Genomic DNA, 230,686 nt, shown 5'->3' with positions numbered 1-230,686 from the left:
ACGGGCAGCGCCGCGACCAGGTCCGCGTCATCACGATCTACGGCGACGACAACGGCATCGACGGCAAGGTCCTCGAAGTCCTGATCAAAAAGCACCGCCAGATCAAGAAGGACCTGGGCATCTCCGTCTCCATCCCTGACGAGCTGTCAACGGGCGTCACGGACGCGATCGTCGAATGGCTGCTGATGCGCGGTCGTGAGGGCCAGCAAGACACCCTGTTCGGCTCCGAGGCCCTCGACACGGCGGCGGGCAAGGTGGAGACCGACTGGAACTCGGCGGCCGAGCGCGAGAAGCAGTCTCGTTCACGGTTCGCACAGCGGTCCATCCACCCGCAGGAGGTGGCCCGCGAGGTCGCCTCGATCCGGGAGGCGCTGGGCGGCGCGGGCGAGATCACGACGTTCGTACGGGAGTCACTGGAGGCCCTGGGCGCGGTGCTGCGCGGAGGCGACGAGGACTTCACCGCACAGGTCGGCGGCACGCCCATCGGCTTGCAGGACGCCCTCGCGCCGGCCATAGGCGCGGAGGTGATCGAGAAGGACCGCCCGATCCCGTTCCGCTCGGATCCAGCGGTGGCCCGCGGCGAGGCGGCGCTGGTCCGCACGGACCCGGTCGTCGGCGCGCTCGCGTCCCACGTCCTGAACGCCGCGCTGGACAAAGACGCGCCCGGGGCCCGCCCGGCCCGCCGCTGCGGGGTCGTCACGACGGACGCGGTCGGCACGATGACGACCCTGCTCCTGGTCCGCTACCGCTTCCACCTCACGCTGCCTTCCCGCAGCGGCGACAAGCAACTCGTGGCGGAGGACGCCCGGTTGGTGGCCTTCGAGGGCTCCCCGAAGAAGGCCGTCTGGCTGGCACCAGAGCGGGCCGCCGAGCTGCTCGACGCAACGGCGTCCATGAGCACGCCGCCGCACTTCGGCACGCGCACGATGACACGTACCCTCGACCAGCTACTCCCTGGTGTGAAAGACCACTTGGCGGCGTACGGCGAGGAACTGGCCGCCGATCTCGACGCCTCGCACCGGCGGGTGCGGGCCGCGTCCGGTGAGATCGTCCGCGGTCTGTCCGTCACGGCCCAGAAGCCCGCCGACATCCTCGGCGTGTACGTCTACCTGCCCACCACCGCTGCCACCGCCGCGACTGCTCCGGGAGTGTCCGCCTGATGTCCGCCACCACCCGCCACCAGGTGTTCACTGCGGTCCACACGGTCGGGGGGCTGCTGCCGGCCGACATGCTGTTGCGGATCTCCGAGGGCAAGGTCACCAAGGACCTCAAGGGTCTCGCCCCTGCGGACTACCGCATCCCGGGCTCCCGTTCGGTACGCGATGAGGCGGAGCGGCAGTGGGAGAACCTGAAGTCGCTGTGGCGTGAGCTGCGCGAGAAGCTGCCCCCGGAGCCGGAGTCGTCGGTGCGCCCCGACAGCACCGGTTACGCCCGCGCCAACTGGGTGGAGCCGCTGTTCGACGCCCTCGGCTTCGGCCACCTCGCTCCTGTCGGCGACGGGGAGATCGCGGCCGACGACGGCACGAAGACGTTCCCGATCAGTCACCGGCGGGACAACACGCTGGTCCACGTGACGGCGTGGAACGTCAAGCTCGACAAGCACCAAGGCGCAGGCTCTCCGGCTCCGCAGTCGTTGTTGCAGGAAGCGCTGAACCGCACGGACGCTCACCTGTGGGCCCTGCTCACCAACGGCCGCCAGCTGCGCCTGCTGCGCGACTCCAACGCGCTGGCCACCACGTCGTACGTCGAGTTCGACCTGGAAGCCATCTTCGACGGCGAGTTGTTCAGCGAGTTCGTGATCCTCTACCGGCTGCTCCATGCGTCCCGTTTCGAGAGCCCGCAGGGCGGCTCCCAGTGGACGTGCTGGCTGGAGGTGTGGCGGGACGCCGCGATTCGTCTTGGCGCGCGGTTCCTCGAGGACATAAGCGAAGGCGTACGTCTGGCCATCAAGGAACTGGGCACCGGCTTCCTGAAGCACCCGGCCAACGGCGTCCTGCGCGAGAACTTCGACCGCGACGAGTACCACGCGGCCCTGCTGCGGCTGGTGTACCGGCTGCTGTTCGTCTTCGTCGCGGAGGACCGTAACGCGCTGCACCCGCCCGAGGCGACTGCGAAGGCACGCAAGCGGTATGCCGACTACTTCGCCACGGCTCGGCTGCGGGAGCAGTCCCGTCGCCGCCGGGGTACGTCGCACTCGGACCGGTGGGAGGCGCTGCGGCTGGTGCTCGCGGCGCTGGGCGACGAGGCGGGCCGCCCGGAGCTGGGGCTGCCGGGCCTCGGGGGTCTCTTCGACCCCATCCCGGCGGACGCCCCGCTGCACGAGCTGTCCCTCTCCAACGAGCACCTGCTGGCTGCCGTACGCCATCTCGCCGTCGTCCGTGACACGGAGGCCCAGCGCTGGCGGACGGTCGACTACCGCACACTGGACGCCGAGGAACTGGGCGCGATCTACGAATCGTTGTTGGACTTGGTCCCCCAGGCCGGCGCGGACCGCACCTTCGAGCTGGTGCCCCGAGCGGGCAACGAGCGCAAGAAGACCGGTTCGTACTACACGCCGAGTTCGCTGGTCGAGGTGTTGCTGGATTCCACGCTCGACCCGGTCATCCAGGCGGCGCAGGAGCGAGGCGAGAAGAAAGCGGCAGAAGCCAAGCAGTCGGACGAGGACGCACGGAAGACCATCGTCGCCGAGCTGCTCTCCCTGACCGTCTGCGACCCGGCCTGCGGCTCCGGCCACTTCCTCGTCGCCGCCGCGCGCCGCATCGCGAAGCGGGTGGCGGCGGTAAACGACCAGACGCCGGAGCCGACGCCGGAGAGCGTCCGGAGCGCGCTGCATGAGGTCATCGCGCGGTGCGTGTACGGCGTCGACCTCAACCCCATGGCTGTGGAGCTGGCCAAGGTCTCGCTGTGGATGGAGGCGCTGGAGCCGGGGAAGGCACTGGGCTTCCTCGACGCGCACGTGAAGCTCGGCAACGGGCTGATCGGCGCGACGCCGGCGCTGCTGCGGGGAGGGATTCCGGACGCGGCGTTCAAGGTCGTCGAGGGTGACGACAAGTCGGTCGCGAACGCTTGGCTCAAGCGCAACAAGGAGGAACACCAGGGGATCGTCACACTGGATGCCGAGATGGAGGAGTCGGTGAGCGTCACGAACACGACGTTCGCCTCCGAATTGCGCGATCTGGTGGAGAAGTCGCCGACTGCGAAACTCGGACAGGTTCGGAAGCTTGCCGAGCGGTATCACGCGTGGGAGAAGTCCCGCGCGTATACGGATGCCCTGAAGATCGCGGATGCCTGGTGCGGCGCGTTCATGTGGGAGAAGACCGAGGATGCGCCGCCGCCGGTGACTCAGCGGGTCTTTCTGTCGCTCCAGTCCGCCGAGGGAGTGGGGGCGCTGGAGGAGACGCATCGGGAGGTCGAGCGGCTGAGTGGGGAGTACCGGTTCTTCCACTGGCACTTGGAGTTCCCGGATGTCTTCAACGTGCCGGGGGATCTATCGGCGGCGGGGGTTGATCCGGTTACGGGGTGGGCGGGAGGCTTCGACTGTGTGTTGGGGAACCCGCCGTGGGACCGACTCGAATTCGAGGACAAGAAGTACTTCAGTGCAGTAGAGCCGTCCATCGCTGAGATCTCCGGGGACACAGCGCGCCGCAAACGCATCGAAGCATGGATGTCAGAGAGCCCAGAGAGTGGTCAGCGATACATCGAAGCTAGGCGCAAACTCAAGTCAACGTTCATGTTCACAGGAACCTCCGGCACATTCCCCTTGTGCGCGAAGGGGCTTTCACTTGGTGGCGTAACCAAGCTTCAAGTGGACCAATTGTTCACCGAGAGGTTTGTCTCAGTAACCGCACCCGAAGGACGGTGCGGCACAGTGGTGCCCACGCAGATCGCCACAGGAGCCGGCGCGCAGTTCCTCTTTCAGGACCTGACGGGGCGAGGTGCAGTGAAGCACCTGTACGATTTCGAGAACGGTAAGCGAGAGAAGCTGTTCCCGGCGGTGCATCCCGGCTACCAGTTCGCCCTGATCTCCCTCACAGGCCGAGGACTGACCGAACCTGCGGCGCAGTTTGCGTTCTCTCTAGGCCACACAGACGAACTCGCCAGCGGCCAGGCCGCGTTCGATCTGTCACCCGAGGAGATCAAGCTCATCAATCCGAATACCGGGACGCTTCCAGTCTTCCGGACGCGGCGGGACGCTGACCTTACGGCAAACATTCAGCGCCGGATTCCGGTACTGGTCAATGAAGTACGTGCGGACGGCAACCCATGGCACATCACCTTCAAGTACCTGTTCCGCAGCGCTAACGATGCTGACTTGCTACGCGACCGGGCCACGCTGGAGAACGAGGGCTGGGAGCTAACGGGAAACATCTTCGTGCGGGAAGGCGAGCAGATGCTGCCGTTGTACGAGGCAAAGATGGTCGACTTCTTTAATCCTCGCGCGGCTGATGTAGTCAAAAGCCTGACAGCCGTCAACCGGCAAAACCAGCCCAGCTATCTCACGGAATCGGAGCTACGCGATCCGAATCGCCTTCCGCTCCCACGCTACTGGGTCGCAGAATCTGGCCGCGTCCGGGCTGTACATAAGGGAAAGGAAGCGCACGTCCCAGGTCTTGCGCTCCGTCTGGCAGAGGTGAACTGGGAACGCGATTGGCTGATCGGCTGGTGTGACGTGACGGCTGCGACCAATGAGCGCACCGCCATCCCAACATTCTTGCCAAGAGTAGCTGCGCTCCACACCTTGCCGTTGATGTTCCCGGACAGGCCCGCCCATCAGGCCGCGGCGCTGGTCGCAGCCCAGAGCTCCCTGGTCTTCGACTTCCTGGCTCGCCAGAAGGTGGGCGGCATCCACATGGCTCTGATGACCTGGAAGCAACTCCCTGTCCCCCACCCCGACGACCTCGCCTCCCACACCCCGTTCCTCACCCCCCGCGTCCTCGAACTCGTCTACACTACCTGGGGCATGCAGCCCCTGGCGAAGGACCTCGGCGACACCAGCGCCCCCTTCACTTGGAACGAAGACCGCCGCGCCCAACTCCGAGCCGAACTGGACGCCTATTTCTTCCACCTCTACGGTGTCGGCCGCGAGGACACCGACTACATCCTGGAGTCCTTCCAGACGGCGAACGGCGGCCTCAAGAACAACGAGATCTCCAAGTATGGCGAATACCGCACCAAACGCCTGATCCTCGCCGAATACGACCGCATGGCGAAGGCCAGACTCAGTCTGGAGACCCCGCTGACCGACGGCACGAACTACACCTCCACCCTCACCCCGCCCCCAGGCCAGGGCCCCCGCCACGAGGCCCGGCCCGTGGACGGCTGAGGTTTCGCTGCCGTACGGCTGGGCCCGCCCGAAAGGCTCAGCCGTGCGCGGCGTACCGAACGAAGGACGTCCAACCGGCGAGCCCGACCGCGAAGTGAGGGCGTGCCACGTCCTTGGAGTCCCGTACGCAGATGGCCTGTTCGGTGACGGCGACCTCAACGCAACTGTCGCCCTGGCTACCGCTGTAGCTGGACTTGAACCAGGCGAGTTCCGTCGTGCTCATAGCTCTCCTCGGAGTCGCTCCAACAGACCCCGCGATTCTTTGGGGTTCAGGGCCTGCGAGCGCAGTGTGTCATAGCGCTGATAGAGGAGGCTCACCTCTTTTGCGTCGCTGATCAGACGACCGTTCTGCTGCCCTTCCGAGTACGCGAGCCGCCGACGCTCCGGAGTCTCCAGAAGCTGTACGGGACCATCGAGACACGCGTGCAACCCGCCATCCAGCGGCATGATTTGAAGCGTCACATTGCGCGGCGCACTGTGCTCCAGGACGTGGTCAAGCATGGCCCGCATCTGCTCGGCGTCCCCGAATCGGCGCCGGAAGACATGCTCCTCGACGATGAAGCTGAACGGGACGGTCGGCCGCTCGTGCAGCATCCTCTGCCGCTCCAACCGCACAGCCAGCAGCGCCTCCAACTGCCCGTCCGTGACCACTGGAATCGTGCCCTCGAACACCGCCCGCGCGTAGTCCTCCGACTGCAACAACCCCGGCACCAGCCGGCACTCATACGTACAAAGACTCACCGCCACCCGCTCCAGCCTCGCCCACCGCCGGAACCAAGCCGCCAGCCCCGCCTCCCCCCGCGTAAGAAATCTCGCCGACCTCCGCAGCGCGCCCGTGTTGCCCAGCACGTCCTCCGCCCGCTCCACGAAGGACTCGTCCGGCATCCGGCGCCCCAACTCCACCGACTCCACCGTGTGTTTGGAGAACCGGACCAGGTCACCGAAGTCGGCCCTGCTGAACCCGGCGTGCTCGCGCAGAGCCTGGACGACGGCCCCGAAGGTCCGCAGACTGTCCGAGGGGTCGGGCTCCCGCTCCACCTCACAAGCCGTCAGGTCATCACTGCCCGCGCCGTCCATGCTCTCCGTGCAGTCGGTCATACGCGGCCACCTCCAGGTGCGTACGTGCGCTGTTCCCGGCGATCGACTCACCCAGGGTGACGGCAAGATCGACGTACCGTCTACAGAACGTCCCCGTACGCTGACGCAGCGTACGGGCCATACCCCTGGAACACGCCCCCGCGCGCCCGCCACGGTGGTCTCATGAGCGCCCTCACGCCCCAAGCCACCGCCGTCGTACGCACTTTCGCCCAGCGGCTGTCCTCCACCCGCCGCGGCGCACGCCTCGCCCGGCTGCTCGCCGTCGAGCGGCTCCAGGCCTGGCAGGTGTCACTCGCCGTCACCGAACGCGCCGAACAGGTCGTGGCCGAACTCGCTGCCAACGCCGCGCTGCACGGCCGCGTCCAGGGCCGCGACTTCCAGGTCGCCCTCACCCTGGACGAGGCGACCGGCACAGTACGCTGCTCGGTCACGGACGCACGCGGCGAACAACTTCCAGTCATTCCCGCGGCCGACGCGGCGAACGAGTCCGGCCGCGGCCTACTCCTGGTCTCCGCCCTCGCCGACCGCTGGGGCACGGATCCCTATCCGCCGAGCGGCAAGACCGTGTGGGCGGAGATGAGTCCGCGGTCGTGCTGAAGCCCTTTCCCCCACAAGTCAGTTGGGGCAGCTTCCCCGTTCCGCCCCTGCCACGCAGCCTCGCCACGATCCGTTCCCAGCCAGGAGACGCGTGGGGGAGCACCACTCACAGTGAGCGTTTTCAGCGTTGCCTCTCCAGGGTGAGGACGGCTTTGGCGATGACGGTCATACGGTTGGGGCTGATGCGAGCTCTGCGGAAGATCTGCCAAGCCTTCAGTCGTGCCATGCCGCGTTCGACCGGTGCCCTGGCCGCTGCCAGGGCCCGGTTGACGGTGCGCTGGGTGAGGGTGAGTTCGCCGCCCGGTGGGCGTTTGAGTCCGGTGGTGACCCAGGGGCCGGCGCCCTGGTAGGCGCGGTCGGCAAGGGCCGGGATGCCTTGTCGTTCGCAAATCCGGATGATGTGGTGGGTGCGGGCGGCGGTCAGGTCGTGCGCGCGGCCCGGCAGCGCGGGTGAGATCCACAGCACCTCACCGGCGGGGTCGGTCACGACCTGAACGTTCACGCCGTGCCGGCGGTGCTTGGCCGAGTAGTCCGCCCGGCTGTCACCGACACGGTCGCACTCGGCGAGGGTTTCGGATACCCCGAAGCCGGCCGCGATCCGGGCGAGGGCGTCGTGACGCCGTAGGTACACCAGAGCGACGAGCGCGCGTTGGTGCGGCGACAGTTTGCACCGCCGGTCGCCCTCACGGGTGACGATAAGCATCGTGACCCACTCGACCAAAGCATGGGGCAGGTCGAGTGCGGCAGGGTAGATGACCAACGAGGCCCTTGAGCAGCGTGATTGAGACGTCAGACATCTCGATCAACGGCGCGGGGGCCTCGCTCGTTGCGGCCCCCGCCCCACCTCACTGGCGTACCCCGATCAGTGAGCTTCTTCGAGGTGGCCACCGATCAGATGATGGTCCCGAGGCGCGACGAGCGAGGCCCCCGGTCAGTTGCGAAGCTGTCGCTTCCGGCGGTGCGTATCTGGGACAGTTGGGCGAGTGAGTCAGGGGACAACCACCCGATCGGGGTCGTACTGCGGCGGCTTGATCCCCACGACAGGGTTGTCGTCGGACATTCCCATCCGATTCGCGTTCAGCAGGATTGCCTTCGGCGTGTCGAAGGCATTCCCCTGCGCGGCCAGGCCGACGCCCCTGCGTTGCGGGGACTGTAGGCCCTCGGCGACCTTGTGGTCGAAAGTGTTCATCCGCCAGCTGCCCAGCAGCGGCAGTAGCGGATGTTCATGCGAGGGTCCTGGGCGGCCGGGGCCGCTGCCGTCAGCAGCCATCCCGGGTCAACGCGGCCCGCTCGACCGGTGTCAATTCGAGAAGCTCGAGCAATGACCCCGCGCCGCCATCACGATCTTTGAGGGTCAGCAGAAGATCGAACAGGCCAGGGCGTCTGGCCATGTCGATGAGCTGTTCGGTGATCGGCCCGATCCGCCCGTCGGAGGCCAGTTCCACCGCCGCCTGGCGAACCCACGGGTACTCGTCCACGAGACCCCAGCTCAGGACGGTCTCTACTCGATCCGGGTGCTCAGCGGTCCAAGGGTCCGACAAGACCGCCGTGCGCAAGGCGACCGCAGGAAGAGCTCCCATGCGTTCAAGGCTTTTCAGGACGGCACTCGGACGTCTACTGGCAGCGTATGTCCGAAGGTTCGACCTGCCGTCCCGTCGCCAGTTGCCAAACAGGCTTGACAGCAACCACTTGCCGCTCGATGACACCAGCTTTCCCCGTGGCGCCAAAGAGTACAAGTACGTGGAGAGTGGCTCCTCGGCGACTTGAGTAACATCTGTACCGGCTGGGACAAAGAGTCCATTGAGTCTCAGGTGCGTGGCGACTTCTGCAAGTACGCTATCGTCCCGAGTGGCCGTCGCCAGGTCCAGGGCCCAATGTGACAGCCACTCCCGGTCCTTCCCGGCCGCGCGAAAATGCTCAAGGATCTCTGTAATGCCCCAAGAAGTTTTCGCCAGTTGACTGCGCTCGGTGGAGTCGAAGTCGAACTCTCTGCAATCAGTTAGGTACATGCTGGCTAGCCACGTCGCATTAGCCGGGGCGCGAGAGACGAGAACGTTCAGCGCCGCCGTACGGAGGTCGGCGTCGGTGGCGAAAAGGCGGCGAGCACCGATCAGACCGGCACAGACCTCCATCCAATTCTCCGAATTGATCAGGTCGCCAGCGACTTCGTTTCGAATGCGAGAGTGCCCCGGCTGGCGGTCCAAGAATGACCCGACCGCACGTCGGGTAAGCCAGCTTGCCTCGCCAGCAATGCCCGCCGAGAACACTTCGCCGACCAGAACGGATTGATATGCTCGGGGAAGTTCGGCTGCCGAGTACCACATCAACTCCCGAGCCGCCCGGTCCACGCTCTCAAGTCGACTGACGAACCTGTCAGCTGTTTCTCTGGCGCCGACCGCATCGCGTTGCTCCTGAAGAAGGACGACATCCTCATCACCCTCAGCAATATTTACGACACATTTTTCCAGTGCACCCTTACCCGAGTTCAACTCCTTGGCCAAAGTAACGAGTGAAAGTTCCGCCCCGATCACGGAAGCATCTTCTAGCACCTTGATCAAATCCGTCGTGAAAGGGCTCCCCTCGGGCAGGTGGACTGCGGTGGAAAACGCTGCACTCGATGCCAGGACAGAGATCGCCGTGGGGCTGAGGATATCGGGCCTGTTGGCCATACTTGCGGCAGCCCCGGAATGACAGCAATCAAGTATCAACGAGGCTCTCACCTCGGCGCAGCTACGGGCCAGCTCAGATATCGAGAGGTGACCTCGGCCATCATCCAGCGCGTCGGAGAAGGCTAAGGACAGGACGCTTCTGCGAAGCCGGGCATGGCCACTGAAGTAGACGACCAGCAGTTCTTCGTCACGCAGGCCCCTGGACGTCGACGTTAGGACGGCAAGCGCTTCGTTGGCAGACGGGTCCAACATTGTGACGCTTCTCCACATGTCATACGCTTCGCCAAGCCCAAGACGCAGACTTTTGTGAAGATTATGTGCGTCCTGGTGTGCGCAGGGGATATCTTCAAGTTGTCGGCTGCCGGCATACTCCGACACACCTATGGACACCACTACCGTTTTCGTCTGTTTCACTCGGTTTCCCGGTCATTCATCATCGACGGGGGCATCCGAGCCTTCCTCGTCGATCTCGGAGATCGAATACCTCTTGCCGTTCAAGATGATTTCGTCACCGGTCGATGGACGCCGAGAAGGACGCAAAGCGCTGGCGGAAAATTTGAGCATGTCCCACGCGGCAGCAACACCCAGTCCTATGGTGATGTCAACGATTAAGGACGACTTTCTGCCTGGAGCGGGCGCGTCGGTGACCTCGGTCACGACACCCGTCCCGGCAAGATTTTGGATCGTGAGTCCGAGCAACTGGGACACGTACTCCGAGGAGTTGGGGTTGTCTATCCTCGTCACTTCGTCAGACACGCTACAGCCTCGTCATTCGGTGGGAACTTTGACGGGAACCTTGCTGATTTCGAGCATTGCTTCCTCCAGGCTCACTTCCAGGAGGTGGAAGCCTTTGCCGTCTTCGGCCCCGGTCTGCTGAGGACGCATCCGCCCCCCGGGGTGCAGCGTCCAGTAGCCGACGTAGGCGGACCGCGGACGTTCTATCACCTTGGTCTCTGCGTCGGACTCCTCGTGCACCCGGGCGACGAGCGTGCGGAAGCTTGCGTCCTCAACGGCGTAGGTGTCGAAATACTCTTTCGCGTTCGAAGGGTGGGGCTGTATCAGACACCATTCCGGCAGACATTTCTCTTCCAGTGCGCGCTGGAGGCCCGTCAACACTTCTTGCGTGAGAACCGAGGTGAGTACCGTGTTCACTCGAACCTTTGCGCCAAGATCGAGTAGGTCGGTCATAACGCCCATCGCATCATCGAAGGCTCCGATTCGGCCTCGAAGACGATCATGTACCATCGATGTTCCATCTATGGACACGATCACACGCGTGAAACGTTCGTGGTTTTCCAGAAGCCAGCACCGGGACCTCGGCGAGATCACTCCGCTCGTGGTCACGGTCAGATACATACTACGCCGCTCACATAAGTCGACAGCCTCAGCGAATCGATCGTACGAAACGGGTTCGCCGCCGCCGAAATCTACTTTTAGAACGCCGATCTGCTTGAGTCTCTCCGCGATCGACTCAAGATACTTGTGCGGAGTACCGAGGCCGGACTTGGTCGAGAAACAGAATGGGCACGTAAGGGCGCATACATCCGTTATGTGCCACATTACCTGTGGCAGTCCTGTGTGAGGGGCCCCGGAGAAGGTGTTCGCGTCAGGATCGTATTCCATTGTGGCCCCTTGCGTATGGGCGGATGGGTAGACGACTCCCAGCCGCGTCGAAGTGGCCAGCTCAGATTATGGCCGTGCCGATGTCGATGTCGAGTACCGGGAACCGGTCAAACCGGTGGGTAGTACAAGCGCAGGGGTGTCAGCGAATTCTTCGAGGTGGCCACCGATCAGGTGATGGTCCCCGCGAGGCGCAACGAGCGAGGCCCCCGCGCCGTTGATCGAGATGTCTGACGTCTCAATCACGCTGCTCAAGGGCCTCGTTGGTCATCTACCCTGCCGCACTCGACCTGCCCCATGCTTTGGTCGAGTGGGTCACGATGCTTATCGTCACCCGTGAGGGCGACCGGCGGTGCAAACTGTCGCCGCACCAACGCGCGCTCGTCGCTCTGGTGTACCTACGGCGTCACGACGCCCTCGCCCGGATCGCGGCCGGCTTCGGGGTATCCGAAACCCTCGCCGAGTGCGACCGTGTCGGTGACAGCCGGGCGGACTACTCGGCCAAGCACCGCCGGCACGGCGTGAACGTTCAGGTCGTGACCGACCCCGCCGGTGAGGTGCTGTGGATCTCACCCGCGCTGCCGGGCCGCGCGCACGACCTGACCGCCGCCCGCACCCACCACATCATCCGGATTTGCGAACGACAAGGCATCCCGGCCCTTGCCGACCGCGCCTACCAGGGCGCCGGCCCCTGGGTCACCACCGGACTCAAACGCCCACCGGGCGGCGAACTCACCCTCACCCAGCGCACCGTCAACCGGGCCCTGGCAGCGGCCAGGGCACCGGTCGAACGCGGCATGGCACGACTGAAGGCTTGGCAGATCTTCCGCAGAGCTCGCATCAGCCCCAACCGTATGACCGTCATCGCCAAAGCCGTCCTCACCCTGGAGAGGCAACGCTGAAAACGCTCAGTGCTGAACAATGCGAAGAGAGCCACAACCGCGTTCGAGGTTTCGGACAACCCTGTACCACTCACCAAGTGAGTGCGAGCGCGCCTACGCCGACGCGGGCAGCGCAGGGAACACGACCACCGAACCGTCCTTGTCGCGGGCAATCTCAACCGCCACGTCTGTCGTGCGGCTGTTGACCACGACGCCGTCGCCCAGCTTGTGAATCCGGTTTGCCGCGCGCATCAGGCGATCGACTTCACCGGTCGTGAAGACGGGCCTCAGACCCTGCGGGCGTGCAAGCTCCAGCGCCGACAGGCGTTGCAGGACACCAGCGATGCTCGCCTCCAGTTTGTCGAGGCGCTGATGGTCGGTCTTGAGTGCGCGAGCGAAGTTCTCGAACAAGTTGCCAGGGTCGCTCTGGGCATGCTCGACGGCCTGCAGGACGATGACCCGCTGTTTCAGCGCAATGGCCAGGGCAGCGAGTTCGAGGTGGGTGCGGAATGTGCCGCCCTGGTCGTCGACGCCGGGGAACGACTTGGTCAGCGTGCCGATCTCGACGGCCTTGCCGTCCGGCAACTTGTCGAGTGCGCTCTGCCACTGGACAAGGCGGCGGTCAGCGGCGGCCAGTGCCTTGCTGATGGCGTGCACTGCCGAGTCCAGTCCTAGTGAGACACCGAGCTTGTCCTGATCGAGAAGAATGGCAGTGGCTTTGTCAATGGCATCGCGGCAGCCGTCGAGTTCGCTGCGCTCGTCATCGAGCTTCTCTTCGTGCAGTTGCTCCAGCAGTTCTGTGATGTGCTCGATAGCCTGCTGGCGCTTACGGTCGGCATTCGCGCTCACCCCCACCGCTACGGCCATGAGCACGAGCGGCGCGGCCACGGTGAGCGCCGCGCTGCCGGCGACCGCGACGCCGGCCGTTGCACCGGCTCCACCGACTGCGCCTGCTGCTGCCGCTTTACCGACTGGCACGAACGTCGCCTGGGCGGCGATGCCCGTTGAGTTAACGAGTGCACCGTGGACGCCACCGGCCGCCACCTTCGACGCCATCGGACGAACGATGCCGTGACCGAGCTGGGCGGCAACCTTCGCCGGAACCACCATGCGATACAGGCCTTCGCCGGCAGCGGTCGCCGTAGCCGCCGCAGAGGAACTTCGCTGTGATTGCGTAATGAGCTGCGACAGGTGCTGTGCCAAAGGACTCGCGGCATCGAGCGGAATACCTCGGCTGCGGTCGAGCTTGTCGGGTAGAGGATGTACCTCAAGTGTGGCAATCGGCTCGTCGGCCAGGCCGGCCAGCACACTGCGCAGTTCGGCCAAGCGCTCAGCCGTCATCGGCTCGTCTCCGGCCACTGCGGGCACCCGGACGTCACCGGTCGCCAGCGTCCACACCGGAACGATTGCCTTGCGGTCGTCAGTCATCGTCTCCCCCTGTTTTCCAGCGACAGCCTACGGCTGACGTCCGACAAGAACGGCATGAACCTCGTGTATTCGGCTACGGGCGCCGTCTCCAGGTGAACCGACGATCTGGCAACGGAAGGGTGCCCCTCACCTGCGATGATCTGGATTGTCCAGATCAAGAACGTCGTGAAGCCGCGGTCGTCTCACAGACCGGCCCGCGCCAGCAAGATCGGCAACGCCCCCGGCTTGACCTTCTGCACCGACCGCACCTGGCCGAGTTCCAGCTCGTCCCGGCCCACCGGATCGCGGTACAGCGCGTCCGTCGCTTTGGGCAGCAGGGTCACATCGACCCGGTACGGGAAGTCCGGGTCGTCGGGGACCTCCCGGGGCTCCCTGTCGACCTCGCCCACCGCCGATTCCGGGTGGCTGAAGAAGAACCACAGGCGGTCGCCCGGGTTCATGCGGTTGCGTCGGCTGAGCCAGAAGTCGCGTCCGGGGTCTTCGCGGGCGAGACGGCGGAGGGTCTCCTTGCCGGAAGGCTCCCCGTCCAGGGTGTCCTTGTTCGGGTTGAGGATGTAGATCCAGTCCTCCACGATCTCCCCCATCGCCGTGGCGTCCGCTCTGACCCAGGAACGGATTCGCCGTGGCCCGCCATGGTGCCACCCGCGTAGGCCGCCCGCAGGAAGTCACTCAACCTCGGTTTGCTCAGGGGACATTGCCGCCGATTCCGGCATGATGACCTTCATGACAGGTGGGGTGGATGTGCGCGCGGCGGCGGCCGAGTTCGACCGGCGTGCCGTGGCGGAGATCGAGTCGGCGGCCGAGGACGAGCGCAAGCAGGTGCTGTCCCTGTTTCCTCTGGAGGAGTGGGCGGGGCTGCCGCTGGAGCGCTACTCGGGCAGGTCGCGCCGTCCGGATCGGGGCCGGCGTACTGCCGACTCATGGAGTTCGGCACTCCGCACCTGGGCAGCATCAAGGGCGGCAGTGCCGCGAAGCACATCATGTATCACCACGTCTCCGGCGAGTGGCGGCTGGCTGCTCCCCTACGCGGTATGGATCCGCAGGACGCCTGGGCGGAACTGCGCGGACAGTTCGTCCGTGCCTTCGAGGCTGTAGGGGCGGGGGACTTCGAGGCCCTGGACGACCTCGAAGTTCTGCGATTCGGGCCAACGTTGGTGACGAAGTCACTCGCGACCTATTTCCCCCAGCACTTCCTGCCCATCTACGCGGCCGAGCATCTGCGCAGGTTCGTCACCCTGCTGGCCGGCGCGGCGGAGGCCGACGCACCTGCCTGGCGCAGAAATCGTCAGTTGCGGGAACTCGTGGGCGAGCGTGTCGAATTCGAAGGCTGGACGGGGCAGGAGGTGATGCGCTTCCTGTACACGCACTTCGATCCGCGTCCCCGGCAGCGCACCATCTGGAAGATCGCCCCCGGTGAGCGCGGCCGCTTGTGGGAGGAGTGCCGGGACGGCGGGTTCATCTGCGTCGGATGGGGCGAGCTCGGCGATCTCGGCCAGTACCAGAGCGACACCGAACTGAAGCAGGCGTTGGATGAGCACTGGCCGCGCAGCAGTGGGGGCAGTCTGACTCTCGCCCGCCGGCTGCTGGCCTTCCGGGACCTGGAGGCGGGAGACCGGGTCGTCGCCAACCGCGGGATGGACGAGATCCTGGCCACCGGCACGGTCGACGGGAACTACCGCTTCGAACCGGACCGTCCGGAATTTCCGCAAGTCGTCTCGGTGAATTGGGACGTCTCCCACGCACAGAAGCTGTCGAAGCCCCAGCACGGGTGGCGTTCCACATTCGCCAAGGTCGACCCGGCCCTCTTCGCCAAGTTCACCGCACACCACGCCGACTCCAGCCCGGACCTGGGCCAGGCTCAGGCGGGCGTGCCAGTCACGCTGCCCGAGGACGTGCAAGCCGTACTGGACGCGCTGGAGCGCAAAGGGCAGGTGATTCTGCACGGGCCGCCCGGTACGGGCAAGACACGGCTCGCGCTCGGCGCCGCCCTCGCCCTGGCGGGCCGCGCCGACATGCTCGGAGCCGACGCCCGTCAACGTGCCAAAGCCCAGGCCGAGATGCTGCACGGCGACCGTATCCACCTGGTCACCTTCCACCCCTCGTACGGATACGAGGACTTCGTAGAGGGCTTCAAGCCGGACCTGAGCGCCACGGGCCCCGGACTCACCCTCGCCCTGGCGGACGGTCTGTTCCACACTCTGTGCAGCCGGGCTGCCGCCCACCCCGAGCAGACGTTCCTTCTGGTCATCGACGAGATCAACCGCGGTGACCTGCCGCGGATCTTCGGTGAGTTGATAACGCTCCTCGAACTCGACAAGCGGAACCTGCCGGTCGCCCTGCCAATCAGCAAGCGGCGCTTCTCCGTGCCGCCGAACGTCCGGATCATCGGCACGATGAACACCGCGGACCGGAGCATCAGCCACCTGGACGCCGCGGTCCGACGCCGGTTCGCCTTCCTGCCCGTCGGCCCCGACCCGGACGCCGTCTCGGGAACCGTCGGCCCTCTCGACCTGGCCGCGTTCTTCGAGTCCCTCAACACCCGCATCACCAGCCATCTCGACGCCGACCATCAGATCGGGCACGCCTACCTGCTGCGCGACGGCGAGCCGATCGCTACCGAGGAGGATCTGGCCGCCGCCTTCCACCACGAGGTGATCCCGCTCCTGGAGGACTACTGTCTCGGCCGGGCTGACCTGCTGCACCGCATCCTCGGCGGCCTCGTCGACGCGAACACCGGACGCCCCGTCCTCATGTCCTCGCAGGATCTCGCCGACGCGCTGGCGACCGAGTTCACCAGCGGCGCACCGGGCCCCGATGCCTGACCGCACCGAGGTCCGGCTCGGCGAGTACGAGTCCGCCCAACTAGGCTTCGAACAACTCACCCCCAGCGACATCGACCGCCTGGGTGCGCTCCAGGCACGCGGCTGCCTCACACTGTCCCCGGACCGCACCGGGTGGCGGCTCAAGGCCGACGGGACCGTCGGGATCCTGGTCCTGGACCGTGTCCGCCTGATCGTCGAGCCCAAGTTCGCCATTCCAGGAGAGCAGCTCATGAGCTGGCTCGCCTACGCCCTCGGCACGCCCGTCCCGGCGACCGCCAGACGGTGGGCCACCGGCCCGGACGGCTACGCCGACCTGGTGGCCGCCGCCCTTCTCGGGGAGTGCGAGAAGCTGCTGCGGGAGGGGCTGCGCCGGGACTACGTGCGCCGCCAGAGTCTCGAACCGGTGCTCCGGGGGCGTCTGGACGCTTCCTCCCAGGTCACCCGCCGCTACGGGCAACTGGACCAGCTACACGTCCGTACCTTCGACCGGGAGCCGGACAACTGGGACAACCGCGTCCTGGGAAGCGCGCTGAGAGTCGCGCTCAGCCTGGCCGCCGGCTCCGACCTGGCCCGCGACCTCCACGGAATCGCCATCGCCTTTCCGTGCGCGCCCAACCCGACCGCGGCGCTGCGCGCTCTAGACCGCACCCAATACACGCGTCTGAACGCCCGCTACCTTGCCGCCCACACCTGGGCCCGCCTCTTGCTGCGCGGCGGAGGCGTGACCGACCTTCTCACCGACCACGGCACCACGGCGGACGGCCTGCTGCTGGCCATGCCCGCGCTCTGGGAGGCGGTCGTTCGCCGACTGGCAACCGAGGCCGGTTCTCTGCACGGTGGGCACGCCGTTGCCAGCAGCGGCCGGGGGGCGATCACCGTACGTGGAGACCTCGGCAGCACCTCGACCTTCCGACCCGATCTCCTGCTCAGCCTTCCCCGGCGTGACGCGGTCCAACGCACGCTGCTGCCGGTGGACGCGAAGTACAAGCGCTACGACCGCCACAGCATCAGTGCCGCCGACATCCACCAACTCCTCACCTACAGCGTCGGCTACGCCCCCAGCGACGCCTCGAGGGCCGTGATCATCCATCCCCAGCCCGGCGGACACGCCCGCCGCACCCTCCAGGTCGAAGGCCCGCGAGGCGGACTCGGCATCATCGACGTCCTCGGCATCAACACCCATGCGCTTCCCGACTCCGCGACCACGTGGATCCGGTCAGCACTGGCCTCCGCCCAAGCCCCGCTACCGCCACGACGATGACGATCAGGCGGTGAGCTCGTCCCACTCCTCGTTCTCGTCGTCCAGGGCGAGGCCTCCGATGTCAGCCTGCTGCCCGTCCACGTGCCCCTGCCGGTATCCGCTGCCGGTGAAGCGCGTACGCCGTACCTTGCCCAGTTTCGGGTAGCGGGAGGCGACCTCGGTCTCGACCTCGGTGGTCCGGTCGGCGAGGACGAGTGCCACACTGCGGCCCTGCACGGAAGTGTCCGTCGCGGCGGCCTCGGCGCGTTCGCGCTCGCTGTCCTCACGGGCCGCACGTTCGGCTTCTCCGATCCGCAGGGCCACAGCCCGGATGAAGCCGAGCATCCAGGAACGCTTATAGGCCCGCGGGAGCTCCCCCGGCGGCCGGTGCCGCGCGTCTGCCCGGTCGGCGCCTTGCAGCATCTGCAGGCGCAGGCTCGCGTACAGGACTTCGACGGAGTGCAGGTCCGAGGGGAAGCCGAACAAGTGGACCCGGTGCTTGTTCGCCTTGCCCCCTGGATAGATGGGGTGGCAGCGCATCGCGAATGCGATGGCCGACAGGAGTCGCTTGCACTCGCCCATCCAGGGGGCGACGACCTCGACCACACGATCCGCCGGCTTTTCGCGCACGGCGGGGTCGTCGCCGCGAAGCATGGCCTGCTCGATGCCGTACTTGGCCATCATGGCCGTCGCCTTCTGCAAGAAGGCCTCCGCCTCGGCCTTCGTGGCCGCCGGATTCTCGGCCAGGCGCAGGATGGCCTTCACCTTGGCCAGCAACTCATCGGACAGCCGGGCGGACTTGGGCGGCGCCGGCGCCTCGGGGGTGTCCGAGCCGCTCGCGGTGGGGGTGGCATCCGGCTGCCCCTGCTCGTCCTCCTCTTCGTCGTCCCACCCGTCTTCCCATTCGTCTTCGTCGTCCTGGTGGTCCGTGGGCTCTTCGGACGCGATGACGTCTGCCAGGTCATCGACGTCAGGTACCAGTTTCCGCAGGGCGTACAGCACGCCCCGGCACCAGGCCGAGGCGTCGGCGTCCTGGACCTCGGCCCGCAGCGACCGGAGCAGTACGAATCTGCCGTCCGTGCCCCGGATCACGAACTCCAGGCGGGCGTGGCCGAGTTCGGCGAGGGTCAGGAGTTCGCACAGGTCGGTGGCGCTGTGCTGGGAGTAGCGCAGCCCGATACCGGGCTCGGGATACCAGTCCTCCGGTCCGTCCAGTCCCAGCCCCTCGAACAGGGTCCCCTGACGGGCAAGGACGACATCGACGTCCACACGGATCGCGGACGACGAGGCCGTTCCGGAGAAGGCCAGCGCGGCCGCCCGCTCCTGGGGGGAGGTGACAATGTGGTACCAGACCGGTACGGAGCCACGCATGGAGTGCCATGTGAGTTCCCCTCGCGCCTGGCGTTCGGCAGCTTCCTCCGCGACACCGGGGTCGAGCACTCCGTCCGTCCAGGCGCTTGCCGAAGGGTTTGCCACGCAGTCGAGGAATTCGGTCAAGTACGCGTTCCTGTCACGCCGCTCGGGAGACATGGCAGTGCGGAACAGGGTTCGCTCGTAGGCCGAGAGCGAGCGGATCAACGGATCGAGGACCTCGGCGGAGTAGGTCTCTACGGACTCGTACAGCTCTGTCAGGAAGTCTTCCGTCGCTTGGGACGCGCCGCCCGGATGCTTGTCGCACCACGCCCCCAACTCCTGTGCACAGAGCTCCTGTTCGGCGATGAGCGTGAGGTGTCCGGCACCCTGAAGACCACCCTCGTATACGGCCAGGGAGTTCTCGATCGCTTCGACGACATGAGGCTGCGACAGGACCGCCCCCGCGAGCAGACTCAGGGGCTCTTCGGCCTCGTCCGCCAGATGCTCGGTCAACGGCGTGAACGACAGCCCGTTCTCGTGCTGTGCCCACTCGGGGTGCGGGCTGTCGGCCGTCCGCACGCCCCACCGCGAGACCAGCTCGTCGTCGGTCCGGCCAGGCTCGACAGCCCTGGCCCGGTCACTCCTCCAGAGCGCGAGGACGAGCTCCTCCCACTCTTGCGCGTGCCAGGACCACAGCGCCGGGTCCTCGGCCACGGTGAGAGCCGAGCGCAGTCGGCGCACCGCGTCGGCCAGGTCGTGACGATGGCCGTGCGGGATCAGCAGCTCCAGCCACGCGACTGTCTCCGCGACAGGTTGGACGCGTGCCTCGTCTGCCGCGACTCGGCACAGGACCAGGGCGTCCACCAGCCGCCGGTCTCCCAGATCCGCGGGGATCAGCGCATGCAGCTGCGGACCGAAGTCACTCAGTGCCTCGCTCAGCTCAGTGACCCGCGCCCGCAGCCAGACCTTTCGGGCTGAGCCGAAGTCCGCAACCGAAGCCGGTGCATGGGCTGTGCTCTGCTCCGTCATGACTTTTTACGCCCTCCCCATGGGCCAACCGCACGAGGCGGCCGTCCGCACCCCGCGATCGAAACGAGTTCATATCCTATGAACCTCGACAGCGGCCGGATCACGGCCGCTGTCGGTGGCTCGTCATAGGCCGCAGACAAGATCACATCAGGCTCAACAGCAGTCAGGACAGACCTTTTTCAGCCCAGGCGGCGCGCCCATGGCACCGGTGCCCCAACGGGAGTGTCCTGGAGTTCGCCGACAGCATGTATCACGCGATGTTCAAGGTCGAGACTTTCAAGCGCTGACACCTCAGGTGCCCTTGAGACGGACTCGGCGGGCGAAGGCCCTAGAACGAATGTACACATTCTTGATCGATATCTATTCACGCAAACATGTTGATAGTGCTAACAGGGTAGCGTCATGCTCGTGTTGACAACGGCACACCGTCCCCTGGCGACACCTCGGGCACGCCTGCCGCAGCCTCCAGCGCACCCGAGGAAGCCGAGCCATGAGCGACACCGCCTCCGTGATCTACTCCTCGCCCGCCTGCCCAAATCCGGGCTGTCCGTGGAAGAGCAGGCCCAGCTGCGTGCTCTGCTGCCGGCCGCGCAGGCACGGAACGGTGGCCATTCCGGAACCGTGTACATGCAATCCATCACCGCGGCCGGCTGGCGAGGCATCGGGCCCGCCGCCACCGTCCAGCTGCGCCCCGGCCCCGGGCTGACGCTGGTGACGGGCCGCAACGGTTCCGGGAAGTCGAGCTTCGCCGAGGCCGCGGAGATGGCTCTGACGGGCGACAACTTCCGCTGGCAGGGGCGCACTCAGGTGTGGAAGAAGGGTTGGCGCAACCTCCACGAGCACTCCTCGCCCGAGGTCGCTGTCGAACTCTGCTTCGACGCTGACAGTGACGGCGCCAAGAAGCCCGTGACCGTACGCCGGGTCTGGCACGGCGAAGGGCTCGATGAGTCCCGTACCGTCGTGGAACAAGCCGGAAAGCCCACCGGCGAAGACCTGCACGACGTGATCGACGCCGAACAGCTGACGCTGTATCGGCCGTTCCTCCCCTACACGCAGCTGGGTGCAGTCATCAACGGGCCGCTCACCGCCTTGCACGACGAGATCTCCCGGATCCTCGGCCTCGAACTCCTCAGTGACTCCGACACGGCGGCCCGGGCTCGGGCCAAGACGCTGACCGAGACCGAGAACGCGGCCAAGGCCCTCACCGCCACAGTGATCCAGGAGCTGTCAACAGTGGACGACCCGCGCGCCGCTGAGGCGGTCGCGGCCCTGTCCGGCCGGAACCCCGACCTCGACCTGGTCCGGGCACTGCTGAAGGGCCACAGTGCCGCGGACGAAGTGCACCTGTCCCGGCTGCGCCGGCTTGCCGCTCTGGAGGGCCCCAACCTCCCGACCGTCACGAAAGCCGTCTCCCGGCTGCGCTCGGCAGCAACCGTGGCCGACGACGCCCGTCATGGCTCCGCCGAGGACGCCCGGCAGCTGATCAAACTGCTCGATACGGCGCTGGAACACCGCCGCCGCCACCCCGACGTCTCCGACTGCCCGGTCTGCGGCAGCACGGATCTGCTGGACCGCGCCTGGGCGGAGCGGACGCGCGCGCAGGTCGAAAGACTCCAGGCAGAGGCGGCCGACGCCGAGGCCGCACACCGCGAACTGACGGCCGCTGTACGGGAGATGCACGACCTGATGCAGCCTCCTCCTGCCTGGCTCCAGGCCGACGAACCCTCGCTCGCCGCACTCTGGCGCGATCTGACGGCCTGCCGCGCCGCACGCGAGCCACGCGAGCTGGCGGACCGCGCGGAACGCGCCGCGGCCGTCCTCGCCGACGCTTGCCTCCAAGTGCGCGACGACGCCATCCGCCGCATCACGGCACAGGACGGGCGCTGGCAGCCTGTAGCAGCACGGCTGTCCACGTGGCTTGGGCAGGCGGAGGCCGCGCAGGCTACGAAGCCGGTCACCAAGCAGATCAAGGCGGTACGCGCCTGGCTGCGCGCGCTCACCGATGAGTTGCGGGACGCCCGGTTCAAGCCGTTCGCCGACCAATCCGGGGAGATCTGGCGGCTGTTGTGCGAGCGCAGCAGTGTCTCGCTGGGTGCGATCGGGCTCGCGGGCGTCGGCCCGCAGCGGCAGGTCAGTCTTCCCGTCTCCGTGGACGACGCAGACGCGCCCGCGTTCGGCGTCATGAGCCAGGGTGAGCTGCACTCACTCGCCCTCTCCCTGTTCATCCCGCGCGCCACCCATCAGGACAGCCCGTTCGGTTTCGTGATCATCGACGACCCGGTGCAGTCCATGGATCCGGAGAAGGTGGACGGCCTCGCCAGGGTCCTCGATCTGTACGCCCAGCACCGGCAGGTCGTCGTCTTCACCCACGACGCCCGGCTCAAGGAGGCCATCAGCCGGCTCGGTCTGCGAGCCACGGTCATGGCGGTCTCCCGGCAGATCGACTCCGTCGTCGAAGTCGTCCCCGTCAGCGACCCGGTGAGCCAGGCGCTGGAGGACGCGAGGGCCGTCGCCCGCGACCCCCATCTGCCGCCGGAGGTGGCCGACCGGGTGCTGCCCCCGATGTGCCGCCTCGCGGTGGAAGCCGCGTACCAGGTCATCGCCCGGCGCACCCTTCGTGACGCGGGGCTGGAGCAGAGCAAGATTCAAGAGAAAGTCACACAGCCCGGACCCCTCACCGGCCTCGCCGCGATCGCGATGGGCATGGAGGGGGCGGGACCGGTCGACGTGCTGGACGCGATCGCACGCGATCACGGCACCTCTGCACGGGACTTGATCCGGCAACTGAACCAGGCCTCCCACCAGACCCCGACCAAGCCTGTCGGCGACCGCCGTGATCTGGTCAGGCGTACGGAGCGGCTCGCCAAGGCGGTGCAGGCCCGGTGACCGGTCTCACCCACTCCTCCGCGCCCAGGGCTGGTCTCTCCACGAACGCTCTGGTCACCGCCGCCGACCACCTGCTCAACCCACCGGGCGATACCACTCTCACTCCCGGTGTCCGAGCACGCGCCGCGGCGATGTTGCTCCGTCTTGCCCTCGACGAAACTCTCGACGCCTACTGGCAGATGGTCAGCCCTCGCATGACCCGCAGCAACGGTCGCACCCGGATGCTCTGCCTGCAGTGGTACGTCGCCCCCTCCGTGGCCCGCCAGTGGTACGCCGTATGGTCCGCCCTCAGCGCCGCGTGCCACCACCACACGTATGAACTGCCGCCCACACCCGCCGAGGTGCGGGCCTGGCACCAGGACGTGAGTGAACTGCTGCGTGTCCTGGCCGCCGGCAAAGTCTGAGTCCCCGACCCGCCTCTCTCACGCCCGTCAGGAGTCACACGATGGACGCCCGCCGCTACCGCATGGTGGTCACCAGCCAGGCCGACTACGTGAGGACCGGAGCGCTGATCGACGAGCAGTTGCGTGACTGGCTCACCCAACCGCCGAAGACCTACAACATCGACGCCTTCGTCGAAGGCCGCAACGAGATAGCCCACGGGGTCACCCTCGACCACGACTCGGTCACCGCCGCCACCGGCACCTACGGCCGTTGGCGGCTCCGGGAAACCGCGCCCGGCGGTACATGGCAAACCACCGTGGTGACGCGGCAGATCACCGACGAACCCACCTGGGTACAACTCGACGTCGAACACCTGCCTGACGACCCCGACGCCATTCCCGTACCCGCCAAGACGCCCCGGCTGGCCAAGAGCCTGCTCGACGTGCTCGACGCACGCGATGGCCGGGCAGACGTGACAGCCATGCCTCAGGTCATCGAGACCGAGGACGTCGAATCCGTCATCGACGAACTGTGCGACACCAACCGACGTCTCCCCGTCGTCATGGCGAGCACACCGTACGGTGTGGATTTCGACGCCTGGTTGGAAGGGACGGTCGACCCCCTCGTCCGTCCCCTGGCGGGGCTGGCCATCCTCTACATCCTCACACCGAGCGCCGAGTCGACCCTCAACCGGGCACTGGAGTATCACCGCGTTTACAACGGCGGCATCCGCACCTACCTGCCCGGAGTCGACCCCGCCTGGCCAGCCGACGGTCAGAGGCACCGCGTGATGTCCAAACGCCTGATCACAGAGAGACCGCAGCAGGCCCGCCGCATCCTGGCACAGCTCCCGCAGAGCCTGGCCACCCGCCTGCCGCTGCCCGACGCACTTGACTCCGTACCCGTCATGCGGATGCGGGCCCGGGACGGCATGGGCAGCTCCGACCTGGAGCGACTGCGCGACGAGAACGACGTGTTGCTGGAGATCCTTGAGGAGGCGGGGCGCGAGCAGCGTGTCAGGGCCGACGAGATCCGCGATCTCAAGCACGAACTCCGCCAGACGGAGCTCAACGAGACCCAACTCGTCGTCGACTACGACGAGCAGTACAAGGAATTCCACAAGGCCAGGGCGCAGGTCCGGGAACTGCAGAAACGGCTTCTGGAACTGGGCGCCGCCGAGCAGGCGTACGCGCCGGTGGATCTCTCCGCGAACGCGCCCACGTCCTTCGCGGAGATTCTGGACCGGGTCAGTGACATGCCGCGGGTGCACTTCACCGGACGTCGCAAGTACACCTTGGAACTCGACGACCAGGCCTACGGCTCGTCATGGGTCCGCATGGCCTGGGACGCGCTGCTGGCGCTCCAGGACTTCGCCGACTCGGCCGCGACCGGAAAGGCGAACTGCGACTTCAAGCAGTGGTGCGCCGACGCACCCGAGGGGTCGCACGTCATCTCACCCCGCAAGGTCGTCCGAGACGAGTCGAAGACGGTGAAGACGAACGGCGCCTGGCGCAAAGCGCGCACGTTCCCGGTCCCCGACGGCGTGCATCCGGACGGCAGGGTCTTCATGGGCGCCCATCTGCGCATAGGCGGTGGCAACACCGTCGCACCCCGCCTGCACTACTACGACGGGGCCTGCACCGACCACGGGATCCTCATCGGCTACATCGGTCCGCACCTCAGCAACACCCTGACCTGAGGTGGAAGGGCGACGCGACCCACACCCAGGACCGTCAGGTCCAGTACGCGCTCAGCGGCGACGTAGGCAAAGGCCACAAGCTCGCCGCCATGTAGAACGAGTAGTACGGTGGAGACATGAGTGACAACGCGGAGGTCCCGCTGAGGGAGCTCAACCAGCAGACATCGCGGGTCCTGGCCCGTGTGGCGGCCGGGGAAACAGTGACCATCACCAAGGACGGGGTGCCCATAGGGGACATCGTGCCCCGCGGTGCACTGACGGGCCGGCCCGCCTACCCGTTCCGTACCGACCCCATGGGCGACCTGGATCTTCCGGACCTGGGCGGCCCTGTGCTGGACGACGACGAGATCGAGGCGGCGCTGCGAGGCATGGGCACAGCCGCCGACGATGCGGGGACCGATGACTGACATTCCGGTCGCCATCGCCGACACCAACGCTCTGTATCGGTTGTTCACACCCAAGGACCCCCGCCACGCGGCCCACCGGGAAGCCCTCGCCCGCACAGGCCACCTCGTGGTGTCATCCATGGTGCTCACCGAGCTCGACTATCTACTGACCTCGCGGATCGGCCCCGCGGCGGCCATGAACGCGCTCGACTTCATCGCTGGTCAAGCGGAGGCCCGCCGATTCGAGATCCCCGACACCGCACCACACCTCCGGAGCGCCATGGCCGTGATGCGGGGGTACGCGGACGCGGACGGTGGGGAGGGAGTGGGGCTCGTCGACGCGATGAATGTCGCCCTTGCGTCGGCCTTCCAGACCGCGGACATGTTCACCACGGACAGCCACTTCCGCATGATGCGGCCGCTCACTGGTCAGCCTGCCTTCCGGCTGCTCCCTGACGATCTGTGACGCTTCCTATCTCGTAGTCGGCGGCTGCCCGTACGGTTCGGGACTGTTGTCAGTGCGGGCCCCTACTGTTGCAAGGGATCTTCTGTCGCTTCTGTCGAGGGGGAGCAGGGACAATGGTTGACGAGCACACGGAATACCCGGAGTTCCGGCTGCGGCTGCCGAACGGGGACGGGATCAACCGGGCGCGTGGAGTGCTGCTGGACGAGACCGGGACGAACGGGAGCAGGAAGTTCCTCGTGCGGGCCGGATCACCCGCGCGCGATCATGTGATGCCGTCGCTCGCCACACACTTCAAGAGCCCATCCAGGCGGCGCACAGAGCTCAAAGAACAGGGCGTACTCGTTGCTTCCACGCGCTGGCCGGGCTGGTTGGAACTGACAGAGGACGTGGTGTGCGGCTCGCCCTCCTTCGCCGCCGTGCTGCTGGTCGGCGCCCCTCGCAACGGGTGGGAGGAGTGGCGGACCGAGGACGGAGCACCGCTGTCCGACTATATGTCGGGGGTGTGGGCGGGCCCCAACCGCCCCTGGCTCATCCGCGGTTCGAACGTCACGGGGCTGGACCTGGTCCAGCGCCTCTGGCTTCCCGAGGGCCGCATCTCCCTCGCCGCTTCCCGACTCCGGCAGGGCGTGCGGCAGGGCACCAGCAAGGACGACCTGCGCACCTTCGTCCAGGAAGACTACGAGTCGACGGCCACATACGGACAGAAACAGCAGCTCGTCGAGGAGCTGCACGCCTTCCTCTCCCGGATGAAGCCCGGCGACACGGTGTGCACCATCTCCGGCGGACAGTTGTACATCGGTGAGGTCACCGGCGAGGCGGAGCAAACGGAGTCAGAGGACCGGCGGTCCAATCTGCGCCGGCCGGTGGACTGGCAGCCGACCGGATATCCGTATGACGATCTTCCGGAGGAGCTTCAGCAGAAGCTGTCGATCCAGCACGACGTCGTCGACCTCTCCACCGTCCAGGCCCTCGTCGAAGGGCTCGGCCTGAGCGACGAGGAGCTGGCGGAAGAGGCCGAGGCCATAGAGCGCGATCCGAGCGTGGAGGTCCCTGCGCTGGTCGCCCGCCGCGAGCTGGAGTTGCCGGACCCCACGGACGAGCTGGCTGCCGAGCTCCTGGTCCACGACACGGAATGGCTGCGCGAGGTGCGCGATCTACTCTCGGACGAGCGGCAGTTGGTGCTGTACGGCCCGCCGGGTACCGGCAAGACGTATCTGGCCCTGAAACTCGCCGAGTTCCTGGGCGGCGGGCCCGAGCAGGTGAAACTCATCCAGTTCCATCCCTCGTACGCGTACGAGGACTTCGTCGAAGGGTTCCGGCCGAAGGAGGACTCGAAAACCAAGGAGGTCGCCTTCAGGATCACCGCGGGCCCACTGCGCGACCTGGCCGCGCTCGCGGGCCGCGAGGGCAACCGGCACATCCCACACTTCTTGATCATCGACGAGATCAACCGCGCCAATCTGGCCAAGGTCTTCGGCGAGCTGTACTTCCTCCTCGAATACCGGAACAAGTCCCTGCAACTGCCTTACTCCGGCGACGACTTCGCGCTGCCGCCGAACCTGTTCGTGATCGGCACGATGAACACCGCCGACCGGTCCATCGCGCTCGTGGACGCGGCGATGCGTCGCCGCTTCGCCTTCGTCGAACTGTCCCCGCGCACGGAGCCGACGAGCGGGCTGCTGCGCCGCTGGCTGGCCAAGGAGGGCAAGGACACCGAGCCCGCCGATCTGCTCGACGCGCTCAACTCCAGGATCGACGACGCCGACTTCCGCATCGGGCCCTCGTACCTGATGAAGAAGGGCGTCTACCGGGAGGGCGGCCTGGAGCGGACCTGGCGGACGAAGATCCTGCCCCTACTGGAGGAGCACCACTACGGAGAGGGCGTGGACATCGAGAAGCGATACGGGCTGGCAGCCCTGCGGCAGTCGCTGGTTCGGGAGTCACTGGGGTGACCGCCGGCACCGAGCCCGTGTTGGCGATCGTGCCGACTGTCGAGTCTGTGCATCTCGTCGAACACGCACCGGCCGTTTCCGTACCTCTGACGGACACCGTCGGCCGGGCCCTCAACGCCGCGCGCATCGTGGACGCCGCTCCGGATCCGTACGCACCGGGCAACTGGTCACTGCGGGCCGACAGCAAGGTCGGTGCTGTGGGCGTCGCCATGCCGGGTGTCAGCGAGCCTGTCACCATCCGCATCACACCGAAGGTGCCCATCGCCCGGCTCTTCTTCCTGCTCGGTCACAGCCTTGACCCGAAGGGTGCCTGGCGTGACGGGCAGGTGTCGGTGGCCGAGCACCGCGAGGTGCTGCCCGCGCTCGCCCACGCCGTGGAGCGGCAGGTGGACCGGGCCCTCCGGCAAGGTCTGCTGCAGGGATACCGGGCGACGGAGGTGACCGCCCTCGTCGTACGCGGACGCATCCGGGAGGCCGAGCAGATACGGCGACACTTCGGCATGACGCTGCCTGTGGAAGTGGCGTACGACGAGTTCACCACCGACATTGCGGAGAACCGCATCCTGCGGGCCGCCGTCGAGCGTCTGCTGCGCCTACCAAGTGTCCCTCGCGAGGTGCGCCGCAGGTTGCTTCACCAGCGTGCCCGCCTGGCCGATGTCACCACGATCGTGCGCGGACAGCCCCTCCCCGGCTGGCAGCCCACCCGTCTCAACTCCCGCTACCACCATGCCCTGCACCTCGCTCGTGCCGTCCTGGACGGAGCCTCCGCCGAGCACGCGCCCGGCGGGCTCCGCGTCGACGGGTTCCTGTTCGACATGAACAAACTCTTCGAGGACTTCGTGACGGTGGCACTGCGGGAGGCCTTCCGGGGCACAGGTCACACGGCCCGTCTCCAGGATCCGCACCACCTCGACACCGCTGCCGAGATCCGCATGAAGCCCGACTTCGTGCTGTACGGCGCGGACGGATCGCCGTGCGCCGTGGTGGACGCCAAGTACAAGGCGGAGAAGCGGGACGGCTATCCGGACGCCGACCTGTACCAGATGCTGGCCTACTGCACAGCTCTCGGGCTGCGCGAGGGACACCTGGTGTACGCGAAGGGCAACGCCTCGCATGCCGCCCACCAGGTGCGGCACGCAGGCATCGTCATCCATCAGCACGCCCTCGACCTGGACCAGGAACCAGCCGGCCTGCTTGCTGACATCGGATCAGTGGCCCAACGGCTGGCGGACACCCCGCGCGTGTGATCGACTGCGGAGTGTTGGAGTCCATCCAGGGTGGGGAGTTCACCTCGTGCCGCAGCTCGCGTTCGCCAACAGCTTCTGGGAGAGCTACGACATCCTGGAGAAGCCCGTCAAGGCCGGCGTACGCAAGGCGATGCAGAAGTTCCAGCTGCTCACCGTGCCCGAACTGCAAGCGGACAAGGGTCTCCACCTGGAGTCCGTACAGAACGCGCAGGACGCACGCATGCGAACCATCCGCATCAACGACTTCTGGCGCGGCGTCGTCCTCGCGCCCGACGACGGCAGTGATGTGTTCCTGCTCGTCAACGTCGTACGGCACGACGACGCGTACACCTGGGCGGCCAAGCGGCTGTACACGACGAACTCCGCGACGCGAGCGCTCGAAGTCCGCAACGTAGTTGCCATCGAGCAGCTGACCCCGGCCCTGGAGAAAGCTGCCGCGGCCTCCGACTCCCTGCTCTTCTCGAAGTACTCGGACACGGTGCTGCGCGAACTCGGCATCGATGACCAGGTGTTGCGCGCGGTGCGGACCATCGTCGACAAGGTGCAGCTCAACGCTTTCGAGACGCTGCTGCCGGAGGACCAGTTCGAGGTACTGCACTTCCTCTCCGAGGGGTTCAGCCCCGACGAGGTGTACCGGGACGTGGTCGCCGTACGCCGCCCGATCGACGCGGGTCCCGACCCGGACGAGAGTCTGGCTGTCGCCATCGCCAACACTACGAGCCGCATCACGTTGGTCACGGGGCCCGAAGAGCTGGCGGATATTCTGGAGAAGCCGTTCACGGCCTGGCGGGTATTCCTCCACCCCTCGCAGCGCCGAGTCGCCTACCGAGTGTCGTATGGCGGCCCGGTCCAGATCACGGGCGGTCCTGGCACGGGCAAGACGGTCGCGGCCCTGCATCGCGTCAAGCATCTCCTCGCGCGCTCGCCCGACACCCGGGTGCTGCTCACCACGTACACGAACGCCCTTGCCGCGTCACTGCGCGAGAACCTGTCCCTGCTCCTGGACGGCGACGAGGCGCTCCTCGGTCGCGTCGACGTGACTACGGTAAACGCCTACGCGCACGGCGTGGTGACCCGTCTCGACGGCAAGTCCCCCTCCCCCGTGAACGACCGGGAGGAACGGCAGTTGTGGCAACGTGTCGTCAAGAAGCTGGAGCTGCCATGGTCGGAGCAGTTCCTCGCTCAGGAGTACCGACACGTCATCCTTGCTCAGGACCTGCGCACCCCCGACGCCTACCGGACCGCCTTGCGGCGCGGTCGCGGGAGCGCTCTGCCGTCCGCTCGACGCAACGAACTATGGTCCGCCGTCGAGCTGTTCGAGTCGATGCTGCGTACTCAGAAAGCCACAACGCATCTGAAGGTGTGCGCGCGAGCGGCGGACCTCCTGGCAGGCTCGGCGCCCACCCACGACCACGTCGTGGTCGACGAGGCCCAGGACCTCCACCCCACCCAGTGGCGCGTCCTGCGCGGTGCAGTGGCACCCGGCAGCGACGACCTGTTCATCACGGGCGACCCTCACCAACGGATCTACGACTCGAAGGTCTCTCTCGGCTCCCTGGGCATCTCGGTGACCGGACGCACCCACCGTCTGCGCATCAACTACCGCTCCACGGAAGAGATCCTCGTCTGGTCGACCGGCATCCTCAGCCCGGTATCGGTCGACGACCTGGGCGGTGAAGGCAGCGACAGCCTCGCCGGATACCGCTCGCTGCTGCACGGCCGAAGGCCCCACACGGACGGGTATGGCTCCGAGCAGGCGGAGGTCGCGGCCCTCGTAGAGCGCGTCGACGGCTGGATAGCCCAGGGCATCCGCCCTTCGGAGATCGGCGTATGTGCCCGTTTCAACGTCCTGCTGGACAAGGCGTACGACAAGCTGGCCGCGGCCGAGGTGCCGGTGGTCCGGGTCAGGGACAACCCGGGGCCGACCGTGGATGGGGTACGGCTCGCCACCATGCACGCGATGAAAGGGCTGGAGTTCCGCTGTGTCGCCGTCCTGGGGGTGACGGCAGGTGCGATGCCGTTCTCTCGTGAGGTGACGCCTGTCTCCGTGGACACGCTGCAGCATGATTCGGATCTGCTGCGGGAGAGGTGCCTGCTGTTCGTGGCTTGCACGCGGTCGCGGGAGGCCTTGGCGGTTTCGTGGAGCGGGACCGTGAGTTCGTTCGTACCGCAGCCGAAGTGACTTATCAGGACAGTGACGTGATGACCGGTCAGTTATCGGGTGCGAGCGCCCCGTTACCGAGACCGTCTCTCGCCAGACTCGCTACGTCCCGGCTCAGCTCCGCCAACCTTCGCGATCGCTCCTCGAACTCCTGGAGAGCGCGGAAGGCTGCCCCGTACCGGCGTTGACCAGTGATGTCCATCTGCGGGATGCGGGCACCCTTACCGTCGAGGCGAAAGGTGCCACTGGAGCTCGTAGAACGTCGCGTGTTCGCTGCGCTGCGCAGAAACCCCTGAAGGTAGTCGGTGTCAAGCTGGTCGCTGACCGAGACCGGCTCCGGATCCCCATACTCGACGAGCCCGGCGCGGGCGAGGTCGGCGACGCTGACGGTAGGGCCGTCCACGGAACTGGGGCCGGCACCCGCTGCCAGCGCCGGCAGCAGCTCGGCCAACAGCCGCACCTGCTCGTTCAGCTCCCTTCTCAGAGCCTGGTATTCAACAACGTAGTCGCGATGGGACTCCTCAACGTGGCGGCCTGGCGTGAGGTCGACAGTGTCGTCGAGCAGATCGATCAGGGGAACGTCCGCCAGCTGGTCGCGCCCCGGTTCCAGAGAGCCGTCGGGGTCGCCCGCCGTCAGATCGACCATGCGGACGACAGTGACGGCGTCGCCCAGGGCTAGCGGGCGGCGCAGGTGCCACAGATGAATCGGGAGTGCGTGCGAAGCCGCAGTACCTGACGGAAGGGCGGTCACCTGGGTGAGGATGCCCCGTCGCACGAGCTCGGCACGGATACGGCGGCCCGCCTTGCGGTAGGCAACCGAGGCGGGCATGACCATGAGCACGCGACCGCCGGGCACAGTGTGCGCGTAGGCATGCTGCAACCAGGCGAGTTCGCCTTCGGCGCGCGACGGAATGCCGAACTCCCAACGTGAGTCGAGCAGCAGGTCCTCGCGCCCCCAGTCGGGCTCGCCGACCGGCGGATCGCAGACTACGAGGTCGGCGCTCAGCTCCGTCCATCGGTCGTCGCGCAGCGAGTCTGCGGTGGCGACCACCACACCAGTCCGTCCGGTGAGGTCGGCCCGCAATTGCGCGAACCGAGCACTGCGAGCGTCGGACTCCTGCCCCCGCCGTGTGGGCCCATGCTCCGGGCCAACGGCAAGCAGCAAGGTGCCGATGCCGCAGGCCGGGTCGAAGAGAGTCGCGCCGGACGCCACTTCGCCGACGAAATGGCGCACTGCACGGACGATGCGCGGCGAGGTGACCTGGTCCGATCCTGCCCGGCGCACGGAGTCGGTGAAGCGCTCCGCGAGGGCGCTCACCACCTCGGCCGCCCCACTGCTCTCCGTCAGATCCGTCGCGAGCCGGACCACGTCCGCTGGTAGCTCCGCGGGCGCCTTCCCCTCGGCAATGAGTTGAGTGACGTCGGCAAGCCCGCCGATCATGTCGTCACCGTAGACTCCGCGCAGTTCCTGCCACAGCTGCACGTCCACCGAGACGTCCTGCCCTTTGCGTTGCCTGTCCAGCCAGGCCTGTACCTCGGTCAGGTCGAACAGCGGACTGTTGGCACCGCCACCGGCCGGCGTCGGGAAGTCGTCGTAGCGTCGCCGCCAGTTCGAGACAGCGGCGCGGGTGACGCCCGCCAGCCGGGCGATCTCGGAGCCGGTGACCAGCGGGCCGGCCGATGGGGCGGGGGTGTCCGTCATACGGGCAACCGTACACAAGGTCGATCAAGCCATCAACGCACGAATTCGTTGACGGCGTTAACGATCGCTTCATTTCCCACCTGTGTACTAACTCCCCTAGCTACTCCTGGAACGGCTCCGCAAAGAGAGCGACTGTTCATCCACGCCTCAGGTTCCTCCTCCAGGCCGGGTGCGAGGTACTTCGCCGGATCGAGATCCGCGGCTGGAGCCACGTCATCGCCCGCCAGAGCCTCCTCCTGCCCCCGCGGCAACGCGTACTACTGACCGAGGCCCGCGAGGTGGAGGGGCCGGGCGAGAACCTCCGGATAGTCCCGCAGCTGAGCGGTGAGGGCCAGCACCTGGGGGCCATAGCCGTCCTCCTCGTAACAGCCGAGGACGGTCGCTCGGAGGAGGGCAGACACCGGGTCCGGCCAAGCTTCCGATCCGGCAAAAGGGCCCCTGACCAGTACTTTCGCTGGCCGCAGGCCCTTAGAGGCAGACGAGTCGGGCTGTACGCCGGGTTCTGTCGCCGGTCGACCTCGCGGTCGGCCGGGAGACGGCCATCCATCTAGGGCCGGCGTTGCCGCCGGCCTCGTGCGGTCTACCCGCGGACTCGGGCGGGCAGCCCTCGAACGTCCGCGCAGAGCGCGCCTTGCGGCGGCTCCTCTTGACCTTGCTCCGGGTGGGGTTTACCTAGCCGCCTGAGTCGCCTCAGGCGCTGGTGGTCTCTTACACCACCGTTTCACCCTTACCTGGGACCGAGGTCCCTGGCGGTTTGCTTTCTGTGGCACTGTCCCGCGGGTCACCCCGGGTGGCCGTTAGCCACCACCCTGCCCTGTGGAGCCCGGACGTTCCTCGGGAAGCGCCCCCGAAGGGGACTCCACGCGGCCGTCCGCCCGGCTCGTCTGCCGTGTCGACCATGGTACCGGGCCCGCGGCCCGCCCTGGAACCGGAGCCGTCGGGGCCGCCGTCGCCAGGAACGAGCCCAGGAGGATGAGGGTGAATGCCGCAACCACCCCCGCTGTCAGCTCCTCGTTCAGGAACAGCACGCCCGCCGTCACCGCCACCGCCGGGTTGACGTACGTGAAGACCACCGCCCGCGTCGGGCCCGCCTCCCTGATCAGTTCCAGGAAGACCACGAAAGCCAGTGCCGTGCAGATCACTCCCAGGCCGGTGAGAGACGCCAGGACCGAGGGGGATGGCGGCGATGTCGGCCATGTCAGCGCCGCTGCCGGGGCGTATACCAGCGCCGCCAGGAGCAGGCACGGGGCTATCAGTTGCAGGGTCGGGACCGGCTTCAGGTAGCGGGCCATGATCAGCGGGGCCGTTGCATAGCCCACCACCGTCACCAGCATCTCCGTCAGGGCGCGGGCGTTTCCGCCGGTCAGGTGTGGGGCCGTCAGGACCGCCACGCCGGCCAGGCCCAGCCCCAGGCCGACCATGCGGCGGGCGCCCAGGCGTTCCGTGTCTCCGAAGTAGCGGGCCAGGAGTATGCCGACGATGGGTACGCCCGCGATCAGCAGGCCGGCCGTCGAGCTGGAGAGGTGGCGTTCCGCGTCGGTCAGGGTCCACCAGGGGCCGATGATCTCTATGCACGCGAACGCCAGCATGGGGCGCCAGTGCGCTCGTACGACTCCGATCAGATTTCCCTGGCGGATCGCGAAGGGCAGCAGCAGTGCCGCGCCCAGCGCGCATCGCGTGAACACCACCATGGACGCGGACATGCCACCGTCCACCGCCACTTTGATCATCAGGTAGGGGATGCCCCAGAGCACTCCCATCAGGGAGAAGAGAAACCAGCCGCGTGCAGTCATGCGCGCAGTCTCGGTCGGGTCAGCGGCGGGTGTCTTGAACGCTGTTGCGGTACGCCGCCGGGGTCACGCCCAGTACTCGGCGGAACCAGCGCGTCAGGTGCGCCTGGTCCGCGAAGCCCACCAGTGCCGCCGTCTCGGCGGGGCGGTGGCCCTTCTCCAGCAGGCAGCGGGCCCTGTTCACGCGGTGCTGGGCCAGCCAGGCGTACGGGGGCATCCCCGTGCTCGTACGGAAGGCTCGGAGCAGTTGGTAGCGGGACAGGTCCAGGTCCGCGGCCAGGGCGGAGAGGGAGGGTGGGGAGAGGAGTTCGTCTGTCAGGCGGGTGCGGACCGTCTCGGCTATGCGGTCCGCCCCCGGGATCCTGTCGCACACCGGGCGGGCCGTGGAGTGGCGGCGGGCCAGGGCTGTCAGCAGCCACGGGATGCGGGACTCCGCCTCCAACGGGTCCGGGCAGACGCTCAGTTCGGTGTGCGTGAGGCGGAGGGCGGTGGCCAGTTCGGGGTCGTCGAGGACGGGGTCGCGGAAGTGCGGGATGCCGTACGTGCCTTCGGTGAGCAGGGGGACCTCCGCGTATAGGGCGCGGTAGGCGTAGCCGTCGGATGCCGCCGGGCCGCCGGTGTGCGTCTCGCTGGGCGCGAGAACGACTATCGAGCCGGGGCTCGTCTCGATGCGGCCGCCTCGGTAGTCGATGAACTCGGAGCCGCCGACGCAGACTCCGATGGTGAACTCCTCGTGAGCGTGCGGTGCGTAGCGGTGACGGTCGAAGCGGGCGGTGAGGAGGTCGAGGGGGCGGCCGCCGCGGCCGAGCGTCGCCCGGGTCCAGACGGCCTGCTCGCGCCTACCCACCGGATCACGTCCGCTCACCGGATCACGGCCAGTCGCCCGCTCACGGCCAGTCGCCTGCTCATGGCCACTCACGGGCTTACTGTCAGTCGCCGAATCACGCCCACCCGCCGGCTCGCGGCCAGACGTCTGCCCGTACCCGCCCTGCCGGTGCAGCCCACCCGCCACCTCACCATCACCCCGTGCCCCCATGGCGTCGTACCTCCTCAGGGGTGCAACGCCCGCGTGCCCTTCTTCCATGCCCCGGCCAGGTCGGCGTCGTCCGGAAATCGGCCGTGGATCTCCAGGATCACCATCCCGTGGGCGAACGCCCAGGTCGCCCGGGCCAGGTCCATGTCGCCACCGCAGGCCCGGACCAGGGGCGCGGCCGCGCGGTCCTCCAGGCCGGGCGGGAGGAAGGTGCGGGGCAGGGGGCGCTCGGTGGCCAGGCAGTAGAGGTGGGAGTGTTCGAGGGCGTACGCGCGATACGCCTCGGCCAGGGCCGGGATCGAGCCCGGGGCCTGGGCCTCGGCCTCCTCCAGTGCCGCCGCGGACTCGGAGAGCATCTGTGCGATCAGCTCGACCTCTACGGCCGACTTGTCGGGGAAGTGCTTGTAAAGGGACGGGGCCTTGATGCCCAGGTGGTCGGCTAGGGCCCGCATCGTCAGCGCGGCGGGGCCCGACTCCTCCAGGAGGGCACGGGCCGCCGCGACGATCGAGCGGGCCCGTGGCGACAGCCCACCGAGCTCCCCGCCCTGGGCCCCCTGGGCGCCTTGAGCGCCGTGGGCCTCCTGCCGGTCACCGACTTGGGTGCCTGGTCCGTCGGCACCTTGGTTGCCCTGCCCGTCAGTCACGCTGGAAGCCCTCCTTCGTCCGCAGGCCGTAGCCGAAGGCGCGATCGTACGAGATGTGAGCCAGCCACCCGCACAGGGCCGCGAAGGCCGGGGCCCAGGCGACCGGTCCGAAGGCGTAGAGCGTCATGAGGGCGAGTGGGACCAGGGCGCGGTGGGCGGTGTTGTAGTACGGGACCGCGCGGGGCTGCAGGCGGCCCTTCGCCATCCCCCGCGCATCACCGATGCCGACGAGGAACGTCAGGTCGGGCGCTATGAAGAACGCGGCGGCCAGGAGTCCCGCGAGCCAGCCGTGGTTCACGGCCTCGAGCACGGCGAAGGCCGACCAGAAGAGCGCGTTCAGCAGCCAGGCGGTCCGGCGGGCGGCCGAGAGGACGCGGCGGCGCCGGGGAACGGTGGCCGTGACGTCGGCGTCCGCGGCCTCGGCGGTGCCGGGCGCGGTGATCGTACTCATTGCTGCCGTGCTCATTGCTGCCTCCTGCGGCTGACGGTCGGGCTGTGCGGCGGACTGGCGCCGCGAGTATCTGGCTAACGCCGTTAGCCGCGACCGTACGGCTAACACCGTTAGCCGTCAATGGATGTTCCGCGACCCGCCGGGAGAGTCACCGCTTGACCCTGCCGCAACGTCAACGTTTCTACTGAGGGCATGCGGATCGGAGAACTCGCCGCCACCGTCGGCGTCACGACGCGGACCGTCCGGCACTACCACCACCTCGGGCTGCTGCCCGAACCCGAGCGGCGCTCCAACGGCTACCGCGACTACGGCCTGCGGCACGCGGTCATGCTCGCCCGGATCAAACGGCTGACCGAGCTGGGGCTCGGTCTCGCCGAGGTGCGGGACGCCCTCGCGGACGACGCGGGGCGCGATCTCGCCGAGGTGCTCGCGGAGCTCGACGACGACCTGGCGCGCCAGGAGGCGGCAATCCGGGAGCGGCGGCTGCGGCTGCGCGCCCTGCTGGACGGGAGCGGATTGACCGCCGAGGGGCCCGTGTCTCCCGAACTGGCCGCGATCTTCGGAGAGTTGACCCGGCACCGGGAACCGGCCATGGCCGCGAAGGACCGCGAGATGATCGCCTTCCTCGAAACGGTCGCCGCCCCGGAGGACCGTGAGCGCCTGCTGTCCGCGATGCGCGCCGCCGCGGACGTGCCCGGCGCCCTGGAGCGGACGCACGAGGCGTACGCCCAACTCGACGCGCTCGTCGACGTCGACCCGGCCGACCCCCGCGTCGAGCAGGCCGCCCGCGCCCTCGCCGACTGCCTGCCCGACGAGGCCCTGGAAGGCATGGGCCTCGGCCAACTCGACCTGGAGGGAACCGACATGACCGGCAGCGGCAGCTTCTTCCGCGCCTTTCTCGACGACTTCGCCCCCGCGCAGGCCGCGGCGGTCCGCCGGACGATCGAACTGCTCGTGGAGCGTGCGCGATGAGCGCGGCGGCGGACACGGTGACGACGGCGGGCCGTGCGCCGGCGACCGGCGTCGTGCGGATCGTGCGGCGGCTCGTCGCGCACGAGGTGCGGCTGCTGGCGAGCATCGCCCGGTGGGTGGCCCGGCGGCCGCACGGTATCGGGCGCGGGCGGGCCTTCTCGTACGGTCGCGGCCAGGGCGCGATGATGTTCGGCTTCGGGTTCGTGTGCGTCCTCGAAAGCGTCTGTATGGCGGTGCTCCTGCGGAACCATCCCGCCGTCCACCGGGTCGTGTTCACGCTCGACGTCTACACACTGCTTCTGGTCGTCGGCATGCACGCGGCGTCCGTGACTCGCCCCCACGTGCTCGACGACACAGTCCTGCGTATTCGCCGCGCCGCCCACGTCGACGTTCGCGTTCCGCTCGCCGCGATCGCCTCCGTACGCCGCGAGTTGGTCACCACGCACGAGAAGCGCGACGGCCGGCTCGACCTGGCCATCGGCGCGCAGACCACGATCACACTCGAACTCTCCTCCCCCGTACGGCACTTCACCTTCCTCGGGCGCCCCAAGGACCTCACCACGATCCGCTTCCACGCCGACGAACCGGAGGCGCTGGTACGGGAGATACGCGCCGCTCTGGAACTCACGCGGGAGCGAACAGCACCTTCGACGAACCCGGGTCGGCCTGCCTGAGCCGTATCCGCAACCGCTCCCCCAGCGGCAGCGCCCCGGCCCCCTCCTCGCTCTTGATGCGAGCGACGACGGCGGGGGACTCCAACTGGACGGTTCCCACGGTGGGTTCGCGTTCCTGTACGTCCACGACCGTGCCGTCGAAGAGTTCGCCGACGCGGTCCTTGAGCAGCGCCGCCTCGACGATGTCGACGCACTCGCGCTCGACCGTGCCAGCGCGGCGGGTGCCCTCGGCCATCCGCTTCGGCAGGTCGTCGAGGGCGCCGAGCACCCACTCCGGCGGTTCCTCCCCGGCAGCCGCCGCCAGGCACAGCTCTGAGGCATAACGGTCGACCAGGCGGCGGAGCGGGGCCGTGCAGTGCGTGTACGGCGCGGCCACGGCGGCGTGGGTGGTGAGGTCCGGGGTGACGCCGCCCCGGAAGACCGTGTAGCCCGCGCCGCGCAGCAGCGTCGTGCACTCCTGGAGGAAGGCCGCGTGGTGGGGCAGGTGCGGGTCGAGGGAACGGATCAGCTCGGCGTACGAGACATGGTGCGGCCAGTCGATGCGCAGCGCCTGCGCGGTACGCCGCAGCCGGCCGACAGCACCGTCGGGCGCGGCCGGGAGTGTGCGCAGCACGCCCGTGCCGTACGCCAGCATCAGCTCGGCCGCGGACATACCCGTGAGGAGGGAGATCTGCGCGTTCCAGCCGTCGGCGGGAAGCGGGGCGCGGTAGACGAGTTCGTACGCGCCGTCGCGCTCGGCGATCTCCTGCTCGGGGACGTTGAGGGAGATGCCGCCGCGGGCCACTTCCTGTTGTTCGCGTAGGAGTCCGATGTCCTTGAGGAGGGCCAGCGCTTCCTCGGCGGTGCCCGCGTCGAGCTGTTTCTGGACGGACTCGTAGTCGAGCTTGGCGCGGCTGCGGACGAGGGCGCGGCGGACGTCGGTGGACGTGGGGCGGCCGTCCGCGTCCAGGTCGATGGTCCACAGGACGGCCGGGCAGGTCTGGTCCGGGAGCAGGCTCGCGGTGCCCTCGCTCAGCACCGGCGGGTGGAGGGGGATCTTCCCGTCCGGGAAGTAGAGGGTTGTGACCCTGCGGTGTGCCTCCGCGTCCAGGAGACCGCCTGGTACGACGAAAGCCGCGACGTCCGCGATGGCGTACCGCACGCGGTAGCCGTCCGGGCGGCGGGACAGGTGCATCGCCTGGTCGAGGTCGGTGGACGTCAGCGGGTCGATGGTGAAGAGGGGGATGTTCGTGGCATCGTACGCCGGAAGCGTGGGTTCACGGGCGGCCCGTTCCGCCTCGGCGAGCACCCGCGGCTCGAAGGCCTCGGGTACGTCGAGTTCGGTGCGCAGTGCGCGCAGCGCGGCCCGCAGGGGCGCCTCGGCTGCGCCGGTCACACGTATCTGGCGGCGGGGCATAGGGCGAGCGTATGGCGGGGTGGGGCGGGCGGCACCCCGTAGGCTTGCGCGTACCCCTCTCACGTACCGAACTCCGTACCCGACGCCGTACCGAACGCCGTACCGAACGCCCCAGGGAGAACCGCCGTGCTTGTGCTGCTGCCGCCGTCCGAAGGAAAGGCTCCCTCCGGGCGGGGCGCGCCGTTGAAGCCGGAGTCGCTGTCGTTGCCGGGGCTCGCGGAGGCGCGGCAGGCGGTGTTCGAGGAACTCGTCGAACTCTGCGCGGGCGACGAGGAGAAGGCCCGCGAGGTGCTCGGGCTGAGCGAGGGCCTGCGCGGCGAGGTCGCCAAGAACACGGAGCTGCGGACCGCGGGGGCGCGGCCCGCCGGGGAGATCTACACGGGGGTGTTGTACGACGCCCTCGACCTGGCCTCGCTCGACACTGCGGCCAAGCGGCGGGCGGCGCGCTCGCTGCTCGTCTTCTCGGGGCTGTGGGGTGCGGTCCGGGTGACGGACCGGATTCCCTCGTACCGCTGCTCGATGGGTGTGAAGCTGCCGGGCCTCGGGGCGCTGGGCGCGCACTGGCGGGCGCCGATGGCCGCCGTGCTGCCCGAGGCGGCCGGGAGCGGGCTCGTGCTCGACCTGCGGTCCTCGGCGTACGCGGCCGCGTGGAAGCCGAAGGGGGAGGTCGCGGGGCGCACGGCGAGCGTACGGGTGCTGCACGCGCCGACCCGGAAGGTCGTCAGCCACTTCAACAAGGCGACCAAGGGACGCATCGTCCGCAGCCTCATGCAGTCCGGTGCTGCGCCTTCGGGGCCCGCCGAGCTGGTGGAGGCGCTGCGGGATCTCGGGTACGTGGTGGAGGCGGCGGCTCCTGCGGGGGCGGGACGGGCTTGGATGCTGGACGTGCTGGTGGACGAGATTCACTGAGCGCGCGGGGCGGCTTGCTCAGCACCGGCGACGCCCCCCTGTGCTTACCGGGCACGCGGGGTTCGCTGGGCGCGCGAGCCGCCTGTTGCAACATACGCAACGGGCTTTGCGCATGCTGCGGGGCGCGGGCAGGATGAGCGCATGGTTTCGCCGCTGCCCTCGTCGTCGCTGTCCTCGTCACCGTTGTCCTCGTCCGTGCTCGAACTGGCGCCCGTCGTCCCCGTGGTCGTCGTCGACGACGTCGCGGACGCCGTGCCGCTGGCCCGCGCGCTCGTCGCGGGCGGGCTGCCCGCGATCGAGGTGACGCTGCGGACCCCGGTGGCACTCGACGCGATCCGGGCGATCGCCGACGGGGTCCCGGAGGCGGTGGTCGGGGCCGGCACGGTCATCTCGCCCGAACAGGTGGCCCAGTCGGTGGCCGCCGGGGCGCGCTTCCTGGTGAGCCCGGGCTGGACGGACGTACTGCTCGATGCCATGAAGGCGTCCGGGGTGCCGTTCCTGCCGGGGGTCTCCACGACGTCGGAAGTCGTGGCGCTGCTGGAGCGGGGCGTGAGTGACATGAAGTTCTTCCCGGCCCAGGCGGCCGGCGGTACGGCGTACCTCAAGTCCCTGGCGGGGCCGCTCCCCCAGGCTCGCTTCTGCCCGACGGGGGGCATCGGGCCGGCCGTCGCACCGGAGTACTTGGCCCTGCCCAACGTCCTGTGTGTGGGCGGGAGTTGGATGCTCCCGCAGGACGCGATCGCGGGCGGGGACTGGGCTCGGGTGGAGACCCTGGCGAGGGAGGCCGCAGGCTTGGGACACGCCTCGAGCTGAGGCGCGCCCCTTTTTTTCAGGGGCGCGGGGAACTGCACGATCACCCCCCACCGGCCGGCAGCCGACCCACCACCTGAGCCCACCTCGAGCCCAACCCCCGCTCAGCGCAACGCTGACGTCTCATTAAGGAGACGCACACTCGCGTTGCCGTCCCCGTAGTACGCCACCACCGACAGCGACGCCGCCGACAGTTCCATCCGGAACAGGGCCTCCGGCGGGGCGCCCAGGGCCAGCCGTACGAGGGTCTTGATGGGCGTGACGTGGGAAACGAGGAGCACGGTGCGGCCGGTGTGCGCCGCGAGCAACTCGTCGCGGGCCGCGGCCACCCGCTGGGCCACCGCCTCGAAACTCTCGCCGCCGCCGGTGGGTTCGGCGTCCGGGGAGCTCAGCCAGGCGTTCATGTCGTCCGGGTACCGCTCGCGGACCTCGGCGAACGTCAGCCCTTCCCATGCCCCGAAGTCCGTCTCGCGGAGCCCGTCCTCGATCCGTACGTCCAGTCCGAGCCGGGCGGCGACGATCTCTGCCGTTTCGCGGCAACGGGTGAGGGGGGACGAGATGATGTCCTGTACGGTCCCGCGTGCGGCTAGCGCGGTTGCGACGCGGTCGGCCTGGTGGCGGCCGGTGTCCGACAGGGCGGGGTCGCTGCCGCCGCTCCCGGAGAACCGCTTCTGGGGGGTCAAGGGGGTCTCGCCGTGCCGGAGCAGTACGAGGGTGGCGGGGGTGCCGAGGTCTGGGGGCGGGCCTCCAGTGGCCGGTGCCTCGGAGGCCACGTTCCGTGCGGCTCGGATGTCGTTGGTGTGGGGGGTGCTGGCGGGAGTTGTTTGGCTGCGGGGCGGTTGTGGCTGGTCGCGCAGTTCCCCGCGCCCCTTAAGGGGCGCCACCGTGGCCGGTGCTGCCAGCGACCCCCGTACGTCAGTACTGCTCGCGGAAGTCGTCTCGCTGCGGGCCGGTGGGGGCTGATCGCGCAGTTCCCCGCGCCCCTTGCGGGGCGCTGACCCCGCGTCCGCCGTCGACCCCGACGGCGACCACTGCTCGCCCCTCTTCCCCGCGTCCATCGCCTCGTTGGCCAAGCGGTCCGCGTGCTTGTTCTCGGCGCGGGGGATCCACTCGTACGTGACCCGGTCGGGCGGGAGGATGGAGCGGGCCTCTGCCGCCAGGGGGCGCATCGCTGGGTGTTTGATCTGCCAGCGGCCCGACATCTGCTCGACCACGAGCTTGGAGTCCATGCGGACCCGCACGGTGGCCGTGGGGTCGAGGTCGCGGGCCGCGCGGAGGCCTGCGACCAGGCCGCTGTACTCGGCGACGTTGTTCGTGGTGACGCCGAGGTACTCCGCCGCCTCGGCCAGCGTCTCCCCCGTGGCCGCGTCGATGACCACGGCTCCGTAGCCCGCGGGCCCCGGGTTTCCCCGGGAACCCCCGGCCGCCTCGACGATCAACTCGCGCAAGCCGAAGGCTCCTTACCGATCCACCGGTCCACCGATCCACCGACCTACAGGCCCGACTCCGACGTGCGGATCAGGATGCGGCGGCAGTTCTCGCAGCGCAGGACCGTGTCCGGGGAAGCCGCCTTCACGTCGTTCACCTCGGTGATGTTGAGCTCCAGGCGGCAGCCCTCGCAGCGGCGCTGGTAGAGGCGGGCCGCACCGACGCCGCCCTGCTGCTCGCGGAGCTTCTCGTAGAGCTTGAGCAGGTCGGCGGGGACGGAGCCCGCGATGACCTCGCGCTCCTTCGTCGCCGAGGCGGCCTCGCCGTCGAGGGACTCCTGCGCGGCGTCCCGGCGGGCCGTCGCGTCGTCGATCTTCGACTGGACGGACGAGACCCGCTCGGTCAGCTCGGCGACCCGCTCCTGCGCGGACTCGCGGCGCTCCATGATCTCCAGGACGACGTCCTCCAGGTCACCCTGGCGCTTGGCGAGGGAGGCGATCTCGCGCTGGAGGTTCTCCAGGTCCTTGGGGGACGTGACGGCGCCGGAGTCGAGGCGCTGCTGGTCGCGGGAGGCGCGCTGGCGCACCTGGTCGACGTCCTGCTCCGCCTTGGTCTGCTCGCGGGAGCAGTCGCTCTCCTCGGTCTGCGAGGCGACGAGCAGGTCGCGCAGCTGCGTGAGGTCCTTGGTCAGCGACTCGATCTCGGCGTGCTCGGGCAGCGACCTCCGCTTGTGCGCGAGCTGCTGCAGGCGGGCGTCGAGGGACTGGACGTCGAGAAGTCGGATCTGGTCGGCGGGCGCGGCGTTCAGTTGGGGGCTCCAGGTGAAGGGGAGTGGGAGTTCCACGGGTCGGTGACCGTCTTCGAGACATGGACCCGCAGGTCCCAGCCGTGACGGTCGGAAATCTCGTCGAGCTGGGCGGCGGCCAGCTCGCACCAGGGCCACTCGGTGGCCCAGTGCGCCGCGTCGAGCAGCGCGAGGGGACTGTGGGCGCGGGCCTCCGACGCCGGGTGGTGGCGCCAGGTCCGCGGTGAGGAAGGCGTCCACGCCGGCGGCGCGTACATCGGCGAAGAGGCTGTCGCCCGAGCCGCCGCTGACCGCGACGCTCCGCACCAGCGCCTCCGGGTCGCCCGCGACGCGGATGCCCTGCGCGGTGGCGGGCAGCCGCTCGGCGGTGCGGGCGGCGAACTCGCGGACGGTCAGCGGGTGGTCCAGCTCACAGACCCGGCCGAGGCCCCGGCGGCCGTCGGCGTCGGTGGGGTCCGGCACGAGGGGGCGTACGACGCGGAGGTCCAGGGCTCCGGCGAGGGCGTCGCTCACGCCCGGGTCGGCGCGGTCGGCGTTCGTGTGGGCGACGTGCAGCGCGATGTCGTTCTTGATGAGGGTGTGCACGACGCGGCCCTTGAAGGTCGAGGCCGCGACCGACGTCGTACCCCGCAGATAGAGCGGGTGGTGGGTGACCAGCAGGTCGGCGTCCAGCTTCACCGCCTCGTCCACGATCTCCTGGACCGGGTCGACGGCGAAGAGTACGCGGGAGACCTCCTGGTCGGGGTCTCCGCAGACCGTCCCGACCGCGTCCCAGTCCTCCGCGCTCGCGGGGGGCCAGAGAGCGTCGAGCGCGGCGATGACTTCAGACAGACGGGGCACGAACAAAAGGCTACCTGCCTTGTGTCCGTGCCCCACCGGTCGCGGGCTACTTGACCAGCCGTGACCGGGCGAACCCGCTGCGGGCGACTGTCCAGCTGTCTGTCCAGCTGACTGTCCGGCTGTCCGTCCGGCTGTCCGTCCGGCTGTCTGTCCCGCCCCGGCCGCTCGGCGAGGTGGCCGTGCGGTCGTCGTCCTACTTGGCGAGGAAGCCCTTGAGGTCGTCGAGGACCTCGCCAGCCGCGGTGACGCCGAGGCCGAGGTACCAGGTCTCGTCGGGTACGTCCTTGGCCTGGCCGTCCTGGACCGCGCCGAGCTTCTTCCAGAGCGGGTTGTCCTCGGCGGTGGCGCGGTCGGTCTTCTTGGCGTCGCCGTAGACGCCGGTGAAGATCCAGTCGGCGTCGGCGTCGTCGATCTTCTCCGGGCTGATCTCCGCCGCGAGGTCGTTGATCTGCTGGTTCCTGGGGCGCGGGATGCCGACGTCCTCAAGGATCGTGCCGATGAAGGAAGCCTTCGCGTAGAGGCGGATCATGCCCGGCAGGTAGCGGAGCATGGTGACGGTCGGCTTGTCGGGGCCGAGTTCGTCGCCGAGGGCCTTGGCCTTCTTCTCGTACGCGGCGAGCTGGGTCTTCGCCTCGGCAGTCCTGTCGAGCGCGGCCGCGTTGAGGAGGTAGTTCTCCTTCCAGGTGAAGCCCGGACGGATGGAGAACACGGTGGGGGCGATCTTGGAGAGCTGCGGGTAGAGCTTGGCGGCGCGCAACTCGCTGCCGAGGATCAGGTCGGGCTTCAGGCCCGCGATCGCCTCCAGGTTGAGGGCGTTGATCGTGCCGACGTCCTTGGGGCTGCCCGCGTCCTTCTTCAGGTACGAGGGGATACCGGCCGAGCCCTCGGTGGGCGCCCACCCGACGGGCTGCACGCCGAGGGAGACGACGTTGTCGAGCTCGCCGACGTCGAGGACGACCACGCGCTTGGGCTCGGCCTTCAGCTCGGTCTCGCCCATGGCGTGCTCGATCGTGCGCGGGAACTCGCCGGCCTTGGCCGTGGTCCCCATCTTGGCCGTTTCCTCGGCCGCCTTCGCGAAGTCTTCCCCGCCGGTGGCGACGGACTTGCTGCCTGCGCCGTTGTCGGACTTTCCGGAGCCGGAACCCGAGTCCGAGTCGCCCGACCCGCAGGCGGCGAGCGAGAGAGCGGCCGCCACAGCGAGGGCGACGGCGGCGGAACCGCGGCGTCGTAGGGACATCAGGCACACACTCCGGTGGTTCATGGTCAGGTTCAGGATGGGCTCAGGAACGGGATCGGTCGCGTGCCGCCCCGGCCCTGCCCGGTGGCACGCGAAGGCGCGGCGGGGAACCCAGAAACCCCACAGGAAGCCCTCAGGCGCCACTTAGGCAGCCCTAACCATAAACCGCCCCACCGCCGCTCAGCACACCCGCCCCCGTTCCCTCAGGCGAATCAGAAACGGGCCACTCTTATGTGTGAAGCGGTCACCTGCCGGTCCCACGCCTGCGCGTGCGAAAACTAGGTTTCGTGGCCGGAGGTGACCGAACGATGACGGCCTGTGCCTCCCCCGAGGTCTCGACTTCGCTCGAGCAGGGGGGAACCCCATCGTCCGCGGCGGTGAACGAGAACGAATGGGCCGCGCGAGCAGGGTGCGTGATCACCGTCGACGGGTCGTACGCTGCCCGCCTGGCCCGAAGCGGCGACTCCTGGTTCCCGGAGCGCTGGACACTGGACGGCCCCGAGCCGTACGCCGTCCCCCTGCCCGGCAACCAGCCCGAGGAGCCCGGCACGGAAGTGCTGCCGATGGCGGACGGGCGGGTACTCATCCACCGCCTCGTCGACGGACGGCACACGTTCTCGCTGCTGTATCCGACGGGCCCGGGGACGGGTGAGGTACTGCTCGGCGCGGTGGAATGCCCGGACGTGGGCACGGAGTTGCGGCTGCTGCCGCCCGCTCCGGCCGGCACCCGTGCGTACGCCCTTGCCGTGGGCCGGGGTTCGACGGCCGTGTGGCTCGTCGCGGGCGGCGCCTTCGGGCCCGAGCACCTCGCGGAGGTACCGGGCCGTTGCTCGGGCGGGGTGTGGCTGGGCGGCGGGGACCGACTGCTCGCGCTGGACCGGCAGTTGGACGGCCGGACCAAGACGGTCGTGGTCGATCTGGAGCGCGGGGGCGAGGTGTCGCCGCTGTTGCAGATCTCCGAGGAGAGCAACGACCGGCTGCTGCTCGCGGACGCCGACAGCGGGCTGCTCCTGATCCGCTCGGACGCGCCGTCGCCCGGCCAGGAGCGGCTCGGCTGGGGCGTGTTGGGGAGCACGCTACCGGTGCGCTTCCCGGAGTATCTGCAACTGCCCGGCCGCGCGGTCGCTCCGTTCGCGATCCAGCCGGGGCAGGTGCTCACCCCGGAGAGCTGCGCGGTCGCCCTGCGGATCGGCGGCCCCTCCGGCAGCTGGCTCGGAATGTGGCGTCCCGCCGAGCGGTATCTCCATCAACTGCCCGCGCCCAACGGCTGGTTGGCGGGCGCGGGCCAGTGGACCAGGGACGGGGTGCTCCATCTGCCGTACGCGACGGGGGCGGTGCCGTGCGGCGTGTCACGGGTGGGAGCGCCCACGGGGGCAGGGGACGGGGGCCCGGGGGATCCGGACCGTACGGCTGAGGCGCGGGGGGACGCGCCACGGGGGCCGTCGGTCACGGGTCCCCCGGAGCCCGCGACAGCCCGCCCGGTACCACTCCAGCAGGCACCGCTGACGGGACGCCTGATGGCGAACGCGTTCGCGGGCCGCCGGCTGGCACAGGCGGCGGGACCGGGAGCGGGACGGTCAACCGGCCCGAGTGCGGGGCCGGTTGGAGCGGCGGGCGGCACGGGCTGGGTGGCCGCCCAGGCCCCGGAGCCGGTCCCTGTCCGCAGGGAGGGCACGGGCTGGACTGCCGTCGAGGACACGGGGCCGGTGAGCGCAGGCTGGACTGGCGTCGAGGGCACCGGGGAATCGGGTGCGGGCTGGACTGCCGTCGAGGACACGGGGCAGTCGGGTGCGGGCTGGACTGCCGACGGCACGGGGCAGTTGGATGCGGAGGGCGCGGGCAACTCGGCCGCCGAGCACACGAGCCGTGCGACCGCCGAGAGTGCAAGCCCCGTGCCCGGTGCGGTCACCGGCCGCCCGGGCGCGGAGCGCACGAACCGCGCGAGCGCCGAGGGTACGGGCCGTGCACCCGTCGAGGGCGTCAGTGATGTAGCCGCCGGACACCCCCTGTACATGGTCCCGGCGGACACGGAAAGCACCCTTCTCCTGGTCCCGATCGACCCGGAAAGCTCCGGCCCCATGGCCGCCGAGGGGACCGGCGGGGCTCCCGCTGAAAGCATTCGCCCAGCAGTCCGGAGGACAGTCCAGACCGCGGACCAGACGGCGGACCAGGCGTCAGCCCAGCCGGAGATGCAGCCTGCGGTTCGGGCTGCGGTTCAACCGGTGGTTCAGCCGGTGATCCCGCAAGGCGCTCCTTCTGGAGCCCGGCCCACCCCGCCCTCAGCCCCAGCCCCTCCCCCGCCCCCAGCTCCATTCCCGGTGAACCCACTCCAGGTCGAGCAGGTGAGTACCGAGTGCCCGCCGGCCCTCCGTGCTCTCCGGGCGAGCGCCGAAACGACGCCCCCTCCCGCCCCCCTCAAAGTGACCACCGAGTAGCCCCAACCACCCCTCAGCACTGTCACACCCGCCCGTTAGACTCGCCCGCGCTGTACCGAAGGATCATGTTGACACGGGGTGAATTTCCACATGAGCGACACGAACACCATGGAGACGACGGCCACCGACCCGCGGGCGACGGTGGCCCAGGCAGCAGACGACGGTGGCCACGGCCGGCACCGGGGGCCCGTCTCCGCGCAGGAGAGCGAGGCGACCCCTCGCGGCCGGCATCGCAAGCCCGCCGAGCACGGCGACACGGGGGCCTGACAACCTCAGGTCCGGAGCGTCACACGGCCCCGCCCGACACTCGTCGGGCGGGGCCGTTCCGTACGAGCGGCACCACAACCGGTCACTCGTGCTTGAGCCCCAGTACCTCCGCCGCCGCGAACGTCTCCCCCGCCGGCCGGTCCGCGTAGTGCGGTGTGAGCAGCGCGTCGAGTTCGTCGTACGTGAAGGCGTCCTGCTTGGTGTCGAACTTGGCGGCCACCCGCGGCCGTTCGACGACCGCGACCATCCCGCCGTGCACGACGAGGAGCTGGCCGTTGACGTGTGCGGCGGCAGGCGAGGCCAAGTAGCCGACGAGCGGGGCGACATGCTCGGGTGCGAGCGGGTCGAGCCGGTCCTCGGACCCGTCGCCCGCCGGTTCCTGGAAGCCCGCGAAGACGTCCGCCGTCATACGGGTCCGGGCGCGCGGGCAGATGACGTTCGCCGTGACGCCGTACTTCGCGAGCGCCAGTGCCGTCGAGGTGGTGAGCCCGACGATTCCGCCTTTCGCGGCGGCGTAGTTGGGCTGTCCCGCGGAGCCCGCGAGGAACGCCTCCGAGGAGGTGTTCACGATCCGCCCGTACACCGGCGCGTCCGCCGCCTTGGACCGGGCCCGCCAGTGTGCGGCCGCGAAGTGGGTGGTGTTGAAGTGGCCCTTCAGATGGACCCGGATCACCGAGTCCCACTCGTCCTCGGACATCGAGAAGACCATCCGGTCACGCAGGATGCCCGCGTTGTTGACGAGGATGTCCAGCTGTCCGAACTCGCCGACAGCCAACTCGACCAGTTCCCGGGCCTGTTGGTGGTCGGCCACGTCCCCGGTGTGCGCGACGGCGCGGCCGCCCGCAGCCCGGATCCCGGCGGCGACCTCCTCGGCGGGCGTGGCGGACGCGGCGCCGGAGCCGTCCCGGCCGGGCTGTCCGAAGTCGTTGACGACGACGGCGGCGCCGAGCCGGGCAAGCTCCAGCGCCTCCGCCCGGCCCAGGCCGCGGCCCGCACCCGTGACGATCGCGGACCGGCCCTCAAGTGGCAGTGACATCAAGGTCCCTTCAGCCGTCGGTAGCCAGAAGATGGCGAGGTCGGATCAGGAGATCGGATCAGGAGGTCAGATCTCGATGCACGTACGCAGCGCCACGCCCGAACGCATCTGGTCGAGCGCCTCGTTGATGTCGCTCAGCGGCACCCGGTGGGTGATGAGCCCCTCCAGGTCGATGCGTCCGGCGCGCCACAGCGCGATGGTCCGCTCGTACGACCGCAGGACGTCCCCGCCGCCGTACATGGACGGCAGGATCCGCTTCTCGTCGAAGAACAGCTCGAACATGTTGAGCTGGAGATTGTCGTCCATGGCGCCCGCGCCGACGACGACCAGGGTGCCACCGCGGCGGGTGTTGTCGTACGCGGTGCGGGCGGTGGCGGAGCGGCCGACGACCTCGAAGACGTAGTCGAATCCCTCGCCCGCGGTCACCGTCTGCTTGGCGTCGGGGAGTTCGTCGGGCGACACGGCCCTGGTGGCGCCGAACTTCAGCGCGGCCTCGCGGCGGGAGGCGACCGGGTCGACGGCGACGATCTCGGCGGCGCCCTTGAGCCGGGCGCCCTGGATCGCGGAGATGCCGACGCCTCCGCAGCCGATGACGGCGACCGACGAACCGGCTTCCACGTCCGCGGTGTTGAGGGCGGCGCCGAGTCCGGTGGTGACGCCGCAGCCGATGAGGGCGGCGATGTCGAAGGGCACGTCGTCCGGGATCGGCACGGCGCAGCCCGCGTCAACGACGACCTCCTCGGTGAAGGTGCCGGTGCCCGCGAAGCCGAAGACATCGCCGCCGGGGCGCTTGAAGTTGGGTGTGCCCGCGTTCATGAACCCGGCGAGACACAGCTCGGTCTGACCGCGCTTGCAGGCCGGACAGGCGCCGCAGGCGGGCAGCCAGCAGACGACGACCCGGTCGCCGGGCTTGACGTTGGTGACGCCCTCGCCCACCTCCAGGATCTCGCCCGCCCCTTCGTGCCCGGGCACGAACGGCGCGGGCTGCGGCAGCACCCCGGCCATCGCCGAGAGGTCCGAGTGGCACAGGCCGGTGGCCCGCACCCGGATCCTGACCCGTCCGGGGCCGAAGCCCGTCGCCTCGACGTCGTCGAGTATCTCCAGCTTGTCCTGGCCTATCTCGTGCAGTACGGCTGCGCGCATGGTGCGGCTCCCCTCGGAAACGTACGTAGGTCCCTGGTCCCTCAGATGTGTTCGACGACGGTGTCGGCGAGGACCGGTGCGTCGTCCCGTTCGGCCGCGCCCACCGTCACACGGACCGTGCCGTCCCCCTGCCACATACGGATGCGCAGCGTCTCGCCCGGGTACACGACCCCGGCGAAGCGCGTGGCGTAGGAGCGGACCCGGCCGACGTCGCCGCCGAGTGCCGTGTCCACGACGGCCTTCAGCGTCATCCCGTACGTGCACAGCCCGTGCAGGATCGGGCGGTCGAAGCCGGCGAGTTTGGCGAACTCGGGGTCGGCGTGCAGCGGGTTCCAGTCGCCGGAGAGCCGGTACAGGAGCGCCTGGTCCTCACGGATCGCGCGCTCGACCGTCCGGTCCGGTTCGCCTGTCGGCGGTTCGGGGCGGGTGGAGGGGCCCCGGTCGCCACCGAAGCCCCCTTCGCCGCGTACGAAGATCTGGGCGTCGTTGGTCCACAACGGGCCCTCGTCGTCGGCGACTTCGGTGCGCATGACGAGGATGGCGGCCTTGCCCTTGTCGTAGACGGCCGCGATCCGTCCGGTGGCGGTCGCCCGGCCCTCGACGGGGATCGGACGGTGCAGCGTGACGGTCTGGCCGCCGTGCAGAACGTGCGCGAGGTTGACGTCGATGCCCGGCATGGAAAGGCTGTTGATCACGCCCGGGGAGCCGGCGCCCGCGACGGTGGCGAAGCTCGGCAGCACGTGCAGCCGGGACTCCAGGGTGTAGCGCAGCTCGTCGGGGTCCGTCGCGGGGCTGTCCTTGTCGGGGTTCGCGCCGGCGCCGAGGCCGAGGTGGTAGAGCTGGACGTCCTTGTGACCCCAGGCGATCCCGGCGGACCGGGGCTCGGCCGCGAGGGCCTGGGCAACGTCGATGGGCATGGGGCTCCTGACTGCCGGCGGGGAAGACCCCGGTGCGGCCGTCCGCACCGTCGGCCGCACCGAGGTCGACACTGAGCCGGGGAACCCGCCTGTTCTAGAACGCGTTCCAGTCCGGCGACCACCTGTATAGCTCAGGGTCCGGCACATGTGAAGACTCCTGACGGCATGTCAGATGGGTGGCACGGACACGGCAGTGACATTTGTCCTGCCCGAGTCCGTACATTGCGCATCTGCCCCGCCGGCCCCCGGATTCGTAGCGTCGTACCCATGACGAAGACGGGGACGAGGGCGATGGCCGACACCAGGAATACGGCGGCGGAGACCAGGGCGGGCGAGCCCGCGGACCAGGCCGTTTCCATCGCGGGGGCGGTGAAGGCCTTCGGTGCGGTACGGGCCGTGGACGGCGTCGACCTGGAGATCGCGCGCGGCGAGACGGTCGCACTGCTGGGCCGCAACGGCGCCGGCAAGTCCAGCACGATCTCGCTCCTGCTGGGCCTGAACGAGCCGGACGAGGGCGTCGTACGCCTCTTCGGCGGCACCACGGAGGAGGCCGTGCGGGCGGGGCGCGTGGGCGCAATGCTCCAGGACAGCCGGCCGGTACCACGGGTGACGGTGGGCGAACTGGTCGGGTTCGTGGCCGGTACGTATCCCGCGCCGATGCCCGTCGCCGAGGCGCTGGAGCTCGCGGGCATCGCCGAGTTGGCCGGGCGGCGCGTGGACCGGCTCTCCGGGGGCCAGACGCAGCGGGTGCGGTTCGCGGTCGCGCTCGTCGGGAACCCCGCGCTGGTCGTGCTCGACGAGCCGACCGCGGCGCTGGACGTGGAGGCGCGGTACGCCTTCTGGGACTCGATGCGGGCGTTCACGCGGCGCGGTCACACCGTCCTCTTCTCCACCCACTATCTGGAGGAGGCGGACGCCAACGCCGACCGGATCGTCGTCATCGACCACGGCCGGATCGTCGCCGACGGCACCGGCGAGCAGCTGAAGCGGGCCGCGGGCGGCAGCCTCGTCGCCTTCGACCTCGCCGGCGCCGCCCCGGACGGGCTGGCGGACCTTCCCGGGGTGGTCTCCGTAGAGGTGCGCGGCGACCGGGCGCGGCTGCGGACCGACGACTCGGACGCGACGGTGATCGCGCTGGCCGAGCGCGGCGCGATACACGCCCTGGAGGTCGCGCCGGCCTCGCTGGACGACGCGTTCCTCGCCCTGACCTCCTCCGACGCCCCTACCGGTACTGCCCGTACCTTCCTGGAGACGGTGTGACGCTCGACTACCTGCGCCTCGAAGTCCGCCGGACGCTGCGCGACACCGGCTTCGTGATCGGCGGTGTCGTGATGCCGGTGGTGATGTATCTGCTGTTCACGAACCTCGGCGACGGCGCCGACAACGAGTGGCGGACCGCCTCGATGATCGGCATGGCCGCGTACGGCGCGATGGGCTCGGCCCTCAACACCGGCGGCGGAGTCGCCGAGGACCGGACCGTCGGCTGGCTGCGGCAACTGCGGATCACGCCGATGAGCCCGCGCCAGGTCGTGATGGGCCGGGCGCTCACGGGTGCGGTGACGGTGCTGCCCGCGATCGTCGCGGTCCTGGTGGCGGGCGGCCTGGTCAACGGCGTACGGCTCGACGCCTGGAAGTGGGCGGTGATCGCGCTGCTGCTGTGGCTCGGCTCGATCCCCTTCACCCTGCTCGGCCTCGGCAACGGCTACCGGCTGACCGCGCAGGCCACGGGCGTGATGAACATGGTGTGCAACCTGACGCTCGCGGTGGTCGGCGGCCTGTGGTTCCCGCTGAGCCTCTTCCCCTCCTGGCTCCGGTCCCTGTCCTCCTACACACCCACGAACCGGTTCGCGCAGCTCGGCACATCGGTCGCCGACGGGCACGCGCCGGCCCTCGGGGCGGTGCTGGTGCTGACCGGATGGCTGCTGGCCTTCGGCTCGTACGCTGTGGTCTCGTACCGCAGGACCGCGCGGACCGTCTGAAAGGGGGCTGAGGCCATGTCGTGGTTTCGAAGGGTCAGCTGCCGGATGGCCGAGTTGCAGGAGTCGCGGACGGACCGGAAGGCCGACCGGGACGCGTTCGTCGCCGACCGGAATGCCGTGCAGAAGACCGGAAAGCTCCCGGAGCACCTGGGCCCGCCGCCCAGCGGTTTCGCCCTGCTCCCCTGGCTCCTGATGGGCATGGGCGCCTTCTCCAACCTCTTCCAGGGCAAAACCCCGAACCCGTGGATCGGCGGCATCGGCCTCCTCGTCTTCAACTCCCTCTACATCCATGTGGTGTTCCGGGCCTTCACCAAGGAGGCCCGCGAGGCCCGCTCCACCCGGGGCGCGCTGCTCGCGCTGGGCATCGTGACCTGTTTCCTCGGCGGCCTGTACGGCGGCAGCTGGCTGCTCTTCTTCCCGCTGCTCGGCCTGGCCGCGGGCGCGATCGTCCGGGGGCGGTGGCTCGGCAGGACCGGCATCGGGCTGAGCGCGCTCGCGGGTGTCGTGGCCGGGCTGCGGGACGGCTGGGGCGCGGTGAACGTCGCGTACGGCACGTTCCTGTCCACCATGGTGACCGCGGCGATCCTCTCCCTGTCGGACGCCGTACGTGAACTGCGCGCAGCCCGCGAGGAGTTGGCCCGGCAGGCAGTCGAGAAGGAACGTCTTCGCTTCTCCCGTGACCTGCACGACCTCCTCGGCCACACGCTCTCCGTCATCGTCGTGAAGTCGGAGGCTGCCCGTCGGCTCGCGCCCCGCGACATGGACGCGGCGCTGGTCCAGGTCTCCGACATCGAGTCGGTCGGCCGCCAGGCGCTGACCGAGATCCGCGAGGCGGTCACCGGTTACCGCGAGGGCAGCCTCGCCGCGGATCTCGACCGGGCGGGATCGGCCCTGCGGGCCGCCGGTATCGAACCGGTCGTCCGGCAGTCCGGGCCGCCGCTCGCCGCCCAGACCGAGGTCCTGCTCGGCTGGGTCGTCCGCGAGGCGGTCACCAACGTGGTGCGCCACAGTGGCGCGGGGCGTTGTGAGATCACGGTGGATGGTTCGGCTGAGCGTGTCCGGCTCCGCATCACGGACGATGGTCGGGGGGTGGCGCCGCCCGGCGGGCCGGGGTCGCCGGAATTGCCCGTGCCCGGCATCGGCGGTACCGGCCTGAAGGGGCTGACCGAGCGGCTTGCGGCGGCCGGGGGGTCGTTGGAGGCGAGGCCCGGGACGCGGAACGGGTTCACTGTGGCGGCGGAGCTTCCGGTGGATCCGGGCGAGCGGATGGGTGTGCCGGAGCTATCGACTGGGCGCGTGCCCAGCCGGTAGCTCCGCTGGGGTGTGATGTGCGGCTGCGGGTGGGTGGGGGTTGCTCGCGCAGTTCCCCGCGCCCCTTAAAAGACAAAAGCCAGGGGCGCGGGGAACTGCGCGACCGGCCCCCACCGGGCCCGCAGCCAAACAACGCACCCCCAGCGGAGCGCTGACGCGGCCTACTCTGAGGCCGTGAACGAGATGCCCCGGGACTACCGGCCCGCCAAGTCCATCCGCGTTCTGCTCGCCGAGGACCAGGGGATGATGCGGGGCGCCCTCGCCCTCCTCCTCGGCCTGGAGGCGGACATCGAGGTGGTCGCGCAGGTCGGGACGGGGGACGCGATCGTGGGCGCGGCCCTGGAGTGGCGGCCGGACGTGGCGCTGCTGGACATCGAACTGCCCGGCATCAGCGGCCTGGACGCCGCCGCGCTGCTCCGGGACGAGGCGCCCGACTGCCGGGTGCTGATCCTCACCACCTTCGGCCGGCCGGGCTATCTGCGGCGGGCCATGGAGGCGGGCGCCGCGGGGTTCCTCGTCAAGGACGGGCCCGTGGAGGAGCTGGCCGAGGCGATCCGCCGGGTACTGACCGGTGAGACGGTCATCGATCCCGCGCTCGCGGCGGCCGCGTTGAGTGCCGGGCCGAACCCGCTCACTGCGCGTGAGTGCGATGTGCTGAAGGCCTCGGTGGACGGGGCGACGGTCTCCGACATCGCGTCGAAGCTCCATCTCTCCGAGTCGACCGTCCGCAACTACCTCTCGTCGGCGATCGGCAAGACGGCGACGCGGAATCGCATGGAGGCCATGCGGGAGGCTCGCCAGCAGGGGTGGCTGTAAGGGGTTCGTTGACTGCGGGCCGGTGGGGGCTGGTCGCGCAGTTCCCCGCGCCCCTTAAAAGCAAGGGCTACCGCCCCCTGAAGACAAAAGACAGGGGCGGTAGCCCCGGCTTTTGTCTTCAGGGGCGCGGGGAACTGCGCGACCAGCCCCCACCCACCCGCAGCGAACCTCAACCCCGCCCCACAACCCCCCGCGGGAGCCACACCAGCATCAGCACAACCCCCACCAGCAACACACCCCCACCCGTGCGGAACACCAGCGCATACCCCTCCGCCAGTGCCTCCGGCGACCGCCCGCCCCCGGTCCGCGCCGCGGCGATCGTCGCCATCACGGAGAGCCCGAGAGAACCCCCCATCGTGCGGGACGTGTTGATCAGCCCCGACACCAGCCCCGCCTCCCCCGGCTCCGCCCCCGACGTGGCCAGCGCGGCGAGGGGCGTCGCGGACAGTCCGGCGCCGAGCATCATCAGGATGCCGGGGAACATGATCGCGGTGAGATACGCACCGTCGGCGGTCATCGTGGACTGCCAGCCGAACCCGGCAGCGGCCACCAGCGCCCCGAGCACGGCGACATTCCGCGCTCCCACAACGGGCATCAGCCGCGGCGCGACCTTCGAGCCGAGGATCACCGCGAGCGAGCTGGGCACGAGCGCGAGTCCGGCGTCCAGCGGCGAGTAGCCGAGCACGTTCTGCGCGTACAGCGTCATGAAGAACCACATGCAGAACATGGCCGAGCCGCACAGGAACATCGCCACGTTCGCCGAGGACACGGACCTCAGGCGGAACAGCTTCAGCGGCATCAGGGGCGCCTTCGTCCGCGCCTCGACCAGCAGGAACAGCCCGATCAGGGCGGCCCCGGCGGCCAGCGGAACCAGGGTCGCGGCCGAGGTCCACCCCTCGGCCTCGGTCTGCACGATCCCGTACGCGAGTGTCGCGAGGCCCGCCGTCACCAGCAGGGCTCCCGGCAGGTCGATCCGCCGTCCGCCGCCGGCCCGGCTCTCGACGAGCCAGAGCAGGGCGCCGGCCAGCACCACAGCACCGATGGGCACGTTGATCAGCAGGACCCACCGCCACGACAGCCCGTCGACCAGGACCCCGCCGACGAGCCCGCCCGCCGCGCCGCCGCCCCCGCCGACGGCGGTCCAGGTCGCGATGGCCCGCGCGCGTGCCGCGCCCTCGGGCACGGCCGACGTCAGGATCGTCAGCGTCGAGGGCGCGAGCACCGCCGCCCCGAGACCCTGCACGGCCCGTGCGGCCAGCAGCTGCCAGCCCTCCTGGGCGAGCCCGCCCGCGAGCGAGGCCAGCGTGAACAGCGCGAGCCCGATCAGGAACATCCGCTTGCGGCCGTACAGGTCCCCGGCCCGCCCGCCGAGCAGCATGAATCCGGCGAAGGCGATCGTGTACGCGTTGACGACCCACTGGAGCCCCGGGGCGCTGAGCCCCAGGTCGGCCCGCATCGACGGCAGCGCCGTATTGACCACGGACACATCGAGGACGACGAGGAACTGTCCCGCGCACGCGAGTGCGACCACCACCCAGGTGGGTGGCGCGGAACGACCGGACACGGGTATCTCTGCGGCGGCTCTGAGCGTGGGCATGGGTGTCATGCTCGCAGCGGTCTTGTGCCCCGTACATCGGAATTTCGCTGGACGATCCGTCCGCCGCAGGACCTAGGACCTCTGCCGCCCTCTCGCACCCGCTAGGGCCTGTCTGACAATTCCCGTCGTCGCCCGGAGGGCGGCCTCGCGGCGTCAGGTGCGTGCTCTCGGCGTGCCGGGCGTAGAGCCTCGTACTGGACGTACTTGGCTCTGCGCATGGTGCGGCGAGAGTGCGTGCATGGCGTCGTGAGGCTGGGGGCACCTCCCGGCCGGAGGCTGGGGGAGGGAATTGTCAGACAGGCCCTAGCCCCAATGCCGTTGCTTTTGCCTTGGGCGTAGGCTGGTTGGGAGTGGGTCCCGGGGGTGGTGCGGGTGGCCGCGAGTGTGTCTGACTTATCGGGTCTGGGGCTGTTGACCTGGGTGTATCCGCCGGGGTTGGTGGATCGGGTGGTGGCAGCGTGTGGCCGGTCCGAGCGGCGTAAGCGGCTGCTGCCCGCCCGGCTGGTGGTGTACTTCGTGCTGGGGCTGGCGCTGTTCTCTCCCGCCCCGTATCTAGAAGTGATGCGGCACCTGGTCGCGGGGCTTCGCGGTCTGGGACTGCTGGGTGACTGGCATGTTCCGGCGAAGTCGTCACTGTTTCGGGCCCGGCAGCGGCTGGGATCCGAGCCGCTGCGGGTGCTGTTCGCCACGACCGCGAAGCCGATGGCCACCGAGGCGACTCCGGGGGCGTTCTGGCGGGGCCTGCGGGTTCTGGCGGTGGACGGGACCTGCTGGGATGTCGCCGACAGTGAGGCCAATCAAGCGGCCTTCGGCCGTCCCGGCAACGGTCGTGGGACCGGCCGGAGCGCCTTTGTGCAGGTGCGGATGGCCGCCTTGGTGGAGGTGGGCAGCCATGCAGTGCTGGACGCCGAACTCGCCGGCTGCCGCACCGGGGAAGTGACCCTGGTGGGCCGCCTGCCCCGCTCCTGCGGGCCAGGCCAACTCGTGCTGGCCGACCGCGAGTTCCTCGGCGTCCCGCTGTGGCAGGCCTTCACCGCCACCGGCGCCGACCTGCTGTGGCGGGTGCCCGCCAACCGTGTCCTGCCCATCGACAGGCCACTGCGCGACGGGTCCTGGATCTCACGCATCCATGCCGGCACCGACGCCTCCCACCGCAACCCGGTCACCGTGCGTGTCCTGGCCTACCAGCTCAAAGACACGGCCCAGGACTACCGCCTGATCACCACTCTCCTGGACGCCCGCCGCTATCCGGCCCGGCAACTGGCCGCCCTCTACCGCGAACGCTGGGAGATCGAATCCGTCTTCGCCGAGATCAAAACCCACCAGCGCGGCGCGAAGGTGGTCCTCAGCAGCAAGACACCCGACGGTGTCCTGCAACAGATCTGGGCCCATCTCCTGGTCCACCATGCACTGCGGGAACTGATGCTCAGAACCGCGGCTACCCGCCAACTCGACCCCGACCGCATCTCCTTCACCGAGACCCTGCGCTCCGCCCGCCGCAGTGTGACCGTCACGCCCGGCAGCTTTTCCCCCTGACCTCCTGGTCCAGGCCTTGCGATTACTCCAGGAAGACCTGCTGGAAAGACTCCTCCCCGCCAGACGCCTGCGCAGCCAGCCCCGCGTCGTCAAACGAAAGATGTCCAACTACTGGCTCAAACGGGCTGAACACCGCCACTGGCCCCAGCCCACCCGCACCGGCACCCAAGCCATCCTCATCAAACGACCCCAACCCACAGACCCATAACGCAACGGCATTGGCCCTAGCCCCGCCTCAGCAGGGTCACCACCGCCGCGCCCCCGAGCCCGATGTTGTGCGCGAGGCCGACGCGGGCGCCCGTCACCTGCCGGGCCGCCGCCTCGCCCCTCAACTGCCATACCAGTTCGGCGACTTGGGCGATGCCGGTGGCTCCCAGGGGGTGTCCTTTGGAGATGAGGCCGCCCGAGGGGTTCACCACCCAGCGTCCGCCGTACGTCGTCGCACCCGACTCGACGAGCTTCCCGGACTCCCCCTCCTCGCACATGCCGAGCGCCTCGTACGTCAGCAGCTCGTTGACGGAGAAGCAGTCGTGGAGTTCCACGACGTCGACGTCCTCGATGCCGAGCCCGGCCCTCTCGTACACCTGCCGGGCGGCGGCCCGCGACATCGGCTGCCCGACGACGTCGATGCACGACCCGGACGCGAACGACTCCTCCGTGTCGGTGGTCATCGCCTGCGCGACGATCTCCACGGCCCGCTCCCCCAGCCCGTGCCGTTCCACGAACCGCTCCGACACGACGACGGCCGCGGCGGCCCCATCCGAGGTGGGCGAGCACTGGAGTTTGGTCAGCGGCGCGTGCACGCTACGCGCGGCGAGGATCTCGTCGACCGAGTAGACGTCCTGGAACTGCGCGTAGGGGTTGCTCGCCGAGTGCCGGTGGTTCTTGGCTCCCACGGCGGCGAGCTGCGCCTCGGTCGTGCCGTACTTCTCCATGTGCTCGCGCGCCGCGTCGCCGAAGATCTGGGCGGTGGGCGGCGTCATCTCGAAGCCGTGCCGCGCCGCCATCACGGCGTAATGACGCGCCACAGGTGACGTCTTGCTCCAGTCATCAGCGGCTCCGCCGCGGGCACCACCATCGGCCCCGCCCCCGAGCGCACCCCGCGCCATCTTCTCGAACCCCACCGCCAGTACGCAGTCGCTCGCGCCGCCCTCCACGAACTGCCGGGCGAGCATCAGCGCGGTCGAGCCGGTCGCGCAGTTGTTGTTCACGTTGTAGACGGGCACACCGCTCAGACCGAGTTCGTACACGGCCCGCTGCCCTGCCGTGGAGGCCTGGAAGCAGTAGCCGACGGGCACCTGCTCCACGGCGTCGTACGAGACCCCGGCGTCCGCGAGGGCGCCCGTGCCCGCCTCCCGGACCATGTCCCAGTACTGCCAGTCCCGGGTCTCCGGCTTCTCGAACTTGGTCATGCCCACACCGACGACGTATGCCTTCATGACTCTCCCCGGTCTCCCGTTGGTTGGTCCCTCGGCAGACCGAGGATGCGCTCCGCGACCACGTTCAGCTGCACCTGCGTCGTCCCGCCGGCGATGGTCAGACACCGGCTGAGCAGGAATCCGTGCACGGCCCGCTCGCCGGCGCCCTCGCGCAACGCACCGGCCGGGCCGAGGAGTTCGAGTGCCAGCTCGGCAACCTTCTGCTGGTGCGCGGTCTGGACGAGCTTGCGTACGGAGGCTCCGGCGCCCGGGTCCACTCCCGAGACCTGCCGCATGGTCGTACGGAGCCCGATGCAGCCCAGCGCGTGAGCCTCCGCGATCAGGGTTCCGACGCGTTCCCGCACGGTGTCGTCGAGGTCGGCGGAGCGGGCGACGATCGCTTCGAGGCCGGTGCCGAAGGTCAACTGGTCGGCCATGTGGACGCGTTCGTTGCCGAGGGTGTTGCGTGCGACCCGCCAGCCGTCGTCGACCGAACCGACCACGGCGTCGGCGGGCAGCACCACGTCGTCGAAGTAGACCTCGTTGAAGAGCGATTCGCCCGTGATCTCCTTCAGCGGACGGATCTCGATGCCGTCCGTCTCCTTCATGTCGACGACGAAGTACGTGAGCCCCTTGTGCTTTGGCGCGTCCGGGTTCGTCCGGGCGAGGAGGATCCCGTAGTCCGCCCACTGGGCCGAACTCGTCCACACCTTCTGCCCGTTGACCCGCCACCGCCCGTCAGCGGTCCGCTCGGCCCGGGTGCGGAGCGAGGCGAGGTCGGACCCGGCACCGGGCTCCGAGAAAAGCTGGCACCACAGCACGTCCCCGCACAGCGTGGGCAGCAGATACCGCTCCTGCTGTTCCCGGGTCCCGTAGGCGATGAGCGACGGTACGACCCAGGTGGCGATCCCGAGATCGCCGACGCGTACTCCGGCGGCTGCCAGTTCCTCCTGTACGGCGAGCTGCTGGACGGGTCCTGCACCGAGTCCGTACGGCGGGGGCAGATGGGGTGCGGTGTATCCGGTGGGCGCCAACTCCCTTCGTACGGCTGCCGGTTCGAGGCCGCGTACGCGTGCGATGACGGCACGGGCCGCCACCCGGTGCCGTGCGGCCTCCGCCTCGGGAAGCTCCGTACGGAGCTCGCGTCTCGCCCCGTTCTCCGCCGCCCCGACCGCCCGCAGGAGATGCCCGCCACCGAGCAACTGCCGTGCCACCAGGGCCCGTCGGAGGTAGAGATGCGCGTCGTGTTCCCAGGTGAAGCCGATGCCGCCGAGCACCTGGACGCAGTCCTTGGCGCACGTGAGGGCCGCGTCGAGAGCGACACCGGCGGCGAGAGCGGTCACCAACTCCCGTACGCTGTCGGGCTCTTGTACGGCACGCGCCGCGTCCCACGCCAGCGCACCTGCCCGCTCCACGCGGACCAGCATGTCGGCGCACAGGTGCTTGATCCCCTGGAACTGCCCGATGGGCCGCCCGAACTGCTCCCGCACCTTCGCGTACGCGGCCGCGGTCTCCAGCGCCCACGCGGCGGTCCCGCACGCGTCGGCGGCGAACACGGCGGCTGCCAGGTCCCGCACGAGCGCCGAGTCGACGTCGAGGACCCGGTCCGCCGGGACCCGTACCGCCGTGGCCACGACCTCCGCGGTCGGCCGCGTCGGGTCGGCGCTCTCGTGGACACGGACGGAGAGCTGCGAGGCGTCAACGGCCAGCCACAGAGTGCGGCCACCCGGCGCCGAAGCCGAAGCCGAGACCGGCAACGGCACCGACGCCGACGCCGGGACAGACACGGGCACCGACGCCGCCAGGATCAGCAGGTCCGCGTCGCCGCCGGACAGTACGGGCGGAGCCGTCCCGTCGAGCACGTACCCGTACCCGTCCACGTCTGCCTCGGCGGTCAGCGTCCCGGTCCCGAGGGCGACCGCCCCGATCCGCTCGCCCCCGGCCAGGGCCCGTACCAGTTCCCCGGCCGCGGCGCCCGCCCTCGCGAGCACGAGCGAGGCGAGCGCGTTCGCCGCGTACGGCCCGGGGAGCGCCGCCCGCGCGGCCTCCTCCAGCACGACGGCGAGGTCGAGCACCGTCCCGCCGCCGCCTCCGCACTCCTCCGGGAGGTGCACCGCGAGGAAACCCTGCGCGGCGAGCGCGTCCCAGTGGGCGGGGCGTCCGCCCTGGCCGCCGGGTGCGTCGAGCAGCTTGCGCGTTTCCTCGGGTGGCACCGTCCGGGCGATCCAGCCGCGTACGGCCTCGGCCAGGTCCCGCTGTTCCCGCGTGATCCCGATCCCCATGCGGCGCAGACTAGAACACGTTCCAATCTGACGGAAGGTCAGATACCGACGGATCCACTTCCGGCCTCCTTCCGATCCGCTTCCGACCCGCTCCTCGTCCACGTCTCCATGTAATGAGAAAGTCAAGAATTCGTTAGCGGCTCGAAGCAACGGAATAGTTGCCTGGGCGCACGGGGTTCACCCTGCACCTACCCCGCTCTCGCCTCTGGAGGCAGCACGTAATGACCCGGACAACGACGGAACCGCGCACGCGAAGGCCCAGCGGCAGCGGAATCGTTCCGGTGCTGGCCTTCGCGGGCATCGTTGTCGCGGTGATGCAGACCCTGCTCGTGCCGGTCATCAAGGACCTGCCCGAGCTGCTGGGCACCTCGCCGAGCAACGCCACCTGGGTGATGACCTCGACCCTGCTCGCGGGCGCCGTGGCCACACCGATCATGGGGCGCCTCGGCGACCTGTACGGCAAGCGGCGCATGCTGATCGCGAGCCTGGCCGTGATGGTCGTGGGCTCGCTGATAGCCGGCTTCACCAGTGAACTGCTCGTGATGATCGTCGGCCGTGCCCTTCAGGGCTTCGCGATGGGCGCCATCCCGCTCGGCATCGGCCTGATGCGCGACGGGCTGCCGCGCGAGAAGCTCGGCTCGGCGATGGCCCTGATGAGCTCCTCGATCGGCGTCGGCGGCGGTCTTGCCCTGCCGGTCGCGGCCCTGGTCGCGCAGCACGCCGACTGGCACGCGCTGTTCTTCGGCTCCGCGGGCCTCGGCGCCCTCTCGATCCTGCTCACCCTGGTCTTCGTACCGGAATCCCCGATGCGGGCCGTGGGCACCTTCGACGTCTGGGGCGCGCTCGGCCTCTCCGCCGGTCTCGTCCTCTTCCTCCTGCCGATCACCAAGGGCAGCGACTGGGGCTGGACGTCCGGTACCACGCTCGGCCTGTTCGGCGCGGCGGCCGTCGTCCTCCTCCTGTGGGGCGTGATGGAGCTGCGCGTGAAGGCGCCGCTGGTCGACCTGCGCACCACGGCCCGCCGCGCGGTGCTCTTCACCAACCTCGCCTCGATCATGGTCGGCGTCGCCTTCTACGCCGTCTCGCTCGTCCTGCCCCAGCTCCTCCAGCTGCCCACGTCGACCGGTTACGGCCTCGGCCAGTCCATGGTCGTCGCGGGTCTGTGCGTGGCGCCGCTCGGCTTGACGATGATGTTCACGGCGCCGGTGTACGCCCGTATCTCCGCCAAGTACGGCCCCAAGGTCACCCTGATGATCGGCATGCTGATCATCGCGGTCGGCTACGGCGCCGGCCTCGGCCTGATGAGCGCCGCCTGGCAGACCATCGTCATCGCCGTCGTCCTGGGCGCGGGCATCGGCCTCGCGTACTCCTCGCTGCCCGCGCTGATCATCGGTGCCGTGCCGGCGTCGGAGACCGGTGCGGCGAACGGCCTCAACACGTTGATGCGCTCGATCGGTACGTCCGTGTCGAGTGCCGTGATCGGGATGGTCCTGGCGAACACCGCGGACCAGGTGGGTGGCGTGGCCGTTCCCACGATGCACGGCTTCCGGGTGTCCTTCCTGATCGCCACGGGTGCGGTGCTGCTGGGCCTGGTGTTCGCGGCGTTCCTGCCGGGACGGCGGGCGGCTGCGAACGCGGAGAAGCCGCATCTGGTGGCGTCCAGCGAGGACGCCGAATACGGCGAGGTCTCCCCTGAACTGGCCCCGGCCGACCAGACCGCATCGGCCGGTTTCCGTGGCCGTGTCCTCACCGCCGACGGTGTTCCTGTTGCCCGGGCCAAGGTCACGCTGATCGACCGGCGGGGGCGGCAGGCGGGGGCGACGCTCTCGGCGGAGGGCGGCGACTATGTGCTCGCCGTGCCCTCGGAAGGTGCGTATGTGCTGGCCGTCACCGCCGGGGGGCATGGGCCGCTTGCCTCGGGGGCGAGCCATCCCGGTGGGGTTCGGGTGGTCGAGGTGGATCTCGCGCTGCCGAGCGTCGTCCCTGCGTAGCGCTCCGCGGGAGCGCTCCGCGGGGCGGGTCGGATTGAGGCTGCGGGTCGGTGGGGGCTGGTCGCGCAGTTCCCCGCGCCCCTGAGGGCGGGGCTGCGCCCCTGCCCTGTCACCATGGGGCGGCCGGACACCCGTACCACCTGGAGGAACCCCATGCCCGCCGCGCCCAAGCCGGAGATTCTCGCTGCCTTTGAGGGGGCCAAGGGGTTCATGCCCGTGGGGGAAGGGCTGGCGTTGTACGAGGCTGCTGTCGAGGCGGGGCGGCTGGGGCTGCCGCTGTTGGAGGTCGGGACGTACTGCGGGCGTTCGACGGTTCTGCTGGCCGGTGCGGCGCGTGAGGCCGGGGTCACGGCGGTCACCGTCGACCACCACCGCGGCAGCGAGGAGCAGCAGCCGGGCTGGGAGTACCACGACCCGGCGACGGTCGATCCGGAGCTCGGCGTCATGGACACGCTCCCGACCTTCCGCCGTACGCTCCACCGGGCGGGCCTGGAGGACCATGTGGTCGCCGTCGTCGGACGCTCGCCGCAGATCGCCGCCTTCTGGAACTCCCCTCTCGGCCTCGTCTTCATCGACGGCGGCCACACGGACGAGCACGCGACCGGCGACTACGAGGGCTGGGCGCCCCATGTCGCCGAGGGCGGGCTGCTGCTCATCCACGACGTGTTCCCCGATCCGGTGGACGAGTTCACCGGGCAGGCGCCGTATCGCGTGTATCTGCGGGCGCTGGAGTCGGGCGCGTTCACGGAGGTCTCGGTGACGGATTCGCTGCGGGTGCTGCGGCGGACGGGCGCGGGGGTTTGAGGCTGAGGGTGGTCTCGATGTCCGGCCCGAGTCGGCTTCCCAAGGCACCCGAATGCACCGTATGAAGATTGAAGTACCCTCCGCACGGGCGGAATCGGGCGGCGGCGCGCCCGGCGGCCGGAGAGGGACGGGGCGGGATGATCGGGACGGTGTTCCGGAGCGAGGACGTGCCTGCGGAGCACAGGTTCGACTACTGGCGTGAGCTGGTCCACCGGGCGATCGCACCGAGCGACATCACCAGTGACCACGCCGGCGAATTCTGGGCGGAACAGCGCCTGCTGGAGCTGGGGCCCGCGATGGTGTGGCCGGTGTCGGTGGTACCGACGAGGTTCCGGCGGACCGAGAAGCTGGTGCGACAGTCCGACCCCGAGATGTACCACTTGTCACTGGTGCTCGGCGGCGAGCTGGGGCTCGATCACATCGGGCTGACCGACGTGTACAAGGCACGCGACCTGTGGGTGACCGACACCTCGGAGCCCTACGACGTACGACCGCCGCGCGACGGCGACCGCCGTCTGGTCACGGGCGTGGCCGTGGACTTCCCCAAGGCTCTGCTGGCCGTGTCACCGGACCGGGTCCGGGCGCTGCTGGGCAGACGGTTGTCGGGACGGGAGGGAACGGGCGCGCTGCTGACGGAGTTCCTCACCGGCCTCGACCGGCAGGCCGACTTCCTCCAGCCGTCCGACGCACCGCGCCTGGGTACGGTCCTGATCGATCTCCTCTCGGCCTGGTTCGCCCAGGTGCTCGATGCGGAGGACGCCCTGCCGCCGGAGACCCGGCACCGCGCCATGACCGCGCACATACGGGCGTTCATCCGGCAGAACCTGCACGACCCGGAGCTGACACCGCCGGTGATCGCCGCCGCGCATCACATCTCCGTCAGCTATCTGCACCGGCTCTTCCAGGAACAGGCGCCGGGCGCGGGCGAGAACGGCGAGGGCGAGACGGTCGCGGCCTGGATCCGCCGTCTGCGACTGGAGGGTGCCCGGCGCGAACTGGCGGACCCCGCGCTGCGCGCCGTCCCCGTCCACACCGTCGCCGCCCGCTGGGGTCTCCCGCGCGCCTCCGACTTCACCCGCGCCTTCCGCACCGCGTACGGGCTCACGCCCAAGGAGTACCGGCTCCAGGCGCTCTCCTCACCGGAACAGACGGAACAGACGGAACAGACGGAGTAGACGCAGAGCGCAGGAACTGTGGACTCACACCTAACGACAGCCCCAGGAGTGACACACATGCTGGTGCGGGGAAGGCCGCGCGGCCTCAGGAGGGGCGTCCCACGGGGGAGGGCGCCCCTCCTTCCTTTTCTCGTACGCGGAAGAAGACGAAGAAGGAGATGAGCAGTTGATGCGGAGCAGAGTGCCAGGAACGTCCAGCGTGCGAAGACGAGCCGTCGCCGCGGCGGCCGTCGCCCTGCTGAGCGCACCCGTGCTGACGGGGTCCTCGCTGACCGGTACGGCGTCGGCGGCGGAGAGCGCCGAGACGGCCGGGACCACCGTGGCGGCCGCGGCCGCCGAGGCGCCGGTGTACGCCCGGCTCTACAACCAGGCCACCGGAAAGTGCCTCGCCGTCCCCAACGCCGATCCGGACAAGGCCGTGCTGATCCAGTGGAACTGCAGTACCAGCGCGAGCCAGTACTGGACGCTCGAACCCGTGACGAACGGCTACCGGGTGCGTAACCAGGCGACCGGCAAGTGCCTCGCCATCGGGGGTTCGAGCACGGAGCCGCGCGCCAAGGCCATCCAGTGGCAGTGCACCGACAACCAGGACCAGGTCTGGGCCCACGACGAGACCGACCGACTCCGGAACGCCAACAGCAACCTCTGCCTGGCCTTCCTCAACAGCGAAACGGCCAACGGAACCGAGCCCGCACAGTGGGGCTGCTCGGAAGAGAGCGTGGACCAGCGATGGCTCTGGTAACGGCACAGCAGGCCTCACGTCGGCCGCGGCCGATACTCCTGGCGACACTCCTCGCCCTCGTCGCCGCCGTCCTCGGGGCCCTCCTCATCGCCCCCGACCGCGCCTCCGCCGAGGGAGTCTCCGGCGAGGTGACGGTCTACAGGAACGCGGTGACCGAGGGCGACGGCACCCGCACCCCCGACATCATCAGCACCAGCGCGAACAACGCGGTCGTCGCCTGGCGGGAGGGCACCACCGCCGCGGTGATCAGCAAGCCCGGCGCGCGCGTCGTGGACCGGGGGTACATCCGGTACTCGTACACGACCGACGGCGGCGCGCACTGGAGCCGCCCGCAGACCCTGGCGCAGGAGACCAGCGAGTACGCCTGGCACTACGTCGTCCTGTACCAGACGGGCAACGAGATCTTCGCGTACCTCGGCCGGACCTCCGCCACCGAGAGCAACAACGGCCTGCCGATCAACGCCGTCGTCGCCAAGCGCAGCACCGACGAGGGTCACACCTGGCAGGACTTCACCGTCAATATGCCGCTCGACCTGGACACCACCGACAACACCGGCTCCGGCCTGGGGAACCTCGCGCTCGCCGGACGTCCGGTCCAACTGGCCGACGGAACGCACGTCATGCCGTACTGGGCGTCGGGCAGGAAGAACGGGGCCCTGTACTCCACGGACCTCGTGAACTGGACGGCAGGCACTCCCGCGGCCAACGCGACGGGCTATCTGGCGGGCGAACCGCAGCTCGTCGTCTCGCAGGACGACCCGAACAAGCTGGTCATGGTCGCCCGCAACACCCTCAACGGCGGAACCCAGAAGTACGCGCTGACGGCCACCAGCACCAATGGGGGCAAGTCCTGGTCCTCCTTCGCCCTGGACACCAACGTGCCCGGGTACGACTCCAAGGTCTACTTCACCAAGGACAGCACCGGCCGGTACCTGACCATCTACAACACCGCCGACAACAAGCTGACCCTGAACTACAAGGTCAAGACCCCCGGCAACGCCTGGCGAGCCGCCAAGTTCTTCGCCGACGGCGCCGCTGAGACCACCAGCGACGGTGCCGGCTGGGACAGGTACCCGATGGCCGACGAGTACGCGCCCGGCAAGTTCTTCGTCGTCTGGGAACACGACACCTCACGCATCAAGGTGAACAAGCTCGACATCTCCGACACGTAGCCATCCGGCAGAGCGGCGGTACGCGGCACAGACGGGCCGGAGCCCCCTCGATCAGGGGCGCTCCGGCCCGCACTGCGTGATCGTCCACACCGCCACAGTCCTGGCCGCCGACACCGTCACAGACTTGCTCGTCGACACCGTCACCGGCGTGGCCCAGGGAAACCTGCGGACCCCGGGGGCTGCCCGTAAGGTGGCAGGCGTGTCGTACGTAGGTCCTGACTTCGAACCTCCCCGTCCCCCGCGCCACCCCCTGCGCGGCCCCCTGACCGTGGCCGTCGCCGCGCTCGTGCCGGGCGCGCTGGTGGGCTGGCTGGTGTGGCAGACCGTGGGGGACTCCGGCGGGGACGCGCAGGCGTCGCCCTCGTCCCCGTCCTCCTCGTGGGGCAGGCCGGCCACACCGGGCGCCTCGGACGACGGCAAGGAGCAGCCCGGCGACTCCGGCGGGACGGGCGACAGCGAGAAGCCCGGCGGCTCGCCCTCCGCCTCGGCCCCCGCCGGCTCCGGCCCGCTCAAGGGCAAGGTCGTCGTCATCGACCCCGGTCACAACCCCGGCAACTTCCAGCACACCTCCGAGATCAACCAGCAGGTGAACATCGGGACGAACTCGAAGGAGTGCGACACGACGGGTACGGCGACCAACGACGGTTACACCGAGGCGAAGTTCACCCTCGACGTCGCCCGCCGGATGCGCACCGTCCTGGAGAAGGAGGGCGCCACCGTGAAGTTCACGCAGGACGGCGACCGCTCCTGGGGCCCGTGCGTCGACGAGCGGGCCGAGATCGGGAACAAGGCCGACGCCGACGCCGTGGTGTCGATCCACGCGGACGGCGCGGGCGCCGGCAACCGCGGCTTCCACGTGATCCTGCCCGGCTCGGTGCACTCCGGCGCGGCCGACACCCGGCCGATCGTGGCCTCGTCCCGCGAGCTCGGCGAGCGCGTCGCGGGCAGCTTCCTGCGCGTCACAGGCAGCGCCCCCTCCAACTACATCGGCGGCGGAACCGGTCTCGACGTCCGCGAGGACCTCGGCGGTCTCAATCTGTCAACGGTTCCGAAGGTCTTCATCGAGTGCGGCAACATGCGCGACAGCAAGGACGCCGCACAGCTGACCAGCAGCGCGTGGAGGCAGAAGGCGGCGCAAGGAATCTCTGAGGGAATCGTGAGTTTCCTGCACGGGTAGTGATCAGCGCACATATCCGTGCGGACACCCCTGTGGGCCTGACGATAGTGTCGTCTCTACGATGAGGGGCCACCCCCGCGCTTCACACCGGGGCCTTACGGCGACATGGTGACAGCGACGCCTCCACCGATGACGAGACGACTGACGAAGGACCTGAAGTGAATATCCGCTCCCTCACTCGAGGCGACGGCGTGGTGATCGGAGCAGCGGTTCTGCTGTTGATCGCGTCGTTCCTCGACATTTACTCGATCGACGGGGCCAGCGACAGCGCCGAGATTCCCAACGCCTGGGGAAGTGGCCCTCTCCTCCTGAGCGTCACCTTCGCCGGCCTCATCGGCGCCGCGCTGATCGTCGTCGCCCGCGGCCTGCCGCAGTTGCCGAAGGTCGCCGGTCTCGAACTCGGCCCGTTCGGCATCGCCTTCACGGTGTTCGCCGCCTGGAGCGCGCTCGGCAACATCTTCGACCCGGCCGGCGGCTTCGACAACAACGGCGGTCTCACCAACTTCGGGGCGGGCACCGGTCTCATCCTCAGCCTGATCGCCACCCTGGCCCTCGCCGGCGCTGCGGTCGCGACTCCCCTCGTGCCGGCCCTCAAGGGCCCCCTCCTCCCCGCCCCCAAGCCGGCCGCCCCGCAGCCGTACGGCGGCCAGCCGCAGGGTGGTTACGGCTACCCGGGCGCCGGTGCCCCGCAGCCCGGCCAGCCCTACGGCGGCCAGCCGCAGCCGGGTCAGCCCGGTCAGCCGTTCGGTACGCAGCCCCAGCCGCAGCAGGCGCAGGCTCCGCAGGCGCAGCCGCCCGCCGGGGACTTCTCGCCGTTCTGGTTCGCCGTGCCGGTGCCGCGTCCGCTGTTCGCGGAGGACGGTTCGCCGACGCCGATCGCCGAACTGGCGCCGGGCACCTGGTACCTGGCCGTCGAGCAGCGCGGCCCGAGCCTGGTGGCGCAGACGCAGGACGGCCGCCGCGGTGTTCTGCAGGACACGTCCGGGATCCAGCGCGGCTGACACACACCGCCGCCGGGTTCCACCACGGCCCTCCACCCTCACGAGCACTTCGGCGCTCTTCCGGGTGGGGGGCCGTTCGGCGTACAGTCGCCGGGGTATCCGACATCTGACGGACCGTCAGGAGTGGTGTGCATGCGGCTAGGACTCGCCCTCGGCTACTGGGGACGCGGCCCCTCGGCGGACCACGTGCCTCTCGCGCAGGAGGCGGAGCGGCTCGGATACGACTCCGTGTGGACCGCCGAGTCCTGGGGCTCCGACGTCTTCACACCGCTCACCTGGATCGCCGCCCAGACCTCAAGGATCAAGCTGGGCACGGCGATTGCCCAGATGGCCGCCCGCTCCCCCACCACGACCGCGATGCACGCGCTCACGCTCGACCATCTCTCGGGCGGGCGCGTGATGCTCGGCCTCGGCCTATCGGGTCCGCAGGTCGTCGAGGGCTGGTACGGGCGCCCGTTCCCCAAGTCGCCGCTCACCGCGACCCGGGAGTACGTCGACGTCGTACGCCAGGTCCTCAGGCGCGAGGCGCCCGTGGAGCTGGACGGGCGGTTCCACTCGCATCCCTACCGGGGCGAGGACGGCACGGGACTCGGCAAGGCGCTCAAGCCGATCACGCATCCCCTCCGTGCCGAACTGCCCATCCTCCTTGGCGCCGAGGGGCCGAAGAACATCGCGCAGACCACCCGGATCGCGGACGGCTGGCTGCCGTTGTACTGGTCGCCGTTCAGGACCGATGTGTACGAAGCCTCCCTCGGTGCGGCTCCCGAGGGCTTCCTCGTCGCGCCCATGGCCCGGGCGAAGGTCTGTGACGACGTCGCCGAAGGGCTGCTGCCCGTGAAGGCGATGCTCGGCTTCTACATCGGCGGCATGGGGCACGCGGCACGCAACTTCCACGCCGACCTGATGGCGCGGATGGGCTTCGAGGAGGAGGCCCGCCGTATCCAGGAGCTGTTCCTGGCGGGCCGTCGCGAGGAGGCGGTACTCGCCGTGCCGGACGCGTTCGCCGACGAGATCTCGCTGGTCGGCCCGCGCGAACGGATCGCGGAGCGGCTGGAGTTGTGGAGGAAGGGTCCGGTGACGGACCTGCTGGTGCTGTCACCGGACCGGCTTACGCTGCGCACGCTGGCGGAGCTGAACTGAGCGCTCCCCTGGGCTGGGCATGGTTCGCCTTGTCGCCGTTGTGTCCTGGGGTGGATTTGCGGTCGCAGGTCGTCCGTGGCTGGTCGCGCAGTTCCCCGCGCCCCTTACGGGGCGTGTCCGGCTACCGGAATATGGCTATCGCCTCCAGCGTGACTTCTCGGCTGTCCGAGCGCCAGCCGGTCATCTTGCCGAGGCAACGGGCCTGGAAGGTACCGTCGTTGATCCGCTCGCCGCGCAGACCGCCGGCCGCGCAGGTGACACGAACGTGGGCGGGCCGGCCGGGATCCCCGTAGGGAGCGCGCAGCACGATCTCCTCGGTGGACTCCGACTCCACCAGGAAGCGGCCGCGGACCGAGACGAACTCCTCGATGTCGCTCAGCGCGAGCCCGCCGCGGCCGGCCTCGGGGCCGAGGGTCTCGGCGAGGGCGCGGTTCGGGGTGACGTCCCCGGAGCGCAGGTCGGCGTGGACGATGACGTCGGCGCGCTCGAAGGCGTCCATGAGCATCCCGATCACGGAGATCGGCTCGCTCTTCTGGACGTAGCTGCTGAACTTCTCCTGGCTGATGTCCCGGTTGGCCTTGACCGTCCACGGCAGCAGCCTGCCCCAAAGCCCCAGGCTGGTGTTGACGTTGGTCCGGTGCTCGACCGCCTGCTCCAGTGCCGCGCTGTAGTTGCCGATCCGGTAGAGGTCCATCACCGCCTTCTCATCGAGGTAGAAGCAGATGCTGTACGCGGACCGCTGCCCGAGCGCCCGCCTTCTTCGCTCCCTGACGTGCAGCGCCAGCACGACGCCGAGCGTCACCAGACCGGCCGCGGTGACCAGCCACACCGTCATCCAGGGCCACCACACACCCCACCACTGCGCGTCAACGACAGCCACGGATCTCCTTGAACGCCTCGGAAAGGGATGAGCCCTGCGCGTCCACCATGCGTCCGCCCGTCTTCGTGGCCGCGCGCCGCAGTGCGCCTGCGTCGGCCTCTCCGAAGTGCACGGGGTAGGTGTGGACCGCGGCGCGGGTCTCGGCCGCCCGCGCCTCGTAGCGGCGTACGAACTCCTCGTACGCGATACCGGAGTTGTTCTCGCCGTCCGTCATCAGGACGATGGACACGGCCCGTTCGGGGTCGTCGGCCACCACGGTCGAGGCCGTGCGGTAGCCGTGGTCGAGGGCGGTCCAGACGGCGGTCGCGTCGCCGTAGCCGCCGCGCGCGACGAGGTCGGCGAGTGTCGCCAGATCCTTCTGCCCGTCGACGGTGACGGTCCTCTCCTCCAGTACGCGGCCGCCGAACCGTACGACGGTCAGCCGCTCGCCCTGGTAGAAGCGCGCGAACTTGCCCGTCGCCGAGGAGTCCGCGCCGCTGAGGTCCGCGAAGGCCTCGCGCAGGGCCGCCATGCGCTCGCCGCGCATCGACCCGGAGAAGTCGAGCAGGAAGATCACCTGGTCGGGGACCCGTCGCCGGGGATCGCCGTAGTCGTCCAACAGCCGCTCAACGACCGCCAGTTGGTCGGGGAAGAAGAGCGCGTTGCCGACCGGGGTGCGCAGTTGTCCGTCCCGCCGGGCGGACGGGCTCACCGGCCGCCGCAGGGCCGTCCGCATGATCTTCTCCTGTACGGAGTCCCGCTGGAGCCACTCCACGACCTTGTCGTAGGCGGCCCGTCGGTCCGGGCCGTCCGGGTCGAGGAGCAGCAGGGGGAAGTCGGCGAGGACCATGCCGTCCTCGGGGCGGACGATCTCCAGCTTCTCCTTCAGCCGGCCACCGGAGTTGAGGGCGAGCAGGTCGGACTCGTACGTGATGAGGGCGTTGGCCGTGCCGGGGTGGTCGACGAAGTCGTCGAGCAGGTCACGGGTGGAGTCGGCGGTGAGTTTCTGCCCGGAGCGGAAGCCGCGCAGCCGGTCGCAGGAGACGTCGTTCTCGCGCAGGGCGCCACCGGTGCCGGCCGCGGCGGTCGCGACGCCGACGAGCGCGGCGAGCCCGCTGCCCGTCTGCCGGGGGTCGGCCATCCCGAAGCGTACGGTTCCGGTGGCGGCGGCTTCGGCGATGTCGGCCCAACTGAGGCTGCCCTCCGGCGACTTGGCGCGCAGTTTGCGTGCGACGTCCGGCCGCAGACCGACAACGACCGGCGAGAGCATGGTCGGCGTACGCAGCAGCCGCTGGGCGGTGTCCTTGTGGCGCAGCCGGAAGGAGCGGTCGGTGGAGAGCCAGGCCAGATCGTGCCCGCCGCCCTTTCCGGCACTCGAGACCAGGTCCTCGCCGGTGTCCGCGTCGGCCCGGTAGTCCATGTCGAGCTCGACTCCGGTCTCGTCCCGCAACTCGTCGAGGAGCGGCTCCAGTACGGCGAGGTCGGGGCCGGCGAGGACGCGGAGGGTGGTCTTTTCGTCGTCGCTTCCGGAGCAGGCGGTGACGGTCAGGGTGAGCGTCAGGCACAGGGCCAGGGCCCACCACCCGCGTCTCACTTGGGGTCCTTCCGCGGCTCCGGGCAGTCTCCGACGATCTGGATCATCCGCTCCAGGACGGGCAGGCTGGGGAGGACCGCCTTGGTGTCGTCGGCGGAGGTGACGGGCGCCTGGATCCGGCGGTCGGTCAGGTACTTCGCCAGCTGGTCGCTCGTCTCGTCCGCGGTGGCGTCCCGCGGCCTGAAGCCCAACTCCACGGCTCGCACCTGGAGTTCGGGGTTCTTCGTCACCAGTTGGCCGAGCCGCTCGCCGTCCTTGGTGAGGGCGACCAGTTGGGGTTCGGTCACGAAGCGGGTGTCCGGATAGAGGAGGACGCGGTCGGTGTCCGGCCGGCCCTTCGCCTTCTGGTGACGGATCTGGTGGGCCAGGTACTGGTGCTCGTAGAAGACCGCGATCGGCGAGATGCTCTTGCCGTTCGGGGAGAGGTAGGTCTCGGCCATCTCCGCGGCGGGCAGACCCTGTTCGACGAGCAGCGGCTTGATCTCCTGGGCGAGAGCCTCCGCCTCGCGCGTGCCGTTCGGAGCGTCGTTCCCGTGTCGCACGAAGGCGACGAGGCCGAGATACGTGCCGCCGGAGTTGGCCTGACAGATGTTCGAGGTCTGGGCGAGGATCTTGTTGCCGTTCTCCACCCCATGGTCCTGGATTCGGATGTTCTTCCAGCGTTTGCCGTCCGCGGTCAGCTTCAGGAACTTCCCCATGCTGAGCGTGTAGTAGAGCGGCTTGCCGCCGACACCGCCGTTCCGCTGGGGCTCTGCGACCCCCGCGTCCTTCAGCGTCTCGGCGTACGCCCGGTAGGTGCCCAGCACGATCGGGCTGACGAACGGCCGGTAGGTGAGCACCGGGTTGCCCGCCTCCGCACGCCTCTTGGTGATCAGGTCCGCCGCGGGCTGTCCGGAGGGGAACACCACGTCGTATCCCTCGACGTCCTGGTTGGCGATGTCGCGGGAGCCCATGTTCGTGATGTGGACGCGGAAACCGTGCTCCATCAGGATGCGCCGGACTTCGGGATCCTCGAAGAAGTCCCTTTTGGAGGCCATCTTGGCCTCGATGGTGACGACCCGGTCGAGCGGCATCAGCAGATGGCCGTAGGCCAGGAGCAGGACCAGGCCGATCACGGGGACCGGGAGCGTGAGAGCGAGTGTGCGGCGCAGGCGACTGCGCTCGGGTCTGTTGACGACCAGACGGGGTTCCTCTGACACGGATCTGTTCGCGGACACCGGCGTCTCCCCCTAGCGTGGGGCAGGATCGTCGGTGACAGCGCTTACCGCCGAACCACCTCACGACGAACGGCAGTTGGCACAAAGGTTAAGCGCTGACGAACCATCACAGGGAGAGTCTGTCACCGCCCTTCGACGGCGCCTTGACCTCGAAGGATTCCAACGCGTTCGAACACAACAGGTTTCATTCAGGATTCAAGGGCAACTCGCAGAGCATGTCCTCTCGAACTCGCAGTAACGGTGCCAACCAGGCCGGCACGGTCATCGCGGTCGTCGCCGACATCATGGCCCTCATCCTTGGCCTCTGGATCCTGATGTACCTGCTGGACGCCAACCAGGGCAATGACTTCGTCCAGTTCATCCATGACGCGGCACGCTGGCTCGCCGGCTGGTCGCACGACCTGTTCACCTTCGATGAGCAGTGGGCACGGGTCGTCGCAGGGTATGGCCTCGCGGCCGTCGTGTACCTCTTCGTGGGGCACGCGATCGCCAACCGCGCCCACCGTCACTGACGTACGTACCGAGCAGGTGCGAGTACGTACCGAGCAGGTGCCCGGCCCCTACTGACAGCAGTCCGGGTCCAGGCCCGTCGGCAGGCGGTCGCCGCTGAAGACCGCGCACGTCGCCTCGTCGCCGCCCAGAGCCGCGACGGCGAGGAGCAGGGAACCGGCCGTCCAGGAGGTCAGCTCCTCCGGCCAGACGGCCTGGGCGTCGAAGACATAGCCCGTCCAGTACAGGCCGGTTCCCGGATCCCGCAGATGCTGGATCGACTGGAGGATCTCCAGGGCCCGGTCGGACTCGCCCACGGCCCAGAGCGCCAGGGCGAGTTCGGCCGACTCCCCGCCCGTCACCCACGGGTTGGGGACGACGCACCGTACGCCGAGCCCCGGGACCACGAAGCGGTCCCAGCCTCCCTCTATGCGGTCCTTCGCCTCGGCGCCCGTCAGCGCGCCGCCGAGCACCGGGTAGTACCAGTCCATCGAGTAGCGGTCCTTGTCGAGGAACCGCTCCGGGTGCCGGCGTATCGCGTGGCGCAGCGCGCCCACCGCCAACTCCCAGTCGGGCTGGGGCTCTTCGCGTTCCTCGGCGATGGCGAGCGCGCAGCGGAGCGCGTGGTGGACGGACGAACTCCCGGTCAGCAGCGCGTCGTCGACGGGCGTCCCGTCGTCCTCGCGCTTCCAGCCGATCTGCCCGCCGGGCTGCTGCAGTTCGAGGACGAACTCCACCGCCGCGAACACGGTCGGCCACATCTGGTCCAGGAACGTGTCGTCGCCGGTGGCGAGGTAGTGGTGCCACACGCCGACGGCGACGTAGGCGCAGAAGTTGGTCTCGCGGCCGCGGTCGGTGACGTCGGCGGCGTCCCCGTCGGCGTAGGCCGCGTACCAGGAACCGTCCTGGTTCTGGTGCCGGGCCAGCCAGTCGTACGCCCGCCCGGCGGCCTCGTGCTCACCGGCCGCGTCCAGGGCCATGGCGGCCTCGGTGTGGTCCCACGGGTCGAGGTGGTGTCCGCGGAACCACGGGATGGCGCCGTCCGCGCGCTGTACGGCCAGGATGCCCCGGACGGTCTGCGCGGCCTCTTCCGCGGTGAGCACTCCGGTCAGGACGAGGTGCTCCGTGCGCGGTGTCGTCACGAAGGGTCCGCCGTGGCAGCGTCGGAGGGGTTCACCGTGGCGGCGTCGACGGGCAGGTGGGGCTTGGTCGCGTACGCCACGAAGCTCTTGCCGATCAGCGGGTTCAGCGCCTGTTCGGCGACCCGGGTGGCCAGGGGTTTCTTCATGATGTCCCAGACGAGGAGCTTGTGGTACGCCCGCACCGGCAGCGCCTTGTCGTTGTCGACGCCGAACGCGCACTTCAGCCACCAGTAGGGGCTGTGCAGCGCGTGGGCGTGATGCGTGCCGTACGGCCGCAGGCCCGCCTCGCGGATCTTGCCGAGCAACTCGTCCGCCTTGTAGATGCGGATGTGGCCGCCCTCGACCTCGTGGTACGCGTCCGAGAGCGTCCAGCAGACCTTCTCGGGCCCGTAGCGCGGGACGGTGATGGCTATCCGCCCGCCGGGCTTGAGCACGCGGACCATCTCGGCGAGTACGCCCTTGTCGTCCGGGATGTGCTCCATCACCTCGGAGATGATGACGACGTCGAACGACTCGTCGGGGAAGGGGAGTTGGAGCGCGTCACCCTCCATGGCGGTGGCGGTCGCGCCCTCCGGCGCCTCGCCCGCCTCCTTCATCGCGGCGAACCACTTGGCGACCTCGCGGATCTCCTCCACGTTCTGGTCCAGCGCGACGACGTGTCCGCCGCGCCGGTAGCACTCGAAGGCGTGGCGTCCCGCCCCGCACCCGAGATCCAGCACACGGTCCCCCGGGGCAAGCGGAAACCGGGAGAAGTCGACGGTCAGCACGTGGTCCTGCTTTCACGGTGAGGGGTGTCCACGGGGGTGGCCCCGGAGGCGGCCATGTTCACGGGGGCGGTGGCTGGGGGCCGGTTCGCGGGCGTCGCGGCCACCGCGCCCAGCGAGGCGGCAGACGCCGCGTCCACGGGCGCGGCGGGCGCCGGGTGTACGGGCGTGGCGGGCGCCACGTGTGCAGGCGTGGCGGGCGCCGGGTCCGCATCCTGTGAGGCCGCGGAGCGGCCGGGATGCTGGGGCGCGGAGCGGTCAACGCCTGCCGCGGAGCGGCTTTGCGGCCGGGCCGCGGAGCGGCTCTGGGTTCCGGCCGCGGAGCGGCTCTGGGTTCCGGCCGCGGAGCGGTCACCGCTCGCGATCGCCTCACGGTAGCGGGCTACCGTGCCCTCCGCGGCCTTGGCCCAGGTGAAGTGGCGGAGGACGCGCTCCCGTCCGGCCGAGCCGAGCCGTTCACGCAACCGGGGGTCGCCCAACAGCCTGCTCAGTCCAGCGGCCAGCGCCCCCGCGTCGCCGGGCCTGACGGCCAGGCAGGTCTCGCCGTCGGGGCCGGTGACCTCGGGGATGGCCCCGCCGGTCGTGGCCACGAGCGGCGTACCGGTGGCCATCGCCTCGGCGGCGGGCAGCGAGAAGCCCTCGTAGAGGGAAGGCACGCAGGCGACCTCGGCGGACCGTACGAGGTCGACGAGCTCCGCGTCCGAGATGCCCTTCACGAACTCGACGGAGCCTTCGAGGCCGTACCGCTCGATGAGCTGGGCGACCGGCCCGTCCTCGGCACGCTTGCCGACGACGACGAGGTGGGCGGCGGGATGCTCCGTACGGACCTTGGCGAGCGCCTCCACGAGGAAGACGAGGCCCTTGAGGGGGACGTCCGCGCTGGACGTGGTGACGATCCGGCCCGGCACCTGCGGCACGGACGGATCCGGCGAGAAGAGGTCGGTGTCGGCGCCGATGTGGACGACGTGGATGCGGTCGTCGCGTACGCCGAGGTGGTCGACGATCTCCTGGCGGGACGTGCCGGAGACGGTGAGGACGGAGGGGAGGCGGCGGGCGACGCGCTTCTGCATGCGCGTGAACGCGTACCAGCGGCGTACGGACAGCCGGCGGCGCCGACCCTCCGCGGCGTCCAGCTCCAACTGCCGGTCCACGGTGATGGGGTGGTGGATGGTGGTGACCAGCGGGGCGCCCACATCCCCCAACAACCCATAGCCCAGGGTCTGGTTGTCGTGCACGACGTCGAAGTCGCCGCGGCGGGCGCGGAGATGGCGGCGGGCGCGCAGGGAGAACGTCAGCGGTTCCGGGAAGCCGCCGGTCCACATCGTGCCGACTTCGAGCGCGTCGATCCAGTCGCGGTACTCGTCACGCTTCGGCGTACGAAAGGGGTCCGGGTGGCGGTACAGATCGAGGCTGGGCAGCTCGGTGAGAGAGAGCCCGCCCGGGCCCCGTGATCCACCCTCGCCCTCGTCGAGCACAGGGTAGGGCTGGGAGCCGATGACCTCCACCTCGTGGCCGAGGCGGGCGAGCTCGCGCGAGAGGTGCCGTACGTAGACGCCCTGGCCGCCGCAGAACGGGTTCCCTTTATAGGTGAGGAGCGCGATGCGCAGCGGTCGGTCGGCGTCGGCGGCCGAGCCCTCGTGGAGGCCTGCCTCCATGGCCTCATGGGTCACTCTCGGCCCCCTTCTTCCAGCACGTTCCCGCGAGATTACTTCGGGACGGTAATCTAGAACAAGTTTCAGACTTGATCGTTCAGGGAGCACAGAATCTACCGGCAGGTAGCTCTCCTGTGAGCGGTGGATCAGGTGATTCACGCCACGGCCGGGCTCTACTCTGCTGTCGCCCACTCGTCCCCATCGAGCCCTCTGTTGTACGAATCTTGTACGAACGTCACGGAATCGGGATCCATGCCTGCGGAAGCCAAGACTGCGGCGAAGGCCGCGCAGCCGGCGGTTCGGGCCGCGCAGCCGGTCACTCCCCCGCTCACCGAGCGCCAGGAGGCGCGGCGGCGGCGCATCCTGCACGCGAGCGCGCAGCTGGCGAGCCGGGGCGGGTTCGACGCCGTGCAGATGCGGGAGGTCGCGGAGTCGTCCCAGGTGGCCCTGGGCACGCTCTACCGCTACTTCCCGTCCAAGGTGCATCTGCTGGTCGCGACGATGCAGGACCAGCTCGCCCATATGCACGGGACGCTCCGCAAGAAGCCGCCCGCGGGCGACACGGCGGCGGAGCGGGTGGCGGAGACGCTGATGCGCGCCTTCCGCGCCCTCCAGCGCGAGCCGCATCTCGCCGACGCGATGGTCCGCGCCCTGACCTTCGCCGACCGCAGCGTCAGCCCGGAGGTCGACCAGGTCTCCCGCCAGACCACGGTGATCATCCTCGACGCGATGGGCCTCGACGACCCCACCCCCGCCCAGCTCTCCGCGGTCCGCGTCATCGAACACACCTGGCACTCGGCCCTCATCACCTGGCTCTCGGGCCGCGCCTCCATCGCCCAGGTCAAGATCGACATCGAGACGGTGTGCAGGTTGATCGACCTGACGTCAACGGACGATTGACCGACGCTACTGCCATCGATTTCACCGCTGCTACCATTTTCGGCATGCCGATGATCACAGTGGAATTCACCGAGGAAGAGCTCGCTTTCGCCAAGGCGCACGCGGCCTCGCTCGGCAAGTCGATGCGTTCCCACGCGCACGACATAATCCTCGCGGACGCACAGCGGACGGCGTTCCTGCAGGGCGTCGACGAGACCGTCGCGTGGGCCATGGACGTGTTCAAGGACATGCCGGAGGGCATGCGTTGAGCCCTGTCATCCGCGTCGACGCGGGGTGGATCCTGGAGGTCCAGACGCGCGTCTCGCCCGTCAACACCCCCGTCGCCGACTGGGGCGCCTTGGACGCCATGGCGGACCGCCACCTCTTCGAGCAGCCACACGGCCAGCTCTACTACGAAGAGCCGGCGGCGCGTGCCGCCACGTTGTTCCACACCGCTCTGCTCCTACGGCCCTTCGCCGACTTCAACGCCGTCATCGGCTGGGCCTGCACCGCGCTCTACATGAACGCCTCCGAGCAGCCGGTCGACCCCAAACCCGACGACGTTCACCTGCTGGCCGGAGCCATCCGAGCACAGGAAGCCGACCTCCGGGACGTAGCCCGCACCATCGCCTCCTGGCGGTAGGGCCCGCAGCCGCCGCCCTCGGCCCTCACTCCTCCGGAGGAAACACCGCCTCGCCCGAGCCGAGGAGGGTGATCATGATCGCCTCCACCGGACACCCCTCCGCCGCCTCCAGGACCTTCTCGTTGGCGTCGGACTCCGGCTCCGCCGGGTGGGACTGCATGGCGGAGTCGAGGTGGAAGGCGGTGGGGGCGAGGTGGGTGCACTGGGCCGAGCCGATGCAGAGGGAGCGGTCGACCTCGACGTGCCAGCGGTCGCCCATCGGTCAGGCCTCCCATCCGGCGGGCAGGTGGATCATCTTGTGCTCCAGGAACTCGCTGTAGCCCTCGGGACCGAACTCGCGTCCCAGGCCGGAGTTCTTGTAGCCGCCGAACGGGCCGAGCATGTCGAGGCTGAAGGTGTTGACGGAGTACGTGCCGGTACGGACCTGGCGGGCCACGTCGATGCCACGGGCCACGTCGGCCGTCCAGACGCTGCCGCTCAGCCCGTAGTCGGAGTCGTTGGCGATCTTGACCGCCTCGGCCTCGTCGCCGTACGGGAGAAGGCAGATCACCGGCCCGAAGATCTCCTCGCGAGCGATCCGCATGGAGTTGTCGACGTCACCGAAGAGCGTCGGCTCGACGTACCAGCCGCGGTCGAGACCGGGCGGACGCCCGCCGCCCGTGAGGATCTTGGCGCCCTCCTCCTGGCCGATGCGGATGTAGTCGAGGTTGCGCTGCTGCTGTCGTTGCGCGACCAGCGGGCCCACCTGGGTCGCCGGGTCCAGCGGGTCGCCGACCACCAGCGCGCCCGCCGCCGCGGCGAACGCCTCCGCGAACTCGTCGTAGCGCGAACGCGGCAGCAGGATGCGGGTCTGGGCGACGCACGCCTGGCCGTTGTTCATCCAGGCCGCCGAGACGATGCCCGGCACGGAGGTCTCGATGTCCGCGTCCGACAGGACCACCGCCGCCGACTTCCCGCCCAACTCCAGTGTCACGCGCGTGAGATTGCGCGAGGCGACCTCCATGACGCGCCTGCCCGCGGCGACCGAACCCGTGAAGGAGACCTTGTCGACCCCGGGATGCCCGACGAGATACTCGCTCACCTCGCGGTCCGCAGGCAGGATCGAGAGCACACCCTCCGGCAGCCCGGCCTCCTTCGCGATCTCGCCGAGTATGTACGCGTCGAGCGGCGACTCGGGCGAGGGCTTGAGCACGACCGTGCAGCCGGTCAGCAGCGCGGGCGCGAGCTTGGCCGCCGCCACGAACTGCGGGACGTTCCAGGGCGCGACGGCCGCGACCACCCCGACCGGCTCGCGCCGCACGAGGATCTTCCCGAGCACTCCGTCGCGCGTCTCCTCGTACGTGAAGTCCCGCGCGACCGTGATCGCCGCGTCCCACACCATCATCGCGCCGAGGGCCTGCGCGAGGACGCTCCAGGAGTACGGGGAGCCGTTCTCGGAGGAGATGACACGGGCGATCTCCTCATGCCGTACGGCGATCCCGTCCTTGATCCGGTTGACGACCTCGATGCGCTCGTCGAGGGACATCCGCGGCCAGGGACCCTCGTCGAACGCGGTCCGCGCGACCGCGACGGCCCGGTCGACGTCCGCCCGCGAGGCGTGCGGCACCCGGCCGATGACCTCCTCGGTGTGCGGGGAGACCACCTCGATCACGTCCTGGCCCAGGGGAGCGGCCAGCTCCCCGCCGATGAACAGCTGTCCGTGTTCCACGAGCTCGGTCATGGCCGACTGCCTCTCCGCGGGACGTTTTCTGACGGTTCATCAGAAACAACAACACTGGAACTGATACCAGTTCCGGTTGGAGGAGTCCACGGACCTCACACCACTTCACCACTCCCGTGATCCATCGCCCCGACCCGGTGAGTGACTTGGGCTCCCATTGGAACTGGTTCTAGTTATAGTGGCCGGGAGTCGGCGACAGGGGAACCCATGGCACAGGTGACCGATCACGGCGGCGGCGTACGGTCCGTCGAGGTTCCCATCCCGGACAATCCACTCGGAACGACGCTCGTGTATGTCGTGGACACCGACCGCGGGCCGGTGCTGATCGACACGGGCTGGGACGACCCGGCGTCCTGGGACGCGCTCGCCGAGGGACTGACAGCCTGCGGAACTTCGGCCGCGGAGATCCACGGAGTGGTGATCACCCATCACCACCCGGACCACCACGGCCTGTCGGGCAAGGTGCGGGAGGCGTCCGGCGCCTGGATCGCGATGCACGCCGCCGACATCTCGATCGTACGGCGGACGCGCGGGACGAAGCCCGGGCGCTGGTTCACGTACATGGCGGACAAGCTGACCGCCTCGGGCGCGCCCGAGGAGCACGTGGCGCCGATGCGCACCGCCCGCTCCCGGATGTTCCCCGGCGCCTCCCCCGCGCTCCCCGACCGCGAGATCGTCCCCGGCGAGCTCCTCGACCTCGCCGGCCGCCGACTCCGCGCGATCTGGACCCCGGGCCACACCCCCGGCCATGTCTGCCTCCATCTGGAGGAGGCCCATCCGGCCCAACTCCCGGGCCACGGACGCCTGTTCTCGGGGGACCATCTCCTGCCGAGAATCACTCCGCACATCGGCCTGTACGAGGATCCGGACGACGAGACCGTCGCCGACCCGCTCGGCGACTACCTCGACTCCCTGGAACGGATCGGCCGCCTCGAACCGGCCGAGGTCCTCCCGGCCCACCTGCACGCGTTCACCGACGCCCCGTCCCGCGTAAGGGAGTTGCTGGACCACCACGAGTCCCGCCTCACGGACCTCCGCTCACTCCTCTCCACCCCGCTCACCTCCTGGCAGCTCGCCGTCCGCATGGAGTGGAACCGCCCGTGGGACGACATCCCCTACGGATCGAGGAACATCGCCGTCTCGGAGGCGGAGGCCCACCTGCGCCGACTGGTGAAACTGGGCCACGCGGAGGCGGTACCGGGGAGTGATCCGGTGACGTACGTGGCCGTTTGAACCTGCCTCCCGGACGCCAGGGCATGTCCGGCGGCTCAAGGCGGTCAGTCCCGGCGCGGAGCTAGTCCAGCAGCCTGCGGATCAACTCCCCGGCCTCGCCGAGGAGTTCGACCTCGTGGGGGCTCATCGTCGGGTTGGCGGCCCGCTGGCCCGTCGCCCAGCCGAGACCACCGTCCGGGCCCGTCAGGAGCGCCGGGTCGGGGCAGCCGGCCAGCAGGGCGGAGAGCATCTCCTCGGCCAGGGGCGCCCGGGGATCGTCGTCGACGGCCACCTGGGCCACGATCACGGCGGACATGCTCCAGTCGCGGCCGGGCGGCCCCTCGTCGGTGTTGGCCCAGTCGATCACCATGGGGCCGGCCGGGGCGAGGAGAACGTTCTCGGGGTGCAGGTCCAGGTGCAGGACGCGTACGGCGGGGTCGGTGGAGCGGCGGGCCGGGATCACGTGCAGGTCGCGCAGGAGCCGGGCGAGCACCGATCCGGCCTCCCCCGCGGTGAGTTCACCGGCGGCCACCGCCTCGACCACGGTCGGCCCGTACAGCCGCTCCATCACGAGGTCGGTGCGCGCGTCCGCCGCCCGCACGCGCGGCACGGGATAGCCGTGACCCCGTACGTACTCCATGACGGCCGCCTCGGCCTGCGCGTCCCCGTAGCCGTCCCGGTACCGGCGCAGCACCCACGCCCCGCCCCCGGGACCACCGTGATCGCCGAGGCCGTCGTGATCACCGCCATCGCCGAGCGCGTAGACATCCGCCGTGCGCCCCGAGCCGAGCAGGCGGCCGGCCCCCGCAGGTATCCCCATGGGCAGAAGTTACCCGGAGCCGCCCGGCCTCACAGGCGCCCCCACAGGCGGCCCTCAGGGTCTTGCTACGGGCCGGTACAGTGAGCGGGTCGTCATCACAGTCGTACGGGGGGAAGCCGGTGCAAATCCGGCGCTGACCCGCAACCGTGTGCCGCCCGGTCGATCGGCCCACCAGTCGATCAGTCGATCAGGGGCGGCGAGCCGGATTGCCCCGTACGGACGTGACCGGCTCGCGTCACCGGAACCGCCGGTGACCGGCACCGTCGAGGCATACGGAGCCGAGCCGCCTTGGATTCCAGGCTGCCCGGCTCCCTGACCGGGAGAGGCACCCGCCGATCATGTTTGTCCGCCGCAGCGCAGCGGTACTGGCCGCCACCGCCGTGATCGGTACGGCGTTCGCGCCGGCCGCCCTCGCCGACGAGTCGCCCGGCGCGACCCCGTCCCAGGCGTTCCCCTCCGCCCTGTACGGCAGCACCGACCCCACCTACGACGGTGTCTGGCGGCAGTCGCTCGCACTGCTCGCCCAGGACAGCGTGGGGGTCGAGCCCGCGAAGAAGTCCGTCGACTGGCTCGTCGGCCAGCAGTGCGAGAGCGGGGCCTTCGCGGCGTACCGCCCCGACCCGAGCGCGAAGTGCGACGCCAAGACCAAGGTCGACACGAACAGCACGGCCGCCGCGTTGCAGGCCCTGGAAGCCCTCGACGCGAGCGACGCCGTGACGGGCGCGGCCGTGAAGTGGCTGAAGTCCGTGCAGAACAAGGACGGCGGCTGGGGCTACTTCCCCGGCACGCCCAGCGACACCAACTCCACGTCCGTCGTGATCGGGGCCCTGGACGCCGGGGACACCGACCCGAAGGACGTGCCCTCGAAGGACGACCGGACGCCGTACGACGCCCTGCTCGGCCTCTCCGTCCCCTGCGACGAGACCGGCGGCGGCGCCTTCGCCTTCCAGCCGGACAAGAAGGGCAAGCTCGCGGCGAACGCGGACGCCACGGCGGCGGGGGTGCTCGGCGCGCTCGGCGAGGGCCTGGACGCCGATCCCGAAGAGGACGGCCCCGACAAGGCGTCCCCGAAGGCGTCCCAGTGCGCGGGCGGCGACTCCTTCACGATCGAGGACGCGGCGGCCAACGGCGCCCTGTACCTCGCGGGCGCGGTCGCCAAGAACGGCTACCTGAAGTCGTCCCTCCCCGGTGCCGAGGACCAGCCCGACTACGGCAACACCGCCGACACGGTCGTCGCGCTCGCCGCCGCCGGCCGCACGGCCGACACCGGGAAGCCGCTGGCCTGGCTGGAGAAGAACTCCGGCACCTGGGCGGCGAAGAGCGGCCCGGCGGCGTACGCGCAGCTGATCTTCGCGGCGAACGCCACCGGTACGGACCCGCGCGCCTTCGGCGGCGCCGACCTCGTGAAGCAGCTCGGCGCGACCGGCCCCGCGGCGACGTCCTCCGACGCTTCCACGGCCCCGGCGGACGAAAAGAACGACAAGGACGAACAGGACAACGCCTCGGACGAGGACGACGGCGGGGTCAGCCTCTGGTGGATCATCGGGGTCGGCCTGGTCGGCGGCATCGGCATCGGCTTCCTCCTCAGCGGCCGTAACAAGAAGCAGCAGCCGTGACCTGCCGCCGCCTGGTTCTGCCGGTCCTGTGTCTCCTGCTCGCCGTCCTCGGCACGGCGGGGCAGGCCCAGGCGGTCGGCTACCGCTACTGGTCCTTCTGGGACCGGAATTCCACCGCCGATACGGCCGATACGGCCGATACGTGGGTGTACGCGACCCAGGGACCGTCGACCGCGCGGCCCTCGGACGGTGACGTCCAGGGGTTCCGTTTCTCGGTGAGCGAGGACTCGAAGGACTCGGCGAAGCCGCGCGGCGCCGCCGACTTCGCGACGATCTGCGCGAAGACGCCCGCACGGGAGGGGTCCAAGCGGGTCGGCCTCGTCCTCGACTTCGGCACGGCCGCGGACGCCCCGTCCGGCTCGACCCCGCCCCGCCCCCGCACGGCCTGCGCCCGCGTCGACGACGACGCCACGACCGCAGACGCCCTCGCCGCCGTCGCCAAGCCCCTCCGCTACGACACCAACGCTCTGCTCTGCGCCATCGCGGGCTACCCGACCACGGGTTGCGGAGAGCCGGTCGCGGGCAACCGCCCGAAGACTTCGGCGTCGCCGGGCGCGGAGGCGGAAAGCAAGCGCGGCAACGGGAACGGCGGCCCCTCGGTGGGCCTGCTGGCCGGAATCGCCGCGGTGGCGGCCCTGGGCGCGGCGGTCGTGTGGCAGGCCCGTCGGCGCCGGGGCTGACGGGCCCTGCGATGACCGCGAGCGACGACGAGTACTGGGGACGAGACACCGGAGACACTTCCGGGCCTACGCCCACCCCCTCCCCAGCTACCGCTGCTACCTCTGTGGGCAGGCGTTCCGCAGGGCGATGGGGGTCCCCCCGTTCGAGCGAAGCCGAGAATGGGGGAGGGTGGGCACAGCCCACGACACCGGGCGCCCTATCCAAAAAAGTCCAACGCAGACTCACCGCGCCGCAGGCAACCAGAACCAACGCAATCCACCCAGGCGCCTGGTGGCTCTGGGCCCTGGGCCTGGGAACAGCCGCATCCCGCACCACAAACCCCCTCCTCCTGGCCCTACTGATCGGCGTAGCCGGCTACGTAGTGGCGGCCCGCCGAACAGAGGCCCCCTGGGCCCACTCCTACGGCGCCTTCGTGAAACTCGCCCTGGCCGTCCTGCTCATCCGCCTGGCGTTCGCAGTAATCCTCGGCTCCCCCATCCCCGGCACCCACACCCTCCTCACCCTCCCCGAACTCCCCCTCCCGGACTGGGCGGAGGGCATCCGCATCGGAGGCAGAGTCACCGCGGAAGGCCTGACCTTCGCCCTCTACGACGGCCTGAAACTCGCCACCCTCCTCATCTGCGTAGGCGCGGCGAACGCCCTCGCGAACCCGGCCCGCCTCCTCAAATCCCTCCCAGGAGCCTTGTACGAAGCGGGAGTTGCCGTAGTCGTGGCCCTCACCTTCGCCCCGAACCTGATCGCGGACGTCCAGCGCCTGCGCGCCGCCCGCCGCCTCCGAGGCCGCCCGGACAAGGGCCTGCGCGGCCTGCTCCAGGTCGGACTCCCGGTCCTGGAGGGCGCGTTGGAGCGGTCCGTCTCCCTCGCGGCGGCGATGGACGCACGCGGCTACGGCCGCACGGCGGACGTACCACGAACAGTCCGCCGCACAACCGCCGCACTCACGCTGGGCGGTCTGGTCGGGGTCTGCGCCGGAACGTACGGCCTGCTCACCGCGGAGGGCGGCAGCTACGGCCTGCCCGTACTGCTCGCCGGACTCGCCGCGGCCCTCGGCGGCCTGTGGCTCGGCGGCCGCCGCTCGCTGCGTACGCGCTACCGGCCGGACGCGTGGGGCGTACGCGCATGGCTGGTCGCCGCGTCCGGCGCGGCGGTCGCGACGCTGCTGATCCTGTACGCCTCCTACACCCCGTCCAACTCCGAGGCCCTGCACCCCGGTGTCGTCCCGCTGACCGCGCCGACACTCCCCCTGTGGCCCGCGGCGGCGATCCTCCTCGGCCTCCTCCCCGCCTTCGTCGCCCCCGCACCCGAGAACACCCGCAAGGAACCCTCATGATCCGCTTCGAGAATGTCTCCGTGACATACGACGGAGCGGCAGGGCCGACCGTCCAGGGCATCGAACTCACCGTCCCCGAGGGCGAGTTGATGCTGCTGGTCGGCCCGTCCGGGGTCGGCAAGTCGACGGTGCTCGGCGCGGTGAACGGACTGGTCCCGCACTTCACGGGTGGCACCCTGCGCGGCCGCGTGACGGTGGCGGGCCGTGACACCCGGACCCACAAGCCGCGCGAACTCGCCGACGTGGTCGGCACGGTGGGCCAGGATCCGCTGTCGCACTTCGTGACGGACACGGTCGAGGACGAACTCGCGTACGGAATGGAGTCGTTGGGCCTCGCCCCCGACGTGATGCGCCGCCGCGTCGAGGAGACCCTGGACCTGCTCGGCCTCGCCGACCTCCGCGACCGTCCCATCTCCACGCTCTCCGGCGGCCAGCAGCAGCGCGTCGCGATCGGCTCGGTCCTCACCCCGCACCCCAAGGTCCTGGTCCTCGACGAACCGACCTCGGCCCTCGACCCGGCCGCCGCGGAGGAGGTACTCGCCGTCCTCCAGCGCCTCGTGCACGACCTCGGCACGACGGTCCTCATGGCCGAGCACCGCCTGGAACGCGTCATCCAGTACGCCGACCAGGTCGCCCTCCTCCCCACCCCCGGCGCCCCACTCGTGCTGGGCACACCGTCCGAGGTCATGGCCGTCTCCCCGGTGTACCCCCCGGTGGTGGCGCTGGGCAGGCTCGCCGGCTGGTCACCCCTGCCGCTGACAGTGAGGGACGCCCGACGAAGGGCGGGCACGCTGCGGGAGCGGCTGGAGAACAGCACGTACGGAGCTGCGAACACGACGAGCACGTACGCGAACACGGCCCCCCTGCTCCCGGCGGAAAGCACCCCGACGCCCACCCGTCACCCCCGCCCCCGTCTCTTCCGCAGGCGCACCCCCGAGACCACACCCCGGACCACAACCCCAACCGCCAGCCGCTCAGCGGTGATTGAGAACCTCTCCGTCCGCCGCGGCCGCACCGAAGTGCTCCGCTCCGTCACGCTCACTGTCGACCCCGGCGAGACAGTCGCCCTCATGGGCCGCAACGGCGCCGGCAAGTCCACGCTGCTCTCCGCCCTTGTCGGCCTGGTCCAACCGGCGTCGGGATCCGTGCGCGTGGGCGGTGTCGAGCCCCACCGCACGGCACCCCGTGAACTCATCCGCCACGTCGGCCTCGTACCGCAGGAGCCCCGCGACCTGCTGTACGCCGACACGGTGGCCGGGGAGTGCGCAGCCGCCGACTCCGACGCGGGGGCGGAACCGGGCACCTGCCGGACCCTGGTGTCCGAGCTGCTCCCGGGCATCGCGGACGACACGCATCCGCGGGACCTCTCGGAGGGTCAGCGGCTCGCGCTCGCGCTGGCGGTCGTACTGACGGCCCGCCCTCCCCTGCTCCTCCTCGACGAGCCGACCCGCGGCCTCGACTACGCGGCGAAGTCCCGTCTGGTCACCGTCCTGCGGGGGCTGGCGGCCGAGGGCCACGCCATCGTGCTGGCCACCCATGACGTCGAGCTGGCCGCCGAACTCTCCCACCGGGTCGTCATCCTCGCCGACGGCGAGCCCGTGGCGGACGGCCCGACGGCCGAGGTCGTCGTCGCCTCCCCGTCCTTCGCTCCACAGGTCACCAAGATCCTCGCCCCGCAGAAATGGCTCACGGTCCCGCAGGTACGCGAGGCGCTCCGCGCGACCGAAGGGGAGGAGGAGCCGAGCTCATGAACGAGAAGTCGCACCCCCGCCCCGAACCTCACCCCCTCCCCCAACGCCAAGCCCGCCCCATCCGCCTGGGCCCCCGTTCCCTCGCCACCCTCCTCCTTGTCAGCCTCGTCGGTCTGGCGGCGCTCACCTGGCCGTTCTTCAGCGGGCCCACGTCCCAGGTGAGTGCCCACTCCAAGGACGCGCCCTGGCTGTTCGCGGGGCTGCTTGTACTGCTGGTCGGGGTCGTCGGGGCGACGATCTCCGAGTCGGGGCTCGGCCCCAAGGCCGTGGCCATGCTCGGCGTGCTCGCCGCGACGGGGGCCGCGCTGCGGCCGATCGGAGCCGGAACCGCCGGCATCGAGCCCATGTTCTTCCTGATGGTGCTGAGCGGGCGGGTCCTCGGGCCGGGCTTCGGATTCGTACTCGGGGCGGTCACGATGTTCGCGTCGGCGCTGCTCACGGGCGGGGTCGGACCGTGGATGCCGTTCCAGATGCTGTCCATGGGCTGGTTCACGATGGGCGCGGGCCTGCTGCCGGGCCCGGACCGGCTGCGCGGCCGGGGCGAGCTGTCGATGCTCGCCCTGTACGGGTTCGTCGCGGCCTTCGCGTACGGCATGTTCATGAATCTGGCCGGCTGGCCCTTCATGGACGCGCTGTCGTCGAACGTCGCCTTCGACCCGCACGACGACGTGGACGCCAACCTGGCCCGTTTCGTCGCGTACTGTCTGGCCACCTCGCTCGGCTGGGACCTGGGCCGGGCCGCCGTGACCGTCGTCCTGACCCTCACGCTCGGCGCGACCGTCCTCAAAGCGCTCCGGCGGGCCACGCGGAGGGCCGCCTTCGAGACGTCGGTCACCTTCGAGGAGCCACGTGATGCGGCGCCCGTCACACCGTCCGGCCGCACACCGTAGACGCTTCAACCACTGCGGGTTACACCCACCGTGAGGCGGCCCACAGGACTTAGGTCACTTACTAAGCGCGATCGTAGATCATTCCTTGTGTCATGCCCACGCCTTCATCGCCCCTGACCTGCGGATTGAGAGCCACGTCACAGAAGGACCTTTCGTGGCGGATACGACCGCAACTAGCAAAAGGGGTCATTGCGGACACCCTCCGAGCCTGTTTCTCTGGAGGAGTCGCAAGGCGCCGACGAGCCCACCCGGGCCTCGGCGCCAACGCATGCCAAGGCCTTACGGGTCACGGCGTACGAGCGACCGCCATGTCCCCGAAGGAAAAGGTTCTCTGTGTCCATCTCCACCCGCATCCGCCGCATCGCCACTCCGAAGAAGGCCCTCACCGGTGCCGCCGTGGCCGCTGCCACCGCCGGCATGGTGTTCGCGGCGGGCCCCGCTCAGGCCGCGGCCCCCGCGAAGGCTTCCCCCACCTCGGCCAAGGCGATCGCTCAGAAGATGATCCCGAACGACTCGCAGTACAAGGCGTTCAGCAAGATCGTCGAGCACGAGAGCGGCTGGAACGTCACCGCCACCAACTCTTCCTCCGGCGCCTACGGCCTGGTCCAGGCCCTGCCGGCCTCGAAGATGGCCTCCGCCGGTTCAGACTGGAAGACGAACCCGAAGACCCAGATCAAGTGGGGCCTCGACTACATGAACGACCGCTACGGCAGCCCGACCGGCGCCTGGAACTTCTGGCAGGCCAACGGCTGGTACTGACCGGCCCAGCAGCACCCCCGTACGCGAAGGCGGCGGCCCCCGATCCCCGGGGCCGCCGCCTTCGCCATGTTCCGGTGGGGCGCATCCGGAATCTCGACGGCCACCCGTGATGAACTTGCGGGCACCGAGCCCACCCGCGCCGACCGGAGGCCCCATGAGCGCCGAAGAGACAGGGAAGACAGGCGGCCCCGATCCCGATCTCGCCCCCGATCCCGAGGCGCGCGGTCTGCGGCTGGTCATCGTTCTGCTGGCCCTGACCGTGGTCAGCGGGCTGATCGACGCGGTGAGCTATCTCGGCCTTGAGCACGTCTTTACGGCGAACATGACCGGCAACGTGGTCGTGCTGGGCTTCGCCGCCGCCGGCGCACCCGGCTTCTCGGTGTCGCACACGCTGACGTCACTGGGCGCCTTCCTGGTGGGCGCGGTGGCGGGCGGACGCGTCGCGGTACGCCTGGGCAAAGGCTCGCGCCGGACCTGGGCCCGCCTCACGCTGGCCGCCGAGGCGGTACTCGTGGGCGCGGCCTCCGTGGTCGCCTTCGCCGCACCCGGCGCGACCGCCACCGTCTACACCCTCATCGCGGTGACGGCCTTCGCGATGGGCCTGCGCAACGCGACCGTACGCAAACTGGGCGTGCCCGACCTGACGACCACCGTCCTGACGATGACCCTGACCGGCCTCGCAAGCGACTCCCGCGCCGCGGGCGGCACCGCCCACCACTCCCCACGCCGCACGGCATCGGTGATCGCGATGCTCGCGGGCGCACTGCTCGGCGCATGGCTGGTACTCCACCACGGCCTGGCCATTCCGCTGCTGGTCGCGGCAGGGATCGTGGGGGTGTTGGCGGTGGTGACTTCGGGGCGGGAATAGAAGCCTCTCCTCACCGACTTGCTCCGTCAGCGTTCGCAAGCCGAGCTGTCGCGGATGCCGAAGCCCAGTCGCCGCCACTGTTCCGGGTCGGCGGCACCGACGACGCGGCACACCTGCCGGATCCGGCGGTCGACATCAAGGCCCCAGACCCTGGCGGTGCCGTCGTAGCCTCCCGTCAGCACGGTGGCCCCGTCTCGCGCGTAGGTGACGGCCGCCACCGCCCCGCTGTGCCCCGACAGCGTCGCGATGGGGCGACGTCGCGTCGAGTCCCACAACCGGACAGTGCCGTCATTGCCCGCACTCGCCAGAGTCCGCCCGTCAGGACCGAACGCCACCGAACGCACCGCCCCGCTGTGCCCCGACAGCGTCCCGATGGGGCGACGTCGCGTCGAGTCCCACAACCGGACAGTGCCGTCATTGCCCGCACTCGCCAGAGTCCGCCCGTCAGGACCGAACGCCACCGAACGCACCGCCCCGCTGTGCCCCGACAGCGTCCCGATGCCACGACGACTCGCCAGATCCCACAGCCTGACCGTCCGGTCGTCACCGGCGGTCGCCAGCGTGCGGCCGTCCGGGCTGAAGGCAAGGGTGTTGACGAAGTCGGTGTGCCGGGTGAGGCTCGCGAAGGTCTTACGACGGGCCGGGTTCCAGAGCCGGATCGTCCAGTCACTGCTCGCGCTGGCCAGTGTCCGGCCGTCGGGGCTGAACGCGACCGCCCCGACCGCCCCGGTGTGTCCGGGCAGCGTCGCGACCGACCGCCGACTCGCCAGATCCCACAGCCTGACCATCCGGTCACTGCCCCCGGTGACCAGTGTCCGGCCGTCGGGGCTGAACGCGACCGCCCCGACCGCCCCGGTGTGTCCGGGCAGCGTCGCGACCGACCGCCGACTCGCCAGATCCCACAGCCTGACCATCCCGTCACTGCCCCCCGTGGCCAACGTCCGGCCGTCCGGGCCGAGAGCGACGCCGGTGATCCCGCTGAGCGGGTGCGTGATGAGGGCCGAGCGGTTCAGGTCCCACAGCACCGTCGTACCGTCGAATCCCGCACTCGCAAGCACATCCCCCCGGCCGCCGAACGCCACACCCATCGCATAGTCGGTGTGCCCGGACAGGGAGGTGATCAGGCGGTGGTCGTCCACGTCCCAGACGCGTACGGTTCCTTCGCCGCCGGCGCTCGCGAGCATGCTGCCGTCGTGGTTGAACGCCACTGCGTTGACCTGATCACTGTGGCCGCGCAGCACGGCGAACGTACGACGTCGCGTGAGATCCCACAGCCTGATGGTGCGGTCCGCTCCCGCGCTTGCGGCGGTCTTGCCGTCGGGGCTGACGGCGAGGCCCTCGACCAGGTCGCTGTGACCGCGCAGGACCACCGGGGTTCGGCGCCCGCCCACGTCCCACAGTCTGACGGTGCGGTCGTCGCCGCCCGAGACGAGGCCGGACCCGTCCGGGGTGAACGCGACGGCGTTCACCGCGTCCCCGTGGCCGCGCAGGACCGCGACGGCCCGGCCCCTCGAAAGGTCGCGCAGCGTGACGACGCTGTCCGAGCCGCCGGACGCCAGCACCTTGCCGTCCGGGGCGAACGCCAGTCCTCGCGCTCTGCCGGGAAAGTCGTGCACCGGACGTCGCCGGTCGACGTCCCACACCCTGATCCTCCGATCGGCCGTGCCCACGGCCAGAAGTCTGCCGTTCGGGCTGAAGGCGATCGCGATCACCTCCCCGGTGTGCCCGCCCAGCACCGCGGTCCTCTTGCGGCGAGCCGCCTCCCAGAGCACCACCGTCCGGTCGGCGCCCGCGGTCGCGAGCTCCCGTCCGCCCGGCCGGAAGGCCACCGCGTTCACCGGGCCCGAGTGGCCCTTGAGCCTGCCGTCGAAGTACGCGGCCTGGGTACTGAGCAGCGCACTGCGCGCTTCGGTGATTCCGGCCGTGCGGAAGGCCTGGACGGCGAGCATCATCGATGCCTCCGGCTGTCCCGACGCCACCGCGCCCGACTGCGCGGCCATCGCGCGGGAGAGCGCGATACTCCGCTGGCCCAGCGCTTCCCTTCGCTGGTCGTAGGCGGTCAGCCCCGCGACGACGGTCCCGGCCAGCAGGAAGGCCATAAGGGCCAGCAGACGGCGCTGTAATCGGGCGCGACGCCGGGTCGCCATGTCATCGGCCGCCTGCGCCGCCACTCCGGCGTCCACGAAGTCCCGTTCCCCCACGGTCAGCAGGCCTCGGGACAGCTCCACGGCTCCTGCCAGACGGACGCCGCGGTACACCGCACCCGGGTCACGGCCCAATTCCTCCCAGGCGTGGGCCGCCTCGGTGAGCCGACGCAGGGAACGCAGGGTCTCACGGTCCTCGGACAACCAGCCGTGCAGCCGAGGCCAGCAGCGGATCAGCGCCTCATGCGCCAGCTCCAGGCGGTCGCGGTCAACGGTCAACAGCCGTGCTCGGGCCGCCGCGTCGACCACGGCGGCCACACCACCGTCCGTGTCCAGATCCGCCAGCTCGTCCAAGCGCGCCGGGCGCCGGGTGTCCTCGGTTCCCTCACCGAACGCCGTGAGTCGCAGGAACACCTGCCGGGCAAGCTCGCGTTGTCCCGCGTCCAGCTCCTGGTAGAACTCCTCCGCGGTACGCGCCAGGGCGCCCTCCAGCCCGCCGGTCGCCTGGAACGCCTCCAGTGTCAGCGCGTTGCCCCGCCGTCGCCGCCAGGTCTCGAGCAGCGCGTGCGACAACAGCGGCATCACGCCCACCTGACCGTGCGCCTGCGCCATGAGCGTCGCCAGCAGCGCTCCCTCCACGGTCAGCCCGGCCCGTACGGCAGGACGGACCACCGCCCGCCGAAGCTCGTCCACGCTCATCGGCCCGACCGGCACCTGCGCGTCGCGCAACGCCTCGACCAGCGACGGGTAGCGGGTGCAGTGGGCGTAGAAGTCGGCCCGCACTCCCAGCACCACTCGGCACCGACTGTCCTCCGCGAGTGCGGCGGCTAGGAGTGCGTCGACGAACCGCGTGCGTTCGGCCTCGTCCCGGCACAACGTGAACGTTTCCTCGAACTGGTCCACTACCAGCAGCAGTTCGGCGTCCTCCGGTCCCTCGGCGAGTGTCCGCCGAACTGCCCGGTGCAACGCCTGCCGGCCCTCGGCCAGTTCGGCGGACAGGTCTTCCGGCGTACGTCCGGCCGACCGGGCCAGCCGCAGCGCGGTCTCCGCCAACGGCCGAGGCCCTGGCGTGAACAGGAGGACCTCCCGCCCCTCGCCCCGCCAACGCGGTACCAGCCCCGCCCGCAACAACGAGGACTTTCCCGCCCCCGAAGCCCCGAACACCGCCGCGAAGCGCCCGTACTTCAGCCGCGTCACCAGGTCGTCGACCACCTGCTCCCGCCCGAAGAACCACTCGGCGTCCTCACTGCGGAAAGCGGAAAGCCCCCGGTACGGCTGTACGCCGGACCGCGTCCCGTCCGGCTCACCCGACTTGTCGCGGGCGGCCTCCGCGGCGATTCCGGCGGCGGTCCTGTGCCAACGCCGCTCCCATTCCCGGGTGTCACCGCCGCAGGCCCGCACATAAGCGATGGTCACGGAAAGACTCGGCAGTCTCCGCCCCGCTGCAGCCTGCGACAGCGTGGCGACCGAATAGTGCGCGAGAACCTCCAGTTCCCGGTACGTCGGGCTGCCGGCCCTCTTTCGTAACTGCCGCAGGTCGGCGGCGAACTGCAGAAGTTCGTTGTCACCCGCGTCGAGCGGGCGTTCCCCACGAGCCACTGGTCTCCTCATTTCCCCCGTCAATCCCACCGCGATTGTTCACAGATTGTTTGTTCACTGCCACACCACCGACGCCAAAAAATCCGACGGCGGTAGGAAGGCCGAAAGCAGACGTCCGCAACACATCGACGGAGGCACCATGCGATCCAGGCCGGCGAAGATACGAACCACAGCGCTACGCGTGCTACCGGTCGCCGCGGCGGTCGTGGCCGTGGCACTTGCCTTACCCGCCACACCCGCCGCGGCCCAGACGGCACCGGCTCAGACCACTCGGACGCAGGCCGCGCCCAGCGCGGTCCCCGATCCGGTCGGCTACCACTTCACGGGCTACTACTCACGGTTGGCCGACTGTGAGAACAGGGGCCGCGATGGCGTGAACCGGAACCAGTGGGAGGGCTACATCTGCATCAACGGAAGCTGGTTTCCCGGGGACGACTACGAACTCTGGGTTCGCTACTGGTGACTTCGTCCAAGGGGCATGAACGTTCTGGCCCGTCCGTGCCCGAGCACCCGCTTCGGCCCTGACACCCGCAAGGTACGAACGGTGCCTTCTTCGATGGGCCGGGAGCGCACCGTTCGTGACGGCCGGCTCTCCTGGAGAGCGCACCGGGCAAGGGGGAACACCGTGCGAGCACGAGCCACCGGCATTGCCACCGCCACGGCTGCCGCACTGGCCGGGGCCATCGCCGTCGGCACGATCATCGCGGGCCCGGCTGCCGAGTCCGGTCGGCCGACCGCCGGTTCCTCGTCCTCCGGTCCGGCACGTGAACTGACCGACGCCGAACGAAGCCGTGTCGAGCAGGCCGAGCAGCGGATCATCAGTCGCTGCATGGCGGAGGCGGGTTTCCGCTACTGGGTTCTCACCCCGCTCAGCCCCGAGGAACTGCGCGCCTTTACGCATCCGTTCGTGCGGAACGACGTCTCCTGGGCGCGAGAACACGGGTACGGCGGACTGATCCAGCGGAAGTTCTTCGCTCAGAAGAAGCGCGATCCCAACCTCGCCTACCGCAACCGCCTGTCCCGCGCGGAACGCGCCCGCTACCTCACCGCCCTCAACGGCGGCCCGGACACTCCGGTGCGCGCCGTGCGGCTGCCGGCCGGGGGCTCCATCCGCAGCGCGGTCGGCGGCTGCGAGCTCGAAGCCCGCGGAGAGCTGTACGGCGACCCCGAGACGTACTTCCACGCCGACAAGATCGCCACCAATCTCGCACCGCTGTATGTGCCGAAGCTCCTGCGCGACACACGCTTCACCACCGCGCTCGGCGCCTGGTCGGACTGCATGCGCCGCACGACGGGGCGGGTCTACGCCGACCCCGACGCCATACAGACCGACCTGCCGAAGCGGACCAAAGGGCTGAGCGACGCCGAGGCGCACGCCGTCGAGGTGGACCTGGCCGTGGCGGAGAGCACCTGCGCTCAGAAGTCCGCACTGGCCAGGACGGTGAAGGAGCTGGACCGCGAGTACGGCGATCCGGTGCGGGGGCGGTATTCCGAGGAGATCTTCACCAGCGCCCGGATGCGGTTGGCGGCCCTGACGAAAGCCAACCGGACCGTCCCGTCTTCGAACTGACTGTCCATCACCATCAGGTTCACGATCAAGGAGAAGCCATGCGAAAGATTCGCGCTGTCCTGGCAGCGGCTGGACTGGCCGTCGCCCTCGGCACCGCCCTCCCCGCCACGGCCGAGGCCGACACAACCGGCGCCCAGGGACCCACCTGCGACGCCGAGTACCGCGCCCACCGGGAGGACGGCAACATGCGTGCCTACCTCCTCGACGACTGCATGATTCTGCTCGGCACGGCCTCGGGCAACGACGCCCACTGGGGTGACACCACCGGGCCGTTCACCGGCGCGGACGACAACTTCGCCTGGTCAGTGCTGAACACCGGCACGTACTCCGGCGGCGTCAACAACGTCCAGTTCTACAACGGCACGAACTACTCAGGCGGCACGGGCTGTCTGGCCCGCGGGGAGCTGTACGTCGACGACCTGAGGGACAACACCTTCAGCGACGGATCGCGCGCCTCGAACGCCATCAGCTCCCACCGCTGGTCGTCCGGCTGCACCAACCGCTGGACCTGATCGCACCGTAGGTACTCAATCCTGAGGGAGGGGCTCGGCCCCGCACTCGAACCACACCGTTTTGCCGGCCCCTCCCCCGGCCACCGGCTCCACCCCCCCACTTGTCCACCACCGCGTCCACCAGCACGAGCCCGCGCCCTCCTTCCGTCTCCAGCGGCAACTCGGCTGGGACACACGGAAGTCGGGGACAGCCATCCGTGACCTCCACCCGCACCCCCGCCATCTGCCGCAGGAGCAGGAACTGACAGCGCCGGTCCGGGACATGACGTACGACGTTGGCGAGCAGCTCGGTCACACCCAGTTCCACGGCATCGGCCAGCTCGGCCATCTCCCACTCACGCAGATACGACCGGACGATGCGGCGGACGTACTGCGGCGAGTGCTCGCCGACGGTGAGGCGCATGCGGTACTGGGTGGTGCGGGGGCCCGCGAGGGTGGGGGGAATGTAGTAGTTCACACTCCAAGGCTGACCTCGCGCGACTACCCTCGGCTACGGAACGGATACAACTGGTCCGGTGGTGGGCCGAGTTGCACATCGTGCGAGAGAGGCCCGTACGTGACCCACATCAACGTTCTCGACCCGGGCGCATCGCCGCTCGACTACTACGGGTTCGAGTTGCGACGGCATCGAGAGGCCGCCGAGCTCACCCAGAAGCAGCTCGGCGACATCGTCAACTACACGGGTTCGCTGGTCGGCCAGATCGAAACGGCCCGCAAGCTGCCCACGCAGGAGTTCAGCGAACGGGTGGATGCGGCGCTGGGGACGGGCGGGTTGCTGTCGCGACTCGTCGCGTTGGTGATGCGTAGCCAACTACCGGCCTGGTTCCAACAGGTGGCGGAGTTGGAAGCGCGGGCGGTCGAGATCTGCACCTTCCAGACGTACGCGATCCATGGTCTCCTCCAGACCGAGTCGTACGCGCGTGCCGTGCTCGGCGCACTGGATCAGAACGACCTGACCGACCGCACCGCAGTACGGCTGGCCCGCCAGCGCATCTTCGAAAAGGGCGAGCCGCCAGTCATGTGGATGGCCCTCAGCGAGGCCGCGCTGCACCAGGCAATCGGCGATGCAGAGACCATGCGAGGGCAACTGACACACCTGTTGTCGTTCGACGGCAATCCACGGATCAACATCCAGATCCTGCCGTTCTCAGCTGGAGCGCACGCGGGATTGCAAGGCTCATATACCCTCTTCCGCTTCACGAGCGATCCGGACATCGTCTACACCGAGGGCTACGGCACCGGGCATCCGACCGCCAACCCGGACACTGTCAAGGACTGTTCGCTCCGTTACGATCATCTTCAGGCCGCTGCCCTCTCCCTCAGGGATTCGGCGGAGCTGATCCGGCGGGTGATGGAGGAACGCTATGGAGAGCAACGCGATGCCGACGGGGATCCAGTGGCGTAAGTCCAGCTACAGCGGCGACCAAGGCGGCGAGTGCATCGAGTGCGCGCCAATCGGCCCGCTCGCCTGGCGCAAATCGACGTACAGCAGCGACCAGGGCGGCGACTGCGTCGAGGTAGCCGACATACCCGCCGCCACCACCATCGCCATCCGCGACTCAAAAAACCCGGCGGGACCGATGCTCACCCTCGACCCCGCCGCCTTCTCCACATTCCTCAACTGGGCGGCTACAACCGCTGAATGATCGTCCCGGTCGCCAGCGCCCCGCCCGCGCACATCGTGATGAGCGCGAACTCCTTGTCCCTGCGCTCCAGTTCATGGAGTGCCGTGGTGATGAGCCGCGCCCCGGTCGCTCCGACGGGGTGCCCGAGCGCGATCGCACCACCATTGACGTTGACCTTCTCCAGGTCTTGTTCGAAGACCTGCGCCCAGCTCAACACCACGGACGCGAAGGCCTCGTTGACCTCGATGACGTCGATGTCCTTCAGCGACATCCCGGCCTTCCCCAGCACCGCCTTCGTGGCGTCGATCGGGCCGTCGAGGTGGAAGTGCGGGTCGGAGCCGACCAGCGCCTGAGCCACGATCCGCGCTCGTGGGCGCAGCTTCAGCGCCCGCGCCATCCGCTTGGACGCCCACATCAGGGCAGAGGCCCCGTCGGAGATCTGTGACGAGTTCCCCGCCGTGTGGACTGCCGTCGGCATCACCGGCTTCAGGCCGGCCAACGCTTCCATCGACGTGTCGCGCAACCCCTCGTCCCGGTCGACCAGGCGCCACATGCCCTGCCCGGCCCGCTGCTCGTCCTCGGTCGTGGGCACCTGAACCGCGAACGTCTCCCGCTTGAAGCGCTCCTCCGCCCACGCCGCCGCGGCCCGCTCCTGCGAGATCAACCCCAGCGAGTCGACGTTCTCGCGAGTCAGCCCCCGATGACGAGCGATCCGCTCGGCCGCCTCGAACTGGTTGGGAAGGTCGACGTTCCACTCGTCCGGGGTCGGCTTCCCCGGGCCGTGCTTGGAGGCGGCCCCGAGCGGCACTCGGGACATGACCTCGACGCCACAGCTGATGCCGACGTCGATGACGCCCGCCGCGACCATGTTGGCGACCATGTGGGAGGCCTGCTGCGAGGATCCGCACTGCGCGTTCACGGTCGTCGCCGCCGTCTCGTACGGCAGGCCCATCGCGAGCCACGCCGTACGGGCGGGGTTGCCGGACTGCTCGCCGGCGTGGGTGACCGCTCCGCCGACGACCTGCTCGACGCAGTCCGCCTGGATCCCCGTACGGCCGAGGAGTTCTCGGTAGGTCTCGCCCAGCAGGTAGGCGGGGTGGAGGTTGGCGAGCGCGCCGCCGCGCCTGCCGATGGGGGTGCGCACGGCTTCTACGATCACGGGTTCCGCGGCCATGGGGAGTTCCTCTCCTCGGGTCACCCGCGCGGCGCGGGCGTCCCGGCCCACCCGCCACGCTGAACTAGTACGCGTTCTAGTTCTGTCTGCAGTCTGCTGACCCGGCGTCCGTCACCGCAAGAGTCGTGCAGCTCCCGAAGTCGCGATCTGCACGACTTCCGCACGCAATTCGGGTCGTCGCACCTCTTGCCACTTGTAGAACCCGTTACTACCTTCACGGCAATTCCCGGTACCTGATGGGCCGTCAGAACGCGACAGACCGACCGCCAGAACCCCACTGCCGGAACCTCACTGCCGGAACCTCACTGCCGGAACCTCACTGCCAGAACTCGACCGACAGAACCCGACCGTCGCACGACCTGGAGTTGCCGATGACCTGTCCAGCGCTGCCCGACGGGTTCGATTTCACCGACCCCGACGTGCTGCACCACCGCGTGCCCTTCCCGGAGTTCGCCGAGCTGCGTCGGACCGAGCCGGTCCGCTGGATCCCACAGTCGCCCAATCTCGCCGGCTTCGGGGACGAGGGCTACTGGGCCGTCACCCTGCACGCCGACGTCAAGTACGTATCCACGCACCCCGAGTTGTTCTCCTCCACCCTCAACACCGCGATCATCCGCTTCAACGAGCACATGGAGCGCGACGCGATCGACGCGCAGCGGCTGATCCTGCTGAACATGGACCCGCCCGAGCACACCCGGGTCCGCCAGATCGTCCAGCGCGGCTTCACCCCGCGGGCCATCCGCGCACTGGAGGAGAACCTGCGCGGCCGCGCGGGCCGGATCGTCGAGACCGCGCTGGCGAACGCGGGCCCTGGCGGTTCCTTCGACTTCGTGACCGAGGTCGCCTGCGAACTGCCCCTCCAGGCGATAGCCGAGCTGATCGGCATCCCGCAGGAGGACCGCGCCAAGATCTTCGACTGGTCCAACAAGATGATCGCGTACGACGACCCGGAGTACGCGATCACCGAGGAGGTCGGCCAGGAGTCGGCCACCGAGATCCTCGCCTACGCGATGAACATGTCTGCCGACCGCAAACAGTGCCCGGCCAAGGACATCGTCACCACGCTGGTCGCCGCCGAGGACGAGGGCAACCTCGGCTCGGACGAGTTCGGCTTCTTCGTACTCATGCTGGCCGTCGCGGGCAACGAGACGACCCGTAACGCCATCACCCACGGCATGCACGCCTTCCTCACCCACGACGACCAGTGGGACCTCTACAAGCGGGAGCGCCCGGCGACCGCCGCCGAGGAGATCGTCCGCTGGGCGACACCCGTCGTGTCCTTCCAGCGCACGGCGACCCAGGACACCGAACTGGGCGGCAAGCAGATCAAGAAGGGCGACCGCGTCGGCATCTTCTACTCCTCCGCCAACAACGACCCGGAGGTCTTCGACTCACCGGAGGTCTTCGACATCACCCGCGACCCGAACCCGCACCTCGGCTTCGGGGGCGGCGGCCCGCACTTCTGCCTCGGCAAGTCGCTGGCCACTCTGGAGATCGACCTGATCTTCAACGCGATCGCCGACGCGATGCCCGGCCTCCGGCTGGTCGGCGACCCGCGCCGGCTGCGCTCGGCCTGGATCAACGGCGTCAAGGAACTGCAGGTCAGCGCCGGTTGAGCCGCCGGTGACCCGCTACGCGGGAGGCAGGGGCATCCCCCCTACGCCCCGCCCCTGCCCTTGAGTTCTAGTGGTCGTCGCAACACCCCCAGTCAGGGGATGCGATGGACTTCGAAGTACGCAAGGAACGCCAGCGGCAGGGGCCGAAGAAGCTGGACCGGGAACGGGCCGCATACTTCCAGCTCATGCAGCAAGGCGTGAGCAGTCAGGAAGCCTGCCGAATCGTCGGCATCAACCTGCGGACCGGCAAAAGATGGCGTAACGGTTCACACGCGAACGTCGGCCGGAAGAAGGCGGCGCCTCCGATCTACCAGGAGGCGCCGCCTCCTTCTGGCCCTTCCCGCTACCTGCGCGAGGCTGACCGCATCCACATAGCCGACCGGCTCCGCGAGAGAACCACCATCCGCGCGATCGCCGCCGAGCTGGGCCGCAGCCCCTCGACCATCAGCAGGGAGATCCGCCGCAACCGGCATCCCACCAACGGCCAGTACCGGCCCCACGCCGCCCAGGCCCGCGCCGACGCCCGCCGGCCCCGCCCCAAGCCGGGGAAGATCGGCCAGAGCGCCGAACTGCGGGACTTCGTCCAGGACCACCTGACCCTGCGGTGGAGCCCGGAACAGATCTGCCACGCTCTGCGCATACGGTTCCCCAGCCGGCCGGAGATGCACGTGACCCACGAGACGATCTACCAGGCCCTCTACGTCCAGGGACGGGGCGAACTGCGCCGGGAACTGGCCCGCGCCCTGCGCAGCGGACGCGCCCGCCGACGTCCTCACCGGCAGGCATACAAGCGCCAGCCCCGATCGATCCCGAACATGGTCATGGTCAGCGACCGCCCGGCAGAAGCCGACGACCGGGCCGTCCCAGGACACTGGGAAGGCGACCTCATCATCGGCAAGGACCACAAATCGGCGATCGGCACACTCGTCGAACGCACCACCCGTTACGTGATGCTGGTCCACCTGCCCATCGACCACAGCGCGGCCAGCACCCGCGACGCTCTCGTGGAAACCGTCCAAACCCTGCCGCCCCACCTGCGGCGTTCCCTCACCTGGGACCAGGGCTCGGAGATGGCCGCCCACCAGGCATTCACCATCGCCACCGACATCCCGGTCTACTTCTGCAACCCGGCCAGTCCCTGGCAGCGCGGCTCGAACGAGAACACCAACGGCCTGCTGCGGCAGTACTTCCCCAAGGGCACCGACCTGTCCGTCCACACCCGCAAGCACCTGGACGCAGCCGCCGCCGAACTCAACAGCCGCCCACGCAAAACGCTCGGCTGGGAAACCCCAGCCGAGCGCCTGTCTAAACTACTCGCGGCCTGAACAACCGACCACGTGTTGCAACGACCCCTCGAATTCGCCGCCTCCCCCGGGGCCCAAAGTGTTGCCCTGCGCCCGAAATTGACTGAACGTTTCCGGTCCGTTACGCGTCTTCACGGATGGCACAGCCAACTGAACCTTCGAAGACTTCGAACGGAAAAGCCGAGCCGTGGTCCCAGCCGAACTGTCCCTCCTCCGGCCGGAGGGCGCGGCCGCCTCCCGGAAGCGGGACCTCCGCCCGGTTTGGAGGCGGTTCCGCGTTCCCCTCCTCGCCACCCTGCCGACCGTGCCGCTGTACGTGGTGTGGTGGCTGTTCCTCGCCACCGGCGGCGGTGATCTCGCGGCACAGGAGGCCTGGGCCGACTTCGCGTCCCGGCACGGCGGTTCGGCGTACAGCCTGTTCTGGTACGGCGGGATGCACACCGCCAACTACAGCCTGATCTCGCCCTACTTGATGGCCGCCTTCGGCGTGCGGACGGTCACCGTCGCGTCGGGGCTCCTCGCCGCCTGGCTGGCCTCGGTCCTCATCGTCCGTACGGGGATCCGCAGGCCGCTCGGCCCGGCGCTGCTTGCCTCGCTGGCACTGTGGTGCAACGTCGCGTCGGGGCGGACGACCTTCGCCCTCGGTGTCGCGCTCGGGCTGGCGGCCTGTGTGCTGCTGACCCGGGAGCGCCGCCTGCCGCTCGCGGTGGCGTACGCGGCGCTGGCGGCCATGGCGAGCCCGGTGGCCGGGCTGTTCCTGGTCGTGGCGGGCGCCGGTTACGCGCTCGGACGGGACCGGGTGCGGGCCGCCACGCTGATCGTCCCGCCGGTCGTGGTGGTGGGCACGACCACCCTGCTGTTCCCGTTCACCGGCGAGCAGTTGATGCCTGCGGCCCGGATCTGGCCGCCCGTCCTGATCGGCGTCGTCGTGCTGACCCTCGCGCCGCGCGGCTGGCGGGTGCTGCGCTGGGGTGCCGTCGTGTACGCGGCCGGGACGGTCCTCACGTATCTGATCCCCTCCCCGGTCGGCACGAACGTGGAGCGGCTCGCGGAACTGTTCGCACCGGCGGCCCTGTTGGCCGCGCTGCTGGCGGTGCCGACCACGTCGACACCGGCCGGGGCGCCCCGCAGACGCACCAAGCAGAAACGGGTCGCGCTCGTCATGGCGCTCGTCTTCTCGGTGGGGTGGGTGGGCAAGAAGACGGTCGACGATCTGCAGGTGTCGACGGTGGTACCGGCCTGGGCCCACGACACCACCAGCGTCGTACAGGCCCTGGACCGGCTCGGCGCCGACCGTACGCGCGTCGAGGTGGTCCCGGCCCGCAACCACCGTGAGGCCACCGCGCTGGCCCCGCACGTGAATCTGGCGCGCGGCTGGAACCGGCAGCTGGACATGGAGCGGGGCCGGCTCTTCTACGACGGGACGTTCTCGGAGACGACGTACCGCGCCTGGCTGGACCGGTGGGCGGTCGGCTTCGTCGTGCTGCCGTCGGGGAAGCCGGACGGCTTCGCGGAGGACGAGGCGCGCCTGGTCGCGCGGGGCACCGAGTGGCTGGAGCCGGTGTGGCGGGACGTGAACTGGCGGGTGTACCGCGTGCGCGGGGCGGTGCCGCTGGTGTCGAAGCCCGCCACCGTCGTGCGGGCCGACAGCGCCGCGGTCCTCGTGCACGTCCCGCGGGCCGGCTCGGTGACCGTGCGCGTCGCCTTCTCGCCCTGGCTGTACGCCGAGGGCGGCTGCCTGGAGAAGGCGGGCGAGTTCACGCGTCTGACGGTGACCGAGCCGGGCGAGTACCGGATCAGCTCGGGGTACGGCCCTTCGCCGGGACCGGCTCCGCGATGCTGACGTCCGCTCCCGCCTCCGCCGCCGGTTTGGCGAGCGGCCGCGGGCGCGGTCCCTGGAGGAGGTAGGTCAGCGCGAAGCCCGCGCCGACGACGGCCGCGCCGCCCACCGCGTCCAGGACCCAGTGGTTGGCGGTCGCCACGATCGCGGAGACCGTGAACAGCGGGTGGAGGAGGCCGAGGGCCTTCATCCACCACTTCGGGGCGAGGATCGCGATGACGAGCCCGCACCACAGCGACCAGCCGAAGTGCAGCGAGGGCATCGCCGCGTACTGGTTGGTGAGCGCGGTCAGCGTCCCGTAGTCCGGCTGGGAGAAGTCCTGCACGCCGTGCACGGTGTCGATGAAGCCGAGGCCCGGCATCAGCCGCGGCGGGGCCAGCGGGTAGAGCCAGAAGCCGACGAGTGCGAACAGCGTGGCGAAGCCGAGTGCCGCGCGGGCCCAGCGGTAGTCGGCGGGGCGGCGGACGTAGAGGATGCCGAGGACGCTCAGCGGCACCACGAAGTGGAACGACGTGTAGTAGAAGTCGAAGAAGCTCTGCAGCCAAGGGACGTCCACCACCGCGTGGTTGACCCAGCGCTCGACGTCGATCTGCAGGAACTTCTCGATCGCGTGGACCTGCTCGCCGTGCTCCTCGGCGGTGGCCCGGCCTCCCGCGTTGGTACCGCCGGTCGCCGCGAGCCTGACCTGCTGGTACGCGGAGTATCCGACGCGGATCAGCAGCAGTTCGAGCAGCAGGTTCGGGCGGGTGAGGACCCGGCGCAGGAACGGCAGGAGCGGCACGCGCTTCCACCTGGTGGGCACCGGCTGCGCGTACTCGGTCGGGATCGGCGAGCGGTAGTACTCCGACGTACGGGACAGAAACGGAACCACGGTGGCCGCGGCGAGGGCGGCGAGCAGGACGACGTTGTCACGCAGCGGGTAGAGGGCCGCCATGTTCGGCAGCATCATCTTCGCCGGGAGCGTCATCACCAGGATGACGGCGACGGGCCATACGTACCGGTCACCGGCCTTCTTGCCGACCCGGCCGACCAGCGCGAGCAGCACCCACAGCAGTTGGTGCTGCCAGGTGGTGGGCGACACGGCGACGGCGACACAGCCGGTGATCGCGACCGCGAGCAGCAACTGCCCGTCGCGGGCGTACCGCACGGCTCGGCGCACGCCGAGTACGGTGACGGCCGCGCCCAGCGCCAGGAACAGCCCGATCTCCAGCGGGCCTTCGAGGCCGAGCCGCAGCAGCGCGCCGTGCAGCGACTGGTTGGCGAGGTCGTCGGCGGGCCGCCCGAGCCCGACTCCGGCCAGGTGGTGCACCCAGTACGTGTACGAGTCGTGCGGCATCGCCGCCCACGCGAGCGCGGTGCCCGCGGCGAAGGTGATGCCGGTGGAGGCGGCGGCCCTGCGGCGGCCGGTGAACCACAGGAGCGGCGCGAAGAGGAGCACGGTCGGCTGAAGGGCCGCCGCGAGCCCGATCAGCACCCCGCTCGCCCGTTCCCCGCGCACGGCGAAGCAGCCGAGGAGAACGAGGAGAACGGGAATGATGCTGGTCTGGCCGAGGTACAGCGTGTTGCGCACGGGCAGCGACAGCATCAGCAGGCTGATCGCGACGGGGGCGGCCAGGGCTGGTGTCGGAAGTGGCGCCGTTCGCCCGAAGGGCGGGCCGGGCGGCGTCTGGTGCGTGCTCTCGGCGTGCCGGGCGAAAGCCCTCGTACTGGACGTACTTGGGCTGTCGCCCGGTGCGGCGAGAGTGCGTGCCAGGCGTCGCCCGGCAGACGCCACTTCCGACACCGGCCCTGGCAGGGCCGTACGGCGGCTCACGGGCTGTGGCAGGGCGCGCGCGGCGACCAGGCCGAGGGCGACGACCAGCAGCAGTGTGCCGAAGGTCCAGCCCCAGCCGAGGGCCTGTTCGGCCGAACGGGTGAGGGGCTTGAGGACGAGCCCGGCGAACGGTGTGCCCGTGAACTGGGTGGAGTCGTACAGCGAACCCTTCACATGGAGCACGCCGTTGGGTCCGACCCAGGTCTCCAGGTCCGTCAGCCGTTCGCCTTTCGGCGTGCTCAGGATGACGGCGACCTGCCGGACCGCCAAGACCGCGGCGATCAGCCAGAGGCCCGCGCGGACCAGTCCCAGCCGTGCCTTCGCCGCTCCGGGCGCCGCCGCCCCGAAGGCATCCCCTGGTCGCCCACCGTGCTCCACATTCGCCACGCGCCGTCGGCCCTCCCGCCCCGTTCGTCCCCGGTGTCCCATGGGTCTGGGTGCGTCTGTTTCCTGTTCGAATCCTAAGAGGCTCGCACTCCCCCCGCCGTGAGACGCAGGCAACCCCCTCTTCACCTGACGTCCTTCAGCCTTTTGTCCGGATGGAGGTGTTGTACGGCCGGTGAGGCTCACTCGCGAGTCGCCGTGAGGCCTCCGCGAGTCGCCGTGAGGGGAATACAACCACCCAACGTGCCAGTAACCGGCTATATTCAGCGACGGAACTAGTTAGCGCACCTAACTAGACAGACGAAAGGCATACCCATATGACCGAGCCGCAGCTCTGGCACGACGTGGACGACTACTTCACCGGCCTCCTCGCCCCGCCGGACGAGGCCCTGACCGACGCGCTGCGCGACAGCGACGCCGCCGGACTGCCCCACATCAACGTCGCCCCGCCGCAGGGCAAGCTGCTCCATCTCCTCGCCGTGATCCAGGGCGCGACCCGCATCCTGGAGATCGGCACCCTCGGCGGCTACAGCACCATCTGGCTGGCCCGCGCCCTCCCGCAGGACGGCCGGCTGATCACGCTGGAGTACAGCGAACGACACGCCGAGGTGGCCCGCCGCAACCTCGCCCGGGCCGGCCTGGACAAGATCACCGAGGTCCGGGTGGGCCCGGCGCTCGACTCCCTGGCGAAGCTGGCCGGCGAAGGCGACGGGAACACGGCCCCCTTCGACCTGGTCTTCATCGACGCGGACAAGGTCAACAACCCGCGCTATGTGGAGTGGGCCGTCAAGCTCACCCGGCCCGGCAGCCTGATCATCCTCGACAACGTCGTCCGCGGCGGCGCCGTCACCGACCCCACCAGCGACGACCCGAGCGTGCGGGGCACCCGCGAGGCCCTCGACCTGTTCGCCACACATCCGAAACTGACCGCCACGGCGATCCAGACGGTGGGCTCGAAGGGGTACGACGGGTTCGCGCTGGCGCGCGTACTGCCGTAGCCCCTCCGGCACCTCTGCCAGGGCTTTCTGGGTCAGGCCTCGTGGTAGAAGCCCACGTTGACGCTGCGGGGCCCCGTGCGGTCGTAGATGATCAGTTCGCCGGAACCGCCGAGGGGCAGCTTGGCCGTCCCGCCGTACGGCAGGATCTGCGGGGCGGCCCCGCCGACCAGGGTGAAGCGCACCTCGGAGGAGGGGTCGTCGTGCGAGCCCCGCAGCCAGGTCACCTGCCAGCTCCCCTCGGGCCCGCACAGGAACTCCAGGTGCACCCGCGAGACGAACAGCCAGTCGTCGGGCGTCGCGAGGCGGCACACGCCCCGGTCCCGCCCCACCCGCAGCACGGCACCCGGCTCGCTCGGCGCGTCGGCCATCTGCATACCGGCCGTCGCGCCGGCTTCCGTACCGGACACCGTGGCCATGGTGAGTTCGAGCACGTGTGCTCCTTCGTTCCCGCGCGTTCCCGCGTTCCAATTGTCCCGCGCCAGGACGCGGTTGACGCCCCGGCGAGGTGTCGCCGCCGAATGATAATTCGCCCGGCCCCGGACCGTCCGGTGCAGCCCCACACCGCTCGGCGCGGTGGCACACGGCTCGGCGCGGTCGCACACCGTCCGTCCCGGCACGGTTCGCACACCTTCCGGCACAATGGACGCATGACCGAGCGCAAGCCTCCTGGTGTCAGCTTCGAGTCCTGGGTCGACAAGCAGATCCGCGATGCGGAAGCCCGTGGGGAGTTCGCCGACCTCCCCGGCATGGGCAAGCCGCTGACGAGCGGTCCCGACACGTCGTACGACGAACTGTGGTGGATCAAGCAGAAGATGATCCGCGAGGGCCTGACCGTACTGCCGCCGACGCTGGCCCTCCGCAAGGAGGCCGAGGACGCCCTTGAGGCGGCCGAGAAGGCCCCGTCGGAGTCGGCGGTACGGCGGATCATCACCGAGATCAACAAGAAGATCCGCGAGATGATGTTCAAGCCGCCGCCCGGGCCGCCGCTGGGCCTCAAGCCGTACGACGTCGAGGAGATCGTCCGCGAGTGGCACGAGCGGCGCGCCGGCTGAGGCCGTCCGCGTCTTCGTCCTCGTCCTCGTCGAGACCGCGCCGCCCTCTCGGGGCACGGGTGAGGCCCTGCCCCGACACATGGCCCGGGGCAGGGCCTCGCTGCGCAAGATGCCTCAAGGTGCTTGTGGTGTGCTGGAGTTCGCGCGGACGCGCGGGTTCGACGGGGCTTGTGGGTTCAGAGCCGCAGGAGCCGTTCCGCCAGTTCCCGGTAGTCCCGTAGGGCCAGCCGGAGCTGTTCGGTGTCGGCCTTGTCCTCGCCGGTGGTCTGCCAGGACGTACGGAGTGTGCGGCGGCGCTCGGTCACGGCGTCGGTGAACCGTGCCGCGACCTCCTGGAGGACCTTGTCGGCCTCCTCCACCGAGCCCCGGGGTCCGTCGATGAAGCCGGCCACCGCGTGCTGGAGTTGGAGGGACCACTTTTCGCCGGTGTCGGGGGACATCAGGCGTCCGCCGACGTCTCCGGCGGTTCCGGGGGGCGACTTGGTCTGGGTGGCGGGCGGGTTGCCTGGGACAGCCGTGCCTTCAGGAGCCCTTGAACTTCCCACCGTGGTCTTGTGCAGGTCGTCGTTGGCCGGTCGCGCAGTTCCCCGCGCCCCTGATGGGGCGGGCGTGGCTGAGCCGGTGCCGGAAGCGGGGACCTCGGCGGTGGTGGCGGGCCGGTCGGATGCCTCGGTCCGGCCGACAGCCTCGGTCCGGCCGGGTGTCTCGGCCCGGCCAGATGCCTCGGTCAGGTCAGGCGCCCCAGCGCGGCCGGGTGTCCGGGTCCGGTCGGCAGCCTCAGTCCGGTCGGGAGCCCCGGTCAGGTCAGGTGCCCCGGTTCGGTCGGGTGCCTCGGCACGCCTGATGCCCTCGGCCCGGTCAGGTGCCCCAGCCCGGTCAGCAGACCCAGTCCGGCCGGACATCTCGGTACGGCGAGCAGCCTCAGCCTGGCTGGGTGTCTCGGTCCGGCCAAGAGTCCCGGTCCGGTCGGCAGCCTCGGCCCGGCCGGGTGCCCCGGTCAGGTCAGGTGCCCCAGTCCGGTCGGGTGTCTCGGCACGCCCGGCAGTCTCGGCGCGCCCGGGACTCTCGGTCCGGCCCGCAGCAGCCGCGATCCGGCCGAGTATCCCGGTCCGCCCAGCGGCCTCGGCCTGGTCGGGTGCCCCGGTCCCGTCTGGTGCCTCGGTCCGGTCGGGAGACGTCGGCCGGTCGGCGGACGTGGGTCGTTCGGCGGGCGTCGGCCTGTCGTTGCGGCGTTCCGGCGGGGGCGGGGGTCCGGTCGTTTTGTTGTCGTCCGGCATGACTCTCAACTCCCCTTCACATGGCGCCTGTTGAGGGCCCACGGCGCGTGTGCGCGGCCGCGGGTGCTGTCGGTGTCGGTTCGGGTGGTCGCGGGGGCTTCCTCGGCCTTCCCGGTCTTCTCCCGGGGGTCGGTCTTCTCCCGGGACAGCGCCTTCTCCTCCCCGCGGGCCGGGGCCGTCAGGTCCTGGAAGAGTGCGCGGGCCTCCACCAACGCCTCGCGCAGTTCCTCCGTGCCGGCCGCCGCCCGGCCCGTGCCGGAGCCGGCCGTGGGTGCGTGCGCGGCCCGGTGGACGCGCCGGTAGCCGTGGACGTGGTGCGCGTGGTGCACGGAGAGCGCGTCTAGCTGCTCGTCGTGACGGCTGCCGTCCGGGAACCCGCGGGCACCGGCCACCTCGGCGATGAGCCGGTCCGCCTCGACGACGGCGTCACGCGGCGAGTCGACGAACTGCTCCTGCACGGCGGTCCAGCGGACCAGATACCGCTCCCGCGCCGAGGGCTCCAGCGGCTGCTCGCGCAGCGATCCGTGCCGCTTCACCCGCTCTTCGAGTTCGTGCTCGGCGGCCTTGGTGTCGCCGTCGTGCCGGGCGACGGCCCGGTCGTACTCGGGCCCGAAGCGCCGCTTCAGACCTCGCCCGCCGCCCGCCCCGCGGGCCGCCACGGACCGGGCGACCACGGCGGCCACGAGAGCCACCGCGACCACGATCAGAAGGATGATCACGCCTGTGGACATGGAATGCCTTCCGGGTTCTGGGCCCAGTGGGCCGCTTCCCCAGCCGGGTTGCCCGGACGGCGCTCCCCAAACTGCGCTCGCGACATCCGTGCGGCGGCGTGTCGATTACGGCGTCCCTCGTTCGACGCATGGGTGAGAGCACGAGTGAGGGGCGGCAGGCGCCTCCTGATACCGAGGAGAACACCATGAGCAAGGTCGTCGCACGGATCGGCATGTCGCTCGACGGATACATCACCGGCCCCGACGCGGGGGCCGAGCACCCGCTCGGCATCGGCGGCGAACGCATTCACAACTGGGTGTACGGACTGCGCGCGTTCCGCGAGATGCTCGGGCAGAAGGGCGGGACGGAGGGCCAGGACAACGACGTCGTCGCCGAGTGGGTCGCCCGGTCGGGCGCGGTGGTCATGGGCCACGGCATGTTCATCAGCGGCGAGGTGCCCTGGGGCGACGAGCCGCCGTTCCACATGCCGGTGTACGTCGTCACCCACCACCCCCGCGAGACCGTGGTGAAGGAGGGCGGCACGAGCTTCCACTTCGTCACCGAGGGCCCCGAGCACGCGCTCGCCCTGGCCCGTGAGGCGGCGGGCGAGAAGGGGGTCTCCCTGGCGGGCGGCGCGAACCTGATCCAGCAGTTCGTCCGCGCCGGCCTCCTCGACGAACTCCTCCTCCACGTCGTCCCGGTCCTCGCCTGCGCCGGCACCCGGCTCTTCGACAACCTGGGCACGGACCAGATCGAGTGGGAGAAGGTCTCGGTCATCGACTCCCCCGAGGTCACCCACATCCACCTGCGGGCCCTGAAGCAGGCCGCCGGGTGAGCCGGCGGTAATTCGCTTGCGGACGGCGTACGGGTCCTCGTGACAATGCACGCCATGAAGACACGTACGACCGGTGTCCCGGGGCCCTGGACCGTCGCCCCCGAGCCCTTCGACTCGCCGGCCGCGGTCGCCCTCTGGCGGACGTACTACACGGAGGTCAGCGACCGCTGGTACCGGCTGCACCACGGGCACGACACCGACCCCGCCGAGCTGGAACGCGAGATCGCCGCCGACAGCGGAGCCGAACTCACCCCGCCCGGTGGGGTGTTGCTGGTCGCGCGGCACGAGGGCGAGGCGGCGGGCATGGCGGGCGTACGGCTCCGGGACGCGACGACGGGCGAGCTCAAACGTGTCTTCGTACGCGAGGATCTGCGGGGCAGGGGTGGCGGTGCCGTTCTCCTCGGGGCGGCCGAAACGGCAGCCCGGGCGCTCGGGGCCGGGCGGCTGATCCTCGACACCCGGGGCGACCTGGTGGAGGCGCGGGCGCTGTACGCCCGGCACGGCTACGCGGAGACCGAGGCGTACAACGACGACGTGTACGCCGAGCACTGGTTCGCCAAGCAGCTCACCGCCTGAGCCGCTCGCGTGCCGGGCCGCGCCGGGGTCACTTGGTGAGCCACACCCGGCCGGCCGGCTTCGGGACGGTTCCGTTGTGGGGGCGTTCCTCGTTGGAGCCGCACATCTCGGCGTTCAGCTCCTCCACGAGCCGGACCAGGTCGGTGGGCCGGTCCGGGCCCCACCAGTCGCCCAGGAGCTCGGCGAGGGACTCCTCGCGGGCTTTGGACAGCTTCTCGGCGGCCTCGCGGCCCCGGTCGGTCAGGACGAGGTCGATGCCTTCCCGTACGGCGAGCTGCCGCTCCTCGACCTGGCGGGCGGCCGCGATGACGACGTGCAGGGGCACCGAGCTGCGCTCGGCGAGGACGGCGGGCTCGGCCCAGCCGTAGCGCCTGATCCGCAGCAGGAGCCAGCTCGTGGCGGGCAGCAGGTCGTAGCCGGCACGGGCGGTGATCTTCTTGTAGATCTCGCGCCGCCCCTCGCGGGTGCCGAGCACGGACAGCGCGCGGCACACCTCGTCGTACGAGGAGCGCTCCACGGGGTTGCTGGCCAGCGTCTGGGTGGCGTCGGGTGCCGTCACCGAGGCCCGCAGCCTGTCCTCGCGCAGGAACCAGGCGAGCGCGAAGCCGGCGAGGGCGACCGGGGCCGCGTACAGGAAGACGTCCGTGATGGATGTGGAGTACGCCTCGACGACGGGCGGCCGGAGTGCGGCCGGGAGGTCGGAGATGATCTTCGGGTCGGACTTCAGCGCGTCCACACTGAGGCTCGGCGGAAGGTCCTGCCCCCGGAGCGCGGCGGTGAGTTCGCTCCCCAGCCGGCTCGCGAAGACCGTGCCGAAGATCGCGACGCCGAACGAGGCACCGATGGAGCGGAAGAAGGTGGCGCCGGAGGTGGCGACACCGAGATCCTCGTACGAGACGGAGTTCTGCACGATCAGCACGAGGACCTGCATGACCAGGCCGAGTCCCAGGCCGAAGACGAGGAGGTACGAGCTCATCTCGGCCGCGGAGCTGTTCTCGTCGAGCTGGTGCAGGAGCAGCAGCCCGAGCGCGGTGACGCCCGTACCGGCGATGGGGAACACCTTCCAGCGGCCCGTGCGGCTGACGATCTGCCCGGAGACGGTCGAGGAGACGAGCAGTCCGGCCACCATCGGCAGCATGTGCACACCCGACATGGTGGGCGAGATGCCGTGGACGACCTGGAGGAACGTCGGGAGGTACGTCATCGCGCCGAACATCGCGAAGCCGACGATGAAGCTGATCACGGCGGCGAGGGTGAAGGTGCGGATCCGGAACAGCTTCAGGGGCAGTACGGGTTCCGCGGCCCGCCGCTCGACGGCCACGAACGCCACGGCGAGGCCGGCACCCAGCACGGCGAGGCCGATGATCTGCGCCGAGCCCCAGCCCCAGGTGCTGCCGCCGAGCGAGGCGACGAGAACCAGACAGGTGGCGACGGCCGCGATCAGGAACGTACCGAGGTAGTCGATCGTGTGCTTCTGGGCGCGGACCGGGATGCGCAGGACGGTCGCGATGACGGCGAGCGCGACGATCCCGATGGGGAGGTTGATGTAGAAGACCCAGCGCCAGCTCAGGTGCTGGGTGAACAGCCCGCCGAGCAGCGGGCCGAGCACGCTGCTCGCGCCGAAGACCGCGCCGAACAGGCCCTGGTACTTGCCCCGTTCGCGGGGCGAGACGATGTCGCCGACGATCGCCATCGACAGCACGATGAGCCCGCCGCCGCCGAGGCCCTGGAGGGCGCGGAAGGCGATCAGCTGGGGCATGTTCTGCGCCATCCCGCACAGCGCGGAGCCGATCAGGAAGATCACGATGGCGGTCTGGAACAGCTTCTTGCGTCCGTACTGGTCACCGAGCTTGCCCCAGAGCGGGGTGGCGGCCGTGGAGGCGAGCAGATACGCGGTGACGACCCACGACAGGTGATCGAGGCCGCCCAGGTCGCTGACGATGGTCGGCAGCGCGGTCGACACGATCGTCTGGTCGAGGGCTGCGAGGAGCAGTCCGAGCAGCAGGGCCCCGATCGAGACGAGGACACCGCCCTTCGGATGCTCCTGACCGGCGGTGGCACCGCGCGAATGGTCCCGGGCGGGACGGGCCGCCTTCGGTGCGTTCATGCCATTCATGCCGTTCGTGTCGTTCGCACCGTGCGCATCCTCGGCCATGAAGACCTCCCGGCCACGAGAGTCCCGTTTCCTCTTCCATCCTGGTCGGTGTGACCGGTTATGGCCTGTTGAATCCGCTACGGAGTCCGGGATTCCGGGGGTAACCGGGAGATTGTGTGGAGGGTGTCTGCATAATCGCTGGAGTTCGTACGGGGAGGAACCCACACGTGAACGACCGGAACGGTCACATATGCCCGGAATGCGGGGCGCCCTGGGGGTCTGAGGGCTCCCCCACGTGCGACTGCGCCCGCCGGGCGGCGGACGCCCTGCTGGAGACCCGCTCCGCGGAGACCGCGGCGGCAGAGGCTTTCGACCCCCTGCGCATCCGCCCGTACGTGGACCTGGACCCGGCGGCACCGGGGGCGACGCCGGCCGACGCCCCTGCGGCTGACGGCACCGACCACGAGCACGAGCACGCGTACGAACAGGAGTACGGGCACGAGTACGGGCACGAGTACGGCGCGCCCGTACCCGAGCCGCCACCCACCGGCGCGACGCATGAAAGGGAGCGGGAGCCTGCCGACGCGGGTGCCACCGCCCAACTGCCCCGCGCGACGGCCCTCCCCCGCTCCTCGGCCCCCGACACGAGCCTCTTCGAGGAGGCTCATCAGCTGGACCCCGCCGCGGACCCGGCGGAGAGCAGCGGCCGACGCCGCCGTTTCGCACTCGTCGGCGCCGGCGCCACCGCCGCGGTGGTCGCGGCGGCCGGATTCGCGAGCGGACTGTTCTCGTACGACACGCCGTCGCGGGAGAGCGCGGCCCCGGACGACATACGGGCGAGCGTGCCGGACACGACCCTGGACGAGCCGTCGCCGTCGGTCTCGGAGTCGCCCAGCCAGTCGCCGTCGGCCTCACCGACCGAGTCGAGCAGCGCGAGCGCGACACCGTCACCGACGAGGTCGACGGCGTCCCCCACCCCGCCCCGCCCGACCGCCACGACCCGCGCCCCGTCGACGGGCGCCCCCACCCCCACGACCACCCAGCCCTCCACCCCACCGGAGAAGGCCGAGCCCGTGACCCTCCGCCGCGGCGACGAGGGCCCCGAGGTCACGGAACTCCAGCAACGCCTCCAACAGGTGGCCCTCTTCACGGGCACCCCCGACGGCGACTACGACAACAAAACCGAAAACGCCGTCCGCAACTACCAGCTCACTCGAGGCATCGACAACGAGGACGCGGGCACCTACGACAAAGAAACCCGCACCCGCCTGGAATCAGAAACAACGGAACCGTAGGTCGGGGCTGGGCGGGCCCTGAGCTTTGAGGGGGCCGGCCTTGGACCTTGAAGGCAGCGGCCCCTGAACCCTGAAGGGGCTGGACCTTGGGCCTCGAAGATGCCGGTCGGTACGCTCCGGGCTCCGGGCTCCGGGCTCCGGGCTCCGGGCTCCGGGCTCCGGGCTCCGGGCAGCGAAGGCACCCGAGGCCGTCCTTCAAACGGCCGGACCCCGGGCTTTCAACAGCGTCCGGCCCAGCCCCTTCAAACAGCCGAACCCAGGGCTTTTAGGGGCGCGGGGAACTGCGCGACAAGCCCCCACCGGCCCGCACAAACATCACCCCTCAGCCCCCTCAAGGGGCGCGGGGAACTGCGCGACCAACCCTCACCGGCCCGCACCCAACACCAAACCCCAGCCCCCAGCCCCCAAGAAGACGACCCCCGGTCACCCCACCCGCAGCCGAACCACCCCACCCCCCAACCCCTCGACAGCCACCTGTCGAAGATCCCGCACCACAACATCCGCCCGATGAAACCCGGCCCGCGGCCCAACCCCAACCACCCGCATCCCCGCGGAGCGCCCCGCCGAGATCCCCGCCCCCGAGTCCTCGAACACCACACACTCCTCGGGCGCGACCCCCAACTCCGCCGCTCCCTTCAAAAACCCCTCAGGATCCGGCTTGCTGGCCCCCACGGACTCGGCCGTGACCCGAACCTCCGGCAGAGAAAGCCCCGCCGCCCCCATCCGCGCGGTGGACAGCGCCACATCCGCGGACGTGACGAGCGCATGGGCGACCACCCCCCGCAACGAGGCGAGAAACTCCGCGGCCCCCGGAATCGCGACAACCCCGTCCATGTCCGCCGTCTCCTCGGCAAGCATCCGCGCGTTGTCGGCGTAGTTCTGCTCCATGGGCCGGCTGGGCAGCAGCACGGCCATCGACGCGTACCCCTGCCGCCCGTGGACGACCTTCATGACCTCGTCCCCGTCGAGCCCGTGCCGGTCGGCCCAGCGGCGCCACACACGCTCGACGACGGCGTCCGAGTTGACGAGGGTGCCGTCCATGTCCAGCAGCAGGGCACGGGCGGTCAGCACTGTTGACGCCGTCATCGGCATGCTCCAAAGCGTGGAGGAGGGTCCCGAGCGGGGCCATTCCGTGGCCCCCGGGGGGGGGACAAGGCGGCCCCGCCCGCCGGTCAGGGAGTGCGGGCGGGAGCCACTTTGTTCCCCCACGGTACAAAACAAAGACCCGATCCCGCTACCACCCCAGGGGCCTCATTCCACACGAACCCACGACAAGAGGGCCGGCAGAAACCCGAAAGTCCCGCCCCGCCCCTTGTTGTGTCATGCCCACGTCATTAACTTCTCACCTGACGCACATCTCCCGGAAACCGGCCACCGCGAGCATTCAGTCGCTCGCAGGTCAACTTCCCCCCACCCCAAGGGAGTTCGCATGCCGAAGATCTACGCGCGTCGACGGCTGAGTCTAGTGGCCGCCTTCGCCGGATTGATAGCCATGGTCGGGCTTTTCAACGGCCCGACCGCCTCCGCCGCACTGCCCACCCCGGTCAGCGCGGCCACCGCCCGCACCTACCTCGCCTCGCTCACCGTGGCGACCGAGGACCGCACCGGCTACGACCGCGATCTCTTCAACCACTGGATCACCATCAGCGGCACGTGCAACACCCGTGAGACGGTCCTGAAGCGCGACGGCACGAACGTCGTCACCAGCTCCGCCTGCGCGGCCACCAGTGGCAGTTGGTACTCCGTCTACGACGGCGCGACCTGGACCGCCGCCTCCGACCTCGACATCGACCACCTCGTCCCGCTGGCCGAGGCCTGGGACTCCGGCGCCGACAGCTGGTCCGCGTCCACGCGCCAGGCCTTCGCCAACGACCTCACCCGCCCGCAGCTCATCGCCGTCACGGACAACGTGAACCAGTCGAAGAGCGACCAGGACCCGGCAGAGTGGATGCCGTCGCGCACCGCCTACGCCTGCACCTACGTACGCGCCTGGGTCCAGGTGAAGTACTACTACGACCTCTCCGTCGACTCGGCGGAGAAGAGCAAGCTCAGCTCGGTCCTGAGCGGCTGCTGATCACCAACTGATCCACAGCCGATCGCCAACCGACCGGCAGCCGACCAGCAGCAAGAACGCAGCAGGCAGCCGGCCAATGGGCACCTGATCAACTGCACCATGCACGGAACCTCCCCGCTCACCTCCGTCGTTCCGTACCGTACGGGGCGACGGAGGAGAGTGATCGCGTGGCGGGACTGCGCCTGGGTCCACTGCTGAGGTACGTCGACGGCTCGTCCGCGACCATCTGGGTCGAGGCGAGCCGCCCGTGCACCGCCGAGGTGCGCTGCCCGGACGGCGCGGGCGGTGAGTCCCGCACCTTCCAGATCGCGGGCCACCACTACGCCCTGATCCCGGTCACCGGACTGACCCCGGGCACGAGGTCCCCGTACGAGGTGCTGCTCGACGGGGTACAGGTCTGGCCGCTCCCCGACTCCCGCTTCCCGCCCTCGGCCATCCACACCCCGGTGGACGACCACGAGACCGTACGGGTCGCCTTCGGCTCCTGCCGCTGGGCCACACCGGCCGCCGACGAGAAGGACCCCGGGGGCCCGGACGCCCTGGACACCCTCGCCGCCCGCATCGCCGCGAACCCGGACGGCGAACGCCCGGACGTCCTGCTGCTGTTGGGCGACCAGGTGTACGCGGACGAGGTCTCGGCCGCCACCCGCCGCTGGCTGGAGGCCCGCCGCGGGCTGAACGAACCGCCGGGCGCCGAGGTCGCGGACTACGAGGAGTACACGCACCTCTACTACGAATCGTGGCTGGACCCCGAGATCCGCTGGCTGCTCTCCACCGTGCCCAGCTGCATGATCTTCGACGACCACGACGTCATCGACGACTGGAACACCAGCGAGGCATGGGTCGCCGACATGCGGGCCACGCCCTGGTGGCGCGAGCGGATCCTGAGCGGCCTGATGTCGTACTGGGTCCACCAGCACCTCGGCAACCTCCCGCCCGAGCGCCTCGCCGAGGACCCGCTGTACGAAGCGGTCCGCGCCACTCCCGACGGCACGGACGCCCTGCGCGCCTTCGCCGCCCGCGCCGACAACGACCCGGCCTCGGTCCGCTGGAGCTACCGCCGCGACTTCGGCCGCACCCGGCTCCTGATGGTCGACTCCCGCGCGGCCCGCGTCCTCGAAGAGAAGAACCGCTCGATGCTCGACCCGGCCCAGGAGGCGTGGCTGCGCGAGCAGGTGCTGGAGGAGCCGGGTTCGTACGACCACCTCCTCATCGGCACCTCCCTGCCCTGGCTGCTCCCCAACCTCGTGCACGACGCGGAGGGCTGGAACGCCGCGCTGTGCCGGGGCGAACGGGGCGAACGCTGGGCCCGGTTCGGGGAGAACCTGCGGCGGGCGGCGGACCTGGAGCACTGGGCCGCGTTCCCGTCGTCGTTCGACTCGCTCGCGGAGCTGATCGCCGAGGCCGGCTCGGGACCGCAGGCGCCGGCGACGGTGTGCGTGCTCTCCGGGGACGTGCACCACGCGTACATCGCCGAGCCGGTCTGGCGGGAGGGCCTGCCGGGACCCGACGCCCGGGTGCTCCAGCTGACCTGCTCCCCCGTGCACAACTCCATCCCGCTCTCGATAAGGCTCGGCTTCCGTTTCGGCTGGAGCGGGGTCGGTCGCGCCATCGGCCGACGTTTCGCCCGGCACGGCAGACTTGAGCGTCCGCCCGTCGACTGGCGGAAAACCGGCGGCCCTTGGTTCGGCAACCAGCTCATGACACTGACCCTGCGCGGCCGTTCGGCGCGTCTGCGGCTCGACCAGGCGGGGCAGGAACGGGGCGGCGCGGCCGGGCTGAGGACGATCGTCGAATCCGAACTCAGCTGACACAAGGACACGGAGAGTCACAACTCCCCCACGCGCTAGCGCTCTTCACACGATCCGCGACGGGGGCGAAGGCGGGGCGCTCACGGCGACCGGCCACGCCCCGCGATTCCCCGATTGCATACGTCTATTGCCCACGTTGCGTACGTTGCCCAAGTGCTGCCGCGTTGCCCGTGATGCACACGCTTGGCGCCCATGGTGCTCGTGACGCATCCCACAACCGGCCCGGTTGATCCGTTCCAGGGCTCGGCTCCCGTGGCTCGCGACGGCATGATGATGCGGACCGTCCGCTTCCGCGGACGGTGTGCTCTGCCCAGCACCCCAGCGCCCCACCTGTCCGGGAGTCACACCTTTGTCTGCAGCGACCGCGGAGCCGACGGACCCGGCACGGACCACGGACCCGACGGAGACCGCGAACTCCGGGAGAGGACAGGCCGCGTCCGACGTGTCTGCCGTGTCCACTGTGTCCATCGCGCTCGTCGGCGCCGGACCCCGCGGCACCAGCGTCCTGGAACGCCTCTGCGCCTCCGCGCCCGAGCTTCTCGCGCCCGGCACGCGTCTGACGGTCCATGTCGTCGACCCGTCGCCGCCGGGCCCCGGCCGGGTCTGGCGCACCGCCCAGCCGGCCGAGCTGCTGATGAACACCGTCGCCTCGCAGGTCACCCTCTTCACCGACGACAGCGTGGACTGCTCGGGCCCGATACGCCCCGGCCCGAGCCTGCACACCTGGGCCGACGGCGAGCTGGGCCCGGACGACTATCCGACCCGCGCCCAGTACGGGCAGTACCTGGAGTGGGTCTTCGGCGAGGTGGTCCGCGGGGCACCGCCCGGGCTTCGGGTCCTGACGCACCGGGCGCGCGCGACCCGCCTCGACGAGACGGCCGACGGCCACCAGGTCCTCGTACTCGACAACGGCCGGACCCTCCCGGACCTGTCCGCCGTGGTCCTGGCCCAGGGCCATCTGCCGGCCGTGGCCGACCGGGCACAGCAGCGCCTGGCCGCGTACGCCGACCGCCACGGCCTGCGTCATGTCCCGCCCGCCAACCCGGCGGACCTCGACCTCTCCTCCGTCGCCCCCGGCGAGACCGTCCTCCTGCGCGGTCTGGGCCTCAACTTCTTCGACCACATGGCGCTGTTGACGACGGCCCGCGGAGGCCGCTTCCGGCGCACCCCGGCCGGCCTGCGCTACCTCCCCTCGGGCCGGGAGCCGCACCTGCGGGCCGGCTCCCGCCGCGGCATCCCGTACCAGGCCCGCGGCGACAACGCGAAGGGCCCGTACGGGCGTCACGTGCCCCTCGCCCTCACCCCCGACGTCATCTCCCGCTTCCGCAAACGCGCGGACTCGGGCGACGCGCCGGACTTCCTCACGGAGATATGGCCGTTGGTGGCGAAGGAGGTCGAAACCGTCTATTACGAGGGGTTGTTGGGACCCGACGCCACCCTGATACGCGGCTTCCGTGAGCGCTTCCTCGCGGTCCCCCACCGTGACGCCCAAGAGGCCCTGGTCCTGGGCGAGTTCGGGATCGCGGAGGCCGACCGCTGGTCCTGGGACCGGATTTCACGGCCGTACGGCGGTCGGGTCTTCACCGGTACCGGCGACTTCCGGGAGTGGCTGCTGGACCATCTCCGCGAGGACGCCGCACAGGCCGCGCTCGGCAACGTCGACGGTCCCCTCAAAGCGGCTCTCGACGTACTGCGCGACCTGCGCAACGAGTTGCGGCAGATCGTCGACCACGGCGGGCTCGGCGGAACCTCGCGCCGGGAGCACCTGGACCGCTGGTACACCCCGCTCAACGCGTTCCTGTCGATCGGTCCGCCCCGGCGCCGTATCGAGGAGATGACCGCGCTGATCGAGGCGGGCGTGCTGGAGGTGCTCGGCCCGCGACTGGAGGTGCGGGCCGAGGACGGGGCCTGGGTGGCGCACTCCCCCGACGTGCCCGGCTCGACCGTGACGGCGACGACACTCGTCGAGGCACGACTGCCCGAGCCGGACCTCCGGCGGACGGCCGACGAACTCCTCGCCCGGCTCCTGAAGACGGGCCAGTGCCGCCCGCACACCGTGGACGGTTACGAAACCGGAGGGCTGGACGTAACACAGCGCCCCTACCGTCTGATCGACCGTCAGGGACGCGCGCACGCAAGGCGGTTCGCGATAGGAGTGCCTACGGAGGGTGTGCACTGGGTGACCGCCGCCGGGGCCAGGCCCGGTGTGGACTCGGTCACGCTGTCGGACGCCGACGCGGTGGCGCGGGCCGTTCTGCGGACGGCCGCGGACCAAGCGGGACAAGGCCGCGAGGCGGATCCGGAACCCACAGCGCACGCACAAGCATGGCCAAAAGTTGAACTTGCAAGCATCGATTAGGCCGACCTAACGTTGAGCACTCACTCGGTTCCGTCCCCCACACCGGCCCCTTTCCGGGACCGGATCCAGACCGAAGGAGTTCTCCCCACATGACCGGACGCCTCAACAGCGCCCAGCCGTACGCCATCGGCCTGTTCCGCATAGTCATCGGCCTGCTCTTCGCCTGCCACGGCGCCGTCTCGCTCCTCGGCGTACTCGGCGGACTGGACGGCAAGGGCTCCACCGTCGAGACCGGCGCCTGGCCCAACTGGTACGCGGCCGTCATCGAGCTCGTCGGCGGCAGCCTGGTCCTGCTGGGCCTCGGCACCCGTATCGCGGCGTTCATCGCGTCGGGCGCGATGGCCTACGCGTACTTCAAGGTCCACCAGCCCGAGCACCTCTGGCCGATCAGGAACAACGGCGAGGGCGCGGCCATGTACTCCTGGTCGATGCTCCTGCTGGTCTTCACCGGCTCGGGCGCGCTCGGCCTGGACCGACTGTTCAAGGGCCGCTCGTCCTCGTCCTCGTCGTCATCCGCGGACGGGAAGCGCTCTTCGGAGCCGATCACGGCCTGACACCCGCTCCCGCAAGCGAGCTGCGCCCGCCCCTGCCGCATCGAGGGGCGGGCACCCACGCCCCGAAGGGGCGCGGGGAACTGCGCGACCAGCCACGACGCACCCGCAGACGAACACCCGGCCGAGCAGATCACTCACGCCCAGCCGAACGGCACCGTGAAGCAGGCCAACCGCATGCCCGAGCCACCCTGTTCACCGTGCAGCACCACAGACGCGGCCTCCCCGAACCGGAAGTTCCAGTCGTGCCGCGCACTCGCCCCACCCGCCCCACGTGAGTCGGCCGTGAAGTCGAGCCAGACCTCGTTGTCGGGGTTCACACTGGCGGGGTCCGTGGACGGCCGGTGCTGGTAGTGCCCGCCCGCGGCGGCCGGATCGGCGCCGCACGGCTTCCGGTGCACATGCGCGCCGTACTCGTGGCCCGCCTTCAGCCCGGTCACCCGCAGCTTCACCGTCGTGGCGCCGCGCTCCGAACTGCGCTGGCCGACCTCGATCCACGAGCCGGCGGGCACGAGCCTCATGTCGTACGTGACGGCCGCCGACGGAACGAATGCGCCGGGCGGGGCGAAGCGGGCGTCCGTCCGCATCGAGTAGCCGTGCTTGCCGCCGGTGCCGCCCGCACCGCCACCCGGCTCGACCGTGCCGCCGTCGCCGCCGGTCGCACCGTGGGCGCCGCCCGCGCCGGTCGCGAGCGCGGCCGACGCCAACGCCAGGACGACGAGACCCACCGCTCCCGTTCTTCCTGCCCGACCCGTCCGACCCGTTCGCCCTGTTCGCTCCGCCCGCTCTGTTCGACCTGTTCGACCCGTTCGTACTACCGCTGTTCCTGACACCATCGCCGGTTCCGCTCCTCACACCGTTGGCCGCCCCTTTCCGTTGGTACGGGACGCGGCGCCGGCCCGCCCGCCGGGAAGCGGCAGCCGGGTGAACATGATGTGGCGAACGCACGTGCCCCCTGTGGATCTCATGTCGGACCCGAGGCGTACGCTGTATGGCTGTCACAGGCCGCTCCTGCCGCTCCCCCGCGACATCGCGGCATCACGGCACGGTTCGGGCCTACGGGGGAGACACAGGGGAGTTCGGGTGCTTGAGAGTGTGGGGTCGCTGTCCGGCAGCCCTTGGATCTACAGCCAATGGATCTATGCCGTGGTGGCTGTGTCAGTCCTGTTCGACGTCTTTCTGCCGGTACTGCCGAGCGGCGTCCTCGTCATCACGGCGGCGACGGCGGCCGCGGCCGGTACCGGCGCGGCTGCCGTGCACGTGCCGGACATCCCGGCCGCGCACGTGCCGGACCTCCTCGCGCTGACCCTCTGCGCCGCGACCGCCTCGGTCCTCGGCGACCTGGTCGCGTACCGGCTGGCCTGGCGCGGCGGGGAGCGCCTGGACCGTGCCATCGCCCGCTCCCGGCGCCTGAGGGGCGCGCAGGAACGTCTCGGCGCGGCGCTGGCACGCGGCGGCGGCGCCCTGGTCGTCCTGGCCCGCTTCGCGCCCGCCGGCCGCTCGGTCGTCTCGCTCGGCGCGGGCGCCGCGCACCGTCGAGTCCGCGAATTCCTGCCGTGGTCGATCCTCGCGGGGCTCGCCTGGGCCGCGTACAGCGTCGGCCTCGGCTACTTCGGCGGTCAGTGGCTGGGCGCGACCTGGCTCGCCACCGGCGTTTCGCTGGTGGCGCTGTTCGGGGCGGGCGCGGGGGCGGCGTTCCTGATGCGACGACCGTCATCGGCAGCTGTGCCCGTACCGGTACCCGTACCCGTGTCGGTACCGGTGCCGGTTCAGGTGCAGATGCCCGAGGCGGGCCCGGGCGCCTGAGGCGTACGCGGCCCGGGCGGACGTGCCCTCGGGCGGGCACGCCACTGACCGGCCGCACCTCTGGCTGAGCGCACCAGCGGCTACGTACGCCAGTGGCTGCGCGCCTCGGACGGACCTAGCTCGACGGGCGCCGGTCAGGCGTCGGGCGGTCAGCCGGCCTGGCGGCTTTCGGCCTGACGACTGGTGGCCGTCTGCCCTCGTATCTCCAGGCCGTCCAGCAGCTCGGCCGTGGCCTCGGCGATCGCGTCGACCGCGCGGTCGAAGACCTCGCGGTTGTGCGCGGCCGGGGCTCGGAAGCCGGAGACCTTGCGGACGTACTGGAGCGCGGCGGCGCGGATGTCCTCGTCCGTGGCCTCTTCGGGCAGGACGGGCGGTCGGAGAGTCTTGATGCTGCGGCACATACGTCCAGTCTCGCGCGCGGCACTGACATCGCGCCCGGGAACGGCGGCGCCTCCACGGACAGCCGAGGCCTCCCCACGGATCGCGGAGGCCACGACCAGGGGCTTCGGGCGGCGTCAGCCTTCGCCGAGGTCCACCCGCCAGTCGTTCGACGTGATCCAGTGACCCTTCGGGTACTCGAACTCGGCCGTACCGAGCAGTTCGAATCCGGCGCTGCGGCAGACCGCGTTCGACGCGTGGTGATCCACGCTCGGGAACGCGTGAAGGTACCGGTGCTCTCCAGCCGCCCTCGCCTCTTCGACGACCGCGTGGGCCGCCGCCGCGGCGAAACCGTGCCCCTGGAACTCGGGCAGCACCCCCCACCCGGTCTCCCACACCTTCTCGCCCCGCCACTCCCGCTCCCAGAAGCCGATCGAGCCGACCGTGTCGCCGGTGTCGGCCGACGTGACCCGATACATGCACCCCGGCCCCAGGCCGACGTAACGCCGGTGCCGGTCGACGAGCTTCTCCTCGGTCTCCGGACCACCCAAGTGCTCCGTCATCTCGGGGCTGTTGGCCCTCTGGAGAAGCCAGAAGTCACCTTCCGCCCACGCGTGCAGTCTCACCTGCGATGTCTCTGCGCTGTCCATGGTGGCCACCCTAGGACGGGGGTCGGACAACGCCAGGGGCCCGACAGGGCACCGCGGCCGTGGCGCGGGCCGCCACCGCGACACATTCGTGTGAAGTCCCCCAAGGAACTCGCATCCCAAAATCGAACAGGCGTAGCATTGTCGCGTGGCTACGACCTACGACTTCCCGAGTGACCTCCTGGCCGGTCAGGAGGAACTGCATCAGGTCCGGGCCGAGCTTCTGGCCCTCCTGAAGCGGCTCCCCTGGTCGGTCGAGCCCCTGGACGGCTTCAGCGACGACCACGGCTGGCGCAAGGTGGAGCGCCCCGCCTCCCCCGGCTGGACGGCCGACGAACAGGCCGAGGTGGAGAAACTCCGCGAGCGCGAGCGCGAACTCACGGTCTTCGTGACCTGCCACCGCTTCTGGGCGGAGGTCGCGGCCGCGGAGAAGGTGGACGCCCGGATGTCGCTCAAGCACGTACGGGAGACGGAGGCACACGTACGGGAGGCAGAGGCGGAGGGCCGCTCCACCCCGTAAGGCCCGTGACTGGCCCTGCCGTTCAGGCCCGCAGCGGATTGGTACGCGTGGCCGCCAGCAGGTACCAAGCGGTGGCCCCCACGTGCCGGTACGGGTAGTAGCCGAAGCCGAACCCGGTGTCGAGCGGGCTGCTGGCCGAGACGACACCGGAACGCTCGGGAAGCGCACGACCGCCCACGGTCTGCCCAGCCCCGAGCAGATCCTGAGCCCGCTCAATACTGGCGACCAGCCGTCGGGCACTCGTCTCATCACCGGCCCTGCTCCGGTCCCGAAGAGCGAGCGCAAGATGAGCGGTCCCCTCGAACCACACCCCATTGCGGTCGGGCTTGGGCTGGAACTCGGCGATCGGGGCGTCCTCGTTCGCCACCAGACTGGCGGAGCTGAAGGTGACGCCTTCGTACGTCTGCCCCGTCGGCACCGTACTGTTCCGCCGCCCGGCGTGGTCGATCACGGCCAGCTCGGCCGCCGCCCAGTCCAGCGACCGCGAATACCTGTGGGAGTCGAGGGCGAGATGGGTCCAGGTCTGGGTGTCCTCGGGGATCGGGGACTTGTTGACCGTCACCCCGTCGTTGGTGCCGGTGTAGAAGAAGCCCCCGTCCGGCTCCCACATCTTCTCGACGAAGGCCTCGGCCCGCGCACGCCGCCCCCGCCACACCCGGTCACCGGTGAGCAGAGCGAGCCGACCGAACAGACAGACCAGATCGGTGTTGTGCTCGGTGGAGGTGAAGGGCAATTTCTCGTCGGCCCCGTTGACCCCGAACTTGTAGCCCCCGAGGGGTTCGTCGGTACGCCCGATCCGCTCGATCCACGCACCGATCCGCACAGCACCCTCAAGAAAACGACGGGCCCCGGTCCCCCGAGCAAGGGCACTCAGCGCAATCCCGGCCCAGGCCATGTCACCCACGGCCGTCCCCGTGAACCCGAACTGCGTCCCCACGTTGGCAGTTCCGTCGGCCCGCACGAATCCATCCGGCTGCAGCGACCCGTCGAAGAAGGTGTACGGCCCGACGTTGTAGGCCTGCCGCAACCTGCCGTCGTCGTACACCGGGTCATGCTTCTGGGCGTAGAGCAACGCATCACCAAGCACCACGGCTCTGGCCCGCCCACCGGCGCCACCACCCGCCAGATGAGCCAGGATCGCCAGTGCGTTGTCGTACGTGAACGCCGTACTGAACAGCCCAGCCTGATCGCTGTAACTCTGCGTCAGCCGAACGCTCCCATGATCGGGATAGCCGTCCATAGCAGCACCCAAGAACCCAAGCCCACGCCGCCGAGCGGACTCCCCGGCGGCATACGCCGCCCCGGCCCCACCCACACCGAACACCGCAGCACCTACACCGAGTCCAGCCCCAATGAGCGAACGACGACCAACCACCGGACCTTGCCTGCCGACCATGACTCTCCCTGGGAACGTACGGACCGAATGCGCGGGCACAACCACGAGCGAACGCACGGGGAGCATCCACCTTGAGAGCGCTCTCAAGAACGCGCGCTCATTGTGCTGTCGCATGGGGACAGGGTCAACGCCCGTGTCACACGAGCCTGTTGGGCCGGGCACAGCAGGAGCGCCGCGATCTCGAAAGAGCCGCCGCAACCGCTAGCCGGAGATCACCTCTCGTCACGGCCCAGAACTATGGACTCCAAAGCCTGAACACGGCTGCTGAGTTCCTGGAGTCTTGCGGTCAAATCGGCCACCTGGGCGACGGGTCCGGTGTCCGTCGACTCCCGACTCGGGGTTCTCGGGGTTCCTCGACCGACATCGATGAAGTAGGTCTCCTGGTAGTCGTCGTGCAGTTGCAGCAGCTCTTCGTCTCGAAGTTGCCTGATCACCGACCGAACCTCCTTCTCAGACAACCCGTACAGCCTCTCCACCACGGCGACTTCCGGAAAGATCATCCCGCGCAGATACCGGCGCTGTTCGACTCCACGCCTCACGTCCCCCATCAGGCCTTCTGCAGGGTGCTCCTGGGCGCCCGGCTGAGGCCCCGGAAGGGAGAACGTGTCCAGGCCTGATGGTCGCTCACGTTTCCGCTCGGCCATTTCAGGGCCTTTCGTCCGTGGCGGATACTGCCTGACGCTTCAATGTCTCGCTCGCTGCCAGTATGGCCGGAGCCTGGACCCCCACCGCCCTCGGAAAGTCAGCAATTGACACGGCGGCGAGGGCGGGTGTTCGGGGCGTCGGGGGGGGTGCGCAGGCCACCCGGAGTTCGGATGGGCTTCATCGCGGCCGCGCATCTCGTCGACTGCGGCGCATCTCGACTGCGGCGAACCGTGGTCGACCGCACGATGCGGCAGGAGTGCGGCACGCACCGACACCCGCTCCTGGAGCTCGGACGGGAGCGGCGCCGGGAAGCGACGGCGCTTGCGCAGGCACATGGGTGCTGACCTGCGTGGATTCGTCGCGCCGACGCCGTTGCGCGGTCTTGATCGCACCGCTTTTGATCGTGGTTGTCCACGCCTACGGGCACGGATCGGGCATTGCTTCGTCTCGTGTTTTTCGGCGGCACCATCGGGACCATGGGTGGCCGACCCAGGTGACACGTCGACGGAAGCCGTACGGACGACTTTGTGTGTGGAGTCAGCGACCACTCGCCACGACGCCGCCACGAGGGCTGAGCTGCGCGCTCCTTGCCTCCCGGCGAGGCAGGGACTGCGATCAGGTGCTTGTCAGCGCCGGTAAGGGGCGCCTTCTTCCGAAGGCGCCCCTTACTTGTCCCGGTTCTCACCTCAGGGAGATACAGGCGAGGTTTCTCTTAGTCCTCGCATTCCGTCAGGGGCCTCAGCGAGAAGCCCTTCTCGTGCTGCACCCAGGGCTTCAACAACACGCCCCTCCCGTGCTGCACCCAGGGCTTCAACAACACGCCCCTCCCGTGCTGCGCCCAGGGCGGAGGGCCCTCGTGCTTCTGGCAGTCGGGCTTGTGTCCGCCGTGGCCACCGTTGCCGTCGTGACCGCCATTGCCGTCGTGGCCGCCATTGCCGTCGTGGCCGCCATTGCCGTCGTGACCGTCGTGGCCGCCATTGCCGTCGTGACCCTGGTCGTGCCCGTGATCACCTCCACCGCCAGGTCCCGCGGGGCCCTGGGGGCCTTCAGGGCCTTCAGGGCCTTCAGGGCCTTGAGGTCCTTCAGGTCCGGCGGGTCCTTCGGGTCCCTCAGGTCCGGCGGGTCCTTCGGGTCCCTCAGGTCCGGCGGGTCCTTCAGGTCCCTCAGGTCCGGCGGGTCCTTCAGGTCCCTCAGGGCCGGCGGGTCCTTCAGGTCCCTCAGGTCCCTCAGGACCGGTGGGGCCTTCAGGCCCTTCGGGTCCCTCAGGTCCGGTGGGTCCGGCGGGTCCTTCAGGTCCCTCAGGTCCGGCGGGTCCTTCAGGTCCCTCAGGTCCGGTGGTGCCGGTGGGACCGGTGGGCCCGGCAGGTCCTTCAGGCCCCTCAGGACCGGTGGGACCTTCAGGCCCCTCAGGACCCTCAGGCCCGGTGGGACCGGCAGGTCCTTCAGGTCCCTCAGGGCCCTCAGGACCGGTGGGACCGGCAGGTCCTTCAGGTCCCTCAGGGCCCTCAGGACCGGTGGGGCCTTCAGGACCTTCGGGTCCCTCAGGTCCGGTGGGTCCTTCAGGTCCGGTAGGTCCGGTAGATCCGGTAGGTCCGGTGGGCCCTTCAGGCCCGGTGGGCCCGGGGGGACCCGTAGGGCCAGGAGGACCGGTGGGGCCAGTCGCGCAGGTCGGCGTCGTGATGACGTTGTCGTCCAGCGTGACCGCGCCGGTCTGCGCAAGGGCTCGGCCCTGGATCTCGGTGCCGGTCGTCACCGTGATGGATTCCTGGGCCAGGATGGTGCCCACGAATTTGGAGTTGGTCCCGAGCGTGGCGGAACTGCCCACCTTCCAGAACACGTTGCAGGGCTGTGCACCGTTGACGAGGACGACGCTGCTCGCCGAAGCGGTGGTCAGGGTCGATCCGGCCTGGAAGATGAAGACGGCGTTCGGGTCGCCCTTGGCGTTGAGGGTGAGGGCTCCGGTGAGTCCCATCGATGACGAGGCCGTGTAGACGCCGGGCACCAGCACCTGTCCGCCGAGGTCGGCCGTAATGGCGGCCCCGGGTCCGCGGCCGGCAGCGTCGGTGTAGGCGGTGCCCAGGTCCGTCTTCGCCTGAATGGCCTCGGCGTTGGCCACGTTCAGGTCGCCGAAAATCTGTCCGGGGCCGGAGGGCGTCGACTGCGAGAAGCCCGTCACCGAAGAGCCCGGGCTGAGTCCCACGTCGCCGTTGATGACGGTGGGGCCGGTGTTGGTAACCGTTGAACCCGCCAGGACCGAGTAGCTCTTGGCGGTCCCCAGTTCAACGGGGGCTTCTGCGGCCTGCGCGGCGCCGGAAGCCAGCGCGACCGTGGCCGTGGCCAGCAGCACCGCTCCGGACAGGAGTGCGAGACGCGGCCTGAGCCGATGACGTACACGGATTCTGCCTGGTGAACGGGACGAGTTGGCAACCACTGCCATAGGAGTGACCTTTCTTGCCGCCGTTGAGTTCAGCCGCCCCGACAAAGGGCATTCCGAACTCCCGTAATGAGTTCCGGTCAGACCAAAAGCCGCGTCTCGTGTCGAGGTTCTGCGGCATCAGCCGTAAGCAGAGGTCCGCAGGGCGAGCCCTGCGGATGGGGTGATGAAATATCACTTACCACTCAAAAATTAGCAATATCCACATAAGCCACATACCGATAGTGGGCCGAAGGAGGTGAAGGAGGTGCGTTATTCACCTTGTCGGGCGTGGCGGTGCTTGATTCCAAGCCATCGGCCAGTCCTCCGGAAGCCGGGTCACCGGCCGGATCAAGGCCGCGCCGACCGGCTCAGACGGGCCGTTCCGGGCAACGCAATGCGGGCGTCCTCAACCTGCGCCTCCGTCCGTCGTTCCTACCCCGAGACGCGCACAGACTGACTCCAGGTGAAGGCATCCAAGAGCGCGGCCGGTGTCCGCGCCGTGGCGCTCCCGGCTTCCCTCGTCACGGAGTTGCCTCACCACCTCGCCGAGTACGCGAGTGCCGGCCGAACCGGGCTCGTCTTCGTCGGCACTCGCGGTGGCGTCCTGCGACGGAACAGCATCCGGCGGATCTGGCTCCGGGCGCTCGACGCGACCGGCCTCGGTGACGTCCACTTCCACGATCTCCGGCACACCGGAAGCACCCCTCGCCGCGACCGGTGGGGAGACCCCGCGCGAGCCGATGCACCGCATGGGCCACTCGTCCGTGCGGGCCGCGCAAGTGGACTTTCCGGCATGCAGTGACACGACGTCACCTGGCAGCCAAGAAAGATCAAAGCCCAGACCGCCGGATTCGCACCGGTCGGCCTGGGCCTCGTTCATGTCCTGGGACTGGTGGGCGCGGACGGTTTCGAACCGCCGACATCCGCCTTGTAAGGGCGGCGCTCTACCACTGAGCTACGCACCCGGGACGAGTCGACAGCCTACATTGCCCGGGGCAGTGCCCCGCAAACCCGTTACGGGGCGGAAGCGGTCCCGGTGCCGGTGCCGGTCAGGGTGCCGACGTCGATGCCGGTCCCAGTGCTGACGCCAGTGTCCGGCCCCGACCCCGGTTCCGGAGCAGGAACCGGTCCGGAGTCGGCGTCCCGCTCCCCTCCTCCGCCATGCGGGGGTTTACCCCACCCCCAACCCGGGAGTGGCCCGGATCCCCCGGTGAGCCCCGGCTCCGTACGGTCGAAGTATGTCCGGGCCACATCGTGGGGCCGAGGGCATTCGAATCTGGGGGAGTCCCGTCATGAGTGGTTTTGAGCGTCCTTCGAGCAAGCCGTCTTCGAGCAGGGGTGTCGGGTCTGTGGGCGGCGGCCGGGGCGTGGGCCGTGGGCCGCGGCGTTCTCTGGTCGCTGTCGGTGTGGGGGCCGTGGTCGTCGGTGTGTTCGCCACCGGGTGTGGGGCCAGTGCCGGGGACGACAAGGACCCGGAGAAGCGTTCCTTCGCGCTCAGTGGGCGGACGCTGACCGTCGATTCCGACGACTCGGCGCTCGAACTGGTCGCCGCGGACGTCGACAAGGTCCAGGTGACGCGCTGGTTCGAGGGGCGGGTCGCGATCGGTGGGGACCCCAAGGTGACCTGGGCGATGAAGGACGGCACGCTCAAGCTCCGTATGCACTGCTCGGGTGTGGTCGCCGACTGCTCGGCGAAGCACCGCATCGAGGTGCCGCGTGACGTGGCGGTCGTCGTGAGGGGAGACGACGGCAGCGTGAAGGCCGACGGTTTCAAGGACTCGCTGAACATCCACACGAAGGACGGCTCCGTAGGGGTCGAGGACGTGGCCGGGGCGCTCACCCTGCGTACCGATGACGGCTCGGTCAGGGCGAGCGGCATCGACTCCAAGCGCCTGAACGTGAACACCAAGGACGGGTCGGTGCGGCTCGACCTCGCCGCCGTACCGGACAAGGTCTCGGCGCGTAGCGACGACGGTTCCGTCACCATCGCGCTGCCGGAGGCCACGTACCGTGTCACCACCGGCACCGACGACGGCGGAGTGGATGTGTCGGTGCCCCGCGACGAGCGCAGCTCTCATGTGGTGTCCGCCCACACGAAGGACGGGAAAGTCACGGTCCGTACGGCGAACTAACCGGCCCGTGTGTTCGTCCCTACCTGGTGGGAGAATGACACCGGGCCAGGACGGATGACAGCACGGGAGAGGGAAGTGACGGCGACACCTTCGCAGCCGTACACACCGTTTGTGCCATGCGCACAGCAAGTTCCCCGCCCCCGTGCCGGGTTCGGACCCACGGGGGCGCGCGGTGCTGGCCGTGACCTGCTGGCCCTGATGCTTCTTCCGCTCCCGCTGCTCGCGCTCACGCTGCCCGCCGCTTTCGCCGGCGGCGGCACCCGGCGTTGGTTCGGCGGGCGCTCGGAGAGCCAGCGGGCCGAGGCCCAGGCCGCGAAGGACGCCGCGGCGGCCGCGTTCTACGAGCTCGACACCGCGCAACGCGATCTGCGGATCTCGATCGAGACGATCACGGCCGTCGACGACTCCCCCGCAGCCCGCCGCGCGGTCTCCGACTTCGACGCACTCGGCCGCCGCATCGACGAGGCCAGTCGTACGTACATCGGCGCGGTCGACGCCCACGACCTCGACCGCGACGACCTCGAGGCCTCCGTCGCCGCCCACGCACGCACCGAGCTGACGAAGGCCAAGGACGAGCTGACCCGGGTCAAGCAGGAGCTGGACCGTTTCGAGCAGGGGCTCGGACCGCTCCTCGGCAAGGCCGAGACGCAGCTGGCCCGCCTCGCCCCGGCCGTCGAGCGCGCCCGCCAGTCCCTGCTCGCCGCGTCGAACGCACTCGATGCCGTCCGGGGGACGCAGCTCAAGGCCGACGACCTCGCCGCCAGGCTGGCCGCCCTCGCCCCGGAGCTGACCAAGCTGAACCAGGGCGCGGGGCAGCACGGCGTGCCGGAGACGCTGGAGCGCGCCGACCGGGTCGCCCGGGACGCCGAGGCGGTCCGCGCGGAAGCCGAGCGGCTGCCGGAGCGTGCCGCCGAGATCGACCGGCGCCTCGTCTCGCTGCGTACGCGCGCGCAGGCGCTCACCACGCGGTCCGGGCAGGTGGAGCCCGTGCTGAGCGAGCTGCGGCGGCGGTTCTCCGCCTCCTGCTGGCAGGACCTGCAGCACGTGCCCGACCAGTCCGCGGAGACCGTCCGGCAGGCCGAGCGGAAGCTCGCGGAGGCGCGGACCGCGCGGGACGAGCAGCGGTGGGCGGACGCCACCTCGCTGCTGTCCACGGTCCGGGCTCTGCTGAACACGACCGACGAGGCCGTGTCCGCGGCCGGGGACCGGTTGCGGCGGCTGAACGAGGTGTCGAAGGACCCCCAGCGGGAGATCGACCGCACGCGGTTCGCGATCCGGGACGCCCAGCGGCTGGCCATGTCGGGGCGCAATACGCCCGACCCCCAGCACGCGCGGCCGCTCGACGAATCGGTGGCCCGGCTGGAGCGGGCGATCGGGACGTTGGAGGGGCGGCACCCCGACTACTGGCATTTCCTGACCGAGCTGGAGGCCGTGCGGGCGACGGTGACTCGGGTGGTTTCGCAAATTCGTGAGGAGCGTGGGGGCGGAGCGTGAGCGCTCCGCTGGGGGCGGGTGAAACACGTGCGGGCCCGTGGGCGCTGGTCGCGCAGTTCCCCGCGCCCCTAGAAGGGCGCTCCCACCGACCCGGCGCCTTCCAGTCCCGCTCCAAGTGTGGCGATCCGGCCGTCCCAGGCGGATGCTGAGGATAGGTACGGCCTCCGCTCGCACCCGAGGAGGCGGATATGGCCACGCACGTACTTCGTACGGCGCCGAGGCGGCGGATCAGGCTTGATGAGCATCTGCCGGTCGATCACCGTCTCAGCAAGTTCTACCGGGTCGGCGCGGGGCTGATGGGTCTTGTGCTGCTCGCCTTCGGCATCCTGGGGCTGATCGACAAGGTCGGCTTCTTCGACACCGGCGGGGACACGGTCGCGGGGCTGAACACCAACGGCGCGCTGAGCGTGCTGTCGATCTGCGTCGGGCTGCTGCTCTTCGTCGGCATGGTGATCGGCGGCAACGTCGCCTCGACGCTCAACATGATCCTCGGTGTCCTCTTCATCCTCAGCGGCTTCGTGAACCTCGCCCTCCTCGACACGGGCTTCAACTTCCTCGCCTTCCGCATCCAGAACGTGCTGTTCAGCTTTGTGGTCGGAGTGATGCTGATGTTCTTCGGGATGTACGGACGCGTCGGCTCGGCCCTGCCGCACGACAACCCGTACTGGCGGTCCCGCCACCCCGAGCAGGCCGCCCGCGAGCAACGACTGAGGGCGGGGGTCGGAGCCAGGGCCCTGCCCGGAGCCAAGAGCGACGCCGCCCTCCCGAAAGGCGAAGCCACTCCCGCCGGAGGCGACCCCGCTTCCCCGGGAGCCGCAGCCCGGCACATGGGAGACGGACCCGTGGGAGACGGGCGGCGCACCCGCTAACCTGTGCCCATGCCTCGCTACGAGTACCGCTGCCGGACCTGCGGAGACACCTTCGAGAAGAGCCGTCCGATGGCCGAGTCGTCCGCGCCGGCGGCCTGCCCGGCCGGGCACGACGACACGGTGAAGCTGCTGTCGACGGTCGCGGTCGGCGGCTCGGCCTCGGCGCCCGCACCCCGCCCCAGCGCCGGTGGCGGGGGCGGCGGTTGCTGCGGCGGAGGCTGCTGCGGCTGACCCCGCCCAGGACCAGGTTCCCTCGGCCGCCCTCAGGCTCTCTTCAGCTTCGGTTTTCTAGCGTGGGGGCATGACAGCCATCGCAGCCGCCGCGCCGGACAGCAGTGCTCCGCAGTGGATCAACAGCCTCATGGACACGCTCGGGGCACCGGGCGCGGGCATCGCCATCGCCTTGGAGAACCTCTTTCCGCCCCTGCCGAGCGAGGTCATCCTGCCGCTCGCGGGGTTCGCGGCGAGCACCGGGCAGATGAACCTGTTCGCGGCACTGCTGTGGACGACGGCCGGCTCCGTCATAGGCGCGCTCGCGCTGTACGGCGTGGGGGCGCTGCTCGGACGCGACCGTACGGTGGCGATCGCGGCCCGGCTGCCGCTGGTGAAAGTCTCGGACATCGAGAAGACGGAGGCGTGGTTCTCCCGCCACGGCACCAAGGCCGTGTTCTTCGGCCGGATGATCCCCATCTTCCGCAGCCTGATATCCGTGCCCGCGGGCGTCGAGCGCATGCGCCTGTCCGTGTTCCTCGGCCTGACCACGCTGGGCAGCGCGATCTGGAACACCGTCTTCGTCCTCGCCGGCTATCTGCTCGGCGAGAACTGGTCGGAGGTCACCGGCTATGTGTCGACGTACTCGAAGGTCGTGCTGGCAGGGGCGGTCCTCGCGGTACTTCTCTTCGCGGGTGTACGGATGTTCAGGCCGGGCCCGGGCGGGCGCCGCCGCGCGAAGCAGGAGACCGAAGAGAGGGAGAAGGCGGCCGCCTGAGCCCTCCAGCACGGCCACCGCGCAGGCCGACCCCCGCTGAGGCCATCCCCACTCAGGCCGCCCCCACTCAGGCGCCGCCCCTACCGAACCTCCCCCAGGAACTCCCGCAGGATCCGCTCCCCCGCGGCGACGCCCCGTTCCGGAAGGGCGGTGATCCCGGGAGCCGTCCACCCGACATCGGCCAGTTCGCCGTGGCCGGGGCGCCAGCCTCGGTCCGCGGCCAGGAGGAGATCGGCGTCGAGGAGAGAGTCCCCGGCCGCGAGGGTGAGGGTCGCTCCCGTGCGGCGGGCGACCTCCCGCATGGCGGCGCTCTTGGTGAGCGGCTTCGGTACGGCGTAGATCTTGCGGCCCTGGAGGGAGACCGTCCAGCCGCGGTTCTCCGCCCAGACGGCCAGTTCCTTCACCCAGTCCTCGGGGAGCAGTTCGCGCTCGACGACGAGGTACACGAAGAGGTCCTCGGCGAGGCGGTGCTTGCGTACCCAGGCCGGGTCGGCGGTGGCCTCCATGTGCTCGCGGACCTCGTCGAGGGGGGCGCACTCGCGGGCGAGGCGCTCGGTCACCGAGGCGTGCCACTCGGCGTCCGTCACTCCGTCCACGAGCAGGTGGCCGCCGTTGGCGCAGATCGCGTACTTCGGGGCGGGGCCCGGGAGTTGGATGCGCTGGTACTGCTTGCGGGTGCGGGTGGTGGTCGGTACGAAGTCGGCCACGTCGCCGAGTTCGGCGAGCAGGCCCGCCGCGGTCTCGGTCATGTAGGACAGCGGCTTGCTCTCGTGCACCTCGACGCTGAGCAGCCGGGGCGCCCGCGCGTCGGGCATGGTCAGGGCCAGTGCGGCCGAGGAGTAGATGAGCGTGCGGTCGAGATCGCTGGCGACCAGCACCCTGGGTGAAGAGGTGGGCAGCGAACCGGAGTTCGTCGTCGGGGCGGCGTTCGTCATCAGACCGACACCGCCTTGCCGTCGGCGCCGGTCGCTCCGCGGGTGTACTTCGGGTGGATCAATCCGACGCAGGTGTACGGGAGTTCGGCCACCTCCTCGACGGGTACGCCCCGCTGCTCGGCGAGCAGGCGTACGTGGTCGAGGTCGGCGCCCGCTCCGGCCCTGGCGAGGATCTTCCAGGGGACGCGGCGCAGCAGAACGCGGGTCGCCTCGCCGACACCCGGCTTGACGAGGTTGACATCGTGGATGCCGTACTCCTCGCTGATCCGCTCGACTGCCGCCCAGCCCTCCCAAGTTGGGCTGCGGTCGGTGGACAGAAGCTCCTTGACCTGGGCGTCGACCGCTTCGTCGACCGCGTCGAAGCGGTCGGAGACGGCGTCCAGGAAGGCGACGGAGACGTCCGCGGCGGCGAGCTCGCGGTAGAACTTCGCACCGTGGTAGTCGTGCTCCCCGACCAGGTCGGCGCGCAGGACCGTACGGGAAATGAGGCCGGAGACAGTCGAGTTGAGGCAGGCGGAGGGGATGAGGAAGTCCTCGCGGGTGCCGTAGGTGCGCACGCAGGAGCCGGGGTCGGCGAGGACCGCTATCTCCGGGTCGAAGCCGGTGATGCCGTCGGAGGCCTCGAACTCCTCGACGGCCTGCGCGAGTTCGCGGGTGATGGCGCCCTTGCCGGTCCAGCCGTCCACGAAGACGATGTCGGCCGGGTCGTGGTGGGCGGCCAGCCAGCGCAGCGCGTTGGCGTCGATGCCGCGGCCGCGCACGATGGAGACGGCGTAGTGCGGGAGGTCCAGGCCGTGCCGGTGCTGGGCCCAGCGGCGCATCAGGACACCGACGGGGGTGCCGGCGCGGGCGAGCGAGACGAGGACGGGGCGCGGGGACCGCTCGGCGAGCACGGTCTCCGTGACGACGCCGACGGCCTGGGCGATGCGGGTGGCCGAGACGGCGAGCGCGTTGTGGAACAGCTCCTGGTACGCGTCGCTCGGCTGGTACTCCACCGGGAGCGACTCCGCGTAGTGGGCGCCGCCGCTCTGGATGGCCTCCTCCCGCTCCTCGGTCGGCGCCTCCAGCTTCGTGTCCGAGAGATCCTGCAGCAGCCAGCCGACCTCGTCAGGTGCGTACGAGGAGAACTCGGGGCCACGGAGGGGCTCGGGCAGCATGAATGGCCTTTCAGTGGACGACTCGGTGGGCGACACGGTGGACGGCCGTGCTGGTGCGTACGAGGGGACGACGGCGAGCAGCACGCTCGGCGTGTGCGCGGAGAGCCGCGCCAGCAGGCCGTCGGGAGCGTGCAGTTCGGGCGTGTCGGCGGTGGAGTCGACCACGGCGACGACGGCGTCGAAGCCGGCGCCCGCGACGTTGTAGGCGTAGCGATCACCGGGGCCGTCGGCCGGGTTGTCGTGGGCGGGGAAGACGAGCCGGGTGCGGATCGCGTAACCGGGGTCGTCCACGGCGAGCACCGGGGAGCGGGTGGTCGTGGAGTAGCGGACCTCGGCGTCGGTCAGCTTCTCCAGGGCGACGCCGAGCCGCAGCGGCGCGTACATCAGTTCCTCGAAGCCGAGGACGAGGACGCGGCGGGCGTCGGACGGAAGCGCTTCGGCGATACGGGCCGCCATGACGGGCAGGGCGCCCTCCAGGCGTACGCGGTGCTCGGGGGTGAAGCCGTGCCGCCCGCCGTCGGGTATCCCCGCGGGCCATCCCAGCTCGACACGGAGAACCGGCCGGACGGGCGCCCCCTGGGCTTCCGGCGCCTCCTGCGCTTCCGGGGTTTCCGGGGCTTCCGGGGCTTCCGCCTCGGACTCGTACCGCGCGACCAGCGCCTGCCCCTTCTCCAGGACCCCCTCGGGGAGCCGTACGGTGCCGGAGGCGGCCGTCACCAGGTCCACGCGGGCGCCGATCTCGCGGGCGAAGTCGTCCAGGCGTCCGAGGTCCGCGGCCGAGCGCATGTCGACCAGGGCGACTATGACGTACCGGTCGCGCGGATAGCGTTCGTGCAGGTCACGGATGGTATTGAGGACCGTGTTGCCGGTGGAGAACTCGTCGTCGACGAGGACCAGCGGGCCGTCGCCGGCCAGCAGGCCGGGGTTCTCGGGGAGCAGCAGGTGCGAGGTGGCGTGCGAGTGGGACTCCTCGAAGCCGCCCGCCGGCGCAACGCCGTCGACCGGGCGCCGGGTCGAGTGGAGGCAGGGCGCGAGGCCCACGCCGTCCGCGACGGAGTGTCCGAGCCCGGTGGCCGTCTCGGCGTACCCGAGGACGACGGCCCGGCGCGCCTCGTCCTCGCCGAGCAGGTCGCGCACGCGGAGGCCGAGCGCGAATCCGTACCCGTACACGACGGCGGGCGACTGGGGTATGTGCTTGCCGAGCACGTGCGACACGAGCAGATGGGCCCGCTTGGGGTTGCGCCGCAGCGCGAGTCCGAGCAGCTCGCCGAGCCCCTCGTCCCCGACGAGTTCGACGCCGAGCCGCTCGGCGACCCAGCATCCGGACCAGATCTCACCGTCGGCTCCGCCCGGCGTCCCGGACGGGCTCCCGGCGCCGGGGCCCGCCTCGGCCCCGGCCTTGGTCCCGGGGCGGAATCCGGTCGCCGACCAGACCCCTGCCCCGCCCCCGTCGTTCACAGCGTTGTTCATGGATTCCTTGGGTGTCGGCGGGTGTCGGTGAGCGTAAGTGGGTGTGATGAGGGCGTGATGGGGGTGTCAGCCGGGGATTCCCGCGGCGAGCAGTTCCACGAAGCCGATGTCCTCGTTCGCGACGCCGAAGACCTCGGCCCGCTGGAGGGTGCGCTCCGCCCAGGCGCGGTGCGGCTTCACTTCGTTCATCTTGTTCGTGTACGCGGACCGCAGCACGCCCCCGCCGCCCCGCTCGGGCCGCAGGATGTCCTGGGCGTCGCTGAACTCCTCGTGACTGACGACGGACAGCGCGTGCACGGGCAGGACGTGCGAGGGGTGGATGCAGGTCTTGCCCTGCAGTCCGTTGGCCCGGTCGAGGGAGATCTCCCGCAGCAGCCCGTCCATGTCGTGCTCTATCAGCAGGGCGCGCAGGTCCTCGGCCTCCGGGGTGAAGGGGCTGCGCCGCAGCTGGGGCTTGAACATGCGCTCCTGGACCCTGAAGTACTCCCAGACGGGCCCGGTCACCGTGAATCCGGTGCCGTCGGCCCTGCCGAGCACGTTCACCACGTCCGCGATCACGGACGCGACGATCTGCACGTCGTACGCGGTCATGTCGGGCGCCCTGCGCAGTCCGTACGCGGAGCAGAAGTCGGTGACGCCGAGCCGCAGCGCGAGCACGCGGTCGCGGTACTTGTCGACGGCCCGGAAGATCCCGTCGAGGGTCTCCGCCCGCGACTCGCGGTACAGCAGATCGGGCGATTCCAGGACCGGCATCGCGAACAGCCGTCGTCCGCTCGCGGCCTCGGCCGCGGTGAGTGCCTCCAGGAACGGGATCCCCCGCTCCTCGGTGAACTTCGGCAGTACGAATCCGGACAACAGGCGGACGGATTCGCCGAGCCGCCGGACCAGGTCGGGGATCTGCTCGGGCGCTCTGACCCGGACGAACAGCAGCGGAAGCTCGGTCTCCGGGCATCGTTCGGCCAGGTCGGCGAATTGCCGGACCAGGTTCGCCTCGGCTTCCGGAACCTCCGCGTCGTCGATCGAGTCCTCCAGGCACAACACCATCGAGACGACACCGCGGCCGGTCTGCTTCACGATGTCGTCGGCCAGCTTCGGCCTGGTGGCAGGGCTGTAGAGGGTGGCTCCGAGAGCCACGGCCAGCATTCTGGCCGGGGAGTCCGCGGTGAACACGCACGGCTCCTGGTGGAAGAGGCGTTCCCGCACCTCAGGGGCGATGTGCCCGAAATGACGCATGAGTCTCCCCCGGGGCGGCTAGGCGGCCTGACGATATGTGGCCGGTAATAGTACGTAGAGATCCATGTCAAGGGTTCCCACCGGGCATGAAATTCAGGTAACGCAGGCAAACACCATTGTGTCTCCCGTCCGCGGATCGGGCCGGTCGGGAAGTCACCCCGCGTTGTCGTGACCAGGACCGAGAAGGCAGGATGACCGCATGACGCACGCGATGCTGAAGGGGTCGAACGTCCCGCTGGACGCCACTGCGGTGCGCGCCGTGCTGCGCTGGACGCCGGGACGGGGTGTCCCGGACGTGGATGCCTCCGCGCTGCTCCTCGGCCTCGACGGTCGTGTGCGGTCCGACGAGGACTTCGTTTTCTACAACCAGCCCCGGCATCCCTCGGGCAAGGTCTGGCGACTCGGCAAGAAGCGCGTGAACGAGGGTCTCGCCGAGGGGCTCACCGACACGATTCAGTCGGATCTCGTCGGCGTTGACAATGGAGTGGGCCGAATTCTCCTTGTCGCTTCGGCCGACGGCGTCACCTTCGACCGGGTCAGCGCCCTGCGGATCCTGCTGTACGACGCCGTTCTCGGGGACGCCGAGCCGGTGGCGTACTTCGACATCAAGCCACAGACCGGCGAGGAGACCGCGCTGGTCTGCGGCGAGCTGTACCGCCGCGGCGAGGGCTGGAAGTTCCGGGCGCTCGGCGAGGGCTATACGAACGGCCTGCAGGGGCTGGCCTCCGACTACGGCATCTCGGTGGACGAGTCCGAGGTCGGGGACCCGTCGGCGTCCGCCCTGCCCGGCCCGCCCGCCGGCGCGCAGCCGCTGCCGCTGCCGCCGGAGCAGCCCACGCAACTGCCCCCGATGCCCCAGCAGCCGTCGTACGGCTATCCACCGGCCGCGGCGGGCCCGGAGCCCACCCGGCAGCAGCCGCCCGCCGTGCAGCCCGCCTACGGCTACCCACAGCCCACCAGCCAGCCCGCCTACGGCTACCCGCAGACGGCCCCGTCCCAGCCCGCCCCGGCAACCGCCCACTCCGGCTACGGCTACCCCCAGCCGGTGGCCCCCCTCCCCGACCCGGACTTCAGGCTGCCCCCACAGGGCCCCCAGTTCATCGGTCGATAGAGGGCGCCCTGGGGCGCCCGAAGGGGCGCGGGGAACTGCGCGACAAGCCACAGACGACCCGCAGCCGCCACCGAACCGGACCCCCCGAGCCCTGAGGCGCCCCCGCCAAGCCCAGCGGCAGCGCGTGGTCAGCGGTCGGCTTTCGTCTTGTAGCCGCGACCCCACTGCAGGCCCCAGCCGTAGAGCCGGTCGAGCTCCGCCTGGAACCCGTACACGAACTTCACCTCGCGACGCACCACCAGTTCGTTCTTGACGTTCTCGATCATGACCACCGCGCAGGACCTGGCCTGCGAGTGCCGTTCGTCGAGGCCGATCTCGATCCGGGGCCCGTTGCTCGGGAAGAGCGTCACGATCGCGTGCGTACGGTCGAATGCGGGGGTCTGGTCGTAGATGTAGACGAAGACCAGGAGCCGCTTTATCTGCTCGCGGTGATCGAGGTTGACGAAGATCGTCTCGCCCGAGCCGGAGCCGAAGCGGTCGTCACCGCTGAGTTTCACGTACGGCGCGCCGTTGAGCTCGCCCAGAAAGCCGCCCAGTGGCTGTACGACTCCCTTGGTGCCGTCCGCGAGCTCGTACATGCAGCCCAGGTCGAGGTCGACGTTGACCATGCTCTGGGTGTGCGCCTGCACCACGTCCGGCTTGAAGGCCTTGAAGGGGTGGCGCAGCAGGCTGTCCCGCTGGGAACCGCCGATGTCGGAGGTGCGCATCCGCCAGGACAGGTTGATGCGGAGGTTGCCGGTGGCGGCGCCCTGTTTGGTGAGCGAGATGGTCTGGTTCCGTTTGGTCAGTTCTATGGCGTTGGTCGCCGCGCTGCCCGAGTCGAAGTCCGTCGACCGGCCGCGCCACAAGCCTTCCCAGAAGCTCATTCCCGCCCCCACGCTTCCCTGTTCACCTCGATGAATGCGCCGGGGCGGCCGCGAGGAATCCCTCGACGGCCGCCCCTCACAGAGCGTTCCTCACTCGAAGCGGTGTCACACCCCGGACGAGATCTCAGCCTTGTCGTCCGAGGCCTCAGCTTTTCCCTCTGCGGCCGCGATCGCCCGGTTGCGGCGCACGGAGGACCAGAAGGACCAGGCGATGAGGACGACACCGATGAGGCCGGTGACGATCTCGTTGACCTCGAAGCGGATCGTGATGAGCAGGATGCCGGCGAGGGCGCCGATCGCGTAGTGCGCGCCGTGCTCCAGGTAGACGTAGTCGTCGAGGGTGCCCTGGCGGACCAGGTAGACCGTGAGCGACCGGACGTACATGGCGCCGATGCCGAGGCCGAGGGCCATCAGGATGATGTCGTTCGTGATGGCGAAGGCGCCGATGACGCCGTCGAAGGAGAACGACGCGTCCAGGACCTCGAGGTACAGGAACATGAAGAAGGCGGCCTTGCCGACGAGTGCCCCCGCGGAGACCTGCTTGCCGCTGCGCTTGGCCTCCTCCTCTTCCTCGTGCTCGCGCTCCTCCGCTTCCTCGAGACGGTTCTCGAAGAAGCCGGAGAGCCCGCCGACCACGAGGTAGGTGATGAGGCCGGCGATGCCGGAGAGCAGGACCGTCTCCGCCTTGTCGGCGGACCCGGCGTGCAGGTGGGCCTTCGGGGCGAGGTACAGCGCGGTGATCAGCAGGACGATCAGGGCGATGCAGGCCGACAGCATGTCGACCTTGCCGAGCTTGGCCAGCGGGCGCTCCAGCCAGCCGAGCCACTTGATGTCACGGTCCTCGAAGATGAAGTCGAGGAAGATCATCAGCAGGAACATGCCACCGAAGGCCGCGATCGACGGGTGGGCGTCCGTGACCAGTTCCTGGTAGCGGTCGGCGTCGTTGAGCGCCAGGTCGACCGCCTCGATGGGGCCGAGGGAGGCGCTGATCGCGACGATCACGACGGGGAAGACGAGCCGCATTCCGAAGACGGCGATCAGGATGCCGACGGTGAGGAAGATCCGCTGCCAGAAGGCACTCATCTTCTTCAGGATTCCGGCGTTGACCACAGCGTTGTCGAAGGACAGCGAGATCTCGAGGATGGACAGGATCAGCACGATCCCGAACGCGGTCCATCCGTCGATCAGCACCGCTGCGACCAAGCCGAGCGCGGTGACCGCGAACGACCAGCCGAAGGTTTTCAGAACCACTGGCTACCCAATCGTGAGTATGGGGGGCTACCCCCGGACGAAGTCCGGAGGGGGTTTCCCCCCGCCGTACCCGGCTTTACGAAACATTGACCACAAAGTCTAGAGGGACGACCCCTCGGACGAGAGGGCCGGGCCACCCCAGCTGGAGAGTCGCAGGTCCAGAGGGTGCGGACGCCAGTGTCGCGCCTTCGGCCCCGCCCGCCACACTGCTTTCGGTGCACGGCGGGCGGTGGCCTCTCCTTCGGTCCCCAGGGGCACCTTCCCCGGACCCGGGCGGCCCTACGAGACGTTGACCCCGAAGTCCAGGGCGATGCCCCGCAGTCCGGACGCGTACCCCTGTCCCACCGCGCGGAACTTCCACTCCGCGCCGTAGCGGTAGACCTCGCCGAAGATCATCGCGGTCTCCGTGGAGGCGTCCTCGGAGAGGTCGTAGCGGGCGAGTTCCTGGCCGTCGGCCTGGTTGACGACGCGGATGAAGGCGTTGCTGACCTGACCGAAGGTCTGGCCGCGGTTGTCGGCGTCATGGATGGAGACCGGGAAGACGATCTTGTCGACGTTGGCGGGCACCTTGGAGAGGTCGATCAGGAGAGACTCGTCGTCGCCGTCGCCCTCACCCGTGAGGTTGTCCCCGGTGTGCTCGACCGAGCCGTCGGGGCTCTTGAGCTGGTTGTAGAAGATGAACCACTCGTCACCGAGCACCCGCCCCGAGTTGCACAGCAGCGCGCTGGCATCGAGGTCGAAGTCTGCTCCGGTGGTCGAGCGTGCGTCCCAGCCGAGCCCGATCATCACCTGTGTGAGGTTCGGTGCGGCCTTGGAGAGGGAGACATTGCCCCCCTTGGCGAGCGTGACGCCCATGATCCTTGTCCTCCCCGGTCAAGCCATTGGGTTGTCGAGCACGTCCGGCGCCGCACTAGGAGTGTGCGACGCCGGACGGAAAAAAGGTGAAGCGGTTTGAAGCTGCCCGGGGCCGGACCACGACCCCGGGGTGGCTCAGACGTTGACGCCGAAGTCCTGCGCGATGCCGCGCAGACCTGAGGCATACCCCTGACCGATGGCACGGAACTTCCACTCCGCGCCGTGGCGGTACAGCTCGCCGAAGACCATCGCGGTCTCCGTGGAGGCGTCCTCGGAAAGGTCGTACCGGGCGATCTCCGCCTCGCCCGCCTGGTTCACGACGCGGATGAACGCGTTGCGCACCTGGCCGAACGACTGCTGGCGGTTCTCGGCGTCGTAGATCGAGACCGGGAAGACGATCTTCTCGATGTCGGCCGGGACGCCGGCGAGGTTGACCTTGATCTGCTCGTCGTCGCCCTCGCCCTCACCGGTGGTGTTGTCACCGGTGTGCTCGACCGAGCCGTCGGGGCTCTTCAGGTTGTTGAAGAACACGAAGTTGGCGTCACTGCTGACCTTGCCCTCCGCGTTCGTCAGGATGGCGCTGGCGTCCAGGTCGAAGTCGGTACCGGTGGTGGTGCGGATGTCCCACCCCAGACCGATGATGACCGCGGTCAGTCCCGGGGCCTCCTTCGACAGCGATACGTTGCCGCCCTTGCTGAGGCTGACTCCCACGAGTCCTCCCATTGGTGTCCAGGGGCGGTGCGCCCCGTAGTGCGTTGGTATCGGATCAACGTGTCGATCCTAGTGAGGGGTTCCCCACCGCCGCAGGCCCTGGGCGTGAAGAATCCCAGAGTGTCGGCATCACAGGCCGGTCACGGAGCCGGGATCAGGCCTGGGTCATACCGGGATCACGTCCGGATCACAGGCCGTCGAGCGCCGTCACGTACGCGTTCAGGTCACGGGCGTCCGGCAGGGCGTTGACAACGGTCCAGCGGACGATGCCCTCCTTGTCGATGACGAAGGTGCCGCGCACCGCGCAGCCCTTGTCCTCCGCGAAGACCCCGTACGCGCGCGAGACCTCGCCGTGCGGCCAGAAGTCGGACAGCAGCGGGTACTCCAGGCCCTCCTGCTCGGCGAAGACGCGCAGGGTGTGGATGGAGTCGTTGGAGACGGCGAGCAGCTGGGTGTCGCGGTCGGAGAACTTCGGCAGGTTGTCCCGCAGGGCGCAGAGTTCGCCCGTGCAGACGCCGGTGAAGGCGAAGGGGTAGAAGAGCAGCACCACGTTCTTCGCGCCGCGAGAACCGCGAAAATCCGAGAGCTTCACGGTGGCGCCGTGGTTGTCCTTCAGCTCGAAGTCCGGGGCCTTGTCGCCGACCTCGATCGTCATCGTCCTGCATCCCTTCCATGGGCCGTTCGGGGCACCCACCCTACGCAGAGACCTCTTTTCGCCCCCGCCGCCCCTACCCATTCCCGTCCCTGACTCAGGGGCTCCGCCCCCGAACCCCCGCTCCTCAAACGCCGGAGGGGCTATAAGATTGCGCAGTTCCCCGCGCCCCTTTTAGGGGCGCGGGGAACTGCGCGACCAGCCACAGCGCACCCGCAGCCGACGACGAAAGCCGGAAGCCGGAAGCCGGGAGACGAAAAACGGGGGCCCAGGGGTGCCAACCCCTGAACCCCCGCCCCACTCAGCGGAGCGTCACCGCTTTGACTTGGCCGCCTTCGGCGTAGCCAGCCGGGTCCCGCTCCAGTCCTTCCCCACGCTGATGCTCTTGGTCTGGGACAGACCCGCGGTCGTCGCGGCTTCCGCGATGTCGCTGGGCTCCACATACCCGTCTCGGCCGGTCTTCGGCGTCAGCAGCAGGACGGCGCCGCCCTCTTCGACGTACGTGGTGGCATCCACCAGCGCGTCCGTCAGGTCGCCGTCGTCGTCACGGAACCAGAGCACTACGGCGTCGGCGACGTCGTCGTACTCCTCGTCCATGAGCTCGCTGCCGATGACTTCTTCAATGGCCTCGCGGAGCTCCTGGTCGACGTCGTCGTCGAAGCCGATCTCCTGGACCACCTGCTCGGGCTGGAATCCCAGCCTGGTGGCCAGGCTCGTCCGCTCCTCCGCGTGGTCCGCGGTCGCGCTCACGGGTTGCCTCCTGATCATGTTCGGTAATGGGGTCTCCCCCTGCTCGGGCGAAGCCTGGAGCTTGGGGAAGTTCAAGCCACGCGCGTGCGCGAAGCATTGGCCGTAGTCCACACGGGCGGGGCGGATCGCGCAAGTACCCGGCCGTCGGGACCGCCGAAACGGTGACGATCCCGACCGTGTCGCCGCAACTCCAGGCAGGGAATCCTGGCCATTGGTGACGCACACCACACCAATCTGCCCCATTTGTGGATTTACGAACCCTACGAGGGTACGGGACTCGAAAGGCTTTGCGGTACGCGTCACGGGTCGGGCGTATCGTTGCGATTTGCCGGGCCCGCCCTTGGGGAGACGGGACGAACGTCTCGGTTACCTCTCGGTAGAGATGACGTTTCCGCCCCCGAGGTACACGATGGGGAACGGTGCAGAGACCCAGGTAACCAGAGAGACCCCCCAAGAAAAAACCGGGAAAAACCGAGAAAAAGCGGCCCCCTGAGAGCGAAGGAACAGCGTGGCTTCCGGACCCGATCGCAACCCGATCATCATTGGCGGCCTTCCGAGTCAGGTCCCTGACTTCGATCCAGAAGAGACCCAGGAGTGGCTCGACTCCCTCGACGCCGCCGTCGACCAGCGGGGCCGGGAGCGGGCCCGCTATCTCATGCTGCGGCTGATCGAACGGGCCCGCGAGAAGCGCGTGGCCGTGCCGGAGATGCGCAGCACGGACTACGTCAACACCATCGCCACCAAGGACGAGCCGTTCTTCCCCGGCAACGAGGAGATCGAGCGCAAGATCCTGAACGCGACCCGCTGGAACGCGGCCGTGATGGTGTCCAGGGCCCAGCGCCCCGGAATCGGCGTCGGCGGTCACATCGCCACCTTCGCGTCCTCCGCCTCCCTCTACGACGTGGGCTTCAACCACTTCTTCCGCGGCAAGGACGAGGGCGACGGCGGCGACCAGATCTTCTTCCAGGGGCACGCCTCCCCCGGAATCTACGCCCGCGCGTTCATGCTGGACCGGCTGAGCGAGCAGCAGCTCGACGCCTTCCGCCAGGAGAAGTCAAAGGCGCCGAACGGCCTGTCGTCGTACCCGCACCCGCGGTCGATGCCGGACTTCTGGGAGTTCCCGACGGTCTCGATGGGCCTCGGTCCGCTCGGCGCGATCTTCCAGGCGCGAATGAACCGCTACATGGAGGCGCGCGGTATCGCGGACACCTCCAAGTCCCACGTTTGGGCGTTTCTCGGTGACGGCGAGATGGACGAGCCCGAGTCGCTCGGCCAGCTGTCCATCGCCGCGCGCGAGGGCCTGGACAACCTCACGTTCGTCGTCAACTGCAACCTCCAGCGCCTCGACGGTCCTGTGCGCGGCAACGGAAAGATCATCCAGGAGCTGGAGTCGCAGTTCCGCGGCGCCGGCTGGAACGTCATCAAGCTGGTCTGGGACCGCAGTTGGGACCCGCTGCTCGCGCAGGACCGCGACGGCGTGCTCGTCAACCAGCTGAACACCACGCCCGACGGACAGTTCCAGACGTACGCCACCGAGACGGGCTCGTACATCCGCGAGCACTTCTTCGGTCACGACCACCGGCTGCGGGCGATGGTCGAGAACATGACCGACGACCAGATCCTGCACCTGGGCCGCGGCGGTCACGACCACAAGAAGGTCTACGCGGCGTACGCGGCGGCCAAGGCGCACAGCGGCCAGCCGACCGTGATCCTCGCGCAGACGGTCAAGGGCTGGACGCTCGGCCCGAACTTCGAGGGCCGCAACGCCACGCACCAGATGAAGAAGCTGACGGTCGCCGACCTCAAGGGCTTCCGCGACCGGCTGCACCTGCCGATCTCCGACCAGGAGCTGGAGTCCGGCGCGCCGCCGTACTACCACCCGGGCCGGAACTCGGAGGAGATCCAGTACATGCACGACCGCCGCAAGGGGCTCGGCGGGTACGTCCCGACGCGCGTCGTGCGGTCGAAGCCGCTCGCGCTGCCCGAGGACAAGACGTACGCGAGTGTGAAGAAGGGTTCGGGTCAGCAGTCGATCGCCACCACCATGGCGTTCGTACGGCTGCTCAAGGACCTCATGCGGGACAAGGAGATCGGCAAGCGGTTCGTGCTGATCGCGCCCGACGAGTACCGCACGTTCGGCATGGACTCGTTCTTCCCGAGCGCGAAGATCTACAACCCGCTCGGCCAGCAGTACGAGGCCGTGGACCGCGATCTGCTCCTCGCGTACAAGGAGTCGCCGACCGGGCAGATGCTGCACGACGGCATCTCCGAGGCGGGCTGTACGGCCTCGCTGATCGCGGCCGGTTCGGCGTACGCCACGCACGGCGAGCCGCTCATCCCGGTGTACGTCTTCTACTCGATGTTCGGTTTCCAGCGCACCGGCGACCAGTTCTGGCAGATGGCCGACCAGTTGTCGCGCGGCTTCGTACTGGGCGCGACCGCCGGTCGTACGACTCTGACCGGTGAGGGTCTGCAGCACGCGGACGGGCACTCGCAGTTGCTCGCCTCGACGAACCCGGGGTGCGTCGCGTACGACCCGGCCTACGGGTTCGAGATCGCGCACATCGTGAAGGACGGGCTGCGGCGGATGTACGGCTCGTCCGACGAGCACCCGCACGGCGAGGACGTCTTCTACTACCTCACCGTCTACAACGAGCCGATCCAGCACCCCGCCGAGCCCGAGGGCGTCGATGTCGACGGCATCCTGAAGGGCATCCACCGCTTCGCGGAGGGCACTTCGGGCTCCATCCCGGCACAGATCATGGCGTCCGGTGTCGCCGTACCGTGGGCCGTCGAGGCCCAGCGGATGCTCGCCGAGGACTGGAACGTACGGGCCGACGTCTGGTCGGCGACCTCCTGGAACGAGCTGCGGCGCGAGGCCGTCGAGGTGGAGCGGCACAATCTGCTGCACCCCGAGGAGGAGCAGCGCGTTCCCTATGTGACACGGAAACTGTCCGGGGCGCAGGGGCCGTTCGTCGCCGTCTCCGACTGGATGCGGTCGGTTCCGGACCAGATCGCTCGCTGGGTGCCGGGGACCTACCAGTCGCTGGGCGCCGACGGATTCGGCTTCGCCGATACCCGGGGGGCTGCCCGGCGGTTCTTCCACATCGACGCGCAGTCGATCGTGGTGGGGGTGCTGACGGAGCTCGCGCGCGAGGGCAAGGTCGACCGGTCCGTGCTCAAGCAGGCGATCGATCGGTATCAGTTGCTGGATGTGGCTTCTGCGGATCCTGGTGCTGCGGGTGGGGATGCGTAGCGCTCCGCGTCGGTTCGGTTGTCGGGTGCGGGTGCGTGGGGGCTTGTCTCGCCCACGCGGCGGAGCCGCACATCGATACAGCCCCGCGCCCCTAAAGGACCAGGGGCGCGTCTGACCAGGTGCGTCTAGCACAGTGCGGTAGGGGTGGTGTGGCCGTGGGTCACGCCGCCCCTTCGCGTTTTCTACTATGCGCGCATGAAGCAGCAATCGGCGCAGGACCGTTGGGAGCAGCGTACGCAGCGGCCCTTGTTCGGGCTTGCGGTGGCGTTTGCCGTTGCCTATGCCGTGCCGATCGTGTGGCCCGAGGCCACGCGGGAGGTGACCTCCTGGTGCACGAGGGTGGAGTGGGCGGTCTGGGGGTTGTTCGCCCTGGACTATCTCGTACGGCTCGTTCTCACCGACCGGCGGCGGGAATTCGTCCGTACGCACTGGCTCGATCTGTGCGCGGTGCTGTTGCCGCTCATCCAGCCGATCCGGCTGCTGCGGCTCGTCTCCACGTTGCTGCTCGTCGGGCAGCGGGCCCGGATGGCGCCGCAGATACGGCTGACCACGTATGTGGTGGGTGCGGTGGTGGCGTTGCTGATGTTCGGCTCCCTCGCCGTGCTGTCCGTCGAACGCGAGTCGCCCGAGGGCAACATCAAGACGCTGGGTGACGCCGTGTGGTGGTCGTTCACCACGATGACGACCGTGGGGTACGGCGATCACGCTCCGACCACCGGGCTCGGGCGGATGATAGCGGTCGGGCTGATGCTGTCCGGGATCGCTCTTCTCGGTGTCGTGACCGCCAATATCGCCGCGTGGTTCATATCGCGGTTCGAGTCGGACGATGTGGAGGAGCGGCGGCAGACCGCGGCGATCGAGGCGCTGGCGGAGGAGGTACGGGCCCTGCGGGCGCAGGTTGCCGCGTTGTCCGACTCGGCGTCTGTCGCTGCGGAGGAGCAGTTGCGCTGAGCAGTGTGCGGTTGTTCGTCGGGTGCGGGTGCGTGGGGGCTGGTCGCGCCCACGCGGCGGAGCCGCACATCGATACAGCCCCGCGCCCCTTAAAAACAGGCGGTTGCCGGCGCCCCTTGTCTTTTAGGGGCGCCGGCAACCGCGCGACCAGCCACACACGACCCGCACCCGACGACCAGCCGCAGCACGGTCCTTCACTGTCCGGCTAGAACATCCCGGTGCCCGGGCCTGCCGTTCCGGCCATCCAGACGATCGCCAGGATCGTGTCTATCGCGCCCAGTACCAGTGCGATGAGCGCCGGCAGTGGGCGGGCGCCGTTCCAGCGGCGTCCCATGGCCAGCCATCCGCAGGCGATCGCCAGTGGGCCGAGGATGATCCCCAGCACGAAGAATCCGGCGACCGCGCAGATGACTCCGATGATTCCGAGCGTCGCGCGGTCCGGCCCGCTCCGTGACCCCGTACGGCGACGTGAGCGAGGGTGTTTGCGCGTGGTGTGACCGAAGCCCGCCATCATCAACTCCCTGGACCTCTGAGCCGGCCGCATGCCGGCCGGTTCGGGCTCGGAAGCCGGGTACCCCGGTCCGTTCGGTTCAGACCCGTACTTTTTCTCCCACCGCTTCCGCGGCGCGCTGCCCCCCTCCGGCAGCGCGCCCCGGCCTCACCGAACTGCCCGGTTCGTACGGATCAGTTGAGAGAACTCTGACCTGCGGCACGACCGATATGAAAGTCATACGGAACGGCGTCACCCTGATAGGCGAAAGCCCCGCCGAGTGAACTCGACGGGGCCGGGCCGAAGATGGCCGACAGAGACAGACGAAGAGCGGACTAGATGTGTCCGACTCCCGCGCCCGCTTCCGCGTTGGCCCCCCGCTTGGTGAGGAAGGCGACGAAGATGGCCACGAAGGCGACGCCGGCCGCGACGAGGCTCGCCAGGCTCATGCCGGAGATGAACGTGTCGTGCGCGACGCCCGTGATCTTCTCGGCGATCTCGGCCGGCGTGCCCGGTGCCACCGGCGCGGCGCCGACCTGGACCGCCTCCTTGGCCTGGTCGAGCTGGACCGGGGTGAGCTGCGGAAGGCCCGCGCCCGCCCAGTTGCCCGCGAGGTCGCCGTCGACCTTGGAGGCCATCACGGCACCCAGGACCGCCGTACCGAGGCTGCCGCCGATCTGCATCGCGGCCTGCTGGAGACCGCCGGCGACACCGGAGAGCTCCATCGGCGCGTTGCCCACGATGACCTCCGTGGCGCCGACCATGACCGGCGCGAGGCCGAGACCGAGGAGCGCGAACCAGATCGACATGAGCCCGCTGCTCGTGTCCGTCTCCAGCGTCGACACACCGAACATGGCGATGGCCGTGAGCGCCATGCCGCCCGCGAGCGGGATGCGCGGTCCCGTCTTGGTGATCATCGCGCCGGCCAGGGGCGAGCCGACGATCATCATGCCGGTGAGCGGCAGGAGGTGCAGGCCCGCGTCGATCGGGCTCATCCCGTGCACGTTCTGCAGGTAGAAGGTGACGAAGAACAGGCCGCCCATGAAGGCGATCGCCATGAGCACCATCAGGACCACACCGGCCGACAGCGCCACGGAGCGGAAGAGCCCGAGCGGGATGAGCGGCTCGGCGACCCTGTTCTCCCAGTACGCGAACAGCGCGAAGCCGAGCACCGAGATGGCCAGGAACGACCACGTCATGACGTCGCCCCAGCCCCACTCGGGGGCCTTGATGAGCGCCCAGACCAGGCAGAACATGGCGCCGGACAGCAGGCCGATACCGGGGAGGTCGAAGGAGCGCGGCGCGTTCTCCGCGCGGTGGTCGGTGAGGATCACCACGCCGAGGACGACCGCGATGATGCCGACCGGCACGTTGATGAAGAAGACGGACTGCCAGCTGACGTGCTCGACGAGGACACCGCCGAGGATCGGGCCGCCGGCCGTGGAGGCGCCGATGACCATGCCCCAGATGCCGATCGCCATGTTCAGCTTCTCGGCCGGGAAGGTGGCGCGCAGCAGACCGAGCGCGGCCGGCATCAGCAGTGCGCCGAACAGGCCCTGGAGCACTCGGAAGACGACCACGAAGGCGATGCTGTCGGAGAGGCCGATGGCCCCCGAGGCGGCCGCGAAGCCGACCACGCCTATCAGGAAGGTCTGCCGGTGGCCGAACCGGTCGCCGAGCTTGCCCGCCGTGATCAGCGTGACGGCGAGCGCGAGGAAGTAGCCGTTGGTGATCCACTGAACGTCCGCGAAGCTGGCGTTCAGGTCCTTCTGGATGGCCGGGTTGGCGATGGCCACGATGGTGCCGTCCAGGGCCACCATCATCACGCCCACGGCCACGGTGAACAGGGTGTACCAAGGGTGGCCGCGCAGCCCCTTGCCCGGGGTCGGACCGGGGGCGGCGGGCGGGGCCTTGTCGGCCGGGCCGGTCGTGTCGACGGTGGTCTGACTAGTCATGCACCGAGGCTAATGACAGCCACTGACAGTTGACAAACCAATTCACAAGTCGGTAACTGTCACGTCACTCACGGATAGTCTGAGCTGGGCGGAACGGACACCTGCGGCGCGCCGGAGGGACGAAACAGACGCAGCCGCGGAAGACGAGAAGAGGTTCCATGGACACGGCGTCACGGCCGGGGCTGCGCGAGCTCAAGAAGCAGCGCACCCGGGACGCCCTGGTGCGGGCCGCCCTGGAACTGTTCACGACCCAGGGGTACGAGCGGACGACCGTCGACGAGATCGTCGAGGCCGTCGACGTCTCGCAGCGCACCTTCTTCCGCTACTTCGCGGGCAAGGAGGACGCCGCCTTCGCCGTCCAGGAGATGACCGAGTCGCATTTCGTCGAGGCGGTGCGCGGGCGCCCTGCCCACGAGGCCCCGTTGGACGCGCTGCGCCAGGCCGTCCTGGCCAGCTGGGACACCATCGGTGAGGCCATCGAGGCCGTCATCCCGCTCGAACTGCACATGCGCGCCTTCCAGTTGATCGAGTCGACGCCCGCGCTGCTCGCCGCCCACCTGCGCCGCCAGGAGGGACTGGAGGAGGAACTCGCGCGAGTGATCGCTGAGCGTGAGGGCCTCGACGTGGACACCGACCCGCGGCCACGCCTGGTGATGGCCGTTTTCGGCGGGGTGATGCGGCTGACGGGCCGGCTCTGGGGCGCGGGCGAGGACTTCAGCGTGGCGGCGATGCGTGAGCTGACCGCCTCGTATCTCGACCAGGTGGGGCCCGCGTTGGCGGAGAACTGGCATCCGGGCGGCGGGAACGACCGTACGGACACTGAGTGACGACAGTCGCACACAGAGTCGAACTCCACTGGCGGCAAAGCCCGTCGGCCACCTACACAGGGTGACGGATCGACCCAATCGGCGCCCGGTTCTACCCAATTACCCCTCATGAAACGTGATCCGCCTCACTCGGTTAACGCGAGACACTCTCGTTCTCCTAGTGTGTCCTTTCAGTGACTTCCTTCGACTCCACCCCCCAACTCAACGTCTGGCGCATGTTGCTCGCGCTGGCCGTGGTGTTCGTGATGCTCGGGACCACCGGCTGGACAGCAGTGCGCAGCCACCGGGGCGCGACCACCCCGCTCGCGGCGTCGCTGTCCGCCTGGGAACGCGGTCACATAGGCGGGCATCGCCTGCCGGACCCGGACGACACGACGCCCACCCGGCTGGCCCACTTCTTCGCCTCGCTCGACGCGCGGCAGCGGGCCCGGCTCGCCGCCCGCTATCCGCTGGCGGTCGGCAACATGAACGGGGCGCCGGTACAGCTCCGGTACCGCGCCAACCAGATCGCCCTCGGCCAGGCACGCAAGGTCGAGCTCAAACGCATGCACGACGACCGGCTCTCGCCGACCGGACAGTACGAGGCCGGCCGCCGGATGCATCGCTACGAGGACCTGATGAGCGGGGAACGCCGCATCCTCGCCTTCGACCCGATGGGCTCCGGCCGGGTCGCGGAGGTCTTCGGGGACCTGGACAGGGCCCAGCGGGTCTCGGTCGTGGTGCCCGGCGTCGACACCAACCTCCTGACCTTCCAGCGCACCAACAAGACGTACTCGGCGCCCGTCGGCATGGCGAAGTCCCTGCACAGCGCCGAGCGGGCCGCGAGCCCGGAGACACGTACGGCCGTCATCGCCTGGGCCGACTACACGGCGCCCAGCGGACTCGGCATGGACGCGGCCACCGGGATTCGCGCCGAGGAGGGCGCGGTCCGGCTCAACGCCCTGGTCCGGGCCCTGCCCGGACGCTCCGGCGTGGCCCTGTACTGCCACAGCTACGGCTCGGTCGTCTGCGGTGTCGCCGCGCACTCGCTGCCCTCCCGGGTCTCCGACATAGCGGTGGCGGGCAGCCCCGGTATGCGGGTCGAGAAGGCCGCGCAGCTGCGCACCTCCGCCCGGGTGTGGGCCGTACGGGACTCCGACGACTGGATCGAGGACGTACCGCATCTGGAGGTCGGCGGGCTCGGTCACGGGGCCGATCCGATGTCCTCGGACTTCGGCGCGCGGGTGCTGTCGGCCCGGGGCGCCCAGGGACACACGGGCTATTTCGTGCCCGGCACCGACAGCCTGCGGAACTTCGCCGAGATCGGGATTGGCGCGTACCGCGCGGTGCGCTGCGCCCGCGAGGATGACGTGTGCCGGGAGGGTTTGTCCGACACGGCTGAAGTCGGACGCGCGTAGAGAACGAAGAAAGTGCGGTCTGCTCAGGGAGGGGACTACGAAGCGCATGCCGCATACGATGGCCCGCATGGGTGACGTACTGGCCGGATTTCATGCCGCCTGGGAGTTCGAGTCCGACTCCGTGCTCATCCGGTTCGAACGGGGGATCCGCACGCCGAAGCTGTTCCAGGCGCTCGGTGAGCGCCGCATCCCGCTCGACGCGATCGCGGCGGTGACGCTGACGCCCGGCAAGCGCGGGACGGTCGTCCTGCGCGCCGAGCCGAGACCGGGAGCGGATCCGCTCATGGAGGCGGCGACGGGACAGCTCAAGGAGGGGTCCGACCCCTATCGGCTTGTGCTGCCCGCCGAGCGGGAGACGCTCGCCGAGTACTACGCGGACGAGCTGCGGGCGATGATCGCGACCAACGACCCGGGGCCCGCCGAGCGCTATCTGGTGCAGCCGCCCGAAACGCCGCTCCAGTTCAAGGCGTACGACGGGAAGGCGTCCTTCGACGGGAAGTCCGTGCACTTCCGGTGGTTCTGGACGGGGGCGTCCTCCGCCAAGTGGAAGGCCGGCGACCAGGGTTTCGCCGTGTCCGACCTGTGTGGTGTCGAGTGGCGCTCGCCCGAGGTCTTCGAGGGGCATCTGCGGCTGCTGCGCCGTGATGGGGTTCCGCAGCCGCCTCAGGCGGATCAGGATCCGGCCGCCGTTGTCTTCGGGCTGGGGTACGGGCCGGTTCATGAGTCGTTGCCGTTCGCCGCGGCGGTGCTTGCGGCGGTGCGGACGGGTGGGCCTTCGGCCCTGCCTGAAAGTACGGAGGCGGATACGGGAGCGGGGGCTCGGCGGGATCCGGCCGACATTGCCGACCGGATCCGGCATCTTGGCGAGCTTCATGAGGCTGGGCTCGTCACGGATGAGGAGTTCTCGATGAAGAAGGCCGAGTTGTTGGCCGAGCTGTAAGGGACCGCGGGGAGTAGTTCGTCGGCTGCGGGTCCGTTGTGGCTGGTCGCGCAGTTCCCCGCGCCCCTGACGGGGCGCCCCTGGAGCCGCAGATCTCACGGACCCGCGGCCCTTACGGGGTCCTCTCTACTCCCGGCCCGCCGATGAGAAAGACATGTCCGCGTAGCGGTTGCCTGATACCTGGGAGGCGATCGCGTCCAGTACTCCCAGGTCGGCCTCGCTCAGGACGATGCGGGTCGCTGCCGTGTTCTCCTCGATCCGGGTGCGCCTGCGGGTGCCCGGGATGGGGATTACGGGGAGGTCGTGGACGGACGCCTGCTGGTGGACCCAGGCCAGGGCGATCTGGCCCACGGAGGCGTCGTGGGCCTTCGCCACCGCCCGGATCGGCTCCAGGAGGGCAGCGTTCGCCGCCGCGTTGTCGCCGGTGAAGCGGGGCTGCCGGCGGCGGAAGTCGCCCTCGGTGAGCTCCGTGTCGGCGTTCGTGAAGGAGCCGGTGAGGAAGCCCCGGCCGAGCGGGGAGTACGGGACCAGCGTCACGCCCAGTTCACGGGCCGCCGGGACCACGCCCGCCTCGATGTCCCTGCTGAACAGCGACCACTCCGACTGGACGGCCGCGATCGGGTGCACCGCCTGCGCGGCACGGAGCTCGCCGCCCGTGACCTCGCTGAGGCCGAGCTGCTTGACCTTGCCCTCGCGGACCAGCTCGGCCATGGCACCGACGGTCTCCTCGATGGGGACGTTCACGTCACGGCGGTGCATGTAGTAGAGGTCGATCACATCGACGTTCAGCCGCTTGAGGCTCGCCTCCACGGCCTGCCGGATGTACGGCGGGTCGTTGCGGATGATCCGCTTCGTCGGCTCGTCCGGCGGGATCGTCAGGGCGAACTTGGTCGCGATGACGACCTCGTCGCGGTGCGCCCGGAAGAACGGCGACAGGAACTCCTCGTTCTCCCCCTGGCCGTACGCGTCCGCCGTGTCGTAGAGCGTCACGCCGAGTTCCAGCGCGCGCTCCAGCGTGGCCCGGGCCTCCTCGGCGTCCGTCGGGCCGTACGCGAAGCTCATGCCCATGCAGCCGAGGCCCTGCACTCCGACCTCGGGGCCGCCCGTACCGAGCTGTGCCTTCGCGATCCTGCTGTCCGTCATCGGGACCTCTCCGACGCCAGGGCCCGCCCGGCGTCCGCATAGAAATTGATCTTCCGGTCGAGCACCGCGAGGGTGTCCTGGAGCTCGGCGATCCGCGCCCGTACGTCCCGGCGGGTGGCTTCGAGCAGTTCGAAGCGGTCGCCGTACGTGTGGTCGCCCTCGCGCACCATCTCCGCGTACCGCACCATCCCGGCGACCGGCATCCCGGTCAGCCGCAGCTTGCCGACGAGGTCGAGCCAGTCGAGGTCGCGGTTGCTGTAGCGGCGCTGGCCGGTGTGCGAGCGGTCGATGTGGGGCATCAGCCCGATCCGCTCGTACCAGCGGAGGGTGTGTGCCGTCAGGCCGGTGAAGGCGACGACCTCGCTGATCGTGTACTGGTCCTGGCCGTCCGGACGCCGGCTCACGTGCGGCGGGCCGGCACAGGTGTCGTTCCTGGTGTCCGTGGTCTCCATCACCGTCATGACCTCAACGCTAAAACCTTGGAGTGCACTCCAAGCAAGCGGATTCCGATGAAATTCCGACGACATCGGCCGGGGCCCGTGGCTACCGTGCCGATCATGAGTCTTGTACGTCGTGCCGTGCCCGAGGACGCCGAGGAACTCCTTCGACTGCGTCAGGTGATGATCGACTCCATGGCCGGGGCGGACACGTCCACCGACTGGCATGCCGAGTCCCTGACCACCGTACGGGGGCGGCTGGCCGATCCCGACGGGGGTCTCGCGGCCTTCGTCGTCGATCACCCCGAGCGGGCGGGGGCGCTGGGGGCGCTTGTCGTGGGGACCGTGGAGTACCGGATCGGGCGGGCCGGGAATCCGCACGGGCGGATCGGTTACGTGTTCAGTGTGGCGACCGATCCCGAGGTGCGGCGGCGGGGGTATGCGCGGGCCTGTATGGAGGCGTTGGTGGTGTGGTTCCGGGAGGAGGGGGTCGGTCAGATCGATCTGACTGCTTCGGCGGAGGCTGCGCCGCTGTATGCATCGATGGGGTTCGTGCGGACGCCTGATCCGTTGATGCGGCTGAGGTTTTGACCGGTGGATGACTGCGGGTGCGTCGTGGCTTGTCGCGCAGTTCCCCGCGCCCCTGAAGGGGCGCTGCCCGAACCCGGTGCTTCACCGTGGCCGTAGGCTCTTGTGCATGTCTTTGGAGAGTCTTGCGCTGATTGAAGAGTGGCCCGTTCCTGCCGTTGCCGCGGCCGTTGTGCGGGCGGACGGTGTCGTGCTCGGGACCCGCGGCCCTGTCACCCGGCCGTTCGCGCTTGCCTCTGTCACCAAGCCCCTCGCCGCCTACGCCGCCCTTGTCGCGTACGAGGAAGGGGCCGTCGAGCTGGATGAGCCCGCCGGGCCCGAGGGGTCGACCGTGCGGCATCTGCTCGCGCACACCAGTGGGCTGGCTTTCGACGAGCACCGGGTGACGGCGGCGCCGGGGCTGCGGCGGTTGTACTCCAACGCCGGGTTCGAGCAGTTGGGGGATCACATCGCGAAGGCGACGGAGATTCCCTTCGGTGAGTATCTGAAGCAGGCGGTGCTCGAACCGCTCGGGATGACGTCGACGACCCTCGACGGCTCGCCCGCGAAGGACGGGGTCTCGACCGTCGACGATCTGGTGCGGTTCGCCGCCGAGGTGCAGGCTCCGCGGCTGCTCGACCCGCGGACCGTCGCGGAGGCGATGACCGTGCAGTACCCGGGGACGAAGGGTGTCCTGCCGGGGTACGGGCACCAGAACCCGAACGACTGGGGGCTCGGCTTCGAGATCCGGGACTCCAAGTCGCCCCACTGGACGGGGAGTTCGTCCTCGCCGCGGACCTTCGGGCACTTCGGGCAGTCGGGTACGTTCCTGTGGATCGACCCCGATGCCGGAGCGGCCTGTGTGGCGCTGACGGACCGGGCCTTTGGGCCGTGGGCCGTCGAGGTGTGGCCCGCCTTCACGGACGCGGTGCTGGCCGAGCTCTCCAGCGCCCCGTAAGAGGCTCCCTACGCCATCTCCCAGAACAGAAGCTCCGTCCCGTCCCTGGCCACCGCCTCCAGGTCCTTCGCGTCCGTGATGCGGGCCGCGTCGCCCGTGGTCAGGACGATGGTGTCCAGCAGGACCTCGCCGCGTACGACATGGGCGTACACGAACGGCGCGTCGGGGACGGCGGTGCGCTCCCCCGGCGCGAGGCGGCGGACGTGGAGCATCGCGGCCGCCTCCGGGACGGCGTACGGGGTGGAGTCGGCGATGCCGTGGACGACCTCGTACGCGGGGTCGCCGCCCGGCTCAAGCGGGGCGAGCCACATCTGGACGAAGAGCAGTGGTGTGCCGCCGTCGTTGCGTTCGACGTGGCGGACCCCGCCCGCCGAGCTGAGACGCTGGACGTCGCCGGGGCGTACGACCGACTCGTGGCCGGCCGTGTCGCGGTGGGTCAGTTCGCCCTCGACGACCCAGGTGACGATCTCGGTGTGGCTGTGCGGGTGCTCGTCGAAGCCGGCGCCGGGCGCGAGGCGCTCCTCGTTGCAGGCGATGACCGCGCCGAAGCGGAGGTTGTCCGGGTCGTAGTGCGGGCCGAAGGAGAAGGCGTGCAGGGACTCGATCCCGGCCGCCGGGTCACCTCCGCGGTAGCGCTCGTCGGCGCGCCGTACGTCCATCACGGACCCACCGTAGACCCGTCGGACGAGCCGTCCGAGACCCTCCGCCGCATACTCCCGTCCTGATAAGGCAGTCTTGTCCCGTGCCCGAACCCGAATCCAGCAACACCGAACGCGCCGCCCGCGCCGCCCATGCGCACGCCGCGACCCTGAAGCGGCTGGAGAAGTCGTCCGGCAGTCTCGCGGCCCAGGCGATCGCGCGCATGGACGAGACGCTGCCGTGGTACCGGGCGATGTCCCCGGAGAACCGGTCGTGGATCGGCCTCGTCGCCCAGGCGGGTATCGCCGCGTTCAAGGAGTGGTTCCGGCATCCGGACGCTCCCCAGGCGATCTCCACGGACGTCTTCGGCACCGCGCCGCGCGAGCTGACCAGGGCGATCACCCTGCGCCAGACCGTCGAGATGGTGCGCACCACGATCGAGGTGATGGAGAGCGCCATCGACGAGGTGGCCGCTCCCGGAGACGAGTCCGTGCTCCGCGAGGCGCTGCTCGTGTACGCGCGGGAGATCGCCTTCGCCACCGCCCAGGTGTACGCGCAGGCCGCCGAGGCGCGCGGTGCCTGGGACGCCCGGCTGGAGTCCCTGGTCGTGAACGCCGTCCTCTCCGGAGAGGCCGACGAGGGGGCGGTGTCCCGTGCCGCGGCGCTCGGCTGGAACTCGCCCGAGCATGTGTGCGTGGTGCTGGGCACGGCGCCCGACGGTGACAGCGAGCTGACGGTCGAGGCCATCCGGCGGGCCGCCCGGCACGCCAAGCTCCAGGTGCTGACCGGGGTGCTCGGGGACCGGCTGGTCGTCATCGCAGGTGGGAGCGACAACCCGCTCGCTGTCGCCAAGTCCCTGATCGGGCCGTACGCCGCCGGACCCGTGGTGGCCGGTCCCGTCGTGCCCGACCTGCTCGCCGCGACCCGCTCCGCGCAGGCCGCGGCCGCCGGCCTCAAGGCGTGTTTCGCCTGGCAGGACGCCCCGCGGCCGGTTCTGGCGGACGATCTGCTGCCGGAGCGCGCGATCGCCTCGGATCCCTCTGCTCGTGAACAGTTGGTGGAGGAGATCTACAGACCACTGGAGGAGGCCGGGTCCGCTCTCCTGGAGACGCTGAGTGTCTATCTCGAACAGGCGAGCAGTCTCGAAGGGGCGGCCCGGATGCTCTTCGTGCATCCCAACACCGTGCGCTACCGGCTTCGACGTGTGACTGACGTCACCGGCTGGTCGCCTTCGGATGTACGTTCGGCGTTCACGCTGCGGATCGCGCTGATCCTGGGGCGTCTGGCCGATGGAGATCCCCAGCTCTAGGCTTTTGTCGGGGACCTACAATTCCCCCTCCTGTTCTTCGTCCCTGTCCCCACGGGCGGCCGTGCCCGTCCACAAGAGAGAGTGTGAGAGTGCTCGTACTCGTCGCTCCCGGCCAGGGCGCCCAGACGCCCGGCTTCCTGACTCCCTGGCTCGACCTCCCCGGTGTCCGCGGTGCCCTTGAGGCGTGGTCCGACGCCGTGGAGCTCGACCTGATCCGTTACGGCACCGAGGGGGACGCGGACGAGATCCGTGACACCGCGGTGGCGCAGCCGCTCCTGGTCGCGGCCGGGCTGACCTCGGCGTACACCCTCTTCGACGACCCGGCCGAGCTGCCCCGCAAGGTCGGCGCCGTCGCCGGACACAGCGTCGGGGAGCTGACCGTCGCCGCGCTCGCCGGGGTGTTCCCCGACGAGGAGGCCGTCCGCCTCGTCCGCGTCCGCGGACTGGCCATGGCGGAGGCGACCGCCGCCACCGCCACCGGAATGTCTGCGCTGCTCGGCGGCGACCCGGAAGTGACGATCCCGCACCTGGAGAAGCTCGGCCTGACCCCGGCGAACGTGAACGGCTCCGGCCAGATCGTGGCCGCCGGCACGCTGGCGGAGCTGGCCGCCCTGGAGGCCGACAAGCCCGAGGGCGTACGCCGCGTGGTGGCCCTCAAGGTCGCGGGCGCGTTCCACACGCACCACATGGCCCCGGCTGTCGACACCCTCGCCCGCGCCGCGGCCGAGCTGTCGCCTGCCGACCCGGCGGTCACGTACGTGTCGAACAAGGACGGGCAGGCCGTCACCGCCGGCTCGGAGGTCCTGGCCCGGCTGGTCGGCCAGGTCGCCAACCCGGTCCGCTGGGACCTGTGCATGGAGACCTTCAAGGAACTGGGCGTGACCGCGCTCCTGGAGGTGTGCCCCGGCGGCACCCTGACCGGTCTCGCCAAGCGCGCGCTGCCCGGCGTGAAGACGCTGGCGCTGAAGACACCCGACGATCTGGACGCGGCTCGCGAGCTCATCGCCGAGCACGCCTCCGCCTGAGCGCGTAAGGAGCCGACAGAGCATGTCGAAGATCAAGCCCAGCAAGGGCGCCCCGTACGCGCGCATCCTCGGTGTCGGCGGCTACCGCCCGGTCCGTGTCGTGCCGAACGAGGTGATCCTCGAAACGATCGACTCGTCCGACGAGTGGATCCGCTCGCGCTCCGGCATCGAGACCCGGCACTGGGCGAACGACGAGGAGACCGTCGCCGCCATGTCGATCGAGGCGTCCGGCAAGGCCATCGCCGACGCCGGGATCAGCGCCGAGCAGATCGGCGCCGTCGTCGTCTCGACCGTCTCGCACTTCAGCCAGACCCCGGCCGTCGCCACCGAGATCGCCGACAAGCTCGGCACGGCGAAGGCCGCGGCCTTCGACATCTCGGCGGGCTGCGCCGGCTTCGGCTACGGACTGACCCTGGCCAAGGGCATGGTCGTGGAGGGTTCCGCCGAGTACGTACTCGTCATCGGCGTCGAGCGGCTCTCCGACCTGACCGACCTGGAGGACCGCGCGACGGCCTTCCTGTTCGGTGACGGCGCGGGCGCGGTCGTCGTGGGCCCCTCCCAGGAGCCGCACATCGGCCCCACCGTCTGGGGTTCCGAGGGCGACAAGTCCCACACGATCAAGCAGACCATCCCCTGGGACCGTTTCCGGATCGGCGACGTGTCCGAGCTGCCCCTGGACTCCAAGGGCGAGGTCAAGTTCCCCGCGATCACGCAGGAAGGCCAGGCGGTGTTCCGCTGGGCCGTGTTCGAGATGGCGAAGGTCGCCAAGGAGGCGCTGGACGCCGCCGGACTCACTGCGGACGACTTGGACGTCTTCATTCCCCACCAGGCCAACGAGCGGATCATCGACTCGATGGTGAAGACTCTCAAGCTGCCGGAACACGTCACGGTCGCCCGTGACGTGCGCACCACCGGTAACACCTCGGCCGCCTCGATCCCGCTCGCGATGGAGCGGCTCCTGGCGACCGGCGAGGCGAAGAGCGGCGACACCGCGCTCGTCATCGGCTTCGGGGCGGGTCTCGTATACGCCGCGACGGTCGTTACCCTCCCCTAGGCACACCGCCCGGATCCTTCCGGGCGGGAGTACCGCCACACCCTCTGGATACACAAGAAGGAGCGCCTGACATGGCCGCCACTCAGGAAGAGATCGTCGCCGGTCTCGCCGACATCGTGAACGAGATCGCCGGCATCCCGGTCGAGGACGTCCAGCTGGAGAAGTCCTTCACCGACGACCTTGACGTCGACTCGCTGTCCATGGTCGAGGTCGTCGTCGCCGCCGAAGAGCGCTTCGACGTCAAGATCCCCGACGACGACGTCAAGAACCTCAAGACGGTCGGCGACGCGACCGAGTACATCCTCAAGCACCAGGGCTGAGCCCACCCTCACCCCCGGACGCTGCTAGCCCCGCCACCCGGCGGTGGCGCCGCTGAATCCTCGTATCCGTTGGAGAAAGAATTCCCGTGAGCCCGACCAATCGCACCGTGGTCGTCACCGGTATCGGCGCAACCACACCGCTGGGTGGCGACGCAGCCTCGACCTGGGAGGGCCTGGTCGCCGGACGTTCCGGTGTCCGCCCTCTGGAGCAGGACTGGGCCGCCGACCAGGCGGTCCGTATCGCGGCGCAGATCGCCGTGGAGCCGGGCGAGGTCATTCCGCGCCCGCAGGCCCGCCGCCTCGACCGCTCGGCGCAGTTCGCGCTGATCGCGGCCAAGGAGGCCTGGGCGGACGCAGGTTTCACCGACAAGGCGGGCGCCGAGACATCGGACGCCGCCGAGCAGGGCGCGGCTGTCGACCCCGACCGGCTCGGCGCGGTCATCGCCTCCGGCATCGGTGGCGTCACGACCCTGCTCGACCAGTACGACGTGCTCAAGGAGAAGGGCGTACGCCGCGTCTCCCCGCACACCGTCCCCATGCTCATGCCGAACGGCCCCTCGGCCAACGTGGGTCTGCTCGTCGGCGCCCGCGCCGGTGTGCACACCCCGGTCTCCGCCTGCGCGTCGGGCGCCGAGGCCATCGGCTACGCCATCGAGATGATCCGCACCGGCCGCGCCGACGTCGTCGTCGCCGGTGGTACGGAGGCGGCGATCCACCCGCTGCCCATCGCCGCCTTCGGCAACATGATGGCGATGTCCAAGAACAACGACGACCCGCAGGGCGCCTCACGTCCCTACGACCTCGGCCGTGACGGCTTCGTCCTCGGCGAGGGCGCCGGCGTCCTGGTCCTGGAGTCGGCCGAGCACGCCGCCAAGCGTGGGGCCCGCGTCTACGCGGAGGCGGTCGGCCAGGGCATCTCCTCCGACGGCCACGACATCGTGCAGCCGGAGCCGGAGGGCCGCGGCATCGCGGCCGCCCTGCAGCATCTGCTCGACAGCACCGACCTGAACCCGGCGGAGATCGTGCACGTCAACGCGCACGCGACCTCCACGCCGGCCGGTGACGTGGCGGAACTGAAGGCGCTGCGCAAGGTCTTCGGCGACGACACCGACCACTTCGCGGTCTCCGGTACGAAGTCCATGACCGGGCATCTGCTCGGTGGCGCCGGTGGTGTGGAGTCCGTGGCCACGGTGCTGGCGCTCTACAACCGGATCGCGCCGCCGACCATCAACGTCGAGAACCTCGACCCCGAGGCCGAGGCGACCGCGGACATCGTTCGTGGTGAGGCGCGGAAGCTGCCCGTCGAGGGGCGGATCGCCGCGCTGAACGACTCGTTCGGCTTTGGCGGGCACAACGTGGTTCTGGCGTTCCGTACGGTCTGATTTCAGCCGTTTTTGTCTTGACGGTGAGTGGCCCGGGGTCCTCTTGGAGGAACCCGGGCCATTTGTCGTTCGTTGAATGTCGGCTGACCGCCGGTGGGGGCTTGTCGCGCCCACGCGGCGGAGCCGCAAATGTCACAGCCCCGCGCCCCTAAAAGGGGCGCACCCATCTGCAGGGGGCTTGGCTGTCAGACCACCTGGTGGAGCCAGCGGACGGGTGCGCCCTCGCCCGCGTAGCGGAAGGGCTCCAGTTCGTCGTCCCAGGGCTTGCCGAGGAGCTTGGTCAGTTCGGACTCCAGTTGCGTTTCGCCCTGCTGGGAGCGGACCAGGGCGGCGCGCAGGCGGTCCTCGGGGATCAGGATGTCGCCGTGGATACCGGTCACGGCGTGGAAGATGCCCAGCTCAGGGGTGCAGCTGTAGCGCTCCCCCTCAGCGGTGGCGCACGGTTCGGCGGTGACCTCGAAGCGCAGCATCTGCCAGCCGCGCAGCGCCGAGGCGAGCTTGGAGGCCGTGCCGACCTCGCCCTTCCAGGAGAACTCGGATCTCCAGGTGCCGGGTGACGCGGGCTGCCGGATCCAGTCGAGGCTGACTCGCGTGCCGAGCACACCCGCGACTGCCCATTCGACGTGCGGGCACAGCGCACGCGGCGCGGAGTGCACGTAGAGAACTCCACGTGTCGTCACTGGGACCTCCGGACAGAGCGGGCATCTTGTACTTTGGCGGAACGTCAGTGGCTGGGCAGCCACGTGGCGAGGCTACCGTGCGGCGGCGCAAGGAGTGTGACGTACCGTCGGTCCCAGCGCCCGGAAACACCGAGGTTTCACCCGGCGGGACGCGTGGCGGGCACCCGGCCGGGGGTCCGGCCCGCGGCGCAGCCGCAAATGGACTACGCGCCCCCCGGGAAAACACAGCCACCCAGGGGGACTCTCCTGGGGACGCCGCCGTTGCGTACGAACGAGGGGAACTGCGGATGCGGAAGCGTGGTCACGGTTCGCGGGGTATCGCCGCGGCCGCGGTGGCGGCCCTGCTGGCTGTCGCCGGACTGGCCGGATGCGACGCCAGTGGCGGAAACTCCCCCGGGCCCACAGGCACCTCCGCACGGGCCGCGAAACCGTCCCCCAAACCCACGCCCGCCTGGGACAGCAGCCCGGGTTCGCTGGCCGCGGTCGGCGACTCCATCACCCGCGGCTTCGATGCCTGCTCGGTGCTGACCGACTGCCCCGAGGTCTCCTGGGCGACCGGCACCGACACGAAGGTGAACAGCCTCGCGGTACGTCTCCTCGGTACGGCCGGTGCCGCCCAGCGCAGCTGGAACTACGCGCAGACCGGCTCCCGCATGGCCGATCTGCCCGGCCAGATGGCCCAGGCCGCGACGAGGAAGCCGGAGCTGGTCACGGTCATGGCCGGCGCGAACGACGCCTGCCGCTCGTCCGTGTCCGCGATGACCTCGGTGGCGGACTTCCGCACCCAGTTCCAGGACGCGCTGACCACGCTGCGGGAGGCTCTGCCGAAGACGCAGGTGTACGTGTCCAGCGTGCCCGATCTGAAGCGGTTGTGGTCGGAGGGGCGGACCAACCAGCTGAGCAAGCAGATCTGGAAGCTGGGTATCTGCCCGTCGATGCTCGGTGACGCCGACGCGTTGGACTCGGCCGCGACGTTGCGGCGGGACACGGTGCAGGATCGGGTGGAGTCGTACAACTCGGTGCTGCGGGAAGTGTGCGCGAAGGATGAGCGGTGCCGGTTCGATGGTGGGGCGGTGTTCGAGTACCGGTTCGGCACGAAGCAGTTGAGTCACTGGGACTGGTTCCATCCCAGCAGGAACGGGCAGGCCCGGCTTGCTGAGATGGCCTATGGAGTGGTGACCGCTCGAAAGTCGCCGTCTTGAACCTGCGGGTTCGCTGTGGCTGGTCGCGCCCACGCGGCGGAGCCGCATATCGATACAGCCCCGCGCCCCTTACGGGGCGACCGTCGCCCTCAGCCTGCGGTCGGCGATCGAGTGCGACGCCTCGATCTCGAATGAACCCTTCAGCTGTGTCCAGGCGTTGGTCTGCTCGTCCCAGGTCTCGAAGGCTCGGGTGGGGAGTTCGATCGTGAGCTCCGCGCTTTGGCCCGGGGGTGCCTCTGCCGTCGCGAAGCCTGCCAGGCGGCCGGCCAGGTAGATCTGGACGGTCTCGCGGCCCTTGCGGGTGCCGGAGTTGGTGATGCGGACCGTGACCGTCCTGCCCGTCACCTTGATCTCGTCGTAGGTCCAGTCCGTATAGCCGAGGCCATGGCCGAAGGGGTACGTCGGGGTGCGGCCCTCCTTCTCCCAGGCCCGGTAGCCGATGAACACGTCCTCGGTGTAGACGAGTTCGCCGTCGGTGGGGGTGACCCGGGTGACCGGGGCACTGTCGAGGGAGCCCCAGGTGGTGGGGAGGCGGCCGCCGGGCTCGTGGGTGCCGGTGAGGACGTCGGCGAGGGCGCCGCCGCCCTCCTGGCCCGGGAACCAGCTGAGGAGTACGGCGGACACCTCGTCGCGCCATGGGAGTTCCACCGGGGAGCCGGAGTTGACGACCACGACGGTGTTGGGGTTGGCGGCGGCCACCGCGTGGACCAACTCGTCCTGGCGGCCGGGGAGTCGGAGGTCCCTGCGGTCGAAGCCCTCGGACTCGACGCGTTCCGTCGTGGCGACCACGACGACCGCCGTGTCTGCGGCGCGGGCGGCCTCGACGGCTTCGGCGATCAGTTCGTCGGGGTCGCGCTGGGGCTCCTGGTGGGTGAGCGTGAAGGCGACGACCTTCATGGGGACGTGTTCGGGTACGGAGACGACATGGCTCAGTGAGACCTCGTAGGTGTCACCGGCGGTCAGGTCCACCGTGGCGCGCTCGACCGGAGCGCCGAAGAACGTCACGAACGGGTCGTCCTTCTCCGCCCCTTGGACCTCGTCGAAGTACGTCGTGCCGTCGACCGTGAGCGTGAAGGCGCCGAGTCCCTTGATTCCGAAGGTGTGCCGGCCGCTCTCGCGCGGGGTGAAGGTGCCGGTCAGTTCGACGCTGTGGAGGGTGTCGTGGGTGACGCCGTCGGGCAGGTCGTCGCCCATCCACTGGAGGTGGCCGCTCGGTGCGGAGCCCGTGCCGACGACGGTGCCGTCGCTGTCGCGGCAGACCGTGCGGAGCTCGAATCCCTTGTCGGCGGCGGCCAGTTCCTCGTTCGGGTCGGCGCCGACCGCGTACGTCAGGGTGCCCTCGGGCAGGGCGGCGGTGAGGCCGTCGAGCGGGGAGACGACGTGGGCGGGGAAGACGACGGCGGAGCCGCCGCCGAGGACGCGGGCGTCGCGGGCGGCGGCGCCGATGAGGGCGACCGACCGCCCCTCGGGGATGGGGAGGGCGCCTTCGTTGCGTACGAGTACGAAGGCGCGGCGGGCGATCTCGCGGGCCAGGGCGCCGCCGTCGATGTCCGCCGGGAGTTCGGTGACCGCCGGTTCGGCGCCGTCCAGGATGCCGACGCGGGCGGCCAGGCGCAGGACGTTGCGCACGGCCTCGTCGATCTTGGTCTCCGCCACCTCTCCGGCGCGGACGGCGGCGGCGAGCTTCTCGCCGTACACGGTGGTCGGGCCCGGCATCGCGACGTCGAGGCCGCCCTCGATGCCGGCGACGGTCGAGCGGGCGGCCATCCAGTCGGAGACGTTGAGGCCGTCGAAGCCCCACTCGCCGCGCAGGACCTCATTCACCAGGTAGCGGTGCTCGGTCATCGTCGTGCCGTTGACCGAGTTGTAGGCGGTCATGATGCCCCAGGGGTGGGCGTTCTCGACGATCGCCTCGAAGGGGGCCAAGTAGAGCTCGCGCAGGGCGCGTTCGGAGACGACGTTGTTCACGGTGAAGCGGTCGGTCTCGGCGTCGTTGGCCACGAAGTGCTTGACGGTGGTGCCGACGCCGCCCTCCTGGACACCGGTCACGTATCCGGAGCCGATCCGCCCGGTGAGATACGGGTCCTCGCTGTACGCCTCGAAGTGGCGGCCGCCGAGCGGGGATCGGTGCAGGTTGACCGTGGGGGCGAGCAGGACGTGGACGCCCTTGCGGCGGGCCTCCTGGGCGAGGAGGGTGCCGGCTCGGCGGGCCAGGGCGGGGTCCCAGGTGGCGGCGAGCGCGGTCGGGGACGGCAGGGCGATGGACGGGTCGTCGGCGGTCCAGCGCACGCCCCGTACACCGATCGGGCCGTCGGACATGACCAGCGACTTCAGGCCGATCTCCGGCAGGGCGGGCAGGGACCACATGTCCTGTCCGGCGAGCAGCTGCGCCTTCGCGTCCAGGTCGAGTTTCGCGAGCGCGGTGTCGACCACGGCCTCGCGTGCCTGGTCGGCCGGGGTGGACCGGATTCCCTGCGTTCCCGCCATGGCGGTGCCTCCTCGTCGAAGTCCGTACCGTCGCTCCATCCTGCATCCGCCACCTGTAGATCGGTAGGTTTCGTTATTCGTACGTTACTTTCGACGCCTCGGGGAATGTGCCCATGTCGTACGGTGACGTCATGACGAGCAAGGCTCCCCGGTCGGCCAGGAGCGTGGAGCGGCGTGCGGAGATCCTCCGGGCGACGCTGGAGGTGATCGCCGAGCGCGGCTACCGGGGCGCGAGCCTGGCCGCCGTCGCCGAGCGGGTCGGGCTCACCCAGCAGGGGCTGCTGCACCACTTCCCCACCAAGGAGGCGCTGCTCGTCGCCGTGATGGCGGAGCGCGACCAGTGGGACGCGGTGCCCGGCACCAGGCTGCGGCTCGATCTCCTGGGCCAGCTGGTCGAGTACAACGCGATGCGGCCCGCGATCGTGCAGACCTTCTCGGCACTCCTCGGCGAGAGCGTCACGGAGGGACACCCGGCGCGCGAGTTCTTCACCGAGCGGTACGAGGTGGTGCGCGCGAACATGGCGCAGGTGCTGCGGGCCGGGTACGGGGAGCGGCTGCCGAGCGGGCTCACGCCGGACCGGGCCGCTCCCCTGCTCGTCGCGGTGATGGACGGGCTGCAGTACCAGTGGCTGCTCGCGCCGGAGTCGGTGGACATGCCGGCGGCGTTCCGGGACTTCCTCACGCTGCTGGGCGAGGGCCCTGGTCCCGACTCCTCTTTCTCCGGGCCCGGGGTCAGCGGGGGCTGACGGCGGCGACGACCTCCACCTCGACGAGGGCCTCCGGCTTGAACAGCCGGGACACCTCGGAGGTCATGCTGGTGGGGGCGGTCCCGGTGAGGAACTCCCGTCGTACGGCGCCGTATTCGTGGAGCCTGCCGATGTCCGTCAGATACGTACGGATGTTGATGACGTCGGCGAGGGTGGCTCCGTGCGCCTTGAGCAGCGCGTCGATGGTCTCGAAGACTCCGCGGGACTGTTCGGCCAGGGTGTCTCCGTCGGCGACCTGTCCGGAGAGGTACAACATCACTCCCCCGCCGTCGAGTTCGACCCGGGCGACCTGGGAGTAGTAGGCGTTGGCCGGCTGCGGGGCGGAGGGCGGGCTGTCGAGCGATATCTGCATCTTCACGTGTTCCTTCGGCGGTCCTTCGTGCACGTGCCCTCTTGCACGTGTCCTCGACGCTAGGCAGGGACGGACGATGCGACAAGCGAATGTCTAGCATGGCAGGCATGCAGATACCGCATGCCGAGAGTGGTGCCGACGCCCTGGTCGGCGGAGCCGTGGGGGTGGGAACCGGCGGCCCGGACGACATACCCGACCTCTCGACCGTATGGCTGCGTGTGTTCCTGGAGGTGGCCCGGCACGGGTCGTTCACGCTGGCCGGGCGGGTGCTCGGCTGGACGCAGTCGGCGGTGTCGCGGCAGGTCGCCTCACTGGAGGCGGCGCTTGGCGGGACACCGCTCTTCGACCGGCTGCCGCGAGGGGTGCGGCTGACGGGGGCGGGGCGGTCGCTGGTACCGCACGCCGAGGCCGTCACCGCCCGACTGCGGGACGCCGGACGGGAGTTGGCGTCACTGCGCGAGGCATCGAGCGGCAGACTGCGGGTCGGCGCGTTCGCGACGGCCGACGCGGCGCTGGTGCCCCGCGCCATCGCCGCCTTCCGCGCCCGGCACCCAGGGGTCCGGCTCACCCGCGAGGAGGGACTGACACCGGCTCTCCTCGACGGCCTCACCGCCGGCGACCTCGACCTCGCGGTCGTCTCCACGACGGGCCGCGCCCCGCTGGACGCCCACCAACTGCACCACCTCCTCGACGAGTCCCTGTACGTGGCCGTCCCCGCCGCCCACCCACTGGCGGGCCTCCCCTCCGTCGAGCTGTCCCAACTCGCCGACGCCGACTGGATATCCGGCAGCTCCCGCCCCGAGGGCACCCTCCTCGACACGGCGCTGCGGCACGGTTTCCGCCCGCGCGTGGCGCACGTCGTCGCCGAGTGGACGGCCAAGCAGGGGTACGTGGCCGCCGGGCTCGGGGTGACCCTGATCCCGGCGCTGGCCGCCGAGTCCGTACGCCCCGACATCGCTCTCCTCCCGGTCCGCGACGAGGAGGCTCCGACCCGGGCGGTGTACGCGGCAACCGTCCGGGACAGTCACCCGGAACCGTCCACGTTGGCTTTTCTGACCGCCTTGCGCGAGGCGGCGGCGAAGATCCCCACGTCCCGCACCTGACTCGCGCACCCCTCTGATCACGCGGCATGGCGCACGCCCCGTCCGTCACGCATACTGCCGCCATCCGACGACGGCCCCACTCGCGACGGAAGGACCTGAACTACCTTGACGCACATACGTGTTCAGCTCGGCGCCCTCGGCCTGGCCCTGCTGACCGGCCTCGCGGCCCCGCCCGCCCACGCGGCGGAGGACCCCGCCGCCACGCCCACCGTGGAGGAGCGGCGACTCGACAAGGCGGCGCCCCAGGAGATCCTGGCCCGCTCCGGATTCGCCACGGTGGCACCGGAGTTCGTACGAGCACTGGGCAAGGCCCGTTCGTACGCGCAGGCCGAGCGTGTGGTCGAACGGCAGGGCGCGCGGCTGTGGCAGCGGGCGGTGGACCGCGCGCAGGGCCGGGGCCCGGCGGGCGGCGACCTGAGCCGGGACGACGACCGCCCGCTGTACTGGGCGCGGCTCGGCATGACCCGTGAAGTACGCCAGTGGCAGCCGCAGTTCGGCCTCACCGAAGCCCAACGGACCCGACTGCTCACCTCACTTGAGCGCACGTCCCGCGGGCAGGACACCATCCGCTACCCGCATTCCAAGGGCATCAAGCGCATCCTGGTGACCGGCTTCGACCCGTTCACGCTGGACCGGGACATCCGGATCTCCAACCCGTCCGGAGCCACGGCCCTCGCGCTCGACGGCACGGTGATCGAGACGGCGGACGGCCCGGCCCGCGTCGAGACCGCCGTCTTCCCGGTCCGCTGGCAGGACTTCGCCGACGGCACGGTGGAACGCACCCTGCGCCGGCACCTCCCCCGCGTCGACCTGTTCACGACGGTCAGCCAGGGCCGGGTGGGCCGGTTCGACGTCGAACGCACCAACGGGGCCTGGCGGGGCGGTTTCGGGGACAACGAGAACCTCTCCCGCACCGAGACGATCCCGGTCACGGACCCGGCCTCGCAGCCGCAGTGGACGTCGACGACCTTGCCGTACAAGGACATCGTGGCCGCGAGCACGGGCCGCTTCCCCGTGTACGACAACACGTCGGTGACCGAGATCCCGGCGGGCGGCACCACTCCCGTCGTACGCCCCGAGGGACCGACGCCCGGCTCGACCGCCCGCGCGGGCGGCGGTGGCGACTACCTCTCGAACGAGATCGCGTACCGCGCCACACTGCTGCGGGACCGACTCGGCCTCACTGCCTCCCTCCCCGGCGGTCATGTCCACACCCCGGTCCTGCAGTTCGGGACGGGCAACACGGATCCGGCGAGCGGGACGGTCACCGACCCGCAGTTCATCCAGAACCGGCTGGACATCATCGCCCAGGTCCGGTCGATCCTGAAGGTGGCGGCGGACGTCACCGACTGAGGCGGCCGGCGCGCTCGCCCTCTTCCTCTCCCTCGTCCCCTTCCTCGCGGGTCTCCTCGCCCATCAGATCGCGGGCCATCAAGGTGGCGCCCGCGACCGCGCCGGGCATCAGGAACACGGCGACGAAGGGGACGAGGAAGGCGAGGCCCAGCGGGGTGCCGAAGCCCCAGATCAGCCTCTTGCGGGAGCGGAGCATGGTGAGGCGGTCGCGGAGTACGACGCCGCGGCGTTGCAGGGCGACCGCGGTCAGTTCCTCGGTGAGGAAGAAGCCGGTGACGAAGAAGCCGATCACCGGGACGACGGTCTGTCCGACGAACGGGATGAACCCGAGCGCGAACAGCAGCGCACCCCACACCAGAGCCCTGGCCACTACCCGGAGGCTGTCCCGTGCGGAGATCAGCAGCTCGCGCCACAGGGGCAGGCCCGACTCGGGTGCCGTGCCGTCCGGGGAGACGTCCCGGTCCACCTTCTCCGAGAGGTTCTCGTAGAAGGGCTGGCCGAGGAGGAGGGTCACGGCGGTGAACGTGATCACGGAGAGGAGGAGGGCGAGGGCGAAGAGGACGGCCGTCAGGAATCCGCGGAAGAGGCCGAGCCAGGGGCTCGACCAGTCGTCTGCGAAGGGGGTGGCCCAGGCGGTGAAGTCCGTGCCCCACAGGGCCAGGGCGGTGAGGGCGGCTGCGTACAGGACGAGGGTGATGAGGCCCGGGATCAGGCCGAAGCCGAACTGCTTTCCGTGGCGGGTCACCCACCGCTGTCCCCGCACCAAGTAGCCGAACCCCACGCCAAGATCATGCATACCTGCACCATACCGGGGGCTCCGCCGGGTGGTTCGGGTGGCTGCGGGCCCGCTTGGGCTGGTCGCGCAGTTCCCCGCGCCCCTAAAAGCCCGTGGCCGAGGCCTGTTCGCCGTGTGCCGGTCCGTCGTCGTTGCCCGCGCCGTTCCCCGCGCCCCTAAAGATGCCGGTGCCTGGGCCGGATTGCCACGTGCCGGTCCGTCGTCGTTGCCCGCGCCGTTCCCCGCGCCCCTAAAGATGCCGGTGCCTGGGCCGGATTGCCACGTGCCGGTCCGTCGTCGTTGCCCGCGCCGTTCCCCGCGCCCCTAAAGATGCCGGTGCCTGGGCCGGATTGCCACGTGCCGGTCCGTCGTCGTTGCCCGCGCCGTTCCCCGCGCCCCTGGCGGGGCCCGGTGGTCCCACCGGGCGGAGGGGGCGTGGCGGGATGTGTGGCCGCAGCTTACGAGGACACGGGAAGGGGGTCGCCTTGGCGAGCGGGGGTTGCGGTTTCCGCTGCGGGCGGACATTCCGGCGCGGCCCCGCACCTGAGGGACGAGCAGAAACCCCCACCCACCCAGGGGCGCGGGGAACTGCGCGACCAGCCACAACGAACCCGCACCCGCAGACGGCGACGTCACACGGGATGGACCGCCACCACAACCCCCCGCTCCGCCGCAGGCGACACCGCCGCGGAAACCCGCACCGCCCCGGCCCGAGCCACCCGCCCCACCCGCGACGCGGACACCAGCAGCAACGGCTGAAGGCGCTCAAGGCCGGACACCACGAACTCCTCCCCGGCGATCAGCAAGGGACGGCCCGCCTTCAGGCCGGCGGCAGCCGCCTCCGTGAGGTCCGCCAGCGGCGGCAGAGCCGCCCGCACAACCCCCGCCCCCGCCGCCGCGGCCCGCTCGGCCAACGCGACCTGCAACGGCACCAGCGGAGCGAGCGCCGCGGTCAAGGCGTCGGCGATCCGCCGCAGTTCGGGGGACGAGTCCCGCAGAACATCCGCCGCGGCCCGGATCACCGGCGCGAGCGCGAGGAGCACAGCCGCCACCAGTCCCGCCCCCGCGGGCACCAACGGCGACGTCGCGTCCACCAGTTCGCCCAGCGCCTCCGCCGCCTCCTCCACCGCGGGCTCCACCGCGTCGAGGACAGGCAGCAGACTGTCCCCGAGCGCCGTGAGCAGCGCCTGCGCGGGCTCGCTGACCGGATGAACGGCGAGCGGCGCCCCACTCGTCCCCAGCCGCGTCAACGTGTCCACGATCCGGTAGAAGGCCTCCTGCGCCTCCGGCGACGCACTGGCCTCGGCCAGCTCGGCAGTCGTCTGCCGCAGCACCCGCAGCACCTCCGCCCCCGAACCGTCCCTCGGATCAAAGGTGTTGATCGCGATACGCGTGATGTTCCCTGCGGTGTCGAGCAGTTGCCCGGTGATGTCGGTCGTGTTGCGCGCCATACGTGCCACGTCATCCCTGCTGGGGAGCGACGGAATCGTTGCCATGGACTCTCCTCGCCTCACCCACAGCATGCCCGCTCCACCGGCACTCGGACCCGGCATCAGCGGGAACCCGCGGCAACCCGTGGCCCCGGTGACGTCAACGCCCTCTTGTTGCCCGTGAGTCGAACAGGTAGACCTCCGCGTACCGATGTCAGGCATGTCCACAGCAACTCCAGCGGAGGTACGCGTGCGTCGACCGAGACCCGCCCTGATCGCCACGGCCACCGCCACCGCGGCGGCCGCGCTCCTGCTCACCCCGAACGGCGCCGTGGCCGACCCCACGCCCCGGCCCGGGGCCCAGCCCGCACCCCCGGTCCGCGAGGGCTCAGGCCTCTCCGATCCCTCCGACCGGGCCGCCGCCAAGGCCCCGGAGAGCACGACAGACCGCGCCCTCACCACCCCGGTCACCGAACTCACCGACGGCACCGGCACCGCCGGAGGCACCCGCGGCTACCCCCGCGAACAGGTGCTCACCCCGGACCCAGAGAACCCGGCCGACAAGTCCGTCAAGCTCGGCCTCACCCCGTACCACGCCATCGCCCCGAAGCTGAACGCGCTCCAGCGGCTCGGCGACCGGGTGAGCGTGGAGGTGGCGGGGCGCTCGGCCGGCGGCCACCGTCTCTACCTGGTCACCGTCACCGCGCCGGAGTCCACGCGCCAGGCCCGCGCCCAGGAACGGATGCGCGAACTGATCGAGAACGCGCCCTCGGCCGCCGCCAAGGACCCGTCGGTCAAGCGCACGTACAAGACACCCGTGTTCTTCAACAACAACATCCACGGCAACGAGTGGGAGGGCACGGACGCGGCCCTCAAGCTGATCGAGAAGCTCGCCACGGCCCAGGACCGGTCCACCACCGACCTCCTCGCCCGCAACCGCGTGTACTTCAACATCACCGCGAACCCGGACGGCCGTATCGCCGGCACCCGCGCCAACGCCAACGGCTTCGACCTGAACCGTGACTTCGTGACCGCCTCGCAGCCCGAGGTCCGGGCGATGCGCCAGATCGCGATCGACAAGCAGCCGGCCGTCATGGTCGACCTGCACGGATACGTGAACGGCACGCTCATCGAGCCCACCACTCCCCCGCACGGCGAGAACTACGAGTACGACCTCTTCCTGAAGAACACCTACGCCAACGCCCTGGGCATGGAGGCCGCCGTCAACGGCCTCGGCTACACACCCGCCAAGGACGGTGTGGAGCCCGCCCAGATCCCGTTCCGGGACCAGGAGGAGGGCTGGGACGACTGGCCGCCGATCTTCACCCCGCAGTACATGCCGTTCCACGGCGCGGTCGCGGCGCACACGGTCGAGTTCCCGATGGCGGTGAACAACGACGAGTACGACGACCTGCCCGTCGCCGAGCTGCGCCGCCGTTCGTCGATCAACGTGGCCATCGCGGGCGCGGCGATGCGCGCGAGCCTCGACTACACGCAGACCCACCGCACTTCGCTCATCGCCGACCAGATCGAGGTCTTCCGGCGGAGCGTGACGGGCGCCGCCCAGGTGCCTGTGTCGCCGGAGACCGTTCCGGGCGTGCCGGGCATCGGCCCGGAGGACGTCTACACGACCGACTTCCCGCGCGCGTACGTGATCCCGGCAGGCACGAAGGCACAGCGCTCGGCCACCGCCGCGGCCCGGCTCGTCGACCACCTGCTCGCCAACGACGTCCAGGTCCGGCGCGCGACGAAGGACTTCAGGCTCGGCGGGAAGACGTACGCGAAGGGCTCGTACGTCGTCGATCTGCGCCAGCCCAAACGCGGCATGGCCAATGTGATGCTGGCGGACGGACGGGACATCAGCGACAAGGTGTCCGTCATGTACGACATCTCGGGCTGGAGTCTGGGCCGGCTGTGGGGCGCGACCGTCGACACCGTACGGACGTCGAAGCTCGCCGTGCCGGACCGCGCGGTCGACGCGGCCGCGAACGTCGGTTACGTGGCGCCTCGCGGCACGCTCCGGCTGCGGCTCGACGACGCCCGTGAGATCGCGGCCCTCAACTCCCTTCTCGCGGACGGAGTTTCGGTACGCCGGGCGGCAGACGGCAGTGCGGTCGTGCCCGCCTCGGCCCGCGCGAAGGCCGTGGCCCTGGCGAAGAAGTACGACGTGGCCTTCGACGCGACGAAGGCGACCGGCACCACCCCGCTCCACCGGGTACGGGTCGCCGCGGCCGTCACGCCGGGCGAGCTGTTCGCGCTCCGCGAGATGAACTTCGACGTCGTCCCCGTCTCCACGGCGATCCTCAACGCGGGCTTCGACTGGTCGAAGGCGGACGTCCTGTTCGCCTCCGCCGGCCTGAACCACGCGGGCCTCAACACGGCCGCACGCGCCGCCCTGGACGCCTTCCTGGCCCGCGAGGGTCTCGTCGGCCGCGGAGCCACCGGAGCGGCCCTCAACGCCGCCACCGGGCTCCTCGCGTTGAAGCCCGTCGAGGGCAACGGTGACGCCAACGGCGTTGTGCGCGTGGTCAATTCGAGCGGCGGAGTGACCTCCGGCGCCCCGGACCACAGCTTCGTCTACGCGCCGCTGTGGTTCACGGACCTCGGCCCCGGGGTCCGCGTGGAGCAGTCGTACGCGGCCGGGAACCCGCTCGTGTCCGGGCACTGGCGTGCCCTGGAGGACGGCAGCGGCGGTCCGGCGCAGGCAGCGGGCCGGGCCTCGGTGGTCAGCGGTCCGCATGCCGTCCTGTTCGGCACGGAGCCGCTGTTCCGTGATCATCCGAAGGGGCAGTTCCCACAGGTCGCGCGTGCTTTGCTGACAGTGTCCTGAAGGACGCTCCCAGGGCACCGTGACACGAGGAGAGTACGGATGACACAGGAGATCCACGGCACCGTCGCCGAAGGCTTCGAGGCGGTGCGCGAGGAGTTCGCGTCCGTCGTCACCGCCGAACGCCCGGACTACGCGGGCCAGTTGAGCGCGTACGTACGGGGGCGGCGGGTCGTCGATCTCTGGACCGGCGCGGACACGGACGGCGACACGCTGTTCGGTGTCTTCTCCTCCACGAAGGGGGCGGCCCATCTGGTGGTCGCCCTGCTCGTGCAGGACGGCACCCTGGAGCTCGACCGGGAAGTGGCCCACTACTGGCCGGAGTTCGCCGCCGAGGGCAAGGGAGCGGTGACCCTGCGGGAGCTGCTCGCGCACCGGGCGGGCGTGGTCGGGGCGGACGCGGGCTTCACGGTCGAGGAGATGGCCGACGACCGCGTGGTGGCCGAACGCCTCGCCACCCAGCGGCCGTTCTGGCGGCCTGGGTCGGCGTTCGGCTATCACGCGCTGGTGATCGGCGCGCTCACGGGTGAGGTCGTACGGCGTGTCACGGGTCGTACGCTCCAGGAGCTGTACGAGGAGCGGGTCCGTGCGCCGTACGGGCTCGGGTTCTATCTGGGGCTGCCCGAGTCGGAGGAGCACCGGTATCTCCCGGTCCTGCCGATGGCGCCCACTCCGCCGGAGCAGGCGCTGCTGGACGCCACGCCCAAGGGGCCGCACACGTTGTCGTCCATCGCGTTCAACGAGCACGTGCCGGGGGCCGAGCCGCTGCTGGACTTTCCCAACTCCCGTACCGTGCGCGCCCTGGGCTCGGCCTCGGCGGGCGGGGTCGCCTCCGCGCGCGGGCTCGCCGGGATGTACGCGGCGGCGATCAGTCAGGTCGACGGTCGGGGGCCGCTGCTCAAGCCGGACGCGGTCGGGGAGGTGGGGCAGATCCACTCTGTCGGGTACGACCTGGTCGCCCGCGCGCACAAGTCGTACGGGCTCGGGTTTCAGGCCACGGCCGACATGTGGCACCCGTTTTTGGGGGCCGGGGCGTTCGGGCACAGTGGGGCGGGGGGATCGCAGGCCTTTGCGGATCCGCGGAGTGGGCTGGCGTATGGGTATACGCGGCGGCGTAGTGCGTTTCCCGGTGGGGCCGCGCCGGAGAATCAGCGGTTGGTTCGGGTGGTTCATGAGGGGGCGCTTTCTTGAGCGTCCCCTCATGAACCGGGGGTTGTGTTGAGGGTGCGGGTCGGTGGGGGCTGGTCGCGCCGTTCCCCGCGCCCCTAAGAAGCCGGTGGCCGAGGCCGGTTGTCGGGTGACCGTCCGTTTGGGTTGCTCGCGCCGTTCCCCGCGCCCCTAAGAAGCCGGTGGCCGAGGCCGGTTGTCGGGTGACCGTCCGTTTGGGTTGCTCGCGCCGTTCCCCGCGCCCCTGAAAGCACCGGTGGCCGGGCTCCCTGAAAGGGCCGGTGGTCAGGTCAGGGTGACCGTGATGTTGCCCGCGGTGGCCTTTGAGTACGGGCATACCTGGTGGGCCTTTTCCAGGAGGGTCCGGGCGGTGGCGGGGTCTGCGTTCGGGATGCCGGCGGAGATCTCGACTATGAGGCCGAAGCCGTCGGCGTTCTTGCCGATGCCCACCTTCGCGGTGACGGTCGAGCCGGTGATGTCGGCCTTCTCCTGGCGGGCGACGACGGCGAGGGCGCCCTGGAAACAGGCGCTGTAGCCGGCGGCGAAGAGCTGCTCCGGGTTGGTGCCGGTGCCGCTGCCGCCCATTTCCTTGGGCGGGTTGACGACGACGTCGAGCGTGCCGTCGTCGGTCGCGACGCGGCCGTCGCGACCGTTCTCGGCGGTGGCGACGGCGGTGTAGAGGACGTCGGTCTGCTGGATGGACATGCGGTGGCTTCCTCCTTGGTCCGCCACGACTCGCGCCCACGACCCGCGACAGTTTTGGAAAGAAGTTACCGCATGTCGGAAGTCCAGCAGAAGACCGCTGCCACTGTCACCGCCGTCGGCCTCAGAGCTTGACGATCATCTTTCCCGTGTTCTCGCCGCGCAGGACGCCGAGGAACGCCTCCAGGTTGTTCTCGATGCCCTCGACGACCGTCTCGCGGTACTTGAGCTCGCCGGAGGCGACCCAGGGGCCGACCTCCTGGACGAACTGCGGCTGCAGGTCGTAGTGGTCGCCGACGAGGAGGCCCTCGATACGGCCGCGGGTCGCGATGAGGCGGGCGAGGTTCTTCGGGCCGGGGGCGGGCTCCGTGTTGTTGTAGACGGAGATCATTCCGCAGATCGCGATCCGGCCGTGCAGGTTGAGGGAGCCGATCGCGGCCTCCAGGTGGTCACCGCCGACGTTGTCGAAGTAGACGTCGATGCCGTCGGGGGCGGCCTCCCTGAGCTGCTCGCTCAGGGAGCCGTTCTTGTAGTTGAAGGCGGCGTCGAAGCCGTACTCCTCGACCAGGAGCTTGACCTTCTCGTCGGAGCCGGCCGAGCCGATGACGCGCGAGGCACCCTTGAGCTTGGCGATCTGCCCGACCTGGCTGCCCACGGCTCCGGCCGCGCCGGACACGAAGACGGTGTCGCCCTCCTTGAAGGAGGCGGTGCGCAGCAGGCCCGCGTACGCGGTGAGGCCGGTCATGCCGAGGACGCCGAGGTACGTGCTCAGGGGCGCGGCCTCGGGGTCGACCTTGACGGCGCTCTTGGCGTCGAACGTGGCGTGGTCGCGCCAGCCGAAGAAGTGCAGGACGCGGTCGCCGACCACGAAGCCCTCGGCGTTCGAGGCGATGACCTCGCCGACGGCGCCGCCCTGCATGACCTTGCCGAGCTCGAAGGGGGCGGTGTACGACTTCGCGGCGCTCATGCGGCCGCGCATGTACGGGTCCACGGACAGGTACTCGTTGCGCACCAGGACCTGGCCCGGGCCGGGCTGCTTCACCTCGGTCTCGACCAGGGCGAAGTCCTCGGGCTTCGGCCAGCCGACGGGGCGGCTGACCAGGTGCCATTCGCGGCCGGTGGCGGGGAGGGCAGGGGTGTCGGTCATGGGGGGCGCCTTTCCGTGGGGACAGCGGCTCTGAGCGGCTCTCACGCGCAAATACTTCAGTACCTGAAACAATAATGCGCCTGGATATTTCATGATGTCAAGTATCGGGGGTAGCCTGGAGCGCATGTCCACGCAGAAGACTCCCCGGATCGACCCTCTGACGGTTGAGGTCGTCGACCTGATCGGCACGGTGGTGGCGCGTTACCACGAGGAGTACGAGGAGGCGGCGTCGGAGCATGCGCTGACCGGGGCGCAGGCCCGGCTGCTGAGTCTGCTCTCGTTGGAGCCGTTGCCGATGCGGCGGCTGGCTCAGAAGCTGAAGTGCGAGCCGTCCAATGTGACCGGGATCGTGGATCGGCTGGAGGCGCGGGGGCTGGTCGAGCGGCGGCCCGATCCGGCGGACCGGCGGGTGAAGCTGGCCGCTGTGACGGTGGAGGGGCTGGGGGTTGCCCGGAGTCTGCGGGATTCCCTGCGGTTCGCTCGGGAGCCGCTTGCGGGGCTTTCGCGGGAGGAGCGGGTGTCTTTGCGGGGGTTGCTTCTGCGGATGCTCTCCGGCTCCGCCGGGGTGGGTGGACCGGGCGGTTCGTAGGCCGCGGGCCGGTGGGGCTTGTCGCGCAGTTCCCCGCGCCCCTGAAAAACCGGCGGCCCGGCCCGTTTGCCACGTGACGGCCCGCCTTGGGTTGCTCGCACAGTTCCCCGCCCCCCTGAAAAACCGGCGGCCCGGCCCGTTTGCCACGTGACGGCCCACCTTGGGTTACTCGCACAGTTCCCCGCCCCCCTGAAAAACCGGTGCCCCGGCCCGTTTGCCACGTGACGGCCCGCCTTGGGTTGCTCGCACAGTTCCCCGCGCCCCTGAAAAACCGGCGGCCCGGCCCGTTTGCCACGTGACGGCCCACCTTGGGTTGCTCGCACAGTTCCCCGCGCCCCTGAAAAACCGGGCCGTACGTCGCGTGACCGTCGGCTTCGGTTGCCCGCGCCCCTGAAGGGGCACCTCAGGTCGAGCCGCGCCCCTTCAGGGGCGCGGGGAACTGCGCGACAAGCCCTCACCGGCCCGCACCCGGCGAATCAACCTCGGGCGCCCCGCCTCCAGGGAGCCGCAGGCTACGAGCACCACCACAGGAAACGTGTGCACGTTTCTGTGGGGGTCGGGTCCGGGGTGGGGTCCTCTGCCGTGGGGGCCGGGGCCTGGGTGCCGGGGTCCGAGGGGGTCGTGCCGCCCGGGGTGGTCTCGTCCGGGGCGGGAGCCGAGGTCCTGGGGTCGGTCGAGCGGGACGGGTCGGGCGATTCCTTCTTGTCCTCGTCGTCCTTGTCCTTCTTGGACTTCTTCGACTCCGAGGCCGAGGGGGAGGCAGACGCGTCCGGGGACTCCGAGCTGGACCCGCCGGAGGAGCCGTCGCCGTCGGACGACGACGAACCGTCCGCGGAGGCCGAGGAACCGGACGACGCCTCGTCCGCCGCTGCCGCCTTCGGCTCGGACGAGGGGGCCTCTATACCCAGCTCGGCCAGACTGAGCCCGCCCGCCGCGAGCAACAGCCCCGCCCCCACGAGCAGCACCCGCTTGCGCCGCCGCCGGTGCAGCGCGGCACGCCGGTCACGCCGGCTCGCCCGGACCCCGCGGCCGCCCCGGCGCCGGGACCGGCGCCCGCCACCCGCCGGTTCGTCACTCTCGGGGTCGTCGTCGAGCTCGTCGACGGCGTCCTCGCGGTCCTCCAGGGAAGCCGCGTACTCCCGGCACGCTTCGGCCGATGTACCGCACCCCGGGCAAGCGAGGGCGCCATTGAGGTGCCGTTGGCACGGGTGGCAGTAGTCCATGACGCCGGAAGACTAAACTCCGCGCAGGTCACGTTCACAGTCACAGCTGTGAAAGTTCTGTGCTGAACTGCCCGTTCCGGTTGGGCGAGTTGAGGACAGGCCGGACCATTCGCCGCCTTCCAGTGCCATCGCGTCGAAACCGTTGTGCGTTCGACCCATTGACACTGCCGCCGCCGAATCCTTACTGTCTGGCCAGCATTTCGAACGTGTGACGAAATTTCGAACAGAGCCGTAGAGCCACAAGGGGCAATTTCCGTGCGCATCACCGGAATCAGCACACACGTGGTCGGGACGCCGTGGCGCAACCTGACCTATGTCCAGGTGCACACCGACGAGGGCATCACCGGAGTCGGTGAGACCCGCATGCTGGGGCACACCGACGCGCTGCTCGGCTATCTGCGGGAGGCGGAGGCCAACCACATTCTCGGTTCCGACCCCTTCGCTGTCGAGGACCTCGTGCGTCGCATGAAGTACGGCGACTACGGGCGGGCCGGCGAGATCGTGATGTCCGGCATCGCCGTGATCGAGATGGCGTGCTGGGACATCAAGGGCAAGGCCCTGGGCGTACCGGTGTGGCAGTTGCTGGGCGGCAAGGTCACCGACCGGGTGAAGGCGTACGCGAACGGCTGGTACACCACGGAGCGCACTCCGGAGGCCTACCACAAGGCCGCTCAGGAGGTCGTCGCGCGCGGGTACAAGGCGCTGAAGATCGACCCGTTCGGGACGGGTCACTTCGAGCTCGACCACGAGCAGTCGCTGTACGCGGTCTCGCTGATCGAGGCGGTCCGGGACGCGATCGGCCCCGAGGCCGAGCTGATGCTGGAGATGCACGGCCGCTTCTCGCCGGCCACGGCGATCCGTCTCGCGCGCGAGCTCGCGCCCTTCAAGCCGGCCTGGCTGGAGGAGCCGGTCCCGCCGGAGAACCTGAAGGCGCTGGAGAAGGTGGCGGCGAAGGTCGACATCCCGGTCGCGACCGGTGAGCGCATCCACGACCGCATCGAGTTCCGCGAGCTCTTCGAGAGCCAGGCCGTGGACATCATCCAGCCGGATGTCGGCCACATCGGCGGCATCTGGGAGACCCGGAAGCTGGCGGCGACCGCCGAGGCCCACTACGTACTCGTGGCGCCGCACAACGTGGGCGGCCCGGTCCTCACCGCCGCCTCGCTCCAGGTCGGCTTCACCTCCCCGAACTTCAAGATCCTGGAGCACTTCAACGACTTCGCGGACGCGGAGATCAAGAAGGTCGTGAAGGGTGCCCCGCAGGTCGTCGACGGCTACTTCGAGCTGTCGCACGAGCCGGGTCTCGGCGTCGAGCTGGACACGGACGCGGCGGCCGAGTTCCCTCAGCAGCAGGCCCGCTTCGACCTGTGGGCGGACGGCTGGGAGCAGCGCAAGCCGAAGGGCGGTGGCAAGTGACGGCGCCCGGCACCGGGGTGGGCCAAGGGCCGCGGACGGCCGAGCGGACCCGCCGAGGTCCAGGGGAGTACCGCGCGCCCGGGCGCGTGCACGGCTGTGCCCTGTGCGGCTCCACCGCGGCGGCGCCGGCGGCGAGGGACAACCGCTCACGGCTTCACCGCCACGTTTCCCGCGGAGTGTTCGGGCACGGCCGCAACGCGCCGCTGTGGTCGAGCAGCGCCGCGGCGGATCGAAGGGGTGCCGGCCACCCCTTCGAAGCCCCGGCACGCGGCACCGCCGTGGACTTGACCCGCCTCACCGACACGGAGCAGTCATGAGCGCCGCGCAGGCCGTCGTGATCGAGGGCCCCGGCGAGCACCGGCTGGTCCCCCACGAGTCCGTGGCGCCCGCCGCGGGCCAAGCCCTCGTGCGGGTTCACGCGAGCGGTATCTGCGGCAGTGACCGCGAGGTGTACCAGGGCAACCGGCCCGAGGGGTACGTCCGCTATCCGCTGACGCCGGGGCACGAGTGGTCCGGCACGGTCGAGGCGGTCGGTCCCGGGGTCCCCGAGGGCCTGGTGGGCCGCAAGGTGGTCGGTGAGGGCTTCCGCAACTGCCAGGTCTGCGACCGTTGCCACGAGGGCGAGACAACGTTGTGCACGGCCGGCTACGAGGAGACGGGCTTCACCCAGCCCGGCGCCATGGCCACCACGCTCACGCTGCCCGCCCGGCTGCTGCACATCCTGCCGGAGGACGCCGATCTGACGGCGGCGGCGCTGCTCGAGCCCGCGGCCTGCATCGCGGCGGCGGCGCTCAAGGCGAACGCGCGGCCCGGCGAGCGGGTGGCCGTCGTCGGCACCGGGACGCTCGGCATGTTCGCCGTGCAGTTCCTGAAGGCGGGTTCGCCCTCGGAGCTGCTCGTGGTCGGCACCCGCCCGGACCGCGAGGAGCTCTCGAAGACGTTCGGCGCGACCGACTTCCGTACCCGGGACCAGGAGTTGCCCGACGACTTCGACGTGGTCATCGAGACCGCCGGGTCGGCGACCGCCGCGACCACGGCCGCCTCGCTGCTGCGGCGCGGCGGACGGCTCGTCCTCACCGGGATCCCGGCTCCGGGTGCCGAGGGACTTGACCCCACCGATCTCGTCGTACGGCAGCTGGAGGTGCACACCGTGTTCGGGGCGCCGCCGGAGGCCTGGGCGCACACGGTGCGGGTCTTCGGTGCCGGTCTCCTCGATCCTCTTCCGCTGGTCACGCACGAGCTGCCGCTGGACGAGTTCGCTCACGCGATCGAGCTGGTGGGGTCCGGCGACCCGAAGGTCGGCAAGGTGCTGCTGCGGCCCTAGGGCCCGCGGTACCGGCCGCCCCCGATCCGTACGCCGGTACGGAGACCTGACGCTCCGTACCGGCGTACATCCACCGCCACGAACCACGTCCGGCACATCGAACACACATCCCGCCAAAGCCAGCTCCAGCTAAGGACAGCTCGTGACCGACGCTTCTCCCAAGGCGGCCCGTCGACCCGGTGAGCAGGCGCTCGCCGCGCTCGGCCTGGGCGCGCCCGCCCTCTCCCCCGCCGACGCCTCACCGCACGCCTTCCCGGAGGGCGGCCGCTGGCGCACCGAGATCCCCTCGTGCGAGGGGCCGGAGGCGCTCGCCGTGGTCCTCAAGGAGTCCTCGCGGCTCGATGTGCCGATCCACCGGATCAGCCAGGGCAGCGGTGTCTGGATGCTGACCGACGCCGAGATCACCGAGATGGTCGAGGCCACCGAAGAGCGCGACATCGAGCTCTGCCTCTTCACGGGCCCGCGCGGCACGTGGGACATCGGCGGCTCGACCCGGACCGACTCGCGGGGCGGCGGGCTGCGCGCCCGTGGTCACGATGCGGTCGCAGGTTGTCTCGAAGACGCCATCCGTGCAACGGAGTTGGGCGTAAAGTGCCTCCTCGTGGCTGACGAAGGCGTGCTCTGGACCCTGCACCGGGCCCGGGTCGCCGGGATCATCCCGGCGGACACGACACTGAAGGTCTCGGCGCTGATAGGCCCGGTCAACCCGGCCGCGTACGCCGTGTACGAGCAACTGGGCGGGGACTCCATCAACGTGCCGAGCGATCTCACGCTCGACCACCTGACGGAGATCCGCCGGGTCAGTGCAGCCCCCATGGACATGTACATCGAGGCCCCCGACGATCTCGGCGGGTATGTGCGCATGTACGAGGTCGCCGAGCTGATCCGCCGCGGCGCCCCGCTGTACCTGAAGTTCGGCCTGTCCAAGGCTCCCGGGATCTACCCGTACGGCCACCACATGCGGGACGTGACGCTGTCCACGGCCCGGGAAAGGGTGCGGCGCGGCCGGCTCGCCCTGGACCTGCTCGCGCGGCACGGGGCGGACGGCGACATGGCGCCGCTCGGCTCCCGGCTTCCGGGCGCACTCCAACGGTTTGACATTCCCTCATAACGTTCCGAACACACCCCCTTCACAAAAGACGACGCGGCCGAACACAATCCCACACACCTCCTCTCGGTCGAACCTCGCTCCACCTGCTCGCAGCTCCAGACCGAGCCCCGTCAGAACATCAAGGAAGATGATCATGCGCAATCGCAAAGCAGCGCTTTCCGCCATAGCCGCGGCCGCCTCCCTGGCCCTCACCCTCTCCGCCTGCGGGCAGGACAGCGACGGCGGCAGTGAGGACACCAAGGGAGACGCCAAGGGCTCCACCGTCGGCATCGCGATGCCGACGAAGTCCTCCGAGCGGTGGATCGCCGACGGCGCCAACGTGGAGAAGAACCTGAAGGCCGCCGGCTACAAGACCAAGCTGGCCTACGGCGAGGACGACCCGGACACCCAGGTCTCGCAGATCGAGAACATGATCACGCAGGGCGTCTCCGCCCTGATCATCGCGGCGATCGACAACAAGTCGCTCGACAACGTTCTCCAGCAGGCCAAGGACGCCAAGATCCCGGTCATCTCCTACGACCGCCTGATCCTCAACTCGCCGAACGTCGATTACTACGCGTCGTTCGACAACGAGAAGGTCGGCGAGCTGCAGGGCACCCAGATCGTCGAGAAGCTCGGTCTGAAGGACGGCTCCAAGAAGGGCCCGTTCAACGTCGAGCTCTTCGCGGGTTCGAACGACGACAACAACACCCAGTACTTCTTCAACGGCGCGATGAAGGTCCTGCAGCCCTTCATCGACAAGAAGCAGCTGGTGGTCAAGTCGGGCCAGACGAAGCTGACCCAGGTCACCACGCTGCGCTGGGACGGTGGCACCGCCCAGAAGCGCATGGAGGAGCTCCTGACCGCGGCCTACCGGAAGGGCAAGGTCGACGCGGTGCTCTCGCCGTACGACGGCATCTCCATCGGCATCCTGTCGGCGCTGAAGTCGGACGACTACGGCAAGAGCAAGCCGATGCCGGTCGTCACCGGCCAGGACGCCGAGGTCGCGTCGCTGAAGTCGATCAAGGCGGGGCGAGCAGACGGCGACCGTCTTCAAGGACACCCGCGAGCTCGCGAAGGTCGCCGCGAACATGGTCGACTCGGTGCTCAACGACAAGAAGCCCGAGATCAACGACACCAAGTCGTACAACAACGGCTCGAAGGTCGTGCCCGCGTACCTGCTGACCCCGGTGAGCGTCGACAAGACCAACTACCAGAAGGTCGTCATCGACTCCGGTTACGTCAAGGCCGACGCGGTCAACTAACCGCCACCCCCTAGGGATTGGAAGGCACGACCATGGCGGGACCCGTCCTGGAAATGCGCTCGATCGTCAAGACCTTTCCCGGCGTCAAGGCGCTGTCGGACGTCTCCCTGAGCGTCCGGCCGGGCGAGGTCCACGCCATCTGCGGTGAGAACGGCGCCGGAAAGTCGACCCTCATGAAGGTCCTCTCCGGCGTCCATCCGCACGGAACCTACGACGGGGACATCCTCTTCGAGGGCGAGTCCTGCCAGTTCAAGGACATCCGGGCGAGCGAGCAGCACGGCATTGTGATCATCCACCAGGAGCTCGCGCTGGTGCCGTACCTCTCCATCGCGGAGAACATCTTCCTCGGCAACGAGCACGCCACGCGCGGCTTCATCAGCTGGAGCGAGACGCTCAAGCACGCGACCGAACTGCTTCGGCGGGTCGGGCTGAGCGATCACCCGGAGACCCGGGTCGCCGACATCGGCGTGGGCAAGCAGCAGCTCGTCGAGATCGCGAAGGCGCTGTCGAAGAAGGTGAAGCTGCTGATCCTCGACGAGCCGACGGCGGCTCTGAACGACGAGGACAGCGGCAAGCTGCTGGAACTCATCCGAGGTCTGAAGGACCAGGGCATCACCTCGATCATCATCTCGCACAAGCTCAACGAGATCGAGGCGGTCGCCGACTCGGTGACGATCCTGCGCGACGGGCGGTCCATCGAGACCCTCGACGTGAAGGCCGCGGAGACCACCGAGGACCGGATCATCAACGGCATGGTCGGGCGCGACCTCGACCACCGCTTCCCGGAGCGCACCCCGCACGACACGGAGGTGGGCGCGGCTCCGGCCCTGGAGATCCGCAACTGGACCGTCCACCACCCGATCGACCAGCAGCGCAAGGTCGTCGACGACGTGTCGATCCAGGTGCGCCGCGGGGAGATCGTCGGCATCGCCGGGCTCATGGGCGCCGGGCGCACCGAGCTCGCGATGAGCGTGTTCGGGCGCACCTACGGCCGGTACGCGAGCGGCACCGTCCTCAAGGACGGTACGGAGATCCGTACGAAGACCGTGCCCGAGGCGGTCAAGCACGGGATCGCGTACGTGACGGAGGACCGCAAGCACTACGGCCTCAACCTCATCGACACGATCAACCGCAACATCTCCCTCAGTGCTCTGGGGAAGGTGGCCAAGCGCGGTGTCGTGAACGAGCACGAGGAGCGGCAGGTCGCCGAGCGCTTCCGCAAGTCGATGAACATCAAGGCGCCGACGGTCTTCGAACCGGTCGGCAAGCTGTCGGGCGGCAACCAGCAGAAGGTCGTCCTCAGCAAGTGGATCTTCGCGGGTCCGGACGTGCTGATCCTGGACGAGCCGACGCGCGGGATCGACGTGGGCGCCAAGTTCGAGATCTACACGGTCATCGACAAACTGGCCGCCGAGGGCAAGGCGGTCGTCTTCATCTCCTCCGAGCTGCCCGAACTGCTCGGAATGTGCGACCGCATCTACACGATGGCCGCCGGACGGCTGACCGGTGAGGTCCCGCGGGCCGAGGCCACGCAGGAAGTGCTGATGCGCCAGATGACGAAGGACAAGAGGTAAGAGCGATGAGCACGAACGTGACCGCCAAGTCCCCCGCGCCGGCGCCCGCCGGCAAGGGCGACTCGACCGGGGGCGACGGCCTGCTGCAGCTGATGATCGACGGTATGCGCCGCAACATGCGGCAGTACGGCATGCTGATCGCTCTCGGTCTGATCGTGGTGCTGTTCGCGGTGTGGACGGACGGCGACCTGCTGCTGCCGCGCAACGTCTCCAACCTGGTGCTGCAGAACAGCTACATCCTGATCCTCGCGATCGGCATGATGCTCGTCATCATCGCGGGCCACATCGACCTGTCGGTCGGCTCGCTCACCGCCTTCGTGGGCGCGGTGGCGGCCGTACTGATGGTCAACCACGACATCGCCTGGCCGGTGGCCGTGGTGATGTGCCTGCTCCTGGGCGCCGCCGCGGGGGCCGTGCAGGGGTTCTTCATCGCCTATCTCGGCATACCCTCGTTCATCGTCACCCTCGCGGGCATGCTGCTCTTCCGCGGTCTGACCGAGATCTTCCTGGAGGGCCAGACCATCGGCCCGTTCCCCAAGGGTCTGCAGGACGTCTCCAACGGCTTCCTTCCCGAGGTCGGCCCGGACACCAACTACCACAACCTCACACTGCTGCTCGGCTTCGCGGTGATCGCGTTCGTGGTGCTGCAGGAGGTCCGTGACCGCAGGCGCCAGCAGGAGTTCGCACTGGAGGTGCCGCCCGCCAAGCTCTTCCTGCTGAAGATCGTGGCCCTGGTCGCCGCCGTGCTCACGGTGACGATGATGCTCGCCAGTTACAAGGGTGCCCCGGTGGTGCTGATCATCCTCGGCGCCCTGGTCGTGGGCTTCGGCTATGTGATGCGCAACGCCGTCATCGGCCGCCACGTGTACGCGATCGGCGGCAACCTGCCCGCGGCGAAGCTGTCCGGTGTGCGGGACAAGAAGGTCACCTTCCTGGTCTTCCTCAACATGGGCATGCTCGCGGCGCTGGCCGGTCTGGTCTTCGCGGCCCGCTTCAACGCGGCCTCGCCCAAGGCCGGTGTGAACTTCGAACTCGAGGCGATCGCCGCGTCGTTCATCGGCGGCGCGTCGATGAGCGGCGGCGTGGGCACGGTCCTCGGCGCGATCATCGGTGGTGTCGTCCTCGGTGTCCTGAACAACGGCATGAACCTCGTCGGCGTCGGCAGCGACTGGCAGCAGGTCATCAAGGGCCTGGTGCTCCTCGCGGCGGTCGGCTTCGACGTGTGGAACAAGCGCAAGGTCGGTTCCTAGCGCTCTCGGTGGGGCCCCGCGGGCGGCATGCCCGTGGGGCCCCATTTCTCTGTGTACGGCTTCTTTACGTACCGCGGCAGCAGCCAAGCTCTGTAAGACAGTTGGAAGACAGGACGACCGTGAAGGAACTTTTCGGAACACTCGCCGACGGCACGAAGGTCCACCGGTGGTCGCTGGAGAACGGCGGCACCCGGCTGAAGGTCCTCTCGTACGGCGGAGTCGTCCAGTCGCTCGAACTCCCGGACCGCCACGGCCGGTACGCGAACGTGTCGCTCGGTTTCGGGACGATCGAGGAGTACGAGGCGTCCAGCCCGTACTTCGGCGCCGTCATCGGCCGGTACGGCAACCGCATCGCCGGCGGCAGGTTCACCCTCGACGGCGAGGATCACCGACTCCCCGTCAACGACGGCGGGAACAACCTGCACGGCGGACCCGACGGCTTCGACAAACATGTGTGGGCCGTGGAGGAGTTCACCTCCGGCTCCGACGTGGGCCTGGTCCTGCGCCGCACCAGCCCCGACGGCGAGATGGGCTACCCCGGCACGCTGACGGCGAAGGTCACGTACACGCTCACCGGTGACGGCGACTGGCGCATCGACTACGCGGCCACCACCGACCGGGCCACGGTCGTCAACCTCACCAACCACGTGTACTGGAACCTGGCGGGCGAGAGCGGCGGCCCGGTCCACGACCACGAGTTGACGGTCGCCGCGTCCCGCTTCACACCGGTCGACGCGAGCCTCGTCCCCACCGGCGAACTCGCCGAGGTCACGGGCACCGCCTTCGACTTCCGTACGCCGAAGACCGTCGGCGAGGATCTCGGCCGGCCCGAGCAACAACTCCTGCACACCAAGGGGTTCGACCACAACCTGGTCCTCGACAAGGGGCTCACGCAGCGGCCCGAGCACTTCGCGACCCTCCGCGAACCGGTCTCCGGCCGCACCCTGAGGATCGCGACGACCGAGCCCGGTGTGCAGTTCTACTCGGGCAACTTCCTGGACGGCACCCTGGTGGGCCCCGGCGGCCAGGCATACGGTCCTGGCAGCGCGCTGTGCCTGGAGACCCAGCACTTCCCGGACTCGCCGAACCGCCCGGAGTTCCCGTCGACCGTGCTCAGGCCGGGCGAGACGTACCGCTCGACGACGGTCCACTCGTTCAACTCGTGATCGACCTTCACAGTTGGTTCACAACTTCCACATCGATTCACAGTCGTTGAACAGAGACACACAGCCGCCCGTACTAAGGGGCGGCCCGCGTATCCCCGCTCGGGCCGCCCCTCAAGGACGGAGGGTCCATGGCCGACAATGTCACCTCGCTGTTCCGCACCGGCGCGCACAGCCCCTCGATGGCCGCGCTGGCACGCGAGAGCGGGGAGGCGGGTCCGCTGGACTTCTGCATCCCGTGCAATCCGTATTTCCCCACGCCCGCGATGTTCGATGAGCTGACCCACCGGTTGCGCGACATCATCACGTACTACCCGAGCAGCGCGGACACCATCACGGGTGAGCTGTGCAACCTGCTCCAACTCCCCCCGCAGTGCGTGGCGATGGGCAACGGCTCGACGGAGCTCATCACCTGGATCGACCACCTGCTGGTCCGCGAATCGCTCGCCATCCCCGTCCCCACCTTCGGCCGCTGGACCGACCAGCCGCTGGAGACCGGCAAGCGCGTCGACATGTTCCCGCTCCAGGAGAGCAACGGCTTCGCCCTCGACCCGGCTCAGTACATCCAGTTCATCCGCTCCCGTGGCACCCGCGCGGCCGTCATCTGCAACCCGAACAACCCCGACGGCGGCTTTCTGCCCAAGCAGACGATCCTGGCCTTCTGCGACGCGCTCGCGGACCTGGACCTGATCGTCATCGACGAGTCGTTCCTGGAGTTCGCCGACGCGGAGAACGAGCCGAGCGTCGTCGACGAGGCGGTGATGCGGCCCAACGTCATCGTGCTGCGCAGTCTCGGCAAGAACTTCGGGCTGCACGGCGTGCGGTTCGGCTACATGGTGGCCAACCCGGGCCTGGCGGGCAGAGTCCGTTCGATGCTGCCGAAGTGGAACCTGAACGCCTTCGCGGAGACCGTGGTGTTCATGCTCAGGGACCACGGTCCCGAGTACGCGGAGAGCCTGCACATGGTGCGCCGCGACCGGCTCGACATGGCGCGCCAGCTCTCCACACTGCCCGGCCTCACGGTCTACCCCTCGCAGGGCAACTTCCTCTTCGTGCGCCTCCCCGTGGGTGCCGAGGGCACCGTGGTCCGGGACCGCCTGCTCACCGAGCACCGGATCCTGGTCCGCGAGTGCGGCAACAAGATCGGCTCGTCCAGTCGCTTCCTGCGGCTCGTGGTGCGCCCCCAGGTGGACGTGCGTCGCCTGGTGTCCGGCCTGGAGTCGGTGCTCTACGGGAACAGGAGGGGAGCCGCCGTGCCCGAGCTGAGCACAGGGACCAGCTACAGCTCGGGTACGGCGGCGGTGGACCGGCTCGTCAGTTCGACGAGCGGGCAGGGCTATCCGGGGATCGCCGCCGCGGCCAACGGGATGGCCGGGCAGCCCCAGCCGCTCACGGCCGCCGCCAACGGAATGGTCGGACAGCCCCAGCCGCTCACGGCCGCCGCCAACGGAAGGGGGGGACAGCCTCAGCCGCTGACCGCCGCGGCCAACGGAATGGGCGGACAGGCCCAGCAGTTCACCGCCCCCGCCAACGGAATGGTCGGACAGCCGCAGCAGTTCACCGCCGCGGCGAACGGGATACCCGGGCAGCCGCAGCCGCTCACGGCCGCCCAGACCCGTGGCACGACGGGCATGCCGGGAGGGCTGACCGCCGTGAACGCACAGGGTCAGCCGCAGGGGTTCCCGCAACCGCAGCCCCAGGCCATGCCGCAGCCGGTGCCCCAACCCGTGCCGCAGCAGGCCACCGGCTGGCCCAACACGCCGCCGAACGGCGCCGGCTGGCCGGCCGCCGCTGTCGACCGGGTCGGCTGACCACCGGACCGGTTGCCCGAGGTCCCCGCATCCCGCAACGGGGCCCTCGCCGGCCGGGAGGTCCAGGACCCTCCCGGCCCCGGCACAGGGGGTGCGGGCCCGCGCCCGGAGGGGAGCCGCGGGCCCGCACCTCTTACCTTCAGGGGCGCGGGGAACGGCGCAATCTTTTAGGGGCGCGGGGAACTGCGCGACCAGCCCCCACCGGCCGGCAGGGTCAGTAGGCCACAGGCCACCCACTGCTCCAGTTCAGCAGGTTGATCCCGAGCTTGGGCGTGCCGTTGTCCTGGCCGTCGTAGTAGTGGTACACGATCAGGTCCCCGTCCGAGTCCGCCAGGATCGACTGCCCGCCGGGCCCGACGTACCGCCCGTGCGACTCCAACACGGGCGTCCCGCCGTTGTTCGTCATCGCGACGCCACTCTTGTCGTAGTAGGGCCCGGTGACACTGGTCGCCCGGCCCACCTTGACCTTGTACGTGGAGCTGGTGCCGGCACAGCAGGTGTCGTACGAGGCGAACAGGTAGTAGTAGCCGCCCCGTTTGACGATCGACGGCGCCTCGACGGCCTTCGTGCCGGTCGGGCGGGAGGCGATCGAATAACGCGTCGTGTTCGACGAGAGCTGCTTGCCGGTCGACGGGTTGATCTGGATCATCTTGAGCCCGGTCCACCAACTGCCGAAGGACAGCCACCACTTGCCGTCGTCGTCCACGAAGAGGTTCGGGTCGATGGCGTTGTAGTCGCTGGAGGTGGTGGACGCGTAGACGGTCCCCTGGTCGGTCCAGCTGCCGGGCTGGCCGGTGCTGGAGGTGGCGAAGCCGATGGCGGACGTGTTCGAACCGAACGACGAGACGGAGTAGTACAGCAGGTACTTGCCGCCCTGGTACGAGATGTCCGGCGCCCAGGCCTCGGGGACGGAGGAGTAGTTCCGCCACCAACTCGGCCGGGAGAAGAAGACGTCGGCACCCGCGCTGAAGGCGGTGCGGTCGGACGACGTCTTGTTGGCGATGCCGCCGCCGGTGGCGTACAGCAGGTACTGGCCGGACGAGGTGCGGATCATCGTCGGGTCGTGGGTGACGACGGAGCCGGTGACCCGGCCGGGGTTGGGGTACGCCGACGCCGAGGACGGGATGAGGGCGAGCAGGACGGCGGTGAGGAGGGCGAGGAGGGCGGTTCGGCGGGACATGCGCGGAGTACGGGAGGTACGGGAGGTGCGGCTCACGTGAATCCTCCTTGCGGTGGGGGGAGTTCATGTAACGTTCGACATTTCGACCATCGATCGCCACTTCGGACGGGACCGTAGAATCGAACCTCTTGCGCGTCAATGGTTCTCACAACCGGTGTCACCGAGGTGTGGGTTCAGGGAAGCCTGGGGCCGTTCCCCGGTCGGGCGACGGCCCCCAGGGGTACAAGTGGGCTCATGATGCCGGTGGAAGAAGCAAGGGACGAGCTGAAGCACCTCTTGGACCGCTGCGAACAGTGGCTGGGCACGGTTGCCGAGGTCTCGGAGATCCTTCCGGAGTCGGCGACCGCCGATCTCGAGTCGGATGTCGAGCGCATCCAGGCCATGAGCACCCGCGCCCTGTCGGCCATGCTCAACGTGGCACTGCTGGGGCGGCAGTCCTCCGGGAAGAGCTTCCTGATCAGCGGTCTCCAAGGCCACCTCGAGTACGTGCCGATCATCGACGAGGACGGCGAGCAGTCGGACGAGTACCTCGGCCTCCTCCCCTCGTCCGCGAGCCCGAACACCGCCTGCCCTTCGACGATCGTCCCCGTGGGAGACGATCCCAAGGTCGACGCGACGGGCCGCGGGCTGCTGCAGGTGAAGTTCAAGGGGATCGCCGACTGGGTGGAGATCGGCACGAATCTGCACCGCGCCGAAGTGGCCGCCTACGTGGCGGCGGACGGCAACGTCACCGATCGCCACCCCGACCACGTCAACCGCCAGGTCGAGCGGATCGAGCTGCTCCTCTCCCGGACCCGTCTGCCGATCAAGCTCTTCGACCTGCCCGGCTCGGAGTCCGAGAACGAGACACACGACGACATCCTGTACGAGGCATGGAAGGAGGCCGACTGCTTCATCTACGTGAGCCAGGCCACCGAGGCCCTGACCTCCCACGAACTGAGCCTGATCAAGGATCTGTACGCCCACGCGGAACCCGGAGGCAAGCCGGTGCTCTGGGTCCTGTCCGGGATCGACCGGGCCGCACAGCGCGAGCACGGCCAGGCTGCCTGGAAGAACGTGCTGACCACCAACAATCAGTATCTGCGCGACCGTCACCGCGGAGCCGGGGACTTCGTCAATGACGGGTTCCTCCCCGTCTCGGCGGCATTGGAGGCCAGGGCCGAGCACGAGGAGGCCCACAACGGAGACGGAAGCGTGCTCAGACGACGCAGCCGCATGGGCGAGTTGCGCGAGCGCCTCCAGGCCCTGTTGGAGTCCGGCGCCGGCTACAAGCACCTGAAGCAGGTCGGTGAAGAGGCGGGCTGGCTCGTGCGGCGACGACGGCGAAGCATCACCGACATGCTCGAGGCGCATCGCGTGACCGTCGACGACCTGGAGACGCAGCGCGACCATCTCCGTGACCGTCTGGACGGCATGGACGACTCCGTCGTACGGATGCGGGCGGAACTGAACGACGAACTGGACCGCAGGATCCGTATCGCCCAGCGGCCGTTCGGCGGCCTGGCGGACGAACTGCACCGGGGCCTGGACGAGTTCATCGATTCGGGCAACCTGAGCGCCGAGCACGCCCACGACATCGACGTCCGCTATGTCCAGCTCTTCAACGAGTGGATGACCGGGCCCGAAGGACCCGGCACCCTCTGGGAGGGCGAACGCGAGGCACTCGACCAGCTCGCCCGGCAGATCCTGCGGTCGGAGCTCGAGGACGAGGACGCCGGATCCGAACTGGTCGCGCCCGAGTCGCTCGACCCCGAGACCATCCCGGCGCAGACGGAGCTGGGTCGCCCCTGGCGGGCGTACTCCATGGTCCAGACCGCGGCGAACACACTCGGTGTGGCCAGCCCCCTCGCCGGCGGAGCCGTCTGGCTGACGACCAGTCTCAGTCTCGCCACCATCGCGCTCCCCGTGGGAGCGGCCGTCATCGCCGCCATCGGCATCGCCAGGATCACGGACGTTCTCAAGGAACGGGAGTCCAAGATCCAGCAGGCCCGCCAGGAACGCAAGGCCATGATCGACGAGCAGGCGAAGCAGGCCCGTAACGGCTTCGAGGAGATGGTGCGGGGCCAGGGCCGGCTCCTGATCGACGCGGCCGAGGAGCACCATCAGCGGCACAGGGCCCGTCTGCGCTCGACGCTGGACGAGGTGGTGCACCGCATCAACGCGGACGACACGGCCAGGAGCCGTGCGATCGTCGAACGCCTCACGCCGGTCGACGAGGCGGGCCACGCCGTCGCCACCCGCATCCAGGACCTGCTCGACCGCAACCGGTCGGCCTGACTGTTCACCGTACGGCCGGAGGCCTGAAGAGGGCAGACCAGTACGGCACGTCGACCTCCGCGCGGACCGTCGTGCCGGGCGGCTGACGGTCCAGCACCTCCCAGCGGTCGGCGAGCGCGTCGACGAGGACGAGTCCGCGGCCGTGTTCGTCGAGGGGTGCGGGGGAGGTACGTCGCCGGGTTTCGGGGGGGGCGGGGTTCGGTACGGGTATCGCTGACCTCAATGCGGATGCTGCCTGTGGGAAGCGACAGGCGCAGCTCGAAGTCCCGGCCGGGGACTCGGCCGTGGGTCACCGCGTTGGCCGCCAGCTCGGCGACGATCAGCGCGACCGCCTCGGAGGCGTCACTGTCGTACGGGATGCCCCAGGCCTGGAGCTGGTTCAGTGCGAGGTGCCGGGCGAGGCGGGCGCCGCGTGGGGTGACGCTGAGGCGCTGGGTGAACATACGTAGGGTGACCGGGGGTTGGGGGTGCGGGGTGCGGGCATGCCCTCAATCTGGCGGGTGCGCGGGGCAGTTCACCAGGTGGGAGGTGCGTACGCTGCGGGAGCGTACGCGGTTACGGGGTGGACAGTACTTGTGACTGGCCGTGACCATGTGTGCGGGAGGTGACCGTCGGTGGTCGAGGGCGTGGTGGGTACGGGTGCGGGTGGTGAACCGGGAGGAGTTCGGGGATCAGGTGGGCTCTCCAAGCACACGGTGGCTTCGGTGGAGTTGGGGAGGCGGATGCCGGATCCGACGTTCGCGGAGCGGTCGGAGGCGGTGCTGGGGAATACGGGGGTGCTGACACGGGCGGCACAGCATCTGGCTCGGCAGCCGGGACTGGCGGCGTGGTTTCGGCGGTGGGCACAGTTGGAGGGCATGGCAATCACGCTGTACACGTACGAATGCCGGTTGATTCCGGGGCTGTTGCAGACGGAGGCGTACGCGCGGACCCTGTTCACGAACCAGCTCCCGCCGCTGAGCGACGAACAGATCGAGGCTCAGTGGGCAGCGCGAGCGGAACGGCAACGACTGCTGCGGGAACGGCCGAACACCGCGTTCGCCTTCGTCCTGGAGGAGCACCTGTTCCGGCGGCGAACGGGCGGCGTGGAGGTCACTCGGGAGCTCATCGACCACGTACTGGAGATCGCCGAGCTGCGGAACGTGGAGATCCAGATCATGCCGACAGCGCGGGAGACGCACGCAGGGCTCGACGGCCCGATGCAGCTCCTGGAGACCCCGGAGAACAAGTGGTTCGCCTACTGCGAGGGACAGCGAGGCGGCCTGCTCATCTCCGACCCGAAAGAGGCCAGCGTCCTCCAAAGGCGGTATGCCAGGATGCTTGCGCAGGCTCTCACCCTTGAAGACTCCGTGAGCCTGTTGCAGCGCATGCGAGGAGAGCTATGAGCACCGGCGAACTGGCCTGGTTCAAGAGCAGCTACAGCAGCGACGGCGACTGCGTCGAGGTCGCCACCTGCCCCCGCATCATCCATGTACGCGACTCCAAGATCACGGAGGAGCGTCGGCTGGCGCTTTCGCCTGAAGCGTGGGGGGGGCGTTCGTCTCCTACTGCACCACCACCCGCAGCTGACGCCCGAAGAGGGCGCCGAGCGCTTCGGCGCCCAGAACCTTCGGGTCGGGCGGTTCCGCGGCGCCTTCCTCCAGTTGCAGTGTCAGTCCTGTCAGGCCCGGAAAGACACGAGGCAACTGGCTCATGTCCGCGTAGTCCCGCAGCCCGTTGAGTTTCAGACGCCGAACACTGGGCAGCGGCGCAAGGGCGGTCAGTAGGTCCAGCGTTCCCACCGGCAGGTCGAGATCCAATGCGTGCAGCTGCTCCCGGGTCCGCAGGAAGTCAAGATGGGTGATCTTCCGGTTGTTCCTCAGGCTGATCACTTCGACGTACCTCGTGGGCAGATGAGCGTCGAGTTCTTCCGCGGTGTAGGACCCGTCCACGATGATGCTGGGGATCGGTTCCAAGTGTGGCAGCTGAGCCAGCTGCGAGCTGTTCTGAACATACAGCGAGTAAATACCGGAGTCGGCCAGCACTTCGCGGGCGTACTCCTCTGCGGGCTGGTGAATCCAACCCAGAGCGATCGGGACCCCAACGTCGATCCCGGGATGCAACGCGAACTGCTTCAGCTTCTGCCGTGCGTCCGCCGTACGGATCCTCGTGAGAGCCTCGACGATGTACTCGCCGAAACCGTCCTTCTCCCCCGGCCCCGGCAACAGTTCGACGGCCCAAGCAGCCAGGCTCGCGATGTCTCCGGCTTCTGAGTGGTTCTGCGGAGGCAGCAGGGCTCGAACGCGCCCCCTCACGACCTCCATCAGCGCCGCGTCCAGTGACAAAAGGCTGGTGGCGCACTGGGCGGCCAACACATGGAGGTACCACTTCTCCTCCCGCCCTTCCACGACGTCCCCGAACTGGACCAGCCTCTCGATGAGCAGCTGCGCATCCGTCCGCGTCGCGTGGCCGACGGCCAGCACGATCACGTCCCGCCAGGCCTCGTCGCCCCCGTGATTCAGAAGTTCGAGGACATACCCGCTCTCGTGGAACTCCTTCGCCGCGAGGAAATCCTGGAACGTCCGGTGGATGAACTGGATCGCGTCGTCCGTCCGCTCCTGCAGCAGACCACTGCGTGCGACAAGAAAACGCAGCGCTCGCTCAGGTGTCGTCTGGGTACGGATCTGCGACATGTCCCGCATCGCGAGGTCGAGTTGTTGCGTCGCCTGCTCATGGGTCATCTGCTGCTGCTCGGTCCGCACCAGCCAGATGGCGAGCCGTTGGAGCAGGGCGTGCTGTTCGTCCGAGTCGAGGCTGATGTCATCGGGGTGGGGCACGCCACGTGCGGCGTCGCGGCCGCCGAGAAGCATGGCCAGGGCAGCTCGGTACAGGGACCAGCGCGTTGTGGGCAGGAGGCCGCGGCGGCGCCGGTGCAGGGCGCAGATCACGGCGCAGAGGAGCGGGGTGCGGGCGAGATCGCGCAGTGCCGGGTTCTGCCGCAGCTGGTGGGCAAGGTCCTGTTCCAGGGAGGTGAGGAGTTGCCTCTCGTCGCCGCACCGGTGGGCGTCGTAGACGCGCTCGGCCTCCAAGCGCGCGGCGTTGTGCCAGGCGGTGACGAAGGACTGGATGTCCTCGTCGCTCATGGGCAGCAGTGTCAGTTCGGTGAAGCCCTCGGAACGGAGCCAGTCCTCCTCGACCGCGTCGGGGCGGACGGTGGCCAGGCACCGGGTTTCCGGGTACCGGTCGAGCAGTGCGGAGAGCCAGCGGCGGGCCTTCTCCCGTTCCTCCGGCGGGACTTCGTCCAGGCCGTCCACCAGGAGCAGCCCTCGGCCGGCCTCCAGGACTCGACCGGCCCAGCCTTCGGGGGCATCGTCCGAGATGACTCGTCCGGCGGACAGGAGTTCCGACACCGCCGGGAACCGTCCGCCCCGCGCGTACACCTCGCGCATCGGGATGACGAAGGGCACCAGGCCGTTCAACTGGGCGAGCTTCATGTTGAGGGTGCCGTTCGCCGCGTGGGCTGCCAGCCACCAGACGAGAGTGGTCTTGCCGGCGCCCGCCTGACCGCGTAGCAGGGCGCGAGGGCGTGTCTTCAACAGGGACTCGATGCGCTGCGCGGAGGGCCTTGCTTCCGGGCGTCCGTCCGGGGTGGCGGCCTCGGCCTCCAGACTCAGATAGGCCGTGTCGAGATCCCAGCGGGACTCGGTACGGCCGAGTTCCTCGATGCCGAAGATCTCCGTCTTGCGGTACTGCGCCGCCAGGTCCTTGGCGTACCGGGCTTCGAACAGCTCGTCCTTGGGGTGGACATCGGTGATCTCCTCGAACGTGGGATTCCAGCGGATCCGCCGAACCGATGTCATCGCGGCGTCGATCGGGGCCGCCTCGATCCTGAAGTGGGAGCGGCTCCGGGGCACCTGGGTCACCACCCCGAGGAGCACCGCTCCGGCGAAGACCGGAGCCCCCGACAGCCCCGCCAGCGGTGATACCTCACTACCTCGCTCGTCTGCGGCAGGCACGTCGAGTTCACAGACCAGGACGTTCCGCATGCGTCCGGCCATGGGCAGCACGGTCCCGCGATACTGCTCGTACTCGAGGTCGTCGCCCTGGTCCCCATAGCGCTGGATCTGGGGGAACCCGACGATCTGGCAGTGCGACAGCGGAGATGCCAGGGCAACGCGGCCCACCCGGGGCCGCCCCAAAGGCGCGGCATGCTCGGCGCTGATCACCGCCGACTCAGCCCTCAGCAGAGCGGCATCGAGGACCTCGTCAGCCCAGATGACCTCGCATTCCACCGGCCTCCTGCTCGACGGATGGATCACCTCCACGACACCGCTGCCGTCCGCCACGTGCCGCGCAGTGAGCACCAGGTTGAGGCCGAGCAGTACTCCGCTGCCCTGCCCCTCCCCAAGGACCGCCACGACCAGGTCCGCAACCCCGCCCGCGATCACTGCTCGTCGCCACCCCTACCGAACCGAGCCACACTCCCCCTGCTCTCATTCCGCACCTTCCACGGCTCCCCGGTCCGCGCGTCCAGCGCTTTGAGCGTCATCGCCACCCGATGCGTCCGAGTCGTAACTCCGCCCCCGTCAACCCCGGCCTCCACCACCCAAGCCTTCACCTTGACCCCGCCCGCGACCTCCTTACGCAGCTCAACGCTGAACTCCAGCTCGATGTCGCCCACTTCGAAGGTCACGTCCTGCCCGGACGAACGCCCCGCCGCTGTGATCAGTTCGTCCCGTACAGCCTGCACGGCGTCGGCCAGTTCAATCCGGTTGTCGGTCATGTGACCAACGCTAGAGAGCCGTTGGCGTCCGCCGCCATCGGTTCACGCCAACCGCCGTGGTCGCGAAGCCGAATGGCCGTCCAGCAGCGCCGGCCCCAGCGGCGTGACCGAGTGCAGTACGGCCTTCCCCGCCTTGCGCAGGATGCCGACGTGATGGCCGGCCGTGGCCGGGGAGATGCCCGCGTCGTGGGCGAGTTCGGTCGTCGTGACTCCCATGTTCCGCGACCGATTCCAGGATCCCGGCACGGGTACGCCGAGGAGGGCGTTCAGGGCGCGGAGTCCAGGTGCGCCGCCGCCCGGTACCGCCTCGTGGGTCATCGGACAGACCACGGCGCACTACCGGCCGTGGGCGGCGCGTCCGGCGTCGAAGCGGGCGCGGATGCCGTTCCGCCAAAGGGTCGGAGCACAGCCGAAGTAGCTCCTGAACGTACGCGCCAGATGTCCCACGGCCTCCCTGTCCCTGTCGGCGAGCAGCCCCGCCCACGGCGGCAGTCGTCGGCCCGCGCGGGACAGTTCCACCAAATCGCCCCGGAACCGCTGCCGCCGCGTGGACAGCAGGGCGCCGATCCCGGCGTCCAGGCCGCCCGTGCCGACCGCCTGGGTGAGGAAGTCCGCCGAGTAGCCGACGGGCGGAGCCAGGCGGAGCAGCGGGCGTACGCCAGCGGGCAGTTCGCGGCGCACCCTGTGCCGCCAGCCGCCGAAGACGGCGACCAGCCTGCGGTCCGTACACCACGCCACGCACCCGCCTTCGATCCGGATCGAATCGAACTCACCTGTCCTGCAACGAACTTGACGGCTGCCCACTTTGCCTAACCGACAGCCCGTCAACAGCATCCCTTCCTACGGTGCCGTGTTCATGACAGACACTTCGAAGGCAACCCCCACCGCGTTCGGTCGCCGCACCGTACTGATCGCCACCGGCGCCACGGCCGCCTCCCTGGCCATCACCGCCGCCGCGCCCGAAGCCCCCACAGCCGAGGCGGCCGACACGGCCCCCGTGGCAGCCGCGGCCGTCTGCACCCTCACCAAGGAGATGACCGAAGGCCCCTACTACCTCGACGGACAGCTCGTCCGCGCCGATGTCAGCGAGGACAAGACCGGTGTCCCGCTGAAACTCACGCTCACCGTCGTCGACGACGACACGTGCGCCCCGCTCGGCAACGCGCTCGTGGAGATCTGGCACTGCGACGCGCTCGGCGAGTACTCCGGTTTCGTCGGGGGCAACGGGCACGACGAGCCGGACAACGGGACGTTCCTGCGGGGCGGGGTGCTGACCGGCTCCGACGGGGTCGCCCGGATCACCAGCGTCTATCCCGGCTGGTACCGGGGGCGGTGCATCCACATCCACGTGAAGGTGCACACCGACGTCACGCTGACCTCCGACGGCTCCTTCGAGGGCGGTCAGGAGCTGCACACCGGGCAGCTGTTCTTCGACGAGGGGATCACCGAGGACGTGGCGGAGGTGGCCGCGTACGCCGCCAACACCGTGCCCCGGACGACCCTCGCGCAGGATTCCGTCTACGACGAGGGAGGCGCCGCGTCCGGCCTGCTGACGCTCACAGCGCTGGGCAGCTCGGCGTCGTCCGGCTACGCGGGCACGCTGACACTGGGCGTCGAGACGGGCTGAGTACCGCCTGCGGGCCGGTGGGGGCGCGCGAAGCGGCGCCCTTCAGGGGCGCGGGGAACTGCGCGGCCCGCCCCCACCGGCCCGCAGCTCACACCACGCCGGAACGGACATCGGTGGCCCCCTCGGCCGCGGGCCGACTCCGCGAGACGACGTTCATACCGCCCGCATCCACGACACGCATCTGAAGCGAACCGCACCCGCAGCGGGTCCACACCGTGTGGCCCGCCGCGGTGCCGTGCCGGGACACCACCTGGAAGGGCTCCGCACGGTCGGGCCAGCCGCAGTACGGGCACGCGTCGCCGGCGGGCCGGCCATGGGGGTGGGCTGTGCTGGTCATCTGTCTGCAACTCCTCGTGCGGGTGGTCGGGTGGTGGACCGTCGCGACACCTCCAGCGTGTAACGGACCTTCGTGTACGTCCAGGTTGACTTTCTGGACCTCACCTTGAAGCGTGGACTTCATGATTGATCTGCGCCGGCTACACGTACTGCGGGCCGTCGAGCACTACGGCACGGTGACCGCCGCCGCCCGCGCCCTGCACCTCACGACGTCCGCCGCCTCGCAGCAGGTCCGCCAGCTCGCGCGTGAGCTGGGCGTCGATCTGCTGGAACCCCAGGGCCGCGGCGTACGGCTCACCCAGGCCGCGCGGAGTCTGATCACGCACGCCGACGCGATCCAGGCCCGCTGGGAACGGGCCGAACTGGATCTGCGGGCCGACCACGGCGATCCGGCCGGGCTGCTGCGGGTGAGCGGCTTCCCGATGGCGATCTCGGTGCTGCTCGCCCCGATGGCGGCCCGGCTGCGGGAACGCCACCCCCGGCTCTCCGTACGGATACAGGAGGCGGAGGTCCCGTCGAGCTTCGACCTGCTCTTCGAGGGCGAGACCGATCTCGCGGTCGTCGAGGCGACCCCGCGCAACCCGCCGCTCGGCGACGCCCGCTTCGACCAGCAGCCGCTCCTGGACGACCCGTTCGACCTGGTCGTGCCCGACCGTCACCGGCTGGCGGGGCTGCGCAGGGTCGATCTCTCGGAGGCGGCGCGCGAGGACTGGATCGCGCCGGTCCAGGACAGCCCCTGCCGGGTGCACGTGCTCTCGGCGTGCGGCGCGGCCGGCTTCACCCCCGACGTCGTCCACCACGCGCTGGACTGGAACGTCATGGCCCACCTCGTCGCCCACGGTCTGGGGGTCGCCCTCATCCCCCGGCTCGCCCATCTGACCCCGCACCTGCCCATCACCCGCGTCCGGTGCACCGGCGACCCGCACCGCAAGCTCCTCACCTGCACCCGCGCCGGCGGCCACGAACGCCCGGCCGTCGCCGCGGCGTTGGGCGAGCTGCGATCTCTCGCGCCGACGGCGGTGGCCTGACGTCGACAGGAACAGCCTTTATGGTTCCGAATTGGAGGTTCGTCGCGGTGGCGGGAAGGTGAGTTGAGCTGTGGAGGCGCTGGGGCAGGCGGAGAGTCTCGACGAGCTGCTGCGGCTCGTACGGCGGCACGGGAGCCCCACGGAAGTGCTGAGGTGGCTCGGCCGGCGGATCGGGGCGGACGCCGCGTGGATCGGACGCCAGGGCGCGATCGAGGCGGCGACGGCGGGATTCCCCCGGCAGGTCGCCGACGAGCTGCGTGACCAGGTGGTACGCCTGACCCACGGTCGGCTGGCCGCGGCCACGACGCAGGCCGGCGAGCTGGAGGTGCATCTGGAGGCCTTCGGCGCGCTCGAGCCGCGTCCGGTGCTGGTGACGGTCAGCGCCTCGCCACTGCCCCGGGAAGCCGTACTGCTGGCGTCGCAGGCCGGTGGCCTCGTCGAACTGCTGGGACGGGCGTCGGAGGGCGACGCCGGCTCACGCGGCTACGAGGCGAAGGCGGCGCAGCTGCGGTTCGCGGTCCTGACCGCCCTGCTCGCCGGGGACGTCACCATGGCGCGGCGGATGACCACGGGTGACGTACCGCCGCTGCTGAACGCGGAGCGCGTACGGGTCCATCTCCTGCACTGCCCGCCGGACGACCGTGACCGGCTGACCAGGACCTATCTGGACTCGTCGGGCTATCACGGCCCGGGGCTGATGGTGAACTGCCCGGTGTTCAAGGAGCAGCTGATCTGCCCCGTCGCCGAGGACCCGGAACTCGGCGGCCGTTTCCAGCAGGGCGAGATGCTGCGGCGGCTGGTCAGGGACAACCCCGGGTACGCGCTGGGCGTCAGCAGACCGCACCCGCTGGCCGCCACGGGCGAGGCCTACGGCGAGGCCGTGCACGCCCTCGCCGTCGCCCGCAACTCCCCCGACCGGCTGGCCGCCTACCGGGGACGGCCCTCGCTGGTGCACGTACTGCCCCGCCGGGCGGCCCTCGCCTGGGCGCGCGCCTACCTGGAGCCGCTGCACGACGCACCCAAGCCCACCGTGGACGTCATCCGCCTGGCCGTGACGTTCACCCGGTCCGGTGTGGCCCGTCTGCTGCACCTCAGCCGCACCACCGTCACGGCCCACTGCCGCCGGGCGGAGGAAGCCCTGGGCATCGACCTGGGCGAGGTACGCACCCGTGCCACGCTTGATCTGGCCCTGTCCCTCAGCCCGCTCCAGCCCGATCCCACCGACGCCGTCCAGCCCGTCGCGCCACCGCTCGGCGAACTCCTGCGCACCGCTCCCGCCACCGCCTGGGCGGAACCCTTCCTCCGCCCCCTCCACGACACCCGGCACCGCGATCTCTACCGCACGGTGGAGGCCTGGATCGACGCCAACACCGATGCCCAGCGGACGGCCGCGCGGGTGGGTCTGAGCCGCAACACGGTCCGCACCCATCTGCGCGCCGCCGAGCGCCTCCTCAACCGCGACCTGCTGACCACCGGTTCCGGCATTCACGACCTCGTGCACGCCCTGCGCGTCACGACTGCGCACCGTGCACACCCCACGGACGAATCTGGCCACCGTGCACGGTGGTCGCCGAAGCACGCCGCCTCCTAACGTGCTCACTGGAGGGGCAGTCGGCACCGACGCCCCACCCATCCGGTGCAGCGGCGAATGGTCCACGGGGGAGACCATTCGCCGCCCGCCCCGTCAGGGGCGCGGAGAACTGCGCGACCAGCCCGCACGCACCCGCAGGAAACGAACAACCCGAGGCCCCCTACACGGCAACGACCCGCCGCTCCCCCGCATCCCCCTCCGGCACCTTCTCCCTCCGATGCGCCCGGATCGAGTACGTCAGCGCCGCAGCCCACACCACATAGACCAGGCCATAAACGACCCCACTGACCACACCCGACGCCCCGGCCCAGTCGCTCCTCAGCAACGTACGCACGTTGGTGACGACGATGACCCCGCCCACCGCAGACCCCAGCACCCGCGCGGGCAGCAACCGCACCAGCCAGGCCGCCACCGGCGCCGCCACCATCCCGCCGAGCAGAAACGCGGCGACCCACCCCCGGTTCAGCCCCTGGGAGCCGAGCGAGAAGAGAAACCCGAGACTCGCGGCCACGGCCACGAGGAACTCGCTCGTGTCGATGGACCCGATCACCTTGCGCGGCTCCATCCGGCCACCGGCCAGCAACGCCGGCGTACCGACCGGCCCCCAGCCGCCACCCCCGGTCGCGTCCAGGAACCCGGCGACCAGACCGAGCGGCGACAGGAACCGTTTGCGCAGCGGCTTGCCGAGATTTCCCTTGGGCAGGCCGCGGAACGTGAACCGGGACAGCACATACAGCCCGAGCCCCAGCAGGATCAGCGACATCACCGGCTCGGCGGTCCCGGTGGACAGCCCGGACAGCACGGTCGCGCCGAGGAAGGCCCCGACCGCACCGGGGACGCCGATCTTCGCGACGACCTTCCAGTCCACGTTCCCGAACCGCCAGTGCGAGGCGCCGGACATCAGCGTCGTACCGATCTCGGCGAGGTGGACGGTGACCGAGGCGGCGGCCGGGTTGGTGCCCATCGAGAGCAGCATGGTGGTCGAGGTCACGCCGTAGGCCATGCCGAGGCTGCCGTCCACCAGCTGGGCACCGAGGCCCGCCAGGGCGAGCAGTACCAGCGTGCGCATCGTGTCCGTCCCGTCTTCTCGCGTTGTCCCCCCGAAAGGTGGAAGGGACGCACGGGACGGTAGGTGCCGAAGCTGAGGATTGCCTGAGCGGGAGATGAGCACACGGCACAGACACCGTCACCGGCCCCACATACGGGTGCCCCGGCCGGAGGGGACCGGGGCACCACAAACCGTCGGACGAGCGGCCGCCGGGCGGACCGGCCCTCAGGCCAGCCGGATCACGTTCCAGGACAGCGGCTCCAGGACGGCCCCCAGGGTGCCGTCCTGGAGCGTGGTCCCCTGCACGGCCCGCGGCGCGACCCGGTCCGGCTCGGCGAGCGTGTTGCGGGCGTCCGGATCTGCGTCCGCGAGCACACCGTGCTCGACGACAGAGGTCAACTCCAGCCCGTTCAGGGTGACTTCGAGCGGCAGCGCCTCCGTCCGGCTGCGGTTGACCGCGAAGACGGTGACCGAGCCGTCCTCCGCGCGCACGGCGGTGGCGTGCAGCAGGTCGGTCTCCCCGTACTTCCTCGTCTCGTACGTGGGCGAGTCGACCCGTACGTCGAGAACCTCCCCGCGCCCGTACCGCGAGGCCTGCGCGAACGGGAAGAACGTCGTCTGCCGCCAGGCCGGGTCGCCCGGCTCGGTCATGATCGGCGCGATGACGTTGACGAGCTGGGCGAGACAGGCGACGGTCACGCGGTCGGCGTGCCGCAGCAGCGCGATGAGGAGCGAGCCGAAGACGACCGCGTCCATGACGCTGTAGTTGTCCTCCAGCAGGCGGGGCGCCTCCGGCCAGTCCCGCTCGGCGGAGTTCTCGATCTCGTGCCACCGCGACATGTACCAGACGTTCCACTCGTCGAAGGAGAGGTTGATCTTCTTCTTCGACTTGAGCCTCGCGCCGATGTGGTCGCAGGTGGCGACGACGTTCTCGATGAACGACTCCATGTCCACGGCGGAGGCCAGGAAGGAGTCGACATCGCCGTCCTGGGGCTCGTAGTAGGCGTGCAGGGAGACGTAGTCGACGAGGTCGTACGTCTCCGCCAGAACCGTCGCCTCCCACTCGGCGAAGGTCGGCATGGACTGGTTGGAGGAGCCGCAGGCGACCAGTTCGACGGAGGGGTCGATCTGCCGCATCGCGCGGGCGGTCTCGGCGGCGACCCGTCCGTACTCCTCGGCGGTCTTGTGGCCGGTCTGCCAGGGGCCGTCCATCTCGTTGCCGAGGCACCACATTCTGATGCCGAACGGGTCCTTGTCACCGTGGGCGATCCGCTGCTCGGAAAGGGCGGTGCCGGCCGGGTGGTTGGCGTACTCCTGGAGTTCCAGGGCCTCCGCCACACCCCTGGTCCCGAGGTTGACCGCCATCATCGGCTCGGCCTGCGGACCGATCTTCTTCAGGAAGCCGATGTACTCGGAGAGCCCGAAGCGGTTGGACTCCGTCGACCGCCAGGCGAGGTCCAGCCGGCGCGGCCGGTCCTCGGCCGGGCCGACCGAGTCCTCCCACTTGTAGCCGGAGACGAAGTTGCCGCCGGGGTAGCGGACGGCTGTGACGCCGAGTTCGCGGACGAGTTCCAGTACGTCCGTCCGCAGGCCCGCTTCGTCGGCCTCGGGGTGGCCGGGCTCGAAGATGCCGGTGTAGACGCAGCGGCCCAGGTGTTCTACGAACGAGCCGAAGAGACGGGGGTTGACTTCGCCGATGGTGAAGGCGGGGTCGAGGGTGAAGCGGGCCTTGTCTTGCATGGTCGCCTTTCGGGGTGGGTGGTTCCTGTTTCGTTGGCGGGTGCGGGTGGGTGGGGGCTGGTCGCGCAGTTCCCCGCGCCCCTAAAAGCGAGGGACCGACCGGGACTTTCCAGCTCGGGCGACTCAACTGGAGGGATATGTAAGGGAGTTCACTGGCCCGCGAGGCCCGTGTGGGCGATGCCGGTGACTATCTGGCGTTGGAAGAAGACGAAGACGATGATCAGGGGCAGGCCCGCCATGAGGCCGCCGGCCATGAGCTGGGCCCACTGGATGCCGTAGGAGTTCATGACGGTCGCGATGCCGTTCGGCATGGTCATCAGGTCGGGGTTGTTGGTCACCATGTAGGGCCACAGGAAGTTGTTCCAGGACGCGATGAAGGTGAAGATGCCGACCGCGGCGAGGGAGGGGCGGGAGAGCGGGAGCACGATGGTGAAGAAGACCCTCCAGCGGCCCGCGCCGTCGATGAAGGCGGCCTCCTCCAGTTCGCGCGGGATGCCCTGGAAGAACTTGTAGAGGATGTAGACCATCGCGGCGGGCGCGCACTGCGGCAGGATCATGCCCCAGTAGGTGTCGACCATCCCCATCTGCTGGACCGTGGTGAAGAGGGGGACACCGAGGACCGCGGGCGAGACCATCAGGCCGGTCATGACCAGGCCCAGAAGGGCGTTCTTGCCGCGGAACTCCGTGCGGGCGAAGCCGTATCCGGCGAGTGCGCTGACGCTCAGCACCACGGCTGTCACGCACACCGAGACCACCAGCGAGTTCACGAACCAGTTGGTGATGTTGCCGGTCTCGAAGATCGCCGACCATGCCTGGGTCGTCCAGTCCTTCGGAAGCCAGTGCGTCGGCACCTCGACGGCCTCGGTCTCCGACTTGAGCGAGGTGAACAGCGCCCAGGCGAGCGGCGCGAGGAACACCGCGGAGACGGCGGCGCCGAGGAGGGTGAGCACGATCTGGCTGGCCGTCCAGGGCTTACGGGGCGCCTTGCCGGTCGTCTTGCGCGTCTTGACGCGAATCTGTGCGGCGGTGCTCATCGGCCGCCCTCCTCACGGTTGCGCAGCAGCCACATCCGGGCGAGGGCGACGGCCGCGATGATCACGAAGAAGATGATGGAGATCGCCGAGGCGTAGCCGACGCGGTAGCTGGTGAAGCCCTCTTCGAGGGTGTACTGCACGAACGTCCTGGTGGATCCCTCGGGTCCGGGCAGGAAGTCCATCATCACCACGGCCTGGTCGAAGACCTGGAGCGAGGCGAGGATCTGCAGGGCGACGACGAGGCCGGTGATGTTCCGCAGCATCGGCAGGGTGATGTGGACCATGCGGTGCCAGGCGTTCGCGCCGTCCAGCTTGGCTGCCTCGTAGAGGTGCGCGGGGATGCCCTGGAGGGCGGCGAGGTAGAGCAGGAAGCTGAAGCCGACCGTCCACCACAGGGTGCAGACGACGACGGCGAGCATGGCGTACGACTTGTCGGTCAGCCACGCCGTCTCGATGCCGAAGACGTGGTTGATCATCCCGGTGCCGGGGTTGAACAGCCACTGCCACAGGTTGGCGGCGACGGTGGACGGCAGCAGGAACGGAGCGAAGAAGCACAGCCGCCACAGCCATGTGACGCGTTCGATGTGGTGGGCCAGCATCGCGAGGAGGAAGGCGAGGACCGTGATGCAGGGCACGACCAGGAGCGTGAAGTACGCGCTGTGGCCCAGCGATTCCCACACCAGCGGGTCGTCCAGGGCCTCGCGGTAGTTGTCGAGGCCGATGAAGCTCGTGGCGTCGCCGGAGATGTTGGCGTCCGTGAAGCTGAGGTAGAGGCCGCGCAACAGCGGCCAGATCACGAACAGCGCGAACAGGACGAGGAACGGGGCGACGAACCAGGCGCCGTGCTGGAAGCCCTGCCTGCGGCGGACGGTGGCGCCGGCCGCGGCGGTCCTCGCGCGCGTCGGAGCGATGACGGTCTGTGCACTGGTCGCCGTCATGCGACCGCACCTCCCTGCGCGGCGGTTTGGCCGTCCATGGGGTTCTTCATGGCGAGCAGTTCGGTGAGCGTGCTCCTCATCCGGCGGGCGGCGGTGTCCGGCTTGGCGGAGCCCATCGTCGAGGAGACGACGACCGGGCCGACGCGCTGGGCCAGGATGCCGGTGGACCCGGCGAACCACACCTTCGGCTCGGTGGCCTGGTGGTCCATCGCCGAGACGTACTCGCTCTGCGGGTTCAGCTTCTCGTAGGCGTCCGTGGACAGGGTGGGCGTGTAGGCGGGGATGTGGCCGCCGCCCGCCCACTGCTGGGCGTGCCGGACGATGTGGGCGGCGAGCTGGTGCGCGGCCTCGTTGGCGGCTCCGCCGCGGTCGGACTGGTGCGGCAGCACGAACGAGTGCGACTCGGCGTGGGTGGCCGGCCTGCCGAAGACGGGCGGCAGCGGGGTGGCACCGTAGTCGAGCTTCGCGCTGTCGAAGACGGGCACCGACCAGTTGCCCTCCCAGACGAAGGGGCCGCCGTTGACGAACTGTTCGGCGCCCGCGCCGCCCGCGAAGCCCGGGTCGACGTACCCGTCGGTGATGTGCCGGCGCAGGAACTCCAGTACCTGGGTGGCCTTGTCGGTGTCGAAGGTGACCTCGCCGTTGGCGTCGTCGAACCAGGTGCCGCCGAGCTGGGTGTAGAAGGCGACGAAGAACCACCACTGGAAGTTCTGGTCGCTGGACCACATGCCGATGGTCTGCAGGCCCTTCCTGGTGGCCTTCTTGGCCTCCTTGAGCACGTCGAACCATTCGTCGACGGAGGTGACCGGCACGATGCGGCCGTCGTCGCCGAGCAGGCCCGCCTTCTTCAGCACGTCCTTGCGGTAGAAGCAGAGTTGTACGTGGATGTCGAGCGGGAGGGCGTACAGCGTGCCGTCGATGACGGCTCGCTTCCACAGCTCGGGGTTGAAGTCCGCCTCCCGCACGCCGTACTTGGCCAGCAGGCCGGCGTCCCAGGGGTCCAGGAGCCGGCCCGGGGAGAAGCCGGGGACCCGGCCCAGGTGCATGACGCCGAGGTCGGGTGCGCGGCTGCCCGCCGCCGCCATGGCCAGCTTGGTGTAGAAGGGGCTCCCCCACTGGAGGGTGGAGTCCTTCACGTCGATGCCGGGGTTCGCCTTACGGAAGGCGTCCAGCATCGCGATCATGTTGTACCCGTCGCCGCCGCTGAAGAGGTTCCAGTAGCGGACGCGGGTGTCCGCACCGGAGGCGAGCGCGTCCGCCCCGGTGCCGAGTGCGGCGAACCCGAGGCTGCCCGCGACCGTCAGCCCGCTCAGTCCCGCCAGGATCTGCCTGCGATTCAGGCCAGGTCGTCCCATACCTTGCCTAACTGTTCGAGATTTCGATGGATGCTCGCAACTTCGAACGGGACCGTAGATAGGAAGCGCTTACTAGTCAATGGTTCGCGCAAAAACAGCGGCCCCCGTCCGGCGATCGGACGGGGGCTTCGGTTGGGCTTGCGGAACGTCGGCCGCGAGGTCAGCCGGCGAACGCGGGCTGGGGCAGGCCCTTGCCCGCGCCCGGGACGACGAGCACCGAGCCGGCGAGCGGATGCGGCGCCTCCAGACCCGTACGGGCTGTCGTGATGTACAGATCGGTCAGGTCGGCGCCGCCGAACGTGCAGGCCGTGGGGCGCGGCACCGGCAGCTCGACGACACGGTCCAGCTTCCCGTCCGGGGTGTACCGGCGGACCGCGCCGCCGTCCCACAGGGCGACCCAGACGCAGCCGTCGGCGTCGACGGTGAGGCCGTCGGGGAACCCGTCGCCCTCCTCGACAACCGCCAGCTCACGCCTGCCGGTGACCCGTCGGCCGTCGAAGTCGAAGACGTCGATCCGGCGGGTCGGCGAGTCGATGTAGTACATGAGGCGGCCGTCGGGGCTCCAGCCCGTGCCGTTGCTCACCGCCACGTCGTCGAGGACCGTCTCGACCGTGCCGTCCGGGGCGATACGGGAAAGGGTTCCGCCGCCCGGCGCCTCGTCGTAGCGCATGGTGCCCGCCCACAGGGCACCGTCGGGCGCGACCGCCGCGTCGTTGGCGCGACGGCCGGGAACGACCTCCCGCCACAACCACCGAAAGTCGCCCGGACCGCTGGAGGACCCCCCGCCGGGACCGTAAAGCCCCACGCCGTCACGGAGGTTGACGACCAGCCCACCCCCCACGCGCGGCTTCGCCGCCCCCACATGCTGCTCGGTCACCATGACCACACTTCGGCCGGACACCGGGTCGTACATATGCACCCGGGAGCCGAGGATGTCGATCCAGATGAGCCGCTGGGCATCAGCGTCCCAGGTGGGTCCTTCGCCGAGGGCCGCCTCCGCCTGGACGGCCACCTCGAATGCGTACGTCATCCCACGCTCCGGTACCCGAGCCGCTCCGACAGCTCGGCGGCGCCCTTCACGGCGAGCTGCTCCAGCTCGGCGCGGCGCTCGTCGCTCCAGCGGATCATCGGTACGGAGATGGAGAGCGCGGACACGACCTGGCCCGTACGGTCGCGCACCGGCGCGGCGACACAGCTGACGTCGGGGTTCGACTCGCGGCTCTCCACCGCGATGCCGCGGGCGCGGATCTCGGTGAGGGCCTCGCGCAGGGCGGCCGGCTCGGTGATGCTGTTCGGCGTCATCCGGACCAGGTCGGCGTCGTCGGGGATCCGCGAGGTCAGCTCGGGCTCGGAGAGCGAGGCGAGCAGCATCTTGCCCACGGAGGTGCAGTGGGCGGGCAGCCTGCGGCCCGCGGCGGACACCATGCGCACGGCGTGCGTGGAGTCGACCTTGGCGATGTAGATGACGTCCGTGCCCTCCAGGATCGCCACGTGCACGGTCTCGTCACAGGTCTCCGCGACGGACCGGGCGACCTGCTGCCCCTCGGCGGCGAGGTCGAGCTGCTCGGAATAACGGCTGCCGAGCTGGTACGGGCGCACCCCGAGCCGGTAACGTCCCGGCTGACCCGGTACGGGCGTGATGTACGAACGGGCGGCAAGTGTCGTCACCAGCTCATGCACCGTGGTGCGCGGCAACTGGAGCTTGCGCACGATGTCGGGGGCGGAGAGCGTGCCGTCTCCGTCGAGGAAAAGCTCGAGTATGTCGAGAGCCCTGGTTACGGCAGGTACGAGGCGTCCCACAACTGGCCCCCTCCCTTGTGTTCGAAATTTCAACAGACGATCGGCATAGCGAACACAGGCTACTCATACCGATTACGGCCGGGCAATGGCCTTGCGACAATGGGTGGGCGAGCGGTTACGGGTGGGGGCGGGTCGAACGACCACCCGAGGGCACGCAGTGAACGGGCGGGCGGGAAAGGAAGTCACTCAACGCCGGGCGCGAGGATCACCCAGTTCCCCCCGAAGCCGCTGAGCGCGCAGCACCAACTCCAGCTCGAACCGCCGATCCGGATCATCGACCTCGTCGCCCCACAGCTCCCTGATCTGCCGAAGGCGATACCGCACGGTCTGCGGATGGACCCCAAGACGCGCGGCCACCTCGGGAGCCCCGCCCCGCGTCTCCAGCCACGCCAGCAGGGTCTCAGCGAGCCGCCGCCCGTGCGTGGGCCCGCAGTGGGCGAGCGGCTCCAGACACCGCAGCGCCAGGTCGTCGATCAGTTCCTCGGGCTGCAGCAGGACCAGCGCCTCCGTGTGCTCGGTGCAGTACAGCACCTCACCCGGCGGCAGCAGCCCGCGCTCCATGAGCCGTACCGCCGCCTCGGCCCAGCGCAGCGACTTCGCCGCGTCGGCCAGCGGAACGGGCGGGCCGATCGCGCCGGCCCACCCCGTGAGCGCCCGGTGCAGCAGCTCGGGGCGCCCGGCGGCGTCCGGCTCGGGCACGACCATCCGGGGCTGCTCGTACTCCATGTCGAGCAGCACGCCCTGTCCGACAGCAGGGGCAACGGCCTCGCGGGCGGGCCGCAGCAGCACACCCACCGCGACCTTGTCCGGCAGCGGCCAGCCGATGCGCGCGGCCCGCTCCGAGAGCGCCTCGGCCGGATCGCCCCGGTGGTGCTCGGCGAGCAGCAGTTCCATCAACCGCCGTTGCAGACGCAGGCGTTCGCCGGCCTGCCGGGCAGCGGCCTCGGCGTATCCGCGTACGGACTGGTCGACCAGCCCGTCCAGATACTCGTAACCGGCGTCGACCAGCTCGTACATCGCGGGCGGCGGGATCTCCACGCGCGTCCCGATCTCGGCGAAACGGCGCCAGGCGAGCCGTACACCGAGCCGGTAGATCGCCTGGAGCGAATCGAGGCTGCGGCCGTGCAGGCCCTCGCCGCGGCCGAACTCCTGGAAGACCTCGGGATGGACGCGCGGGCGGCCCTCCGCGGTCTCCAGGTGCTGGACGAACACCTCGATGGCCCGCCGGATCCCGACCAGCGCCATCGGCTCGCCGGAGTCGTCGAGCACGACGGGCAGATGGGGATATTCATGACGTATTTCCTGAAGGATCTCCTCGGCGAGTATGGGCGCCTCGGCCATGGCGAGCGCCGCGAACTGGCGCACCTGGAGGCGCGGCACGTCGTGCCAGGCCGAGCGCACGGTGACAGGTCCCCGGCGTAGGGCCATGGTCAGCGCTCCTGGCCGGCCGTCTCATAGGTGATGAGCGGCGTGTTCGGCTGTTCCGGGGTCGCGTCGAGCAGCGCGACGATACCGAGGGCGGCGCCCACGGCTAGTGCGGCGGCGGCCGCCACGGTCAACAAGGCGGCTAGCAGTCTGGGCATCGCGGGTCAGCCTCTCTGTCGGAGGTCGTCCCACCCAAGCGCTCCACTGGGAGCGCCATCCGAAATCTGCGGGCCGTTCATGGCCGATCGCGCAGTTCCCCGCACCCCTTCGGGGCACGGGACATCCCCACCTTCACCGGTCCCGTCCGGCGAGCCCCAGTCTCGACAACGCATTGACACTTCGTCAAGGGTGCGCCTACGGTTCCCGCCCCATACCGCACGTGCACCCTCTCCCACCGTGCCGGCACAGCCCGTGCCGTGTCACCACGAGCCCCTGGAGTGCCCGGATGCGCCGTACAACCACTCCCTTTTCACTGGTCGTCCTGGGTCTGGGCGTGTTCCTGCTCGTCCTGGCCCCCCTGCTCGCCTGGTACGTCGAGCCACGTGCTCAACGCACGCCCGTCGACATCGACTCGAAGACGGTCTTCACCGGTACGGGCAGCTATTTCGACACGGACGAGATCGAAACCGTCCGCGACAAGAAGATCACCATCACCCGACAGGTCCGCGGCGATGTCGCCGACAGCGAGAAGAGCGGCCGGGCCGTCTGGGACGTGTCCACCTCCGTGGACACCGCCAAGTCGCTGCCCGCCGCCGACCCCCACGACTCGCTGCAGTGGACCATGGAGCGCTGGGTCACCGACCGCAAGACGAACAAGCCGGTCCACTGCTGCGACGAGGAGCCGTACTACGAGGGCGAGGCCTACCTGAAGTTCCCCTTCGACGTGCAGAAACGCTCCTACATCTGGTGGGACAGCACGCTCGGCTCGACCGTCACGCTGGCGTACAAGGGCACGAAGAAGATCCAGGGGTACGAGGGTCTCCGCTTCACCGGAACCGTGCGCGCCACCAAGACCGGAACCCGGCTGGTGCCGGGCACGATCGTCGGCGAGAAGGACGCCGGTCAGGTGCTCGCCGAGGAGTGGTACGCCAACCACGGCATCGAGCTCGTGGCCGACCAGCGCACGGGCCGGATCATCTACGCGGCGATCGGCCCCCGCAAGACGCTCCGGGCCCCCGGCGGCGACAAGGACGCCGTGGTACTGCTCGACAGCAAGCGAATCGCCTTCACACCCAAGACCCAGAAGGAACAGGTCGACCTGGCCGACACGGACAGCAGCCAACTGCGCATGGTGGGGCAGACGTTGCCCCTGGGTGCCGGTGTGGCGGGCTTCCTGCTGGCACTTGTGGGGGTCGTTTTGGTGGTACGAGGGCGTCCGCATCCCGAAACGTCCGAGAGCTCCCAGCAGCCGCTCACAATGTGATGAGACGTCAGCTGGATAAAGCCCCGAAATTATCACTTCGGTGAGTAGCCGCATCGAACCAGCGGGCGAAAACTATCCACCCCACCCGAACACAGCCCGCCCACATCCCCATCACAGCCGGCCCGCATCACCAGCACAGATCAGCCCCGCAGTCGCAACACAACGGGAGCGGGCCGTGCCGGTACGTCGAAGCCCGCCGCGTAGGGCTCCTCCAAAAGAGGAGCACCTTCGAAACCGACAGCCGTACACCCGGAGTGCGGCGGGCTCGACGTACCGGCACGGCCCGCGTACCACAACGCACCGCGAAAAAACCGATCCGCACCGGACCGCAAGCCACAACCAACCCGCACCGGGAGACCACCACCGAGCCCCACCACACCCCACCACACCCCACCACACCCCACTCCACTCCACCCCACCGAGCCCCACCTCACCCCCCACCCCACCCTCACGCTGGTTCCGCACCCCGAGACGAGTTGGAGCACACATGCCCCAGCACGTGCCTTCGTCGTTGCGCGCCGCCTTCCCCCGCTCCGCGCAGCGACCCCCGGCGCTCCCCCCACAGCCGCGCCGAATCGTTTTCCTCGCCCGTCGTGACTTCGGCAACGAAGCCGCGGGCGGCTCCGAACTCCTCGTCGACAGACTCGCCGAGGGCCTGACCCACCTCGGCCACCAGGTCACCCTGTTGTGCGGCGGCCCCGCCGCGTACCGCGACTACCGTGTCGTGTCGGCGGGCGGCGACCTGGGCCACTACCTGCGCGCCAGATCGGCGTTCCAGCGCCAGATCGGCGACTGCGACCTGCTCGTCGAGGTCTGCAACGGCATGCCGTACCTGGCCCCCCTGTGGCACCGCGGCCCGACCCTCTGCCTGGTCAACCACGTGCACACCGACCTGTGGCGGATGCGGTTCAACGGACCGCTGGCGCCCGCCGCCCGGCTCGGCCGAAGACTCGAACACTGGGCCCTCGCCGGCGCGCAGCGCCACAACCTGCTGGTCGCCGTCTCCCCGTCGACGGCACACGCGCTGCGCGCGATCGGGGTCGAGCGCGAGCGCATCCGGGTCGTGCACAACGGCGTCGAGGAGCCGGGCCCGCCCACCGAACGCTCACCGGAACCGCTGTTCCTGGCGATGGGCCGACTGGTCGAGTACAAGCGGATAGATCTCCTGCTCCGGCTGTGGGAACGGGTCCGCCCGGTCACCGGCGGCCGACTGGTCATAGTGGGCGACGGCCCTGAACGGGAGAAGCTCGAACAACTCGCGGGCCCGGGCGTCGAGTTCAGGGGCCATGTCTCCGAGACGGAGAAGCACCGGCTGCTCTGCGCGGCCTGGCTGCTGCTGCACCCGTCGGCGGTCGAGGGCTGGGGCCTGGTGGTGACGGAGGCGGCGGCCCGCGAGACCCCGGCCATCGCCTTCGACGTGCCCGGTCTGCGCGACTCGATCGTGGACGGCGAGACGGGCCTGCTGGCCCGCGGCGAGTCCTCGTTCGCGGCGGCCTGGTGCACCCTCGCCCTGTCCACCCACCGTCGCACGCTCATGGGCAAGGCGGCCGGCGACCGCGCCACCCAGTTCCGCTGGCACCGCACGGTCCGCCAGTTCAGAGCGGTGGCGACGGAGGCGGTGAGGAACTGGCCATGACGCCTGCCGGGGGGAAAAACACAAACCCAGCCCCATCCCCAAACACAGCCCCAAACACAGGCTTCAAGGACCCATCCCTACGCCGCTCCCTGGCCCTCTTCCGCGCATTCCGCCACGAGCAGGCCGACCCCGAGGCCTGCTACTCACTGCTCGCACGCGACGCGGCGAACCAGGTGGAGGCGTACGACGGCCCCGTGAAGGGCCGGACAGTCGTGGACATAGGCGGCGGGGGCGGCTACTTCACGGACGAGTTCCGGCGGCGCGGCGCGCAGGGCTATCTCTTCGAGCCGGACATGCGGGAACTCGGACCGAAACCACCGCAGGGCGCGGTGGTCGCCGACGGCTACCTGCTGCCGCTCGCCGACGCGGTGGCAGACGTCTGCTTCTCCTCCAACGTCCTGGAGCACGTGGCGGACCCGCAGACCTTCCTCAGCGAGATGGTGCGGGTGACGAAACCCGGCGGCCTGATCTACGTGTCGTTCACCAACTGGCTGTCCCCGTGGGGCGGTCACGAGTGGGCGCCCTTGCACTACCTGGGCGCCGAGCGGGCCCGCGCCCGCTACAGCCGTCGTACCGGCAGACCCGCCAAGCACACCCTCGGTGAGAACCTCTTCGCCATACACATCGGATCCACCCTGCGGCAGGTGCGCGCCCGGGACGACGTCACGGTCGTCTCGGCGCGCTCCCGCTACTGGCCGTTCCTCGCCCAGGCCGTCGTGAAAGCGCCGGGGCTGCGCGAGTTCGCCACCTGGAACCTCCTCCTCATTCTCCGGCGGTATCCATGACCAGCACGGTCCAGGCCCCTCCCCCGGCGCGCACCCGTCCGCTCGCCCCCGACCCCGGCCCCGCCCGGGGCCCGCGGTCGCGGCGGTGGCTGCTGGGGTTCTGGGCCGTGGTGTTCGTGCTGTTCCTGGCCGTGGACCCGGGCCGGCAGACCTTCGACACGAAGCTCGGCGTCGCGCTCGACCCGTGGCAGTTCCTGTCCGACCTGGGCCAGTTGTGGCACGACCGGGGCGGCTTCGGCGGCATAGCGGACCAGTACGTCGGCTACGCCTTCCCGATGCTGCCGTACTACGGCCTGTGCGAGCTGATCAACCTGCCGGTGTGGCTGGCCGAGCGGCTGTGGATGTCGCTGATCGTGGCGGTCGCCTTCTGGGGTGCGCTGCGGCTCGCCGAACGGCTGGACATCGGCAGCAACGCGTCCCGGCTCCTCGGCGCGGTCGCGTACGCGCTGTGGCCGGTGTTCACGATCGTCGTCGGCTCGACCTCCGCCGCCGCACTCCCCGGCGCCTTCCTTCCATGGGTGCTGCTGCCGCTGACGAACGAGCGCCACAGCGCCCGAGTCGCCGCACTCCGCTCGGCGCTGGTCATCCCCTTCATGGGCGGCGTCAACGCGGCCTCGACCCTGGCCTCCCTGCTGCCAGTCGGGCTCTACCTCCTCTCCCGCCCGCGCGGCCCCCGACAGCGCAAGCTGATCGCCTGGTGGGTGCCGGGCGTGCTCCTGGCAACCGCATGGTGGGTGGTCCCCCTCCTCATGCTGGGCATCTACGGCGAGAACTTCCTTCCGTACGTGGAGAGTTCGCAGACCACGACGGACACCATGGCGGCCACTGAGGCCCTGCGCGGGGCAGGGAACTGGGTCGCGTATCTGCACTTCGGCGAGGCCTGGCTGCCGGCCGGCTGGACCGTCGCGGCCTCGGTGGTCGTGATCGTCTCGTCGGCACTCGCGGCCGGGCTCGGTCTCGCCGGACTGGCCCGCCGCGACCTGCCCGAGCGGCGCTGGCTGGTCCTGACCGTGCTGTCGGTCGCGCTCATCACCCTTGCCGGGTACGGCGGTTCGTTCGGCGCGCCCTTCCATGGGGTCGTCCAGGACTGGCTGGACGGCGGCCTCGTGCCCTTCCGGAACATCTACAAGTTCCAGACCGGACTGGCCCTCGCCCTCGTCTTCGGGCTGATGCACCTGGTCGGCGTCGCCTCCCGGACACGGGGCGCCCGTCCGGTCCGCGGCCGCCGCTACGTGACCCTCGTCGCGGCAATCCTGATCCTCCCCGGTCTCGCCTGGCCCTACCTCAACGGGTCGATCCTGCAGCCGGGTTCGTTCCAGCAGCTTCCCAAGTACTGGCAGTCCACGGCCGACTGGCTGGAGAAGTACTCGCCGGACTCCCGTGCCCTCGTCGTGCCCGCCACCGCGCACGGCATCTACACCTGGGGCTCGCCCATCGACCAGCCGCTCGACGTGCTCGCCGAATCCCGCTGGGCCCAGCGGGACTACGTGCCGTTCGGCACCGCGGGCAACCGGCGCGCGATGGACGCGGTCGAGCAGTCCCTGCTGACGGGCGGCGAAGTCCCGGGCCTGGCCGACTACTTGAGCCGGGCCGGCCTCTACTACGTCGTCGTGCGCAACGATCTCGACCCCGACCAGCTCGGCTACGTACCGACCACGACCGTCAAGCGCACCCTGGAGGAGTCGGGCTACCGGCGGGTGACCGGCCTCGGTCCGGTGATGACGGGCGGGCGTATCGCGGAGAACACCCCCATACAGATAGAGGGGCTGTACCCGCGGCAGCGGGCCGTCGAGATCTACGAGCCGGCGAGCGCGGACGTGCCGCGGCCCGGGCAGGCCGGGCTGAAGGCGGTCGCCGACACGACCGTCGTCTCCGGCGGGCCCGAGGCGCTGCTGCCGCTGTCCGCCGACCCGACCATGCGGGACCGGGCCGCCGTACTGACCGGCGACAACCATCCCGGCCTCGGCGCGCCCGAGTTGCAGGTGGTGGGCGACGGACTGCGGCGCGCCGACACACGGTTCGGCCTGGTCAACGCCAACACCTCGTACACGTACACCCGCAACGAACGCAATCACTCCGGCAGCTTCCAGGACGCCGGTGAGAAGCCGCACCAGATCCTGCCGACCGAGGGCATCGGGCACCAGACGGTGGCCGAACTGCGCGGCGCGCGCTCGGTGTCCGCGTCGTCGAGCGGGAACTGGATGTTCTATCTGCCGCAGTACGACCCGGTGAACGCCTTCGACGGAAATCCGAACACCGCCTGGGCCGAGGGCGCGGCGGGTTCGGCGGACGGGGAGTGGCTGCGGATCGGCTTCACGGACGAGACGGAGATCCCCGACTCGATCCGGGTCACCCCGCTGCCGCAGGACAGCGTGCGGTCGGCGCCGACCCGGGTGCGCGTGGAGACGGAGCGCGGCTCCGAGACGAGCACCCTCCAGGCCAACGGCATGCGCCAGCGCATCAAGGCCCCTGAAGGGGCGACCAGTTGGCTGAAGGTCACCATCGTCGACTCGGCGGCCCGGCACTCCGACCTGTCCGGCGCGGGCTTCTCCGAGATCACCATTCCCGACGTCCAGGTGACCCGCATGCTGCGGCTCCCGACGGACGCCGAGCGCACCGACGCGGCCGCCGAGGTCGTCTCGCTGCACCGCGCCACCGACCCGGGCGGCTTCTCGCCGACGGGCACGGAGGCCGGGCTGCACCGCCGCTGGACCTCGGAGTCGGCGGGCACGTACGAGGTGAAGGCGAGCGCGGTCCCCGTGCCGAGCGACGAGCTCGACGCGCTGCTGTACAAGGTCGCGCCCGAGCAGCGGAACCGGATCACGGCGACCGCCGACTCGACGGCCCTGCTCGGCACCGGGCTCTCGCCGCGCAACCTCACCGACGGCAGCCTGTCCACGGCCTGGATCGCCGGGGACAACCCGACCATCCATCTGCGCTGGCCGGACAAGCAGGCCGTGGGCGAGATCGTGCTGGCTCCGGCGGGCGGTCTCTCCACCCGGCCGACGGAGGTCAACATCAGCTCGCCGGACGGCTCGACGATCGCGGGTGTCGACGAGAACGGTGTCGTCCGCTTCGATCCGATCACCACGGACCGGCTCGACATCACCATCACCGAGACGGCCCCGATGACCGTCCACAACCCGCTCGCCGACGAGGACCTGCAACTGCCGGTCGGCCTCACCGAGGCGTACATCCCGGCCCTGGACCAGTACCGCACCCCGCAGCCCCGGTCCGACCGCACCTTCGACGTCCCCTGCGGCGAGGGCCCGACGCTCGCCGTCGACGACGAGCTGTACGAGACCAGCGCGAAGGGCACGGTTCAGGACCTCGTCGAGCGGCGGCCCATCGAGCTGACGCTCTGCCAGGAGGGGCGCACCGATCCGGAGTTGTCCCTCGGCTCGGGCTCGCACCGGGTCGAGGCGGGCGACGCGGGACCGCTCGCCGTCACCGACGTCACGCTGACGCGCGGCACGCCCACCACGCCCACCGCGCTCGACCGTGAACTCGGCATACGGGACTGGCTCGGCGACCGCCGCGAGGTGAGCGTCGGCTCGGGCGCGGCCTCGTACCTGACGACGTACGAGAACTTCAACGACGGCTGGAAGGCCACGCTCAACGGCAAGAAGCTCGACCCGGTGCGGCTCGACGGCTGGCAGCAGGGCTGGCGGGTCCCGGCGGGTGCGGGCGGCACGGTCGAGCTCTCGTACGAGCCGTCCACGCTGTACGAGGCCGGGCTGATCGGCGGCGGTGTCGCCGTGCTCCTGCTCGCGGGGCTCGTGCTGTACCGGCGGAACTCGCCCAACACGGACGAGCCCTCGCCGGTACCGCCGCCGCCCGGTCTGATCCTGGGTACGGTCGCGCTCACGCTGGTCGGGATCGTGATCGCCGGATTCTTCGCGCTGCTGGTGCCTCTGCTGGCGCTGCTCGCGTGGCGGCGGCACGCCCTGCTGGTGCCCATCGCGTTCCTCGCGCTCGCGGGGGCCGGGATCACCGCCGCGACCGGGGCCGGGGAGCCGGTCTCCGAGGGCGCGGGGGCATTCGGGCCCACGGCCCAACTGCTGGCGCTGATCGGGCTGTTCGCCGGGTTGGTGTCGGTGGGGGAGGCCTCGTACGGGACCCGGGGTCCCGGCGGTCCCGGCGGAGGTCAGGCCTTCGGGGCTTCCGGCGCCCACGGGTATCCCGGTGCTCCCGGCACTCCCCCCAGCGCTCCTCCCGGCGCAGGCACTCCCGCCGCTCCGGGGTATCCCGGCGCCCCCAGGGCCAGCGCGCTGCCACCACCGGCGCCGGGCACGGAGGCGCCGACCGAGCCGCTGCCGCAGCGGCGGCGGGGTGAGAGCGCGGGGCCGGGCGCGTCCGAACCGTCCCCGGCGCCCGAGGCACACCACGGGATGCCTGGAGTGTCCGGGGCGGCAGGGGCGGCTGGCTCGTCCGGAGCGGCCAGTTCGTCCGGAGCGCCTACGGCCCCGGGCACGTCACCGACCCCCGGCACCGCACCGGAGCAAGGGGCCGGGCCCGCGCCCGGAGAGGCCGAGACCCCGCCCGCCCCCACCGTGGCGTCCGGTCCGACGATCTCCGCCCGCGGGCCGGGGTCCGCGCAGCCGGAGCCCGACCCGCCCACCACCCGGTTCGGCTTCCGGAAGCCGAAGTTCAGGGCGACACCACCGGAGGAGCCGAGGCCGGAACGGCCCGGAGGGGCGAGGCCCGCGGACCCCGAGGATGCCAGGCCGGCACGACCCGAGGAGACGGGGGAAGGCGAACACACATGACCACCCTGGACCACCCGGCACGCGACGGCACGGACGGCCCCATAAAGCCGCCCGCCCGGATCCCGTTCCCCGTCGTGGACGAGGTCGCCCGGCACTGCCTCCAGGAGGAGGAACCGGAGACCGTCCACATCGAGGTGCATCTGCCGGGCCGTCTCGACCCGGACCGGCTGCGGAGGGCGTTCACCGGGGCCCTGCACCGCCATCCCCGCATCCTGATGCGCGAGGCGCGGCGCCCCTGGTACGGGCGGCGGTACGAGTGGGAGCTCACCCCGGACGCGGACGTGGAGGTCGTGCTGTTCCCGCCGCCGGACCGGGACGCCCTGAAGCACGCCCGCGACCGGGCGCTCCAGGACGCCCCGCCGCTGTCGGCCTCGCCGCCGATACGCCTGGAGGTCGTCCTCGATCCGGAGGCCGACGACACGGTCCTCTTCGTCACCATCAACCACACCGCCCTCGACGGCCCGGCCTGTCTGCGGGTCCTCGCCACCGCCGCCGAGCTGTACGGCGGCCGGGACAACTCCCCCGCGGCGCCCCCGACCCGTACGACGGCCGAGGTGCCGGGCGCCATCGACGCGCCCTCCAGCTGGGCCCCGCCCGCGCGGGTGGCACACGGCGCGCCCGAGCCCTCGCCCGGCAACGGCATGCTCGTCGCCGAGTTCGGCGTCCCGCGCCGGCCCAAGGGCTCCCCGTACACCGTGAACGACCAGCTCATGGTGGCCACCGCCCTGATGATCACCCACTGGAACCGTGAACACGGCGCCCGGCCGCGCCCGTTGCGCATCACGATGCCGGTGGACGACCGCACGCGCGACACGGACATGCCGATCGGCAACGGCACGCGGCTCGTCGAAGTCCCCTTCGCGCCCGAGGAGTTGGACGCCTCGGACATGGCGGGCCTGCTGCGGCGCACGGCGGACCGCACCCGTGCGCTCAAGGCGCTGCCGCGGCCCCAACTCGGGCACGGGGCAGCCCTGTTGACGGCACCGGTGGTACCGGTGACGTGGCGGGCCGCGTTCACCCGGGGGCTGCGGAGGGCCGCCGGGCCCTGGACGTCGACCACGCTGCTGAGCAACATCGGCCGCATTCCGTACGCCCTCGACTTCGGCGAGGGGGCGGGGCGCGCGCACGCGGTGTGGTTCTCGGCGCCGGCCCGGATGCCGCGCGGTCTCACCGTCACGACCGCGTCCACCGCGGGCCGGCTGCACGTGGCGTTCCGCTGGTCCCGCAGGCTCCTCAGCCACGGCGACGGCTCCCATCTCCGCGACCTCTTCGAGCACTACCTGCACGCGACGGAACACGCCACGGAGAGTGCCCCATGACCACGGCTCCGCCCCGCCGGCCGTCCGGCGGCCAACCTCCGCACGGGCTGCGGGACTTCTACGAGGACCCGGCCGTGCCGGTCGCCTCCGGCGCGCCCCGCAGTCTGCGCCAGGCCCGGATGCTGGCGGCCGCGCTCGGCCCGGCCACGTCCGGTGCGCGGACGGTCATCGACATCGGCTGCGGCGACGGCTCCGCGGCCGCGACGGCGGCGCCGCTCCTGGCCGGCCATCGCATCGTCGGCGTCGACTGGTCCCAGGACGCCCTCAGACGCGCCCACGCCCACCTGCCGTACGCCGTACGCGGCGAACTCACCGACGGCGGGCTGCCGTTCAGGTCCGCCTCCGCCGACGCCGTCCTGTTCAGCGAGGTCGTCGAACACCTCGTGGACCCGGACGCGGCGCTCGACGAGATCCGCCGGATCCTCCGCCCGGGAGGCCATCTCATGCTCTCCACACCGAACCTGGCCGCCTGGTACAACCGCGCCCTGCTGCTCGCCGGTGTCCAGCCCGTCTTCTCCGAGGTGAGCCTGCGCGCCATCCACGGCCGCCCCGGCAAGGAGGTCGTGGGCCATCTGCGGCTCTACACGGCCCGCGCGCTGCGGGAGTTCGTGGCCGCGTCGGGCTTCGAGGTCGTACGGCTGAAGGGCGCGCCCTTCCACGGCGTGCCCCGGCCCATGCGCCCCCTGGACCGGCTGGCGTGTGCCGTGCCGTCGATGTCCTCGATCCTGCTCCTGCACGCGCGAAGGACGTAGGCCATGTGGTGGGGGGTGGCCGCGGCCCTGCTGGCGAACCTGCTCTACAGCACCGGATTCGTGCTGGAGAAACGGGCGTTGGCGGCGATGCCCGAGGTGACCGTCCGGCAGCCCGCCCGGCTGCTGCGGCTGGTCCTCGGCAGTCCGCTGTGGATCGGCGGCTCCCTCGCCCTGGCGTCCGGCTTCGGCGCGCAGCTCGTCGTCTACCGCACGCTGCCGATCGCCGCCGCGCAGGGCATCTTCGTCTCCGGCCTGGTGATCCTCGTCCTGCTCTCCTCGGTGCTGCTCGGCGAGGAGACCTCGGGCCGCGAGCGGTACGCGATCGGGGCGATCCTCGTCGCGCTGCTCATGGTGGTCCTGTCCCTCAAGGAGGGCTCCGACACGGTCAGCCGCAGCGCTCCCGCCCCGCTGATCCTGCTCGTCTGCGTACCGTCGCTCGCGATGGGCGTCTGGCTGTACGCGTCCGCCGAGCGCCGCGCCCGCCACCGGCACCGCATGCCGACCACGGGCGTCGAGTACGGCGTGGCGGTGGGCCTGTTGTACGGGGTCAGCTCGCTGGCCATCAAGGGCGTGTCGAGCTACCTCACCTCAAGCGGCCTCGGCGGTGCGGTGGTCGATCTGCTCCGCTCCCCGTACCCCTATCTCCTGCTGTTCACCGGCGCATTCGGCCTGGTGATGTCGCAGGCCGCCCTCCAGCGCTGCCGGGCCTCGCTGATCGTGCCGGTCTGCACGACGGTGACCTGCCTGTTCACCGCGGTGCTCGGCACGCTCGCGTTCGGCGAGGCACTGCCCGAGGATCCACTGCGGCTGGCGCTGCGCATCGGCGGTACGGCGCTGGCGGTGTCCGTACTCCTGGCGATGCCCAAGCACGACCCGCCGGCGCAGCCCGGTCCACCATCACAGCACGATCCACCATCACAGCACGATCCACCGGAAGAGCCACAACCCCCGCCCCCCACAAGGGAGTTGACCACTGATGAACCCCGACGACCCGTTGCTGAAGATACTGGCGTGCCCGCTGGACAAGGGGCCGCTGCATCTCCTCGAAAAGGAGACGGAGGGTCCGGAGAGTACTGAGGACGCTCTCTACAACCCGCGTCTGCGCCGCCGCTATCCGATCGTGGACGGCATCCCGCAGCTCCTCCCGTCCTCCGGCGAGCAGGTGACGGACGACGAACACGAGGCCCTCTTGAAACGGATGTTGACCCCATGACCCTGGCAGCCCGTCTGGCCCCCTTCGTGCCGGTGCGGCTGGTCGCCGCCGCCGCCCGGTTCGTCTATCCGCGCTTCGAGCCCGAACTGGCCCGGCTCGGCGATCTCTGCCCGCCCGGCTGCGGCACGGCGGTGGACGTCGGCGGCTGGTACGGCCCCTGGACGCGCCGTCTGTCGCAGCGGGCGCACCGCGTGGTGACGGTCGAGCCCGTCCCGCATCTGGCCCGGCTGCTGACCGCCGCGACGCCCGGGAACGTCCGGGTGGTCCGGGCCGCCGCGAGCGACCGCCGGGGCACGGCCCGGCTGTGGCTGCCGTCCGGCGACCAGGGCGACCGGGGTGTCTCCTCACTCGTCCGGCGGGACATCCACGCCCGCGCCCTGGACGTCCCCTGTCTCACCCTCGACAGTCTGAACCTCCACGACGTCGGCTTCGTCAAGATCGACGTGGACGGCAACGAACTGGCGGTGCTGCGCGGGGCGACCACCCTCCTCACCCGTGACCGCCCGGCCCTGTTCATCGAACTGGAGGCCCGCATCCAGCCCATCAGGCCCGTCGTGTCGTTCCTCACCGAGCGCGGCTACAAGGGCTGGGTCCTGCCCGACGACACCTGGCTCCCCCTCGCCTCCTTCGACCTGGAGTCCCACCAGGCCCACGCCTCGCACGTGGTCTCCCAGGGCCTGCTGCGGCGGGTGCTGGCCTTCCGGAGCCCGGGGTACGTCCGGTACGTGAACTCGGTGCTCTTCCTCCCGACGGGCCGCACCCCGGGCGACGCGCACCGCGCGGGACACGTACGCCACGATGGGACGCATGCCTCCCGCCAAGCGACCCGATAGGCCCGCCGGCCCGTTCACCCCGCTCGACTTCCAGCTGGTCCTGCTGCGCCGCATGGCCGACCACAACCCGGACCTCGTGGAGGACGCCCGCCACGCGCTGGGCGTCTCGATCGCGGACATGCGCGAGGCCAACCGCCGTTGGCAGGCGATGCGGCATGTGCCGCGGGGCCGGGGAACCGTCTCGCGCTACCGCTCGATCCTCGGCGAACCGGAG

At 69.9% G+C, this 230,686-nt stretch carries 195 protein-coding genes, 1 tRNA gene, 1 other RNA gene, 8 pseudogenes and 1 riboswitch (2 of these 206 cut by a window edge); of the genes and pseudogenes, 114 read left to right on the top strand and 91 right to left on the bottom strand.

Annotated features, from left to right (window positions below; translation table 11 throughout):
- Window positions 1–1,160: the end of a DEAD/DEAH box helicase gene (locus tag QF035_RS36415; RefSeq protein WP_307525039.1), read on the top strand. The gene continues 1,795 nt to the left of window position 1, outside the view; the window shows 1,160 of its 2,955 coding nt (coding positions 1,796–2,955); its start codon lies off the left edge, out of view; the stop codon is at window positions 1,158–1,160.
- A complete protein-coding gene (locus QF035_RS36410) occupies window positions 1,160–5,323 on the top strand; it encodes an Eco57I restriction-modification methylase domain-containing protein (protein ID WP_373466791.1) in 4,164 nt (1,387 codons plus the stop codon). The genes QF035_RS36415 and QF035_RS36410 overlap by 1 nt, the downstream gene beginning before the upstream one ends.
- Before the next feature lie 37 nt (window positions 5,324–5,360).
- On the opposite strand, the gene QF035_RS36405 is transcribed toward QF035_RS36410, so the two are convergent.
- Both QF035_RS36405 and QF035_RS36400 read right to left on the bottom strand, forming a co-directional pair.
- The gene (locus tag QF035_RS36405; RefSeq protein ID WP_307525035.1) at window positions 5,361–5,546 is read right to left on the bottom strand and encodes a DUF397 domain-containing protein; all 186 of its coding nucleotides are present in this window, start codon (window positions 5,544–5,546) and stop codon (window positions 5,361–5,363) included.
- Window positions 5,543–6,421, bottom strand: a complete 879-nt coding sequence (locus QF035_RS36400) for a helix-turn-helix domain-containing protein (protein WP_373466790.1) — start codon at window positions 6,419–6,421, stop codon at window positions 5,543–5,545. Before QF035_RS36400 ends, QF035_RS36405 begins: the two co-directional genes overlap by 4 nt.
- Window positions 6,422–6,583: 162 nt before the next feature.
- On the opposite strand from QF035_RS36400, the gene QF035_RS36395 reads away from it, so the two are divergent.
- Entirely contained in the window at window positions 6,584–7,018 is a 435-nt protein-coding gene (locus QF035_RS36395) for an ATP-binding protein (RefSeq protein WP_307525032.1), read from the top strand.
- 121 nt (window positions 7,019–7,139) lie between these two features.
- Here the strand turns inward: QF035_RS36395 and QF035_RS36390 are convergent, their stop codons facing one another.
- The 5 genes from QF035_RS36390 to QF035_RS36370 all read right to left on the bottom strand — a co-directional run bounded on the left by QF035_RS36390 (window position 7,140) and on the right by QF035_RS36370 (window position 11,310).
- Window positions 7,140–7,778, bottom strand: a complete 639-nt coding sequence (locus QF035_RS36390) for a transposase family protein (protein ID WP_307525024.1) — start codon at window positions 7,776–7,778, stop codon at window positions 7,140–7,142.
- 228 nt (window positions 7,779–8,006) lie between these two features.
- Entirely contained in the window at window positions 8,007–8,207 is a 201-nt protein-coding gene (locus QF035_RS36385) for a hypothetical protein (RefSeq protein WP_307525030.1), read from the bottom strand.
- Window positions 8,208–8,277: 70 nt separating this feature from the next.
- Window positions 8,278–10,101 (bottom strand): caspase family protein, encoded by a 1,824-nt coding sequence (locus QF035_RS36380; protein WP_307525028.1) that lies wholly within the window; start codon window positions 10,099–10,101, stop codon window positions 8,278–8,280.
- 12 nt (window positions 10,102–10,113) lie between these two features.
- On the bottom strand, window positions 10,114–10,443 hold the full coding sequence (locus tag QF035_RS36375; RefSeq protein WP_307525027.1) for a hypothetical protein: 330 nt from the start codon (window positions 10,441–10,443) through the stop codon (window positions 10,114–10,116).
- A gap of 12 nt (window positions 10,444–10,455) precedes the next feature.
- Window positions 10,456–11,310, bottom strand: a complete 855-nt coding sequence (locus QF035_RS36370; RefSeq protein WP_307525026.1) for a radical SAM protein — start codon at window positions 11,308–11,310, stop codon at window positions 10,456–10,458.
- Window positions 11,311–11,570: 260 nt separating this feature from the next.
- On the opposite strand from QF035_RS36370, the gene QF035_RS36365 reads away from it, so the two are divergent.
- The gene (locus QF035_RS36365; RefSeq protein WP_307525024.1) at window positions 11,571–12,209 is read left to right on the top strand and encodes a transposase family protein; all 639 of its coding nucleotides are present in this window, start codon (window positions 11,571–11,573) and stop codon (window positions 12,207–12,209) included.
- Between the two features lie 93 nt (window positions 12,210–12,302).
- Here QF035_RS36365 and QF035_RS36360 read toward each other — a convergent pair whose 3' ends face one another.
- Both QF035_RS36360 and QF035_RS36355 read right to left on the bottom strand, forming a co-directional pair.
- A complete protein-coding gene (locus tag QF035_RS36360; protein WP_307525022.1) occupies window positions 12,303–13,616 on the bottom strand; it encodes a hypothetical protein in 1,314 nt (437 codons plus the stop codon).
- A gap of 182 nt (window positions 13,617–13,798) precedes the next feature.
- Window positions 13,799–14,200 carry a hypothetical protein gene (locus QF035_RS36355; RefSeq protein ID WP_307525021.1) on the bottom strand — a complete coding sequence of 134 codons (402 nt, stop codon included), beginning with the start codon at window positions 14,198–14,200 and terminating at the stop codon, window positions 13,799–13,801.
- A gap of 336 nt (window positions 14,201–14,536) precedes the next feature.
- On the opposite strand from QF035_RS36355, the gene QF035_RS36350 reads away from it, so the two are divergent.
- Together QF035_RS36350 and QF035_RS36345 are read left to right on the top strand one after the other, a co-directional pair.
- A complete protein-coding gene (locus tag QF035_RS36350) occupies window positions 14,537–16,438 on the top strand; it encodes an AAA family ATPase (protein ID WP_307525019.1) in 1,902 nt (633 codons plus the stop codon).
- Window positions 16,431–17,699, top strand: a complete 1,269-nt coding sequence (locus tag QF035_RS36345; RefSeq protein ID WP_307525016.1) for an McrC family protein — start codon at window positions 16,431–16,433, stop codon at window positions 17,697–17,699. The genes QF035_RS36350 and QF035_RS36345 overlap by 8 nt, the downstream gene beginning before the upstream one ends.
- 3 nt (window positions 17,700–17,702) lie before the next feature.
- Here QF035_RS36345 and QF035_RS36340 read toward each other — a convergent pair whose 3' ends face one another.
- A complete protein-coding gene (locus QF035_RS36340; RefSeq protein ID WP_307525014.1) occupies window positions 17,703–20,060 on the bottom strand; it encodes a DUF2786 domain-containing protein in 2,358 nt (785 codons plus the stop codon).
- Window positions 20,061–20,687: 627 nt separating this feature from the next.
- On the opposite strand from QF035_RS36340, the gene QF035_RS36335 reads away from it, so the two are divergent.
- From QF035_RS36335 to QF035_RS36300, 8 genes are all read left to right on the top strand, one after another.
- Entirely contained in the window at window positions 20,688–22,946 is a 2,259-nt protein-coding gene (locus QF035_RS36335; protein ID WP_307525012.1) for an AAA family ATPase, read from the top strand.
- A complete protein-coding gene (locus QF035_RS36330; RefSeq protein ID WP_307525010.1) occupies window positions 22,943–23,350 on the top strand; it encodes a hypothetical protein in 408 nt (135 codons plus the stop codon). Before QF035_RS36335 ends, QF035_RS36330 begins: the two co-directional genes overlap by 4 nt.
- A 41-nt stretch (window positions 23,351–23,391) precedes the next feature.
- Window positions 23,392–25,029, top strand: a complete 1,638-nt coding sequence (locus tag QF035_RS36325; protein WP_307525008.1) for a hypothetical protein — start codon at window positions 23,392–23,394, stop codon at window positions 25,027–25,029.
- 116 nt (window positions 25,030–25,145) lie between these two features.
- A complete protein-coding gene (locus tag QF035_RS36320; RefSeq protein WP_307525006.1) occupies window positions 25,146–25,436 on the top strand; it encodes a type II toxin-antitoxin system Phd/YefM family antitoxin in 291 nt (96 codons plus the stop codon).
- Window positions 25,429–25,881, top strand: coding sequence for a PIN domain-containing protein (locus QF035_RS36315; protein WP_307525004.1), 453 nt, complete (start codon window positions 25,429–25,431; stop codon window positions 25,879–25,881). The genes QF035_RS36320 and QF035_RS36315 overlap by 8 nt, the downstream gene beginning before the upstream one ends.
- 113 nt (window positions 25,882–25,994) lie before the next feature.
- Window positions 25,995–27,833, top strand: coding sequence for a DUF4357 domain-containing protein (locus QF035_RS36310; protein WP_307525002.1), 1,839 nt, complete (start codon window positions 25,995–25,997; stop codon window positions 27,831–27,833).
- The gene (locus QF035_RS36305) at window positions 27,830–29,080 is read left to right on the top strand and encodes an McrC family protein (protein WP_307525001.1); all 1,251 of its coding nucleotides are present in this window, start codon (window positions 27,830–27,832) and stop codon (window positions 29,078–29,080) included. Before QF035_RS36310 ends, QF035_RS36305 begins: the two co-directional genes overlap by 4 nt.
- 46 nt (window positions 29,081–29,126) lie before the next feature.
- Window positions 29,127–31,262, top strand: coding sequence for a UvrD-helicase domain-containing protein (locus tag QF035_RS36300; RefSeq protein ID WP_307525000.1), 2,136 nt, complete (start codon window positions 29,127–29,129; stop codon window positions 31,260–31,262).
- Window positions 31,263–31,290: 28 nt separating this feature from the next.
- On the opposite strand, the gene QF035_RS36295 is transcribed toward QF035_RS36300, so the two are convergent.
- The 7 genes and pseudogenes from QF035_RS36295 to QF035_RS36265 form a co-directional block, all read right to left on the bottom strand.
- Window positions 31,291–32,943, bottom strand: a complete 1,653-nt coding sequence (locus QF035_RS36295) for an N-6 DNA methylase (protein ID WP_307524999.1) — start codon at window positions 32,941–32,943, stop codon at window positions 31,291–31,293.
- A 257-nt stretch (window positions 32,944–33,200) separates the two neighbouring features.
- Window positions 33,201–33,344 (bottom strand): hypothetical protein, encoded by a 144-nt coding sequence (locus QF035_RS36290; protein ID WP_307524998.1) that lies wholly within the window; start codon window positions 33,342–33,344, stop codon window positions 33,201–33,203.
- A gap of 74 nt (window positions 33,345–33,418) precedes the next feature.
- Window positions 33,419–33,826, bottom strand: an RNA gene (gene rnpB, locus QF035_RS36285) — RNase P RNA component class A.
- 79 nt (window positions 33,827–33,905) lie between these two features.
- Window positions 33,906–34,673 (bottom strand): annotated as a pseudogene (locus QF035_RS55925) (DMT family transporter); the annotation flags it as partial.
- Window positions 34,674–34,755: 82 nt separating this feature from the next.
- Window positions 34,756–35,598 (bottom strand): helix-turn-helix domain-containing protein, encoded by an 843-nt coding sequence (locus QF035_RS36275; RefSeq protein ID WP_307524995.1) that lies wholly within the window; start codon window positions 35,596–35,598, stop codon window positions 34,756–34,758.
- Window positions 35,599–35,783: 185 nt separating this feature from the next.
- A complete protein-coding gene (locus QF035_RS36270) occupies window positions 35,784–36,293 on the bottom strand; it encodes a TetR/AcrR family transcriptional regulator (RefSeq protein ID WP_307531702.1) in 510 nt (169 codons plus the stop codon).
- 109 nt (window positions 36,294–36,402) lie between these two features.
- Window positions 36,403–36,876 carry a DUF4260 family protein gene (locus tag QF035_RS36265; RefSeq protein WP_307524993.1) on the bottom strand — a complete coding sequence of 158 codons (474 nt, stop codon included), beginning with the start codon at window positions 36,874–36,876 and terminating at the stop codon, window positions 36,403–36,405.
- 177 nt (window positions 36,877–37,053) lie between these two features.
- Between QF035_RS36265 and QF035_RS36260 the strand changes: the two genes are divergently transcribed.
- Together QF035_RS36260 and QF035_RS36255 are read left to right on the top strand one after the other, a co-directional pair.
- A complete protein-coding gene (locus tag QF035_RS36260) occupies window positions 37,054–37,833 on the top strand; it encodes a MerR family transcriptional regulator (protein WP_307524992.1) in 780 nt (259 codons plus the stop codon).
- Window positions 37,830–38,507: a hypothetical protein gene (locus QF035_RS36255; RefSeq protein ID WP_307524990.1), complete on the top strand. Its 678-nt coding sequence runs from the start codon at window positions 37,830–37,832 to the stop codon at window positions 38,505–38,507. The genes QF035_RS36260 and QF035_RS36255 overlap by 4 nt, the downstream gene beginning before the upstream one ends.
- Here QF035_RS36255 and QF035_RS36250 read toward each other — a convergent pair.
- Window positions 38,458–39,903, bottom strand: a complete 1,446-nt coding sequence (locus QF035_RS36250) for an RNB domain-containing ribonuclease (protein WP_307524988.1) — start codon at window positions 39,901–39,903, stop codon at window positions 38,458–38,460. The genes QF035_RS36255 and QF035_RS36250 overlap by 50 nt on opposite strands.
- Window positions 39,904–40,029: 126 nt before the next feature.
- Here QF035_RS36250 and yaaA point away from each other — a divergent pair, with 126 nt between their 5' ends.
- Window positions 40,030–40,812 carry a peroxide stress protein YaaA gene (yaaA, locus tag QF035_RS36245; RefSeq protein WP_190228109.1) on the top strand — a complete coding sequence of 261 codons (783 nt, stop codon included), beginning with the start codon at window positions 40,030–40,032 and terminating at the stop codon, window positions 40,810–40,812.
- A gap of 141 nt (window positions 40,813–40,953) precedes the next feature.
- The gene (gene eda, locus QF035_RS36240; RefSeq protein WP_307524986.1) at window positions 40,954–41,625 is read left to right on the top strand and encodes a bifunctional 4-hydroxy-2-oxoglutarate aldolase/2-dehydro-3-deoxy-phosphogluconate aldolase; all 672 of its coding nucleotides are present in this window, start codon (window positions 40,954–40,956) and stop codon (window positions 41,623–41,625) included.
- A 101-nt stretch (window positions 41,626–41,726) separates the two neighbouring features.
- Here the strand turns inward: eda and QF035_RS36235 are convergent, their stop codons facing one another.
- From QF035_RS36235 to QF035_RS36220, 4 genes and pseudogenes are all read right to left on the bottom strand, one after another.
- Window positions 41,727–43,070: a bifunctional RNase H/acid phosphatase gene (locus tag QF035_RS36235; RefSeq protein ID WP_307524984.1), complete on the bottom strand. Its 1,344-nt coding sequence runs from the start codon at window positions 43,068–43,070 to the stop codon at window positions 41,727–41,729.
- Window positions 43,071–43,114: 44 nt separating this feature from the next.
- A complete protein-coding gene (locus tag QF035_RS36230) occupies window positions 43,115–43,858 on the bottom strand; it encodes a zinc ribbon domain-containing protein (RefSeq protein WP_189838515.1) in 744 nt (247 codons plus the stop codon).
- Window positions 43,855–44,695 (bottom strand): annotated as a pseudogene (locus QF035_RS36225) (Nif3-like dinuclear metal center hexameric protein). Before QF035_RS36225 ends, QF035_RS36230 begins: the two are co-directional and overlap by 4 nt.
- Window positions 44,696–44,888: 193 nt before the next feature.
- Complete coding sequence (locus QF035_RS36220; protein ID WP_307524982.1) at window positions 44,889–45,932, bottom strand: ABC transporter substrate-binding protein; 1,044 nt, start codon at window positions 45,930–45,932, stop codon at window positions 44,889–44,891.
- Between the two features lie 308 nt (window positions 45,933–46,240).
- Between QF035_RS36220 and QF035_RS36215 the strand changes: the two are divergent.
- Window positions 46,241–47,452, top strand: a pseudogene (locus tag QF035_RS36215) (hypothetical protein); the annotation flags it as partial.
- Between the two features lie 1,005 nt (window positions 47,453–48,457).
- Entirely contained in the window at window positions 48,458–48,634 is a 177-nt protein-coding gene (locus QF035_RS36210) for a hypothetical protein (RefSeq protein WP_307524980.1), read from the top strand.
- Between the two features lie 82 nt (window positions 48,635–48,716).
- Here the strand turns inward: QF035_RS36210 and QF035_RS36205 are convergent, their stop codons facing one another.
- From QF035_RS36205 to QF035_RS36195, 3 genes are all read right to left on the bottom strand, one after another.
- Window positions 48,717–49,670, bottom strand: coding sequence for a 3-oxoacyl-ACP reductase (locus QF035_RS36205; RefSeq protein WP_307524978.1), 954 nt, complete (start codon window positions 49,668–49,670; stop codon window positions 48,717–48,719).
- A 66-nt stretch (window positions 49,671–49,736) separates the two neighbouring features.
- Window positions 49,737–50,813: a Zn-dependent alcohol dehydrogenase gene (locus QF035_RS36200; RefSeq protein WP_307524976.1), complete on the bottom strand. Its 1,077-nt coding sequence runs from the start codon at window positions 50,811–50,813 to the stop codon at window positions 49,737–49,739.
- 41 nt (window positions 50,814–50,854) lie between these two features.
- Window positions 50,855–51,730, bottom strand: coding sequence for a MaoC/PaaZ C-terminal domain-containing protein (locus tag QF035_RS36195; protein ID WP_307524974.1), 876 nt, complete (start codon window positions 51,728–51,730; stop codon window positions 50,855–50,857).
- A 291-nt stretch (window positions 51,731–52,021) separates the two neighbouring features.
- On the opposite strand from QF035_RS36195, the gene QF035_RS36190 reads away from it, so the two are divergent.
- The 4 genes from QF035_RS36190 to QF035_RS36175 all read left to right on the top strand — a co-directional run bounded on the left by QF035_RS36190 (window position 52,022) and on the right by QF035_RS36175 (window position 55,836).
- Window positions 52,022–52,990: an ABC transporter ATP-binding protein gene (locus tag QF035_RS36190; protein WP_307531699.1), complete on the top strand. Its 969-nt coding sequence runs from the start codon at window positions 52,022–52,024 to the stop codon at window positions 52,988–52,990.
- Window positions 52,987–53,709, top strand: coding sequence for an ABC transporter permease (locus QF035_RS36185; RefSeq protein WP_307524972.1), 723 nt, complete (start codon window positions 52,987–52,989; stop codon window positions 53,707–53,709). Before QF035_RS36190 ends, QF035_RS36185 begins: the two co-directional genes overlap by 4 nt.
- 15 nt (window positions 53,710–53,724) lie before the next feature.
- Entirely contained in the window at window positions 53,725–55,020 is a 1,296-nt protein-coding gene (locus tag QF035_RS36180) for a sensor histidine kinase (RefSeq protein WP_373466789.1), read from the top strand.
- Between the two features lie 183 nt (window positions 55,021–55,203).
- Window positions 55,204–55,836, top strand: a complete 633-nt coding sequence (locus QF035_RS36175) for a response regulator transcription factor (RefSeq protein ID WP_307531697.1) — start codon at window positions 55,204–55,206, stop codon at window positions 55,834–55,836.
- A gap of 169 nt (window positions 55,837–56,005) precedes the next feature.
- On the opposite strand, the gene QF035_RS36170 is transcribed toward QF035_RS36175, so the two are convergent.
- On the bottom strand, window positions 56,006–57,442 hold the full coding sequence (locus tag QF035_RS36170) for a DHA2 family efflux MFS transporter permease subunit (protein WP_307524967.1): 1,437 nt from the start codon (window positions 57,440–57,442) through the stop codon (window positions 56,006–56,008).
- A gap of 354 nt (window positions 57,443–57,796) precedes the next feature.
- On the opposite strand from QF035_RS36170, the gene QF035_RS36165 reads away from it, so the two are divergent.
- Window positions 57,797–58,969: an IS4 family transposase gene (locus QF035_RS36165; protein WP_307524966.1), complete on the top strand. Its 1,173-nt coding sequence runs from the start codon at window positions 57,797–57,799 to the stop codon at window positions 58,967–58,969.
- A gap of 224 nt (window positions 58,970–59,193) precedes the next feature.
- Here the strand turns inward: QF035_RS36165 and QF035_RS36160 are convergent, their stop codons facing one another.
- A complete protein-coding gene (locus tag QF035_RS36160; protein ID WP_307524964.1) occupies window positions 59,194–60,408 on the bottom strand; it encodes a lipid-transfer protein in 1,215 nt (404 codons plus the stop codon).
- Window positions 60,405–62,669 (bottom strand): acyl-CoA dehydrogenase, encoded by a 2,265-nt coding sequence (locus tag QF035_RS36155; protein WP_307524962.1) that lies wholly within the window; start codon window positions 62,667–62,669, stop codon window positions 60,405–60,407. The genes QF035_RS36160 and QF035_RS36155 overlap by 4 nt, the downstream gene beginning before the upstream one ends.
- Before the next feature lie 221 nt (window positions 62,670–62,890).
- Between QF035_RS36155 and QF035_RS36150 the strand changes: the two genes are divergently transcribed.
- The 8 genes from QF035_RS36150 (at window position 62,891) to QF035_RS36115 (ending at window position 71,871) form a co-directional block, all read left to right on the top strand.
- Window positions 62,891–64,660: an MFS transporter gene (locus QF035_RS36150; protein WP_307524960.1), complete on the top strand. Its 1,770-nt coding sequence runs from the start codon at window positions 62,891–62,893 to the stop codon at window positions 64,658–64,660.
- A gap of 153 nt (window positions 64,661–64,813) precedes the next feature.
- Window positions 64,814–65,464 carry a class I SAM-dependent methyltransferase gene (locus QF035_RS36145; protein ID WP_307524958.1) on the top strand — a complete coding sequence of 217 codons (651 nt, stop codon included), beginning with the start codon at window positions 64,814–64,816 and terminating at the stop codon, window positions 65,462–65,464.
- 137 nt (window positions 65,465–65,601) lie between these two features.
- Window positions 65,602–66,639: a helix-turn-helix domain-containing protein gene (locus tag QF035_RS36140; RefSeq protein ID WP_307524957.1), complete on the top strand. Its 1,038-nt coding sequence runs from the start codon at window positions 65,602–65,604 to the stop codon at window positions 66,637–66,639.
- A 199-nt stretch (window positions 66,640–66,838) separates the two neighbouring features.
- Complete coding sequence (locus tag QF035_RS36135) at window positions 66,839–67,381, top strand: RICIN domain-containing protein (protein WP_307524956.1); 543 nt, start codon at window positions 66,839–66,841, stop codon at window positions 67,379–67,381.
- Window positions 67,369–68,553, top strand: a complete 1,185-nt coding sequence (locus QF035_RS36130; protein WP_307524955.1) for a sialidase family protein — start codon at window positions 67,369–67,371, stop codon at window positions 68,551–68,553. Before QF035_RS36135 ends, QF035_RS36130 begins: the two co-directional genes overlap by 13 nt.
- Window positions 68,554–68,752: 199 nt before the next feature.
- A complete protein-coding gene (locus tag QF035_RS36125) occupies window positions 68,753–69,730 on the top strand; it encodes an N-acetylmuramoyl-L-alanine amidase (RefSeq protein WP_307531695.1) in 978 nt (325 codons plus the stop codon).
- A 158-nt stretch (window positions 69,731–69,888) separates the two neighbouring features.
- Window positions 69,889–70,731 (top strand): hypothetical protein, encoded by an 843-nt coding sequence (locus QF035_RS36120; RefSeq protein ID WP_307524954.1) that lies wholly within the window; start codon window positions 69,889–69,891, stop codon window positions 70,729–70,731.
- A gap of 132 nt (window positions 70,732–70,863) precedes the next feature.
- Entirely contained in the window at window positions 70,864–71,871 is a 1,008-nt protein-coding gene (locus tag QF035_RS36115; RefSeq protein ID WP_307524953.1) for an LLM class F420-dependent oxidoreductase, read from the top strand.
- A 121-nt stretch (window positions 71,872–71,992) separates the two neighbouring features.
- Here QF035_RS36115 and QF035_RS36110 read toward each other — a convergent pair whose 3' ends face one another.
- The 3 genes from QF035_RS36110 to QF035_RS36100 are packed head-to-tail and all read right to left on the bottom strand — an operon-like array spanning window position 71,993 to window position 75,541.
- Window positions 71,993–72,751, bottom strand: a complete 759-nt coding sequence (locus QF035_RS36110) for a hypothetical protein (protein WP_307524951.1) — start codon at window positions 72,749–72,751, stop codon at window positions 71,993–71,995.
- Window positions 72,738–74,324: a vWA domain-containing protein gene (locus tag QF035_RS36105; RefSeq protein WP_307524949.1), complete on the bottom strand. Its 1,587-nt coding sequence runs from the start codon at window positions 74,322–74,324 to the stop codon at window positions 72,738–72,740. The genes QF035_RS36110 and QF035_RS36105 overlap by 14 nt, the downstream gene beginning before the upstream one ends.
- Window positions 74,321–75,541, bottom strand: a complete 1,221-nt coding sequence (locus tag QF035_RS36100) for a hypothetical protein (RefSeq protein WP_307524947.1) — start codon at window positions 75,539–75,541, stop codon at window positions 74,321–74,323. The genes QF035_RS36105 and QF035_RS36100 overlap by 4 nt, the downstream gene beginning before the upstream one ends.
- A gap of 215 nt (window positions 75,542–75,756) precedes the next feature.
- Here QF035_RS36100 and QF035_RS36095 point away from each other — a divergent pair, with 215 nt between their 5' ends.
- Entirely contained in the window at window positions 75,757–76,053 is a 297-nt protein-coding gene (locus tag QF035_RS36095) for a hypothetical protein (RefSeq protein WP_055617873.1), read from the top strand.
- Between the two features lie 48 nt (window positions 76,054–76,101).
- Here the strand turns inward: QF035_RS36095 and QF035_RS36090 are convergent, their stop codons facing one another.
- From QF035_RS36090 to QF035_RS36080, 3 genes are read right to left on the bottom strand one after another with little or no spacing between them, the layout of a single operon-like run.
- Window positions 76,102–77,172, bottom strand: coding sequence for a prenyltransferase (locus QF035_RS36090; protein WP_307524945.1), 1,071 nt, complete (start codon window positions 77,170–77,172; stop codon window positions 76,102–76,104).
- Complete coding sequence (locus tag QF035_RS36085) at window positions 77,169–77,939, bottom strand: class I SAM-dependent methyltransferase (protein WP_307524943.1); 771 nt, start codon at window positions 77,937–77,939, stop codon at window positions 77,169–77,171. Before QF035_RS36085 ends, QF035_RS36090 begins: the two co-directional genes overlap by 4 nt.
- A complete protein-coding gene (locus tag QF035_RS36080) occupies window positions 77,933–79,606 on the bottom strand; it encodes a glycosyltransferase family 4 protein (RefSeq protein WP_307524942.1) in 1,674 nt (557 codons plus the stop codon). The genes QF035_RS36085 and QF035_RS36080 overlap by 7 nt, the downstream gene beginning before the upstream one ends.
- A gap of 234 nt (window positions 79,607–79,840) precedes the next feature.
- On the opposite strand from QF035_RS36080, the gene QF035_RS36075 reads away from it, so the two are divergent.
- Genes QF035_RS36075 through QF035_RS36065 form a run of 3 tightly spaced genes read left to right on the top strand, consistent with a single transcriptional unit; the run spans window position 79,841 to window position 81,110 of the window.
- Window positions 79,841–80,488, top strand: a complete 648-nt coding sequence (locus tag QF035_RS36075) for a TetR family transcriptional regulator (protein WP_269653441.1) — start codon at window positions 79,841–79,843, stop codon at window positions 80,486–80,488.
- Between the two features lie 44 nt (window positions 80,489–80,532).
- Entirely contained in the window at window positions 80,533–80,736 is a 204-nt protein-coding gene (locus QF035_RS36070; protein WP_269653440.1) for a hypothetical protein, read from the top strand.
- Window positions 80,733–81,110: a hypothetical protein gene (locus QF035_RS36065; protein WP_269653439.1), complete on the top strand. Its 378-nt coding sequence runs from the start codon at window positions 80,733–80,735 to the stop codon at window positions 81,108–81,110. Before QF035_RS36070 ends, QF035_RS36065 begins: the two co-directional genes overlap by 4 nt.
- A 25-nt stretch (window positions 81,111–81,135) precedes the next feature.
- Here the strand turns inward: QF035_RS36065 and QF035_RS36060 are convergent, their stop codons facing one another.
- Both QF035_RS36060 and QF035_RS36055 read right to left on the bottom strand, forming a co-directional pair.
- On the bottom strand, window positions 81,136–81,369 hold the full coding sequence (locus QF035_RS36060; RefSeq protein ID WP_055618707.1) for a ferredoxin: 234 nt from the start codon (window positions 81,367–81,369) through the stop codon (window positions 81,136–81,138).
- Between the two features lie 3 nt (window positions 81,370–81,372).
- Window positions 81,373–82,830: an aldehyde dehydrogenase gene (locus tag QF035_RS36055; RefSeq protein WP_307524938.1), complete on the bottom strand. Its 1,458-nt coding sequence runs from the start codon at window positions 82,828–82,830 to the stop codon at window positions 81,373–81,375.
- A 207-nt stretch (window positions 82,831–83,037) separates the two neighbouring features.
- On the opposite strand from QF035_RS36055, the gene QF035_RS36050 reads away from it, so the two are divergent.
- Window positions 83,038–84,063: an MBL fold metallo-hydrolase gene (locus tag QF035_RS36050; RefSeq protein ID WP_307524936.1), complete on the top strand. Its 1,026-nt coding sequence runs from the start codon at window positions 83,038–83,040 to the stop codon at window positions 84,061–84,063.
- A gap of 61 nt (window positions 84,064–84,124) precedes the next feature.
- On the opposite strand, the gene QF035_RS36045 is transcribed toward QF035_RS36050, so the two are convergent.
- Window positions 84,125–84,862, bottom strand: a complete 738-nt coding sequence (locus QF035_RS36045) for a phosphotransferase (RefSeq protein WP_307524934.1) — start codon at window positions 84,860–84,862, stop codon at window positions 84,125–84,127.
- A 65-nt stretch (window positions 84,863–84,927) separates the two neighbouring features.
- A riboswitch (cobalamin riboswitch) is annotated at window positions 84,928–85,110 on the top strand.
- 90 nt (window positions 85,111–85,200) lie between these two features.
- On the opposite strand from QF035_RS36045, the gene QF035_RS36040 reads away from it, so the two are divergent.
- The 7 genes from QF035_RS36040 to QF035_RS36010 all read left to right on the top strand — a co-directional run bounded on the left by QF035_RS36040 (window position 85,201) and on the right by QF035_RS36010 (window position 92,757).
- Window positions 85,201–86,478 carry a prenyltransferase/squalene oxidase repeat-containing protein gene (locus tag QF035_RS36040; RefSeq protein ID WP_307524932.1) on the top strand — a complete coding sequence of 426 codons (1,278 nt, stop codon included), beginning with the start codon at window positions 85,201–85,203 and terminating at the stop codon, window positions 86,476–86,478.
- Window positions 86,475–87,158 carry an SCO2322 family protein gene (locus tag QF035_RS36035; protein WP_307524931.1) on the top strand — a complete coding sequence of 228 codons (684 nt, stop codon included), beginning with the start codon at window positions 86,475–86,477 and terminating at the stop codon, window positions 87,156–87,158. The genes QF035_RS36040 and QF035_RS36035 overlap by 4 nt, the downstream gene beginning before the upstream one ends.
- On the top strand, window positions 87,131–88,489 hold the full coding sequence (locus QF035_RS36030) for an energy-coupling factor transporter transmembrane component T (protein WP_373466788.1): 1,359 nt from the start codon (window positions 87,131–87,133) through the stop codon (window positions 88,487–88,489). The genes QF035_RS36035 and QF035_RS36030 overlap by 28 nt, the downstream gene beginning before the upstream one ends.
- On the top strand, window positions 88,486–90,240 hold the full coding sequence (locus tag QF035_RS36025) for an ABC transporter ATP-binding protein (RefSeq protein ID WP_307524929.1): 1,755 nt from the start codon (window positions 88,486–88,488) through the stop codon (window positions 90,238–90,240). The genes QF035_RS36030 and QF035_RS36025 overlap by 4 nt, the downstream gene beginning before the upstream one ends.
- Window positions 90,237–91,130, top strand: a complete 894-nt coding sequence (locus QF035_RS36020; RefSeq protein ID WP_307524927.1) for an ECF transporter S component — start codon at window positions 90,237–90,239, stop codon at window positions 91,128–91,130. Before QF035_RS36025 ends, QF035_RS36020 begins: the two co-directional genes overlap by 4 nt.
- 333 nt (window positions 91,131–91,463) lie before the next feature.
- Window positions 91,464–91,889, top strand: a complete 426-nt coding sequence (locus QF035_RS36015; RefSeq protein WP_055618274.1) for a transglycosylase SLT domain-containing protein — start codon at window positions 91,464–91,466, stop codon at window positions 91,887–91,889.
- A 154-nt stretch (window positions 91,890–92,043) separates the two neighbouring features.
- Window positions 92,044–92,757 carry a YoaK family protein gene (locus QF035_RS36010; protein ID WP_307524925.1) on the top strand — a complete coding sequence of 238 codons (714 nt, stop codon included), beginning with the start codon at window positions 92,044–92,046 and terminating at the stop codon, window positions 92,755–92,757.
- 26 nt (window positions 92,758–92,783) lie between these two features.
- On the opposite strand, the gene QF035_RS36005 is transcribed toward QF035_RS36010, so the two are convergent.
- Entirely contained in the window at window positions 92,784–96,500 is a 3,717-nt protein-coding gene (locus QF035_RS36005; protein ID WP_307524923.1) for an nSTAND1 domain-containing NTPase, read from the bottom strand.
- A 139-nt stretch (window positions 96,501–96,639) separates the two neighbouring features.
- Here QF035_RS36005 and QF035_RS36000 point away from each other — a divergent pair, with 139 nt between their 5' ends.
- From QF035_RS36000 to QF035_RS35990, 3 genes are all read left to right on the top strand, one after another.
- A complete protein-coding gene (locus tag QF035_RS36000) occupies window positions 96,640–96,963 on the top strand; it encodes a hypothetical protein (protein WP_307524922.1) in 324 nt (107 codons plus the stop codon).
- A gap of 162 nt (window positions 96,964–97,125) precedes the next feature.
- Entirely contained in the window at window positions 97,126–98,070 is a 945-nt protein-coding gene (locus QF035_RS35995; RefSeq protein WP_307524920.1) for a hypothetical protein, read from the top strand.
- Between the two features lie 38 nt (window positions 98,071–98,108).
- Entirely contained in the window at window positions 98,109–98,582 is a 474-nt protein-coding gene (locus QF035_RS35990) for a hypothetical protein (protein ID WP_307524918.1), read from the top strand.
- A 15-nt stretch (window positions 98,583–98,597) separates the two neighbouring features.
- On the opposite strand, the pseudogene QF035_RS35985 reads toward QF035_RS35990, so the two are convergent.
- Window positions 98,598–99,039 (bottom strand): annotated as a pseudogene (locus QF035_RS35985) (ATP-binding protein).
- Between the two features lie 99 nt (window positions 99,040–99,138).
- Between QF035_RS35985 and QF035_RS35980 the strand changes: the two are divergent.
- Window positions 99,139–99,987 (top strand): helix-turn-helix domain-containing protein, encoded by an 849-nt coding sequence (locus QF035_RS35980; RefSeq protein WP_307524914.1) that lies wholly within the window; start codon window positions 99,139–99,141, stop codon window positions 99,985–99,987.
- Window positions 99,962–100,228: a DUF397 domain-containing protein gene (locus QF035_RS35975; RefSeq protein ID WP_307524912.1), complete on the top strand. Its 267-nt coding sequence runs from the start codon at window positions 99,962–99,964 to the stop codon at window positions 100,226–100,228. The genes QF035_RS35980 and QF035_RS35975 overlap by 26 nt, the downstream gene beginning before the upstream one ends.
- Here QF035_RS35975 and QF035_RS35970 read toward each other — a convergent pair.
- Window positions 100,212–101,381 carry a steroid 3-ketoacyl-CoA thiolase gene (locus QF035_RS35970; protein WP_055618278.1) on the bottom strand — a complete coding sequence of 390 codons (1,170 nt, stop codon included), beginning with the start codon at window positions 101,379–101,381 and terminating at the stop codon, window positions 100,212–100,214. The genes QF035_RS35975 and QF035_RS35970 overlap by 17 nt on opposite strands.
- A 371-nt stretch (window positions 101,382–101,752) precedes the next feature.
- On the opposite strand from QF035_RS35970, the gene QF035_RS35965 reads away from it, so the two are divergent.
- From QF035_RS35965 to QF035_RS35955, 3 genes are all read left to right on the top strand, one after another.
- Window positions 101,753–102,997, top strand: coding sequence for a cytochrome P450 (locus QF035_RS35965; RefSeq protein WP_307524910.1), 1,245 nt, complete (start codon window positions 101,753–101,755; stop codon window positions 102,995–102,997).
- Window positions 102,998–103,194: 197 nt separating this feature from the next.
- Window positions 103,195–104,322, top strand: coding sequence for an IS30 family transposase (locus tag QF035_RS35960; RefSeq protein WP_373466926.1), 1,128 nt, complete (start codon window positions 103,195–103,197; stop codon window positions 104,320–104,322).
- A gap of 166 nt (window positions 104,323–104,488) precedes the next feature.
- Window positions 104,489–106,144 carry a hypothetical protein gene (locus QF035_RS35955; RefSeq protein WP_373466787.1) on the top strand — a complete coding sequence of 552 codons (1,656 nt, stop codon included), beginning with the start codon at window positions 104,489–104,491 and terminating at the stop codon, window positions 106,142–106,144.
- Here QF035_RS35955 and QF035_RS35950 read toward each other — a convergent pair.
- The gene (locus QF035_RS35950; protein ID WP_307524905.1) at window positions 106,098–108,341 is read right to left on the bottom strand and encodes a bifunctional glycosyltransferase 87/phosphatase PAP2 family protein; all 2,244 of its coding nucleotides are present in this window, start codon (window positions 108,339–108,341) and stop codon (window positions 106,098–106,100) included. The two genes, QF035_RS35955 and QF035_RS35950, sit on opposite strands and share 47 nt — an antisense overlap.
- Window positions 108,342–108,655: 314 nt before the next feature.
- Between QF035_RS35950 and QF035_RS35945 the strand changes: the two genes are divergently transcribed.
- Complete coding sequence (locus QF035_RS35945) at window positions 108,656–109,336, top strand: O-methyltransferase (protein WP_307524903.1); 681 nt, start codon at window positions 108,656–108,658, stop codon at window positions 109,334–109,336.
- A 32-nt stretch (window positions 109,337–109,368) separates the two neighbouring features.
- On the opposite strand, the gene QF035_RS35940 is transcribed toward QF035_RS35945, so the two are convergent.
- The gene (locus tag QF035_RS35940; protein WP_189838110.1) at window positions 109,369–109,767 is read right to left on the bottom strand and encodes a hypothetical protein; all 399 of its coding nucleotides are present in this window, start codon (window positions 109,765–109,767) and stop codon (window positions 109,369–109,371) included.
- Window positions 109,768–109,983: 216 nt separating this feature from the next.
- Here QF035_RS35940 and QF035_RS35935 point away from each other — a divergent pair, with 216 nt between their 5' ends.
- On the top strand, window positions 109,984–110,388 hold the full coding sequence (locus QF035_RS35935; protein WP_307524901.1) for a DnaJ family domain-containing protein: 405 nt from the start codon (window positions 109,984–109,986) through the stop codon (window positions 110,386–110,388).
- A 176-nt stretch (window positions 110,389–110,564) separates the two neighbouring features.
- Here the strand turns inward: QF035_RS35935 and QF035_RS35930 are convergent, their stop codons facing one another.
- Together QF035_RS35930 and QF035_RS35925 are read right to left on the bottom strand one after the other, a co-directional pair.
- Entirely contained in the window at window positions 110,565–110,828 is a 264-nt protein-coding gene (locus QF035_RS35930; RefSeq protein WP_055617235.1) for a hypothetical protein, read from the bottom strand.
- A gap of 842 nt (window positions 110,829–111,670) precedes the next feature.
- Window positions 111,671–112,396 (bottom strand): hypothetical protein, encoded by a 726-nt coding sequence (locus QF035_RS35925; protein WP_307524899.1) that lies wholly within the window; start codon window positions 112,394–112,396, stop codon window positions 111,671–111,673.
- Between the two features lie 185 nt (window positions 112,397–112,581).
- Between QF035_RS35925 and QF035_RS35920 the strand changes: the two genes are divergently transcribed.
- Together QF035_RS35920 and QF035_RS35915 are read left to right on the top strand one after the other, a co-directional pair.
- Entirely contained in the window at window positions 112,582–113,211 is a 630-nt protein-coding gene (locus QF035_RS35920) for a dihydrofolate reductase family protein (protein ID WP_307524898.1), read from the top strand.
- 54 nt (window positions 113,212–113,265) lie between these two features.
- Window positions 113,266–113,787, top strand: coding sequence for a GNAT family N-acetyltransferase (locus QF035_RS35915; RefSeq protein WP_307524896.1), 522 nt, complete (start codon window positions 113,266–113,268; stop codon window positions 113,785–113,787).
- Window positions 113,788–113,815: 28 nt separating this feature from the next.
- Here QF035_RS35915 and QF035_RS35910 read toward each other — a convergent pair whose 3' ends face one another.
- Window positions 113,816–115,942 carry an MDR family MFS transporter gene (locus tag QF035_RS35910; protein WP_307524894.1) on the bottom strand — a complete coding sequence of 709 codons (2,127 nt, stop codon included), beginning with the start codon at window positions 115,940–115,942 and terminating at the stop codon, window positions 113,816–113,818.
- A 167-nt stretch (window positions 115,943–116,109) separates the two neighbouring features.
- Here QF035_RS35910 and QF035_RS35905 point away from each other — a divergent pair, with 167 nt between their 5' ends.
- Window positions 116,110–117,177, top strand: a complete 1,068-nt coding sequence (locus tag QF035_RS35905; protein ID WP_307524893.1) for a peptidoglycan-binding domain-containing protein — start codon at window positions 116,110–116,112, stop codon at window positions 117,175–117,177.
- A 423-nt stretch (window positions 117,178–117,600) separates the two neighbouring features.
- Here the strand turns inward: QF035_RS35905 and QF035_RS35900 are convergent, their stop codons facing one another.
- Complete coding sequence (locus QF035_RS35900; protein ID WP_307524892.1) at window positions 117,601–118,269, bottom strand: HAD family hydrolase; 669 nt, start codon at window positions 118,267–118,269, stop codon at window positions 117,601–117,603.
- Between the two features lie 337 nt (window positions 118,270–118,606).
- Between QF035_RS35900 and QF035_RS35895 the strand changes: the two genes are divergently transcribed.
- The 4 genes from QF035_RS35895 to QF035_RS35880 all read left to right on the top strand — a co-directional run bounded on the left by QF035_RS35895 (window position 118,607) and on the right by QF035_RS35880 (window position 123,975).
- Window positions 118,607–119,251: an HNH endonuclease family protein gene (locus QF035_RS35895; protein WP_189838102.1), complete on the top strand. Its 645-nt coding sequence runs from the start codon at window positions 118,607–118,609 to the stop codon at window positions 119,249–119,251.
- A 167-nt stretch (window positions 119,252–119,418) separates the two neighbouring features.
- Window positions 119,419–121,062 (top strand): alkaline phosphatase D family protein, encoded by a 1,644-nt coding sequence (locus QF035_RS35890; RefSeq protein WP_307524889.1) that lies wholly within the window; start codon window positions 119,419–119,421, stop codon window positions 121,060–121,062.
- A gap of 442 nt (window positions 121,063–121,504) precedes the next feature.
- Window positions 121,505–123,421 (top strand): FAD/NAD(P)-binding protein, encoded by a 1,917-nt coding sequence (locus tag QF035_RS35885; protein ID WP_373467009.1) that lies wholly within the window; start codon window positions 121,505–121,507, stop codon window positions 123,419–123,421.
- A gap of 89 nt (window positions 123,422–123,510) precedes the next feature.
- Window positions 123,511–123,975: a DoxX family protein gene (locus QF035_RS35880; RefSeq protein ID WP_307524887.1), complete on the top strand. Its 465-nt coding sequence runs from the start codon at window positions 123,511–123,513 to the stop codon at window positions 123,973–123,975.
- A 134-nt stretch (window positions 123,976–124,109) separates the two neighbouring features.
- Here QF035_RS35880 and QF035_RS35875 read toward each other — a convergent pair whose 3' ends face one another.
- Complete coding sequence (locus QF035_RS35875; RefSeq protein WP_307524885.1) at window positions 124,110–124,700, bottom strand: superoxide dismutase family protein; 591 nt, start codon at window positions 124,698–124,700, stop codon at window positions 124,110–124,112.
- A gap of 355 nt (window positions 124,701–125,055) precedes the next feature.
- On the opposite strand from QF035_RS35875, the gene QF035_RS35870 reads away from it, so the two are divergent.
- A complete protein-coding gene (locus tag QF035_RS35870; protein ID WP_307524883.1) occupies window positions 125,056–125,778 on the top strand; it encodes a DedA family protein in 723 nt (240 codons plus the stop codon).
- A gap of 149 nt (window positions 125,779–125,927) precedes the next feature.
- Here the strand turns inward: QF035_RS35870 and QF035_RS35865 are convergent, their stop codons facing one another.
- Window positions 125,928–126,179, bottom strand: coding sequence for a DUF2277 domain-containing protein (locus QF035_RS35865; protein WP_307524880.1), 252 nt, complete (start codon window positions 126,177–126,179; stop codon window positions 125,928–125,930).
- A 114-nt stretch (window positions 126,180–126,293) separates the two neighbouring features.
- Window positions 126,294–126,806 carry a GNAT family N-acetyltransferase gene (locus QF035_RS35860; protein WP_307524878.1) on the bottom strand — a complete coding sequence of 171 codons (513 nt, stop codon included), beginning with the start codon at window positions 126,804–126,806 and terminating at the stop codon, window positions 126,294–126,296.
- A gap of 145 nt (window positions 126,807–126,951) precedes the next feature.
- Between QF035_RS35860 and QF035_RS35855 the strand changes: the two genes are divergently transcribed.
- Window positions 126,952–127,323, top strand: a complete 372-nt coding sequence (locus tag QF035_RS35855) for a hypothetical protein (protein WP_307524876.1) — start codon at window positions 126,952–126,954, stop codon at window positions 127,321–127,323.
- Between the two features lie 22 nt (window positions 127,324–127,345).
- On the opposite strand, the gene QF035_RS35850 is transcribed toward QF035_RS35855, so the two are convergent.
- From QF035_RS35850 to QF035_RS35840, 3 genes are all read right to left on the bottom strand, one after another.
- Complete coding sequence (locus QF035_RS35850; protein ID WP_307524875.1) at window positions 127,346–128,719, bottom strand: Tat pathway signal sequence domain protein; 1,374 nt, start codon at window positions 128,717–128,719, stop codon at window positions 127,346–127,348.
- Window positions 128,720–128,931: 212 nt separating this feature from the next.
- Entirely contained in the window at window positions 128,932–129,267 is a 336-nt protein-coding gene (locus QF035_RS35845) for a hypothetical protein (protein ID WP_307524873.1), read from the bottom strand.
- Window positions 129,268–130,076: 809 nt separating this feature from the next.
- Window positions 130,077–131,801, bottom strand: coding sequence for an ice-binding family protein (locus QF035_RS35840; RefSeq protein ID WP_307524872.1), 1,725 nt, complete (start codon window positions 131,799–131,801; stop codon window positions 130,077–130,079).
- 442 nt (window positions 131,802–132,243) lie between these two features.
- Between QF035_RS35840 and QF035_RS35835 the strand changes: the two genes are divergently transcribed.
- Complete coding sequence (locus QF035_RS35835; protein ID WP_307524870.1) at window positions 132,244–132,582, top strand: tyrosine-type recombinase/integrase; 339 nt, start codon at window positions 132,244–132,246, stop codon at window positions 132,580–132,582.
- Between the two features lie 88 nt (window positions 132,583–132,670).
- Here the strand turns inward: QF035_RS35835 and QF035_RS35830 are convergent.
- Window positions 132,671–132,745, bottom strand: a tRNA-Val gene (locus QF035_RS35830).
- Window positions 132,746–133,072: 327 nt separating this feature from the next.
- Here QF035_RS35830 and QF035_RS35825 point away from each other — a divergent pair.
- From QF035_RS35825 to QF035_RS35805, 5 genes are all read left to right on the top strand, one after another.
- Window positions 133,073–133,912, top strand: coding sequence for a DUF4097 family beta strand repeat-containing protein (locus tag QF035_RS35825; RefSeq protein WP_307524868.1), 840 nt, complete (start codon window positions 133,073–133,075; stop codon window positions 133,910–133,912).
- A 75-nt stretch (window positions 133,913–133,987) separates the two neighbouring features.
- Window positions 133,988–135,406 (top strand): hypothetical protein, encoded by a 1,419-nt coding sequence (locus tag QF035_RS35820; protein ID WP_307524866.1) that lies wholly within the window; start codon window positions 133,988–133,990, stop codon window positions 135,404–135,406.
- Between the two features lie 188 nt (window positions 135,407–135,594).
- Window positions 135,595–136,275: a DUF4383 domain-containing protein gene (locus tag QF035_RS35815; protein ID WP_307524864.1), complete on the top strand. Its 681-nt coding sequence runs from the start codon at window positions 135,595–135,597 to the stop codon at window positions 136,273–136,275.
- Window positions 136,276–136,284: 9 nt separating this feature from the next.
- Window positions 136,285–136,506, top strand: a complete 222-nt coding sequence (locus QF035_RS35810) for an FmdB family zinc ribbon protein (protein WP_307524862.1) — start codon at window positions 136,285–136,287, stop codon at window positions 136,504–136,506.
- Window positions 136,507–136,576: 70 nt separating this feature from the next.
- Window positions 136,577–137,263, top strand: a complete 687-nt coding sequence (locus tag QF035_RS35805) for a DedA family protein (RefSeq protein WP_307524860.1) — start codon at window positions 136,577–136,579, stop codon at window positions 137,261–137,263.
- Window positions 137,264–137,343: 80 nt separating this feature from the next.
- On the opposite strand, the gene QF035_RS35800 is transcribed toward QF035_RS35805, so the two are convergent.
- From QF035_RS35800 to QF035_RS35790, 3 genes are all read right to left on the bottom strand, one after another.
- Window positions 137,344–138,198 (bottom strand): HAD family hydrolase, encoded by an 855-nt coding sequence (locus tag QF035_RS35800; RefSeq protein WP_307524858.1) that lies wholly within the window; start codon window positions 138,196–138,198, stop codon window positions 137,344–137,346.
- Window positions 138,198–140,825 (bottom strand): phosphoribosyltransferase, encoded by a 2,628-nt coding sequence (locus QF035_RS35795; RefSeq protein ID WP_307524856.1) that lies wholly within the window; start codon window positions 140,823–140,825, stop codon window positions 138,198–138,200. Before QF035_RS35795 ends, QF035_RS35800 begins: the two co-directional genes overlap by 1 nt.
- Before the next feature lie 66 nt (window positions 140,826–140,891).
- Complete coding sequence (locus tag QF035_RS35790; protein WP_307524854.1) at window positions 140,892–142,058, bottom strand: HpcH/HpaI aldolase/citrate lyase family protein; 1,167 nt, start codon at window positions 142,056–142,058, stop codon at window positions 140,892–140,894.
- A 199-nt stretch (window positions 142,059–142,257) separates the two neighbouring features.
- Here QF035_RS35790 and QF035_RS35785 point away from each other — a divergent pair, with 199 nt between their 5' ends.
- The gene (locus tag QF035_RS35785; protein WP_307524852.1) at window positions 142,258–143,169 is read left to right on the top strand and encodes a TerD family protein; all 912 of its coding nucleotides are present in this window, start codon (window positions 142,258–142,260) and stop codon (window positions 143,167–143,169) included.
- A 128-nt stretch (window positions 143,170–143,297) separates the two neighbouring features.
- Here QF035_RS35785 and QF035_RS35780 read toward each other — a convergent pair whose 3' ends face one another.
- The 6 genes from QF035_RS35780 to QF035_RS35755 form a co-directional block, all read right to left on the bottom strand.
- Window positions 143,298–144,035 carry a TerD family protein gene (locus tag QF035_RS35780; protein ID WP_307524850.1) on the bottom strand — a complete coding sequence of 246 codons (738 nt, stop codon included), beginning with the start codon at window positions 144,033–144,035 and terminating at the stop codon, window positions 143,298–143,300.
- 105 nt (window positions 144,036–144,140) lie between these two features.
- Window positions 144,141–145,286, bottom strand: coding sequence for a DUF475 domain-containing protein (locus QF035_RS35775; protein WP_307524848.1), 1,146 nt, complete (start codon window positions 145,284–145,286; stop codon window positions 144,141–144,143).
- 279 nt (window positions 145,287–145,565) lie between these two features.
- On the bottom strand, window positions 145,566–146,141 hold the full coding sequence (locus tag QF035_RS35770; RefSeq protein ID WP_055617906.1) for a TerD family protein: 576 nt from the start codon (window positions 146,139–146,141) through the stop codon (window positions 145,566–145,568).
- 135 nt (window positions 146,142–146,276) lie between these two features.
- Complete coding sequence (locus tag QF035_RS35765) at window positions 146,277–146,852, bottom strand: TerD family protein (protein ID WP_055617911.1); 576 nt, start codon at window positions 146,850–146,852, stop codon at window positions 146,277–146,279.
- A 187-nt stretch (window positions 146,853–147,039) separates the two neighbouring features.
- Window positions 147,040–147,507 carry a peroxiredoxin gene (locus QF035_RS35760; protein WP_307524846.1) on the bottom strand — a complete coding sequence of 156 codons (468 nt, stop codon included), beginning with the start codon at window positions 147,505–147,507 and terminating at the stop codon, window positions 147,040–147,042.
- 309 nt (window positions 147,508–147,816) lie between these two features.
- Window positions 147,817–148,254 carry a DUF3052 domain-containing protein gene (locus QF035_RS35755; protein WP_055611766.1) on the bottom strand — a complete coding sequence of 146 codons (438 nt, stop codon included), beginning with the start codon at window positions 148,252–148,254 and terminating at the stop codon, window positions 147,817–147,819.
- 508 nt (window positions 148,255–148,762) lie between these two features.
- On the opposite strand from QF035_RS35755, the gene aceE reads away from it, so the two are divergent.
- A complete protein-coding gene (aceE, locus tag QF035_RS35750) occupies window positions 148,763–151,510 on the top strand; it encodes a pyruvate dehydrogenase (acetyl-transferring), homodimeric type (protein WP_307524843.1) in 2,748 nt (915 codons plus the stop codon).
- A 195-nt stretch (window positions 151,511–151,705) separates the two neighbouring features.
- On the top strand, window positions 151,706–152,461 hold the full coding sequence (locus QF035_RS35745; RefSeq protein ID WP_307524841.1) for a potassium channel family protein: 756 nt from the start codon (window positions 151,706–151,708) through the stop codon (window positions 152,459–152,461).
- Between the two features lie 205 nt (window positions 152,462–152,666).
- Here QF035_RS35745 and QF035_RS35740 read toward each other — a convergent pair whose 3' ends face one another.
- Both QF035_RS35740 and QF035_RS35735 read right to left on the bottom strand, forming a co-directional pair.
- On the bottom strand, window positions 152,667–152,975 hold the full coding sequence (locus QF035_RS35740; RefSeq protein ID WP_307531689.1) for a small hydrophobic protein: 309 nt from the start codon (window positions 152,973–152,975) through the stop codon (window positions 152,667–152,669).
- A gap of 311 nt (window positions 152,976–153,286) precedes the next feature.
- Window positions 153,287–154,906, bottom strand: coding sequence for an MFS transporter (locus tag QF035_RS35735; protein ID WP_307524839.1), 1,620 nt, complete (start codon window positions 154,904–154,906; stop codon window positions 153,287–153,289).
- 158 nt (window positions 154,907–155,064) lie between these two features.
- Between QF035_RS35735 and QF035_RS35730 the strand changes: the two genes are divergently transcribed.
- The 3 genes from QF035_RS35730 (at window position 155,065) to QF035_RS35720 (ending at window position 158,070) form a co-directional block, all read left to right on the top strand.
- Complete coding sequence (locus QF035_RS35730) at window positions 155,065–155,733, top strand: TetR family transcriptional regulator (RefSeq protein WP_307524837.1); 669 nt, start codon at window positions 155,065–155,067, stop codon at window positions 155,731–155,733.
- A 173-nt stretch (window positions 155,734–155,906) separates the two neighbouring features.
- Entirely contained in the window at window positions 155,907–157,130 is a 1,224-nt protein-coding gene (locus QF035_RS35725) for an alpha/beta hydrolase (protein ID WP_307524836.1), read from the top strand.
- Window positions 157,131–157,188: 58 nt separating this feature from the next.
- Window positions 157,189–158,070, top strand: a complete 882-nt coding sequence (locus QF035_RS35720) for a DUF4429 domain-containing protein (RefSeq protein ID WP_307531687.1) — start codon at window positions 157,189–157,191, stop codon at window positions 158,068–158,070.
- A gap of 126 nt (window positions 158,071–158,196) precedes the next feature.
- Here QF035_RS35720 and QF035_RS35715 read toward each other — a convergent pair whose 3' ends face one another.
- Window positions 158,197–159,213, bottom strand: a complete 1,017-nt coding sequence (locus QF035_RS35715) for an aldo/keto reductase (RefSeq protein ID WP_307524834.1) — start codon at window positions 159,211–159,213, stop codon at window positions 158,197–158,199.
- Window positions 159,210–159,674 carry a MerR family transcriptional regulator gene (locus QF035_RS35710; RefSeq protein WP_307524832.1) on the bottom strand — a complete coding sequence of 155 codons (465 nt, stop codon included), beginning with the start codon at window positions 159,672–159,674 and terminating at the stop codon, window positions 159,210–159,212. Before QF035_RS35710 ends, QF035_RS35715 begins: the two co-directional genes overlap by 4 nt.
- Window positions 159,675–159,770: 96 nt before the next feature.
- Here QF035_RS35710 and QF035_RS35705 point away from each other — a divergent pair, with 96 nt between their 5' ends.
- Window positions 159,771–160,241, top strand: coding sequence for a GNAT family N-acetyltransferase (locus tag QF035_RS35705; RefSeq protein WP_307524830.1), 471 nt, complete (start codon window positions 159,771–159,773; stop codon window positions 160,239–160,241).
- A gap of 106 nt (window positions 160,242–160,347) precedes the next feature.
- Window positions 160,348–161,175: a serine hydrolase domain-containing protein gene (locus QF035_RS35700; protein ID WP_307524828.1), complete on the top strand. Its 828-nt coding sequence runs from the start codon at window positions 160,348–160,350 to the stop codon at window positions 161,173–161,175.
- 8 nt (window positions 161,176–161,183) lie between these two features.
- Here the strand turns inward: QF035_RS35700 and QF035_RS35695 are convergent, their stop codons facing one another.
- The gene (locus QF035_RS35695) at window positions 161,184–161,834 is read right to left on the bottom strand and encodes a pirin family protein (protein ID WP_307531685.1); all 651 of its coding nucleotides are present in this window, start codon (window positions 161,832–161,834) and stop codon (window positions 161,184–161,186) included.
- Window positions 161,835–161,917: 83 nt separating this feature from the next.
- Here QF035_RS35695 and fasR point away from each other — a divergent pair, with 83 nt between their 5' ends.
- From fasR to QF035_RS35670, 5 genes are all read left to right on the top strand, one after another.
- Window positions 161,918–163,123 carry a fatty acid biosynthesis transcriptional regulator FasR gene (gene fasR / locus QF035_RS35690; protein WP_055611755.1) on the top strand — a complete coding sequence of 402 codons (1,206 nt, stop codon included), beginning with the start codon at window positions 161,918–161,920 and terminating at the stop codon, window positions 163,121–163,123.
- A gap of 89 nt (window positions 163,124–163,212) precedes the next feature.
- Complete coding sequence (locus QF035_RS35685; protein WP_307531683.1) at window positions 163,213–164,148, top strand: ACP S-malonyltransferase; 936 nt, start codon at window positions 163,213–163,215, stop codon at window positions 164,146–164,148.
- 22 nt (window positions 164,149–164,170) lie between these two features.
- Window positions 164,171–165,202 (top strand): ketoacyl-ACP synthase III, encoded by a 1,032-nt coding sequence (locus QF035_RS35680; RefSeq protein WP_055611753.1) that lies wholly within the window; start codon window positions 164,171–164,173, stop codon window positions 165,200–165,202.
- Window positions 165,203–165,273: 71 nt separating this feature from the next.
- A complete protein-coding gene (locus tag QF035_RS35675; RefSeq protein ID WP_055611752.1) occupies window positions 165,274–165,522 on the top strand; it encodes an acyl carrier protein in 249 nt (82 codons plus the stop codon).
- Between the two features lie 86 nt (window positions 165,523–165,608).
- Entirely contained in the window at window positions 165,609–166,904 is a 1,296-nt protein-coding gene (locus QF035_RS35670; protein ID WP_307524824.1) for a beta-ketoacyl-[acyl-carrier-protein] synthase family protein, read from the top strand.
- Between the two features lie 185 nt (window positions 166,905–167,089).
- Here QF035_RS35670 and QF035_RS35665 read toward each other — a convergent pair whose 3' ends face one another.
- Window positions 167,090–167,584 (bottom strand): DUF3145 domain-containing protein, encoded by a 495-nt coding sequence (locus tag QF035_RS35665; RefSeq protein ID WP_055611750.1) that lies wholly within the window; start codon window positions 167,582–167,584, stop codon window positions 167,090–167,092.
- Window positions 167,585–167,871: 287 nt separating this feature from the next.
- Between QF035_RS35665 and QF035_RS35660 the strand changes: the two genes are divergently transcribed.
- The gene (locus QF035_RS35660) at window positions 167,872–168,786 is read left to right on the top strand and encodes an SGNH/GDSL hydrolase family protein (protein WP_307524821.1); all 915 of its coding nucleotides are present in this window, start codon (window positions 167,872–167,874) and stop codon (window positions 168,784–168,786) included.
- Between the two features lie 69 nt (window positions 168,787–168,855).
- Here the strand turns inward: QF035_RS35660 and QF035_RS35655 are convergent, their stop codons facing one another.
- The gene (locus QF035_RS35655) at window positions 168,856–171,273 is read right to left on the bottom strand and encodes a beta-glucosidase H (protein WP_307524819.1); all 2,418 of its coding nucleotides are present in this window, start codon (window positions 171,271–171,273) and stop codon (window positions 168,856–168,858) included.
- A 113-nt stretch (window positions 171,274–171,386) separates the two neighbouring features.
- Here QF035_RS35655 and QF035_RS35650 point away from each other — a divergent pair, with 113 nt between their 5' ends.
- Entirely contained in the window at window positions 171,387–172,019 is a 633-nt protein-coding gene (locus QF035_RS35650; RefSeq protein ID WP_307524817.1) for a TetR/AcrR family transcriptional regulator, read from the top strand.
- On the opposite strand, the gene QF035_RS35645 is transcribed toward QF035_RS35650, so the two are convergent.
- A complete protein-coding gene (locus QF035_RS35645; RefSeq protein ID WP_307524815.1) occupies window positions 172,006–172,392 on the bottom strand; it encodes a RidA family protein in 387 nt (128 codons plus the stop codon). The two genes, QF035_RS35650 and QF035_RS35645, sit on opposite strands and share 14 nt — an antisense overlap.
- A gap of 98 nt (window positions 172,393–172,490) precedes the next feature.
- Here QF035_RS35645 and QF035_RS35640 point away from each other — a divergent pair, with 98 nt between their 5' ends.
- Both QF035_RS35640 and QF035_RS35635 read left to right on the top strand, forming a co-directional pair.
- The gene (locus QF035_RS35640; RefSeq protein WP_373466786.1) at window positions 172,491–173,495 is read left to right on the top strand and encodes a LysR family transcriptional regulator; all 1,005 of its coding nucleotides are present in this window, start codon (window positions 172,491–172,493) and stop codon (window positions 173,493–173,495) included.
- Between the two features lie 105 nt (window positions 173,496–173,600).
- On the top strand, window positions 173,601–174,848 hold the full coding sequence (locus tag QF035_RS35635; RefSeq protein ID WP_307524812.1) for a pyroglutamyl-peptidase I family protein: 1,248 nt from the start codon (window positions 173,601–173,603) through the stop codon (window positions 174,846–174,848).
- Here the strand turns inward: QF035_RS35635 and QF035_RS35630 are convergent.
- Together QF035_RS35630 and QF035_RS35625 are read right to left on the bottom strand one after the other, a co-directional pair.
- The gene (locus tag QF035_RS35630; RefSeq protein ID WP_307524810.1) at window positions 174,838–175,644 is read right to left on the bottom strand and encodes an EI24 domain-containing protein; all 807 of its coding nucleotides are present in this window, start codon (window positions 175,642–175,644) and stop codon (window positions 174,838–174,840) included. The two genes, QF035_RS35635 and QF035_RS35630, sit on opposite strands and share 11 nt — an antisense overlap.
- A 611-nt stretch (window positions 175,645–176,255) precedes the next feature.
- Window positions 176,256–177,119 (bottom strand): hypothetical protein, encoded by an 864-nt coding sequence (locus QF035_RS35625; protein WP_307524808.1) that lies wholly within the window; start codon window positions 177,117–177,119, stop codon window positions 176,256–176,258.
- 154 nt (window positions 177,120–177,273) lie between these two features.
- Between QF035_RS35625 and QF035_RS35620 the strand changes: the two genes are divergently transcribed.
- Both QF035_RS35620 and QF035_RS35615 read left to right on the top strand, forming a co-directional pair.
- Complete coding sequence (locus tag QF035_RS35620) at window positions 177,274–179,883, top strand: M14 family zinc carboxypeptidase (protein WP_444968439.1); 2,610 nt, start codon at window positions 177,274–177,276, stop codon at window positions 179,881–179,883.
- 39 nt (window positions 179,884–179,922) lie between these two features.
- Window positions 179,923–181,071 carry a serine hydrolase domain-containing protein gene (locus QF035_RS35615; protein WP_307524805.1) on the top strand — a complete coding sequence of 383 codons (1,149 nt, stop codon included), beginning with the start codon at window positions 179,923–179,925 and terminating at the stop codon, window positions 181,069–181,071.
- Window positions 181,072–181,332: 261 nt separating this feature from the next.
- Here QF035_RS35615 and QF035_RS35610 read toward each other — a convergent pair whose 3' ends face one another.
- Together QF035_RS35610 and QF035_RS35605 are read right to left on the bottom strand one after the other, a co-directional pair.
- On the bottom strand, window positions 181,333–181,752 hold the full coding sequence (locus QF035_RS35610) for an organic hydroperoxide resistance protein (RefSeq protein ID WP_307524803.1): 420 nt from the start codon (window positions 181,750–181,752) through the stop codon (window positions 181,333–181,335).
- Between the two features lie 121 nt (window positions 181,753–181,873).
- Entirely contained in the window at window positions 181,874–182,896 is a 1,023-nt protein-coding gene (locus QF035_RS35605; RefSeq protein ID WP_307524801.1) for an NADP-dependent oxidoreductase, read from the bottom strand.
- Between the two features lie 124 nt (window positions 182,897–183,020).
- Here QF035_RS35605 and QF035_RS35600 point away from each other — a divergent pair, with 124 nt between their 5' ends.
- Window positions 183,021–183,485 (top strand): MarR family winged helix-turn-helix transcriptional regulator, encoded by a 465-nt coding sequence (locus QF035_RS35600; protein WP_307524799.1) that lies wholly within the window; start codon window positions 183,021–183,023, stop codon window positions 183,483–183,485.
- A gap of 512 nt (window positions 183,486–183,997) precedes the next feature.
- Here the strand turns inward: QF035_RS35600 and QF035_RS35595 are convergent.
- Window positions 183,998–184,708, bottom strand: a complete 711-nt coding sequence (locus tag QF035_RS35595) for an SCO2400 family protein (protein ID WP_307524798.1) — start codon at window positions 184,706–184,708, stop codon at window positions 183,998–184,000.
- Between the two features lie 255 nt (window positions 184,709–184,963).
- Here QF035_RS35595 and QF035_RS35590 point away from each other — a divergent pair, with 255 nt between their 5' ends.
- The 8 genes and pseudogenes from QF035_RS35590 to QF035_RS35555 all read left to right on the top strand — a co-directional run bounded on the left by QF035_RS35590 (window position 184,964) and on the right by QF035_RS35555 (window position 195,601).
- Window positions 184,964–186,124: a mandelate racemase/muconate lactonizing enzyme family protein gene (locus QF035_RS35590; protein ID WP_143631699.1), complete on the top strand. Its 1,161-nt coding sequence runs from the start codon at window positions 184,964–184,966 to the stop codon at window positions 186,122–186,124.
- 313 nt (window positions 186,125–186,437) lie between these two features.
- Window positions 186,438–187,448 carry a zinc-dependent alcohol dehydrogenase gene (locus tag QF035_RS35585; RefSeq protein WP_307524797.1) on the top strand — a complete coding sequence of 337 codons (1,011 nt, stop codon included), beginning with the start codon at window positions 186,438–186,440 and terminating at the stop codon, window positions 187,446–187,448.
- A 142-nt stretch (window positions 187,449–187,590) separates the two neighbouring features.
- Entirely contained in the window at window positions 187,591–188,559 is a 969-nt protein-coding gene (locus QF035_RS35580) for a hypothetical protein (RefSeq protein ID WP_307524795.1), read from the top strand.
- 133 nt (window positions 188,560–188,692) lie between these two features.
- Window positions 188,693–189,803: pseudogene (gene chvE / locus QF035_RS35575) on the top strand (multiple monosaccharide ABC transporter substrate-binding protein).
- Between the two features lie 32 nt (window positions 189,804–189,835).
- On the top strand, window positions 189,836–191,377 hold the full coding sequence (gene mmsA / locus QF035_RS35570) for a multiple monosaccharide ABC transporter ATP-binding protein (protein ID WP_307524793.1): 1,542 nt from the start codon (window positions 189,836–189,838) through the stop codon (window positions 191,375–191,377).
- Window positions 191,378–191,382: 5 nt separating this feature from the next.
- A complete protein-coding gene (gene mmsB / locus QF035_RS35565) occupies window positions 191,383–192,627 on the top strand; it encodes a multiple monosaccharide ABC transporter permease (RefSeq protein WP_307524792.1) in 1,245 nt (414 codons plus the stop codon).
- 119 nt (window positions 192,628–192,746) lie between these two features.
- On the top strand, window positions 192,747–193,793 hold the full coding sequence (locus tag QF035_RS35560; protein ID WP_307524790.1) for an aldose epimerase family protein: 1,047 nt from the start codon (window positions 192,747–192,749) through the stop codon (window positions 193,791–193,793).
- 128 nt (window positions 193,794–193,921) lie between these two features.
- Complete coding sequence (locus QF035_RS35555) at window positions 193,922–195,601, top strand: aminotransferase class I/II-fold pyridoxal phosphate-dependent enzyme (protein ID WP_307524788.1); 1,680 nt, start codon at window positions 193,922–193,924, stop codon at window positions 195,599–195,601.
- 214 nt (window positions 195,602–195,815) lie between these two features.
- On the opposite strand, the gene QF035_RS35550 is transcribed toward QF035_RS35555, so the two are convergent.
- Window positions 195,816–196,781, bottom strand: coding sequence for an arabinan endo-1,5-alpha-L-arabinosidase (locus tag QF035_RS35550; protein ID WP_307531681.1), 966 nt, complete (start codon window positions 196,779–196,781; stop codon window positions 195,816–195,818).
- Between the two features lie 234 nt (window positions 196,782–197,015).
- Between QF035_RS35550 and QF035_RS35545 the strand changes: the two genes are divergently transcribed.
- A complete protein-coding gene (locus tag QF035_RS35545; protein ID WP_307524786.1) occupies window positions 197,016–199,058 on the top strand; it encodes a dynamin family protein in 2,043 nt (680 codons plus the stop codon).
- A gap of 4 nt (window positions 199,059–199,062) precedes the next feature.
- Here the strand turns inward: QF035_RS35545 and QF035_RS35540 are convergent.
- Window positions 199,063–199,501 (bottom strand): annotated as a pseudogene (locus tag QF035_RS35540) (ATP-binding protein).
- A 205-nt stretch (window positions 199,502–199,706) separates the two neighbouring features.
- Here QF035_RS35540 and QF035_RS35535 point away from each other — a divergent pair.
- A pseudogene (locus QF035_RS35535) lies at window positions 199,707–200,443 on the top strand (DUF5753 domain-containing protein); the annotation flags it as partial.
- Window positions 200,440–200,586 (top strand): annotated as a pseudogene (locus QF035_RS35530) (DUF397 domain-containing protein); the annotation flags it as partial. The pseudogenes QF035_RS35535 and QF035_RS35530, both read left to right, overlap by 4 nt.
- A 16-nt stretch (window positions 200,587–200,602) precedes the next feature.
- On the opposite strand, the gene QF035_RS35525 reads toward QF035_RS35530, so the two are convergent.
- The 4 genes from QF035_RS35525 to QF035_RS35510 are packed head-to-tail and all read right to left on the bottom strand — an operon-like array spanning window position 200,603 to window position 204,558.
- Window positions 200,603–203,455, bottom strand: a complete 2,853-nt coding sequence (locus tag QF035_RS35525; RefSeq protein ID WP_307524785.1) for an NACHT domain-containing protein — start codon at window positions 203,453–203,455, stop codon at window positions 200,603–200,605.
- Between the two features lie 26 nt (window positions 203,456–203,481).
- Window positions 203,482–203,820, bottom strand: a complete 339-nt coding sequence (locus QF035_RS35520; RefSeq protein WP_307524783.1) for a trypco2 family protein — start codon at window positions 203,818–203,820, stop codon at window positions 203,482–203,484.
- A gap of 42 nt (window positions 203,821–203,862) precedes the next feature.
- On the bottom strand, window positions 203,863–204,138 hold the full coding sequence (locus QF035_RS35515) for a winged helix-turn-helix domain-containing protein (RefSeq protein WP_307524781.1): 276 nt from the start codon (window positions 204,136–204,138) through the stop codon (window positions 203,863–203,865).
- A gap of 18 nt (window positions 204,139–204,156) precedes the next feature.
- A complete protein-coding gene (locus tag QF035_RS35510) occupies window positions 204,157–204,558 on the bottom strand; it encodes a hypothetical protein (protein WP_307524779.1) in 402 nt (133 codons plus the stop codon).
- A 118-nt stretch (window positions 204,559–204,676) separates the two neighbouring features.
- On the opposite strand from QF035_RS35510, the gene QF035_RS35505 reads away from it, so the two are divergent.
- Window positions 204,677–205,447: an intradiol ring-cleavage dioxygenase gene (locus QF035_RS35505; protein WP_307524777.1), complete on the top strand. Its 771-nt coding sequence runs from the start codon at window positions 204,677–204,679 to the stop codon at window positions 205,445–205,447.
- 88 nt (window positions 205,448–205,535) lie between these two features.
- On the opposite strand, the gene QF035_RS35500 is transcribed toward QF035_RS35505, so the two are convergent.
- Window positions 205,536–205,784: a hypothetical protein gene (locus QF035_RS35500; protein WP_307524775.1), complete on the bottom strand. Its 249-nt coding sequence runs from the start codon at window positions 205,782–205,784 to the stop codon at window positions 205,536–205,538.
- A 121-nt stretch (window positions 205,785–205,905) separates the two neighbouring features.
- On the opposite strand from QF035_RS35500, the gene QF035_RS35495 reads away from it, so the two are divergent.
- Window positions 205,906–206,811, top strand: a complete 906-nt coding sequence (locus QF035_RS35495) for a LysR family transcriptional regulator (RefSeq protein WP_307531677.1) — start codon at window positions 205,906–205,908, stop codon at window positions 206,809–206,811.
- Between the two features lie 70 nt (window positions 206,812–206,881).
- Window positions 206,882–208,402: a helix-turn-helix domain-containing protein gene (locus QF035_RS35490; RefSeq protein WP_307524774.1), complete on the top strand. Its 1,521-nt coding sequence runs from the start codon at window positions 206,882–206,884 to the stop codon at window positions 208,400–208,402.
- A 160-nt stretch (window positions 208,403–208,562) separates the two neighbouring features.
- On the opposite strand, the gene QF035_RS35485 is transcribed toward QF035_RS35490, so the two are convergent.
- The 9 genes from QF035_RS35485 to QF035_RS35445 form a co-directional block, all read right to left on the bottom strand.
- Window positions 208,563–209,471: a sulfite exporter TauE/SafE family protein gene (locus QF035_RS35485; RefSeq protein WP_307524772.1), complete on the bottom strand. Its 909-nt coding sequence runs from the start codon at window positions 209,469–209,471 to the stop codon at window positions 208,563–208,565.
- Window positions 209,472–209,675: 204 nt separating this feature from the next.
- The gene (gene arfA / locus QF035_RS35480; RefSeq protein ID WP_307524770.1) at window positions 209,676–211,190 is read right to left on the bottom strand and encodes an arabinosylfuranosidase ArfA; all 1,515 of its coding nucleotides are present in this window, start codon (window positions 211,188–211,190) and stop codon (window positions 209,676–209,678) included.
- Between the two features lie 149 nt (window positions 211,191–211,339).
- The gene (locus QF035_RS35475) at window positions 211,340–212,224 is read right to left on the bottom strand and encodes a carbohydrate ABC transporter permease (RefSeq protein ID WP_307524768.1); all 885 of its coding nucleotides are present in this window, start codon (window positions 212,222–212,224) and stop codon (window positions 211,340–211,342) included.
- The gene (locus QF035_RS35470; protein WP_307524766.1) at window positions 212,221–213,162 is read right to left on the bottom strand and encodes a carbohydrate ABC transporter permease; all 942 of its coding nucleotides are present in this window, start codon (window positions 213,160–213,162) and stop codon (window positions 212,221–212,223) included. Before QF035_RS35470 ends, QF035_RS35475 begins: the two co-directional genes overlap by 4 nt.
- Window positions 213,159–214,517 carry an extracellular solute-binding protein gene (locus QF035_RS35465; protein ID WP_307524764.1) on the bottom strand — a complete coding sequence of 453 codons (1,359 nt, stop codon included), beginning with the start codon at window positions 214,515–214,517 and terminating at the stop codon, window positions 213,159–213,161. The genes QF035_RS35470 and QF035_RS35465 overlap by 4 nt, the downstream gene beginning before the upstream one ends.
- 160 nt (window positions 214,518–214,677) lie before the next feature.
- Window positions 214,678–215,547, bottom strand: coding sequence for an SMP-30/gluconolactonase/LRE family protein (locus QF035_RS35460; protein WP_307524762.1), 870 nt, complete (start codon window positions 215,545–215,547; stop codon window positions 214,678–214,680).
- Window positions 215,544–216,317, bottom strand: coding sequence for an IclR family transcriptional regulator (locus QF035_RS35455; protein WP_307524760.1), 774 nt, complete (start codon window positions 216,315–216,317; stop codon window positions 215,544–215,546). Before QF035_RS35455 ends, QF035_RS35460 begins: the two co-directional genes overlap by 4 nt.
- 186 nt (window positions 216,318–216,503) lie before the next feature.
- Complete coding sequence (locus QF035_RS35450; protein WP_307524758.1) at window positions 216,504–217,745, bottom strand: PucR family transcriptional regulator; 1,242 nt, start codon at window positions 217,743–217,745, stop codon at window positions 216,504–216,506.
- A gap of 2 nt (window positions 217,746–217,747) precedes the next feature.
- On the bottom strand, window positions 217,748–217,900 hold the full coding sequence (locus QF035_RS35445; RefSeq protein ID WP_269652939.1) for a hypothetical protein: 153 nt from the start codon (window positions 217,898–217,900) through the stop codon (window positions 217,748–217,750).
- A gap of 287 nt (window positions 217,901–218,187) precedes the next feature.
- Here QF035_RS35445 and QF035_RS35440 point away from each other — a divergent pair, with 287 nt between their 5' ends.
- The 10 genes from QF035_RS35440 to QF035_RS35395 all read left to right on the top strand — a co-directional run.
- Entirely contained in the window at window positions 218,188–219,165 is a 978-nt protein-coding gene (locus QF035_RS35440; protein ID WP_307524755.1) for a DUF3068 domain-containing protein, read from the top strand.
- A gap of 487 nt (window positions 219,166–219,652) precedes the next feature.
- Window positions 219,653–220,801: a glycosyltransferase family 4 protein gene (locus QF035_RS35435; RefSeq protein ID WP_307524753.1), complete on the top strand. Its 1,149-nt coding sequence runs from the start codon at window positions 219,653–219,655 to the stop codon at window positions 220,799–220,801.
- A complete protein-coding gene (locus QF035_RS35430) occupies window positions 220,798–221,586 on the top strand; it encodes a class I SAM-dependent methyltransferase (protein WP_373466785.1) in 789 nt (262 codons plus the stop codon). Before QF035_RS35435 ends, QF035_RS35430 begins: the two co-directional genes overlap by 4 nt.
- On the top strand, window positions 221,583–226,355 hold the full coding sequence (locus QF035_RS35425; protein WP_307524751.1) for an alpha-(1->3)-arabinofuranosyltransferase: 4,773 nt from the start codon (window positions 221,583–221,585) through the stop codon (window positions 226,353–226,355). Before QF035_RS35430 ends, QF035_RS35425 begins: the two co-directional genes overlap by 4 nt.
- Entirely contained in the window at window positions 226,352–227,674 is a 1,323-nt protein-coding gene (locus QF035_RS35420; RefSeq protein WP_307524749.1) for a condensation protein, read from the top strand. The genes QF035_RS35425 and QF035_RS35420 overlap by 4 nt, the downstream gene beginning before the upstream one ends.
- On the top strand, window positions 227,671–228,426 hold the full coding sequence (locus QF035_RS35415; protein ID WP_307524748.1) for a class I SAM-dependent methyltransferase: 756 nt from the start codon (window positions 227,671–227,673) through the stop codon (window positions 228,424–228,426). The genes QF035_RS35420 and QF035_RS35415 overlap by 4 nt, the downstream gene beginning before the upstream one ends.
- Window positions 228,427–228,429: 3 nt before the next feature.
- A complete protein-coding gene (locus QF035_RS35410; RefSeq protein ID WP_373466784.1) occupies window positions 228,430–229,503 on the top strand; it encodes a hypothetical protein in 1,074 nt (357 codons plus the stop codon).
- Window positions 229,403–229,639, top strand: a complete 237-nt coding sequence (locus tag QF035_RS35405; protein WP_307524746.1) for a Trm112 family protein — start codon at window positions 229,403–229,405, stop codon at window positions 229,637–229,639. Before QF035_RS35410 ends, QF035_RS35405 begins: the two co-directional genes overlap by 101 nt.
- The gene (locus tag QF035_RS35400) at window positions 229,636–230,472 is read left to right on the top strand and encodes an FkbM family methyltransferase (RefSeq protein ID WP_266740126.1); all 837 of its coding nucleotides are present in this window, start codon (window positions 229,636–229,638) and stop codon (window positions 230,470–230,472) included. Before QF035_RS35405 ends, QF035_RS35400 begins: the two co-directional genes overlap by 4 nt.
- Window positions 230,438–230,686, top strand: the 5' portion of a protein-coding gene (locus tag QF035_RS35395) for a hypothetical protein (RefSeq protein WP_307524744.1). 369 nt of this gene lie beyond the right edge of the window; only the first 249 of its 618 coding nucleotides appear in the window; it begins with the start codon at window positions 230,438–230,440; its stop codon lies off the right edge, out of view. Before QF035_RS35400 ends, QF035_RS35395 begins: the two co-directional genes overlap by 35 nt.

It is taken from the genome of Streptomyces umbrinus (assembly GCF_030817415.1).
Lineage (GTDB): Bacteria > Actinomycetota > Actinomycetes > Streptomycetales > Streptomycetaceae > Streptomyces > Streptomyces umbrinus_A.
The sequence above is the reverse complement of the archived record's forward strand: the minus strand, read 5'-3'. Positions and strand labels throughout refer to the sequence as shown.

Excerpts from the sequence above, each read along its gene's own strand:
- QF035_RS36410 (WP_373466791.1), top strand. The coding sequence starts at position 1,160 with ATGTCCGCCACCACCCGCCACCAGGTGTTCACTGCGGTCCACACGGTC.
- QF035_RS36405 (WP_307525035.1), bottom strand. The coding sequence starts at position 5,546 with ATGAGCACGACGGAACTCGCCTGGTTCAAGTCCAGCTACAGCGGTAGC.
- QF035_RS36400 (WP_373466790.1), bottom strand. The coding sequence starts at position 6,421 with ATGACCGACTGCACGGAGAGCATGGACGGCGCGGGCAGTGATGACCTG.
- QF035_RS36395 (WP_307525032.1), top strand. The coding sequence starts at position 6,584 with ATGAGCGCCCTCACGCCCCAAGCCACCGCCGTCGTACGCACTTTCGCC.
- QF035_RS36385 (WP_307525030.1), bottom strand. The coding sequence starts at position 8,207 with ATGAACACTTTCGACCACAAGGTCGCCGAGGGCCTACAGTCCCCGCAA.
- QF035_RS36370 (WP_307525026.1), bottom strand. The coding sequence starts at position 11,310 with ATGGAATACGATCCTGACGCGAACACCTTCTCCGGGGCCCCTCACACA.
- QF035_RS36360 (WP_307525022.1), bottom strand. The coding sequence starts at position 13,616 with ATGACTGACGACCGCAAGGCAATCGTTCCGGTGTGGACGCTGGCGACC.
- QF035_RS36355 (WP_307525021.1), bottom strand. The coding sequence starts at position 14,200 with ATGGGGGAGATCGTGGAGGACTGGATCTACATCCTCAACCCGAACAAG.
- QF035_RS36350 (WP_307525019.1), top strand. The coding sequence starts at position 14,537 with ATGGAGTTCGGCACTCCGCACCTGGGCAGCATCAAGGGCGGCAGTGCC.
- QF035_RS36345 (WP_307525016.1), top strand. The coding sequence starts at position 16,431 with ATGCCTGACCGCACCGAGGTCCGGCTCGGCGAGTACGAGTCCGCCCAA.
- QF035_RS36340 (WP_307525014.1), bottom strand. The coding sequence starts at position 20,060 with ATGACGGAGCAGAGCACAGCCCATGCACCGGCTTCGGTTGCGGACTTC.
- QF035_RS36335 (WP_307525012.1), top strand. The coding sequence starts at position 20,688 with ATGCAATCCATCACCGCGGCCGGCTGGCGAGGCATCGGGCCCGCCGCC.
- QF035_RS36325 (WP_307525008.1), top strand. The coding sequence starts at position 23,392 with ATGGACGCCCGCCGCTACCGCATGGTGGTCACCAGCCAGGCCGACTAC.
- QF035_RS36320 (WP_307525006.1), top strand. The coding sequence starts at position 25,146 with ATGAGTGACAACGCGGAGGTCCCGCTGAGGGAGCTCAACCAGCAGACA.
- QF035_RS36315 (WP_307525004.1), top strand. The coding sequence starts at position 25,429 with ATGACTGACATTCCGGTCGCCATCGCCGACACCAACGCTCTGTATCGG.
- QF035_RS36310 (WP_307525002.1), top strand. The coding sequence starts at position 25,995 with ATGGTTGACGAGCACACGGAATACCCGGAGTTCCGGCTGCGGCTGCCG.
- QF035_RS36295 (WP_307524999.1), bottom strand. The coding sequence starts at position 32,943 with ATGACGGACACCCCCGCCCCATCGGCCGGCCCGCTGGTCACCGGCTCC.
- QF035_RS36265 (WP_307524993.1), bottom strand. The coding sequence starts at position 36,876 with ATGAGCACGGCAGCAATGAGTACGATCACCGCGCCCGGCACCGCCGAG.
- QF035_RS36260 (WP_307524992.1), top strand. The coding sequence starts at position 37,054 with ATGCGGATCGGAGAACTCGCCGCCACCGTCGGCGTCACGACGCGGACC.
- QF035_RS36255 (WP_307524990.1), top strand. The coding sequence starts at position 37,830 with ATGAGCGCGGCGGCGGACACGGTGACGACGGCGGGCCGTGCGCCGGCG.
- QF035_RS36250 (WP_307524988.1), bottom strand. The coding sequence starts at position 39,903 with ATGCCCCGCCGCCAGATACGTGTGACCGGCGCAGCCGAGGCGCCCCTG.
- eda (WP_307524986.1), top strand. The coding sequence starts at position 40,954 with ATGGTTTCGCCGCTGCCCTCGTCGTCGCTGTCCTCGTCACCGTTGTCC.
- QF035_RS36220 (WP_307524982.1), bottom strand. The coding sequence starts at position 45,932 with ATGTCCCTACGACGCCGCGGTTCCGCCGCCGTCGCCCTCGCTGTGGCG.
- QF035_RS36210 (WP_307524980.1), top strand. The coding sequence starts at position 48,458 with ATGAGCGACACGAACACCATGGAGACGACGGCCACCGACCCGCGGGCG.
- QF035_RS36205 (WP_307524978.1), bottom strand. The coding sequence starts at position 49,670 with ATGTCACTGCCACTTGAGGGCCGGTCCGCGATCGTCACGGGTGCGGGC.
- QF035_RS36200 (WP_307524976.1), bottom strand. The coding sequence starts at position 50,813 with ATGCGCGCAGCCGTACTGCACGAGATAGGCCAGGACAAGCTGGAGATA.
- QF035_RS36195 (WP_307524974.1), bottom strand. The coding sequence starts at position 51,730 with ATGCCCATCGACGTTGCCCAGGCCCTCGCGGCCGAGCCCCGGTCCGCC.
- QF035_RS36190 (WP_307531699.1), top strand. The coding sequence starts at position 52,022 with ATGGCCGACACCAGGAATACGGCGGCGGAGACCAGGGCGGGCGAGCCC.
- QF035_RS36180 (WP_373466789.1), top strand. The coding sequence starts at position 53,725 with ATGTCGTGGTTTCGAAGGGTCAGCTGCCGGATGGCCGAGTTGCAGGAG.
- QF035_RS36175 (WP_307531697.1), top strand. The coding sequence starts at position 55,204 with ATGCCCCGGGACTACCGGCCCGCCAAGTCCATCCGCGTTCTGCTCGCC.
- QF035_RS36170 (WP_307524967.1), bottom strand. The coding sequence starts at position 57,442 with ATGACACCCATGCCCACGCTCAGAGCCGCCGCAGAGATACCCGTGTCC.
- QF035_RS36160 (WP_307524964.1), bottom strand. The coding sequence starts at position 60,408 with ATGAAGGCATACGTCGTCGGTGTGGGCATGACCAAGTTCGAGAAGCCG.
- QF035_RS36155 (WP_307524962.1), bottom strand. The coding sequence starts at position 62,669 with ATGGGGATCGGGATCACGCGGGAACAGCGGGACCTGGCCGAGGCCGTA.
- QF035_RS36150 (WP_307524960.1), top strand. The coding sequence starts at position 62,891 with ATGACCCGGACAACGACGGAACCGCGCACGCGAAGGCCCAGCGGCAGC.
- QF035_RS36145 (WP_307524958.1), top strand. The coding sequence starts at position 64,814 with ATGCCCGCCGCGCCCAAGCCGGAGATTCTCGCTGCCTTTGAGGGGGCC.
- QF035_RS36140 (WP_307524957.1), top strand. The coding sequence starts at position 65,602 with ATGATCGGGACGGTGTTCCGGAGCGAGGACGTGCCTGCGGAGCACAGG.
- QF035_RS36130 (WP_307524955.1), top strand. The coding sequence starts at position 67,369 with ATGGCTCTGGTAACGGCACAGCAGGCCTCACGTCGGCCGCGGCCGATA.
- QF035_RS36115 (WP_307524953.1), top strand. The coding sequence starts at position 70,864 with ATGCGGCTAGGACTCGCCCTCGGCTACTGGGGACGCGGCCCCTCGGCG.
- QF035_RS36095 (WP_055617873.1), top strand. The coding sequence starts at position 75,757 with ATGTCCTCTCGAACTCGCAGTAACGGTGCCAACCAGGCCGGCACGGTC.
- QF035_RS36075 (WP_269653441.1), top strand. The coding sequence starts at position 79,841 with ATGCCTGCGGAAGCCAAGACTGCGGCGAAGGCCGCGCAGCCGGCGGTT.
- QF035_RS36070 (WP_269653440.1), top strand. The coding sequence starts at position 80,533 with ATGCCGATGATCACAGTGGAATTCACCGAGGAAGAGCTCGCTTTCGCC.
- QF035_RS36060 (WP_055618707.1), bottom strand. The coding sequence starts at position 81,369 with ATGGGCGACCGCTGGCACGTCGAGGTCGACCGCTCCCTCTGCATCGGC.
- QF035_RS36055 (WP_307524938.1), bottom strand. The coding sequence starts at position 82,830 with ATGACCGAGCTCGTGGAACACGGACAGCTGTTCATCGGCGGGGAGCTG.
- QF035_RS36050 (WP_307524936.1), top strand. The coding sequence starts at position 83,038 with ATGGCACAGGTGACCGATCACGGCGGCGGCGTACGGTCCGTCGAGGTT.
- QF035_RS36045 (WP_307524934.1), bottom strand. The coding sequence starts at position 84,862 with ATGGGGATACCTGCGGGGGCCGGCCGCCTGCTCGGCTCGGGGCGCACG.
- QF035_RS36040 (WP_307524932.1), top strand. The coding sequence starts at position 85,201 with ATGTTTGTCCGCCGCAGCGCAGCGGTACTGGCCGCCACCGCCGTGATC.
- QF035_RS36025 (WP_307524929.1), top strand. The coding sequence starts at position 88,486 with ATGATCCGCTTCGAGAATGTCTCCGTGACATACGACGGAGCGGCAGGG.
- QF035_RS36020 (WP_307524927.1), top strand. The coding sequence starts at position 90,237 with ATGAACGAGAAGTCGCACCCCCGCCCCGAACCTCACCCCCTCCCCCAA.
- QF035_RS36010 (WP_307524925.1), top strand. The coding sequence starts at position 92,044 with ATGAGCGCCGAAGAGACAGGGAAGACAGGCGGCCCCGATCCCGATCTC.
- QF035_RS36000 (WP_307524922.1), top strand. The coding sequence starts at position 96,640 with ATGCGATCCAGGCCGGCGAAGATACGAACCACAGCGCTACGCGTGCTA.
- QF035_RS35990 (WP_307524918.1), top strand. The coding sequence starts at position 98,109 with ATGCGAAAGATTCGCGCTGTCCTGGCAGCGGCTGGACTGGCCGTCGCC.
- QF035_RS35975 (WP_307524912.1), top strand. The coding sequence starts at position 99,962 with ATGCCGACGGGGATCCAGTGGCGTAAGTCCAGCTACAGCGGCGACCAA.
- QF035_RS35970 (WP_055618278.1), bottom strand. The coding sequence starts at position 101,381 with ATGGCCGCGGAACCCGTGATCGTAGAAGCCGTGCGCACCCCCATCGGC.
- QF035_RS35965 (WP_307524910.1), top strand. The coding sequence starts at position 101,753 with ATGACCTGTCCAGCGCTGCCCGACGGGTTCGATTTCACCGACCCCGAC.
- QF035_RS35945 (WP_307524903.1), top strand. The coding sequence starts at position 108,656 with ATGACCGAGCCGCAGCTCTGGCACGACGTGGACGACTACTTCACCGGC.
- QF035_RS35935 (WP_307524901.1), top strand. The coding sequence starts at position 109,984 with ATGACCGAGCGCAAGCCTCCTGGTGTCAGCTTCGAGTCCTGGGTCGAC.
- QF035_RS35930 (WP_055617235.1), bottom strand. The coding sequence starts at position 110,828 with ATGTCCCCCGACACCGGCGAAAAGTGGTCCCTCCAACTCCAGCACGCG.
- QF035_RS35925 (WP_307524899.1), bottom strand. The coding sequence starts at position 112,396 with ATGTCCACAGGCGTGATCATCCTTCTGATCGTGGTCGCGGTGGCTCTC.
- QF035_RS35920 (WP_307524898.1), top strand. The coding sequence starts at position 112,582 with ATGAGCAAGGTCGTCGCACGGATCGGCATGTCGCTCGACGGATACATC.
- QF035_RS35915 (WP_307524896.1), top strand. The coding sequence starts at position 113,266 with ATGAAGACACGTACGACCGGTGTCCCGGGGCCCTGGACCGTCGCCCCC.
- QF035_RS35910 (WP_307524894.1), bottom strand. The coding sequence starts at position 115,942 with ATGGCCGAGGATGCGCACGGTGCGAACGACACGAACGGCATGAATGGC.
- QF035_RS35900 (WP_307524892.1), bottom strand. The coding sequence starts at position 118,269 with ATGCCGATGACGGCGTCAACAGTGCTGACCGCCCGTGCCCTGCTGCTG.
- QF035_RS35895 (WP_189838102.1), top strand. The coding sequence starts at position 118,607 with ATGCCGAAGATCTACGCGCGTCGACGGCTGAGTCTAGTGGCCGCCTTC.
- QF035_RS35880 (WP_307524887.1), top strand. The coding sequence starts at position 123,511 with ATGACCGGACGCCTCAACAGCGCCCAGCCGTACGCCATCGGCCTGTTC.
- QF035_RS35865 (WP_307524880.1), bottom strand. The coding sequence starts at position 126,179 with ATGTGCCGCAGCATCAAGACTCTCCGACCGCCCGTCCTGCCCGAAGAG.
- QF035_RS35860 (WP_307524878.1), bottom strand. The coding sequence starts at position 126,806 with ATGGACAGCGCAGAGACATCGCAGGTGAGACTGCACGCGTGGGCGGAA.
- QF035_RS35850 (WP_307524875.1), bottom strand. The coding sequence starts at position 128,719 with ATGGTCGGCAGGCAAGGTCCGGTGGTTGGTCGTCGTTCGCTCATTGGG.
- QF035_RS35845 (WP_307524873.1), bottom strand. The coding sequence starts at position 129,267 with ATGGGGGACGTGAGGCGTGGAGTCGAACAGCGCCGGTATCTGCGCGGG.
- QF035_RS35840 (WP_307524872.1), bottom strand. The coding sequence starts at position 131,801 with ATGGCAGTGGTTGCCAACTCGTCCCGTTCACCAGGCAGAATCCGTGTA.
- QF035_RS35825 (WP_307524868.1), top strand. The coding sequence starts at position 133,073 with ATGAGTGGTTTTGAGCGTCCTTCGAGCAAGCCGTCTTCGAGCAGGGGT.
- QF035_RS35815 (WP_307524864.1), top strand. The coding sequence starts at position 135,595 with ATGGCCACGCACGTACTTCGTACGGCGCCGAGGCGGCGGATCAGGCTT.
- QF035_RS35810 (WP_307524862.1), top strand. The coding sequence starts at position 136,285 with ATGCCTCGCTACGAGTACCGCTGCCGGACCTGCGGAGACACCTTCGAG.
- QF035_RS35805 (WP_307524860.1), top strand. The coding sequence starts at position 136,577 with ATGACAGCCATCGCAGCCGCCGCGCCGGACAGCAGTGCTCCGCAGTGG.
- QF035_RS35800 (WP_307524858.1), bottom strand. The coding sequence starts at position 138,198 with ATGACGAACGCCGCCCCGACGACGAACTCCGGTTCGCTGCCCACCTCT.
- QF035_RS35795 (WP_307524856.1), bottom strand. The coding sequence starts at position 140,825 with ATGAACAACGCTGTGAACGACGGGGGCGGGGCAGGGGTCTGGTCGGCG.
- QF035_RS35790 (WP_307524854.1), bottom strand. The coding sequence starts at position 142,058 with ATGCGTCATTTCGGGCACATCGCCCCTGAGGTGCGGGAACGCCTCTTC.
- QF035_RS35785 (WP_307524852.1), top strand. The coding sequence starts at position 142,258 with ATGACGCACGCGATGCTGAAGGGGTCGAACGTCCCGCTGGACGCCACT.
- QF035_RS35780 (WP_307524850.1), bottom strand. The coding sequence starts at position 144,035 with ATGAGCTTCTGGGAAGGCTTGTGGCGCGGCCGGTCGACGGACTTCGAC.
- QF035_RS35770 (WP_055617906.1), bottom strand. The coding sequence starts at position 146,141 with ATGGGCGTCACGCTCGCCAAGGGGGGCAATGTCTCCCTCTCCAAGGCC.
- QF035_RS35760 (WP_307524846.1), bottom strand. The coding sequence starts at position 147,507 with ATGACGATCGAGGTCGGCGACAAGGCCCCGGACTTCGAGCTGAAGGAC.
- QF035_RS35745 (WP_307524841.1), top strand. The coding sequence starts at position 151,706 with ATGAAGCAGCAATCGGCGCAGGACCGTTGGGAGCAGCGTACGCAGCGG.
- QF035_RS35740 (WP_307531689.1), bottom strand. The coding sequence starts at position 152,975 with ATGATGGCGGGCTTCGGTCACACCACGCGCAAACACCCTCGCTCACGT.
- QF035_RS35735 (WP_307524839.1), bottom strand. The coding sequence starts at position 154,906 with ATGACTAGTCAGACCACCGTCGACACGACCGGCCCGGCCGACAAGGCC.
- QF035_RS35730 (WP_307524837.1), top strand. The coding sequence starts at position 155,065 with ATGGACACGGCGTCACGGCCGGGGCTGCGCGAGCTCAAGAAGCAGCGC.
- QF035_RS35720 (WP_307531687.1), top strand. The coding sequence starts at position 157,189 with ATGGCCCGCATGGGTGACGTACTGGCCGGATTTCATGCCGCCTGGGAG.
- QF035_RS35715 (WP_307524834.1), bottom strand. The coding sequence starts at position 159,213 with ATGACGGACAGCAGGATCGCGAAGGCACAGCTCGGTACGGGCGGCCCC.
- QF035_RS35710 (WP_307524832.1), bottom strand. The coding sequence starts at position 159,674 with ATGACGGTGATGGAGACCACGGACACCAGGAACGACACCTGTGCCGGC.
- QF035_RS35705 (WP_307524830.1), top strand. The coding sequence starts at position 159,771 with ATGAGTCTTGTACGTCGTGCCGTGCCCGAGGACGCCGAGGAACTCCTT.
- QF035_RS35700 (WP_307524828.1), top strand. The coding sequence starts at position 160,348 with ATGTCTTTGGAGAGTCTTGCGCTGATTGAAGAGTGGCCCGTTCCTGCC.
- QF035_RS35695 (WP_307531685.1), bottom strand. The coding sequence starts at position 161,834 with ATGGACGTACGGCGCGCCGACGAGCGCTACCGCGGAGGTGACCCGGCG.
- QF035_RS35680 (WP_055611753.1), top strand. The coding sequence starts at position 164,171 with ATGTCGAAGATCAAGCCCAGCAAGGGCGCCCCGTACGCGCGCATCCTC.
- QF035_RS35675 (WP_055611752.1), top strand. The coding sequence starts at position 165,274 with ATGGCCGCCACTCAGGAAGAGATCGTCGCCGGTCTCGCCGACATCGTG.
- QF035_RS35660 (WP_307524821.1), top strand. The coding sequence starts at position 167,872 with ATGCGGAAGCGTGGTCACGGTTCGCGGGGTATCGCCGCGGCCGCGGTG.
- QF035_RS35655 (WP_307524819.1), bottom strand. The coding sequence starts at position 171,273 with ATGGCGGGAACGCAGGGAATCCGGTCCACCCCGGCCGACCAGGCACGC.
- QF035_RS35650 (WP_307524817.1), top strand. The coding sequence starts at position 171,387 with ATGTCGTACGGTGACGTCATGACGAGCAAGGCTCCCCGGTCGGCCAGG.
- QF035_RS35645 (WP_307524815.1), bottom strand. The coding sequence starts at position 172,392 with ATGCAGATATCGCTCGACAGCCCGCCCTCCGCCCCGCAGCCGGCCAAC.
- QF035_RS35640 (WP_373466786.1), top strand. The coding sequence starts at position 172,491 with ATGGCAGGCATGCAGATACCGCATGCCGAGAGTGGTGCCGACGCCCTG.
- QF035_RS35630 (WP_307524810.1), bottom strand. The coding sequence starts at position 175,644 with ATGCATGATCTTGGCGTGGGGTTCGGCTACTTGGTGCGGGGACAGCGG.
- QF035_RS35625 (WP_307524808.1), bottom strand. The coding sequence starts at position 177,119 with ATGGCAACGATTCCGTCGCTCCCCAGCAGGGATGACGTGGCACGTATG.
- QF035_RS35620 (WP_444968439.1), top strand. The coding sequence starts at position 177,274 with ATGTCCACAGCAACTCCAGCGGAGGTACGCGTGCGTCGACCGAGACCC.
- QF035_RS35615 (WP_307524805.1), top strand. The coding sequence starts at position 179,923 with ATGACACAGGAGATCCACGGCACCGTCGCCGAAGGCTTCGAGGCGGTG.
- QF035_RS35610 (WP_307524803.1), bottom strand. The coding sequence starts at position 181,752 with ATGTCCATCCAGCAGACCGACGTCCTCTACACCGCCGTCGCCACCGCC.
- QF035_RS35605 (WP_307524801.1), bottom strand. The coding sequence starts at position 182,896 with ATGACCGACACCCCTGCCCTCCCCGCCACCGGCCGCGAATGGCACCTG.
- QF035_RS35600 (WP_307524799.1), top strand. The coding sequence starts at position 183,021 with ATGTCCACGCAGAAGACTCCCCGGATCGACCCTCTGACGGTTGAGGTC.
- QF035_RS35595 (WP_307524798.1), bottom strand. The coding sequence starts at position 184,708 with ATGGACTACTGCCACCCGTGCCAACGGCACCTCAATGGCGCCCTCGCT.
- QF035_RS35585 (WP_307524797.1), top strand. The coding sequence starts at position 186,438 with ATGAGCGCCGCGCAGGCCGTCGTGATCGAGGGCCCCGGCGAGCACCGG.
- mmsA (WP_307524793.1), top strand. The coding sequence starts at position 189,836 with ATGGCGGGACCCGTCCTGGAAATGCGCTCGATCGTCAAGACCTTTCCC.
- mmsB (WP_307524792.1), top strand. The coding sequence starts at position 191,383 with ATGAGCACGAACGTGACCGCCAAGTCCCCCGCGCCGGCGCCCGCCGGC.
- QF035_RS35555 (WP_307524788.1), top strand. The coding sequence starts at position 193,922 with ATGGCCGACAATGTCACCTCGCTGTTCCGCACCGGCGCGCACAGCCCC.
- QF035_RS35550 (WP_307531681.1), bottom strand. The coding sequence starts at position 196,781 with ATGTCCCGCCGAACCGCCCTCCTCGCCCTCCTCACCGCCGTCCTGCTC.
- QF035_RS35545 (WP_307524786.1), top strand. The coding sequence starts at position 197,016 with ATGATGCCGGTGGAAGAAGCAAGGGACGAGCTGAAGCACCTCTTGGAC.
- QF035_RS35520 (WP_307524783.1), bottom strand. The coding sequence starts at position 203,820 with ATGACCGACAACCGGATTGAACTGGCCGACGCCGTGCAGGCTGTACGG.
- QF035_RS35515 (WP_307524781.1), bottom strand. The coding sequence starts at position 204,138 with ATGACCCACGAGGCGGTACCGGGCGGCGGCGCACCTGGACTCCGCGCC.
- QF035_RS35505 (WP_307524777.1), top strand. The coding sequence starts at position 204,677 with ATGACAGACACTTCGAAGGCAACCCCCACCGCGTTCGGTCGCCGCACC.
- QF035_RS35500 (WP_307524775.1), bottom strand. The coding sequence starts at position 205,784 with ATGACCAGCACAGCCCACCCCCATGGCCGGCCCGCCGGCGACGCGTGC.
- QF035_RS35495 (WP_307531677.1), top strand. The coding sequence starts at position 205,906 with ATGATTGATCTGCGCCGGCTACACGTACTGCGGGCCGTCGAGCACTAC.
- QF035_RS35485 (WP_307524772.1), bottom strand. The coding sequence starts at position 209,471 with ATGCGCACGCTGGTACTGCTCGCCCTGGCGGGCCTCGGTGCCCAGCTG.
- arfA (WP_307524770.1), bottom strand. The coding sequence starts at position 211,190 with ATGCAAGACAAGGCCCGCTTCACCCTCGACCCCGCCTTCACCATCGGC.
- QF035_RS35475 (WP_307524768.1), bottom strand. The coding sequence starts at position 212,224 with ATGAGCACCGCCGCACAGATTCGCGTCAAGACGCGCAAGACGACCGGC.
- QF035_RS35470 (WP_307524766.1), bottom strand. The coding sequence starts at position 213,162 with ATGACGGCGACCAGTGCACAGACCGTCATCGCTCCGACGCGCGCGAGG.
- QF035_RS35465 (WP_307524764.1), bottom strand. The coding sequence starts at position 214,517 with ATGGGACGACCTGGCCTGAATCGCAGGCAGATCCTGGCGGGACTGAGC.
- QF035_RS35460 (WP_307524762.1), bottom strand. The coding sequence starts at position 215,547 with ATGACGTACGCATTCGAGGTGGCCGTCCAGGCGGAGGCGGCCCTCGGC.
- QF035_RS35450 (WP_307524758.1), bottom strand. The coding sequence starts at position 217,745 with ATGGCCCTACGCCGGGGACCTGTCACCGTGCGCTCGGCCTGGCACGAC.
- QF035_RS35445 (WP_269652939.1), bottom strand. The coding sequence starts at position 217,900 with ATGCCCAGACTGCTAGCCGCCTTGTTGACCGTGGCGGCCGCCGCCGCA.
- QF035_RS35440 (WP_307524755.1), top strand. The coding sequence starts at position 218,188 with ATGCGCCGTACAACCACTCCCTTTTCACTGGTCGTCCTGGGTCTGGGC.
- QF035_RS35435 (WP_307524753.1), top strand. The coding sequence starts at position 219,653 with ATGCCCCAGCACGTGCCTTCGTCGTTGCGCGCCGCCTTCCCCCGCTCC.
- QF035_RS35430 (WP_373466785.1), top strand. The coding sequence starts at position 220,798 with ATGACGCCTGCCGGGGGGAAAAACACAAACCCAGCCCCATCCCCAAAC.
- QF035_RS35425 (WP_307524751.1), top strand. The coding sequence starts at position 221,583 with ATGACCAGCACGGTCCAGGCCCCTCCCCCGGCGCGCACCCGTCCGCTC.
- QF035_RS35420 (WP_307524749.1), top strand. The coding sequence starts at position 226,352 with ATGACCACCCTGGACCACCCGGCACGCGACGGCACGGACGGCCCCATA.
- QF035_RS35415 (WP_307524748.1), top strand. The coding sequence starts at position 227,671 with ATGACCACGGCTCCGCCCCGCCGGCCGTCCGGCGGCCAACCTCCGCAC.
- QF035_RS35410 (WP_373466784.1), top strand. The coding sequence starts at position 228,430 with ATGTGGTGGGGGGTGGCCGCGGCCCTGCTGGCGAACCTGCTCTACAGC.
- QF035_RS35405 (WP_307524746.1), top strand. The coding sequence starts at position 229,403 with ATGAACCCCGACGACCCGTTGCTGAAGATACTGGCGTGCCCGCTGGAC.
- QF035_RS35400 (WP_266740126.1), top strand. The coding sequence starts at position 229,636 with ATGACCCTGGCAGCCCGTCTGGCCCCCTTCGTGCCGGTGCGGCTGGTC.